We start from the raw sequence: 224311 nt of genomic DNA on the forward strand, positions 1-224311 counted from the left end.
CGCGCGGTCGGCAGCAACCACGACCTGCTTGGCGCTGTCGAGCAGCATGTTGAGCAGATGGCAGAATTCGTTCTGGATCATCTTGCCCTGCAGGAACTGCATGTCGTCGATGATCAACAGATCGATATGGCGCAGGCTGTCCTTGAGCGTCAGGGCATCATTGTCGCGGATCGCGGTTGCGAAACGCCACATGAAGTATTCGGCGGTGAGATAGACCACGCGCGGCATGCGGGGGCTGCCGACGGCGGCGTTGGCGATGGCCTGAAGAAGGTGGGTCTTGCCGAGACCGACACCGGAATGAATAAACAGCGGGTTGAAACGCACGGCACCGGCACCGGCTTCCGCAATCGTCTTGGCAGCGGCAAGCGCCACGCGGTTCGAGGCGCCTTCAACGAACGTGTCGAACGTATAACGGCTGTCGAGTGGCGAACCGAACAACGGGCCGGGCTGCGAGGACTGGCGAACCGGGGTGGACGCGGCAGTCGGGAACGTGGCGATCTTGCCGATCTCACGCGGTGCAGATGGGCGTTGCGACGCGACAGGTGCCGGAGCATCCGAGCCAATGACGCCGTCCTGGACATCCGATACCGGCTTTGCAGCGCGGGTTGCCGTGCGGACCAGGATCTCCACCTTGAGGATCTCGGCATCTTCCGCCTGGAAGATCGACGTGATCAGATCGAGATAACGGTTGTTGATCCAAGACTTCAGAAACGTCGTGGGCACCGTGAGCCTGACGACACTCTTCGAGACGGTGTGAAGCTTAAGTCTTGCAAACCAGCTTGCGTAAACATCCTGGCCGACCTGTGCTTTAAGACGCACACTGAACCGCTCGAAAAGAGCATCATGCTTCATAACTGGTGTTTCCCCTGCCGCCTGTGCGCAAACGGAATCAAACGCCTGTCGTGCATTGCCCCCGTTGCCGGTTGCACGAGCCGATACGTTATTCATTTGCATTATTCGCCGCCTTTTCCATAGGAGCCCGGCGGTTCTGTTTCCCGCCAGGACACATTCTTTTTAACTACGTCCGACAGCCCGTCTCCGCGAGGAAACGATGACTGCCCTTCCCCATCGATTAAAGTTCCAGGCCAACCGCCCGGACCATCAAAGATCGATCCGGATCACCTCGTCTGATCCAGACCTGCGGGAGCCAACCCGCAACTCAGCGCACGCTCCATCCTCGTTATGAAGAGCCGCTGACTTCCCAATGCCTTCTTCCGACTCCCCAGTCGGCCCCGTCACGCATAAGTTCAGCTGTTGCCGGAAAAGCCAATTTCCGGCTTGCAACCATCGGTTAAATAAGGAAACGAGAAAAACATCTCGCCGCAAGCTGCTTAAAGTCCCCGGGCCGCTCGGTGTCGAGCGGTTGTCGGCAGGCTCTAGGAGTGATCTCCATGCCTCTCGCTAAAAGCCATTTAGGCAGGATCAAATGGCAAGATCAATGATGAATTTTACGCAAAATCCGAGCGCGACCGTTGACTCTCTGGGCGCGATTTGAATGGCCGGAGGGTTGCGGAGAAGAATCCCAGTTGAATCAATGGGATTCAAAATCCATCTATTTCTGATGGTACGATTCAGAGAAAAAATAAAAAAAACCTTGACTCAGAAAGCAGGCGGCGGGTTGGCGGAATTGCCGCCAGACTTGGGCAGACCTCTCATAAGCCTTTGTATTTCATCGGGAAAATCTGTCACGCACCTGACACGTAACCGTTACTGAGCCGGTTAACGAAGTACAAAGGACCGAGAATCACAAAAAGCCCGGTCGACCGACCAGGCTTTTGATGCATGCACGCTAAAGGTGATATTAGGCGGAGAGTGCCTTGACGCGAGCTGCCAGGCGCGAGACCTTGCGGGACGCCGTGTTGCTGTGAAGGACGCCCTTCGTTGCAGCGCGTGCGATTTCCGGCTGAGCTGCCTTCAGAGCAGCAGCAGCGACGGATACGTCACCCGTTGCGATCGCTTCTTCAACCTTGCGGATAAAGCCACGAACGCGCGAGCGGCGGGACTTGTTGACTGCGGTACGGCTAGCGATCTTGCGGGTCGCTTTTTTCGCCGAAGTTGTATTGGCCATATCATGCCTCTCTACGAATTCGAACCAAAACTCCGCCGTTGCCGCGTAGGTCCTGCGACCATCAATCCAGCAATTCGGGAGCAATAGAGGAAGCCGTCGATCAGGCTTTCCCAACTGTGGGCGGGCATATAACCGGTATAGCGGGCCTCGTCAACGCGGATTCGCATGAAGGGTGCTGCTGAATTTGCCGTTTGGCGAAGTCCCGCGTCCTTTTCGCGACCATAACCCCTCCCACTCTCCTTACAGGGATGCGTGTTCAAACATCACCTGCAAAGGCTGATCACTTCTGGCAGCGCGGGCAGTAGAAGGTGGAGCGGCCGGCTTGGGTGATACGAGAAACGGTGCCGCCGCAGCCCGGCGTGCGGCAGGGCTTATCCTCCTGGTCATAGACAGAGAAGGAATGCTGGAAATAGCCAAGCGAGCCGTCCGTCTGGATATGGTCGCGCAGAGACGAGCCGCCGGCTGCAATCGCATCGGCAATGACAGCGCGGATCGCTTCCGTCAGCAGGACCAGCTCCTTCTTCGGCCGGCCCGTGGGCGTGACGATGCTGCCCGCTGCCCTCTTCGGCGACAGGTGCGCGCGCCACAGCGCTTCGCAGACATAGATATTGCCGAGACCGGCGATCACGGTCTGATCGAGCAGCGTGCTCTTCAATGGCTGCGCCTTGCCGGAAAACCGCTTGCCGAGATACTCCGCATCGAGCGCGTTGCCGGTCGGCTCCGGCCCGAGTTGTGCGAAGGCAGGGTAGAGATCGAGCTCGCTGCGCTTTGCCAGATGCAAGAAGCCGAAACGGCGCGGATCATTATAGATGACCTTCAATGTCTCGTTGCCACGCTCCAGATGAAAGACGACGTGGTCATGCTTCTCGTCCTTGGAGCGCGGATGATGAAATGTGCCAAGCGCCTCTTCCTCGACCCTGAACGAGCCGGACATGCCGAGATGGGCAATGATGGTGAGATCGTCTTCGAGGTCGATCAGCAGGTATTTGGCGCGTCTTCCCAGCGCGATGATCTGCCGGCCTTCGACTGCGGCGACAAGATTTTCCGGGAACGGAAAGCGCAGATCGGTGCGGTTCAGCTGCAGCCTTGCAAGCTTTGCTCCCTCCATGGCCGGAGAAAGGCCGCGACGAACGGTTTCGACCTCTGGCAATTCGGGCATGGTCTACCTAACTTCCTGTTTCAACGATGCCGCCGGTGCTCTATAGACCGGGCGGTAATCCACCACATAGCGTCCGGAAACCGGTTTCGCTATGGTCCGCCTGGATAGAGACACCGAGGAGCTGCCCATGACCGAAGCCCGCACCCGCGCCGAAGGCGGAATGGAAACCTCCTATGGCTTCCGCCAGGTGGCCGATGGGGAAAAGCAGGGCCTCGTCAACGACGTGTTCCACAAGGTCGCCAAGCGCTATGACGTGATGAACGACGTCATGTCGGCGGGCATGCACCGGGTGTGGAAGGACGCGATGATTACCGCGCTCAATCCGCGCAAGGATGCGAGCTACCGGACGCTGGATGTGGCGGGCGGCACCGGCGACGTCGCATTCCGCATCGTCGAGGCCTCGGGCCTCAAGGCCCATACGACGGTGCTCGATATCAATGGCTCGATGCTGGCCGTGGGTGCCGAGCGGGCGCAGAAGAAAAAGCTGTCCGGCAATCTCGATTTCATCGAGGCGAATGCAGAATCCCTGCCCTTCGAGGACAATTCCTTCGACGCCTATACGGTCGCCTTCGGGATCCGCAACGTTCCGCGCATCGACGTGGCGCTGTCTGAAGCCTTTCGCGTGCTGAAGCGTGGCGGACGGTTGCTGGTTCTGGAATTTTCGGAAGTCGAACTTCCGCTGCTCGACAAGTTTTACGACGAGTGGTCGTTCCGGGCGATCCCGCGCTTCGGCAAGATGATCACCGGTGATTCCGAGCCCTACCAGTATCTGGTGGAATCGATCCGCAAATTCCCCAACCAGGAAAATTTCGCAGCGATGATCCGCACCGCCGGTTTTTCGCGCGTGAGCTACACCAATTATACCGGCGGGATCGCGGCGCTGCATTCCGGCTGGAAGCTCTGAAGCGATGAGCACGATCGGCGCTTATTTCCGGCTCGCCCGTGTCGGCTGGGTTCTTGTCCGCGAAGGCGTGGTTTCGGCCCTGCCGACACAGGACCTGCCGCCGGCCGTCGGTATTCTCAAGTCCATGCTCGAGCCGCTCACCCGTTTCAGGGCGAAGAAGCAGCCCCGCAGCGAAAGGCTGACCCGCGCCGTGGGAAGGCTTGGTCCTTCCTATGTGAAGATCGGCCAATTTCTCGCCACCCGCCCGGATGTCGTCGGCGTCGACTGGGCCGTCGATCTTGCCATGCTGCAGGACCGGATGGCCTTCTTCCCCACGGATGCTGCCAAAACCGCCGTCGAGACCTCGCTTGGCCGCCCGATCAGTGATCTCTACACATCGTTCGAAGAGCCGATTGCGGCCGCCTCGATCGCGCAGGTGCACCCGGCCGAAGTGAACGGCAAAAAGATGGCCGTGAAAGTGGTGCGCCCCGGCGTGCGCCAGCGTTTCGCAAATGACATCGAAGGCATGTATGTGGTTGCCCGCATGCAGGAACGCCTGATGCCCTCCAGCCGCCGGCTTCGCCCGATTGAGGTGACGCGGACGCTGGAACAGACGACCAAGATGGAAATGGACCTGCGCCTGGAGGCTGCAGCCCTTTCCGAGATTGCCGAAAACACGGCGGACGACCCAGGTTTCCGCGTGCCTGAAGTGGACTGGGAACGGACCGGCCGCGACGTCATCACCATGGAGTGGATCGACGGCGCCAAGATGAACGACGTCCCGGCGCTGAGGGCTGCCGGCCACGATCTGGAAAAGCTCGCAGAAGTGCTGATCCAGTCCTTCCTGCGCCACACGCTGCGCGACGGCTTCTTCCATGCCGACATGCACCCCGGCAACCTTTTCGTCGAGCGGGACGGTACGATCGTCGCGGTCGACATGGGGATCACCGGACGGCTGGGCAAAAAGGAACGGCGCTTCCTCGCCGAAATCCTCTACGGCTTTATCACCCGCGACTATATGCGTGTCGCCGAGGTGCATTTCGAAGCGGGCTATGTGCCGGCGCATCACGACGTAGCAGCCTTCGCGCAGGCGATCCGGGCGATCGGCGAGCCGATCCATGGTCAGCCAGCCGAAACGATCTCCATGGCCCGGCTGCTGGCGCTGCTGTTCGAGGTGACCGACCTCTTCGAGATGCAGACCCAGCCGCAGCTGATCCTCCTGCAGAAGACGATGGTCGTCGTCGAAGGCGTTTCGCGCATCCTCAATCCGCGTTTCAACATGTGGAAGGCGGCCGAACCGGTGGTCGGTTTGTGGATCCGCGACAATCTAGGCCCCAAGCGCATCGCATCCGACCTCAAGGACGGGATGAAGGCGGGCCTGAAGCTTGCCGAAGCATTGCCGGAGATCGCCGCCAAGACGGAAACCCTGCACCGGGAACTCGTTCACATGAGCGAACACGGCCTGCGTTTCGACCCCGAAACGGCCGACGCGATCGGCAAGGCGGAAGCCAGGCACAGTCGCTCCGGCCGCGTGGCACTGTGGATCATCGCGATCTCGCTCGTCGTCATCGCCTTCGCCGTCGTCTGAAAAGGCGCGTTGCGACATCAGATGTCCAGGTTCTGGGATATACCTTGGACGACAGGATGAATTAGTGTGCGGGCAAAAAGGAATGCCATGTCCGCCGCACCCGAAAACCCAGACCGCATCACAATCGAACTCACCGGCCAGCCGATCGGCTTTGCCGAGCTGATCAAGATCGGCCGTGGCGAAGTTACCGTGACAGCCAGTGCCGAAGGGCTTGCCCGTGTCGCTGCGGCGCGGTTGGTGCTGGAGAGCACGATTGCCCAGGGCACGCCCGTCTATGGCGCGACGACTGGCGTTGGTGCGATGAAGGACGTCGCGTGGTCGCCGGAAGAGCTCGACGCTTTCAATATCGGGCTCGTCCGGGCCCATCACTTCGGCACCGGCGAACCGTTTCCGATCTGCGTCGTGCGCAATGCGATGGCGTTGCGCGTCAACACGGCGCTGACGGGCTATGTGGGTTGCTCGACCGAACTGGTTCAGGCCTATCTCGATCTGCTGCAGGCCGACGTCATTCCGGTCGTGCGGCGCACCGGCTCGATCGGCTGCGCCGATATCGGTTTGATGGGGCAGATCGGTGCTGTCCTGACCGGCGTCGGCGAGGCGATGTTTGAGGGACGCCGCCTGCCCGCAGCGGAAGCCTTTGCGGCGGCAGGCATCGCGCCGATGAAAATGGCGCCGCGCGATAGCCTTGCATCGCTCAGCGTGAATTCCGTCAGCTTTGCGGCCGCCGCCGACGCGACGCGCACGGCCGCCTGCGCCATCCGAACGCTGCTTGCCACAGGCATGGCCGCTTCCGGTGCGATGGGCGGATCCCGCGACCCGTGGATTGCCGTCACCCATGTGGGCACGCCGCGCGAGGCGATGATCGGCAAATGGCTGTGCAACGCCTCCGAAGGCTGGGACTGGCCGAAGGCGACGCATATCCAAGACCCGTTGAGCCTGCGCATGATCGCGCAGGTGTTCGGCACGGTGTTTGAAAGCGTGCTGACCGCCGGCCACAAGATACTGGCGGCAACGGGCCGCTCCGACGACAACCCTGTGATCGTCGACGGCCGGGTTCTGACATCAGGCGGTTCGCTGCCGCTCGATGTCACCGTGCTCTTGGAATCGGCGTCGCTGACGATGGCGCATGCGGCGCGCAATGCCTTCAACCGCTGCGTTCTTCTTGGAAACGGCCAGCGCCGCGATCTGCCGGTCAACCTGGTTCCGCATGGTGTCATCGCAACCGGCTTCGGGCCGATCATCAAGCTCGCCGGCGAGATCTTTTCGCGCGTGCTGTCGATGACCAACCCGGTTTCGGCGCAGTCGCTGGTGGTGGCCGGCGGCATGGAGGACGAGGCAGCGTTTCTGCCGCTGGTGATCGAGCGGTTCGAGCGACAAGTGCAGGCCCTGCAGCGACTGGCCGCGCTCGAGGCACTTCTGGCAGCCCAGGCGATGGATATCCACGGCGACGAGCCGGGCGGTGCGGTCAAGCTGATCTACGATGCCGTACGCCGCCACGCAGCCTTCTACACAGTCGACCGGCCGCTTTCGGCGGAGGTGGAGGCGATAGAGGCGGAACTCGCGTCGGAGGCCTTCCTGACGGAGCTGATCGCCATCTCGCCCATCCATGCGATCGACGGGTTCTTTGCGCTTGGCGGGTTCGGCATGCAGGGCGTACAGCCCACGCAAGCGTGAGGACGGCACGCCTTTATTCCGCCGGGTTCTTCAGACTTTCTTAAAGGAATATAGTCCTTTCGCGTGCCCCCCAGGTGGCCATTTGGAGTTTGCCCATGGCGCTTGGCGCTTCCCGACGGCTGCAGGATGGCGTCGTTGCCGTCGAAACGATGACGCGCTTTGCGCTGGCAGTGCTGGCGCTGGCATCGGGCGTCTATACCTATCTCGGTGCCCGCACCATTCTCGACGGGTCGCCCACGGCGGTGTTCTTCGCCGCGATCATTTATTCGGTGTCGGTGTCGGTCGGCATTTATGCCTTCTGGTCCTACATGGCGCGGTTCTATCCGCATATCACCTCGCGCACGGGGCGAACGGCGATGCTGGCGGTGATGGCCGCGGGTGCAGCGATGATCATGGCGATGTCGAGTTGGCTGAACGCCGCAGCACTTGCCGGTTCGTCCGCCGTCGAACAGCACCTTTCCGAAACCGTGGAAGCCTACACGGCCGATCTCGACCGTGCCCACCAGAATGCGATTGCCGCGCAGAGCCTGCTGCCGGATATCCAGCGTGCCGGTGAACGGTTCTCGCAGCTTGCCGGTGTCGAGCGCCAGTCCGGCTCGCTGACCGGCACCACCGGCTCAGGCAGCGTGGTGCAGTTGCTCACCCAGATGTCGGCCCAGATGAAATCGCTGGAAGGCAATATCAACGGGTCGCGCGAACAGGTGGCCGATCTTTTCGAACAGGGCCAGAAGCGGCTGGAGGCGATGCGCGGGCTGGTCTCGGCACCGGGCGACATCGGACCCCGCGCCGACCAGTTCTCGACCGAGGCCGTGGCGCTGACGGGCGTCGTGTCCTCGCTGTCGCAGACCTCGATCGCGCCGTCGATCCGTCGTGCGGCAGACGATCTGGCGATCGGCTTTATCGCGCCTGTGCCGGATGGGGCAGCGCCCGACCTCGTCAACCGCCAGAACCAGGTGATGGAGACGGTGAAGGCTTCGGTGAGCGCGCAATCCAAGGCGCTGGCCAAGGCTGCCGACGAAATCCTGTCGCGGCCGACTGTGGGAGAACGGCGCTTCGTGCCGCTTTCGCCGGCAGGCGCCGTTCTGGAATATGCCGGCGACTTTATTCCCGCCTGGGCCGGCGCGATCTCCATCGACCTTCTGCCGGGTGTGATGGTGTTCATCCTGGCCGTCGTGCATGGCGCGATCCGGAGACAGGAGGACCCGCTTCCGTTTGCCGAACGCATTACAGCTGCCGAGCTTTTGCAGGCGCTCGAAGTCCAGCGCGCCGTCAGTGCCAGCGGCATGAGCGTGGAACAGGCGACCGCGGCCATGGAAAAGCCCGAGACATCGCAGGAGGATGCCCGATTGGCCGAGCTGAAGGCGGACGAGGTGAAGGCCGACGAGGTGAAGGCCGACGAGAATACCAATATCCGCAGTCTCGATCCGAAAACGCGCCGGGACCGCAGCCATGAGGATCGGTAAGGCAATCCGCCGGCTCGACGACGGTGTCATCCTGCGCGGCGTCTTTTATCTCATGCTCGGCATTTCCGGCATTTTCCTCGTGACCGACATTCGCGAGATCGCGACCGCAAAGCCCGAGAGCCCGGGTTACGATCCGATGCGCGAGACGGATCCCGTTCTGCCGCCGGCGCTGACCGAGGGCCGCCCGGCGGCACCGCCCGTGGAGCCCTCGAGCCCGGCAGACGTGCTGCGCAAGGCGATGACCTTCAACCTGACAACGGGTGGCATTCTGAAGGCTGAAGGAGCGATCGAGCCGGGTGCTGCCGAGCGCTTTGCGACCGAGATCGAAGCCCGCGGCGAATATGTGAAGACGGTGTCGCTCAACTCGCCCGGCGGCTCGGTCGGCGACGCGATCGCCATGTCGAAGCTGATCCGCGAGAAGAAGCTGGCCACGCTTGTGGTGACCAAGGGGCTCTGTGCTTCCTCCTGCCCTATCGTGTTTGCCGGCGGTGTCACGCGGGTGGCCCAAAAGGATGCGGTGATCGGCGTGCACCAGGTGTTCAACGGCGGCCGCAACCGGCCGAGCGCCGACGAGGCGATGTCCGGCGCCCAGGCGACGACCGCACGCGTGACGCGACATCTGGAGGAGATGGGGATCGGCTCCGGCCTCTGGCTGCACGCACTGGAGACCCCGCCGGACCGGCTGTACTATCTGACGCCGAAGGAAATGACGGATTTCAAACTGACGACCTCGCCGGCTCCCGCCGTCAACGCGTCCGCCAAGAAGAGCTAGCTTCGCTGCGTGATACTGCGCGACAGCAGTGCTGCCGCGAGGGCGAGCGCCAGCATCGTGCCGGTAAAGGCCGATACGGCCCACCAGCCATCGGCGCTCCAGAAGTGGCCGCCCACCGAGCCGGCGACGCTTGAGCCCAGATAATATCCCAGAAGATAGAGCGAGGAGGCATGGCCCTTGGTGCCTTTCGCCATGCGGCCGACCAAAGCGCTTGCCACCGAATGGGCGATGAAGAAGCCGGAGGTGAGCAGCACGATGCCGAGAATGATCAGCGGCAGCGGCGAGGTGAGTGTGATGACGACGCCTGTAAATGCCAGGACGATGCCGGTGAGCATGACGGCGAAATGGCCGAAGCGATCTCCGAGGAGACCGGCGGCCCAGGACGCGACGATGCCGAACAGATAGACTGTGAAGATGAGGCCGAGCTCCGTCTGATCGAGGCTGTAGGGTGCGTCCACCAGCCGGAAGCCGATGTAATTGTAGATGGTGACGAATGCGCCCATCAGCAGGAAGCCGATGGCAAATAGCAGTGCCAGGGCCGCATGGTTCAGGTGGCCGAGCCAGGCATCGACATGATAGCGCAGGCTGGATTTGCGCGGCACGAAGTTGCGCGATGGCGGCAGGAGAACGAGAAAGCCGATGGCGGCGACGATGCCGAGCGCGCCCATGCCGACAAGCGCCAGACGCCAGGAGAAATATTCGGCCAGAACCCCGGTGACGACACGCCCAGCCATGCCGCCAAAGGCGTTGCCGGCGATATAGAGGCCCATCGCGGCGCCAAGACCTTTCGGATCGACTTCCTCCGACAGATAGGCCATCGCGACCGCCGGAACGCCGCCAAGCAACAGGCCTTCCAGCGCACGAATGATCAGAAGCAGGTTCCAGTTGGGCATGGCGGCGCAGGCGATGGTGCAGATCGAGGCGCCGAGCAGGGACACGAACATCAGGCTGCGGCGGCCGAACCGCTCCGACACGGCGGCGGCGCAAAAGATGGCGACCGCCAGAAAGCCCGTCGACAGCGACAGGGACAGCGAGCTTGCCGCCGGACTGACGCCGAAATCACGCGCGAAGATCGGCATCAGCGGCTGGACGCAGTAGAGCAGCGCAAAGGTTGAAAAGCCCGACATGAAGAAGGCGAGACTTGCCCTCCGATAGGCCGGCGTGCCGCGGACGAGATAGAGCTTCTCCCCCTCCCCCGCTTCTGCAAGAGCTTGACCGTTCGGTGCCGCGGGCAGATCGGCGTTCAGGGATGCGGAGGCGGGCATGGGGAATTCGACCTTTCAGATCCATCAAAGGTAGCCAGTCGGTTCCCATTAATCCAATATATAGCGCAGGCGTTCTCTATAGGTTTTACAGATACCGATGGAGCTGAGGCATATCCGTTATTTCCTCGCTGTCGCCGAGGAGGAGAATTTCACGCGGGCTGCGGCACGGCTTGGTATTGGTCAGCCGCCGCTCAGCCAGCAGATCCGCGATCTCGAAAACGAGATCGGGGCAGCGCTTTTCCACCGGGTGCCGCATGGTGCGGAATTGACTGCGGCCGGGGCAGCGTTTCTGCCCGAAGCGCGGGCTTCGCTTGCGGCCGCAGAGGCTGCGAAACTTTCTGCCCGCCGTGCCGCGCGCGGCGAGACAGGCAAGCTGGCGCTGGGCTTTACCGCGTCTGCGGCCTTCAACCCGGTCGTGACGGGCGCTATCCGGCGTTTCCGGAGCGAGTGGCCGGGCGTTGCGCTGTCGCTGGCGGAAATGAACAGCAACTGGCTGATCGAGAAACTGGAACGCGGCGAGATCGACGCCGCCTTTATCCGTCCCGGCTTGGAAGACCCGAAGGCGGTGCGGCTGAAACGTCTGGCGGACGAGCCGATGCTGATCGCACTGCCGGCGCACCACGAGCTTGCGACCTTAAGCACCGTGCCGATAGCAGCGCTTGCGGGAGAACCCTTCGTGCTGTTTCCGCGCACGGTGGGTCTCAGCCTGTTCGACGATATCCTGAGCGCCTGCCGCGATGCCGGGTTCGAGCTCAACGTCACGCAGGAAGCGCCGCAGATCCCGTCCGTGGTTAATCTGGTTGCGGCAGGGCTGGGCGTCTCGATCGTGCCGGGCTCGATCACGAAAATTGCCATTGAGGGCGTGGTGTACCGACCGATCGAGGGGCCGGGACCGGTGGCGCGGCTGGCGATCGCCGTCATGAAAGCACAGCGTTCCCCGATCGCGCTCAACCTGTTCGAACTGGTCTAGGCCGACCGGTTAGCCTTTGATCTCGCGTTCGCAGAAGGTGATGCGGTTGCTGAACGGATCCGTCACCGAAACCTCCAGCCCCCAGGGCGCCTGATGCAGCCCCGGCCGCATATATGGATAGTCCTTGGCATTGAGTTCATCGTGGAGCGCTGCAGCACCGGTGATGGGGACAAACACGCGGGCACCCGGCGAGGCATCGCCCGCATGTTCGGACAGATGCATCAGCATGCCGCTGCGCGATATCTGGCAATAGAGCGGTGCGTCGGGAGCGAACCGATGCTCCCAGTCGACGGTGAAGCTTAAGAACCCGCAATAGAACTCCATCGCCTTGCCGACGTCGAAAATGCGGAAGATCGGGACGGCCGGCTGGATCAGGGTCTGGCTTGGGGCAGGTTCGACCGACTTGAAATCATTCATTGCGACCGCCGTTCATCGGAGTTTCACCACTCTTGCTGCAGGACGATTGCATGTTCAAGAACAAAACCCTAGCTTCCGGTCACTTCGAAAGCGGGCGGGCTATGGAACTCAAAGACAAGCGTATCCTTCTCATCATCTCCGGCGGGATTGCGGCCTACAAGAGCCTCGACCTGATCCGGCGGCTGCGCGAACGCGGGGCCTCGGTGCGGCCGGTCATGACCAGGGCCGCCCAGGAATTCGTGACGCCGCTTGCCGTCGGGGCTTTGTCGGGCGGGCATGTCTATACGGAGATTTTTTCGCGCGAGGACGAGCAGGATGTCGGCCATATCCGGCTGGCGCGCGACGCGGACCTCGTGATCGTTGCACCCGCCAGTGCCGACCTGATGGCGAAGATGGCCCACGGAATGGCGGACGACCTGGCAAGCGCCGTGCTTCTGGCAACCGATCTTCCCGTGCTGGTGGCGCCTGCCATGAACCCGAAAATGTGGGCGGCTCCTCCGACGAAACGCAATGCCGAGACACTGAAAGCGGACGGCATCCATATGATCGGACCGATGGTTGGCGAGATGGCGGAAAGCAACGAGGCCGGCGCCGGCCGGATGGCAGAGCCGCTTCAGATCGTTGCCGCGGCGATTGCGCTGCTTGATGCTTCGCCGAAACCGCTGGCCGGCAAGACCGCCATCGTGACCTCCGGCCCCACCCATGAGCCGATCGATCCGGTGCGCTACATCGCCAACCGCTCATCCGGCCGTCAGGGCCATGCGATTGCTGCGGCGCTGGCGAAACTCGGTGCCGATGTGACACTCGTTTCAGGCCCGGTGACAATCCCCGATCCCGATGGCGTCACGACGCTGCATGTGGAGACGGCGGCCGAGATGCTCGAAGCCGTGACAAGCCATCTTCCCGCCGATATCGCCGTCATGGTGGCGGCCGTCGCCGACTGGCGGGTGGCTTCCTCCGCCGACCAGAAGATCAAGAAAATGCCGGGCGAAGCACCGGCTCCGCTGATGCTGACCGAAAACCCCGACATCCTCAAGACCGTTGGGCATCACGACAAGCGCCCCAGACTTGTCGTCGGTTTCGCCGCCGAGACGCAGAATGTGGACGAAAACGGGCGATCGAAGCTTCAGCGCAAGGGTGCAGACCTGATTGTTGCAAACGACGTCTCTCCTCAGACCGGCGTCATGGGCGGCATGCGCAATCAGGTGAAGATCATCAGCGAGACCGCGATCGATGCGTGGCCCGATCTCGGCAAGGACGAGGTTGCGATGCGGCTGGCCGAGCTGATAGCGGCCCGGCTCGCATGAGGATCACGCGGCCTTCGACAGCGCCTGCGGCTGGAAGAGCAACGCCTGCATGCCATCCGGGCAGACCTTGACGGCGCTGCCATCTGGAATTTCCACCCAGGTATCGGCCTCGTCGTTCAAAGGTTCCGACACCAGGCAGTAACCGGTCTTTGATCCATCCGCATCCGACCCCTTCCCTGTCATCGGTGCGGCATAAAGTGTCGGTGGCTTGTGATCCGTGGCATATCGCACCGCATAAAGCTGGCGGCCGTTGGAAAAGCAGGCGGTGAAGCGGACGAGTGCCGAGCCGAGCCGTTCCATCGAGATGTCTTCGACGGCGGCGATCGCCTTTTCCATTGCGCCCAAGGGATCGGCATCCATGCCGAACTGCAGCGCCAGCAGGAAGAGAAGCTCGGAATCGGTCGATCCGGTCCGGGCCGAGAACAGTTCGTCCGATAACAGGCTTTCGAGCGGCCGGCGGATCGCTTCGAAGCTCGCGACCTGGCCGTTGTGCATGAAGGACCAGTGGCCATGCACGAAGGGGTGACAGTTGTCGCGCCGTGTTGCGCCCGTCGTTGCGGCGCGGACATGGGCAAGAAACAGTGGCGAGCGGATCTGCCGTGCGATACTGCGCAGATTGCAGTCGGACCAGGCCGGAAGAATGTCCCTGTAGCGGCCAGGCTCTGGTCTGTCTCCATACCAGGCGATGCCGAAACCATCGCCATTGGTGGCGGTCTTTGCGCGTGTGGCACAGTGGGATTGCTCGATCAGGGAATGGGCGGGCGAAGAGACCAGTTCTTCCAGATAAAGCGGTTCGCCCCGATAAGCTGCCCAACGACACATTTGTCTTTCTGCTCCACTCTGTCTGCTTGCAACGCACACAACCGCCGAAAATCAAGCGTCTCGAAATAGGGTTAATGAAACATGAATTACCGGCCGAGATGACAGTTTTGTGGCCCCTTCCCCATCACGTTTTGCAACGCAATGTTGCCTCAGCCTGTTGTCGCGGCGGCTTCAAAGCCTAAATGAAGCTGCATGGTTGATGATACGAAATCGAGCGCGGACGCGCATGCCGGCACATCTGACGGCACCGACATTCTGCACGAAGTGCTGAACCAGCCCGGGAAATGGGCAGTTTTCTTCGATATCGACGGTACGCTGATCGACATCGCGGAGACGCCTGACGGCATCGTCGTGCCTGACGATCTGGCCGAGAACCTCACCCGTCTTTCCGCAAAACTCGGCGGCGCCGTGGCGCTGGTGACCGGCCGGGCACTGCCCTATGCGGACCAGCTGTTCAAGCCGCATGTTTTTCCGATCGCCGGCCTGCACGGAGCCGAAAGGCGGTCGATGTCGGGCGCGATCGAGCGCGTGACGCCGGGGCCGGACTTTGAGGCGCTGAAAGCAAGCCTTGCCGAGGAAGCAGCAGCCTGGCCGGGCGTTCTTGTCGAGGACAAGGGGCTGGCCGTGGCTGCCCACTACCGACAGGCGCCGACATTCAAGGGGCAAGTCGAGGCGGCGATGGAACGCTATCGCGAGCGGGCAGGATCCGACTTCACTCTGCAGCGGGGCAAGATGGTGGTGGAAATCCGCCCTGCCCGCGCCAGCAAGGGCGATGCGCTGCGGGCTTTTCTCAGCGAAGAGCCATTTGCCGGCCGGTTGCCGATCGCGATCGGTGACGATGTAACTGATGAGGCGATGTTCAGGGTTGCCAACAAGCTGGGCGGCCACTCGATCCGTATTTCCGATATCGCGGCAGACACCGTCGCGTCGGCAACATTGGGATCGGCCGCCGAACTGCGCGCGTTGATCGCCAAGCTTGCCGCAGCCTGAACTGATTTGAGAATGCATTTTCGAAAGGAAATATCGTGAGCCGTCTAGTGGTCGTATCGAACCGCGTCACCGTTCCGGACAAGACCGGTGCGGCACCTGCCGGCGGCCTTGCCGTAGCCCTGCAGGCAGCCCTTGAGGAACGCGGCGGCATCTGGATGGGTTGGTCCGGCAATTCCAGCGGCAACGAGGAACCCGGCCCGCTCGAGATGCAGGAGCATGGCGCGATCACCTATGCGCTAACCGATCTCACCGACACCGACGTCGAGGAATATTACCACGGCTTTGCCAACCGGGTGCTCTGGCCGATCTGCCACTACCGGATGGACTTGGCCGAATACGGTCGTAAGGAAATGGCCGGCTATTTCCGGGTGAACCGCTTCTTTGCGCAGAAGCTTGCGCCGCTTCTCAAGGAAGACGACATCATCTGGGTGCATGACTACCACCTGATCCCGCTGGCAGCCGAACTTCGCCAGATGGGCTTCAAGAACAAGATCGGCTTCTTCCTGCATATCCCGTGGCCACCAGCCGACGTGCTGTTCACCATGCCGGTTCATGAGCAGATCATGCGCGGTCTTTCGCAGTATGACCTGGTCGGTTTCCAGACGGATTTCGATCTGGACAATTTCGGCGGCGGGCTGGTGCGCGAAGGGATCGGCGAGCGGATCGACGGCGGCAAGAAGTTCTCGACCTTCGGGCGCACCTTCAAGGGCGGCGCTTACTCGATTTCGATCGAGACCGAGATCTTTTCCAAATTCGCGATCAAGGCCGAAAAGAACGCGATGGTGCGCAAGGCGCGCCAGAGCGTCGAGGGCAAGGACCTCATCATCGGCGTCGACCGCCTGGATTATTCCAAGGGCATTACGCAGCGTATCGACGCCTTCGAGCAGTTTGTCGCCACCAACCCGGATCACCACAACAAGGTGACCTATCTGCAGATCACGCCGAAATCGCGCTCGGAAGTGCCGGAGTATGAGCAGATGCAGCGCATGGTGGCCGAACAGGCGGGCCGCGTGAACGGGGCGATCGGCACCGTCGACTGGGTGCCGATCCGCTATATCAACAGATCGGTACCGCGCCCGGTGCTTGCCGGTCTTTACCGGCTGGCGAAGATCGGCCTGGTAACGCCGCTGCGCGACGGGATGAACCTTGTTGCCAAGGAATATGTGGCGGCGCAGGATCCGGAAGATCCGGGCGTGCTGGTGCTTTCACGCTTTGCCGGAGCGGCCCGCGAGCTGCGCGGCGCGCTTCTGGTCAACCCTTACGACATCGAGGGAACGGCGCATGCCATCGCGCGTGGGCTCAGCATGCCGCTCGACGAGCGCAAGCAGCGCTGGCAGATGATGATGGACCACCTGCTGACCTACGACATCAATCGCTGGTGCGACGACTTCCTCAAGGACCTTATCGAGGACTGAGTATCCGCTGGAGCTGCCCCGCAATGCCGGGCGGCTTCAACTTACCTCGAGCGAGGCGGATTGACCGGCCGCCGCCAATGCGCTGAATAGATCCCATTGCCTTTTCATCATTTCGCGACCTGCGGATTGATGCCAATTCATTTCGAGGTCTTCATGCCGGTCGCAGTCACAGCAGAACATATTGCCGAAGCCGAAACCCTGATCCGTCCGCATATCCGCCGCACCCCGACGATGCGGGTAGACATGCAGGATTTCGGGGCCGAACCATGCCAAGTCGATCTCAAGCTCGAGCAGTTGCAGCATTCCGGTTCGTTCAAGGTCCGCGGCGCCTTTACCAATCTTCTTGGCCGCGAGGTGCAGGCGGCGGGTGTGGTTGCGGCATCCGGCGGGAATCACGGGGCAGCGGTTGCCTATGCGGCCCGCAAACTCGGTGTGCCCGCGCATATCTTTGTGCCAAGCGTCGCCTCCAAGGCGAAGATCGATCTTATCCGCTCCTACGGCGCAGAGCTCGTGATCGGCGGCGACCGCTATGCGGATGCGCTTGCTGCCAGCGAGAAGTATGTCGCGCAGTCCGGGGCGATGGCCGTGCATGCGTTCGACCAGGCGGAAACGCTGGCGGGACAAGGCACGCTCGGCAAGGAAATCGAGGAAGACCTGCCGCATATCACGACGTTGCTGGTGGCTGTCGGCGGCGGCGGACTGATCGGCGGTATCGCATCCTGGATGCGCGGCCGGGTGAAGATCGTCGCCGTCGAATCCGACCGCGCGCCGACGCTTTACGACGCCTTCAAGGCAGGCCGTCCCGTGGATGCGCCGGCCGGCGGTATCGCGGCCGACTCGCTTGCGCCAAGGCAGGTCGGGCAGCTGATGTTTCCGGTGGCCCAGGCATTCATCGAGCCGCCGGTCCTCGTGACCGACGAGGACATTCTGAACGCGCAGAAGGTGCTCTGGTCTGGCGCGCGGCTGGTGACCGAGCCGGGTGGTGCGGCGGCGTTTGCGGCTGTCTTGTCCGGCAAATACCGTCCACATCCGGGTGAGCGCGTCTGCGTGCTGGTCTGCGGATCGAACACGACGGCCGTCGATTTCGGTTGAGCGTGCGCCACACTTCCCTTCGGGATGCGGCAGCGATAATGCTGAGACCATGTTTCAGCTAGAACAGCCGGCCACATTCGAGCAGGTCATCAAGAAAAGCCGCTTTCTGGCGATCGCGCTTCCCGTGGTAAGCGAGGGGGAAGCGAAAGACGCCATTGCTGGGCATAGCGTTGCCGATGCCACTCACAACTGCTGGGCCTGGCGGATTGGATCAGCCTATCGATTTTCCGATGACGGCGAGCCGAGCGGGACGGCGGGCAAGCCGATCCTTGCGGCCATGGACGGCCAGTCGCTGGACAAGGCTGTCGTCATCGTGATCCGCTGGTTCGGCGGCATTCTGCTCGGTAGCGGTGGTCTGGTGCGCGCCTATGGCGGCACGGCTGCCGCCTGTCTGAGGGCGGCCCCGCTCATCGAAGTCAAACCGTCGGTGCTGGGTGCCGTCAGCATCGAGTTTTCCGACCTTGCACGAACGAAAGCCAGGCTGCAGTCGATCGAGGACGTGAAGATCACCGAGGAAGTGTTCACGGATACGGGCGCCGAGCTGCGGATCCAGATACCGGAAGCCGACCAGGACGTCATTTCAAGGCTGATCTCCGACCTCACCAGCGGCAGGTCGGAGCTATCGCTGGATTGAAATCACGCCGCCTTGGCGACGTGATATTCCTTGATGGCCACCATCTTGATGGCGGGGAAGCGTTCGGACTCGTAGCGCAGCGAAAACGAGTCCTGCGCCAGGAAGACCGGATCGCCGTCGAGATCGCGGGCGATGTCGCCGCGCTTGACGGTCAGGAACTTCTCAAGCTCCACCGGCTGATCCGACGAGATCCAGCGGCAGACGGAGAAGCGGGACATTTCGAACGAGACCGGCAGCGTATATTCTCCCAACAGCCGCTCTTTGAGAACGTCGAGCTGCAGCGCGCCGACGACGCCGACGATGGCAGGCGATCCGTCTTCCGGGGAAAACAGCTGCACGACGCCTTCTTCTGCCATCTGCTGCAAGGCTTCCTTCAGCTTCTTCGCCTTCATCGCATCTTCCAGACGCACGCGGCGCAGGATTTCCGGCGAGAAGTTCGGAACGCCCTGGAAGACGAGATTTTCGCCTTCCGTCAGCGTATCGCCGATACGAAGCGTGCCGTGGTTGGGGATGCCGACGACATCACCGGCAAAGGCGGTATCGGCGATGTGACGCTGCGAGGCGAAGAAGAACTGCGGCGCCGTGAGGCCCATCTGCTTGCCGGTCCGCGCCAGCCTTGCCTTCATGCCACGCTCCAGCTTGCCTGAGCAGATACGCGCAAAGGCGATACGGTCGCGATGGTTCGGATCCATGTTGGCCTGGATCTTGAAGACGAAGGCCGTCATCTTGTCTTCGCTTGCATGCACGGTGCGGATATCGGCGACCTGGTCACGCGGCGGCGGCGCGAAATCGGCCAATGCGGTGATCAGATCCCGGACGCCGAGATTGCGCAGCGCCGAGCCGAAGAAGACCGGCGTCAGGTGACCTTCGAGAAAGGCCTTCCTGTCAAACGGGCGACAGGCTTCCCGCGCCAGTTCGACTTCCTCGACGAAGGCCGCACGCTCGTTTTCCGGCAGACGGTCGGCGACGGCCTGGGGTCCGTTGACCGAGATCGCGTCCTCGCTGTCTGGACCGCGCACACGGTTATCGGCCAGGTGGTAGGTTCCGCAGAAGCTCTTGGAACGACCGATCGGCCAGGTGATGGGGGCCGTATCCAGCGCCAGCTTTTCCTCGACCTCGTCGAGCACTTCGAAAATGTCGCGGCTTTCACGGTCCATCTTGTTGATGAAGGTGATGATCGGAATGTCGCGCATGCGGCAGACTTCGAACAGCTTCAGCGTGCGCGGTTCGATGCCCTTGGCGGCATCGATGACCATGATCGCCGCATCCACCGCCGTCAGCGTGCGATAGGTATCGTCCGCGAAGTCTTCGTGGCCGGGCGTATCGAGAATGTTGAACACCTTGTCGGCATATTCGAACGTCATCACCGACGTCACGACCGAGATGCCGCGTTCGCGTTCGATCTTCATCCAGTCGGACCGCGTCTGGATGCGATCCTTCTTGGCCTTGACCTCACCGGCGAGCTGGATGGCGCCCCCGAACAGAAGCAGCTTTTCCGTCAGCGTTGTCTTGCCCGCGTCCGGATGCGCAATAATCGCGAATGTGCGGCGGCGGGAGACCGCCTCTGCAATGGTTTCGGCCATCTTTTATATCCTGTGAATTGCCGCGGTATCTAGCGACTAAAGCCCGCCATTGCAATTGACCTGCCGCGCTGCGGCGCAAAGTAATGGGCAATGATCATTCAAGCCCCCGCCTCACCCGTCCTCAATGTCCTGCGTCTGCCCCATGGCCAGGATCTGGATCTGCCCGCCTACGAGACATCGGGCGCTGCCGGGATGGACCTGCGTGCCGCCGTGACCGATGGCGAGCCGCTGACCATCGCACCCGGCAAGCGCGCCCTGGTGCCGACCGGTCTCGTGTTCGAGATCCCCGCCGGGTTCGAGGTGCAGATCCGCCCGCGTTCAGGGCTTGCGTTCAAGAACGGCATCACCTGCCTCAACACCCCCGGCACGATCGACAGTGACTACCGCGGTGAAGTGAAGGTTTTGCTGATCAATCTGGGCGACGAGGACTTCGCTATTACCCGCGGCATGCGGATCGCACAGATGGTGATCGCGCCCGTGACCCAGGCGCGGATCGTCGAAGTGACCGAGGCAAGTGCCACGGCACGCGGCGCCGGCGGGTTCGGATCCACCGGCGTCTGAACTCCGTCGCAATCCCGTGACGCCGACCTCGGGAAATCAGGCTGATACAGTGGGGCGCTCCCCGGCCATCCGATACGAGATCGCCTCGGCAAGGTGTATTCTCCCGATACCATCCTTCTCGTCGAGATCGGCCAGCGTCCGCGCCACCCGCAAGACCCGATGATAGCCGCGGGCGGAGAATTTCAGCTTTTCCGCCGCGTCGCGCAACAATTGCAGCCCTCCCGCATCGAGCTCGGCGAACTTCTCGATCATGGCGGTGGAACAGCGCGCGTTGGTGAGAACCGTGTACTGGCCCTCGCCTTCAAAACGCTCTCTCTGCCTGTCGCGTGCGGCCGCAACCCGCCTTGCCACGCCGGCACTCGGCTCTGCCGGCGCCGGGCGGATTAGATCGCTTGCGGAGACGGCCGGGACATCGATGCGGATGTCGATGCGGTCCATGAGCGGGCCGGAGATACGCGCCTGATAATCCGAAGCGCAGCGCGGACCTCGGGCGCAGCTATGCCCCGGTTGGCCCGCCATACCGCAACGGCACGGGTTCATGGCGGCAACGAGCTGGATGCTGGCCGGATAGGACACCCGGTGATTGGCCCGGGCGATGACACATTCGCCTGTCTCCAGCGGCTGGCGAAGCGCATCGAGAACCTGGGGCGAGAATTCCGGAAACTCGTCGAGAAAGAGGATGCCGTGATGCGCGAGTGAGGCTTCTCCGGGCCTCGCGCGCAGACCGCCGCCGACCAGTGCCGCCATCGTGGCGGAATGGTGAGGCATGCGATAGGGCCGCCGATCCGACAGCTTTCCGCCCGAAAGCTGGCCGGCGATGGAGTGGATCATCGAGACTTCGAGCAGTTCGGTGGCCGATAGCGGCGGCAAGATCGACGGAAGGCGGGCGGCGAGCATCGATTTTCCCGAACCGGGCGGACCGACCATCAAGAGGTTATGGCCGCCGGCAGCCGCGACTTCGAGCGCGCGTTTGGCGCTTTCCTGGCCCTTGATATCGACAAGGTCAGGCAGATTGGCGGGCGGTGCACGGACCGCCGGCTGCGGCCGCGACATGACCTGCGTGCCGCGAAAATGATTGGCGAGCGCGATCAGGCTGCGGGGGGCGAGAATATCGACGCCGGGTCCAGCCCATGCCGCCTCGGCGCCGCTTTCGGCTGGGCAGATCAAGCCTTTTCCGATCGCATTGGCGCTGATGGCCGCCGGAAGCGCACCGGCGACGGCGGCAAGCGTTCCATCGAGATTCAATTCGCCGATCACGACATAATCGGCGAGCATATCGGCGGGCACGGCACCGAGCGCCGCCATCAGGCCGACGGCGATCGCGAGGTCGAAATGGCTGCCTTCCTTGGGCAGGTCCGCCGGGGCGAGATTGACCGTGACCTTCTTGGGCGGCATGGCGAGGCCGGAGGCGTGCAAGGCTGCCTGCACCCGCTCGCGGCTTTCGGCCACTGCCTTGTCCGGCAGCCCGACGATATGCATGCCGAGCTTGCCAGGGCCGATCATGACCTGCACATCGACCGGAATGCCTTCAATGCCCTGAAATGCTACCGTTCTGATACGCGCGACCATTCCGACCCGCCCACATGCGCAAGCTAAGGTGGGGATATTCCCGCCTACCGTGCTACAGGTTGAAAGCTTGCACGATTGCTGGCGAATTTCAAGAACAGGCAGTGAACAATTTCGCGCATGAGACGAAGACAGCGTGCATCAGGTTGCATAACGAGAACAGATGTGAACGGTTATCAGTTCTGCTTGGCGTCGATTGCATCCCACATGAGGCTCGCGACGTCAGCACCGCCGAACTTCTTCACTTCGCGGATGCCCGTCGGAGATGTGACGTTGATCTCGGTCATGTAATCGCCGATCACGTCGATGCCGACAAAGATGAAGCCGCGCTCGCGCAGAGCCGGCCCGATACGGGCGCAGATTTCCTTTTCGCGCGGCGTGATATCGGTCGCCTCGGCACGGCCGCCGACATGCATGTTGGAGCGGCTGTCGGTTTCCGAGGGCACGCGGTTGATCGCGCCGACCGGTTCGCCGTCAACGAGAAGAATGCGTTTGTCGCCCTTGCGCACTGCAGGAAGGTAGGCCTGCGCGATATAGGGCTCGCCGCGATACATCTGGCCGAACATTTCCAGAAGCGAGGTAAAGTTGCGATCATCGCGGGCGGAATGAAACACGCCGGCACCGCCATTGCCGTAAAGCGGCTTCAGGATGATGTCGCCGAGCTCATGGCGGAACTTGGCGATCTCCGCCGGGTCGCGGGAGATCAGTGTCGGCGGCATCAGGTCGGCGAACTCGGTAACGAAGATCTTTTCCGGCGAGTTGCGCACCCAGGCCGGGTCATTGACCACGAGCGTCTTCGGATGGATGCGCTCCAGAAGATGGGTGGATGTAATGTAGCCCATGTCGAAGGGCGGATCCTGGCGAAGCTGCACGACATCCATCGTCGACAGATCGGTCGGCTGCTTTTCCCCAAGGGTAAAGTGATCGCCCTTGATGTCGCGCACCTGCAGCGGCTCGAGAGCTGCAAAGATGCGTCCGTCGCGCATCGTCAGGCGGTCGGGCGTATAGTGGAACAGCTCGTAACCGCGCGATTGCGCTTCGAGCGCCATGGCGAATGTGGAATCGCCGGCAATGTTGATGCCGGAAATGTGGTCCATCTGAAATGCGACCTTGCGAATTTTCGCCATGACTTCAGCCCCCTAGGATTGGCCCGCCTGATGTAGGACGACGAACCCCGAAAGGCAACCTTGGCCCGGATAATCAGCAGGACCGACGATGGGGCCTGCGCTGCCAGAGGCCTAGAACGCATCCTGGAAATGGCGCGGAAACCTTCCCGGCAAGACGGCGATGATGTCGTATCGCTGCGATAACCCGGATACGTCCTTGCGTTTCTGCAGCCAGAGATCGCTCGCGGCCCGGATCCGTTTCTGAGATGCGAAGGAGACGGCGTCGAGCGCCTGCATCTCGGATCGTCTAGCCTTCACCTCGACAAAGACCACGAGATCGCGCTTGCGGGCGATGAGATCGATCTCGCCCAGTTTCGTGCGGTGGCGAAGGGCGAGGATGCGATAGCCTTTCAGCAGGAGATAGGCAGCAGCGACATATTCCGAGACATGGCCGCGGCGCTCTGCCTTGCGGCGTCTGGCGCCGATCTCATCCCGTTGTGCCATCGCGATCCATCAGGTTCCGTTCTTCATGGCAATCAAACGCTGATAGAGATCCTTGCGCGGCAGGCCGGTGATCCGCGCCGCCTCAGTCGCAGCCTTTGCCGTCGGATGCGTTTTGGAAAGGTCCTGGAGGATGGCATCGACCTCCACCTCGCCCGGCGCCTCTTCAGGTGCTGGGGGTTCGATCAGAAGGACGATCTCGCCTTTGACGTTGTGGCCGTCACCGTAATGCGCGGCAAGCTCTGCCAGTGTGCCCCGGCGAAACTCCTCGTAGGTCTTGGTGAGTTCCCGGCAGACGCAGGCAAGCCGGCTGCCGCCGAGCACATCCGCTGCGGAGACAAGCGTGTGGGCGATGCGATGGGGAGATTCAAACAGGATCAGCGTTGCCGGGATCTTTGAAAGCTCCGCAAGCCGGTCGCGGCGGGCCTTGTCCTTGGAAGACAGGAACCCGACGAACAGGAAAGCATCCGACGGCATGCCGGAACCGACGAGGGCCGCAAGCGGGGCGGACGCGCCGGGGATCGGCACGACACGGTAGCCGGCATCGATCGCCATCTGGCCGAGGCGATAGCCGGGATCCGAGACCAGCGGCGTGCCGGCATCGGAGACCAGCGCCACAGACTTGCCAGCTTCGAGTGCCGCAATCAGCTTCGGCCCGGCTTCGTTGGCATTGTGCTCGTGGTAGGAATAAGGGCGATTGACGATGCCGTAACGATCGAGCAGCACACGGGTAACACGGGTGTCTTCGCAGGCCAGCACATCGGCGCCGGACAGGGTTTCGAGCGCGCGCAGCGTGATATCGCCGAGATTGCCGATCGGGGTGGCGACGAGATAGAGCGCCGGCTCGATGGGGCGGGAAGCGATGAACGTGTTGCCGACGCGATAACCGCGCTGTCCCTTGACGGGTTCGGCAGCGGTTTCGGTGGATTGCTCTGAGGATTGGTCGAGGGTCATCGCCTGTTATGGTCGAGGCCGCAGTCTTCGGCAAGCAGAGGCCGGCGATGTTTTGCGCGTCCGGTTTCGCCGCGTTGCGTTTTCTGTGTGCAAGTGCGGTATGAACAAGCAATTCAAATGGCGCGGGGACGGTTCTGCTCTTGCTTTCGCATCCGAATGTCTGCCATTTTGCCGGTCCACATGTTCCGGCTGCGCAATGGCCGGCAGAGAATATCAGGTGGTCCGCCCAGCCGGATCGCCACGGTCGAAAGCGATAGTGTCCATGCGTATTACTCTTGAGCGCTCCAATCTCTTGAAGTCGCTGAATCACGTGCACCGCGTCGTGGAACGACGCAACACGATTCCGATCCTGTCCAACATCTTGCTGCGCGCGTCCGACGCGAGCCTGGACATGAAGGCGACGGACCTTGATCTGGAAGTGACGGAATCGACACCGGCCATGGTGGAACAGGCCGGCGCCACGACCGTGCCGGCGCATCTGCTTTATGAAATCGTCCGCAAGCTGCCGGACGGATCTGAAGTGCTGCTCGCCACCAGCGCCGACGGCGCGACCATGACCGTGCAGTCCGGCCGTTCGAAATTTTCGCTGCAGTGCCTGCCGGAAACGGATTTCCCGGATCTGACGGCCGGCAGCTTCAGCCATACGTTCAAGATGAAGGCGACCGATCTCAAGATGCTGATCGACCGCACCCAGTTTGCGATCTCGACAGAAGAGACCCGCTATTATCTGAACGGCATCTTCTTTCACACGATCGAGGCCGGCGGCGACCTGAAGCTGCGCGCCGTTGCAACCGACGGCCATCGTCTTGCTCGCGCAGACCTCAAGGCGCCCTCGGGCTCGGAAGGCATGCCCGGCATCATCGTGCCGCGCAAGACCGTGGGTGAGCTGCAGAAGCTGGTCGATGATCCGGAAGCCTTCGTGACGGTGGAAGTCTCGGACGCCAAGATCCGCCTTTCGATCGGCGGCATCGTCATGACCTCGAAGCTGATCGACGGCACATTCCCGGATTACCAGCGCGTCATCCCGACCGGCAACGACAAGGAAATGCGCGTCGACTGCCAGAGCTTCACCAAGGCCGTGGACCGCGTCTCGACGATCTCTTCCGAGCGCGGCCGTGCCGTGAAGCTGTCGCTGTCCGAGGGACAGCTGATGCTGACGGTCAACAACCCGGATTCCGGCAGCGCCACGGAAGAAGTGGCCGTCGGCTACGAGTACGATGCGATGGAAATCGGCTTCAACGCCAAATACCTGCTCGATATCACCGCGCAGCTTTCCGGCGACGACGCGATCTTCATGCTGGCGGATGCGGGGTCACCGACGCTGGTGCGCGATACGGCGGGCGACGATGCGCTCTATGTGCTGATGCCGATGCGCGTATAACATTCGACAAGGCGGCTCGGAAAACCCAGCCGCCTTTTTTGTGCCGTATTCCGCCTGCGACATTTCATCTTGTTTTTGCGGCAAATCGGTTCACATTGGCTGAAACTGGAGGGGACGACCTGATGGAACTGCGTTTGAAGGAACGGCTTGGCCGGAAGTTTGACGAGGAGATCCGTTTCTTCAAGGGATGGATCGACGGTCCAAAACAGGTCGGAGCCATCATCCCCACATCCTCAGTCACTGCCAAGCGGATGGCGAGCATCATCGACACAAGTTCTGGCCTGCCGGTTCTCGAGCTCGGACCAGGCACCGGCGTCATCACCAAGGCGATCCTGAAAACCGGCATCGAGCCTCAGAACCTTGTTTCGATCGAGTATTCGACCGATTTCTACCAGCATCTGATGAAGACATTCGAAGGCGTGCATTTCATCAATGGCGACGCGTTCGATCTGGATCGCACGCTCGACACGTTGAAACACCAGAAATTCGACTGCGTGATCTGCGCCATTCCGATGCTGAGCTTTCCGATGGAACGCCGCATCGAACTTCTGGAAGATCTTCTCGACCGCGTCCCGCCGGGACGCCCGGTGATGCAGATCACCTACAGCCCGGTTTCGCCTATTATCGCCAAGCCAGAGCGCTACAAGATCAAGCACTATGACTTCGTGGTGCGCAACATTCCGCCGGCGCAGCTATGGACATATACGCGAGCTTAGCGTCCGGACCTTCTCCGACATGACATTTGGGATTTACATCACGCATCCGCAGGTCCGGATCGACCCCAACGTGCCGGTGCCGCAATGGGGCCTGTCCGACACGGGTCGCCTGCGCGCCGAACAGGCGGCGACATCCGGCTGGGTATCCAAGCTCGGGCGCATCGTCTCGAGCGACGAGACAAAGGCAATCGAGACCGCCGACATCCTGGCTGCGGCCGTCGGTCTCAAGACGGAAATCATCGGGGAACTGCACGAGAACGATCGCTCGGCGACAGGCTTTCTGGCGCCGCCTGATTTCGAGGCGGCAGCCGACTGGTTTTTCGCCAACCCGACCGAGAGCTTCAAAGGCTGGGAGCGCGCCGCAGATGCGCAGGCGCGGATCGTGTCTTTGGTCGAATCCATTCTGGCGGGCCACGATCCCGCGGTGCCGATCGCCTTTGTCGGTCATGGCGGCGTCGGCACGCTCCTGAAATGTCACCTGAAACGATCGGCCATATCCCGCACGGAAGATCAGCCGGGTGGCGGTGGCAATCTGTTCCGCTTCACCCTTGCGGATCGCGCCGTCACATGCGACTGGACCCCGATCGAAACATGGAAGGGAGACTGACAGACATGCAAGCGCGTGACAGGCTGATCGTGGGCCTTGATATCCCGACTGTGTCCGAAGCGGAAAAGATGGTGGCAACGCTTGGCGACACCGTTTCCTTCTACAAGATCGGCTACCAGCTGGCCTTTGCCGGTGGGTTGGAGTTTGCCCGCGAGCTTGCAGAGGATGGCAAGCAGATCTTTCTCGACATGAAACTGCTCGATATCGACAACACGGTCGCCAAAGCTGTCGAGAACATCGCCAAGATGGGCATGACCATGTTGACGCTGCATGCCTATCCGAAGGCAATGCGCGCCGCGGTCGAAGCAGCAAAGGGCTCCGATCTCTGCCTGCTCGGCGTTACCGTGCTGACCTCGATGGATGCGGCCGATATGATCGAAGCCGGTTATGCGCAGACGCCGGGCGAGCTGGTGGCACGCCGCGCCGAACAGGCGCGTGCGGCCGGTATGGGCGGCATCGTCTGCTCGGCCGAGGAGTCAGCTGCCGTCCGGGCGATCGTCGGAGCCGACATGGCGGTCGTTACCCCCGGCATCCGGCCGACCGGCTCCGATGCCGGCGACCAAAAGCGTGTCGTGACACCCTTCGATGCGCTGAAGTCAGGCTCCAGCCATCTCGTCGTTGCCCGCCCTATCGTCCAGGCGGCCGATCCGAAGGCGGCAGCGCAGGCAATCCTTGCGGAGATGCGCGAAGCGCTCTGGCCTGCAAACGACGCCTGATCGGATCAGCGCCGGATCAGCGGTTGTCCGAGACGACATTGTTCATGTCGCTGTTGAGGACGAAGGTGGCGACGCCGCCCGACAGGCGGTTGCCGGTGACCCGGTTGTTCTGCGCGTAGTCGAGCGGGCTGGCTCCGCTGCCAAACGACGCCGTTGGCCGTGTCATGCAATATTTGCGCACACCTTGCCGGCTGCCGAGCCAGACCGCCGGCATGGCAAGCCAGTCCTTGTATCGGAAGCTGTTGCCGGAGATGACGTTGCGCTGTGGCGCCTGGTGGCGGATCGTGCCGCCCTCGCCGCAATTGCGGTACAGAAATACGCCGCCCTTGACCGGGTTCACGAACGTGTTTTTCTCGATGAGATTTTCCGCAGACCCATCTATGGCGATGATCTCGCGCTGGCTGGCTGATGTTTCAAACGTGTTGCCGATGACGCGGTTTCTGGCCGATTCCGCATCCAGATAGATCACCGCCGAGACCGTCTTGCCGGTGAAGCGCGAGTTTTCGACACTGACATTGGTAACGCCGGGCGCGAGATAGACCGGCGTGCCGACATTGGCGATGAAGCGGTTTTGTGACAGCACGATATCGCTTGGCGCAATCGACTGCGCTCGCTGTGTGTGGCCCGGCGTGAGTGAGGATTCCCTGACCTTCTCGGCCTCTCCGTTGTGACCGACGCCTTCGATGCGGATATCACCCTTGATTGTGCAGTTGCGGATATGGATGTCGCGGGGCGTATCCCAGCTGCCGTCCTTGCGTTGAACCGAACGGATCACGATCGTGCGGGCCTTGGGCTTGGTGCCATCAAGCGTCGCGCCGTTGCAATCCAGCGTCGCGCCGGATGCTCTACTGCCGGAAAACGCGATCGGCACGGTGATGACGGCATTCTTCTGAAGGGTGAGATCGCAATCGATTTCGATCGGGCGCGTGGCCGCTTCGGCGGGCGAGCGGAGCTGTTCCAGCGTATCGGCGCTGCAGGATGCCGCGCTTGCCGTAGGCGCGCCAAGAAGCATGAACGGCACGAGATAAGGGAGCGCCCAATAGGCGTTGCGCGCTTCAATCCGGCCGCGTGGTCCGGTCTTTATCATGTTGACTCCCCGCCAGATTTGCTCGAATCGAATATGCCCAATCGAGGAGAGGTTATTATGGCAAAAGGTTACTGGATTGCTCGGGTCGATGTTCGCGACGCCGAGCGATACAAGGACTACGTCGCTGCGGCAAAACCGGCGTTTGAGGAATACGGCGCCAATTTCCTTGCACGTGGCGGCGCGATGACCGAACTGGAGGGCACAGCCCGTGGTCGCAATGTGGTGATCGAGTTCCCGTCGATGCAGGCTGCAGTCGATTGCTACAACTCGCCGGCATACCAGATCGCTGCAAAAATCCGCCAGGAAGCGGCCGATGCCGAAATGGTTGTGGTCGAGGGTGTCTGATATCGCTCGCTGACAGCGACAACCGGCTGCGGAAACACTTCCACCGTCGCCCCGATTCGGCTAAACAGCATTCCATATTGCGTCGTCCCTTCTTCAGGCTCCCGGAGCTTATCATGACCATCAACAATCTACCGCCTCTCGTCACCGTCTTCGGGGGATCCGGCTTCGTCGGCCGACAGGTGGTGCGCACGCTTGCCAAGCGCGGCTACCGTGTTCGCGTCGCGGTGCGACGCCCGGATCTCGCCGGCTTCCTTCTGCCCGCCGGCTATGTCGGCCAGATCTCGCTGGTGCAGGCGAACCTGCGCTATCGCGATTCCGTGCTGCGAGCCGTCGAAGGCTCCGCGCATGTGGTCAACTGCATCGGCATCCTGTTTGAAAGCGGCCGCAACACGTTCGACGGCGTGCAGGATATCGGCGTGAAGACGCTGGTCGAAGCCGTCAAGGCTGCCGGCGCGAAGCTGACCCATGTTTCGGCCATCGGTGCCGATGTCAATTCCGCTTCGAGCTATGCCCGCAGCAAGGGCCGCGCCGAAGCGACGATCCAGGCCGCACTTCCGGATGCGGTGATCCTGCGTCCTTCGGTGGTTTTCGGTGCCGACGACAGTTTCTTCAACCGGTTTGCCTCGATGGCGCGGACGTTCCCGTTCCTACCGCTGATTGGTGGTGGCCATACGAAACTGCAGCCGGTCTTCGTGGAAGACGTGGCGGAAACCGTGGGACGCTCCGTCGACGGCTCCATTCCGTCCGGCAAGATCTACGAGCTGGGTGGCGGCGAAGTGATGACGATGCGCGACTGCATGGAAACGGTTATGCGTGTGACCGCCCGGAAGAAACCGCTTCTCTCGCTGCCTTTCGGCGTGGCCTCCATGATCGGCAGCGTTGCCTCGATGGTGCCCCTGATCACCCCGCCGATCACGGCGGACCAGGTGGAACTCCTGAAACGGGACAATGTGGTTTCGGACGCTGCGGAAAAAGAAGGCCGCACGCTTGCCGGTATAGGCATCACGCCGACGCTGGCTACCTCCGTTCTTGCGTCCTACCTCGTGCGTTACCGGCCGCAGGGCCAGTACACGGGCTCCGGCAAGGCCGCCTGATTTCAGTATCCTAGATCCTTACCGGATCCTTGACGACGTGCTCTCCGGGGCGCGTCGTTTTTTTTGGGCGCAGGTGCCGAAAGCTCTGTGGCGCAAAGGTCGCAGTTATTGGCCGTCTTGCGTTAACGGGCAGTTTAGCAAAAACGTTTATTGAATATCAGCCACACGGCCCGTAGACCCACACACAGATATTTCCCTTCTGAAAGGCGCATTTGCATGGGCAAACCCATCGCCCTCTTTTTCGTATGTGCAGCACTTGTGATCCTCGCAGGATCGTTCATGGCTCCTGAAACCGGAGCCGCCGGCAAGCTCGATTGCGCGCCTGCTTATGGCGTCGATCCCTGCAGCACTGCATCCATCCGTTACTGAAGCAGTGATTGAACGACCCATATGACAAAGGCGGCCGGTGGCCGCCTTTTCTGTTTTCAGCTTCGGGCCATCAGGCCCCGAGCAGCAGCGCTGTGAGGCCGATGGCGCCGACTGCGATACGCCAGTAGGCGAAAGGCGCGTAGCCGCGGCTCGATATGAAATTGAGAAGCGAGCGCACGACAAACACTGCCGTCACGAAGGCTGCCAGAAAGCCGACCACGATCACGGCGCTGTCGTCGAAGGAGAGCAGCGCACGGTTCTTGACGAGATCGAGCGTGAAGGCGCCGACCATTGTCGGCATCGCGAGGAAGAACGAGAACTCCGCGGCCGAACGCTTGTCCGCGCCAAGCAGAAGCGCGCCGACGATGGTGGCGCCGGAGCGCGACGTACCTGGGATCATCGCGAGGCACTGACAGAAGCCGATCTTGATCGCCAGCGACAGTGGATAGTCCATCACGTCATGGTATTTCGGCTCGAACTTCATGCGATCGACGGCAAGCAGGATAAAGCCACCGACGATCAGCATGACGCAGATCAACATCGGCGTTTCGAACAGGACCGTCTTGATGAAATCATGCGCGATCGCGCCGATCACGGCGGCCGGGAGAAAACCCGCCAGGATGGTCAAAACGAAACGGCGCGACTGGACACTGGTCGGCAGCGAGACGGCGATCGAGATCAGCCTTTGCGCATAGACCAGGAGAATGGCCAGTATGGCGCCGAGCTGGATCAGGACCGCAAACGTATTCCCCGGAGAATTGAAACCGAGAAAATGGCCGGCGAGCAGCACATGTGCGGTGGATGAAACGGGCAAAAATTCCGTGAGCCCCTCGATAATACCGAGTACGAGGGCGCTGATAATGGGCTGATCCACCATTCTTAGTCCTTTGCTATGCGATAGAGGTGGTTTTTAATCGTTTCTTAGCGGTTTGTGGCCCCTGCTTGTACTGGCCCTACCAAATCCATATAGCTGGCATATGTCAGGCGGGCGCCCGAAGCAGCCGCTTTCCTATACATTATAACTGAAGTTTTCTTATCGATGCCCACCCTGTATCATCATCAAATGTCGTCTTCCTCTCGCTTCGTCCGTCTGATCCTCGCCGAATACGGCTTCCAGACGGATCTTGTCGAGGAGCAGCCTTGGGAGAAACGCCGCGAGTTTCTCACGCTCAACCCGGCGGCGACCCTGCCTGTCTATGTTGACGACAATATGCGCGTTCTGTGCGGTCCGTCGGTTCTGATGGAATTTCTCGACGAAACCCATGGCGTGCTGAAGCGCGACCGCCGGCTGCTTGCCGAAGACCCGTGGCAACGCGCTGAAATACGCCGGCTGACGGAATGGTTCCTGATCAAGATGGAGCAGGACGTGACACGGCCGCTGACGCGCGAACGGGTCTACAAGCTGCAGATGACCGCGGCTCAGGGCGGCGGTGCACCTGATTCGAAAGTGCTGCGGACATCTCGCGCCAATATTCGCCAGCACATGAAATATCTTGCCTGGCTTGCCGGCTCGCGCCAGTGGCTGGCCGGCGAGCGCCTGAGCTATGCGGACCTTGCTGCCGCCGCCTCGATTTCCGTGCTCGATTATCTGGGCGAAATCGACTGGTCGGAGATTCCGGCCGCCAAGGACTGGTACCAGCGGATCAAATCGCGCCCCTCCTTCCGTCCGCTGCTGTCCGAGCGCATCCGCGGCCTCACTCCGGTATCGCATTATGCGGACCTTGATTTCTGAGCCGGACCACGACCCGAGCAAGGAGAAGGCCGACCGGCGTCGGCAGAAGCTGACCGCCTTCATTCGCGAGGAAGCCGCAGCCCAGGGCTTTGATCTCTGTCGGATCACAAGACCCGACAGCATTCCGAAGGCACCGGAGCGGCTGACGACTTTTCTAGCCGACGAGCATCACGGCACGATGGACTGGATGGCGGAGACGCGCGAGCGTCGTGCCGATCCTAGGGCGCTCTGGTCCGAAGTGCGGTCGATCGTCATGTTCGCGATGAATTATGGGCCGGACGAGGATCCGCGCGGCATCCTGGAGAAGCCCGACAAGGCAGCGATTTCGGTCTATGCCCGCAACCGCGATTATCACGACGTGATCAAAGGGCGGCTGAAGGAGATCGCCACGCGGTTTGCCGCCCGCGCCGGCGAGGATGTCAAAGTGTTCGTGGATACGGCACCGGTGATGGAAAAGCCGCTTGGCGAAGCCGCAGGTATCGGGTGGCAGGGCAAGCACACCAACCTCGTGAGCCGCACGCACGGTTCCTGGCTTTTTCTCGGCAGTCTGTTCACCACAGCGGATCTGGCCTTCGACGAGGCCGAGCGGGACTATTGCGGCTCCTGCCGCGCCTGTCTCGACGCATGCCCGACGGCGGCCTTTCCGGCGCCCTACCGGCTGGATGCGCGGCGCTGCATCTCTTACCTGACGATAGAGCACAAGGGACCGATAGCGCCCGAATTCCGACCGCTGATTGGCAACCGCATCTATGGCTGCGACGATTGCTTAGCGGCATGCCCATGGAACAAGTTCGCGGCCAGCGCGTCTGAAATGAAGCTGAAGGCGCGCGAAGACCTCAAGGAACCGTCGATCGCGTTTCTTCTCACCCTGGACGATCCGGCGTTTCGGACCTTCTTCAGCGGATCGCCGGTGAAGCGGATCGGCCGAGACCGGTTCGTGCGCAACGTGCTGATCGCTGCCGGCAATTCCGGCGACCGTGGTTTCGTCGATGAGTGTCGCAGGTTATCAGTGGATGCGTCCCCTACCGTGCGCGGCATGGCGATCTGGGCGCTGAAGCGGCTGATGTCGCAAGGTGAGTTCGCTTTGTTTGCAGATGCGCGCGGGCCGGAGGATGATGCGGAGGTTAAAGACGAATGGACGATGGCAGAAGTGGTTTGATGCGGGTGATGATCTTCGGATGCGGCTATTCCGGCCAGGCGATTGCGGAGGCCTTCATGGCCGAAGGCGCTACGGTTTCCGGCACGGTTCGCAGCGAGGAGAAGGCCGTGGCTCTTCGCGCAAAGGGCATTCGGCCCTTCATCTTCGACGGCAGCGAGTTCGATGGAGCGCTGCCGGGCGAGATGGCCGAGGTGACGCATCTGGTTCAGTCCATCCCACCCGGTCATGAAGGCGATCCGCTCCTGAAGCTGATCGACGGCAAGCTCTCGGCCTTGTTTCCGAAGCTCGAATGGATCGGCTATCTCTCGACCGTCGGTGTCTATGGTGACCATGGCGGTGACTGGGTGACCGAGGAGACGCCGGGAAGCCCCATTCTTGGGCGCTCAATCGAGCGCGTCGATACGGAGGATGCCTGGAGCGAGCAGGCGACCAGTGTCGGCGTGCCATGCGCAGTGCTGCGTCTTTCCGGCATCTACGGGCCCGGCCGCAATGCGTTCGTCAATCTCTCCCGCGGCAGCGCGCGACGCATCATCAAGAAGGGTCAGGTGTTCAACCGGATCCGGGTGGAGGATATCGGGGGCGCCTCGCTGTTTCTCGGGAGCCAGCGGATGGGTGGCCTCTATAATGTCACCGACGACGAGCCATGCCCGCCCCAGGACGTGATCGTCGAGGCTGCCCGGATGATGGGCGTCGAACCGCCGCCGGAACAGGATTTCGACACTGCAGACATGTCTCCGATGGCGCGGTCCTTCTATGGCGCCAACAAGCGCGTCTCGAATGAGAAGATCAGGGCCGCCGGCTTCCAATTCCGCTTTCCGAATTACCGCGTTTCGCTCTCGGAATTGTGGTCTTCCGACCGCTGGAGAGGATGAAATCTCCTCTACTCATTGGTGGGAATTTTCATCCTGAGCCATTATCCCGGTCATAAATTCTTAATGCCTGGGGCGCGGCGCCCCAAAACTGGTCCAAATAAGACAGCAGCCCGACTTTAAGAGAAAAAAATTTTGCCTGTTTTCGTGAACACGAGTCGTCCCGGGGATCCAGCGGAATGACGTTTCGCTTGGAGACTGATTCTAAAGCTTTTCTTCTGAAAAAGCTTAGCCGGGTGCATTAACAACATCGATCGCAATGTAATCACGAATGTTACAGTGCGTAACACTCCGTGATATCGAATCCCACTTTTTCGCCATTTTTGGCCCCGCTTAAGCCGGCTGCACGCGACGTGCAGGGACAAACGGACGGGGACGACCGACTTGACAACAATTCGACGCTCGACACTCGCGGTTGCCATTGCTGCTTTTGCACTACTCGGCACTGCGCAGGCCAATGCTGCGCCCGGATGCGGCCATGCATCCTGGTATGCTCTTTCATCGAAGACCGCTTCCGGCGAGCGGATGAACGCCGCCAAGCTGACCGCCGCACATCGCTCGCTGCCATTCGGCACCAGGGTTCTCGTGACCAACAAGCGCAACGGCAAAAGCGTCGTCGTGCGCATCAACGATCGCGGCCCATTCATTCGCGGCCGGGTGATCGACGTTTCGAAAGCCGCAGCCAAGGATATCGGCATGGTCTCTTCGGGCACTGCGCAGGTCTGCTACCAGATCGTTGCCGACACCCGCGCTTCCAGCCAGAAGATCTCCGGCAAGGGCATCAAGGACGTCGACGGCTGAGGCACCAGAGCTTTGAACGCCTGACGTGCTGCACTTGCCCTTTCGACCGTTCGCGGTTACGACCCACCCCACACGGGTTCAACCGAGACGGAGAATGACATGCGACTGGGCGGACGAGTAGCCGGAGCAATCGACGTACTGGCGGATATCGAGGCACGCAGACGCCCCGTCGCCGACGCGCTGAAGGACTGGGGCCTCGCGCACCGCTTTGCCGGATCCGGCGACCGCGCCGCAATCGGAAACATCGTCTACGACGCATTGCGTATGCGGCTCAGCCACGCATTCATCATGGATGACGATAGTGCCGTCGCACTGGCCTATGCGGTTCTCCTTCGCCAGTGGGGATATTCTCCGGAAACCCTGACTGCCGATTTTGCCGACGACCGTTTCGCGCCGCCGGTTTTGACCGAAGCGCATGTCGCCGCCTTTTCCTCCCGCAAGCTGGAAGACGCGCCGCTTCACGTCCAGGGCGACATCCCGGACTGGGTTCAACCCTCCTTCGAAGCAAATTTCGGCGACGACTGGCTTGCCGAGGCAAAGGCACTTGCCACCCGACCGACGCTTGATCTGCGCGCCAACACGCTGAAGGCGTCGCGCGACAAGGTGGTCAAGGCGCTGGACCGCGCCGGTGCCAAGCCTGCGCGCATTGCCCGCAACGGCATCCGGATCGCTGCCGGCGAAGGTGCTTCCCGGCTTCCCAATATCACCGCCGAGCTTTCCTTCCAGAAGGGCTGGTTCGAGGTGCAGGACGAGGGCTCGCAGATCGTGGCCGAGCTCGTACAGCCTGCCGAGAACCATCAAATGCTGGACTATTGCGCCGGTGGCGGCGGCAAGACGCTGGCGATGTCGGCTGCGATGAACAACAAGGGCCAGGTTCACGCCTACGATACCGACCGCAAGCGGCTGGCGCCGATCATCGAGCGCCTGCGTCGGGCCGGCACCCGCAATGTTCAGGTTCACGACGATGCACGCCAGCTTGAAGGTCTCCGGAACAAGCTTGACGCAGTTCTGGTCGATGCGCCCTGCACCGGCACGGGAACGTGGCGCCGTCGCCCCGACACGAAATGGCGGCTGACGCAGAAGAACCTCGACGAGCGCATTGCGCAGCAGCAGGACGCACTTTCCGAAGCATCCGCTTTCGTGAAGCCGGGCGGCGCGCTTCTTTATGTGACCTGTTCGATCCTGCCGGAAGAAAACGACCAGCAGGCTATCCGTTTCTGTGAGGAGAACCCCGAATTCTCCATTGTACCGGCAGCCGACCAGTGGGCGAAGATTTTCGGCAACGACGCGGCCAAGCCTCGCGCCAAGGATGCAGCGACGGTGACACTGTCTCCCGCAAGTACCGATACGGACGGATTCTTTTTCTGCCGCATGCAACGCAAGGTTTGAGCGGGACTTGTCTTGCGGATTTACCCTGAAAGAATTCTAAACTAGATCATTTGACACAAGTTTAGATTTGCGCGATGAGCCATTGAGGCAGCCTCGTTTTAAACGACGCCGCAATGGAGAGGGACATGATCCGCAAATTCGCTTTCAGCGCCGCCGTGGCGCTTCTTGCCGCATCAACGACATTAACGGCAGCGCGCGCCGAAACCAAGCCGGCCGCCGTGCTCAAGCATTATTCCGAGCTGGCACATGCCAAGTTCGAGGACTCGCTGATATCAGCGCAGAGCCTCGAAAAGGCGGTCGACGCACTGATTGCAAATCCGAGCGAGGAAACCCTGAAGGCAGCAAAAGCGGCCTGGATCGCGGCCCGTGTTCCCTACCAGCAGACCGAAGTCTATCGTTTCGGCAATTCTGCCGTCGATGACTGGGAGGGCAAGGTCAATGCCTGGCCGCTGGATGAAGGCCTGATCGATTACGTCGATCCCTCCTATGGCACCGAAAGCGACGAGAACGCGCTCTATACGGCCAACATCATTGCCAACCCCAAGATCAAGGTGAACGGCAAGACGCTCGACACGACCAAGATCACCACGAAGACCCTTCGCAGCCTGCATGAGGCCGGCGAGATCGAGGCGAATGTGGCGACCGGGTACCATGCGATCGAGTTTCTGCTGTGGGGCCAAGATACCAATGGCACCGGGCCTGGCGCCGGTACGCGCCCCTATACGGATTACAGCAAGACCGAATGCACCAACGGCAATTGCGACCGTCGCGCCGCCTACCTGAAAGCGGCAACCGCATTGCTGGTTGCCGATCTGAAGGACATGGTTGTGGCGTGGGGCCCCAAGGGCAAGGCTACCAGGACTGTCGAGGCCAATGGCAAGAAGGGTCTGAGCGCTATCCTGACCGGCATGGGCTCGCTTTCCTATGGCGAGCTTGCCGGCGAACGGATGAAGCTCGGCCTGCTGCTGCATGATCCGGAAGAAGAGCATGACTGCTTCTCCGACAACACCTATGCCTCGCACCTGAACGACGCGATCGGCATCAAGTCGGCCTATACGGGAGAATATACCCGCATCGACGGCACCAAGATGACCGGTGCTTCGCTTTCGGACCTCGTCTTGGCCAAGGACAAGGCGCTGGACAACGAGATGAAGGGCAAGCTGGACGCGACGCTTGCGGCCATGAACGCGATGGCCGACCGTGCCCAGAAGGTCGAGGCCTATGACCAGATGATCGGCGAGAACAATGCCGACGGGAACGCCGTCGTCCAGAAAGCGATCGATGGCCTGATCGACCAGACCAAGACGATCGAGCGCGTCGTAGCGTCGCTCGATCTCGGCAAGGTTGAGCTCGAGGGCTCCGACAGCCTCGACAATCCCGATGCGGTGTTCCAGTAAGCCGCTGAAGCGGTTGCCAAGCGATTGCGATGAAGAACGTCACCTCCCCCACCCCTCCCCGAACGCGGGAGGGGCATAACCACTCCCCGGCTTGTCCCCAGCACCCGCTGGACGACGAGCTCGCGCGTGGCTGCCTTCCCCATCGCGGGAACGGAGCCGGGAAAAGCGGCTACTGGTATCGTCTGGTTTTGCCGCTGCTTTCAGGCGCTCTGTTTCTGATCCCCATCGTCGCCACCGGTGGCGACAGCATTTTTCCGACGTCGCGCACCGATCTCAACCCGAAAGACCAGAAGCGGGTGGAGAGCGTGACGCGTGCCACGACGGACTTCTCCAAGCCTGAGCAGTTCGAGCTGATGGCCGGCGGCGGGGCAACGACCAAGGCCAGCGTCAACGGCAATATCTTCTCGCATTTTTCCGCCAACATCACGTTCGAGGAAGAGCAGGAGTTCAAGCTCGGCAATGCGCTGTTCACCAAGCTCTGGGTGTCTTCCCCCTCGTCGACCCAGGCCTCTGACGGGTTGGGGCCGCTGTTCAATGCGCGGGCCTGCCAGAGCTGCCACCTGAAGGACGGCCGCGGGCATCCGCCAGAAGGTGCCGCAGACGCGACATCGATGTTCCTGCGGCTGGCCCGCCCGGCCCGGACCGACGACGAACGCGCGGCAATCGCCGATTATCGCAAGCTCAACTTTCCGGATGCGGTCTATGGCGAGCAGTTGCAGGATCTGGCAGTCCCCGGCCTTCAGGCCGAAGGCCGACTGCAGATTGCCTATCAGGACCTGCCGGTGACACTTGCTGATGGCGAGGTGGTCACTCTGCGCAAGCCCAGCTATTCGGTGAGCGACCTGGGGTTTGGCCCGATGGAGGGCGACGTCACACTTTCGCCGCGCGTGGCCCCGCCGATGATCGGCATGGGTCTCATCCAGGCGATCCACGAGGCCGACCTGCTAGATAACGCCGATCCCGACGATCAGGACGGTGACGGTATTTCGGGCAAGGCCGCGCTGGTGCGCGACCACAAGAGCGGCGAGCTGAAGATCGGCCGTTTCGGCTTCAAGGCGCAGAACGCGTCCATCCGCGACCAGAGTTCATCGGCCTTCGTCGGCGACATCGGTATCTCGACGCCGGACGATCCGTTCGATCACGGCGACTGCAGGAAGGCGCAGAGCGACTGTCTGGCCCTGCCGACCGGTGTCCAGCCGCGGCTCGGCCCTGTGGAAGCACCTGATCCAGTGCTGCCGCTCGTCACCTTCTACTCGGAAAACCTCGCCGTGCCCGCGCGACGCGATATCGGCGATGCCGGTGTGCTGAAGGGCAAGCAGCTGTTTTATCAGGCAGGCTGTGCTTCCTGCCACATGCCGAAATTCGTGACCAGCCGCGATGCGGGAAACAAGGCGCATGCGTTCCAGCTGATCTGGCCCTATTCCGACTTCCTGCTGCACGACATGGGCGAAGGTCTTGCCGATGGCCAGCAGGTGGGCGTGGCGAACGGGCAGGAATGGCGCACCCAGCCGCTCTGGGGCATCGGCTTGACGCAGACCGTCAATGGGCACACGTTCTTCCTGCATGACGGGCGGGCGCGAAACCTGACCGAAGCAATTCTCTGGCATGGCGGCGAGGCGCAGACGGCACGCGATGCCTTTGCATCGCTTTCCAAGGATGATCGCGCTTCTCTTCTCACCTTCCTGGAGTCACTCTGATGCGCATGATCTTCGCGGCCGGCCTGGCTCTGCTGCTGTCCACAACAGCGCAGGCGCAGGATGCCGACAGCGTGCCGGCAGTCGAACTTCCGGCAGCTACCGTCACGAAGGTGATGACTGCGGCGGTCAACGGCTTTATCCGGCCGGGCTATGACGCCTTCGAGACGTCTGCGCAGGATACGGCCGACAAGAGCGCTGCACTCTGCAAGGCGCCTTCGGTCGCCAATCTCGACGTCGTTAAGACCGCATTCCGCGCGCTCGTCGTCAGCTGGGGCTCGATCGAGATCGTTCGCACCGGACCGATCATCGAGCAAAACCGGTTCGAGCGGGTTCTGTTTTATCCCGACCGCAAGAGCACCGGGCTGAAGCAGGTGCAGGCTGTGCTTGCCAAGAAGGACGAGACCGCGACGGACCCGACGACGCTTGCCTCCAAAAGTGTTGCGACGCAGGGTCTCGGGGCGCTCGAATATCTGCTTTACGGCACCAATGCCGATAGCGATCTGCTGGCGGCCGAGAATGCATTTCGCTGCCGATATGCCGCCGCAGCCGCGCAGAACGTTGCCAATGTCGCAAAGGAAGTGGCCGGTATCTGGGACGCGCCGGATGGCATCGCCAAGACGTGGGAACAGCCGGGACCCGACAATCCAGCCTTTCGCACAGGCGGCGAGGCGATAACCGCATTGCTCGGTATTCTGGTCCATGGCGCGGAGGCCGTGCGCGACCAGCGGATCGAGACATTCTACAAAGGTGCCGGCAAGGCGACGTTTCCGAAACAGGCGCTATTCTGGCGTTCGCAAAACACCTGGGACAGCCTGCACGGCAATCTTGATGGATTGTCAAAGCTGCTCGCCACGTCGGGCATGGTCGAGCTGCTGCAGGAAAAGGACCGACCGGTCGTCGCGGCAACGCAGGCCAGATTGCAGTCGATGATCGCCACGGCCCGCACCGTCATGCCCAATATCGAAGTGGCGGTCGAAAACCCCAGCGAACAGGCGAAGCTTCAATCGCTTCTCGACGGCGGCAAGGACGTGATCGCCAAGCTGAACGACGGTTATGGCGGCGCGATCGGGCTTTCCTCCGGCTTCTCGTTTGCAGACGGCGACTAGGCCATGAACTGGCGCGGCGAAACGATCGATCGACGCGGTTTCCTGAAGGCGGCAGGCGTTGCCTTTACCGCGGCCCTTCAACCGGGCTCGCTGATGGCGCTGGAACGGGCGGACGCGGTTTATGCCTCGGGTTTTCGTGCGCCCGATGGTTCGTTCGGCATTGCGACCGTGTCGGAGCGCGGCGAGATCATCGACCGTGTGGCCCTGCCCGCGCGGGCGCATGGCATGGCCTTCAGTGCTGCGACCGGTCGAACGATCGCGTTTGCCCGACGGCCCGGGACCTTCGCCATGGTGTTTGATACGGCACGCCGGGAAGAGCCTGTCATGATCACCGCTCCGGAGGGGCGACATTTCTACGGCCACGGGCATTTCTCGCCTGATGGTACCAGGCTCTACGCGAGCGAGAACGATTTCGACGGCAATCGCGGCTTGATCGGCGTCTATGATGGAAGCGACGGCTTCCGCCGCATCGGCGAATTCGATGCCCATGGTGTCGGCACCCACGACATGACCGTCTCCGACGACGGGTCGACGCTGGTCATTGCCAATGGCGGTATCGAGACGCATCCGGATTTCGGCCGCACCAAGCTCAATCTCGATCGCATGGAGCCATCGCTGGTGCTTTTGGATGCACGATCCGGCGCGCTGATCCAGAAACACCTGGTGCCGCCGTCGCTATCCCAGCTTTCCACCCGGCATCTGGATATTGCCGACAACGGCCAAATCTGGTTCGCCTGCCAGTGGGAAGGTGCGCGCAACGCATTGCCGCCGCTTGCCGGCTGGTTTTCGAAGGGCGAGGACATCGCATTCCTCGACCTGCCCGAACAGACCACGGTCCGGCTTGGCAATTATGTGGGCGCGATTGCAGTCAATCGTCGCGAGGCGCTGGTCGGCCTGACATCGCCGGTGGGCGGTGCGGCGGTGACGCTGGATGCAAGGACCGGCAAGGTGATGAGGGAAGAGACGGTGCGGGAGGCTGCGGGCGTGGCACCGGCTGCGCACGGCATCGCGGTCTCGACCTATGACGGGCGTTTCAACGAGACCAAAAGCCGGATAGCCTGGGACCAGCACATCGTTCGCATCGGATGATCTTTCCGGCCGCTCAAACCGCTCTATCTGAGGGTACATGCGCAAACCTATTGTCTACGGTCTCTTCATCATCGCGTCGGTCGCCGTCGGCGTGATCAGCGGCGTCAGCAACATTCCCGGCGAATGGTACCAACAGCTGAACAAGCCGTTCTTCAATCCGCCGAACTGGATCTTCGGACCGGTCTGGACGGTTCTTTACGGCATGATCGGCGCAGCGCTTGCCTCTACCTGGTACGACCAGAACAACACTCGAAGGCTGGTCGTGTTTGCGGTGCAGGCCGTCCTGAACCTGCTCTGGTCTCCGGCCTTCTTCGGGATGCAGAACCCGGTTCTCGGCCTCACCATCATCGTGCCTATGCTCGCTTTCATCCTGCTGTTCATCGCCATGAGCTGGCGGCCGAACCGCACGGCCGCGCTGCTGTTCGTGCCCTATGCGCTGTGGGTCGCGTTTGCGACGATGCTCAATATTTCGATCGTCATGCTCAACTGACGAGCCGAGACCAAACCGGCTTGCCGATACCGGCCCGGCATGGCACCTTGCCCCGATCAAAGGGGCAGGCATGAGCATTCTCGAAACAGGCGATTTTCGCGAGCGTATTCGCCAGAGTTTTGACCGGCAGGGTGCGATGGCAATGCTTGATGCGGAGCTGACCCGGGTCGAGCAGGCGATGATCGAGATCGAGCTGCCCTATAGCGAGAAGCTGACCCAGCAGCATGGGTTTCTGCATGCCGGCGTGATTTCGGCGGCTCTCGACACGGCCTGCACCTATGCCGCCTACACGACGATCGCGCCTGACGCCTCGATCCTGACGATCGAGTTCAAGGTGAACCTGCTATCGCCCGGTCGTGGAGAGCGGTTTCTGTTTCGCGGCGAAATCACCAAGCCCGGGTCGACGATCATCGTTGCGGACGGGCGCGGTTATGCGATCGGTGACGGCCCGGCAAAACTCATTGCGTCCATGACCGCATCGATGATGGTCATCCGCGGCAGGCAGGATATCGTCGGATGAATTTCGAACTTAAGGCAGTTTCTGGCAGGCAGATTATGTTCGTCATGGCCGTCGATGCCGAATATGGTCCGCATCTCAAAACCCGTATCAAGCCGCTGATGACCGGTGTAGGCCCGGTGGAGGCAGCGGTCATGCTGTCGCGTGCACTGACACGGCTGGAGGTGGAAAGCCGGTTGCCGGATCTGGTCGTCTCACTCGGGTCCGCCGGCTCGCGCAGTCTCGAGCAGACGGAGGTCTACCAGGTATCCTCCCTTGCCTATCGCGACATGGACGCCTCCCCGCTCGGTTTCGAAAAGGGACGCACACCGTTTCTCGATCACCCGGCGATCGTTCCGATGCCGCTTCGCATCCCCGGCATTGCGGAAGCGTCGCTTTCGACGGGCGGCAATATCGTTTCGGGATCAGCTTATGATCTCGTGGCCGCCGACATGGTGGACATGGAGACCTTTGCCGTGCTGCGATGCTGCCAGGTTTTCGGTCTTCCACTGATCGGTCTGCGGGGCATTTCCGACGGCAAGGCGGAGCTGAAGCATGTCGACAACTGGACGGAATATCTCCATGTCATCGACGAGAAGCTTGCAGAGGCCATCGACCGGCTTGAAAACGCCCTTGAAAGCGGCGATTTGGCGCTCTGACGCAGTTGCACAAAAGCCAGTTTTTCTCTAAAGGCTCGCCATGACCCAGACAACGCCCTTGGTAGCTCATCCCGACAGCATACTCATCATCGATTTCGGCAGCCAGGTGACGCAGCTGATTGCGCGCCGCGTGCGCGAAGCGGGTGTGTATTGCGAGATCCACCCGTTTCAAAGTGCAGCGGACGCCTTCGACAAGCTTGCGCCGAAGGGCGTGATCTTTTCCGGCGGCCCGGCATCGGTCACGACAGAGGGAAGCCCGCGCGCACCGCAGGCTGTGTTCGACAGCGGCGTTCCAATCCTCGGCATCTGCTACGGCCAGCAGACGCTGGCAACCCAGCTCGGCGGCGTCGTCGAGGGTGGCCATGCCGCGGAATTCGGCCGCGCCGACGTCGAGATCAAGAAATCCAGCCCGCTGTTTGATGGTTTCTGGGAACAGGGCGGCCGCTATCCCGTGTGGATGAGCCACGGCGACCGCGTCACGCAGTTGCCTGATGGCTTCGAAGTGATCGCCACATCCGAAAACGCGCCGTTCGCGATCGCTGCCGACGAGAGCCGTCGCTATTACACGACGATGTTCCATCCGGAAGTGGTGCACACGCCTGATGGCGCCAAGCTGCTCTCCAATTTCGTGCACAAGATCGTCGGCCTGAAGTCCGACTGGACCATGGCTGCCTACAAGGCCGAAATGATCCGCAAGATCCAGGAACAGGTTGGCACCGAGCGCGTCATCTGCGGCCTGTCCGGCGGCGTCGATTCATCCGTTGCCGCCATTCTGATCCATGAAGCGATCGGCGACCAGCTGACCTGCATCTATGTCGACCACGGCCTGATGCGCCAGGGCGAGACCGAACAGGTCGTCGGCATGTTCCGTGATGCCTATAACATCCCGCTTGTGGCCGTGGATGCATCCGACCTGTTCCTGACCCAGCTTGCTGGCGTTTCCGACCCTGAGGTCAAGCGCAAGACGATCGGCCGCCTGTTCATCGAGGTTTTCGAGGCGGAAGCGGCCAAGATCGCTTCCGACGGCAAGGGCGCGCCGCGCTTCCTCGCGCAGGGCACTCTCTATCCTGACGTCATCGAGAGCGTTTCGTTCTCCGGCGGCCCGTCTGTCACTATCAAGAGCCACCACAATGTTGGCGGCCTTCCTGAGCGCATGAACATGCAGTTGGTGGAGCCGCTGCGCGAACTGTTCAAGGACGAAGTGCGCGCGCTGGGCCGTGAGCTTGGCCTGCCGGAAAGCTTTATCGGCCGCCACCCGTTCCCGGGTCCAGGCCTTGCCATCCGCTGCCCCGGTGGGATTACCCGCGAAAAGCTTGATATCCTGCGCAAGGCGGATGCGATCTATCTCGACGAAATCCGCAAGGCCGGTCTCTACGACACTATCTGGCAGGCATTCGCCGTGCTGCTGCCTGTGCAGACCGTCGGCGTGATGGGCGACTACCGCACCTACGACTTCGTCTGTGCGCTGCGCGCCGTGACCTCGGTCGACGGCATGACGGCCGACTTCTACCCCTACGACATGAACTTCCTTGGCCGTGCGGCAACCCGCATCATCAACGAAGTGCGCGGCATCAACCGCGTTGTCTACGACGTGACCAGCAAGCCGCCCGGCACGATCGAGTGGGAATAGGCCTTTAGTGACCGGCGGCAGCACTCGGCTGCCTGTCACATCCCAATCCCTTCCTGGATATCGCGATGCTCCGCAGCCTCTATGACTGGACGATGGCGCTCAGCGCCCGTAAGTCCGCAAGCGTGTGGCTTGCGGTCATCGCTTTCGTCGAAAGCTCGGTCTTCCTGGTGCCGGCGGATGTGCTGTTTCTGCCGATGGCGCTCGCAAGGCCCGAGCGCGCCTGGCGCTACGCCCTGATCGCCACGACGTTTTCGGTGCTGGGTGGCATTGCCGGCTGGTGGATCGGGTTTTTCGCTTTCGATGCGATCGCCGTGCCGATCCTCGAATTCTGGGGCAAGCTCGATACGTTCAACGAGCTGAAATCCGGCATCACCTACGAGACGATCCTGCTGATGCTGGTGACCTCAGGCTTTGCGCATTTGCCACCGATCAAGGTGGTCACGATCCTGTCCGGAGCCGTGCATGTCAACATCTGGCTGTTCATCGCGGCGGCCGTGGTCACTCGTGGTGCCCGCTTCTTTCTCCTCGCATGGCTCCTGCGTCGCCATGGCGAGAGCATCCGCCACTTCATCGAGAAGCGGCTCGGGAAGCTGGCACTGATCGGCGCCGTCGTGCTGATCGCCGTCTATTGCGCCTACAAGATGCTGATGAGCTGAGTTGGCGCGACGCCAGCTGCGGCTACGTTATCAGGCTGCTTGCGCACGCCTGGCCTAGTATCAATATTTCTGCGGGGAAGTTTGTGGCTTGATCGCCTATCGGCTTGCGAAACAAGCCATGCGTTAAGCGGGATGGTGACCTGCTCTGGCTAAAGGGCTCAGCCGGGTCATATCATCAGCGCCTGTGGTGTGGCGAAGTGTTACGCCACACATGTCCGGCAGGAGCTTTCCCGCCGGGCGGTCTTTGGAAGTATGATTAGCGAACCTTGCGGAAAGCCTGGGGATCGATGCCGAGGATCTCGAGGTCACGGGCGTGCGGACGACGGTTGTTCTCGACAGCGGCGGATGCGGAGACGGCAGCGCCGAACAGTGCAAATGCACGACCGAATGCGCCAACGCGGTTCTTGATAGATGCAGACATTTGATCTCTCCTTGTGATGTTCCTAAAATAGGCTGCACATTGTGCCTATACAATCGACAAGCTCACAGAGGAGGCATGCGCCAATCACATGGCACGGACCTCACGGCATCCATGCCTTGCCTAAACCGAGCTGTGGTTGCTATCGATCGTCATCAATGGAAGAGGTTCTCATGGCGATCACCATCTATGGCATCAAGAACTGCGACACGATGAAGAAGGCCCGCGCCTGGCTGGATGAGAAGGGCGTTGCCTACACCTTCCACGACTACAAGGCGCTCGGTATCGACCCCGACCATCTTAACGACTGGACGGGGCGCGCCGGGTGGGAACAGGTGCTAAACCGCGCAGGCACCACGTTCAAGAAACTCCCCGAGACCGACAAGCTGGATCTCGACCGGGAAAAGGCGATCGCGCGGATGACGGCTCAGCCGTCGATGATCAAGCGGCCCATACTGGAATCGGATGGAAAACTGATCATCGGCTTCAAACCGGAAACCTACGCCGCGACATTCACCGAGACCTGACTCTGATGTCCAAGGCGACCCGCGCAACCGAAGTCCTCGAGAAGGCTGGCGTGAGCTTCACGACGGTTACCTACGACTATGATCCTGGCGCCGAACGCATCGGGCTTCAGGCAGCCGAGGCCATCGGCGAAGAGCCTTGCCGCGTTCTGAAGACGTTGATGGCGGAGGTGGACGGCAAGGCGGTCTGCGTCGTCGTTCCGTCCGATAGGGAAGTCTCGATGAAGAAGCTTGCGGCGGCATTCGGCGGCAAGTCTGCGGCGATGATGAAACCGGCCGACGCGGAGCGGATCACCGGCTATCGTGTCGGCGGCATCAGCCCGTTCGGCCAGAGGAAGCTCGTCCCGACGGCGATCGAGGCAACGTCTCTCGAGGAGGTCCATATTTTCGTCAATGGTGGCCAGCGAGGGCTTCAGGTTCGTCTTGCCCCAAAAGACGCACAATCGGCGTTGAAAGCGATAGCGGCGGCCCTTGTTGCGTGAAGCGAGGGGACTACGATCGTGACCGATCGACTTCAAATTCACCTCAGTTACCCTAAGTCGTGTCAGCAGATATTCCAAGAACAGAGGCCATTATGACAATCGTGCCGAATTTCCAGACCGCCATCGATCCGCAGAAACTCGAAAAGCTTGCCGAAGTGGCGGTCAAGGTTGGCCTTGGGCTCGCGAAGAACCAGGATCTCGTCATCACGGCGCCGATTGCGGCCTTGCCGCTAGTGCGGTTCCTGACCCGCCACGCCTACAAGGCCGGTGCCGGCCTGGTCACCACGTTCTATTCCGACGAAGAGACGACGCTTGCGCGCTACGAGTTCGCGCCCGATGCGAGTTTCGACAAGGCCTCGGACTGGCTCTACGAAGGCATGGCGAAGGCTTATGCCAATGGCGCGGCGCGGCTGGCGATCTCCGGCGACAACCCGATGATGCTCTCCGAACAAGATCCCGCCAAGGTGGCGCGGGCCAACAAGGCCAATTCGATGGCCTACAAGCCGGCGCTCGAGAAGATCGCCAATTTCGACATCAACTGGAACATCATTTCCTATCCCAACCCGGCATGGGCGCGGCAGGTGTTCCCGGACGTGGCCGAAGAGGTGGCGGTGCGCAAGCTGGCCGACGCGATCTTTGCCGCCTCCCGCGTCGATCTCGACGACCCTGTCGCTGCCTGGGCATCGCACAATGCAAACCTCAAGAAGCGCTCGACTTGGCTGAACGGCGAGCGTTTTTCGGCGCTTCATTTCACCGGTCCGGGCACCGACCTCACGGTCGGACTGGCTGATGGCCATGAATGGCATGGCGGGGCGTCCGTCGCGAAAAACGGCATCACCTGCAATCCGAACATTCCGACCGAGGAAGTGTTCACCACCCCCCATGCGCTGAAGGTGGAAGGCTATGTTTCCAGCACCAAGCCTCTGTCGCATCAGGGCACGTTGATCGACGACATCAGAGTGAAGTTCGAAGGCGGCCGGATCGTTGAGGCAAACGCTGCCAAGGGCGGAGAAGTGCTGAGCCGGGTTCTCGATACGGATGCGGGCGCCCGCCGGCTGGGCGAAGTAGCACTGGTGCCGCATTCATCGCCGATTTCGGCAAGCGGCATCCTGTTTTACAACACGCTGTTTGACGAAAACGCGTCGTGCCACATCGCGCTCGGCCAGTGCTATTCGAAATGCTTCCTCGACGGCGCTTCGCTGACGCCGGAGCAGATCAGGACGCAAGGCGGAAATTCAAGCCTCATCCACATCGACTGGATGATCGGATCCGACAAGGTGGATATCGACGGCATCAGGGCCGATGGTTCCAAGGTGCCCGTTATGCGCGCCGGCGAATGGGCCTGACCCACGAGACGCGAGGCCCGGGTTTGCCGGGCCTTTGCCACTATCAACGGTAATAGACGACCTTGCCGCCATTGGCAGCAGTTTCCACCGACAGGACGTTGTGGACCGCAATGCCGCGGGCTTCGAGCGAGCGCATCAGGCTGCTGTCGGCACTGACTTCCGCCTGCGCCCGGCGCATGATCAGTTCGTTGCCGGAACCCGACCACTCGGAATATCCGTCCTTGCGGCTGGTGAGCGAGCCGGACTGGATCGCGATGACGTTATCGTCATAAGCCTTGCCGAAGATGATCTCCGATGCCCTCGTCTGTCCGGCCAGTGCCGGCGTGCCGAAAGCTGCCGCCGAGAGGATCAGCAACGAGGTCGCGAATGCTTTTTTCATGGCCATGGTCTCCGTTTGCAACTGCCGAGGAAACGCAGCTTGCAACGCCGTGTTCCGCTAAGGTCTCTTCAAGAGAAGATAGGAAGTCTTGGCGGAGATTTGAATGGCGCTGTCGCCCAAGGGTTAGAACAGCGTGCCCTGCTTGGCAGGCTCTTCGGCTGCTTCCGGCCTCGGCAGCTTCTTTTTCGACTGAGAAGGCCGTGCGGCAGATGACGGATCTTCGGTTGGGGCCTCGCCGCCCGTGACGGCCGAGATACGGCCGTCGGCGAATTCGACGGAAATCGCCCGGCCCTCGCCAATGCCGGCGGCCCGTGTCAGGGGGTGGTTGTTCTCATCGCGGATGACGGCAAAACCGCGTTGCAGGACGTTCTTGTAGGACAGCGACTGCAGGACGCGATCCTGCGCCGAGATGGCCGAACGGCTGCGCGCGAGCGTGTGCGACATGGCGGTATCGGCATGGCGCCCGAACGATACGAGATGTTGACGCTCGCGCTGGATCTGGCCGAGCAGCCGCGCGGGCAGAGATTTCAGCGACGCTTCGAAACGCGACAGACGCCCGCGTTCGCTCAAGGTTCGACGCTCCAGGCAACGGTCAGCCCGCAGCAGCCGGTCGTTCAGGGCCTGGCGTTGTTGCTGGAGCCTGCCCGTCAGGAGATCGAGGCGCAGACCGGACGAGACACGCTCGAACGCGCGGCGCTTGACGACCGTCGTGCGCTCCAGCCCACGGCCGAGACCAGCAGCGGCTTCATCGAATCGTCGGCGCGGAAGTGCCAGCAGCTGGTCGAGCGACGGAAGCGCGCGGACGAGCGCCCGCAGAGACTGTTTGCGGTGGTCCATCTGTCGCGCTGCACAGCCCCGCAGCCGGGCGGCCAGGCTCGCGAGTTGCGCATCGAGATCCGCCTTGACGGGAACGGCCATTTCGGCGGCCCCTGTCGGCGTCGGTGCGCGAACGTCGGCGGCGTGATCGAGGAGCGTCCAGTCGGTCTCGTGGCCCACGGCCGAGATCAGCGGAATCCGGCTTTCGGCTGCAGCGCGCACGACGATCTCGTCGTTGAAGCTCCAGAGGTCTTCCAGACTGCCGCCGCCGCGCCCGACGATCAGCACATCGGGCCTTCGGATCGCATCGCCAGGGCCGAGTGCGTTGAACCCGCGGATGGCCGCCGCGACTTCCTCGCCAGATCCCTCGCCCTGAACCTTGACCGGCCAGAGCACGACATGGACGGGAAAGCGATCGGAAATGCGGTGCAGGATATCGCGGATGACGGCGCCGGTCGGCGAGGTCACCACGCCGATGACGCGCGGCAGGTAAGGCAGGGGCTGCTTGCGGTCCTGATCGAACAGGCCTTCGGCACCGAGTTTGCGGCGGCGCTCTTCAAGCAGCGCCATCAGCGCACCGGCGCCGGCCGGCTCGAGGTTTTCGATGACGATCTGATATTTCGACGAGCCCGGGAATGTGGTGATCTTGCCGGTCGCGATCACTTCCATCCCTTCTTCCGGCCGGAACCGCAGGCGCGAAAAGGTGCCCTTCCAGATGACCGCATCAATGCGCGAGCGGTCGTCCTTCAGCGAGAAATAGGCATGACCGGAAGAGTGCGGACCGCGATAACCGGAAATCTCGCCCCTCACCCGCACATGATCGAACGCATTCTCCATCGTGCGCTTGATCGAGCCGGAAAGCTCCGACACGGAAAATTCGGTGAGGTTCGTCGGCGATTCTTGGGCGATAGGGCTCGTCATGCCCTTTGTTCTAACCGAAGGCTGCGCCGATTTCATCCGTCTTTCCGGATCATCCGACGCTTAATCTCGCCCTAGTCTCTCACGACCCGGTAGATCATGAACCCATCCAGCGGACCGGTGGCCACAGGCTGCAGGTATGGCGGGATGTCACCCCGGGCGAGCGCGGCATAGAGGCCGTCAGGTTTCATCGCGATCAGCCGCTCGGTCTGCGGATCGCTCTTGCAGAAGGTGAGAGCCGTGACACCGGCACCATCGATAAAGGCCTTGGATTCGGCCGGTTGCGCGAGGCCGATATGCAGTTCGGTCAGCATGCCGCCCTGATTGCGGTGATAGGGCGCGGACAATGCACGATGTCGCGTGAAGCGAATGATCTCCGCGCCGCTGTTGGAGGGAGAAGCGATGACGCCGACCGGAAGGGCATTCAGCGCGGACCATGTCTGCGGCCCGCCGCATTCTCCTTCTTCACCTGCGTTATCGGTGGAGAGGATATTGAGGTCGACGGAGCCGACGCCCTCTTTGATGAGAATGCCGGCCACGCCCCAGACGACCGGGACGGAAGCAAGGACCGTGACGATATAGGCTGCAGCAAGGGATGGATTGTTGCGGTCCGCATTGGCACAGACGCGGATATCGGCAATCAGCAGAGACAGCGGCAGGATGCTGAGGAGGTTGGAGAAGATCGTTCCGCGCACCTGAATGGCCGCGACAGCGAAGGAAACGAGGAGCAGAACGAGAAGCACGACGTGGGTTTCGACCTTGCTGCGACAGGCGATGCGGGCAATGCAGACGAGGATGGCGAAGAGGCCCACCGCATAAAAGCCGCCGACGAGCTCGGGCGTGTCGCGCATTTCAGCCACGATCGAGCGTGCCTCGGATACGCCGTTCAGCCAGAGTTCGACAAGCAGCGGATCAAGGTTTGCCAGCGGATTGCCGAGGCATTCCGGCGCAATTGCGCGGGCTGCAGCAAGAAGGGCGACGCCGGCCGCCCCCAGCATGGCGAAACGCAGCAACCGTTTATCGGGCAAGGGCAGGCTTGCCAGAATGAACAGGCCGGCGCCACCGATTGCCGTCAGCGAATAAAAGCCGAAGGAAAGATTATCGCAGGTGACGACCGCATAGCGATAGGGCGGCACGGTGGCGAAAAAGGCGGCGGAGATCGCAAGCGTGAGGCAGAGGCCGAACGCTTTGGCGGCCCCGGCGAACGACCTGCCGTGCCAGGCCCATTGCAGCACGACGCAGATGCAGGCGGCAGCGACGAAAGGGACCGTTTCGGCACCGACGGCGATCGCCAGCGCCGCTGCAATGCCGGCGACGGCATAGCTTGACCGGCGATATTGCGGATCGACCAGCATGGCTGTGACCCACATGGCAAGCGCCAGTTGGACATTGTGGTGATCGAGCGCGCCCGGCTGAAATTTGATGTTGGTGAAGACGAAGATCGCGCCGATGCCGAGCGCCAGATGCATGGTGACCACGCCGCCGATGCGGCGGCCGGCAAGACCGAGCGGGACGAACAGGAGGAAGGAGACGAAAATCGGCCAGACTGTTGCCGCGACACCTTCGGCCAGCGGCATTGCCATGAACAGCGAGAAGAACTTGATCAGTGCCGCGATCGGCAGGTCGACCAGCCGCGACCAGTGCATGAGCGTGCCGTCGGCAAGGCCGAGCCGGTACTGCGTCATGTCGAACCAGCCCTGGCCGCCGAGGAGATCGCGGACTTCAACCAGCCGCATGATGTCGTCGTTGTCGGCACCGATCAGATCGGTCGCGGTGGGCAGCTTGATGACAAGGGCCATGATCGAGACTGCGAGCCAGTAGATCATCACCACGGGCGCAAGCCTCAACGATATCGCACCGCGCCCGCTAACGACCTGCATGTCTTCCCCACCTCCGACCATGATTTCCGGGGCTTTCGCATTTTCGCCCCGAAATATTCCAGCCCGAAACCTAGCCTTAACCTTCCCAAGAAATAGTAAAGCGGTGAAGCGGCGCGTGCCGTCTGCGGTCTTCTTTGTATCGAGTGAAAACCATGACCGATGCCCTGACGGGTGATCTGAAGATCGCCGTTCTTCTGCCCTGCTACAACGAAGCATCGACGATCGAAGCGGTGGTGAACGGCTTTCGCCAGGCCCTGCCCGATGCGCGCATCTACGTCTACGACAACAATTCGACCGACGGCACTGCGCTGAAAGCCATGCTGGCCGGTGCCGAGGTGATGCGGGAACGACGCCAGGGCAAAGGCCATGTGGTGCGCCGCATGTTTGCCGATATCGACGCCGACATCTATCTGATGGCGGATGGTGACGGCACCTATTCCCCGAAAGACGCGGAAGAGCTGATCCGCACCCTGTTGACCGAGCGCGCCGATATGGTTGTCGGCACCCGTCGGGGCGTTCATGCGGATGCGGGGCGCCAGGGCCACGCGACCGGAAACCGGCTGTTCAACATTCTCTACCGGACGATCTTCGGACGCGACTTTACCGATATCTTTTCCGGCTACCGCGCCTTCTCGCGTCGCTTCGTCAAGAGCTTTCCGGCCGTATCCGGCGGGTTCGAGATCGAGACGGAAATGTCGGTGCATGCGTCGCGTCTGAAATTGCCGATCTGCGAGATCGAGCTCGATTACGGACGCCGTCCGGAAGGATCGCATTCCAAGCTTTCGACCTTCCGCGATGGCGCGAAGATCCTCTGGATGTTTGCGATGCTGATGAAGGAAACCCGGCCCTTCGCATTCTTCGGCGTGATCAGCGCCGCCTTCATGGCCGCGAGCCTGATGTTCATGGCGCCGGTGCTGGTGGACTATTTCGAGACGGGCCTAGTCGAGCGGATGCCGACCTGGGTCTTCTCGCTGGTGCTGATGCTGATCTCGTTCCTGGTGTTCACGGCCGGGCTCATCCTCGATTCCGTATCACGGGCGCGGTCAGAGCAGTTGCGCATCCACTATATGAGCATGCCACAACGGGTGCACGCTCCGGTCTCGCTGCAGAAGCCTGCCGGCCGCCGCCGCAAGGATGCAAAAGGCGACGCCAAGAGCGCCGCATGAAGCGACTTTTCTGGTTCCTGGCCGCGGGCGGCTGCGGCTTCGTTATCGATGCTGGACTGACGTATTTTCTCATCGCGGTTGCCGGGTTCGGTCCGTTTGCGGCCCGTATTCCTGCGATCATGGCCGCGATGAGCTTTACCTGGCTCATCAACCGCAACCGGACGTTCGAGCCATCGCCGCACTCGCTTGCGCAAGAGGGCTTTCGATACTGGGCCGTGGGCATCACCTCGGCCTGTATCAATTACGCCGTCTATTCGCTGCTGATGTGGCGGGCGCCGTTCCTGCAGCCGATTGCGGCGATCGTATTCGCCTCGGCTGCAGCAACGGCCTACAGCTATTTCGGGTATTCCCGCTTCGTCTTCCGCCACAAGAACTAGGTCAGACCGTCTCCCAGCCGTCGGTTTCACCGGCGCGGTAGATCGCGTCGATAAAGCGCTGGTTGAGAAGCGAGTTCTCGAGCGTCACAATCTCTGCCGCCTCACCCTTTGCTGCCTTCGCGAAGGCTTCTGCCTGGCGGCGATACTGGCGGCTGTCTGGGAAGCGGAAGATCTGCGAGACGTTGTGCTTCTGGTTGGTGAGTTCGATCTCTTCGGCGCCCCAGCGATCCGCATTGAAGGGAGACTTGACCTCGATCGTGCCCTCTCTGCCATGGAACACCATGAGCTGGCGGCTCGCCATCTGGGTCGAGATGTAGAAGCTCATTTCGAATGTCTCGAAGGCTGCCTTGACGCTTGCATAGATATCCGTGCCGAAATCCGGGTCGCGCTCCACCTTGGCCTGGACTCGCACCGGTTCTTTACCGGTGACAAAGCGGGTCGCGATCGTCGGATAGACGCCGATATCCGGCAGCGCGCCGCCGCCGAGTTCCGGAATGTTGCGCATGTTATCCGGATCGCGATTGAAGTAGCTGAAGGCGCCCTGGACATGCTTGAGGTCGCCGACCGCGCCTTCTTTCAGGAGATCGCGCACCTTGTGCCAGACGGGCGCATAGGTCACCATGAAGGCTTCGGAAATCAGGACGCCATTGTCATCCCTTGCAGCGATCAGTCGCTCGATCTCGCTCGCCTTCAGCGCGATCGGCTTTTCGCAGAGAACATGCTTGCCGGCCTCGGCCGCCTTGATCGACCATTCCACATGCTGGCTGGTCGGCAGGGGGATATAGACGGCATCGATCGTGTCGGAGGCCAGCATCTCGTCATAGGAGCCGAACGCATGCGGCACGCCGAACCGGTCGGCAAATGCGCGCGCCTTGGCATGATCGCGGCTGGCAACGGCGCTTACCAGGCAGTTTTCGGCGTCCAGCAGTGCCGGAACGACAGCGTCCCGTCCGATTTTTGCCGTCGACAGGATTCCAAAACGCAACATAGCAGTGCCTCCACACATTCACAGACAGTCATTGGGAGGCTAACCTAGAGCCGCTTGGGCGGTCGGGCAACCGCCGTTGTCAGGTCAGCTGAAACCTTGTGCCCGCTTGTCGGTTTGACAGTCGATCCAATCAGCCTAGTTTCATCCTTCACCACTCATCGCTTCCCCACGTCATCTATCTGGAGACCATCATGGACATGCGCTTGCTCGGCCGTACCGGACTTTCCATCTCGCCCGTCGTTTTCGGCGGCAACGTGTTCGGCTGGACCGCGGACGAAAAGACTTCTTTCGAGATGCTGGACGCGTTCTTCGAGGCCGGGTTCAACACGATCGATACCGCGGATGTCTATTCCGCATGGGCGCCGGGCCATCAGGGTGGCGAGAGCGAGACCGTGATCGGCAACTGGCTGAAGCGCGGCACGGTGGCCCGCGACAAGGCTGTCATCGTCACGAAGTTCGGTTACCCCACCATGGGCGACGACAAGAAGCTGAAAGCGAAGTGGGTGGTGGAAGCCGTCGACAAATCCCTGCAGCGGTTGCAGACCGACTATATCGACCTCTACCTTTCGCATTTTCCCGATGACGACACGCCGCACGAGGAGACGCTTGGCGCGCTTGCGAAACTGAAGGATGCCGGCAAGGTGCGCTCGATCGGCTGCTCGAACTTCAGTGCGGAACAGTTGCAGGCTTCGCTCGACGCCGCTGACAAACATGGCTTGCCGCGTTACGACGTGCTGCAGCCGGAATACAATCTCTACACCCGCAACAAGTTCGAAGGCCCGCTTGCGGACCTTTGCATCGCAGAGGATATCGGCGTCATCAGCTACTACGCGCTGGCGGCTGGCTTCCTGACGGGCAAGTATCGCAAGGCTGAAGATGCCGAAGGCAAGACGCGCGGCAATCGCATGCCCGACTATATCAACGACCGGGGTCTGAAGTTGCTTGCAGCACTCGACCAGGTGGCCGCGGAAACCGGCGAAAGCCTGGCTGCGATTTCGATTGCCTGGGTTGCCGCACGGCCGGGCATTACTGCGCCGATCGCCAGCGCGACCAGCCTGAAGCAGCTCGAGGCGATCATTGCGGCCGGCAGGCTCACACTCAGCGAGGCGCAGATGGCACTCCTCAACGAGGCCGGTGCCTGATCGATCCTTCCTTAAAGTTTAACCTGGAGAATTCCCGTGCAGACACGCAAGCTTGGAACTGAACTGACGGTCTCGGCGATTGGCCTTGGCTGCATGGGCATGAGCCATGCCTATGGCGGGCAGGATGAAGCGACATCGATCAGGACATTGCACCGCGCCGTCGAGATCGGGGTCAACTTCTTCGACACTGCCGAAGTCTATGGCCCCTACGTGAATGAGGAGCTTGTCGGCAAGGCTTTGAAGCCGTTCCGCGAAAAAGTGGTGATCGCCACCAAGTTCGGGTTCAGGATCGATCCCGCTAAAAAGGACTCGAGCGCGATGTCCGGTCTCGACAGCCGGCCGGAGCAGGTGCGCGCAGTTGCCGAAGCCTCGCTGAAACGCCTCGGCATCGACGTGATCGACCTCTTCTACCAGCACCGCGTCGATCCTGACGTGCCGATCGAGGAGACGGTCGGAGCGATGGCCGAGCTGGTGAAACAAGGCAAGGTGCGCGCGCTTGGCCTGTCGGAGGCAAGCCCTGATATCATCCGGCGCGCCCATGCCGTGCACCCGATTGCGGCGTTGCAAAGCGAATACTCTTTGTGGACCCGCGATCCCGAGGGCGACGTGCTCGATACCTGCCGTGAGCTCGGGATCGGCTTCGTGCCATTCAGCCCGCTCGGCCGCGGGTTTCTGACCGGCAAGATCCAGAACACGTCGGAATTTGGCGAAGGTGATCTGCGCCGCACCATGCCGCGCTTCGAGGCTGAGAATATGGAGGCGAACCTGGCGCTGGTCCGGCTTGTCGAACAGATGGCGTCGGAAAAGGGCATCACGGCGGCGCAGCTTGCTCTTGCCTGGGTACTCGCCAAAGGCGACTTCATCGTGCCCATTCCCGGCGCGCGCAAAATCCCCAATCTGGAGCAGAATGCCGGAGCGGCCGACGTCGTGCTGACCGCCGACGACGTGAAGCGCCTCGACGAAATGCTGTCTCCCGACAAGATCGCCGGTGCGCGTTACGGCGGACAGGCGGCATGGACACCGCGCCGCTGATGGAACTTCGTTTCACCGAGAACGTTTAAGGAACATCCAAACGGTGAGGAAACTATGAGCGACATACATAACCCGAAGACTGACCCGGATCCCGCATCGAACACCGAGAAGGACCCGGATGACTGGGTCACCGGTGACGAGCCGATGACCGGCGCCCAGGGCTCCTATCTCAAGACCCTCAGCGAGCAGGCGAAAGAGCCTGACGCTTTCGCCGAGGACTTGTCCAAGGCCGAAGCCTCCAAACGCATTGATGCGCTCCGCGAAAAGATGAAGATGTGAGTATTTAGCCCTCCGCAGGTTCTGTTGTTGCAGAGCCTGGGGAGGGTCTCGTCGAGTCTGAAGAACAGGCAGTGCAATCGGTCGTGCATTCCTATCTCGATGAGGCACTATCGCCTCAACTTCGGAAAGCCCTGGTACCATTCCGAATGGTCGCCGCCATGGTTGGCCATTCCTTCCTTGGTCAGGAGCCCGCGGGGCTGGGCATAGCTCGTGATCCGGCGCACCGGCCGCTCATGCCACTGGATATTGAAGGCCCAGAGTTTCGGGAAAAAGCAGAGCGAGGCATAGGGAAGGTGATCGTGGATCCACCAGGCCAGCTTTCGCCAGTCGCCTTCCTCGCTGACATTGTCAATCAGCCATGGGACGACGACGCAGGCCGTTGCGCCCATGCAGCCATCGGCATCGCGAAGATCCCAGATATGATCCGCAGACGAGGCGGCATTGGTGGCGCAGTTTAATCCCCTGATATTGCCGAAGGCGTTGACTTCAGCTGCGCGGTAACCTGAGCGCACATGCAGCCGGCCGAATGTCGCCTGCAGCGGTTCCAGCAACTCTTCACAAAGGCGCCGCCCCGCCTCGATCGCCAGATGCGGATCGTCAGGGACATTGGCCAGGCCATAGACCGCGGCAATCTCGGAAAACAGGAAATCGCGGAAGAAGAAGTTTTCCGATAGCCTGACCCGGCCTAGCTCCTCCAGCCCCTTCATGGAATTTGGCTTGCGCACCGGCCCTTCCTTCACGATTCTTGTGAAGTTACCACGCCCGTTTGAAACCCACAAAACCAATACCAAAAGCGAAAAGGCCGCCTTTATCCAGGCGGCCTTTGCAGGATTTTCGGCTCTCCTCGGGGATCTGCATGAGGAGAGCTACATCTATGTTCAGGACGTCCGCGCCGCATCCTATGGATATGGCGGCAGGACACAGGATTGGGGCGGTACCAGCGCGCCGGTTAGGCGCGCAGCACGCCGCCGGTGACCTTGACGACATTGGCGACGATCTTGGCAGTGAGTGCCTCGAAATCCTCGTCCGTCAGCGTCTTGTCGACCGGCTGGATCAGGATCTCGATTGCAACCGACTTCTTGCCCTCGCCGACCGACGCGCCTTCGAAGACGTCGAACACGTTGACGCCCGAGATCAGCTTGCGGTCGGCACTGGTTGCGGCCTTGACGATCGCGCCGGCTTCGACAGTCGATTCGACCACGAAGGCGAAGTCGCGCTTGACGGCCTGGAAGGGCGAGAGTTCCAGCGGAGGCTTGGTGCGGGTCGCCTTCTTCTTCGGCTCGGCCATGGCGTCGAGATAGACCTCGAAGCCGCACAGTGCGCCTGACACATCGAGCGCGGACAGCGTCTTCGGATGGAATTCGCCGAACGTGCCGAGCACGATCTTAGGACCCATCTTGATCGTGCCGCAGCGGCCCGGATGATACCAGGCGGGACCACCCTGTTCGACCTGCACGTTCGACATGGGCAAGCCGCAGGCTTCGATCACGGCCAGCGCATCGGCCTTGGCGTCATAGACATCCACCGGCTTGCCGCCGCCCTTGGCACCGTTCGACCAGAGGCGCCCTGCGCCGTTGATCGAGGCCGTGCCGCGGCGGATACCGCCGGCAACGCGACGCTGGCCTTCCGGCGTGTCGTTCTCGTAGGTGCCGGAGACTTCGAAGATCGCCACATCGCCCAAACCCTTGTCGGCATTGCGCTGGGCAGCGGTCAGCAGACCCGGCAGCAGCGAGGGACGCATGTCCGACATATCGGCGGCGATCGGGTTTGCGAGCTTCAGCGACGGTGCGCCGCCGCCGAACAGCTTTGCCTGCGCCTCCGGAATGAACGACCAGGTGACGGCTTCCAACATGCCGCGGGCAGCGAGTGCACGCTTGGCCGTGCGGGTGCGGATCTGCAGCGTCGTCAGGATCTTACCGTTGACGCTGCCGATGCTTTCGAGAGGTTCCGGCTTGATGTGATCGACGCCGTGGATGCGCATGACCTCTTCGACGAGATCGGCCTTGCCATCGACATCCGGACGCCAGGACGGGACCTTCACCGATACGCGCTCGCCTGAACCTTCAACCGTGAAGCCGAGGCGATCCAGGATCTGGCGGCTTTCGTCGGACGAGATCTCAAGGCCGGTCAGGCGCTTGACTTCGGCGAAGGGGAAATCGACGGTCTTCGGCTCATATGCCTTGTAGCCGACGACCTTTGCTTCGGCTGCCGTGCCGCCGCAGAGTTCCAGCACCAGTTGCGTGGTGCGGTCGAGACCGGGCAGCATGTAGTCAGGATCGACGCCGCGTTCGAACCGGTAGCGGGCATCGGTGATGATGCCGAGGGCGCGGCCCGACTTGGCAATGTTGATCGGGTCCCACAGAGCCGATTCGATCAGGACATCGACGGTGTTTTCGTCGCAACCGGAATGTTCGCCGCCCATGATGCCGCCGATGGATTCGACGCCGTTGTCATCGGCGATGACAACGTTGCTCGGCGTAAGCTTGTACTCGCGGGTATCGAGCGCGAGGATCGTTTCGCCTTCGCTGGCGCGACGAACGACCAGATTGCCCTTGACCTTGGCGGCATCAAAGACGTGCATCGGCCGGCCCTGGTCGAAGGTCATGTAGTTGGTGATGTCGACGAGCGCGTTGATCGGACGCAGGCCGATCGCCTTCAGGCGCGTCTGCATCCATCCCGGGCTTGCGCCGTTCTTGACGCCGCGCACGAGGCGGAGGCCGAAGCCGGGGCACAGGTTTTCGTCATCGAGATCGATCGACAGGCCGACCGAGGTTTCGCCTTCGAGTTTGAGCTGAGGCTTTGCGCGCGGCTTCAGCGTGCCGAGCCCGGATGCGGCGAGATCACGGGCGATGCCATAGATCGAAGTGCAATCGGGACGGTTCGGCGTCAGGTTGATCTCGATCATCGGATCGTCTAGGCCGGCATAGGAAGCGAACGAGGTGCCGACCGGCGCATCGTCGGGAAGATCGATGATGCCGTTATGATCTTCCGACATGTTCAGCTCCTTTTCGGAGCACATCATGCCGTGGCTTTCGACGCCGCGGATCTTGCCGATGGCAAGCGTTACATCGATACCCGGCACATAATCGCCAGGACGAGCAAGCGCACCGACCAGACCGGCGCGGGCATTCGGCGCGCCGCAGACGATCTGCAGCGGCTTGCCGCCGTTGACATCCGGACCGGCATCGACGGAAAGAACCTTCAGGCGGTCCGCTTCCGGATGTTTTTCCGCCGACAGGACTTTTGCGATGACGAAAGGCTTGTAGGCTGCCTTGTCATCGACATCCTCGACTTCCAGCCCGATCGCCGTCAGGCGCTCGCAGATCTGCTCGAGATTGGCATCGGTTTCAAGGTGATCCTTGAGCCAGGAAAGCGTGAATTTCATCGGTTTTCTCCTGAAGGTCTCTGCACGGTCATCGTTTCCATCCGTGGCAGGCCGTCATCGACATGGAAGAAAGGAAGCTCTTCGCGCACGTAACCGTGCACGCTGGGCGGATAGTTTTCCGGCGCATCCATGGCGCCAAGCATAAAGTAGATCCGGTCGGCGAGCCGCTCATCGGTATACGCGATCGGTGCGCCGCAGGTCGCGCAGAAGCTGCGCTTGACGGGTGCTATGCCGTAGGCCGAGCCGGGCTCGCCTGCGAAAGTCACGTCGTCGGTTTTGAACCCGACAAAGGCCGCGACAGGCGAACCGGTTGCTTTCCGGCAGTCGCTGCAGTGGCAGTAACTGGCGTAGATCGGGTCAGCGCTGGCCGCAAAGAGGATCGCGCCGCAGCGGCAGCCACCGCGGTGCACCCTCCCCTGTCGCGTCACCATCTCACTCATCGCAATTCCGTCCGCAATGGTTCCGGTTACTGGCTCAACCCACCAAACAATGTCGGCATGTCGAGCGGACGGAAACCGTAGTGGTTCATCCAGCGCACGTCGGCATTGAAGAAGTCGCGCAGGTCCGGCATGCCGTATTTCAGCATGGCGATACGATCGAGGCCCATGCCCCAGGCAAAGCCCTGATATTCATCCGGATCCAGCCCGCCGGCGCGCAGCACGTTTGGATGCACCATGCCGCAGCCGAGGATTTCCATCCAGTCGGTGCCTTCGCCGAACTTCACGATCGGTCCTGAACGGTCGCACTGGATATCGACTTCGAAGGACGGTTCGGTGAACGGGAAGAAGGACGGACGAAACCGCATCGTCACTGACGGCACTTCGAAGAAGGTCTTGCAGAACTCTTCCAGCACATAACGCAGATTGCCCACATGCGCCTTCTTGTCGACCACGAGGCCTTCGACCTGGTGGAACATCGGCGAATGGGTCGCGTCGGAATCCTGGCGGTAGGTCTTGCCGGGAATGATGATGCGGATCGGCGGGTCCTGCGCCTCCATGGTGCGAACCTGGACCGGCGAAGTATGGGTGCGCAGCACCTTGCGCTCACCCTTCTCATCCGGCTGGAAGAAGAACGTGTCGTGCATTTCGCGGGCGGGATGGCCTTCGGGGAAATTCAGCGCGGTGAAGTTATAGTAGTCGGTCTCGACATCAGAGCCCTCGGCGATCGAGAAGCCCATGTCTGCGAAGATCGCGGTGATCTCGTCTGTGATCTGGCTGATCGGGTGGATACGGCCGCGCTCGGCTGGAGAGGAGCGCACCGGCAGCGACACGTCGAGCGTCTCGGCCTTCAGACGCGCGTCGATCGCTGCGTCCTTCAGCATCGTCTTGCGGCTCGTGATCGCCTCGGTGACCTCGGTCTTCAGCGCGTTGATTGCGGCGCCGCGGGTCTGGCGTTCTTCCGCAGACATGCCGCCGAGCGTCTTCAGGAGCTCGGAGACGGAGCCTTTCTTGCCAAGCGCATTGACGCGCACGGCTTCGATCGATGCCTCATCGCTGGCACCTTCGATTTCAGCCAGAAGCGAGGTTTTCAGATTTTCCAGATCGGACATGATGTGTTCCGTTGATGCTCGGACAATGAAGCGAATGAGAGTGTAAATACCAATGCGAATGCTGGCAGACAAAACATGAAAGCAGACAAAAGAAAAACCCGCGCCAGCTCACTGCCAGCGCGGGTTCCCCAAAATCTATCAGCTACAAGCTTGGGAAGCGCTGGTTACTTGACCGCGCTTTCAAACTCGTTCTTCGTGCCGGCGTCCTTGAGGTAGGCCAGAGCCGTCTTGGAAGCTTCGACGAGAGCGCCGAATGCTGCAGGCTCATGGATTGCCAGGTCGGACAGGACCTTGCGGTCGACTTCGATGCCAGCCTTGTTAAGTCCGTCGATGAAGCGGCCGTAGGTCAGGCCGGATTCGCGCACAGCGGCGTTGATACGCTGGATCCAGAGAGCGCGGAAGTTGCGCTTCTTGACGCGACGGTCGCGCGTTGCGAACTGACGCGAACGATCGACTGCTGCCTTTGCGGCGCGGATGGTATTCTTGCGGCGGCCGTAGAAGCCCTTGGCTGCCTTGAGTGTCTTGGTGTGCTTGGCGCGGGAAGTTACGCCACGTTTTACGCGTGCCATGTCATGATCTCCTTAAAACTGTTCCAAATCGTCGAATGAGTCTTAGAGACCGTTCGGCAGGTAGTTCTTGATAACCTTCTTGCCGTCAGGCTCAGCGAGGATCATCGTGCCGCGTGCATCGCGGATGAACTTGTTGGAACGCTTGATCATGCCGTGGCGCTTGCCAGCAGCGGCGGCAACGACCTTACCGGTCGCGGTTACCTTGAATCGCTTCTTGGCAGCCGATTTCGTCTTCATCTTGGGCATTTTGCTACTCCATAATTGTATCGGAACCGCAGACGATGCGAATTCCAAGCATTTTGAACTGCCACGGCATGCCCTGCCGGACCGTTCGGACGCGCGCTTATAACCGCAGCGGATCGAAAGCGCAATGGGATAAGAAGAATGGCGTGATGCCGCCGAAACCCTGGCCTTGGAAAAGGCACGGGGCGATTGGCGTGGCGCTTACTTCGGCGCCAGCACCATCATCATCTGGCGGCCTTCGAGCTTGGGCTCGGCTTCCACCTTGGCAATTTCAACAGTGTCTTCCTTGACCTGCAGCAGAAGCTTCATGCCGAGTTCCTGGTGGGCCATTTCGCGGCCACGGAACTTCAGCGTCACCTTTACCTTGTCGCCTTCTTCAAAGAACCTGTTCATCGCCTTCATCTTCACCTCATAGTCATGGGTGTCGATGTTCGGGCGCATCTTGATTTCTTTGATTTCGACGATCTTCTGCTTCTTGCGCGCTTCGGACGCCTTCTTCTGGTTCGCGTATTTCAGCTTACCAAGATCGAGGATCTTGCATACCGGCGGATCGTTGTTCGGCGAGATCTCGACGAGATCGAGTCCGGCGTCCTCGGCCATCTTGAGGGCCTGGTCGGTCGGTATCGCACCGAGATTCAAGCCTTCGGCATCGATAAGCTGGACCTTGGGAACGCGGATTTCCCGGTTTGAGCGCGGGCCTTCCTTGACGGGGGCATCGGCTTTGAATGGTCTGCGAATGGTCGTGTTCTCCTAGATAATTTCAGCACGCAGCAACGACAATTCCTCGCTTGGCTGCAGCCGAAAGCGGAATGTCGTCATCACTGGATAGATGTCAATACCATATACGCGGGGAAAAATCACCTGCTGCAATCGTCTGACAATGTGATTTATAGATGCCCACCTTTCAGTATGCCTCTGTTTGACGCAATCGGAGGCTGCGACGTCAAGGAGACCCACATGTCAGCGACCGCCCCATCAGACCTTATCCGCATTCCGGTTGGCACCGCAGAGACAATGCGCGAGATCGCAATTCTCGTCAGGCCGGCATCCGCTTCCAACGACAACGCGGCTTTCGTCTGGCTCGGCGGCTACCGATCGGACATGACGGGCACCAAAGCCGTCGAACTCGACGCGCTGGCCGAGACGCTCGGCACCGAGTGCATCCGCTTCGACTATTCCGGCCACGGCGTCTCCGGCGGCGCGTTTCGCGACGGCACGATTTCCCGCTGGCTGGAGGAGGCTCTTGCCGTGCTCGACCACACGAAACCCAAGAGCGTAGTGCTGGTCGGCTCGTCGATGGGCGGCTGGATCGCGCTTCGTGTGGCTCAAGAGCTTAAGAAGCGTGGCGGGTCGCCCAAAGTCGAGGGTATGGTGCTGATTGCCCCCGCCCCCGATTTTACGGGGGAGCTGATCGAGCCACACCTGACGGATGAGCAGCGGCAGTCGCTTGCAGTCAACGGCTATGTCGAGGAACCCTCCGAATATAGCAGCGAACCTGATATCTACACCCGCGACCTGCTTGAGGATGGAGCACGCAACCGAGTACTGACCGGCATTATCGAAACCGGTTGCCCTGTGCATATCCTTCAGGGAATGAACGACCGCGACGTGCCTTATGAACACGCGCTGAAACTCATGGAATTCCTGCCTGCCGACGACGTGACGCTGACGCTTGTACGTGACGGTGATCACCGCCTTTCCAGACCTCAGGATATCGAAAAAATGAGGGGTGCAATCATGGGCCTAATAAATAAATGAGTAAATTTTGGGCTGATGCGAGAATGCAGCATTGTTAACCATAAAGCAGTTTTAATGAAGATTAACAAAACCTGAACGATTGACTTGACCCCCATTCGGCCCTTAACTTTTCGTTAGGACTTTAAGGGACGGGTCATGATGAAAGCCTTGCTGGTACGGCGCTTTGCGGTGATCCTTTTGTGCGCGCTGGTGCCTGCGGGCGCCGCAATGCCGGCTCCGCGGTCGATTGCATCGATGGTGACCGGTGACGTGACGTCGCAACCGATCGGCCATTTCGAGTTCTGCCAGCGCCTGCCCGCGGAATGTTCTCTGAAGAGCCGGTCGGCGCCCGCTCCCAAACTCAACGAAGACAGCTGGCAAACGGTTCGCCGGATCAACCTGGAAGTCAACGAGCGCTATATCGCCAAGACCGACATGGATGCTTACGGTCGGGAAGAGTTCTGGACCTATCCGACCATCTTCGCCGACTGCGAGGATTTCGCGTTGCAGAAGCGCAAGGAACTGGCCGAAGCAGGCTTCAGTTATTCCGACCTTCTGATGACGGTCGTGCGCAAGCCGGATGGAGAAGGTCACGCCGTTCTGACGCTTCGCACTGCGGATGGAGATTTCATTCTCGACAATCTTGATAACGATGTCCTGCCCTGGACAGCCACGCATTACACGTTCCTGAAGCGCCAGGCTTCGTTCAACGCAGGGCGTTGGGTCACCATCGAAAATGGCCGCGACCTTCTCGTCGGCGCTCTCCGGTAGAGCCGGCTTGCAGACGACGGGCCGTATCAACCGGTCGAAATGACAAGACCCGCCCTGCTTTTGCAGCGGCGGGTCTTCTTTTTTGCTGTCGATGCGCCGGCTGCGGCGAACCGATAACCTGCGCCTTATCCATTGCCGATCAGGATACCGGCGGCCAGGACCAGCGAGCCGCCGAACACGACCTGGAAGACAGCCTTGAAGAACGGTGTCTCCATATATCGGTTCTGAATGAAGGCGATCGCCCAGAGTTCGAAGAAGACGATGATCGCCGCAACGATGGTGGCCGTCCAGAAATGCGGAATGAGATAGGGTAGTGTATGGCCGAGGCCGCCGATCGCGGTCATGATGCCTGAGGCAAATCCACGCTTGATGGGGGAGCCGCGACCGGAAATCTTGCCATCGTCGTGTGCCGCTTCGGTAAAGCCCATCGAGATACCCGCACCGACCGATGCGGACAGACCTATCAGGAAGGTCGACCAGGTATCGCCCGTGGCGAATGCTGCCGCAAAGATTGGCGCCAATGTCGAAACCGAGCCATCCATGAGGCCGGCAAGCCCTGGCTGGACATAGGTCAGGATGAACTGACGCCGGGCAGACAGGTCTTCTTCCGAACGCGCTTCGTCGGGCACATGCTTTTCGCCGAGCATCCGGGCGATGTCTTCATGCCCCTCCTCCGCCAGTGCCAGATCGCCCAGCAGCTGCCGCGTCGAGGCATCCGATACCCGTTTGGCGGCCTCGCGGTAGAAATTTGCCGCCTGACGCTCCATCGCCTCCGTCTGTTCGCGGATCTTGTCGAGCGGCAGATTGCGCATCAGCCAGTCGGGCTTGCGGGCGTAAAATCCCTGCACATGCTCTCTGCGGATCAGCGGAATGTTCTCGCCGAAGCGGGAGCGAAACATCTGGATCAGCATGTTCTTGTGGGTCTGCTCGACCTCGGCCATGTCCTCGAACACCTTTGCGGAGCTCGGATATGCCTCTTTCAGGTTCTTCGCGTAGGAGAGATAGATGCGCGCGTCCTCCTCTTCCGACGAGATGGCAAGAGCGAGGATTTCCTCTTCGCTCAGCGACAAAAACGCCCGGCGGGACCCGGGCACCAAACGAGTGAACATCGAAGCTCCTTATTAGAATAATTCTAACCTAACTTTTTTGTGTGAAAGTTCAAGTCACTCCAAACCGTGCCCTTTGATCCGTTTGAGAAAAAAAATCGCGCGCAATATTCGCAAACCAATGCTGCAGCGCAGCGCAACTTCCTGCACTTTTTACTTGCCGGTGACGAAATGATCGGATTAAGAGCAGACGCCGGTGAGGACCGGTGAAATGAAGTTACCGGCCGTCAAGGGCCAGTCAGAAAGGCATGACCCGTATGAACCGCAGACATTTCTTTCGGCAGGCAGGGACCGCCGGAATCGGCGCAGTTGCAGCCGGGGCTCTTGCCGCTCCCGCGATCGCGCAGGAAAGTCCCAAGCTCACCTGGAGGATGACATCCTCCTTTACCAAGAACACCGACATCCTCTGGGCCGCATCCACCGATATCGCGCAAAGCGTCAAGGAAGCGACGGACGGCAACTTCACCATCCACACCTTCGCGGCCGGCGAAATTGTGCCCGGCCTTCAGGCGGCAGACGCTGTTTCCAACGGAACCGTCGAAATGGCGCATACCTGCTCCTACTATTACATTGGCAAGGATCCGACATTCGCGCTCGGGACGTCGGTGCCCTTCGGTCTTAATGCCCGCCAGACGAACTCCTGGTTCTCGATCGGCGGCGGCAACGACCTGCTCAACGAATTCCTCGGCAACTACAATCTCTATGCGCTGCCGGCCGGCAATACGGGTGCCCAGATGGGTGGCTGGTTCCGCAAGGAGATCAACACGATCGATGACCTGAAGGGTCTGAAGATGCGCATCGCCGGTCTTGCCGGCCAGGTGATGACCAAGCTCGGCGTCACGCCGCAGCAGATCGCCGGCGGCGACGTTTATGCGGCGCTCGAAAAGGGCACGATCGATGCGACCGAATTCGTCGGTCCGTATGACGATCAGAAGCTCGGCTTCGTGAAGGTCGCGAAATACTACTACTACCCGGCATGGTGGGAAGGCGGCCCGGCCGTCCACGCCTTCTTCAACCGCGACAAGTTCAACAATCTGCCGAAATCCTATCAGCGCATTCTGAAAGATGCCTGCGCCAACGCCAACATGAACATGCTGGCGCGCTACGATGCTAGCAACGCCAAGGCGCTGCGTCAGCTGGTGTCGGAAGGTGCCGTGCTGAAGGCCTTCAACCAGCAGATCCTCGATGCCAGCTATGCGGCGGCGCAGGAAACCTATGCTGAAATCACGGCCAAGAACGCTGCCTTCAAGAAGATCTACGACAGCCAGCAGGCCTTCAAGAAGGATGCCTATCTCTGGGCGCAGATTGCCGACTACACCTACGACACGTTCATGATGATCCAGCAGCGCAACGGCAAGCTCTGATTATCAAGCGCACCTGCTCAATCGAGAACCCCGGCCCAGCCCGGGGTTTTCCTTTTGCGGCAAGGCAAACACTGTCGACTCCTCTTGTCGGAGCCGGGAAAAGAGCTTTAAGACCAAGACGGCTTGAACGAGATTTTTCAGACATCTCAGGAGGATATTTCATGGATCGCAGACGTTTCCTGCACAATGCTACCACTGCCGGCATCGGCGCCGCGGCTGCCGCTTTGGCCACGCCGGCGATCGCCCAGGAGCGTCCGAAGATCACCTGGCGGCTGACATCGTCCTTTCCAAAGAGCCTGAACATCATCTTCGATGCGGCGACCCAGATCGCCAACAGCGTCAAAAATTCGACGGACGGCAATTTCATCATCCAGACCTATGGCGCCGGTGAACTGGTGCCGGCTCTGCAGGCCGCCGACGCGGTTGCCAACGGCACGGTCGAGATGGCGCATACATGCTCCTATTATTACATCGGACAGGATCCCGCCTTTGCGCTCGGCACCGCCATTCCGTTCGGCCTCAATGCCCGCATGACGAATGCCTGGTTCCTGAACGGCGGCAATGATCTGATCAACGAGTTCCTTGCGCCGCGTGGCCTCTACGCGCTGCCGGCCGGCAATAGCGGCACCCAGATGGGCGGCTGGTTCCGCAAGGAGATCAACACGATTGACGACCTGAAGGGTCTGAAGATGCGCATCGCCGGTCTCGCCGGCCAGGTGATGCAGAAGGTTGGCGTGACGCCCCAGCAGATTGCCGGCGGCGATGTCTATGCAGCGCTCGAAAAGGGCACGATCGATGCGACCGAATTCGTCGGTCCGTATGACGATCAGAAGCTCGGCTTCGTCAAGGTCGCCAAATACTACTACTACCCGGCATGGTGGGAAGGCGGCCCGGCCATGCATGCCTTCTTCAACCTCGAAAAATTCAACAGCCTGCCGAAGAGCTACCAGCAGATTCTGACCGATGCCTGTGCGGCAGCCAACATGAGCATGCTTGCTAATTACGACGCGCACAACGCTGTCGCCCTGAAAAAACTGGTCGGCGAAGGCGCTATCCTGAAGGCCTTCAACCGCGACATTCTGGATGTCTGTTTCAAGGCTGCGATGGAAACCTATGCCGAGCTTTCGCAGAAGAGCCCAGCCTTCAAGAAGATCTATGATCACCAGCAGGCGTTCAAGAAGGATTCCTATCTCTGGGCGCAGGTGGCCGAATACAGCTACGACACGTTCATGATGATGCAGCAGCGCGCAGGGACGCTTTGAGCATCGAATAAAACGATGAAAGCCCCGCACGCGACGGGGCTTTCGAAACTTTTGAAAGCTTCGGCCTATCTTTTCAGACGGGCCTCAATGACCTTAGCTACCGGTATTCGGTCGATTGCTGCCGACATTGGTATTTGTCGAAGCGGTCTTGCCGTCGGCGCTCTGGCCGTAATAGGTACCACCGAGGTGGCCGCCGGAACTGGTGTTTTCCACCTGGCGTTCTGCGCGCTTTACAGCCTGTTCTACGTCACTCTTGCTCATAATGTCCTCCAGCTTTTGGGGTTGGTGACGGTGTTTCCAACTCAACTCTCAAAGATCTGTTCCCGAAAAACCGACATCTCGCTTGACGACAACATAATCCGATCCTATTTGGAAACGATCATTTCCTAATTAGGCAATCCGCTATGACGACCGAAACCCTCACCGATACAGCGCGAATGGCAGGCCGCCCGCGCGAGTTCGAAATCGAGGCGGCGCTGGACAAAGCGATCGTCGTGTTTTCCGAGCAGGGTTATCACGCGACGTCGATTGCGGACCTCAAGGACGCGATGGGGCTGACGGCCGGAAGCCTCTACAAGGCGTTCAAGGACAAGAAGGCGATCTTTCTCGCCTCCTTCGATCGCTACAAGCAGGTGCGCAACGCAGCCCTTGCAGACGCGATAGCCGTTGGCGGCAACGGCCGCGACCGCATGCGTCTTGCGCTGCATCACTATGCAAACTCGGCGCATGGCGAACTTGGCCGACGCGGATGCCTCGTCGTCGGCGCTGCCGTCGAACTTGCGCTTTTCGATCTCGAAACGGATCAGCGCGTGAAACTATCGCAAGCCCGGATTGAAGGTCTGTTCGAAAACCTGGTTCGGGAGGGCCAGGCGGACGGATCGATTTCGGATCGGAGCGATCCCGAGGTGACGGCGCAGTTCTTCTACGCCGTGATCCAGGGACTGCGGATCGCGGGAAAGGCCGGACAGGGCCAGGAACGCGCCATCGCCACCGTGGAAACCGCGCTCAGAATTCTCGACTGACAGCACGTCTGTTTTCTCCCTCCCCTTTTCTCCTCCCAAGAGCCAGCCATGACATCCCCATTTTCTTCTCCCGCTCGTCGGGCTTCGCCGGACGCCGAAACGGCGGCCACATCGCCAAGCGCAGCGCCCACCCTCTCCCCGGTAATGGCCTTCACCATGGCCGCCGCGGCCGGTCTGATCGCCGCCAACCTTTATTATGCGCAGCCGCTTGCAGGCCCGATTGCCGCATCGATCGGCCTTTCCGAAAGCGCCACCGGCCTGATCGTGACGCTGACGCAGATCGGCTATGGTCTCGGCCTGCTCTTCATGGTGCCGCTCGGTGATCTCGTCGAGAACCGCCGGCTGATCATCCTGATGATTTCCGCCACGAGCGTTGCCCTGATCGCGGCCGGGCTTTCGACGACGCCGCTTCCCTTCCTCGCGGCATCGCTTGCGATCGGCATCACCTCCACTGCGGTCCAGATGATCGTGCCGTTTGCTGCAAACCTTGCACCGGAAGAGAGCCGAGGCCGGGTGGTCGGAAACATCATGAGCGGGCTGATGATCGGCATCATGATGGCGCGGCCGGTCGCGAGCTTTATCGCGGGCTTCTCGTCGTGGCATACGGTGTTCTTCCTGTCGGCTGCGGTGATGGTTGCCGTCGGTCTGGTGCTGTCCGTCCGCCTGCCGAGACGCATGCCGAAGACGACACTCCGCTATCCGGGCCTGATCGCGTCGATGGGACGGATCTATACGACGCAGCCGCTTTTGCGCCGACGGTCCTTCTACCAGTTCGCCCAGTTCTTCGCGTTCAGCCTGTTCTGGACGGTGACGCCGCTGCTGCTGGCAGGGCCCGCTTTCCAGCTGGGACAGGGCGCCATCGCCATCTTCGCGCTTGTCGGCGTCGCCGGTGCCGTTGCGTCTCCGATCGCCGGACGGTTGGCCGACCGCGGACTTGGCAGGCCGGCAACTGCATTCGGCATCCTCGCCGTCGTTGCCGCCTTCCTAATGACGCATATTGCGCCTGAAGGTTCGACCATTGCGCTGATGATGCTGGGTCTGGCTGCCATCGCGCTCGATTTCGGCGTGTCGATGACGCTGGTGATCGGCCAGCGATCAATCTACGGCCTTGATGCAGAGCTGCGCAGCCGTTTGAACGGCCTGTTCATGGCAACCTTCTTTGTCGGCGGAGCACTGGGTTCGGCAATCGGCGCCTGGGCCTATGCGCAAGGCGGCTGGCTTGCCGCATCGGCGATCGGCCTCGCCCTGCCGGCCGCAGCCTTTGCTTATTTCCTCACGGAAAAACGATGACGAGATATGGCCCGCGTGTTTTGCGGGCCACTCATGGCGCTTACCCGATCCGCTTGTAAAACAGCGTCGTGCCGCAAAGGCCGCCCTGTGGCCAAAGGGCGTAATCGGGAATGACGCCGACGCGTTCCCAGCCGAAGCGGGGATAGATGCGCTCCGCGTCGCTGCCGGTTGCGGTGTCCAGCACCAGAAGCGTGCGTCCCTGCCGTGCGGCTTCCGCTTCGACGGCCTCCATCAGCTTGCGCGAAAGGCCAAGGCCGCGGGCATCGCGGTGGACGATGAGTTTCATCAGGTCGCCCCGATGCGGCTGGTTCGGTTTCGACGCAAGACCGATCTGGACGGTGCCGACCGCGCGGCCATCGACCTCGGCGACAGCCAGGATGATGGCACCCTTTTCCACTTCGTCGGCGATGCCGTTCCAGTATGCGGTCGCATCGTGAGATTGGAAAGGCAGCATGAAGCCCAGCGATGCGCCGCCATTGATGCAATCGGACAGGATGTCACTGAGATCGGGGATCGCAGCGCGGGTGGCGACGGCATCGAGTATACGGATGGTCGGGGTCATTGTTTGCTCCTGTGGCGTCAGCGGCCGCGGTTGAGGATCACCGCATAGCGGGCGGGGCGATCACTCGGATTGTGGAATTCGAAGGCGTCGCCGATATCCATGAACAGGCAGTCGCCGGGCATGAGACGGTGGGTCACGTCCGGAAGCACCATGTTCAGTTCCCCCTCGAACAGCCAGACATGCTGGGTCATGATCCGGCTTTCCTCGCGCGGCGGGAAACTGACACGTGCACCGGCCGGAAACTCCACCTCGACGATATCGATCGGTGTCGGCATGCCCGGCGGCGAGACGGAGCGGCGCAGATATCCGGTGGTCGGATCGCGCCACAGCCTTTGCTCGGTCTTCTTCGACAGAGGTGATGATGACGGCTCGTCTGGCGCAAAGAAGGTGGAGAGGCTTTGACCCAGTCCTTCGCAGAGCCTTGCCAGCAGCGCGGCCGTCGGGCTCGCCTCTGCGCGTTCGATGCGCGAAATCATCGCCCGGCTGACACCGGAGCGCACCGACAGTTCGTCCAGCGTTAGCCCTGCAGAGGCCCGTAGCGCCTTCAGCCTTTCGCCAATCGCCAGTTCGATTTCGCTGTCTGAATTTTCCATTATCAGAGATATAAATTCTCTTTTGATGGAATCAAGAGATTTGCGAAGGCTGGATGAATTTTTAAAGGTGATGGCGTTTCCGCGATAGCGAATGTCCCATTCGATACGCTATGGATCGTCGACCGAGCAGCCGCGCCGGTAGCGCCAAGGTTTCATCAAAATCAGGATTTTCGACATGAATGGACGAGCGGCTGTATCGCCCTTTTCAATCGCCAGCATCGTCGTCTCGATGACGATCGCCGCGATCGGAAGCGGCATCATGTTCGCCTACGTGCCGTTCATGCTGACACGATCGGAAACGCCTTGGGCGGCAGGTGCTGCGGTAACGGCCGTCGCATTCGGCGGGCTCATCGGCTGCGTGCTCGGCGGACCGCTGATCAAGCGGGTTGGCCATGCGCGACTGTTTGCCTGCTCGATGGCGATGGTCATCATTGCGGCCGTGCTGATTGCCGCCGACCTTCCCGCCTATATCTGGATTTTTGCGCGCGGCATTTACGGCGCCGCCGCCAACGTCAACTTCATCATCGCCCAGAGCTGGCTCAACCACGCCGCCTCCAACGAATGGCGTGGCAAGGCGATGTCGTTCTTCTACATGGCCTATGTTCTGGGCCTCGGCTGCGGCAACTGGATTTTCGGCCAGATCCCGACCGACGGCAATCTTGCGCCGTTGGCGGTGGTTTTCTTTACCGCGCTTGCGATCCTGCCAATCGGGCTGACCCGCCTGCCGAACCCGCCGGCCCCGGCGCGCGTCAATGTCGATATCAAGATGGCCTGGAAGATCTCGCCGGTCGGGCTGGTCGGCGTGCTTGCCTCGGGCGGTCTTTCGATGGTGGTGCAGGGCTTCCTGCCGATCTATGCCTCGACCAACAACGTGTCGCAGACCGATGTCGCGATGCTGATGTTCGTGATGCAGACCGGGCTTTTGTTCGTGCAGTATCCGCTCGGCATCCTGTCGGACCGGATGGACCGACGCTATGTGCTTCTAATCACCTGCGTGCTCATCGTGTTTGCCGGTTTCGGAGCGTTTTTCTCCTCCTTCTCGCATCTCTATCTCCTGATGATCATGTTCCTGATCTTCGGGGGTTCTGTCGAGACGGTGTATTCGGTGGCAAACGCCCACGCCAACGACCGCGCCGACCCCGGCGATTTCGTGCCGCTCTCCTCGACCCTTCTCGTTGCATGGTCGACGGCCGCGACGATCGTGCCGCTCGCGGTCACGATGCTGACACCTATTCTCGGCGGAAAAACCTTCATCGTCGCGGCGATGGCGGTGGCTGTCGTCTATGGCCTGTTCGTGCTGCAGCGCCTGAAAGAACGCGGTCCGGCACCCGAGGCGGAGCGTGAGAGCCATGAAGTGCGCAGCGCCCAGCTTCCCAATGCAGCGGCGCTGACCGAACCCGGGGCTGTAAATCCCGGAAATTAACGCCTTTCATCCTCAACGAAAGGTTATCTTCCCTCTTTGCGGCAGACACGGGCGCTGCTATATGCGCGAGCCATGAGCACCAATTCCCGCACGCCGCTTGACCATATCCGCAATTTCTCGATCGTGGCGCATATCGACCACGGCAAATCGACGCTCGCCGATCGTCTAATCCAGACGACCGGCGGCCTTGCCGAACGCGACATGTCCGAGCAGGTTCTCGATTCGATGGATATCGAGCGCGAGCGCGGCATCACCATCAAGGCACAGACCGTGCGCCTGCACTACAAGGCGAATAACGGCGAGACCTACGTTCTCAACCTGATCGACACGCCCGGCCACGTCGACTTCGCCTACGAAGTGTCGCGTTCGCTGTCGGCCTGCGAAGGTTCGCTGCTGGTCGTCGATGCGTCACAGGGCGTCGAAGCGCAGACGCTTGCCAACGTCTATCAGGCGATCGACAACAATCACGAGATCGTCACGGTCCTCAACAAGATCGACCTGCCGGCCGCCGAGCCCGACCGCATCCGCGACCAGATCGAGGAAGTGATCGGCATCGACGCCAGCCAGGCCGTGCTGATCTCGGCAAAGACCGGCCTCGGCATTCCCGACGTTCTGGAAGCCATCGTCCACCAGCTGCCCCCGCCGAAGAGCGAGATGGGCGACAAGGGTCCGCTGAAGGCGCTGCTGGTCGACAGCTGGTACGACACCTATCTCGGCGTCATGGTTCTCGTTCGCATCCTTGATGGCGTGCTGACCAAGGGCCAGACCATCCGCATGATGGGCACCGATGCCAAGTATCAGGTGGAACGCGTCGGCGTTCTGACGCCGAAGATGCTGGCCGTCGATAGTCTCGGCCCGGGCGAGATCGGTTTCTTCACCGGCTCGATCAAGGAAGTGGCCGATACGCGCGTCGGCGATACCATTACCGAAGACAAGAAGCCGACCGCCAAGGCACTTCCGGGCTTCAAGCCTGCGCAGCCGGTCGTGTTCTGCGGCCTGTTCCCGGTCGATGCGGCCGATTTCGAAGACCTGCGTGCCGCGATGGGCAAGCTGCGCCTCAACGACGCTTCGTTCTCGTTCGAGATGGAATCGTCTGCGGCTCTGGGCTTCGGTTTCCGTTGCGGCTTCCTCGGACTGCTGCATCTCGAAATCATCCAGGAGCGTCTGGAACGCGAGTTCAACCTCGATCTGATCGCAACCGCGCCTTCGGTGGTCTATCAGCTGACCATGACCGACGGTTCCGAGCGCGAGCTGCACAACCCGGCCGACATGCCTGATGTCGTCAAGATCTCGGAAATCCGCGAACCTTGGATCAAGGCGACGATCCTGACCCCGGACGACTATCTCGGCGGCATCCTGAAGCTTTGTCAGGACCGCCGCGGCATCCAGACCGAGCTTACCTATGTGGGCAAGCGCGCGATGCTGACCTATGAACTGCCGCTCAACGAAGTGGTGTTCGATTTCTACGACCGTTTGAAGTCGATCTCCAAGGGCTATGCCTCGTTCGACTACCACCTGCACGGCTATCAGGAGGGCAACCTCGTGAAGATGTCGATCATGGTGAATGGCGAGCCTGTCGACGCGCTGTCGATGCTGGTGCACCGGACTGCTGCCGAAAAGCGAGGCCGCGACATGTGCGAGAAGCTGAAGGATCTGATCCCCAGGCACATGTTCAAGATCCCGATCCAGGCAGCCATCGGCGGCAACGTGATTGCCCGCGAGACGATTTCTGCGATGCGCAAGGACGTGACGGCGAAGTGCTACGGCGGCGACGCCACCCGCAAGCGCAAGCTGCTCGACAAGCAGAAGGAAGGCAAGAAGCGCATGCGGCAGTTCGGCAAAGTCGACATTCCGCAGGAAGCATTCATTGCAGCGCTGAAGATGAAAGACGATTGATTTGCACAGGGGCTGGTTCGAAAGAACCGGCCCTTTTTACTCGCCGAATGCTCGGTCAGCCGGATCATTTCGGGACAGGAATCAAAAGATCTGGGCCGGACCGCAATAAACGAACATATCGCGCCGTCCAAAGTTTGATAATCTGCAAAAATTGCTTTGAAAACCGCCGATTGACGGCATATTACCGGCGCCTATTCCATCACACGCATTTGGTGACGTCATGAACTATCAGGTCGTATCCGCGCATTGGCCTATTGGCGGAGGCGAGACCGGCGAGCTCATACGCCAGTTCGACTGGACGAAGACGTCTCTCGGGCTGATCAAAGACTGGCCTTCGCATCTGCGGATCAAGGTCAACTCGATGGTCAATTCGCCGATCCCGCAGGTTTTGATGTGGGGCGACGACCATGTGATGATCTACAATGACGGCTACAAGGAGATTGCCGGGGATTATCATCCACGCGCGCTCGGCGACAAGGTTTCCGCCGTCTGGCCGGAAATCTGGGAATGGAACAAGACAATCCTTGAAGCCGGCTTTCGGGGAGAGGTCCAGTCCTTCCGCGACCAGGTCATGGTGCTGAACCGTCATGGATCGCCTGAGGATGTCGTCTTCGATCTGTTCTACACGCCGATCTACGACGAAACCGGCAAGGTAGACGGTGTCCTGTGCACGGTGCTCGAAAACACCGAGAAGGTGCACGCGCTGAACGCCTTGGCTCAGAGCCAGGAAGAGCTCAGCCGCCTTACCAACGCGCTCCCCATCCTCGTCGGGTTCCTCGACCGCGACCATGTCTATCGCTTCGCCAATGACGGTTATCAGGAGTGGTTCGGACTAGCCGCCAGCGACGTCATTGGCAAGCATGCCGCGGAGGTGATCGGCAACGCCTATTACGCTGCCCGCATACCATTGCTTCAAAAAGCGCTCTCCGGCGAACGGGTGATCACGGACACGGTGATCAAACGTCCTGACGGAGAAGAACGGACAGCCGAAATCCGCTACGTTCCGCGCTTCACCTCCAAGGGTGAGATCGACGGCATCTATGTGCTGATCATCGATATCGAGGACCGCAAACAATCCGAGAACGCACTTCGTCGCAGCAATGAACGGTTCCGGGCCGCGGTCGCGGCCATCCATGGCGTGCTGTGGACCAACACCGCCGACGGCCGGATGCTGGGCGAACAGACGGCCTGGGCCACGCTGACCGGCCAGCGTTTCGACGAATACCAGGACTACGGCTGGGCAGATGCCGTGCATCCCGACGATCGGGAAGGTTCGGTCGCCAGCTGGCAGGCGGCCGTCGCGTCCAAATCCACCTATGTCTGGGAACATCGCGTCCGCCGCCATGACGGCCTCTATCGTACCTTTGCCATCCGCGGCGTGCCGATCATCGGTTCCTCGGGCGACATCGAGGAATGGGTCGGTGTCCATACCGATATCACCGAGCAGCGGGAAGCCGAATCGAACCTGCAGGACCATGCCAGCAACCTGGAACGGCAGGTCCGCCACCGCCTGCGGGCAGAGGAACAGCTAAGACAGCTGAACGAAAGCCTGGAAGCCCGCGTCGAATCGGAGATCGCCGAGAGGCGCCAGGCCGAACGGGCATTGCAGCAGGCGCAGAAGATGGAATCGATCGGTCAGCTGACCGGGGGCGTTGCGCATGACTTCAACAACCTGTTGCAGGTCGTTGCCGGCAATCTTCAGCTCTTGGCCAAGGACATTGTCGGCAATGCACAGGCGGAACGGCGTGTCGGCAATGCGCTTGCCGGCGTCAGCCGCGGTGCAAAGCTTGCCAGCCAGTTGCTGGCTTTCGGCCGCCGGCAGGCGCTGGAGCCACGCGTCATCAACATCAGCCGCTTTATTGCCGGAATGGACGATCTGCTGCGCCGTTCGCTCGGTGAGGCGGTTGAGGTCGAGGTAATTGCCAGCGGCGGGCTCTGGAACACCTATGCCGACCCGACACAGGTCGAAAACGCGCTTCTGAACCTCGCAATCAACGCACGTGATGCGATGGAGGGGTCCGGCAAATTGACGATTGAGGTGGGCAACGCCTTTCTCGACCAGGATTACGCTCGCACCCATGTGGAAGTCACGCCCGGTCAATACGTGATGCTGGCCGTGACGGACACGGGCGCCGGCATGGCGCCAGATATTCTCGATAAAGTGTTCGAGCCGTTCTTTTCCACCAAGCCAGAGGGCAAGGGAACCGGATTGGGACTGTCCATGGTCTACGGCTTCGTCAAGCAGTCCGGCGGGCATGTGAAGATTTACAGCGAGGTGAACGAGGGCACGACCGTGAAGGTCTACCTGCCGCGGTCCGTCGCCGATGAGGACCGCGAAGTGGTCGTCCAGGCCGGCCCGGTCGTCGGCGGCTCGGAAACCGTGCTGGTCGTGGAAGACGACGAGGCGGTGCGCAACACTGTTTTCGAGACGCTGACCGATCTCGGCTACCGCGTCCTGACGGCAAAGGATGCACAGGCCGGCCTCAACGTGGTCGAGAGCGGCATTCCAATCGACGTCATCTTTACCGACGTCGTGATGCCGGGCCCGCTGAAGAGCCGCGAAATGGCGCGTCGCGCAAAGGAGCGCCTGCCGCATCTCGCGGTGCTATTCACCTCCGGCTACACTGAAAATTCCATCGTCCACGGCGGCATTCTGGATGCCGGTGTCGAGCTCTTGTCAAAGCCCTATACCCGCGAGGCTTTGGCGCGCCGTATTCGCCATGTCATCGCCAACCAGAAGCAGGTGGACCAGGCGACCGCCCCCAGGGCGGAAACAGTCAAGCCCGTTGCCGAAGTTGCCGCCGCGACGCCGAAAACGCTGACGATCCTGCTGGTCGAAGACGACTTTCTGATCCGGGGAAACACGGCCGAGATGCTTGCCGAACTCGGCCATCAGGTAATCGAGGCTGGGACAGGAAAAGAAGCGCTGGTCGAGCTCGAAAGCAATTCGATCGATGTCCTGATCACCGATATCGGCCTGCCGGATACAGTCGGCGGTGATCTGGCGGTGCGTGCCGTGGCGGAAAAGCCCGACCTGACCGTCGTGTTCGCAACGGGAGAGAGCCACAAGCCGGACAACGCGCCACCCGGCTCCCGCCTTCTGCAGAAGCCTTACAACGAGATGGACCTTGCGGCGGTTCTGGCAGGCGTCAACGCGGGTTCGTAGTCCGGATCCCCGCATGGCCGGGGCCTGTTGCCTGCATCACGCCCCGGCGGCTTCAATGTTTCGCCGGGAGAAAGGGATGCGGAAGGTCAGCCGGTGTGATCCAGACGCAGCCGTCAAATGCCACTTCCCCATGGTCCAGTTTGCGGCTGGCGATCGTCTCCATCAGGGAGAGCTTTGATCGCACGCTGCCGATTCCGTCATCGTTGAGGACCCGGACCGCCTGGCAGGTGGGGCCATCCCGCATCACGATCAACGTATGATGGCTGTTCTCGACGATTTTGTTTTCGATGGTAACGAGCTTCATGCTCTCTCCTTCGACAGACGGATAGGGTTGAGGCGTCATCGAAGGGTCGGCAAATTTGGTTAACAAAAGGTTAACGACACGGCGGCATTCCCCGCAAACGAAAAACCGCCCGTCCTTGCGGACGAGCGGTTCGATCGATGGTCTTTCCCTGCCTGTTACGGCTGGGTCGTACCGCCTGTTGCCGGTGCAGCAGGAGCCGGTGCGGCCGGAGCAGGTGCTGCTGGCGTTGCCGGAGCAGGTGCAGCCGGTTCCGTGACAGCAGGCGGCGTTGCGGTCGAGGATGTCGTGGCAGGATCGGTGGTTGAGCCACCCATCTGCGACCAGACAAACGCGCCGACGACGATAACTGCCAGAATGGCTACCCAGCCCATCCAGGAAGAGCTTTTGCGCGTCTCCGGGGTGGTGCGAAGGTCAGGGCGGGTGTTATTCGAGTTTGGATCGTAAGCCATGTTTGTTTCCTCCGTTTCAGCAGAGACAATGCGACCACAGGGAATTTGTTCCAAAGATCTGCGGATCGGACATTGTGTCTGCGCTAAAACCTTACGTTGGAATGCGGCAGACGAACGTTCAAACCGTCAAACGGTGGCGGTTGTACCGTCTTCGGTTGTGGCACCAGGCGCATTCTTCTTGATCGATTCGATCGCGTTGATTGCCGACGCCTTCTGCTTGTATCCTTCAGAGATAAACATCGTTTCGCCGTTCGACGCTTTGAAGCGAAAACGGAACTCGCCAGTCTTGTCCTTGTAGACCTGAAACTTGTACAATTTAGCCTCCCTCAGCTGACCCTAAACAAGAAGATGCCACTGGATAAGGGATGGAACAAGAGGGATATGCGCCTGCCATGAAGGAAACGGGTTTGAACAAAGAACGGGTGGGTATCGTCGGTCTTGGACGAATGGGGAGCGCCATGGCGACGCGCCTTGCACAACAGGGCTTCACTGTCACCGGATGGAGCCGAAGCGACGCTTTTGGTGCGCGGCAGAGGGCTCTCGGCATTGATGCCGTTGAAAACCTTTCCTCCCTAGCAGAGCGTTCCGACGTCATCATTCTTGCCCTGATCGACGATCAGGCGGTGCATGATGTGCTTAACACACTCGCGGCTACGGACCTTACGGGCAAGCTGATCGTCGATACCAGCACGGTCAGCCCTATGACTCTGCGGAGCCACCAGGAGGCCATCGGTCGATCGGGTGCCGGCCTCCTCGACGCGCCGATCGCCGGCGGCCCGGAGATGCTGCTTCAGGGAAAGGTCGGGCTTTATATCGGCGGCTCGCCTGAAGACCACGAGCGCTTCCGGCCCGTTGCGGAAACGCTTTCCGACCGTGCGCTGCATGTGGGAAAACTCGGAGATGGCGCATCGGCCAAGCTCGTCAACAACATGATGCTGATGGGACTGTGGCAGAATCTCAAGGAGGCACTGCTGCTAGGCAAGAGCGCCGGCCTCTCTTCGGCGAAGATCCTCGAAATCCTCGCGGGAAGCCCGGCTGCGAGCCCGGCGATGAAGAGCAGGCTTCCTGTCATTTCAGGTGAGACGGACACGGTCGGGTTTCCTGTGTCGGGTGCGGTGAAGGATGCGCGGCTGGTGCGCGATTTTGCAGAGGAGCTCGGGATCTCCATCCCTGCGATCTCGGCGTCGCTTGCAAGCTTCGAGGCGGCATTGGACGCCGGCTATGGCGACGCAGACTTGGCGACCATGGTCAAACTGGTTGCCGACGCGGACTGAAACAGGAGTTGAGTTGCATGACGGACAAACCGCATATCACCATCCTCTACTGCACCCAGTGCAACTGGCTGCTGCGCTCCGGCTGGATGGCGCAGGAACTGCTGCAGACATTCGGTGATTCGCTAGGCGAGGTCGGGCTTATCCCGGGCACCGGCGGAGCATTCGAGATCCGCATCGACGGCGCGTTGATCTGGGAGCGCAAACGCGATGGCGGTTTTCCTGGTCCCAAGGAATTGAAGCAGCGGGTTCGCGATATCCTCGACCCCGACCGGGACCTTGGCCATATCGACCGACACCAAGCCAAAACCGAAGTCGACACCGCGGGTTAGGACGGTTTTTGAAAGTTTTTCGGGGCCTGACATGAAAACTTCAAAAACCCTGTTGACTTGACCCGGTGTCCCTCGTACATCGCTCTCCGTCGCCCAGATGGCGGAATTGGTAGACGCGCCAGCTTCAGGTGCTGGTACCCGAAAGGGTGTGGAGGTTCGAGTCCTCTTCTGGGCACCATTCCCATTTTACTATTGGCTTTAGCTATAAGCCACTGATTGTGCAGGTCTTGTTCTGTCTGCGTCTCCGCGGCGCATGACACGCGCGATGAGTAACCATTGTCCCCCAAGGAATGGATGGTGCGGATGAGGTCTTGGAAAGACTGTTCAAGGCTATTGATCTGCCAGTGAGGTTTGGTCCTTGCCCTCTGCTCTGTCGAGGGCCTCACCAACACCACTCCAGTGATCATTGGATCGATGCTCAACGTCGCAACACGGACTGAGATACAATCTCGGATCAGCTCCGATACTCCAAGATCAAGATAAGCCTCAGGACAGCCAATGCACGTAACGCATGCAGCAGCAACGATGCTCGGTCTTCAGTCGTCGAATGCAACGCAATCGCCATTTAACGACCAGGTGTCCCTATGGAAAAATTGCTTTTCTCGATCACTGCGAATGGTAGCCCGGAAGTTCTCGAGCGTCAGATTTCGGCAATCGATCGTTTCTCGCCTGGGTCGTTTATCTGCGTTCATCATGCGCGGGGCTCGACATTTCGAGGAGGCGATGTCCCTCAAAGCAGCGGCTCCTGCAACGTCTTCTTCAATCCAAATTCCTATGAGATCAGGCCGCAGGAGGGCGTTTTACATGCCCATGTCAGCAACTTCCAACATGCCGTTGCGCAGTCTCTAGATTTTGACAAGATCGTCCTTTTCTCAGCGGAGGACCTGCTCATCAAATCCGGATTAGGCGAGTATACGAAGCGGTTCACAACGGGCGCTCAGACCGAGCTCTATGAAAGCATAGAGACCGCGAACAACTGGTCTGTGTTTCGGCCTGAGGTTTTAGACTCGGCCGGTATGAAACACTTCCTGTCCCTGCTTGGGCTTCCGCTCTTCGCTGGCGGGCAGGCGGAAGGTCAGTTCTTCAGCCGACGTGTCTTCGCCCATCTGGAGCGCATGTACATGGAATCGTTTCCGATGGATCCGTGCGGGTTTCCGACGGAGCAGATCCTACCTCCAACGCTTAACATGTGGCTGGGTTTTACCGGCACGAACGTCTCACTGCCCATCACGTTCACGGCTGCCAACGCTCAGATGGACATATCGGAAGCTGTTCTTCACCAACTCAAGACGGGCGACGGAGCTCTCCACGCGCGCGCTAAACCAAGGGCCCTGCGGCCGGTTCATCTCGGAGCGTGCGTGTTGAAAAACGTCTATGCGGTCAGTTTGCCGGCTGATCGATACGAAGCCTGGGAGAACGTGATGTCACAATCGGAAGATGGTTAAGTCGCCGCAGTGTTCTAACGCCATCGTCAATTTTTCTGAGCCAGGCCCGTTGATGACCAAAATCCTCTTTTCCCTGCCGGTCCATGAAATGCCCGCCATCGTGCGGGATCAAATTGCAAACATTAATTACTTCTGCCCCGGCTCAACAATTGCCATCCACATATCAGCGGGAGCCGCCGCGCTGCAGGACGAGTTTCGTCGGGAGTGCGACCTTCCGAATGTCCTGATCAATCCTAGTTCATACGAAACCAGATGGAACGCGGGCCTCCTCCATACGCATGTCAGCAACTATCTCTACGCGCTTGAGCGGGGCGCCGACTTCGATCGCGTCGTTCTGATTTCATCCAACGAACTTCTCGTGAAGCCAGGGCTTAGTGAGTATGTGTCCAGGTATGCAATGGGGTCTCATGTCCAGATCTACGACCTTGCTGCCGATTGGGGAGGTTTCCGCACCGACGTCGCGAGCGATATGTCCGTCCGCAACTTCGTCGCCAGTCTCGGGCTAACGTCGTACTTCGCTGGGCAGGCAGAAGGCCAGTTCTACAGCAATCGCATATTCGCTCGGATTGCGCGCCTATTCGTCGAGAATTTTCCTATGGCTCCGTGCGGGTTCAATAGCGAAGAGGTCATCCCTCCTACCGTCGCAGCGAGCCTTTCAATGGCGGGCGTAAACTACGCTCACCCGATTACCTTCTGCGATTACTGCACGGCCATCAAAATTACGCCGGAGTTGATCGACCAGATTAGATCAGGCAACGGCGCGGTCTACGCGCAGCGCGTACCCCGGTCGATGCGCTCTCCACATATCGGTGTATCAACCTTCGACGGGATATTCAGCGTCAAACGCGTCCCTCGCGAGGAATGCGAATTGCGCCAGTATATCCGGGGGCTGATGACCTAGCGGCTGCCTCTCGGCGTCAACCCCAATCCGAGAGAGACGTGTGAAGCCTCGCAAACACCTCCGCTCTACTTCGGAAGATGCCGCGGGTTGATGCCTGGGACCCAGTGCGTATTCGGCATCTGCGTGCCCGTATAGCGAATGCCGTTGTTCGTTTCGCAGTGATACAGCCGCCGCGGCACGTCATCCCAGAAGCGGGCGCCCGGCCCTGACCTCAGTTCCGAGACGTAGCCGATATCACTGGTGCATGAGTAGGAATCGGGATCCGACTTGACGAGGCTTTCCGTCGGTTTCACGCCGGGCAGGTTCTTGAAGAAGGTCTGGGGCGACTGGGTGAACACGTCGCCTTCCGCAGCCATCGTGTCATCAGGAACAAGGGCCGTTAAGACGACCCCCATCAGCATCGCGGCTGGTAAAATCCATGCACCCTTCAGCATTTTTCTGTCCCTGTCGGCACTCTATCACCTTCGCGAAATAAGAGGTGCAACGCCACGGTGCCAGCGGATGCGATCCCACATTTGCGTGATCGTTGCGCCCGGATCATGGAAAGCGGCGGTAATCCGTCGGCTGTCCGTAGAGCCAGCCTATCCGCTCCACAGCGGCTTTAAAATTTTCGCGCGCCACAGTCATCGTGTGGCCGTTGGCGTGGAGCAGGGTTTCCGAGTCTTCCATGATTCCGACATGGCCCTTCCAGAAGACGAGATCGCCGCGGCGGAGATCCTCGGCATCGATTCTCTCACCAAAGGCTGCCTGCATGTCGCTGTCACGCGGTACCGGTTTGCCGATCATCGCCATCGACAGCTGGACGAGGCCGGAGCAGTCGATGCCGAAGCCCGTGCGCCCGCCCCAGAGATAGGGCGTTTCCAGGAACCGCAGAGCGACCGCGACATAGTCGTCGCCGGCAACTTCCGAGATCGGCAGGCAGTGATCGGCGATTACGGCGCCGCCGCCAGCGAGCGTGAAATAGCGCGTGCCGCGGGTTTCGCTCTTGCCGACGATCGTCACGCGGCTGCCCATCGACAGTGCGCGAAGCGGCGGCTTGCGCAATTCCGGGCCCGGATAGACGAAGGTGCGCTGCGTCACGATACGGTGCGTCGCCTGCTCGACCACGTCGAGCATTACGTCGGGCAGGTAGCCGACATAGCCATCCTGATCGGCCTGGACCCAGACGAAGCCATCCTTGCGGTCGAAGACACGCACGGTTTCACCGAACAGAAGTTGCGTGTCGATACCGCTTTCGAGATCCGGTGACGGGCGAAGCGGGGCAACGGGGACGGCGATTTGGGCTGCGACGCCCTGCACGAAGCGGGGGGCATCGACGCGACCTTCGAGCGCCGCATCGGCAAGGTCGGCACGGAAGGCATGGAGGCGTTTGTCGAGATCGGTCATCTTTGTGTGTTCCAGGGTCAGATCGGATTTATCAGCAGGTTCGTCGCACTATGCGGCAGCCGTGCGGCGGCTTTCACGGATGATGAGGTCGCCGAGATTTTCGAGGTAGAGGGCGCCGGCCACGGTCCGCTTTATCACGACATTGCGGCGATCGCGCTCGTCCCTCACCCGATCGACCAGACCGAGCGCACCCATCGTATCGAGTGCGCGGGTGATCACCGGCTTGGTGACGTCGAGGGTGGCGGCCAAGCCACGCACCGTGTGGGGCGGCGGCACGAGATAGATATGCAGGAGGATCGACAACTGGCGCAGGGTAAGATCCCGCTCGTCGCGCTTCACCTGTTCCAGCGAAACGCGATGCCAGAGGCCGAGTGCCTGCGTTGCGGTTAGGTCTGCGGACATCCCGCCTCCAAGATTGCTTGTGTCGAGCATCTTAGGTGCGAGATCTTACCGCTTCGTTTGGCACCGCATCTTCCGCGCCCGCGACCTTACCTCGCCGCCATGTCCTTGATGACCTTGTAGAGCGCCCGGATCGCGAATGCTTCGCCGCCGACGGAGGCATGCGGCTTGTCCGCTGCAACCCAGGCATAGATATCGAAATGCACCCAGCTCTTTGCGGCCGTGACGAAGCGTTTGAGAAACAGCGCCGCGGTAATCGCACCGGCCATGCCACCGGAGGGCGCGTTCGTGATGTCGGCGGCGCGAGACCGGATGTCCTTGTCGTAGCCCATCCACAAAGGCAGTCGCCACATCGGATCCGCCTGCGATCCTGCTGCTGCCGTAAGTCTGGTGGAAAGATCCTCGTCGTCGGTGAAATAGGGGGCGAGTTCGGTGCCGAGCGCGACGCGTGCGGCACCCGTCAGCGTCGCCATGTCGATCAGCAGGTCCGGCGGGGTCTCATCCGCATAGGCAAGCGCATCGGCCAGCACGAGCCGGCCTTCCGCATCGGTGTTGTCGATCTGGACGGTGATGCCCTTGCGGCTCTTGTAGATGTCGCCGGGACGGAAGGCGTTGGACGAGATCGAGTTTTCGACGGCGGGGACAAGAACCTGAAGATCGATCGCGAGGCCTGCATCCATGATCATCAGCGCAAGACCCATGACATTGGCGGCACCGCCCATATCCTTCTTCATCAGCGCCATGTTGGCGGCGCCCTTGATGTCGAGACCGCCGGTATCGAAGCATACGCCCTTGCCGACCAGCGTGACCCGCGGATCGCCCTTCTTGCCCCAGCGCATCTCGAGGAGACGCGGCTGCGAGGCGCTGGCGCGACCGACCGTGTGGATGAGCGGGAAGTTCTGTGTCAGCAGGTCATCACCGACGATCGTGGTGACGGTTGCGCCGTAGTGCGCGCCGAGCGCCCGGAAGGCTGCGTCCAGTTCGTCCGGTCCCATCTCGTTGGTGGGGATGTTGACGAGGTCGCGCGCCAGGAACACCCCGGCGAGCTGGCGTTCGATATCGGACGGATCCGCAGAGGACCCGACGGCGAGGCGGACATCCTTCGGTTTGTCACTCTTGTAGCGGCTGAAGCAATAGCTGCCGAGACCAAATCCGAGCGCGAACTGCTCGGGCGATACGCCCTCGCCTTCAAGATGCCAATCACCTGGCGGAAGCAGCTTTGACAGCTTCCCCGCGATGAAGGGTTGCTCCGACGGGTTCTTGCCCAGTCCGAACAGCGCGCCGGCGACGCCGCCGTCCTTGCCCGGGAGCAAGGTGAATGCGCCGGCTTCGGCCTTGAAGCCTGCAGCCTTCGCCCAGTCGGTGACCGCCGCGTCGAGACGACCGTTCTCCAGATCCGCGGGCGTGACGGCGTGGACGGGCCGGGTCGTAGCGCCCTTCTGGCTGAACAATGCTGGACGGACGGTATGCTGGTATGGGGTCATGGCAACCTTCGCAAGGATCTGGAAACGTTCATTTTAACGGTCTGTTAGGGTTAACAGTTTATTCCTGTCTTTCAAATGTGTTCGCGTAGCGCCGACGACAATCGGCTGCGAGACCGGACGACGATTGAACGACGCCCCCAACGAGATCGCCATCGATGACTGCATCTGTCGCCACCCCGTCTCGCTCGTCCCGGCTGTTCGCGCTCGCGCCGCTTGCGCAGGCAACCGCAATCGTTCTTCTGGCACTGTCTGTGACGGGGTGTACCACGAGCAAGCGCGACACGCTGACGACGGGCTCGATTCCCCAGAGGATCTCCGCTGCGCCGCTGGATGGCATGAACGCAAGCGAACTCGCTGAAGCGGAACGCTCCATCGGCGCTGCTTATGTCAAGAACCCGAGCAACAAGGATATCGGCCTGCGCTACGCCAACGTTCTCGGCATGACCGGCAAGAACACCCAGGCACTCGCCGTGATGCAGCAGGTGGCGATTGCGCATCCTGCAGACCGCGATGTCCTTTCCGCCTATGGCAAGGCACAGGCAGGTGCCGGCCAGCTCGAACAGGCACTGACAACGATCAACCGCGCGCAGACGCCTGACCATCCCGACTGGCGCCTCTATTCGGCGGAAGGTGCCGTTCTCGATCAGCTCGGCCGCTCGCAGGAAGCTCGCGCGAAATATCGCCAGGCCCTGAACACACGGCCGAACGAGCCGACGGTCATGTCCAACCTCGGCATGTCCTACGTTCTCTCCGGCGATCTGAAGACTGCCGAAAGCTACATGAAGAACGCCTCGCAGCAGCCGGGTGCCGACAGCCGCGTTCGCCAGAACCTGGCGCTTGTCGTCGGTCTGCAGGGCCGCTTCGCAGAGGCAGAGGGCATTGCCCGCCGGGAACTTTCCCAGCAGCAGGCCGATGCCAACGTGACCTACCTGCGCTCCATACTCTCCCAGCAGAACTCCTGGCGCAAACTCGCCGACAGCGACAAGGGCACGACGGCGGTCAACTGATCCAGCCGGTTTCGACAATTCCAGCGAAACAGAACCGCCATTTCCATCGGGATGGCGGTTTTTGCTTTTGAGCCAATGAGGGCGGTTCTCAGGCTGCCGGTCAGAACCGGTCCGAGACCTGGATGCCGGCCGGGCCGAGGATAACGGCGACGAGGACCGGCAGGAAGAACAGGATCATCGGGACGGTCAGCTTCGGCGGAAGAGCCGCCGCCTTCTTTTCTGCATCGTTCATGCGTTCGTCACGGCCTTCCTGAGCCAGAACGCGCAGAGCCTGGGCGATCGGCGTACCATATCGTTCGGCCTGGATCAGCGCCTGCGCCACCGCCTTGACGATATCAAGCTGAGTGCGGATGCCGAGGTTTTCGAGAGCCGTGCGCCGATCCTGAAGGAAGGACAGCTCCGCCGTGGTCAACACCAGTTCTTCCGCCAGTTCAGGCGATTGGGTGCCGATCTCCTCGGCCGCCCGGCGCATGGAGGCTTCGATCGAGATCCCTGACTCGACGCAGATCAGCATCAGGTCGAGCGAATCGGGCCAGGCTCTCTTGATCGAATGCTGCCGCTTTTTCATACGGTTGGAAATATAGATGTTGGGAGCGTAGAAGCCCAGATAGCCGAACCCGATGGCCGCCAGCATGCGGATGGCAATCGGTTTGGATTCCAGATTGCCAAGCACGAAGATCCACACCGCGGCTGCTGCGAGGAAGCAGAACGGCAGGATGAAACGCGCCGCCAGGAACAAGTTGAGGGCGTTCTGGGTGCGCAGACCTGCGGCGCGCAGCTTGTTCACCGTATTGGCATCGACAAGCGCTTCGCGCAGATTGAACCGGTCGACGATGTGACTTGCAGAGCGGTTGTTCTGGGTGCGCAGCGATGCCTTCGACAGATCGTTCATTCGCGCGCGCTCACGGGCGCGGATTGCGTCGCGCTCGGTCGAAACCGCTTTCATGCGCTTGTCGAGCGTTCCCTTTTCCATGAAGGGGATCGCCAGCGTGTAGCAGGTCGCAAACACTGCGACGGCGACCAGAAGCGCAAACAACATGGCCGGATCGGTTAAAGTGGCGGCGAGATCCTTCACGTGCGGTTCTCCTCAGATCTCGAAGTTGATCATGTTGCGCATCACGAAAATTCCGATGCCCATCCAGACTGCGGAGAAGAGCATGATGATATGGCCGCGTGGGTCTGTAAAAAGGATCGATATGTAGTCCGGTGAGGTCAGATAGACGAGCGTCGACACGACGAAGGGCAATGAGCCGATGATCCACGCGGAAGCCTTGGCTTCCATCGACAGCGCCTTCACCTTGGCCTTCATCTTCTTGCGCTCGCGCAGGACGCGCGAAAGATTGCCGATCGCTTCGGAAAGATTGCCGCCAGCCTGGCTCTGGATGGCGATGACGATGGCGAAAAAGTTGACTTCCGAAAGCGGCATCGTCTGCAGCATGCGTGCGCAGGCTTCGGGGATGCTGAGGCCGATCTGCTGGGAGTCCACCACGCGCCGGAACTCGGTCTTGACCGGCTCCTGACCATCCGACGCGATCAGCCGGATGGCATCATTGAGCGGCAGTCCCGACTTGATCGAGCGAACCATGACATCCAGCGAATTGGCGAACTCGTCCAGGAACTTGGCCTGACGGCGTTTGATCAGGAAACCGACGACCCAGCGCGGAAACCCAAGGCTCGCCGCAAACGCGGCACCGGTGGCGCCAAGCAGCGGCAAGCCGGCGATCAACGTCACCAGAAAGACGAAAAGTCCGAACACGGCGCTGTAGACGTAGAAGCGTGGGACGGTGAGAGCCAGACCGGTCTGCGGCAGCCGCGCCTTCAGGCTGCGGTCGCCCATTTTCTTGTTTTTTTCCTGCTGCTGCTTTTCGAGGTCCTTGAGGCTGTCCTGGACCGACTTGCGGCGCTTGGAAAGCTCCTGGACCCGATCCCGCGATGCCTTCATGCGGGTCAGGTCGGTTTCCGCACTCTTGACCCGGCTCAACCGCGCATCGGTCTTTTTCTCGACCTCGATGCGGGAAAACAGCAGCGCATAGCAGACCGCACCGGCGGCCACGGCCGCCAGAGCGATGATCAACACAACGGTCATATCCAGTCCGAACATCCGTCGCTCCCGCGAAACCTATCTCTGATCCGCTCTCAAGATTTTACCATTTCCATCGCGTCGAGAGCTGCCGCCAGACGGCGCTCCTCGCCGAAGTAGCGTGCGCGATCCCAGAAATACGGCTTGGCAATACCGGTCGATGCGTGGCGTCCGATCAGGCGACCATTGGCATCCTCGCCTTCGATTTCGTAGCGCATCAGGTCCTGGGTGACGATCACGTCGCCTTCCATGCCGATCACCTCGGTGATCTGGGTGATGCGGCGGGAACCGTCGCGCAGACGTGCCGCCTGGATGATGATGTCGACCGATCCCGTGATGATCTCGCGAACCGTCTTTGCCGGCAGGGTGAAGCCGCCCATGGCGATCATCGATTCCATACGGCTCAGGCATTCGCGCGGCGTGTTGGAGTGGATCGTTCCCATCGAGCCGTCGTGGCCCGTGTTCATTGCCTGCAACAGGTCGAAGACTTCAGGTCCGCGCACTTCGCCGACGATGATGCGTTCCGGGCGCATACGCAGGCAGTTCTTGACGAGGTCGCGCATGGTGATCTCGCCCTCACCTTCGATGTTCGGCGGCCGGGTTTCAAGACGCACGACATGCGGCTGCTGCAATTGCAGTTCGGCCGTATCCTCGCAGGTGATGACGCGCTCGTCCTTGTCGATATAGCTCGTCAGGCAGTTCAAAAGCGTGGTCTTGCCAGAGCCGGTACCGCCGGAAATGACGACATTGCAGCGGACGCGGCCGATGATCTGCAGAACAGTTGCACCTTCAGGCGTAATCGCTCCGAACTTGACCAGCTGATCGAGCGTCAGCTTGTCCTTCTTGAACTTGCGGATGGTGAGCGCAGGGCCATCGAGCGCCAGTGGCGGCGCGATGACGTTGACGCGCGAACCGTCCGGCAGGCGGGCGTCACAGATCGGCGAACTTTCGTCGACGCGGCGGCCGACCTGGCTGACGATGCGCTGGCAGATCGACAGGAGCTGCGCGTTGTCGCGGAAGCGGATCTCCGACTCGATCGTCTTGCCGCCGACTTCGATAAAGGTCTGGCCAGCGCCGTTGACCATGATATCGGCGATGTCGTCGCGGGCCAGAAGCGGCTCCAGCGGACCATAGCCCAGCACATCGTTGCAGATGTCCTCGAGCAGTTCCTCCTGCTCGGAAATCGACATCGCGAAATTCTTGATCGTGATGATGTCGTTGACGATATCGCGGATTTCCTCGCGCGCGCTCTCGGCATCGAGCTTGGCAAGTTGCGACAGATCGATCGTATCGATAAGTGCTGAGAAAACCTGGCTCTTGGTATCGTAATACTGTTCGGTGCGGGCCTGGCGACGACGGCCGGCGGCCGGTGGCGCAAGCGGTGGCGGTGCGACGGCTTGCCGTACTCCGCCTGTATCGCGCACGGGCTCGGCCAGAATCTCCGGTGCTGTGGATTTCATGGTCGATTGCGGCGTCATGGCAGGCGGCGCAGAGACGGGCGGCATCAAGCCGACGCTCTTCCCAGAACCTTCGTTTCCGCGCTTTCCAAACATGATTCGATCCAGTCCCTAAACGTCTGACTATTTGCGGCCGAGAATTTGCATGACCTTGCCGAGACCGCCCTTTTTCGCCTTCTTCATGGCCACCCGACCGGTGACGATGTGAGCGATCTGCGAGAAGGTTTCGGCCATCGGAGATTTTGCGTCGATCTCCGAGATCATCCGACCGCTGTTTGCGGCATTGCCGAACAACTGCGCATCGAAAGGCAGGATGGCGATCGGTTCGATTTCAAGCGGCTCGACGAAATCGGCAGGCGCAATCTCCGGGCGCTTCGGCATGCCGACCTGGTTGAGGATGAGATGCGGAGCGCGGTCGTTGGGACGCAGCTTCTTCAGCGCATCGATCATGTTCTTGGTGTTGCGCAGGTTGGCAAGGTCGGGAGCCGCACAGATGACCACCTCGTCCACCGACGCGAGAACCGAACGGGTCCATTCCGACCAGCCATGCGGGATATCGAGAACAGCCACGGGCGCCGAGCGCTGCAGGACCTCGATGATCGGCTGGAAAGCCATGCTGTCGAAATCATAGGCCCGGTCGAGCAGCGAGGGGGCGGCCAGAAGCGAGAGGTGTTCGGAGCATTTGGTCAGGAGGCGATCGAGAAAAACTTCGTCGAGGCGCTCGGGTGCAAACACCGCTTCGGCAATACCCTGGGCCGGATCCTGATCGAAATCGATATTGGCGGTCCCGAACGGCAGGTCGAGATCGGCAAGAATGGTTTCGGTGGAGAACAGGCTGGAAATGCCGAATGCGCAGTTATGCGCAATGGTCGATGCACCGACGCCACCCTTGGCGCCGACAAAGGCGATCGAACGGCCCAGAGGTTCGGCTTCCGGATCGACGAAAATGGCCGAAATCGATGCCAGCATGTCCGCCATCTCGACAGGACCGACAAGATATTCCGATATGCCGTTGCGGATCAGTTCGCGATAAAGCGGGATATCGTTATAGCGCCCGATGACGATCACACGGGTCGACGGGTCGCAGACTTCCGCAAGCGGTGTCAGCTCGTGCAGCAGGTTTCTTGGCTCCGCATCGGTCTCGAGAATGACCAGATTCGGGGTTGGTGACGACGCAAACATGTTGGCGGCTGCAGCAACGCTGCCGCTTGTGACACGCAGATTGACTTTTGCCATGCGCCGGTCGCGGCCCATGCGGTCCATCATCCGCTGCATGGTGTCGCTTTCGCAAAAGGCGTGGATGGAAATGCGCGGCAGAGGCCGCAGGGCCTCCATGTCGCCGTTCCGCTCCGGCTCGGCGCCCGAGATCTCCTCCTGGCCGGAACCGCGAATTTCGTAGTTGATCGCGCTCATGGTTCTCTCCGGTTCAAGGCCGCCGTCAGTTGCCGTTGATGTTGATCGTCGTGCCGCTGCCACTGTCGCTGCTTGTCGTCTCGCCGCGGTAACTGCGGATCACACCGGCGCGCTGCGTGGCATCGATCGGCGTCATTCCGCGTGGAGCAATCAGGTCCGACGGGTTGGCGATCTGGGCGGCCAGGTTGTTTTGCGAGGCGCAGCCGAAATTGTACCAGTTGCTGTTGTTGTAGGTATCGTTCGACAGGTCTGCCGGCCATTTGCCGCACTGGCCGGTCATCGCCTTTGTCGTGACGAAGGAAAGCCGGATCGGGGCCGCATCGCCGGTCGGCGAGGCTCCATAGCTCGTCATCAGGATGCGCTGTGGCTTGATGCCGTTGGCGATCAGGGTGCGGCGAACGTCGCCGGCCAGATGCGATGCAGCACCGGCATTGTATGAGCCCTGCGGAACCTGGACCTGGATGACGCCGGCAGGCGAGGATACGAACCGCTGTGCGAAACCCTTCACCGTGTCGCGCAGTCCGATCGTCAGGCGAACGTCGCCCGATCCAATCGGAATATCCAGCGACGATTCACCCTCCGCCAGAACGATCGGATGACGGGTGCGGTAGTCGTCTGGAACCGAGCCGGTCGTCATGTTGTTGCCGCAGGAGGACAAAAGCGCGGCAAGTGCCGCAATGCCAAGGCCAGACCTGATTTGGCGACGCTTTGCAGCGGAGGCCGATGTCGATGTGATGGTCATGATCGATCCCCGCTTACTTGTAGATGAAGCCGACGGAGCCATGATACTGGCTGCCACCGCTTTTGGCCGGCTCATTGCGGCCGTAGATCTTGTTGACGCGGTTCAGGAAGAAGGAAGCCGCGTCGTTCTCAGGATTGAAGTTGTCATCCGGGCGGGCGATCTCGTTGCGGGCCACAGGCCTTACGAGATAGGGCGTCGCGATGATGACGAGTTCGGTCTCGTTGCGGATGAAGTCCTTGCTGCGGAACAGCGTACCGAAGACCGGAACCTTGGAGATGCCCGGCAGTCCAGACATCGCCTGGCGGACATTGTCCTGCACGAGGCCGGCGATGACGATCGAACCACCGGAGGGAAGCTCGACCGTGGTTGAGGCTTCGCGCTTGCGGATCGACATGTATGTGTTGCCCGGAACGCTCAGGCTTGTGCCGTTGCCCGTCGTTACGGAACCCTCATAGGTCGGCTCCGAAACATTGGTTTCGATATTCAAACTGATACGGCCAGGCGACAGAACGATCGGCTTGAAATTCAGCTCGATGCCATAGTCCACGGTGGTGATGGATCGGTTGACCGTCGTCTTGCGGGTTTCGTCGTCAACGTTGACTTCCTGCTCCGCTGGCAGTCGATACTCGCCGCCAACATAGAATTTAGCCTGCTGACCCGAAATCGCCGTCAGGCTTGGTTCGGCAAGCGTGCGCATGACGCCGGCCTGTTCCATGGCATTCATGGTTGTGGCGAGAGTGGCTGCACCAACGGAGCCAGACAATGCCCCCTGGCTTCCCAGACTGACAGCATTCCCCAGATTCGCAGGATTGAAGAAGGAAAAGCTACCCTTGTTGCCGCTGATCGAGCCGTTGAAACCGAGCTGTTTCAGGACCTGACGGCTGACTTCGGCGACGGTGACCTTGAGCGTGACCTGATCTTCGCCCTCGATAGTCAAAAGGTTGACGATCTGCGACTGCTGGCGATTTTCGGCGAAGATATCCGCATCACCGTTATTGCCCTGTGCGGTGATGTTGCGGGTGGTTGCTTCACCGCCCTTGAGGAAGGCGCGCGCGAGCTTTTCCGCCTGCGACGAATCCTGCGGCGTGCGCACCGTGCCCGACAGCACGATGTTGTCGGAGATGATCTCGACCTTGATGTCGGATTCCGGCAGGAACCGGCGAAGGTTCTGCTGCAGACCAGAGATGTCGCGTTCGATCTCGACGTCGAGGCTGACAATTTCCTCACCGTTCGGGCCGAACACGAAGATATTCGTCTGCCCGACGGTCTTCCCGAACAGGTAGATGCGGCGCGAGGTTCGCGTGACCGCATCGGCAAGCGAAGGATCTGCGACCAGGATGTCGTGCGCATCGGCCGGGAGATCGACAACCAGCGCCTTGTTCAAACCGAGTTGGACACGGCGTTTCACGCCCGGGCCGCCTTCGGTGATGCGGATAAGGTTGGCATCGGAGGCGGCGACCGCATCGCGGACCGACAGACCGACCGGCGCGTATCCGCCTGGAAAGCCCGATACCGACAGGCAGAGGGCTATCCCGGCGACCGAGGACCTACGAATTCTGGCTCTTAGCTTGCTCATGTGCCCGCCCCGTTCACTTCGTCTGCTGTGAGGCAGAACTTTTGACGATCGCCCCTGATTTGATGACCTGGACCTCTGCCTTGCCGCCGCCATGCAGCAGATAATCTGCTGCAACCGTATCGGCTTCCTGGGCATCCGCGACCGAACGGAGAGCAAGCGTCAGGCGCTCTGCCATCTGCTGCGCCACCGTGATGATCTTTGCCTGATCGGGGGTCAGTTCCAGCGTGGCGGTCGTTCCGACCACCGACTTGCTGCCATCCGGCGCCTCCTGGATCTGCTGGTCGATCGCGAGCACCCGGACGTTGTTGAGGACGTTTTCGGTGATGAAATTGCCGCTGTCCTTGTTCTCGCGCACCATGATCACGTCGACGCGGTCATTGGGGAGCACGAAGCCGCCAGCCCCGGTGGCGACGGAAATTTCGGTCGCGACAGCGCGCTTTCCGGACGGAAGCAGCGAGGACATGATGCGGCTGGAGGAGTCTGCAATCTTCTCGGCGCGGATCGGCTCGCCCTTGAAGATCGGCAGGCGCACGACGGAGCCGGCGACATCGGCGATGGCATCCGGCCGGGCGTCGCTCGTGATAAAGCCTTCGACGACGCTGCCGTTCGGCCACTCTACCCACTGGACCGACTTGTCATTGAGCCGGCTGCCGACGGGAATGTTCTCAGCCGAAACGAGAACTTTCGTCGTCGGCTCCCGCTGGATGACCGTCTCGACGAGGTCCGGGCCCTTCTGACCAGTAAGGCGCATCGCCAGCAGGCCGGCAAGACCTGCCGCTACAACTGCGACTGCGAGAATCATAAGACGAGCGGGCTTCATGAGCTTCCTCGGAGGAATACAAATCAATCCTCGAGAGCATGCGCCGGAATGGTGTAATTATGGTTAATAGGAAGCTTACGATTTGGGTTAACGCAATGTTACCCTGCCGTGCGCGTCGATTAGCTTGCGGCCAGAAGCACAAGATTGACGACGGGCGACTGCTGGAAGGTCAAGTATCCGCCGATCGCGATCGCGATACCATAGGGAATCTTGCTTTCTGTCACCAGCGAAGCCGGCAGGCGGATCCCCATTGCCATTGCTGTATTGGCGTTTGCTCTCAACAGCAGGAAGATGAGTGTAATAAATCCGCCGACGAAGGCGACGGTGACCAGAAACGAAATCAGGGCGGGCGTAAAGCCGAACCAGATTGCCGTTGCCGTCAGAAGCTTGGCATCGCCGCCACCCATCACGTTCATCACAAACAGCATGAAGCACACAGCAAACACGGCGGAAGCTGCGGCAATACTCATCCCATAGTCCGCCCATCCGAGACCGACCAGCGGTGCGAAGACGAGAAACGAAACGAGGATAGCGGCAGACAGCTTGTTCGGGATCTTCATGGTGAAAAGATCGCTGATGGCAGCGAGCGCAAGACAGAATGGAACGATCAAGGTTACAATGACAACCATTTCAAGCATCCTTTTTGCGCCGCGTCCCTCGATCTTATGTATCAAGGCCTAAAGCTGTAAAACCGCCCCTGGTGGGGCGGTCTACACATAGACATCACGGTTCTTAAGAACTTACTGCTGGTTCAGCTTGGTAGCGAGGTTCTTGAACTGGTTGTTCAGAGCGCCGCCGAGCGTGGTCGCACCGGCGATCAGGGCCACGGAAATGAGAGCTGCGATGAGGCCATACTCGATGGCGGTCGCACCAGACTCATCCTTCATAAAACGAGCAAAAATCTTGGACATGGAATCTCCTATTCCCACCTACGGTTCAGCACTTACCGACAACTGTTTTCCGCTGTTCGGATAACCCAAACTAACCCTAGACGATTGCTATCGACTTAACGAAGAACCTTTCCGAAGTGTTAACTCCCCTGATACGGCACATTGGGTAAACAACCCACCAACAGCATCATTCAAATCGAAAACTGCGTCCCCGAACATTATATTTACCTAATAAAATATCATAAACATGCGGATGAGGGATATTTGCAGCCGCATTTTTGCACGGAAATGCCGCTCTTGCTCCTGTCATCATTGGTTAACGTTTCGGAAAGCTCAGCCTCAAGATGTTTACTTAAGGCTTCATTCACCATTCCACGCCATCTTTGAGACACGACTGTTCATCGATTCAAAGGCCACCACGATGGTTGTGCGCAAAATGCTCGTTGCCTTCGCATGCCTTTGCGGCATTGCCACAAGCCTCAGCGGCCCGGCATTGGCGCAGGAAGACGGCCTTGTGCGCGTGTTCATGAACCACGCGCGGGTGCTGAAACTGGATAGGCCAGTGGCAAAGGTGATTGTTGGCAACGCGGAAGTCGCCGACGCGACCGTGGCCGACCCGACAACCATCGTCCTGACGGGCCGTGCGTTTGGAACGACCAATCTCGTCCTGCTCGATGAGGACGGCAATGCAATTGCCGACGAACGTATTCTCGTCTCCATTGACGAAGGCAATACGGTTCGCGTGTACCGTCAGACCGAGCGCTCCGTTCTCTCCTGCACGCCCAACTGCGAGCAGCATGTGGAATTCAAGAATACGGCTGGTGCAACGCCCTGACGGCCTTGATCTGACACGACGCCAGACAGAAATTGCCCAGCTGCGTCGCCCGACCTGCTCTACGTGGACACAGGTGCCTAAACTCTAATCCCATTCGGCAACGGAATATCAATATTCCCCTCCTAGTATTGCGGCTCGAATGGACCGGGGGCGGCAATGCATCAGAACGATAGGCACACTGACGGCGCTGGCGCGTCGCGCGTGCCGGCGACGCACTCTCGGCGTCCATGGCGCCGGTTCAGCCGGTCCACGGATGGTGCCGCGGCGATCGAGTTTGCGCTCCTGGCCATCCCCTATTTCGTGATCGTCTTTGCCATCATCGAAACCTTTGTTGCCTTCGCCGGCGAGCAACTGGTTGCCAATGCCGTCGACACGATGGCCCGCAAGATCAGAACAGGCAACATCACCTACGCTCTCGGCCGTCCCGGCACCGATATGGACCGGACGAAATTCCGGACCGCGTTCTGCGGCGAGATTGCGATCCTGATCAAATGCGATGCATCGGAAATCGCGACCCCGAACAAGCTCTGGCTCGACGTTCGCACCTTTACGACCTTCTCAGCGATCCCGAAGACGGTACCCCGGACGCCCGCAAACACCGCTTTCGGCGAACTGGATACGGCCTCCATCAACAATTATTCGCCCGGCGGGCCAAAGACCGTCAATATGCTGAGGGCCTATTACAAATGGGAGGTCATCACCGATCTGGTGCGGCCCTACATAACCAATGTCCGGCCAACCAACGGGACACGGCCCAACTACTTCCTGATCGTCGAAACGGCTGCATTCCAGAACGAGGACTATCCGTGATGGCGACCCCAACAACCAGGCGGGCTGCACAGACCGGATGGCTCTGCCGCTTCAGGGCATTGATCCTTGACACGAAGGGCGCGGGCGCCGTCGAGTTCGCGTTGATCGTGCCGCTTCTGATCTTTCTCTACATCACGGCATTCGAGCTGACGATTGCGCTCAGTGTCTCCAAGCGAACCGCGAGTTCCGCAAGCACGATTGCCGACATTACGACCCAGCAGGCGAGCGTGACCCCGACGTGGCTTGCCACAATGAAGGATGTGACGGGCAGCATCTTTGCGCCCTACGCGCCGCAGAACCTGAGCCTGAAGATCACCGGAGTGCAGCTGGACGCAAACAGCAATCCGACCGTTGCCTGGTCGTGGGATCAGTCTAACGGCAAGCCGTACGCGGTGGGCAGCACCGTCAACGTTCCGAGCGACATGCGCACAGCCAGCACGTTTCTGGTGCGTACAGAGCTATCGGTTACGCACAAGTTGCTGATGATCATGCCGGGACTGCTTCCACCTCAGCTCCAGACGATCACGCTCAGCCGCCAGTACTACTACCGTCAACGCGTCGGAACCAGTATCGACTGTAACGGCTGCTGACGCGGTCCTCTGCTTCCCCTTTGCCAACATGATCGCGCGACTATATGTATCGCCATCCGGGCAGGTGATTTGTGTCACTTGTCCGCACAGGCGATTTCAATTTCCGGGTGACAGATGGCACGGGCCTTCCTCTTCGTTCTCGATTCCTTCGGCGTCGGCGGCGGCCAGGATGCGCAGGCGTATAATGACCTTGGCTCCAACACGTTCGGCCATATTGCCGAATTCTGTGCCGCCGGTGCCGCGGACCGCGCCGGTCTGAGGCAGGGACCGCTCAGCCTTCCGAACATGTCCTCGCTCGGCCTGCTCGAAATCGCAAAGCTTGCCAGCGGCGACTACCCGATCGGCATGCAGCGGCCCGAACGCGTCTTCGGCCTTCACGGCGCAGCAAACGAACTGTCGCTCGGCAAGGACACGCCGTCGGGACATTGGGAAATTGCCGGCACGCCGGTCACCTTCGACTGGGGTTACTTCCCGACCGAAGGCGATGCGTTTTCGCCCGAACTCGTCGAGGCGATCTGCCGCGAAGCCGATATCCCGGGCATTCTCGGCAACTGCCATGCTTCGGGCACAGACATCATTGCAAAACTCGGAGAAGAGCATGTCCGGACGGGCAAGCCGATCTGCTATACGTCCAGCGACAGCGTCTTCCAGATCGCCGCTCACGAGACCCATTTCGGGCTGGAGCGGTTGTTGAAGCTGTGCGAGACCGTGCGGACGCTGCTCGATCCCTTGAATATCGGAAGGGTGATTGCCCGACCATTCACTGGCGAGACGCCGGAGACGTTCGAGCGAACCGGCAACCGGCGCGACTATTCAGTGCTGCCGCCGGAGCCGACATTGCTCGACCGGCTGGTTTCGGCGGGCCGAACCGTCCACGCCGTCGGCAAGATCGGTGATATCTTCGCGCACCAGGGCATCAGCCGCGTGATCAAGGCAAACGGCAACCACGCCCTGATGGATGCGACGCTCGACACGATGGCGCAAGCCGAGCAAGGCGATCTCGTCTTCACCAACTTCGTTGATTTCGACATGCTCTACGGGCATCGTCGCGACGTCGCGGGCTATGCGGCCGCGCTCGAAGAGTTCGACCGGTCTCTTCCGGAAGTGCATCGCCGCCTCCAGCCGGGCGATATGGTGATCATCACCGCCGACCACGGCTGCGATCCGACCTGGCGCGGCACCGACCACACACGCGAGCGGGTGCCGATCATGGCGTTCGGTCCCGGCATTCGCTCCCGCTCGATCGGGCTTCGGCCGACTTTCGCCGACATCGGTGAGACAGTCGCTGCCCATCTCGGCATTCCTGCCGGAAGACACGGATGGAGTTTTCTGTGACGAAGAACTTTGTGAAGGCCGAGATCCACTGCCACATCGAAGGTGCTACGCCCCCGCATCTGGCACGGACGCAAGCCCAGAAATACGGCGTGGACATCGCCCCTCTCCTCTCCGGTGACACCTATACCTGGAAGGATTTTTCCGAGTTCATCCTGAGCTACGACGCCATCGCCTCGCTGTTCCGAACGGAAGCCGACTATGCGCTGCTGACGGAGACCTATCTCTGCGAGCTTGCCGCCTGCAACACGATCTACAGCGAGATCATCGTATCGCCTGATCATGGCGACCGCATCGGGCTCGGTGCCGACGCCTATCTCGCCGGTATCTGCGATGGTATTCACGCCGCGAAGGAAAAGACCGGGATCGAGACACGCATCATCGTGACCGGCGAGCGGCATTTCGGCCCTGACAGCGTGATTGCCGCCGCGGAATACGCTGCCCGATGCTGCAACCCGCTCATCACAGGCTTCAACATGGCCGGTGAGGAACGCATGGGTCGTGTCGCGGATTATGCGCGCGCATTCGATATTGCCCGCGACGCAGGGCTGGGCCTGACGATCCATGCCGGCGAAGTCTGCGGGGCATTCAGCGTGTCCGACGCGCTCGATCTCGTGCGTCCATCGCGGATAGGCCACGGTGTACGCGCCATCGAAGATCCCGCTCTGGTCGAGCGGCTGGTCGAGCTCGGAACCGTGCTGGAAGTCTGCGCCGGTTCGAATATCGCGCTGCAGGTCTTTCCGGATTTCGAGAGCCATCCCCTGAAAGCCCTGAAGGCTGCTGGTGTGCGGGTCTGCATCAATTCCGATGACCCGCCGTTCTTCAAGACTTCGCTTGCCCGGGAATACGACATTGCGGCGGAGGTCATGGGTTTTAGCGATGCCGAAATTGATGCCATGACCCGTGTCGCGATCGAGGCGGCTTTTGTGGACGAGGCGACCCGCGGCGCGCTGCTTGCCCGGTTTGACGCTACCGCGGCACAATGACGACTTGCGCGCGCGGTCATTTTCCCGGATGAAGACACTGATAACAGAGAGGTAAAACCATGGACGGCGTGACTGTCATCGATCATCCGCTGGTGCAGCACAAGCTGACCATCATGCGCAAGAAGGAAACCTCGACGGCCGGCTTTCGGCGGCTGTTGCGCGAGATTTCCATGCTTCTCTGCTATGAAGTGACGCGCGATCTCGACCTCACCATGGAGACGATCGAGACGCCGCTGACGCAGATGCAGGCACCTGTCGTCGAAGGCAAGAAGCTCGTGTTCGTTTCCATCCTTCGCGCCGGCAACGGCCTTCTGGAAGGAATGCTCGAGCTGGTGCCATCGGCCCGTGTCTCGCATATCGGCCTCTACCGAGACCATGACACGCTGCAGCCAGTGGAATACTATTTCAAGGCGCCTGAAAATCTCGATGAGCGATTGCTGATCGTCGTTGATCCGATGCTCGCGACGGGCAATTCGGCGATCGCCGCGATCGAAAAGCTCAAGGAGCGTGGGGCAAAGAACATCCGTTTCCTCTGCCTTCTTGCAGCCCCGGAAGGTCTCAAGAATTTCCAGGACGCGCATCCCGACGTGAAGATCTATACGGCTTCGATCGACAGCCACCTCAATGAAAAGGGCTATATCATGCCCGGCCTCGGCGACGCTGGTGACCGGATGTACGGCACGAAGTAACGCAGTTCAGACTTTGCTTACCTAGATTTCATGCCAATGGCCCGCGGAGCTTTTCGCGGGCCATTTTTTCATTGTCCTTTGTTACCTTCAAGGCGAACTCGCAAAGGATGACCATGCTTCTGCGAACCCTTGTTTTCGCTGGCCTCGCAGCTCTGCTTGCAACGCAGATACCGGCGGTGATGACGCTTGTTGATCGCGTGCCGGAGCCTGCGAGCGGCACTGCGGAAACGCCGAGCTCTGCGAAGGCCCAACCCGCTTCCGTGTCCCCCGGCCGGGTGCGGCTGTCGGCCGATGGCAGAGGCCATTTCAGCGGCCAGTTCCGGATCAACGGCAAGACGGTGGAAGGGCTGGTCGACACGGGCGCATCGGCAGTCACCATCAACGAAAGCACGGCCCGCAAGCTGGGCTTCGGGGTCAACAGTCTCGATTTCCGGTATCAGATGAATACGGCGAACGGCAAGACAGACGGCGCGCGCATCATCCTCGATCGCATCGAGATCGGCAACGTCCGGGTCAGACAGGTCGATGCCTTCGTGCTGCGCGACGAAGCGCTTTCCGGCACGCTGATCGGCATGACCTTCCTGAAAAAACTGAAATCCTTCCATGTCGAAGATGGCAGCCTGACGCTGATCCCTTAGCGATTACTCGACCCGGCCCAGGATGACCGGCGGCATGACAGGGGCTTCGTCAGACACCGAATAGCAGGCGGTGACGTCGGCCGCAGCGCGCGCTGCATCGTCTTCCGTTGCCGCATGGACCATGGCGATCGGCTGCCCCCTGGAAACCTTCGTGCCAAGCGGGAGAATGGCATCGAGTCCGACACGATGGTCGATCGCGTCTCCGGCACGGCGCCTGCCGCCGCCAAGCTCCACCACTGCGATGCCGAGTGCCCGTGTTTCGCAGCTGGCGAGGAAGCCATCGGCGGGGGCGAGAACCGGGCGAATGACCGGTGCGTCGGCAAGATAGACATCCGGCCTCTCGCAGAAATCTGCCGGACCGCCCAGCGCATGGGTCATGCGAGCAAAGCGTTCGAGGGCTGCACCGGATGACAGCGCCCGTCGCGCAACCTCTTCAGCCTCTTTGATCGTCGCAACGAGATTGCTCAGAACCAGCATTTCCGCAGTTTCGGCAATCACGACGCTTTCCAGTCGAGTCCCTGCTTTCTCTCCCTTGAGGACCGCGAGACAGTTTCTGATCTCCAGCGCATTGCCGGCTGCATCGGCAAGCGGCTGGTTCATATCCGTCACCAGAGCTACAGTCTTCAAACCTGCGCCATTCGCGACATCGACCAGCGAGCGCGCCAGAAGCTCAGCCTCGTCCTTTGACCGCATGAAGGCACCGCTGCCGACTTTCACGTCGAGGACCAGAGTTTCGAGACCGGCTGCGAGCTTTTTCGAGAGGATCGAGGCTGTGATCAGAGAGACGGCTTCGACCGTCGCCGTGACATCGCGGATCGCGTAGAGCCTGCGATCGGCCGGTGCCAGTTCCTGTGTCTGGCCGACGATGGCGCAACCGATATCCCTGACGACGGCACGCAGGCGCGTTTCGTCCGGCATCACGTCGTAACCGGGTATGGCCTCAAGCTTGTCGAGCGTGCCGCCGGTATGGCCAAGGCCGCGACCGGAGATCATCGGAACGGCGAGGCCGCAGGCGGCCGCAAGCGGTGCAAGCATCAGCGAGACATTGTCGCCGACGCCACCGGTCGAATGCTTGTCGGCGACCGGTCGCCCGGCATCCGACCATTGCAGCACACGACCGGAATCGCGCATCGCCAGCGTCAGCGCGATCGTTTCGTCCCGCGACATGCCCTTGAAAAAGACGGCCATGGCGAAGGCTGCAACCTGCCCTTCGGAGATCGTCTCATCCGTCATCGCCGCGATGAAGGCGGCTATGTCATTCGAGGACAGAACCTCGCCATCGCGTTTGCGACGGATGATCTCCTGCGGGATCATGGCGCCTAGTAGCCGGTGGAAGCGCGGGATGCGGGTGCGCCGCTCAACACGCCCAGGATATCGTCGAGAAGGCTGGACGCGCCAAAGCGGAATGTCGATGGCATGAGCCAGTTCGGGCCCATGGTCGATTCGGCAAGCCGGAGGTACAGATCCGCATCCGCGACTGTGCTGATGCCACCGGCGGGCTTAAAGCCGATGCGCTTCTTGGAGGCGCGGATGGCCCGCAGCATGCTGTCTGCCGCTTCCAGTGTGGCGTTGACGGACACCTTGCCTGTAGAAGTCTTGATGAAATCGGCACCGGCAGCGATTGCGAGTTCCGAGCCGCGGCCCACGAGCGATGCGTCCTTCAGTTCTCCTGTCTCGAGAATGACCTTGAGGCAGGACTGCGGGCAGGCTGCGCGAACGGCCTCGACCATGTCGGTCACCGCCTGCTCATCCCCCGCCATCAGCTTGCGATAGGGAATGACCAGATCGATCTCGTCGGCGCCATCTTCCACCGCCTTCCGGGTCTCTTCGACCACGGAGGCGACCGGCAGGTCACCGCCTGGAAAATTCACCACCGTGGCAATACGGACCTTGTGACCGTGCCCCAGGATCCCGCGCGCATGGGCGACGAAACGCGGCCAGATGCAGATTGCGGCCGCGGCCCCATACGGGGTCTGCGCCCGCGCGCACAATGTCTCGATCGCGGCATCGTCGCAGTCGTCGCGCAGGTTCGTAAGGTCAAGAAGCGAGAGCGCAAAGGATGCTGCTTCGCGTGGACTATGCAGTTCCATGATCTGCCTCCCTTAAAGAGCGGACATATTTATCGTTGAAAGGATTATATGCAAGCCGTCGGGACCCGGGAGGTCGCCGGCGGACATATATCCGGGTGGATTGAAACGGAAATCAGGCCAGCATTTCCTTGAGGATCGCAGCCAGTCGCTGACCGCCGACCGGTGCCATATCCTTGGTTTCATCGTGGCTGAGTTCGGCGCCCGTCATGCCGGCACCGAAATTCGTGATCACGGAGGCTGCTGCGACTTTCATCCCGAAATAGCGGGCGAGGATGACTTCCGGCACGGTGGACATGCCAACGGCATCGGCGCCGAGCGTTCGTGCCATGCGAATTTCCGCGGGCGTTTCGAAGCTCGGGCCTGAGAACCACATGTAAACGCCGGAAAACAGCGGAATTCCGGCTCGTATCGACGCATTGCGCATATCGAGCGTCAGGCCGGAATCATAGGCCGAGGTCATGCCGACGAATCGCTGGTCGCCGCGTTCGCCGATCAACGGGTTTATGCCGGAATAGTTGATGTGATCGGAAATCTGCATGACCGAACCCGGCGGCATGTCTTCCCGGAGCGAGCCTGCGGAATTGGTGAGGATCATGGTCTGGACACCGAGACCGCGCATCACCTCGATCGGGAAGCGCATCGCCTTGGCATCGCCGTGCTCGTAATAATGCGCACGGCCGGACAGCATGATCACAGGTTCTTCGCCGAGGTAACCGGCGACCAGTTCACCGGCATGGCCTGTGACGCCGCTGACGGGGAAGCCCTCCAGCATCGTATAGGGAATGCGGACCTGATCGCGCACTTCCTCCACAAGCGTTCCAAGGCCGGAGCCCAGCACGATCGCATGGCGCGGAATGAGGCCGTCCAGCCGGTCGACGAGCAGATCGATGACGTCTCTCATCCGATAAGATCCGTCTCAAAGGCGTAGGGCAGAAGTTCTGCCATAGTCACGGTCTTCTGCACGCCGGCGTCATCGCAGAGATAGATAAGCGTATCGGCGGAGGCGAATTCGGAGATCTTCTGGCGACAGCCGCCGCAGGGCGTGCAGAGCGGAAGCTTTTCGGCAATGACTGCAAGCTCCCTCACCTTCTTGCCGCCGCCCATGATCATGGCGCCGATTGCCGTCGGTTCGGCACACCAGCCTTGAGGGAAGGACAGGTTCTCGATATTGGCGCCGAGATAGACCTTGCCGTCATCGGCAAGGATGGCGGCACCGACCGGGAACTTGGAATAGGGCGCATGCGCTTTCGACATGGCATCGCGGGCAGCTTCGAACAGGTCGTGTGGCGAAAATTCGGACATCGCGATTAGCGCTCCTTGGTATAGGGGACACCGCCGGCCTTGGGCGGGCGGGCAATGCCGATAAAGCCGGCGAGTAGCACGCAGGTGAGGATATAGGGCAGCGCCTGGAAAATCTGCACCGGAACCTCGCCGATCATCGGAAGCGACTTGCCCTGCATGAAATTCGCGAAGGCATCGAGGAAGCCGAACAGCAGGCATGCGAACATGACCGGCACCGGTTTCCACTTGGCGAAGATGAGTGCTGCAAGCGCGATGTAACCCTTGCCGGCCGACATGTTGTTGATGAAGGCCGCCGACTGCGCGATCGCCAGATAAGTACCGGCAAAGCCTGCGAGAAAGCCGGTGACGATCAACGCCCTGTAGCGAAGCCAGCTGACCGAGATGCCCGCCGTATCGACCGCACCGGGATTTTCGCCGACCGCGCGAAGACGAAGGCCGAAGCGCGTGCGGTAGAGGATCCACCACGACAACGGCACCATTAGGAAGGCGATGTAGGTGAGGATATTGTGGCCGGAGATCACGTTGGCATAAAGCGGTCCGATGATCGGCACCTCACGCATCATGTCTGCGCCGGGAAGGGTGATGCTGGAGAAGCGGCCGGATGCAGGAACCTGTCCCGTGCGTCCGCCCTGGCTGAACCAGGCCTGGCCAAGCACGATGGTGAGGCCCGCCGCGATGAAGTTCAGCGCCACGCCGGACACGATCTGGTTGCCGCGGTTGGTGATCGAGGCAAAGCCGTGCAGCATGGAGAACAGGATGGCGGTGACGATGCCAGCACCTAGTCCGGCCCAGGCATTGCCGGTGTAATAGGCGACGCAGGCCGAGGCGAATGCCGATACCAGCATCTTGCCTTCAAGCCCGATGTCGAAAATACCGGCGCGCTCGGAAAACAGGCCAGCGAGTGCGGTAAACAGCAGCGGGATCGACAGGCGGATCGCGGAACCGAGAATGCTGATGAAAACTTCGAAATAATCCATGCGCCTATCTCCCCCCTGCCGGCGATCGGGCAAATTGCTGGTAGGCACGCACGATGGCCGGCCGAAGCATATATTCGAGCGCACCGGCAAACAGGATGACCATGCCCTGGATGACGACGATCATGTCGCGGGTGATCGCGGGCATGTCGAACGAAAGCTCGGCACCGCCTTGATATAGGATGCCGAACAGCAGTGCCGAAAGAACGATGCCGGCCGGGTGGTTGCGTCCCATCAGGGATACCGCGATGCCGACGAAGCCGGCGCCACCGACGAATTCGATCTGCAGACGGGCGGATGCTCCCATGACGGGGTTCAGCGCCATCATGCCGGCAAGGCCGCCAGAAATCAGCATCGTGATCATGACGATCTTCGAATATCCGATACCGGCATAGCTTGCGGCAGAGGGGCTGATGCCGAGCGTGCGCATTTCATAGCCGAGCTTGGTACGCCAGATCAGGACCCAGACGAGGAAGCACATGATGAGTGCGATCAGGAACGAGAAGTTGAGCGGAGCAGCGCCGAGCTTGCCGCCGAACATCGCGATCAGCCAATCAAGCTTCGGCAACTGGCCGCCCGGCAGAAAGGTGCGGCTTTCCGGCGCCATCTTGCCGGGCACGATCAGCATGTGGACCAGCACGTAGTTCATCAGCGACGAGACGATGAAATTGAACATGATCGTGGTGATGACGATGTGGCTGCCGCGCTTGGCCTGTAGCCAGGCAGGGATGGCGGCGCAGGCGGCACCGAAGAGTGCTGCCCCGATGACCGCAAACGGCATCGTCACATACCAGGGAACATAGGCATCGAGCGAGAGCGCCACCAGCGCAGCACCAAGACCACCTAGATACGCTTGGCCTTCCGAGCCGATGTTGAACAGGCCGGAATGGATCGCGACTGCGACCGAAAGACCGGTGAAGATGAAGCTCGTTGTATAAAACAGGGTGAAGCCGATGCCTTCGCCGCGGCCGAGTGCACCGACCAGAAGCAGCTGCAGCGCTTCGAACGGGTTTTCGCCGATCGCCCACACCACGATGCCGGAAAAGAAGAACGCGAGCGCGAGGTTGACCAGCGGGATGACGCCGTAATTGATCCAGCCAGGCAAGGGCACGGATGCGGTACTCATGCGCCCTCTCCCTTCCAGTCGTTTGCAGGGAGAAGCCCAGGCATTGTAAACTCCAAAAATATCATTCCAGGCCTGATCATGCTGCGATCCCGGCCATCATCAGGCCCAGTGTCTGCTCAGCGGCTTCGCCCGACTTTTCGCCGACGACCTTGCCGGCGAACATGACGAGGATACGGTCCGACAGGGAGCGGATCTCGTCGAGTTCGACCGAGACCAGAAGCACGGCCTTGCCGGCATCGCGCGTATCGATGATGCGCTTGTGGATGAATTCGATCGCGCCGATATCGACGCCGCGGGTGGGCTGGCCGATGATAAGCACGTCCGGATCGCGTTCGATCTCGCGGGCAACGACGATCTTCTGCTGGTTGCCGCCGGAGAAGTTGGCGGTCTTCAGCCGCGCATTCGGGGGGCGGATGTCGTATTTGACGATCTGTTCCTCGGCCTGCTTGCGGATCGCGTCGAGGTCGAGCATCGCCCCGCCATAGCGGCGGTCGCGATGATAGCCGAGGATGGAGTTCTCATATTCCTCGAATTTGAGGACGAGGCCCATGTGATGGCGGTCTTCCGGAATGTGCGCGAGGCCAAGCGCGCGCAACATGGCGGGATCTGAACCGGCAATCGACTGGCCGTTGACGATGATTTCGCCTGATGACGGCTTGCGGATGCCGGCGATAGCCTCCAGCAGTTCCGACTGGCCATTTCCGGCAACACCGGCAATGCCGACGATTTCGCCGGCACGGACCTCGAACGACACGTCGTCGACCATGGTCACGCCGCGGCTGTCCTTGACGGTGAGGTTCTTGACCGACAACAGAACCCTGCCTGGATCGGCCTCGCCCTTTTCGACACGCAACAGAACCCGGCGACCGACCATCAGTTCGGCGAGTTCTTCCACCGTCGTCTCAGCAGTCTTGCGGGTGGCGACGATCTCGCCGCGGCGCATGACGGAGACCGTATCAGTGATCGCCATGATCTCGCGCAGCTTGTGGGTGATGAGAATGATCGTCTTGCCCTGGTCGCGCAGCACGCGCAGGACCTTGAACAGGTGGTCAGCCTCGGGCGGCGTCAACACGCCGGTCGGCTCGTCGAGAATAAGGATCTCAGCGCCGCGATAGAGTGCCTTCAGGATTTCGACGCGCTGCTGGCGTCCGACCGGCAATTCCTCGATGACCGCATCGGGATCGACGTCGAGGCCGTAATCGTCCTCCAGACGCTTCAACTCCTTGCGGGCGCTGGCCACGCCCCGGCGCAGCAGCTGGCCGCCCTCGGCACCCAGCATGATATTTTCGAGCACGGTGAAATTTTCGACCAGCATGAAGTGCTGGTGCACCATGCCGATGCCCGACGAGATCGCGGCCTGGCTGTCGCGGATCGTCACCGGCTTGCCGGAAATGCGGATCTCGCCCTCATCAGCCTGATAGAATCCGTAGAGGATCGACATCAGCGTCGACTTGCCGGCACCGTTTTCTCCGATAATGCCGTGGATCGAGCCTTTGGCAACCGTGAGGTTGATGTTCTTGTTCGCGTGCACAGCGCCAAACTTCTTGTCGATCCCGACAAGTTCGATCGCCGGCTCTTTCGCAGGTTCGAAGCTCAATGATCCGCCCTTCCACTGGATATACAAAAAGGGCGCATGACGACATCGATCGCCATGCGCCCTTTGATGGTTACCTGCTTACATCGGGCAGGCGTTGTCCGACATGTAGTCGTGAACCTTGACTGTGCCGGCAATGATGTCAGCCTTAGCCTTGTCGACGGCTGCCTGCATTTCAGGGGTGATCAGCGACTTGTTGCTTTCGTCGATCGCAGCCGAAACGCCGTCTTCCTTGACGCCGAGCGACTGGATGCCGGCCGTGAACTTGTCGTCCTTCAGATCCTTGTAGGCATTGTAGACAGCCAGATCGACGCGCTTGACCATCGAGGTCAGGACCGAACCCGGATGAAGGTGGTTCTGGTTGCTGTCGACGCCGATCGAGAACTTCTTGTTGTCGGCCGCCGTCTGAAGCACGCCAAGACCGGTCGCACCTGCTGCCGCGTAAACGACGTCGGCACCCTGATCGATCTGGTTCTTGGTGAGCTCGCCACCGCGAACCGGGTCGTTCCAGGCCGCGCCGGTCGTGCCGGTCATGTTCTGGAACACCTGCGCATCAGGCTTTGCTGCCTTGACGCCCTGGGCATAGCCGCAACCGAACTTGCGGATCAGCGGAATATCCATGCCGCCGATGAAGCCGACCTTGCCGGTCTTCGAGGCGAGGCCTGCGAGAACGCCGACGAGATACGATCCTTCCTCTTCCTTATAGAGAACGGAACGCACGTTCTTCAGGTCAACGACGGAATCGACGATGACGAACTTGGTGTCCGGGAATTCCGCAGCAACCTTCTCCATCGCCGATGTCCAGGCGAAGGAAACGGCGACGACCGGGTTATATCCGCGGCTTGCGAAGTTGCGGATAGCCTGCTCGCCCTGCGTATCGTCCTTCGGCTCGAAGTCGCGATAGTCGGTGCCGGTTTCCTTTTTGAACTGCTCGGCGCCGGCATAGGCTGCTTCGTTGAACGATTTGTCGAACTTGCCGCCGGTGCCATAGACGAGCGCCGGCTTGACTTCAGCGGCGATCGCTGTCGACGACAGCGCGGCCACGGCGACGAGGCTCAAAAGTGTTTTTTTCATCATTCAGCCCTGTTTTTTTAAGTTAGGTCCTCCCGCAGCGCCTCACAAAGGTATCGCTCACGGTCACCTGCCCCCCTCTTCGAAGGCTTGGCTGTCGAATACTCTTGCATGGGTGTTGGAAAATTTCACGAGATTTTTTTCGTTTGGTAAAAAACCACAGGCAGGTCGCAACCCTGCTCAAGGCTTCACCAAATTCGCGCCGGCGTCGCTCAAATCCATAGCGGCCTGGGATGATTTTAGGCAGCCAGCCCGGCTAGGCGACAGGACAGCTCACCCCTGTTCCGCGCAAGCCGCAATAGCCGCCGGGGTTCTTCGCCAGATACTGCTGATGGCACTCCTCGGCGTAGTAGTACTTGCCAATCGGCGCGATCTCGGTCGTGATCGAGACGTCACGCCCCGCAGCAGTCAATGCAGCCTGAAACGCGGCAAGCGCCTTGGCGGCCGCAACCACCTGCTCTGCCGACGTGGTATAGAGCGCGGACCGATAGGTCGTGCCGATATCATTGCCCTGCCGCATCCCTTGCGTCGGATCGTGCTCCTCGAAAAACAGCTTCAGAAGCTGACGGTAGGAGACGATCTCCGGATCGAACACGACTTTCACGATTTCCGCGTGACCGGTCAGCCCGGTTGTTGTCTCGTGATAGGTCGGGTTCGGGGTCAAGCCGCCCGCGAAGCCGACCGAGGTGACATGAACGCCCGGGACTTGCCAGAACAGCCGCTCGGCGCCCCAGAAGCAACCCATGCCGAAATACGCCACATCCAGACCTTCCGGATAGGGTTCCTTCAGCGCGCGGCCGTTGACGAAATGATGGTCCGACGTTGCGACCGGTGTCTCTCTGCCGGGCAGGGCCTTTTCAACCGATGGCATGACAGTTTTCTTGCTGAACATATCGATCAAGAACATTTCAACCTCCCGAGTGAGGCGCGCCTCGCCTGCCTCTTGCCCTACCTAGCAGAAAAACGCCCGAACGGCGCGGGTTTCCTGTATCCGACCATCCAGAAAAACAGTGCCAGCCCGAGAAAGATCGCAAAGGCCGGCTGCGCCAGAACCGGGGCCACATAGGGACGCCAGATATCCGAGCCGACATAGGAATTGGCGGAAATCTCCGCCATCGTCAGGCCTTCGGGATCGAAGTTCAGCCAGGCATTGCCGAGGCTTGTCATGACGACCGAGGAGGAGGAAACCGAATTGACCGAGTCCATCGTGCCGGCGACGACGGCTGCGATGAGCGCCGCGAGGCTCAAAGCCCGCATCAGAAACCTTACCGTCCTCATCGCAGGCTCCCCTGATGGCACTCAATCGCTGCAGGAAGCAAAATAGTGGCAAGCCTGATCCGTGACAACGCATGACATAAGATTTGTGCAACTGGCGCAAATCGTCCAGATTCCGGTTGATCCTTGCAAATTCATTGGTATATATCGCGCCGACCGCTGCTTCGCCCAAGGCTTGCGTCGGTTTTAAGGACAGGTGGCCGAGTGGTTGAAGGCGCACGCCTGGAAAGTGTGTATACGTGAGAGCGTATCGCGGGTTCGAATCCCGCTCTGTCCGCCATCACTTCCCAACCCAATCTTCAGACTTCCCCGTTGAATATCCCGAGCGCTAGTCGATCTGGCTGCGGTGTTCCAGATACCATTCGACGAAAGCGCCGACGCCCTCGTTGAGGCCGATCTCGGGTTTGCGGCCGGTCAGTGCGAGCAGCAGGTCGGGGCTTGCGAAAGTGCGGGGGACGTCGCCCTGCTGCATCGGCAGCATTTTCCGCTTGGCCGGCTTGCCCATGATCTTCTCGATCGTTTCGACGAAATCCATCAGACCGGCAGGCTGACCACCGCCGATATTGACGATGCGGAACGGACCCTGATGCGACAGCGTGTCGATACCGGCGACGCGGTTGTCTTCAGACGGAATGATCGACGCGAGATCCACGATCGAATCGACGAGGTCGTCGATATAGGTGAAATCGCGGCTCATCTTGCCTTCGCCGTAAATCTCGATTTCCTGATCCTCGATCATCGCCTTGACGAATTTGAACAGGGCCATGTCCGGCCGGCCCCAGGGGCCGTAGACGGTGAAAAAGCGGAAGGCCGTGGTCGGGATCTTGTAGAGATGGGCGTAGCTATGGGCCATCGCCTCCATTGCCTTCTTGCTGGCCGCATAGAAGGTGAGTGGCTCGTCGGCCTTGTCGGTTTCGCGGAAGGGAATATCCGGATTGGCACCGTAGACCGAGGAGGTCGAGGCCAGCAGAAGGTGGCCGACATTGGCTTCGCGGGCCGCTTCGAGCACGTTCCACGAGCCGATCAGATTGCTATCGAGATAGGCCTTGGGGTTTTCGAGACTATAGCGGACGCCCGCCTGGGCTGCGAGATGGACGATCACGTCAGGTTTGAATTCGCGGGTTGCCGCCTGCAGCGTTTCCCGGTCTTCCAGCATCGCCTCGACGGGGCGGAAGGAGGGAAACTGCACGAGGCCGGCGACGCGGGCTTCCTTGAGCTTGAGGCTGTAATAGGGCGTCATTCCATCGAAGCCGAGAACCTCGTGACCATCCTGGAGCAGACGCCGCGCCAGATGGAAGCCGATAAATCCCGCCGTGCCAGTGATGAAATACCGCATCAATCGTCCCGCAATTGCTTTGCGTAACGTCATAACCGCTTGATGCGGCTATGGACAGACCAATTAGTGGAACAGCCGCAGCCTTGCCGGCGGCGTTCCCTGACGGCCATTCTTGCGATCCACCGCAAACTGGATGAGATCCATGGAGGCCTGATCGGTCAGGGGCTTCGCCATAACGCCCACAACGCCTGAAACTCCGGATGCGACAAGACCCGGATTGCCCGTGATCATAATGACGATGATGCCGAATTCGGCAAGCGTCTTGGCGATTTCAGGACCCGTCTCCCCATCCGCCAGCCTGACATCCACGAAAGCGATGTCGGTCTCTCGGGTGTAGTTCAAGGCGACGGTCATGTCGGGTGCAATGCCCACGACGTCGTGCCCGCTGCGATGGACGGCATCCTCGATGTCCATGGCGACAAGCAAGCTGTCTTCGACAATCAGAAATCGGTATTCCACATCAAATTCCTCTGCGCGTTGAAGGAAAACATAGGCGGAAGCGCGGCAGAGGCAAGCCCTGCTCCACATCCGCCGATGCCAAGAGCGCCGCACAACGTTACATCCGGTTACGAAAGGTGACAACCGCTCCGGAACGAGTTTGCGAGTTCTACCGTTGTTAGGCCCGAGCGTATAGAAAAAGGAGAACCACCATGAAGAAGCTGACATTTGCTTCCTGCATCATCCTCGCGACAGCCTTTACCGGCCAAGCCTTTGCACAGCAGGGTACTGTTACAGGCGCCGCAGGCGGCGCGGTCACCGGCGCGATCGTTGGCGGCCCGGTTGGCGCTGCAGTTGGTGGCGTTATCGGCGCCGTTGCCGGGACAGCAATCGACCCACCACCGCGCGAAGTCGTGACCTACGTCCAGGAACAGCCGCTGCCTACCACCGCCTACCGGGTCGAGCAGCCGATCGCCGTCGGCAAGCGGATCCCGCAGACCGTCGTCGTGACCCCTGTGCCAAGCAATCCGAAATACGCGTACACGGTCGTCAACAACCAGCGCGTCATCGTTGATCCGGAAACCAACACCGTGGTTCAGGTGATCGAGCAGTAAGTTCGGTCTGACATCACCAGACCGACAAGGCCCGGCGAGCTTCCTCGTCGGGCCTTATTGATTGCGGAAATGACTAGACGACGACCTTTTGGTCGACCCGGTCTTCCTGACCGAAGAATTTGAGATAGCGCTCGACTTCCGACGGTTCGCCGGTAGCCTTGCGGGGATTGTCGGAAAGCTTGACGGCGGGGCGGCCATTCGCTTCGGTCACCTTGCAGACGACCGAGATCGGCTTGAGACCGGCGATTTCCTGTGGCGCACAATCGGCAAAATCATTGGTGAGGTTTGTCCCCCAGCCGAAGCTCATGCGTGCCCGTCCCTCGAAATGGCGATAGGTATCGACGATTGCTTCGACATCCAGACCGTCCGAAAAGATCAGCAGCTTTTCTCTCGGATCACGCCCCATCTTGTTCCACCAGGCGATGATCTTTTCGCCGCCTTCGATCGGCGGCGCGCTGTCGGGACGGAAACCGGTCCAGTCGGCAACCCAGTCCGGAGCGTCGCGCAGGAAGGCGGCCGTGCCGAACGCATCGGGAAGCACGATCAAGAGGTTGCCGTGATAAAGTCGGTTCCAGTCTTTCAGCACCTGATAGGGTGCCTGACGCAGGTCCTCGTCGGTCTCCGCCAAGGCTGCGGCCACCATGGGAAGTTCGTGCGCGTTGGTGCCGACGGCTTCGAGATCGGAATCCATTGCCAGGAGCACGTTGCTCGTCCCGGTAAAGGCACCGCCGATGCCTTCCTTCAGGGCCTCGACACACCAGCGCTGCCACATGAAGCTGTGGCGGCGGCGGGTGCCGAAATCGGAGATACGAAGACCGGGAAGCGTGCGCAGACGCTCGACCTTCTCCCACATCTTGGCCTTCGCACGGGCATAGAGCACATCGAGGGTGAAATAGCCGAGCGTCCGCATGGCGGAGCGGGACCGCATTTCGTTGATGATCGCCAATGCGGGGATTTCCCACATCGTCGTCTCCATCCACTTGCCGTGGAAGGTCAGCTCGTATTGGCCGTTATGCTTGGAAAGTTCGTATTCCGGCAGTTTAAAGGTCGACAGCCAGGTCAGGAATTCCGGCTCGAAAATCTGCTTCTTGCCGTAGAAGGTGTTACCGGTGAGCCAGATCATTTCCTTCTTGGAAAGACCGACAGTGCGGGCATGGTCGAGCTGCTCGCGCAAGGCAGCCTCGTCGATTTCCTCGGCGAGTTTGACGCTCGTCGTCCGGTTGATGACCGAAAAAGTCGCGTTGACGTCCGGATAAAGTTTCCAGATCATCTGCAACATCAGCAGCTTGTAAAAATCGGTGTCGATCAGACTGCGTATGATCGGGTCGAGCTTCCAGGTGTGGTTATAAACCCTGGTCGCAATATCAGTCTTCGTCATGCCTGCCCCTGCCCGGCCAGACGGCCGGCTCCACCACATCGGCGTCTCGCGAGATTTCGAAACCCTGCGCCAATCCCGGGCAAAGTCTTATCGGCAAATGACTTGGCAAGTCCAGAACGCAATTCGGCCGCGTGATCGCGGCCGAACGAGACGGGCCAATCATGGATTTCCAGAGGGACGATCATTGGTTGTCGGGGCCTGCGGCTGGGTGACCGGTGCGTTGCTGGGTGCTGCGCCGGTGGAGTTGCCAGGTGTCGTGCTACCAGCCGGTGGCGTGGCGGTCTGCTCCGTCGGAGCATCTGTCGATTCGCCCCACCACTCGGCGCCGCTCCAGGCGACGACCGCAAGAACGAGACCGCAAACCAGCACGATCAGCATCGGCTTGCCGTAGGAACCCTGCCGCGCTTCGGTCGCAGTTTCCTGAACCGGTGCGCCGTTCGGGTTGGAACTTGTGCCGCGCGAAACGTTCGGTGTGGGTTTGTCGGCATCGAAACGGGTGTTCATGATCACTCCTCCATTGCCGGCATCATCGTCGTCACGCCGGTCCATGCCAGCTAAACCGCGGGTTGGTGCGAATGGTTCCGTTGAGGCCCCGCGGGATTGGGAACAGGGGCTAATAGCCGGCTGTGCGGTCCACGACGTGCTGCAGTGCCTCACCGGCTTCGAACCGCTGCATCTGCACCTCGGCATTGCGAAACAGCGCGCGGATATCCGATGCGGAGGCTGCGTGCGGCGTCACGATGACGTTGTCCATGGACCAGAAAGGGCTCTCCTTCGACAACGGCTCCTGTTCGAAGACATCCAGCGACGCTCCACCCAGCATGCCACTCTCGAGCGCCGACACGAGATCGGCCTCGACCTGGCTGCCGCCGCGGCCGGCGTTGATGAAGACCGGTTTGCCAAGAGCGCCGCCTTGACGGAGTTTCGCAAACAGCGACGAATCGAACAGGCCGCGGGTCTCCGGCGTCAGCGGCAGGAGGCCGACGAGGATATCGGTTCGACCGAGAAATGCATTTAGACCATCGGCATCGAACGTCTCGACGCCCTCGATCACCTTGGCACTGCGCGACCAGCCGACGACGTTGAAGTCCATGACCTTGAGCTTGGCGACGGAATCGAGACCGAGCTTGCCAAGACCCATCACGCCGACCGTCAGGTCCTTTGCCTCCGGCTGGGCCAGTTCGCGCCACTCGCTGCGACGCTGCTGGGCAAGATAGGTCGGCATCTGTCGCAGATGGCTCAGCGCCTGCAAGACAACCCATTCGCTCATGCGTGTCGTCAGGCTCTGATCGACGAAGCGGACGATCGGGCGATCCGGCAGTCCGGGTGTGGCGAGGATGGAATCGACGCCGGCGCCGCCGGAAAAGAGCACGTCGAGGTTCGGCGCGCGCTGGAAGAGATCGACATCCGGCTTCCACATGACCGCATAGCGCGCCTGTGACAGATCCGCCGACTTGTCTGCAGCATGCAGGACGGTTCGCCCAGGGAACGCTCCCTCGAGGGCCGCGTGCATTTCACGCTGCTCGAACTTCAGATCGATGACGACCGCGCCTTTTTCGGACATGACTTATTCCCGGAGTTTGAGATTACTGGTTGATGGCGCCGGCTTCGACGGCTTCCAGGTTGAAGGCGGCGGCCATCAGGGCGCGCGTATAATCCTCGCGGGGCGCCCGGAAAATCTGATCGGCCGGGCCCTCTTCGACCACTTTGCCGAGCCGCATGACGATGACGTGGTTGGCGAGCGCCTTTACCACCTTCAGGTCATGGCTGATGAAGAGGTAGGCGAGGTTGTGCTTTTTCTGCAGGTCGCGCAGGAGATCAACGACCTGCGCCTGCACGGTCATGTCGAGCGCCGATGTGGGTTCGTCGAGCATGACGAAGCGTGGCTTCAGCACCATGGCGCGGGCAATCGCGATACGCTGCCGCTGGCCGCCGGAGAATTCATGCGGGTAACGCCAGCGCGTGGCCGGATCGAGCCCGACTTCGCCAAGCGCCCAGACGACGCGGGCATCCCGCTCATCGGCCGAAAGCTGGCTCTCATGGACCTTGAGACCTTCGGCAATGATTTCGCCGACCGGCATGCGCGGGCTAAGCGAACCGAACGGATCCTGAAACACGACCTGCAGCCTGTCGCGGAACGGGCGCATCTGCTTGAAGGAATAGTTGCCGATATCGTTGCCGATGAAGACGATGCGGCCTTCCGACGAAATCAGCCGTGCGAGCGCCAGGCCCAGCGTCGTCTTGCCGGACCCGGATTCGCCGACGACGCCTAGCGTTTCCCCGGCGCGCAGCGTCAGGTCGACGCCGTCGACCGCCTTGACGTGATCGACAACCCTGCGCAGGAAGCCGGCCTTGACCGGGAACCATACACGGATGTCCTTGCCTTCCATTACGACAGGGCTCTTGGGATCAACGACCGGCGGTTCGCCGCGCGGTTCGGACGCCAGGAGGTGCTGGGTATAAGGGTGCTGCGGCTTGGTAAAGACGTCCTCGACGCTGCCGGCCTCGACAATCTTGCCCTTGGTCATGACGCAGACGCGATCGGCGAATTTGCGGACGATGCCGAGATCGTGGGTGATGAACAGCATCGACATGCCGTGCTCGCCCTTCAGCGCGCGCAACAGATCGAGGATCTGTGCCTGCACCGTGACGTCGAGCGCCGTGGTCGGTTCGTCGGCGATCAAGAGTTTCGGCCGGTTGGCAAGCGCCATGGCGATCATCACGCGCTGGCGCTGGCCGCCCGAAAGCTCGTGCGGATAGGCCTGTAGGCGCTTTTCCGGATCGCGGATACCGACCTGGTTCAGCAGTTCCAACGTACGATCCCGCGCCGTCTGGCCGGAGACGCCCTGATGCAGGTCGAGGATCTCGCCGATCTGCTTCTCGATCGTGTGAAGCGGATTGAGCGAGGTCATCGGCTCTTGAAAGATCATCGTGATGTCGTTGCCGCGCACTCGGCGCAGGTCCGGCTCCGATGCCTGGAGGAGATCGCGGCCATCAAACAGGATCTCGCCGGAAGGATGGCTTGCCGCCGGATATGACAGGAGCTTGAGGATGGAATTGGCGGTTACCGACTTGCCGGATCCGGACTCGCCGACAAGCGCCAGAACCTCGCCGGGGTTTATGTCGAACGACACCTTATCGACGGCAAGCGTCGTTGCGCCGCCTTGGTGAAAGGCGACGGAGAGATCGCGAACGGAAAGAAGCGGTTCGGTCATGGTTTCACCCAAACGTCTTTCTCGGATCGAAGGCATCGCGCACCGCCTCGCCGATGAAGATCAGCAGCGACATCATGATCGACATCGTGAAGAAGGCCGTGAGGCCGAGCCATGGCGCCTGAAGGTTGTTCTTGCCCTGGGCGATCATTTCACCGAGCGACGGCGATCCGGCCGGCATGCCGAGGCCCAGAAAATCGAGCGAGGTCAGTGTCGCAATCGAGCCCGACAGGATGAAGGGAAGGAAGGTCAGGGTTGCGACCATCGCGTTCGGCAAAAGGTGCCGATACATGATCGTGGCATTGCCGACCCCCAGGGCGCGGGCGGCCCGCACATATTCGAAATTGCGGGCGCGCAGGAATTCCGCCCTGACGACGCCGACAAAGCCTACCCAAGAGAACAATAGCATGATGCCGAGCAGCACGAAGAAGCCCGGCGGCAGAATGGCGGCGATGATCAGCAGGATATAGAGCACCGGCATCGACGACCATATTTCGATGAAGCGCTGCATCAGGAGATCGACCCAGCCGCCGAAATAGCCCTGAATGGCGCCTGAGGTCACGCCGATGACGGCCGAACAGATGGTGAGCGCCAGGCCGAACAGGACGGAAAGACGGAAACCGTAGATCATCCGCGCCATGACATCGCGCGCCTGGTCATCCGTGCCGAGCCAGTTGAGATTGCCGAGGCTGCAATTGGGATCCTGCGCTCCTTGCGGATACGCCTTGCAGCGTTCCTCTGCGGACATCAGCCAGAAGGGTTTCGTGGGAGCCGAGTGAGGGATCTGCGAATTCACCGTCTGATAGGAATAGCGGATCGGCGGCCAGATCATCCAGCCATTGGCCTCGATTTCCTGCTGGATGAAGTCGGAGCGGTAATCGGTCGTGGCGAGGAAGCCGCCGAATTTCTCTTCGGGATAATCAATCAGGACCGGATAGAGGATTTCGCCCTTGTAGGACGCAATGATCGGCCGGTCGTTGGCGATCAACTCGGCGGACAGCGCCAGAACGAACAGGACCATGAAGATCCAGAACGACCAGAAGCCGCGCTTGTTGGCACGGAAATTGGCCAGCCGTCGTCGATTGGTCGGCGACATCAGCGGGCGCTTTACGGGGATTGTCTCGGACGGTGTCACGGCAGGTGTCTGCATCACACGTCCCTCCGCTCGAAATCGATGCGCGGATCGATCCAGGTATAGACGAGGTCGGAGATCAGGCTCACGACCAGTCCCATCAGCGAGAAGATGTAGAGCGTGCCGAACACGATCGGATAATCGCGGTTGATGATGGAGAGGTAACCGAGGCGGCCGAGCCCATCTAGCGAGAAGATGTTTTCAATCAGCAGCGAGCCTGTGAAGAAGGCCGAGATAAAGGCGCTCGGGAAACCGGCGATGACGATCAGCATGGCGTTGCGGAAGACGTGGCCATAGAGAACCTGCCGCTCGTTGAGACCTTTGGCCCGGGCGGTCGTGACATACTGTTTCTTGATCTCGTCGATAAAGGAATTCTTGGTCAGAAGCGTCGTCGTGGCGAAGGCCGATAGCGACAGCGCGATCAGCGGCAGGGTCAGGTGCCAGAAATAGTCGATGATCTTCTGCCACCAGGTGAGTTCGTCGAAATTATCCGAAACGAGACCGCGCAAGGGAAACCAGTCGAGAAACGATCCGCCCGCGAACATCACGATCAACAGGATGCCGAACAGGAAGCCCGGAACCGCATAACCGACGATGACGATGCCCGACGTCCAGACATCAAAGGTCGAGCCATCCTTGACCGCCTTGCGGATGCCGAGCGGGATCGAGATCAGATAGGACACGATCAGAATCCAGAACCCGAGCGAGATCGACACCGGCAGCTTGTCGATGATCAGGTCGATCACGGACGTGTTGCGGAAGAAGCTTTCGCCGAAATCAAAGCGCGCATAGTTCCACATCATGTCGAGGAAGCGGGTGAGCGGCGGCTTGTCGAAACCGAATTGCTGCTCAAGCTTCTTGATGAATTCCGGATCGAGCCCCTGGGCGCCGCGATAACGCGATTCATCGCCACCGCCACCCTGGCCCATGAGATCGCCACCGCCGCCCGAAAGGCGGTCGCCACTATCCTGTCCCTGAACCTGCGCAATGATCTGCTCGACAGGCCCGCCGGGCGCGAACTGCACGACAAGGAAGGAGATTGCCATGATGCCGACCAGCGTCGGGATCATCAGCAGCAGGCGACGAAGAATATAGGCGCCCATCAGAGCACCCTGCTTTGCGGCTGCGGCCCGATGCCGGACAAAACTCCGGACGCACGTCCGCTTCGCACGTCTGCTGGGACTGCTCTCGCATCACCGAAATCCGGCGCAGGGGTCAAACGGCAATCCTCATCGTAGGTGCGAATCAATCGGGTCATTTGGAACAGGTGCGCAGAAGCCGCGCAAGCCCGTCAGTTTCTATGATCACTTCTTGGCCGCGGTCGACGACCATGTCGAGGGGAAGCCGATACCATATTCCGGCAGCTTTGCCGGATGGGTGATCCGGTTCCAGTAGGCGACCTTGGCTTCGCCGGAGTAGAAGAGCGGAACCACGTAACGTTTTGCCAGCAACACGCGATCCATCGCCTTGACCGCAGCCACCTGGTCGTCACGGTTCGGCGCGAAGACGATTTTCTTGATCAGGGTATCGACTGCCGGATCGGCGATGCCGGCAAAGTTGCGCGAGCCATTGCGATCGACCGACTCCGATCCCCAGTAATCCGCCTGTTCGTTGCCGGGGTTCATCGATTGTCCCCATACGTTCCAGATCATGTCGTAATCGAAGCTGCGGGTTCGATTGATATACTGCGAGGAATCAACGGTGCGAAGCCGTGCCTCCACCCCGATCTTTTTCAGACTTGCCACGAAGGGATTGACGGTACGCTCCAGCGAGGCGCTGCCGAGCAGGATCTCGAAACTCATCGACTGTCCGGTTTTGGCATTGACCATCCGGTTGCCTTTCAACTCCCAGCCCGCCTCTTTGAAAAGGCTGATTGCCTTGCGCAGATTGTCACGAACCTTGTTGGGGTCGCCACCGACCGGATTTGTAAACGGGGTGGTGAAGACCGATGGGGGAACCTGGTCCTTCACTTCGTTCAGGATCTCAAGCTCGCGTCCCTGCGGCAGACCGGACGAAGCAAGTTCGGTTCCCCAGAAGAAACTATCGACACGCTTGAGACCACCAAAGGCGAGGTTCTTGTTCAAATCTTCAAAATCGAGCGCGTAATTCAGTGCCTCACGGACCCTCGCGTCCTTGAACATATCGCGCCGGCCATTCGGCACGAGCGCCTGCATGATGCCGCTTGCCCTGAATGGATTGGCGAGCGCTTCCTTTTTGATGCGCCCGTCCTTCACAGCGTCGAAATCATAGCGGGTGACCCACCGGCTGGAACTGTTTTCCTGCCGGTAATCGATCGTGCCGGCTCGGAAAGCCTCGAACTCGACATCGGCATCGGAGAAATAGGTGTAGCTGACGGTCCTGAAATTATTCTGGCCGAGGTTGATGGGCAGGTCTTTACCCCAGTAGTCGTCGCGCAGTTCGAAGCGGATGGCGGATCCGGGCTGCACCGAAGCGATCTTGTAGGGCCCGGACGCCATCGTGGGCTCAAGCGTCGTGCGGGAAATGTCGCGTTGCTTGCCGGCCGCATCCTTGCCTTCCCACCAATGTTTCGGGAGGATGGGGAAGTCACCGACGATAGATGGCAGCTCGCGATTGTTTTCCTGGTCAAACCGGAAGGTTACTTCGCGGTCGCCGGTCTTCTCGACGCTTGCGACATGGCGATAATAGCCGGAATACATGGCACTCAGCTCCTTGAGCTTCGCCATGCTGAAGATAACGTCCTCCGGCGTGACCGGCTGACCGTCAGCCCATGTCGCTTCCGCTCGCAGCCTGAACGTAGCAGTCGACATGTTCTCCGGATAAGACACCGCTTCGGCCAGGAGACCATAGGTGCTGAAGACCTCGTCCTCGGACCGTTTCATCAGCGTGTCGTAAATCATACCGACACCGGCTGCGGAAGCTCCGCGGTCTATCGCCGGGTTGAGGTTGTCGAACGTCCCCTCATCCGCCAGACGCAGTTCGCCTGCCTTCGGAGCGTTGAGATCCACATAGGGCAGTTGCTTGAAATCTGGGGGCAGAGCAAGATCGCCGATGACGGCGACACCATGCCGCCACCTGGTGCCTGCATCCTGTGCCGCAACGGATGTGCCAATGACCGCGACGGCTGCCACGGTTACAAAACCCATCTTCCACCAAGCCAAGCCCATGCAACATCCCTTTGTCATTCGTGTTGCAGTGAAGCATAGGGCAAATAACAGCAAAAGACAGGCAGCGGAGGTCACAAGCGATTTATCCGCGCAATCTCGCAGCGAATGCGATCTCCATTTCAACAAAATCGCATTTCACGGTAGAAGAAGGACTGATTTGATTTGCGGCGGATGTGCATGAGACCGATTTCTAAGACCATTCTGGGCCTGGCTGCTGCCGCTTTGTTTTGCGGTGCGATTTCCGAACCTACGTTCGCCCAGGAGGAAAGGACTGCCAAACAGCTGTTCGGTTCCGTGAAACTGCCCAACCGGGGCGATGCCGAACCGCTCGGCTTTTATGCCAAGGGCTGCCAGTCCGGCGCCGTGGCCTTGCCGACGGACGGGCCGACCTGGCAGGCGATGCGCCTTTCGCGCAATCGCCGCTGGGGCAATCCGGCGATGATCTCCCTGCTCGAGCAGTTCTCACGCGATGCGGCCGGTCTCGGCTGGGGCACGGGCATTCTGGTCGGTGATATCTCGATGCCGCGTGGTGGCCCGATGCCAAGCGGCCATGCCTCGCACCAGATCGGGCTCGATGCCGACATCTGGTTCACGCCGAAGCCGCAGCGGCCGCTTTCGCCGGCCCAGCGCGAAGACATTCCGTTCACCTCGATGCTGGACAAGAGCAAGTTCCTGACCGTCGACAGCCGCCGCTGGAGCCCGACCCATGCCCGTCTGGTAATGCAGGCTGCCAGCTATCCGCAGGTGCAGCGCGTTTTCGTCAATCCGGCAATCAAGAAAAAGCTGTGCGAGACCTGGACCGGCGACCGGAGCCTGCTTGGCAAGGTGCGGCCGGTCTATGGCCATGACGAACACTTCCACATCCGCATGAACTGCCCGCCGGGCGCTGCCGGCTGCGAACGCCAGGCATCGACGCCTTCCACCGACGACTGCAACAGCAAGGCGCTTGCCTGGTGGTTTACCAAGGAGCCCTGGGCACCGCCGAAGCCGGCGGATCCGAACAAGAAGCCGGTGAAGCCGCGCCAGGTGATGCTGTCCAATCTTCCCAAGGCCTGCGCTGCGGTTCTTAGCGCCCCCTCGCGCTCCGAGCAGGACGCGACTTTCCAGGGCGGTGGCCAGGGCGGCGGGATGGCCTACTCGCCATCGGTACCGCTTCCTGCCGCGGCCAGCAGTCTGGATACGATGACGGACGGCGAGATGCCCGGCCCGGGCTCCGACGTTCCGCTGCCGAGCCCGCGCCCTTCCCGCTGACCGGGATTCCGTCGGGACCATCTTTTCTTCCCGCCGGAGGCAGGCTAGAAGGCCAGCATCAATCGCCAGCAATCCGATCTACGGCTTTGCAGAGGAATTCCATGTCGACGCTTCCCTGCATCGCGCTTATTGCCCACGACCTGAAGAAGGACGAGATGGCGGAATTTGCGCGCCGGCATCAGGCGGCGCTGTCCCGCTTCCGTATCGTCGCGACCGGCACGACCGGTGGCCGCGTTCTTGAAGCCGCTCCCAATCTCGATGTCACCCGCCTGAAAAGCGGGCCGCTTGGCGGGGACCAGCAGATCGGCGCGATGATCGCCACCGGCGAAGTGGGCATGCTGATCTTCTTCATCGATCCGCTGAGTGCCCTTCCCCATGACGTCGACGTCAAGGCGTTGACCCGGCTTGCGACCGTCTACGATATTCCGATGGCGCTCAACCGCGCCACGGCCGAAAAGCTTGTTGATTTCCAGTAGGAGGAGAGAATTCGCCATGGCTGAAGTGCAACCGCACACATTCGCCTTCCCGATCCTGATCGGCGATATCGGCGGCACCAATGCCCGCTTCTCCATCCTCGTTGATGCAACGAGTGCGCCGGATCAGTTCCCGCATGTGCAGACGGCAGATTATGAGACGATCGACGATGCGATCGCAGATGTCGTCCTGAAGAACTCCGTGCACAAGCCACGCAGCGCGATCCTTGCGGTTGCCGGCCCGATCGACGGGGACGAGATCGACCTCACCAACTGCGACTGGATCGTGCGTCCGAAAAAGATGATCGGCGAACTTGGCTTCGATACGGTTCTCGTGCTCAACGATTTCGAGGCGCAGGCATTGGCCGTCGCTTCGCTGTCTGCGGCTGATCGCCAGCCGATTGGTCCGATCGCCGAAGCGACCGAGGCATCGCGCGTTGTCTTGGGTCCCGGGACAGGTCTTGGCGTTGCAGGGCTTGTCCATGCCCGTAACACCTGGTTCCCGGTTCCCGGCGAAGGTGGGCACGTGGATATCGGTCCGCGTTCGAAGCGGGATTTCGAGATCTTCCCGCATCTGCGTCGCATCGACGGCCGGGTGTCGGCCGAAGAAATCATTTCCGGCCGCGGTCTTCTCAACATCTACAACGCCGTTTGTGCTGCCGATGGCATTGCCCCGAGCCTGGACGCTCCGCCCGAAGTGACCGAACAGGGACTTTCCGGCGAAAACCCGCAGGCGGCGGAAACGATTGAGCTTTTCGTTCGCTATCTCGGTCGCCTTGCCGGTGACCTCGCGCTCATCTTCATGGCACGCGGCGGCGTCTTCCTCGGTGGCGGCATCTCGCCGCGGATCCTTGATGCATTGAAGAAGCCCGAGTTTCGTGAAGAGTTCGAAGACAAGGCGCCGCACAACGAGCTGATGAAGACCATTCCGACCTTCGTCGTCACGCATCCGCAGGCGGCCCTTGCCGGTCTCGCCAGCTTTGCGCGCTCGCCTGCGACCTACGGAATTGCGCTGGAAGGCCGTTGCTGGCAGCGGTAGTTGCGCCGGGCCGACGTGCCCGAATGCAACAGCGCGATGGAATCACCCGCGATTGGCTGGCAAAAGCCTGCCCAAGCGTTTAATAGCGCCTTCGGAAATATACTCCGGCATGACGCCGAAACGGGAACGCCCTATTGAACGCCGCAAAAGACAAGAAGCGCCACGTGGATTCCGTCACCATCGTGAGCGTGCTCAAGCGGGTGATCGCCGAGAATGGCCGGGATCACGTGCGATCCTACGCGTTTGCAATATCCTGCCTTGTCATGGTCGCCCTTTCGACAGCCTTCACGGCGTGGATCATGGAAAAGGTCGTCAACGAGGCGTTCGCCAACAAGCGGGCGGATATCGTCTGGCTGATCTGCGGATCGATCCTTGCCGCCTTCGTGCTGCGCGGCTTTGCCACCTACGGCCAGGCCGTGACGCTGTCGAAGATCGGCAACAATATCGTCGCCCGTTATCAACGCCGGATCTACTCGCACCTGATGTCGCTGTCGGTCGGCTTCTTTGCCGAAGCTCGATCCGCCCATCTTGCAGCCCAGATCAGCCAGAACATCAACGGCGTTCGTGACGTCCTCAACCTGACGGTCACCTCCACGGCGCGCGATCTCCTGACGCTGGTCGCGCTGATCGGGGTGATGGTGACGAAGGACTGGGTCCTGTCGCTCATCGTCTTTGCGGTCGCACCGCCGCTTCTTTATGCGCTGCGCTACGTTTCCAAGCGCCTTCGCGCCGCCACAAGAGAGGCTGTTGAACAGAACAGCCGCGTGCTTGGCGCCATGCAGGAAACCATCCAGGGCATCGCCGTGGTCAAAGCTTTCACGATGGAAGGCGAACTCGACAGCAAGGTGAGCCGCATCATCAAAGCGGCAGAAGGCCGCGCCAACCGTATCGCCCGTCTGTCGGAGCGCACGTCGCCGCTGACCGAAACCTTTGCCGGCTTTGCGATCTCCAGCGTGCTGGCCTATGCCGCGTTCCGCTCGATCTATGACAACGTGCCGCCCGGCGCCTTCTTTGCCTTCGTCACCGCGCTGCTGATGGCCTATGACCCGGCACGACGGCTGGCCAAGCTGCAGGTGCAGCTCGACCGTGCCGTCGTCAACGCGCAGATGATTTATGCCCTTCTCGATATGCAGCCGGCACAGCGGGAAATGGCCGGTGCCAAGGATCTCGTCGTCGACAAGGCGCGCGTCGAACTGAAGAACGTCGTGTTCTCCTATGGGACCGGCAGCCCCATCCTGCGCGGTGTCGATCTTGTGGCCGAAGGCGGCCAGACCACGGCGCTCGTCGGACCATCGGGCGCCGGCAAGTCGACCATCATCAGCCTCATTCCGCGTTTCTACGACCCGGCGGAAGGTGCCATCCTGATCGACGGTCAAAACATTGCCGAGGTCACCAAGTCGTCGCTGCGCCATCAGCTCGCCTATGTCTCGCAGCAGCCCTACCTGTTTGAAGGCACGATCCGCGACAACATCCGCTACGGCCGGCCGGAAGCGACGGATGCCGAAGTCGAAGAGGCAGCAAGACTTGCCTATGCCCACGACTTTATCCTGGCGCAGCCGCTCGGTTACGAAACGCCTGTCGGCGAAAACGGCATGAGCCTGTCCGGCGGTCAGCGGCAGCGGCTTTCGATTGCCCGCGCACTGGTGCGAAATGCGCCGATCCTGCTGCTCGACGAAGCAACGTCTGCGCTCGACAACGAGTCCGAGGCCGCCGTTCAGAAGGCGCTCGATACCGCCATGCGCGGACGCACCGTCATCGTCATCGCGCATCGGCTTTCGACCGTCGTAAAGGCTGACAAGATCATCGTGATGCACGAAGGCCGGGTGATGGAAGAAGGCACGCATGAGGTTCTTGCGCAGCGCAAGGACGGGCTCTACGCTCGCCTCAACAACCTGCAACTGCCCGTCAAAGATTTTTCGTAAACTCTCTAGGAAACCCGTCGCCCATGGCCGCAAACGACATGAAGCTTGTAGTGGTTGGCGCGGCAGGCCGTATGGGCCAGGCCCTGATCCGGATCATCCACGAGACCGACGGCGTCACGCTTCATGCCGCAATCGAACGGGAAGGCTCAGCTTTCGTCGGCAAGGATGCCGGTGATCTTGCCGGAACCGGGCCGCTTGGCGTCATCGTCACCACCGATCCCCTGAAGGCGTTTCTCGACGCCGATGGCGTTCTGGATTTCACGGCACCCGCAGCAAGCGTGACGTTTGCCGGGCTCGCCGCACAGGCGCGCATCGTGCATGTGATCGGCACGACCGGCTGCGGACCGGAGCACGAGGAAAAAATCGAGGCTGCCGCCCGGCATGCAAGGGTCGTCAAATCCGGGAATATGAGCCTTGGCGTCAACCTGCTCGGCGTTCTGACCAGGGATGCAGCGAAAGCGCTTCCGGCTATCGGCTGGGATATCGAAATCGTCGAGATGCACCACAAGCACAAGGTGGATGCGCCATCCGGCACCGCGCTGCTGCTTGGCGAGGCAGCGGCTGCTGGTCGCGGCATCGATCTTGCCAGGCAGTCGGTGCGGGTGCGCGACGGCCATACCGGCCCTCGCCCTGCCGGCACGATCGGCTTTGCGACCCTTCGCGGCGGATCGGTGGTCGGCGATCATTCGGTCATCCTTGCCGGCGAAGGTGAGCTGGTGACGCTGTCGCACAGTGCCCGCGACCGCTCGATCTTCGCGCGCGGCGCGGTGACTGCGGCCGTCTGGGCGCGCGACGAAAAGCCGGGTTTCTATTCCATGCTCGACGTTCTCGGGCTTTCTTGACACTATCGGAGGAATTCAATTCATGAGCGGTACACTCGTCCTCGTTCGCCACGGCCAGAGCGACTGGAACCTGAAGAACCTTTTCACCGGCTGGAAGGATCCCGAGCTTACTCCGCTCGGCATTCAGGAAGCCGAGACCGGCGGCCAGGCGCTTGCCGATACCGGCATCAAGTTCGATATCGCCTTCACCTCCGACCTCAAGCGCGCGCAGGATACGCTGAAGATCGTGCTCGACAAGCTCGGCCAGACCGACCTTGAAACCATCCGCGACCAGGCCCTGAACGAGCGCGACTACGGCGATCTCTCCGGCCTCAACAAGGACGATGCGCGCGCCAAGTGGGGCGAGGAACAGGTGCATATCTGGCGCCGTTCCTACGACATCCCGCCGCCAGGCGGCGAGAGCCTGCGCGACACCGGTGCCCGGGTATGGCCCTATTACATGACCGAGATCCTGCCGCGCGTGCTGCGAGGCGAAAAGGTGCTTGTTGCTGCCCATGGCAATTCGCTGCGCTCGCTGGTGATGGTTCTCGACCGTCTCAGCAAGGAAGAGATCCTCAAGCTCAACCTCGCGACCGGCGTGCCGATGGTCTACGTACTGAACGCGGATTCGACCGTCGCTTCGAAGAAGGTTCTGGGCGACATGTCCGCCGCGCATTAATACGCGCCAAGTCTTCAAGATCGCGCCGGCTCGCATGGACAATGCGGGCCGGCGTTTGCATTTGTCAGTTCTCGATCGTGAACTGCACCATGTCGGCCGGGAAACGGCTGATCGCATACTGCACGGGCACGCCTTCCGGATCGGCGTTCAGTGCGCGCGTTACCAGCAAGATCGCACCCGGCGACAATTCCAGATCTGCAAGGTCGGCGCTTTCGGCGTGGACCGCCGTAACCTCGGTCGAGACGCGGAGATAGTCGGTCAGGCCGATTGCCGCGAAGGCTGCGGTGATGGAGCCGCTGTCGCGATAGGCGTCGGCGATCCCTGAAAAGCGATCGGCCGGGAACCAGGCGGTTGCCCGTGATACCGGACGGCGATCCGCTTTGCGCAGGGTTTCAAGCCGGATCACGGCAGCGCCGACCGCAAGCTGCAGGCGCGACGCCAGGTCCGGTGTCGCCGATTCCTCGGACGCCGCCAGCAGCAGACCTTCCTTTTCTTTCGCCTGATCACCGATGCCCTCGCTGAACCGGGTTCGCCTGGAAATCGGGAAGTTCAGCCGCTCCTTGCGCTCGATCAGCGTTCCCCGTCCCTGAACGGCCCGCACAATGCCCTCCTGCGCCAGCGCTGCCAGCGCGCTTCTCACCGTATGGCGGTTCACGCCGAACTCCGCCGCCAGCGAGATCTCCGGCGGCACCTTGCCGGTCGCATCGTAATCGCCGTTTGCGATCGCCGTGCGGATACGGTCGGCTATCTGCCGCCACAACGCGACGCCGCTCTGCCTCTGAACAATCACCCGATCAGTACCCCTGTCACACGCTTGTTATAAGCCGCCTTTATTGGTACATATAATTTGTATGGTTGTCTATATAAATAGACATTTAGGAGATGACCGATGGATCTTGCGGGAAATCACAAGCCTCTGACGGAACCGGAAAAGCGGCGCCGCTGCATCGAGCTTCTGGCGCAGACATCCTGCGACGAACTGAAGGCCGCGTGGAGCGGCTTGTCAGAAAAACCAACCGTCAAACCGGTGCGCGGACCGGAAACCGGTCTGGTGATGGTTCGCGGCCGGATAGGTGGTGGCGGCTCGCCCTTCAATCTGGGTGAAGCGACGGTGACCCGCGCAACCATCCTTCTTGCCTCCGGAACGGCGGGCCATGCCCAGGCGCTCGGCACCGACAAGGAGAAGGCGCGGCTGTCTGCGATCTTCGATGCACTGTGGCAGGAAGCAGAGACCCGACATTTCGTCGAAACGGCGCTTCTTTCACCGACAGAAAGCCGCATCGCCACTGAGGACAGACAGAGAGCTGAAGAGACCGCGGCGACCCGCGTCGACTTCTTCACAATGGTACGGGGAGACGATTGATGGCCGTTCATGCACAAGCACTCGCCGGTGGGTTTACCGATCCGGTCTTCCAGTCCCAGACCATTTTCAAAACGCTGATGGACGGGATGGCGCGGCCCGGAACGATCAGCGGCACCGAACTTCACGCAGGCCAGCCGGAACCGCTCGGCAATGCGGCCGGCGCGATTGCGCTCACGCTTTGCGATCACGATACACCCGTCTGGCTGAGTGCCGGTCTTGCAAAGTCTGCGATGCCGGAATGGATCGGCTTCCATACGGGTGCACCGATCACCCGTGAAAAGGCGCAGAGCAGCTTCGCCTTTATCGAAGCGGGTACAGCGCCCTCTTCCTTCGGCCTGTTTGCCGCCGGCACCCAGGAATACCCTGACCGATCCACGACGCTGATCCTCGAGGTCTCAGCTCTTGGCGAGGGCGAAGAACTGAGCCTGACCGGACCGGGCATCCTCGGCACCAGGACGGTCGCACTCTCGGGACTGCCGGATATGTTCGGGAGGCTCTGGGACGACAACAGGGCGCTCTTTCCCCGCGGAGTCGACGTCATCCTCACCGCCGGAGCGCAGTTCCTGTGCCTGCCGCGCACCACCCGGATTGCCGGCTGAGCCGAAGGAGATCAAACCCATGTATGTTGCAGTCAAGGGTGGCGAGGCCGCCATCACCAACGCTCACGCATTGCTTGCCGACCGCCGTCGCGGCGACCGGTCGCTTCCAGCCCTCACGATCGAGCAGATCGCCGAACAGCTTGGTCTTGCCGTCGATCGGGTGATGGCGGAAGCCTCGCTTTATGATCGGTCGCTCGCAGCACTTGCGGTGCGCCAGTCGCGTGGCGATCTGATCGAGGCGATCTTCCTGCTTCGCGCTTACCGCACCACGCTGCCCCGCTTCGGTTCTTCCGTTCCGGTGGATACCGCGGCCATGAAGGTCGAGCGGCGCGTCTCGGCAACCTACAAGGATCTGCCGGGCGGCCAGTTGCTCGGTCCCACCTTCGATTACACCCATCGTCTTCTCGATCCCTCGCTTCTGACGGATGAGGTGATCGCCGATCCTGCACGCAAAGAGGCGTCCGGCGAGGAGATCATGCGTGTCTCCGACATTCTGGCGCATGAAGGGCTGATCGAGCCGGACGGCGACCTTCCCGATGACCATGCGGCGGGAGACCTGACGCGCGAGCCGCTGGAATTTCCGATGGGTCGTGACCTCCGGCTGCAGGCACTCGCCCGCGGCGACGAGGGCTTCCTGCTGGCGCTCGGCTACTCGACGCAGCGCGGCTATGGCCGGAACCACCCATTCGTCGGCGAAATCCGGATCGGCGAGGTGGAGGTGGAAATGGATATGCCGGAACTCGGCTTTGCGGTCTCGCTCGGGCGCATCCAGCTGACCGAGTGCCAGATGATCAACCAGTTCAAGGGCTCCTCCATAGCACCGCCGCAGTTTACCCGCGGCTACGGGCTCGTGTTCGGGCAGAGCGAGCGCAAGGCGATGTCGATGTCGCTGGTGGATCGCGCCCTTCGCGCCGAAGAACTTGGCGAGGACATCACGGCGCCGGCGCAGGACGAGGAGTTCGTCATTTCGCATTCCGACAACGTGCAGGCGACGGGCTTCGTCGAACACCTGAAACTGCCCCATTACGTCGACTTCCAGGCGGAGCTTGCCATGGTGCGCAAGATGCGCGCCGAGATTGAGGCCACTCGCCACGGCGATACCGAGATGAAGGATGCTGCCGAATGAGTGCCGATCTCGCCACCTACAATTTCGCCTATCTGGACGAGCAGACGAAACGAATGATCCGCCGGGCGATCCTGAAAGCGATCGCGATACCCGGCTATCAGGTACCGTTCGCGTCGCGCGAAATGCCGATGCCCTATGGCTGGGGTACCGGCGGCGTGCAGGTGACGGCCGCGATCATCGGCCCGGACGATGTGCTCAAGGTCATCGACCAGGGTGCCGATGACACGACCAATGCGGTCTCCATCCGCGCTTTCTTCCAAAAGGTCGCCAATGTCGCGGTAACCACCCACACGAAGGACGCGACGATCATCCAGACGCGCCATCGCATTCCCGAGCAGAAGCTGACCGAGGGCCAGGTGCTGGTCTATCAGGTGCCGATCCCGGAACCGCTGCGTTTCCTCGAGCCGCGCGAGACCGAGACCCGGAAAATGCACGCGCTCGAAGAATACGGGCTGATGCATGTGAAGCTTTACGAGGACATTGCGCATAACGGCCGGATCTCCAAGACCTATGCCTATCCGGTCAAGGTCGACGGTCGGTATGTGATGGACCCCTCGCCGACCCCGAAATTCGACAATCCGAAAATGCACATGTCCGATGCGCTGCAGCTGTTCGGCGCCGGACGTGAAAAACGGATCTATGCGGTTCCGCCGCATACCGAGGTGGTCAGCCTGGATTTCGAGGACCATCCGTTCGAGATCCAGACATTTGAGCAGGATTGCGCACTCTGCGGCGCGCACGGCGTCTATCTCGACGAAGTGGTGCTCGACGATCAGGGCGGGCGGATGTTCGTCTGCTCGGACACGGACCATTGCGAAGACCGACGCGAACACGGCCATGTCGGCGAGATGCTCGCCCCTAACCAGGAGGCTGCGGAATGAGCGACAATCCCCTTCTCAAAGTCAGCGGCGTTTCGAAATTCTATGGCAGCCGGATTGGCTGCCAGGATGTCAGTTTCGATCTGTGGCCGGGCGAAGTGCTCGCCATCGTCGGCGAATCCGGCTCCGGCAAGACGACGCTGCTGAATTGCCTGTCGACCCGGTTGATGCCGAGCGCCGGCAGCGTCGAATACCGGATGCGCGACGGCAACTTTCGCGATCTCTACCACATGAGCGAGGCCGAACGGCGGTTCCTGATGCGCACCGACTGGGGTTTCGTTCACCAGAACCCGGCCGACGGTTTGCGCATGACGGTATCGGCGGGCGCCAATGTCGGCGAACGACTGATGGCGGTCGGTGACCGGCATTACGGCAAGATCCGCGAGACGGCGACTGACTGGCTGGGGCGTGTGGAGATTTCCGCCGACCGCATCGACGACCAGCCGCGCGCCTTTTCCGGTGGCATGCGCCAACGTCTGCAGATCGCCCGCAATCTCGTCACCGGTCCGCGCCTCGTGTTCATGGACGAACCGACCGGCGGCCTCGACGTCTCGGTGCAGGCACGGTTGCTCGACCTTGTGCGCGGGCTCGTCAACGATCTCGGCCTCTCGGCCATCGTCGTCACCCATGACCTTGCCGTCGCCCGACTTCTCTCGCACCGGATGATGGTGATGAAGGACGGTCATGTCATCGAACAGGGGCTCACCGACCGTGTTCTCGACGACCCTCGCGAGCCCTACACGCAGTTGCTCGTTTCCTCGATTCTCCAGGTATAGGACAGACCGATGGCCACTCCACTCGTCGTCTCGGAAGTCTCCAAAAGCTTCATCATGCACCTGCGCGACGGCATCAAGCTGCCGGTCGTCAACGACGTCAGCTTTTCCGTTGCCGGCGGCGAATGCGTCGTGCTCGGCGGCCCCTCGGGGATCGGCAAGAGCTCCATCCTGAAAATGCTCTACGGCAACTATGCCGTCGATGCGGGCCAGATCCTGGTGAATCACCGCGAGAAGATCGTCGATATCGCGGCAGCAGATCCGCGCACGATTATCGAGGTTCGCCGGCATACGATGGGTTACGTCAGCCAGTTCCTGCGCACCGTGCCGCGCGTCGCGGCAGTCGACGTGGTCGCAGAGCCGCTCGTTGCCCGCGGTATCGATGCGGCGGAAGCCAAGGACAGGGCGGTCGAACTGCTCGCCAGGCTGAACCTTCCGCGCGAACTCTGGTTACTTCCGCCCGCCACCTTTTCCGGCGGCGAGCAGCAGCGCGTCAACATTGCCCGCGGCTTCATCACCAGCCACCGCATTCTGCTTCTCGACGAGCCGACCGCATCGCTCGACGCGACCAACCGGCGGGTTGTGATCGAGATGATCGCTGCCAAGAAAGCCGAGGGCGTTGCCATGCTCGGCATCTTCCACGACGAAGAGGTGCGCGAGGCCGTTGCGGACCGTATTCTCGATGTCAGTGCGTTTTCACCACGAAAGGCAGTTGCCGCATGAGTGCCAAGGTCGGTATCAACCCCGTTATCCACGCGACGGCGAGCGTCAGCAATTCGACGATCGGTCGCTACACGGAAATCTCCGAGCGCTGCCGCATCGACGAGGCCGAGATCGGCGACTACTCGTATATCATGCAGGATGGCTCCATCTGGTGCGCGACGATCGGCAAATTCGTCAACATGGCCGCTTCCGTCCGCATCAATGCAACGAACCACCCGACATGGCGCGCCACGCTGCATCACTTCACCTATCGTGCCGCCAACTACTGGGATGACGCGGAAGACGAGACCGACTTTTTCGAGTGGCGCCGTGACAACCGAGTAACGATCGGCCACGACGTGTGGATCGGCCACGGCGCCACCGTGCTGCCGGGCGTGACGGTCGGCAACGGCGCGGTGATCGGCGCCGGAGCCGTGGTGTCGAAGGATGTCGCCCCCTACACGATCGTCGGCGGCGTGCCGGCCAAGCTGATCCGGGAGCGGTTTACCAGACAGGTCGGCGAAGGCATGGATCGCCTTGCGTGGTGGGACTGGGATCACCTCAAGCTGCGCACCGCACTCGATGACTTCCGGGCACTTTCGGCCGACGCCTTCCTCGCGAAATATGCGGCGTAGCAGGGCGTACAAGCCGGGCAAACATGTAACAAAACCTACATAAAACCGACATTCAGGGTTCATGAACGAAGTCTAATCCCATCCTCACCAGGCAATGGGACGGATTGAAAAACATGAAGTTTGAATTGAGGAATGTCACCCGACGTTTCGGCGATCATATCGCAGTCAACGCCGTCAGCGTGGAGATACCTCAAGGTCAGATGGTCGGCGTCATCGGTCGCTCCGGCGCCGGCAAGTCGACCCTTCTGCGCATGATCAACCGCCTGCAGGAGCCGAGTTCCGGTTCGATCCGGTTTGGCGATCTCGAGGTTTCCGCTCTCAAGGGCGCCGGCTTGCGCAACTGGCAGCGCGATTGCGCGATGATCTTCCAGCAGTTCAATCTGGTGCCGCGTCTCGACGTGATGACAAACGTGATGCTTGGCCGGTTGAACCACCGATCCACGATCATGAGCCTTCTCAACATCTTTACCGACGACGAGCGCATGGCTGCGATCGCAGCGCTCGAGCGTCTCGGTATCGAGCAGACCGCCATGCAGCGCGCCGGCACGCTTTCTGGCGGTCAGCAGCAGCGCGTGGCCATCGCCCGCGCCCTGATGCAGGCCCCGAAAATGCTTCTGGCCGATGAGCCGATCGCCTCTCTCGACCCGCTCAACGCCAAGATCGTGATGGACGCGCTGCGCGACATCAACGAGCGCGAGGGCATTACCGTCATCACCAACCTGCACACGCTCGATACGGCGCGCGCCTACTGCGAGCGGATCATCGGGATGGCCGGCGGCCGCGTCGTCTTCGACGGCACGCCGTCGCAGCTGAACGCGCAAGCCGTCAGCGAGATCTACGGATCGGACCGCGACGGTGCCGGCATCGACGAGACGATGACCTCAACCAGCATCAACAATCCCGTGGCCCCTGCGGCTGCGGGCAAGCAATCGGCCGGAATAGGCAGCCTGGCAAGCGCCAGGGCCTGAGCCGCATCCAGATCGTCTGCCCACGTAAAGGGCGCGTTGCTTCACGACCCAACTCCGGATGATCCGGAAACAGGAGATCACCATGTTCAGAAAAACTATGCTTGCTGCCGCGACGCTCAGCCTGCTCGCCGGTTCCGCCCTTGCCCAGGACGTCAAGGTTCTGCGCATCGGTCTCGACGGCTCGGAAAACGAAGCCGACCAGATCCGCAACACCCAGTGCGTTGCCGATGGCCTGAAGGCTGCGACCGGCGTATCCGAAGTAAAGCTGTTCCCGTCGCCGAACTATAACGGCGTTATCCAGGGCCTGCTTGGCGGCACGATCGACATTGCTTCGATGGGTGCGGCTTCCTATGCCGCCATCGCCCTCAAGGACGACAAGGCCGTCGACCCGATCCTGACCTACACGGGTTCGGACGGCTCCAGCGGTTACTACTCGATCATGGTTGCCCGCAAGGACAGCGGCATCAAGACGCTGGCTGACCTCAAGGGCAAGAAGATCGGCTTCGCCGATCCGGATTCGACCTCGGGCTATCTCGTCCCGAATGTCGCGCTGCCGAAGGAAATCGGCATGCCGGTCAAGCAGTATTTCTCCGAAACCGGCTTTGGCGGCGGTCACGAGAACCTGGTTCTCGCAGTCCTCGACAAGAAGTTCGATGCCGGCACGACCTTCGGTTCGGGCGTTGGCAAGTGGGAAGAAGGCTATAGCGGCGGCAACCTGCACCAGATGGTCGCCAAGGGTAACCTCGACATGGACGATATCGTCCAGGTCTGGAAGTCGCCGCTGATCCCGAACGGTCCGCTGATGGTCTCCAACAAGGTTCCGGCCGACATGAAGGCCAAGGTCAAGGCCTTCTTCATGGAACTGCCGAAGAAGAACCTCGCCTGCTTCCAGTCCTTCACCCAGGGCAAGAACAAGGATTACATCGAAGTCAATCCGGCCTTCTACCAGACGATCGTCGACGCCCGTAAGTCCGTTATCGGCGGCTGATCATCCTTCAAAAGACCTGGCGGCGGCATCTGCAGAAGGTGCCGCCGTTCTGCAACGAGAGACACGGGCATGGCGACGATCAGCAAACAGACGACCGGACATCTCGGCGGCGCTCCCGCTAGCAGACTGGGACCGGCGGCATCCCTGATGATGCAGCACTACCGGCAGCAGCTGCGAACCCGCCGCGTCTATACCGCTATTACGATTGGCGTGTTTCTGGTCGTGCTGTTCGCCTCGCTGAAATTCGCCAATGACGCCAATGCGGGCAAGTTCTTCGAACGCCTGCCCTATATGTTCGATTTCATTCGCAGCTTCGTGCCTGACAGCCCGATGGAAATCATCCGGGCGATGTTCGACCTTCCCTCCCCCTATGCCGACGGCTCGCTGAAATACGATTATACGGCCGATCGCCACTATCTTACCGACACGTTCTACATCCCGAATTTCTTCTACCAGCTGATCATCACCATCAACATCGCGCTGGTTTCGACGATCATCGGTTCCGCCATCGCCTTTCTGCTGTGCTTCTTCGCCTCCACCAATCTTGTCGGTGCCGGGCCTGTGCGTTTCGTCGTTCGCCGCATCATGGAAATCCTGCGTGCCTTTCCGGAAATCGTCATTGCCGGACTTCTGACGGCGATCCTGTCGATCGGGCCGATCGCGGCGATCATCGCGATCACCGTCCACACGATCGGCGCGCTCGGAAAGCTGTTCTTCGAGGTGGTCGAGAATTCGGACATGAAGCCGGATGAGGGTTTGCGGGCCGCCGGTGCGTCCTGGGTCGAGCGGGTACGCTTCGCGATCGTTCCGCAGGTGCTGCCGAATTTCGTCTCCTACACGCTGCTGCGCGCCGAGGTAAACGTGCGCGCCTCGACCATTATCGGTGCGGTCGGTGGCGGCGGTATCGGCGAGGTCTTTCGCCTGGCGATCGGTCGCGATCATGCCGCCAAGACCTATGCCATCATCATCCTGCTGCTCGTCAGCGTCATTGCCATCGACCAGTTCTCGTCTTGGCTTCGCCGCCGGCTGATCGGTCAGCAGTCCTTCGAACTTGGCAGGGGAGCAGCCTGATGCCATCGGTACCTGCCATCAACGCATCTGACAGAGAGCGCCTGAGCGAAACCTATCCGCAGGTGTTTCAGCGGTCCTTCCTGCAGCGCTACGGACTGGTGATCGGCTCCGGACTGATCCTCGCCTATCTGGTTGCCTGCTTTTTCGCCTTCAATGTCGGTCCCGCCTTCAGGAACGGCCAGTGGGACCGAGCATCGCTCTATCTCCAGGACTGGTATTCCTGGCGCGCCCAGCCGCGCCTGCGTTTCCAAGACGACGGCACCGTCAAGCCGCAGTGGTCGAGCCGTGGGCAGTATGCCGAAGGTTCCGACATCTCCTGGCTGAAGCCGACCGAAGGCGGCGGCTACCGCGTGACCTATGGCAGTGATGCGGACCGTCTGGATGTGACGCCGGGCCGGGTCGATGTCTATCTGAACGGCACGGTCTATCCGGTCACGATCGACAGCAACGCAGCGACGGCGCCGGCCGACGCGCCCTCGGCACTCCGCCAAGACGGAGCCAAGGTGCTGGTCGATTACGGCTTCGAGGGTCAGGCGGAAATCCGCCCGGCACAAGTCTATGTGCAGCGTCGCTTCCTTGGTTGGGCAAACTTCCTGTTCGACACCAAGTCGGCATTCTGGGGCAAGAGCTGGGGCGAGCTTGCACACCTTGCAACGATCGGCGAGCGGCTGGATCCGGAACGCTCGAACATCGGCCACATGCGCGACGACTTCCTTGGCAATGATGTCTGGCAGCATGCGGACATTCTGTCGAAACTGCTTCAGACGCTGGTCATGGCCTTTGTCGGCACGCTGCTCGGGACGCTGTTCGCCTTCCCGCTCGCCTTCATCGCGGCGCGCAACATTACCCGCAACCGGGCCGCCAACTGGGGCATGAAGCGCTTGTTCGACTTCCTGCGCTCCGTCGACATGCTGATCTGGGCGCTGTTCTTCACCCGCTCCTTCGGCCCCGGACCGATCCCCGGTATCGCGGCGATCTTCTTCACGGATGCGGGTGCGCTCGGCAAGGTCTATTCGGAAGCCGTCGAGAATGTCGACGACAAGCAGCGCGAGGGTGTTAAATCGGTCGGCGCGCCCTCCGTCATCGTCAACCGCTTCGGCGTCGTGCCGCAGGTGCTGCCGGTGTTCATCTCGCAGTCGCTGTATTTCTGGGAATCGAACACCCGTTCGGCGACTGTTATCGGCGCCGTCGGTGCGGGCGGCATCGGCCTCAAGCTGCTCGAAGCGATGGGCACCAATGCGGACTGGGACAAGGTTGCCTACATGGTTCTGCTCATCCTGATGGTGGTCTTCCTGTTCGACAATGTGTCCAACGCGATCCGCTCCCGTCTGATCGGTGGCCCGACACATTAAAAGGTTGCCGCATCATCATTCTGTCATGGAAATCTTTTAGCCGAAGGCTGTCTCGAGGCGCGACAGATGGTTAGTCTCGGACATCGCCCCTTTTCCTGATTCCGGAACCATGCCTTGCGATATGCTCTCTACTTTTCGCCCGCAGCGGATCATCCGCTGACGAAGACCGCCTCCCGTTGGCTCGGCCGCGATGCCTTCAACGATGAGCGCTTCGAGACAGCGGTCGTGGATGGCATTTCCGAAGAGGATGTGCACGCGCTGACGGCCGATCCGCGGCGCTACGCCTTTCATGCGACGCTGAAGGCACCGTTCGAGCTTGCCGAAGGACGCAGCGAGGCCGAACTGATCGAGGCGTTCGAGGCGTTTGCGGCGGTGACACCGGCTTTCGACATTCCGAATGCCATCATCGGCCAGCTCGGCCGTTTCTTTGCGCTGGTGCCGGACCAGGTCTATCCGGAACTCCAGGCCTTTGCCGCCCGCGTGGTCGAAGAGTTCGAGCCATTCCGGGCGCCGCTTTCCGATGCCGATATTGCCCGGCGCAAGCCGGAGACCCTGTCACCCGAACACCGCGATAACCTGTTGGCCTGGGGCTACCCATACGTCATGGACGAGTTCCGCTTTCACATGACGCTGACCGGACAGGTTCCGCCCGAACAGGCGCCGTCCATGCGCAAGGCGCTTGAAACCAGATTTACAGATTTTACCAACGCACCGCTCTCCATCAACGGAGTTGCGCTCTTCGTAGAGACCGAGCGGGGCGCAGATTTTACAGTTCACCGCTGGCTGCCCCTGGCGCCGGCCTCCGATATCAGAAAGACGACCCCATGACCGTCGAGACCGTATTCACAAATGCCCGCATCGTGCTGGAGGACAGCATCGTGACCGGCTCCATCCAGATCCGGGACGGCAAGATTGCAGACATTTCCGAGGGGTCCGCACAGGTCGGCGAGGACTTCGAGGGCGATTATCTGATCCCCGGGCTTGTCGAGCTGCATACCGACCATCTGGAACAGCACTATTCGCCACGTCCGGGCGTGCGCTGGAATGCGACGGCGGCGATCCAGGCGCATGACGCGCAGATCGCCTCTTCCGGCATCACCACCGTCTTCGATTGCCTGCGTATGGGATCGGACGAGGATGGCGGCTTCGAGCAGGGCGAGATGCGGGCGATGGCCGACGCCATCCAGGCCGCCGAGCGCCAGGGTCGCCTGCGGTCCGAACATCTGATCCACCTTCGCTGCGAAGTTTCGGCAGACAATGTGCTTGATCACTTCGCCGATTTTGCCAACGATCCTTATGTCCGGCTCGTTTCGCTGATGGACCACGCTCCTGGCCAGCGGCAGTTCCAGACGATGGACCAGTACATCTTCTACTACCAGAAGAAGCGCGGGCTTTCCGACGAAGCCTTCAAGATCTTCATCGACAAGCGCGTCGAGGAGTCCGAGCGCAATTCGACGCCGCACCGCATCGCCATCGCGAAGGTCTGCGCCGAAAACGGCATTACGGTTGCAAGCCACGACGATGCGACGCTTGCGCATGTGGACGAGGCGATCGGCAACGGTGTGAAGCTCGCCGAATTCCCGACCAGTCTCGATGCTGCCAAGGCCTCGCATCAGGCCGGTATGAGCGTTTTGATGGGCGCCCCCAATATCGTGCGCGGCAAGTCACATTCCGGCAATATTGCCGCCCGCGATCTCGCTGAGAAAGACGTGCTGGACGTGCTTTCGTCCGATTACGTTCCGCTCAGCCTGCTCTACGCGCCGTTCATTCTGGCCGATGACGTCGACAGCATTTCGCTGCCGAAGGCGATCGCGATGGTGAGTGCGACGCCGGCCCGCACCGTCGGCCTCGACGATCGCGGCCGGATCGCCACCGGCCTGCGCGCCGATCTGGTCCGGGTTCATCGTCCGGAGGGCGTGCCGGTGGCGCGTGCCGTGTGGCGCGAAGGTCGGCGGGTCGCCTGATGGACGGCCGCCCGGCGAATAGCGACAGTGGCAAAAGCGGCGTGATCGTCGTCGTGGTCGGCCCGAGCGGTGCGGGCAAGGACACGCTGATGGCGGAGGCTGCGCGGCATTTTGCGGATCGTGACGACGTGGTGTTTGCCCGCCGCACAATCACCCGGGACCCTGCCGCCGGCGGGGAGGACCACGACGGCGTCTCGGAGGACGAGTTCGCTGCTTTGGAAAAAGCCGGACGCTTTGCCGTCTCCTGGAATGCGCACGGGCTATCCTATGGCATTCCCAAGGATACGCTCGATGCCGTCGAAGATGGCAGTCTGGTCATCGCCAATGGCTCCCGTTCGGCGCTTGCACACTTCCACTCAGCGTATCCGGCCATGCTGGTCATCAACGTCATTGCCTCGCGCGACGTGCTCGCCGCGCGGCTCGAAGCGCGGGGACGGGAATGCCGCGAGGACATCCTGCGGCGTCTCGAGCGCGGCTCCCTCACTGTCGAGGGCGACTATTCGGTCGTAACGATCGACAACAGCGGGTCCCTGAGCGAAGCCGCCCAGACACTGATCGATACGCTGGAACGACGTCTTTTCCGGCGCGTGTGATTTTGCGACTATCTTCACGACGGGCACTTTACAGTCCCGATTTTGCCTCTATGTGGACTTTCTAACATAAGAGGCGCAGCATGGACCAAACGCGAAGGTTTGATGACTTAGACGGCGGGGAGGCTGCGGGAACGGCAAGGCTCAATCTGGAAGCCCGGATGACCGTGCTCGAGATCGTGTCCATCACCTCGCTCGCCATGGCGCTGGATACCTCCGAAAACGCGAATGTTGATCATGCCAAGGGCATTGCCAGCCTGATCCTCGACACCGTCCACCACCGCTGTCGTGAACTGGGCATGACGGATGAAGGCAGCCAGTCGGCGCACCGATACGCCGACGAGCTGCTATCGACAGCTCTTCTGTCTCTTTACCCCAACGGCTGATCAAGCCAGATCAGTGCGCCTCGTCCCAGTTCGCGGCGGCGCGCGCGTCCACTTTCAGCGGCACCCGCATCGAAACAGCCGGCATTGTCGCCTCTTCCATGGTCGATACGATCAGAGGGATCGCTTCTTCGATCGCCGCATCCTCGACTTCGAAGATCAGTTCGTCATGCACCTGCAGCAGCATGCGGACCTTTTCGTCGAGACCGGCCTTCTTCAGGGCAGGCTCCATCCCGATCATCGCACGGCGGATGACATCAGCGGCCGACCCCTGGATCGGGGCGTTGATGGCAGCGCGTTCATTGAAGGCGCGCATCGATGGGTTGGACGACTTGATATCGGGATAATGGGAGCGACGGCCGAAGATCGTTTCCACATAGCCATGCTCACGGGCAAAGGCCTTCGTCTGCTCCATGTAATCCTTGATACCGGGAAAGCGCTCGAAATACCGCTTGATGTAATCGCCTGCTTCCGAGCGATCGATAGACAGCTGGTTGGCAAGACCAAAAGCGGAAATTCCGTAGATGATGCCGAAGTTGATCGCCTTTGCGCGGCGACGGACCTCACTCGACATGCCCTCGACGGGAACGCCGAACATTTCCGATGCGGTCATCGAGTGAATGTCGATGCCATCCGCGAAGGCCTGACGCAGCTGCGGAATGTCGGCGACGTGGGCGAGGACGCGCAGCTCGATCTGGCTGTAATCCGCGGAGAGAAGCTTGTGGCCGGGGGTCGCGATGAATGCGGTGCGGATCTTGCGGCCTTCGGCATTGCGGACCGGGATGTTCTGAAGATTGGGTTCCGACGAGGAAAGACGCCCGGTCGTGGTCGATGCCAGCGAATAGGACGTGTGAACGCGCTTGGTCTGCGGATGGACGTAGCCTGGAAGCGCATCGGTGTAGGTGGATTTCAGCTTTGTCAGCTGGCGCCAGTCGACGATCTTGCGCGGCAGATCGTGACCGGTTGCGGCGAGATCCTCCAGCACGCTTGCCGAGGTTGACCACTGGCCAGTCTTGGTCTTGGCGCCGCCGGGCAGGCCCATCTTGCCGAACAGGATATCGCCGAGCTGCTTGGGAGAGCCGATGGTGAATTTCTCGCCGGCAAGCGCGTAGATCTCGTCTTCGAAGGCCGCCGCCTTCTGCGCAAGCTCGCCGGAAAGGCGCGACAGGATCTGCCGATCGATCGTGATGCCGCGTTCTTCCATATCGGCGAGAACAGAGACCAGCGGTCGCTCGAGCCGTTCGTAGACGCGTGTTAGGCCCGCTGCGGCGAGCTGCGGTTTCAGCACCATCCAGAGACGCAGCGTGACATCCGCGTCCTCGGCCGCATAGGCAGTCGCCTTCTCGATATCGACGTAATCGAACGTCACCCCGCTCTTGCCGGAACCGGCAACATCCTTGAAAGCGATCGGCTTATGATTGAGCCAGCGTTCGGACAATGCGTCCATGCCGTGGTTGGCCTTTCCGGCCTCCAGCACGTAGGACATCAGCATCGTATCGTCATGGGCCTGGACGGTTATGCCGTGCCGCTTCATGACGAGGTAATCGAACTTGAGGTTCTGCGCGACCTTGAGGACGGTCGGATCTTCCAGCAGCGGCTTGAGGCGATCCAGCGCTTCGCGGCTGGCCATCTGGTTTTCGGCCAGACCACCGCCTAGGAGATCGCCGACACCAGTCTTGTGGGTGAGCGGAACATAGGCGGCGCGGACTTCGAGCCCGGACGGGCTGTCGGTATTGTCGGCGATCGCCAGCGAGAAGCCGACCAGTTCGGCCTGCATCGGGTCGAGCGAGTTGGTCTCCGTGTCGAAGGCGACGAAACCGGTCTCGCGCGCCGCGCGGATCCAGTCATCAAGCACTTCCACATCGCGGATCGTCACGTAGTTTTCCATATCGAGCTTCGCCTGCCCGAATGCGGCGATACGAGCTTCGGCAAAGGAGGCTGGCGTCGCTTCGCCGGTTACCTTTGCGACCGTCGAAACCGCTCGCTCGGCGGGCGCCGGAGCTGTGGCCTCTCCCGTATCGGCCTTCGCCGCCTCGCCCGCATCGAGGTCTGGACCGCGGGCGGCATCGCCCCATTCGACCTCGACATCCGCCGCTTCTATTTCATCGGCGTTGCAGTCGCAGGCTGTGGCAACCCTTCGCGTCAACGTTCCGAAGTTCATGGCCTTGAGGAAGCCGATCAGCTTTGGTCCGTTCTGGGGTTCGAGGACCAGCGCGTCGAGTTCGAGCTCCAGGGGAACATCGGTGCGCAGCTCCACCAGTCGCCTCGACAGGCGCGCCTGCTCGGCAAAGGCGATGATGCTTTCGCGGCGCTTGACCTGCTTGATCTCTCCGGCGCGGGAAAGAAGCGTTTCGAGATCGCCGAACTCTTCCAAAAGCTGCGCTGCCGTCTTCGGCCCGATGCCCGGAATACCCGGCACGTTGTCGACCGAATCGCCGACCAAAGCCTGGAGATCGATCATCTTTTCAGGCGCTACGCCCCACTTTTCGACGACGTCGGGCACGCTGATCTGCTTGTCCTTCATGCTGTCGTACATGTGGACCATCGGCGTCAACAGCTGCATCAGGTCCTTGTCGGAGGACACGATGGTGACGTCGGCGCCCGTCGCTTCGGCCTGGCGGGCATAGGTGGCAATGATGTCATCCGCCTCGAACCCCTCCGTCTCGATGCAGGGGAGGTTGAAGGCGCGGGTCGCCTGGCGGATCAGACCGAACTGCGGAACGAGCTCTTCCGGCGGCGCGGACCGGTTGGCCTTGTACGCATCGTAGATCTCCTTGCGGAAGGTCTTCGAGGAATAGTCGAAAATGACGGCGAAATGCGTCGGCGTGACGCCGACAGACGTATCGCGCGCATCGGTCAGAAGCTTCCACAACATGTTGCAGAACCCCGACACGGCGCCCACCGGCAGCCCGTCTGATTTGCGGGTGAGCGGGGGCAATGCATGAAACGCCCGGAAGATGAAACCGGAGCCGTCGATGAGGAAGAGATGATCGCCTTTTTTCATGGGGATGGAATACCCCGAGGCATCTTCGGCGTCCACGAAAAGTTCGCCGGCAGCGCCACCGAACGCTCACCGCAACGTTACCGATTTGTAATAGACCAATCCCTTGAAAAGCCGCATTCCGCCGCACATTTCAAGCTTACCGGCGATTGATCACGCCGCAGTCTGGCACCCGGCTTGCCCCCTGCCGCGTCAGACCGGACAAAGGCTCACCCCCCTCTCCGGGCCTTTGTTCTTCTATCATGCCGCCACGACCGCTCCCCTCCCGGTCGTGGCGGTTTTTGTTTGCGGCTCACAGCATCTAGCGAAGCGTTGCAGGGTTGGCGAAAGCACGGCGTGCGATATATCCTTCCGGGCAAGGTCTGTTTGGACTTTCAACCGGGAAGCAAGATACCGAAGCCATGGCATTCGATCGCTCTCATTCCGCAACCTATCTCGCCAACCAGCTTGCGAAGGGTTTTGCGCGATCCCTGCAACAGCGCTCAAGCAGCCTCGGCTTTTCCCCGGGCCAGTTTCCCGTTCTCCTGGAACTCTGGCAGCAGGATGGCCTTACCCAGAAGCAACTCCTGGACAAGCTCGAGGTGGAGCAGGCGACGGTTGCCAATACGCTCGCGCGGATGCAGCGCGACGGTCTCATCGAGCGCATCCCCCATCCTGACGACAAGCGGGCAAAGATCATTACCCTGACGGCGCTTGGCCGCAGCCTGGAGGCCCGTGCGGTGGAGGCGGCAGCGGAAGCCGACGCGGCCCTGTTTTCCGGGTTCAAGCGGTTCGAGCGTGACCTGATGATCGAATACATGCGGATGATTTTGGAGAACGCCCGCAAGCTCTAGGGGGCGCCAGAGACTTGTCAGTGCAAGGTTGCAGTCGACGTTACTGCCCGCTAGTTGTCCTGCACCAATCAGCCTTTTCCATTGTACGGTGACATAAAGGCTTGCTAGTTTCCGGAACGAGCGTCGCAAGCCACGTCTACAGCGGCGCCGAGCATCCACACACAGGATATTGTTATGACCGAACTTTCCCCCGTTCTTGACCGTGCCGACCAGAACCTCAGCGCCAGCATCGATCGGATGTTCGATCTCGTGCGCATCAAGTCGATCTCGACTGATCCGGCCTTCAAGGACGATTGCCGCAAGGCGGCTGAGTGGCTTGTCGAGGAATTGACGACGCTGGGCTTCGAAGCATCCTTGCGGGACACCCCCGGTCATCCGATGGTGGTCGGTCATCACGCGGGAGCAACGCCGGATGCGCCGCACGTTCTGTTCTACGGTCACTACGACGTGCAGCCGGTCGATCCGATCGAGCTTTGGGAAGACGATCCCTTCGATCCGAAGCTGAAGGAGCTCCCGGGTGGCCGCAAGATCATGACCGGACGCGGGACATCCGACGACAAGGGCCAGTTGCTGACCTTCGTCGAAGCCTGCCGCGCCTACAAGGACGTGCATGGCGCGCTGCCGATCCGGATCACCATTCTGTTTGAGGGCGAGGAAGAATCCGGTTCGCCGTCGCTTAAGCCTTTCCTCGAAGCCAATGCCGAAGAGCTCAAGGCCGACTTCGCCCTGGTCTGCGATACGGGCATGTGGGACACCGACACACCGGCAATCGCTGCCGCCCTTCGCGGACTGGTCGGCGAAGAGATCACTGTCACCGCTGCCGATCGCGACCTGCATTCCGGCCTTTACGGCGGTGCTGCCGCAAACCCGATCCACATTCTCACCGGTATCATCGCCGGCCTTCGCGACGACACAGGCCGCATCACCCTTGAGGGTTTCTACGACGGCGTCGAGGAAACGCCTGAAAACATCAAGGCAAGCTGGGAAACGCTTGGTCGCTCGGCCGAAAAGTTCCTCGGCGAAATCGGGCTCTCAGAGCCGGCCGGCGAAAAGGGCCGTTCGGTTCTGGAAATGACCTGGGCCCGACCGACCTGCGAGGTCAACGGGATCTGGGGCGGTTACACTGGCGACGGCTTCAAGACCGTCATTGCGGCCAAGGCTTCGGCAAAGATCTCGTTCCGCCTCGTCGGCACGCAGGACCCGGACAAGATCCGCGACGCGTTCCGCGCCTATGTGACATCCAAGATCCCGGCGGACTGCAACGTCGAGTTCCACCCGCATGGTGGCTCGCCTGCGATCCAGCTTTCCTACGACTCACCGGCCTTGACCAAGGCCAAGAGTGCACTTTCGGACGAATGGGCAAATCCAGCCGTCATCATCGGCATGGGCGGCTCCATTCCGATCGTCGGCGATTTCCAGAAGATGCTCGGAATGGATAGTCTGCTGGTCGGCTTCGGACTCAATGACGACCGGATCCACTCGCCGAACGAGAAGTATGACCTGAAGTCCTACCACAAGGGGATCAGGTCCTGGGTCCGGATCATCACGGCCCTCGCAAAGTGAGGGCGTCGGCGGGGCGCAGCAGACAGCGCCTTTGCCGATGCACGTCCAACTCATACGAAACGAAAAAGGTCGGGCTAGCCCGACCTTTCTGATCCCAATCACAAGTGCCAGTACATCCGTGGTCACTCTTATGGGCATGCAATGCGAAACAGCCGCCGTCGACGACATTGGCTCTAATGTTCATCGTCTCGCTAATTGGTTAATATTTGGTTAACGGCGCTCTGTGCCCTGCTCGACAGGCATCGTCGGAACGCAAAAAGGCCGGTCGATGACCGGCCTTCATAAATAAATGAAACGGGTATCTTAGACGGCGCGGAGGCTGTCAGCAGATTCCTTGCCGGAACGGCGGTCGGTCGTCAGTTCGAAGCCGATCTTCTGACCGTCCTGCAGCTGACCGAGGCCTGCGCGCTCGACTGCGGTGACGTGAACGAAAACGTCCTTGCCACCGTCGTCAGGGGTGATGAAGCCGTAGCCCTTCGTTGCGTTGAACCATTTTACAGTACCAGTCGCCATAACGATGCCTTTCTCTTGCAAATGACCGACTGCCCCGTTCGGAATTTCCCGGGGCGTTTGTGTTTCGTATTTGAAGAAAGATCGTCGCAGGCGGGGCAGTTTAGCCACGTGCTGGCTTGTCAAACAAATATCGATGCAGAGGATTTAAGGTCTGGCCGTTTTGGCGTCAAGCCTGCAGGACCGGGCGCAGATCGATCGATCCAGACGCGATCGTGGTGCCCTGCATCCGCTACATCGACGCAAGTTCTTGGAGTTGCGGGCCTTTTCGAGAGCTTCAGGCGCTTCCGATATCTCATCGCTCCAGCCCCTCAGAAAACAGAAAAGCCCGACGCGGGAGGAGGTGCGTCGGGCTTCTGAAACTGGCCAACAACTGGGAGGAGGAGTGTTGCCGGCCCCATCGGGGACGCTGGGAGGAGGAGTGCGTCCGTCGATGATTTAAACATACAGCGGAAACGCACAAAAAACAGACGTAATTTCGCACCGCAGCATTGCAAGAATCGCATGCCTCGCGAGACTTGCCCGCTGGATGCGCTTCCGTCATGCTGCGCTCATGAGCCTTGAATCCGTACGCAGCTTTTTCGCGACCCACGCGCCTGACATCGAGATCATCGAGACCGAACAGAGTTCGGCGACCGTTCCGCTTGCAGCACTCGCGCATGGCGTCGATCCTGACCAGATCGCGAAGACAATCTGCCTGCGAGCGGGCGACGTCATGCTGTTGGTCGTAATGTCGGGAAATAGTCGCATCGACAATAAGAAGTTCAGGTCGGTCTTCAGCGCCAAACCGCGGATGCTGTCCGGCGATGAGGTCATGGCAGCAACTGGCCATCCGATCGGAGGGGTGTGCCCGTTTGGTCTTGCGACTGAGCTCCAGGTCTATTGCGACCTTTCGCTAAAGGATTACCCTGAGGTCGTGCCCGCGGCTGGAGCAACGAATGCTGCGATCAGGATAGACCCGGAACGACTTGCAGAACTCACCAAGGCCATCTGGATCGACTGCGCCAGCCGAACGGATAGTTCGGCCGGCTAGACGGGTAAGGTATTCCTAGAAGCGGTCGTTGATGTAACGCTGGTACCAGGCCTGCTTGCTGTCGACGGACGCGTTGGCGACGAGATAGCCGATCGCAAAGCCGATACCGCCGATCAGGGTGATCAGGGTCGTGGTTGCGGCAGGATGCTCGCGGACAGTGGCGGCCACGGAATTTGCTTCTTCCGAAACGTAGCTTGCGGCATCGGACGCACGGCTTGCGACGCGGTCATAAGCAACGCTGCCTTTTTCTGCCAACAGATCACGCAAATTGGCGATCTCGGACTTGAGGCTGGCGATCTCGGAATTGAATGCCGAATTTTCGCTCGGCACATGATCGAAGGATGGCGACTGGGATTCGGTTGGCTTCAGGCTCTTTACGGATTCTGCCATTTTGGCCTCCTGTCTGTTGTTGATCGAGAGCACGGTCAACTTTCGAAGACAGGATATGTTCCTTGAATGGCCCGAATGTCTGTTCGACCGGGAATCTACCGCGCCTTGGCGAGAGTTTCCGCCAATGCAGCCAGTTTCTCTTTTTCGTCGGCGCCCTTTTGAAGCGAGTTGACGAGAATGAGCGCCAGTGCTTCTGCATCTGGACTGCTTTTATCGATGTGGTGCTCGGAGCAGGTCTCGTCGAAGACTTGCTGCAATAGGTTGAGCTGGCCGGAACTGACCGGCTTGCGGATAAGCTGACTTGGCATTTGCCCCTCACGTGCGGATGGCGAGGCTCCTCCCCATACCCCTGGGAGCCGCGATCAGGCTAAAAGACTTATCCGCTTGCAGCCTCCAAACCTCAGTGAAGGAAACGAGTGGATGCAGCCGGCAGTGTGAGATCTGACTAATTGAATAGCAATAACAAGATCGCACGGGTGCAATTTAGGGGGTTATTAACAATAGCCACACCCTTATCGCGAGCCACGCCGCCCGGCGCGCTTGTCACCGGAAGGCGTAGATCATCAATTTCTTCGGACCACGAATCAGGCAGCGCCTGCCGGGTCTCCCGTCGGCATCAGAGCCGGCTCCAATGTGGGATCCTGCGGGTTTTTCGTATCCCCCGGATCCTGCGTCGGGGTCAGCGGCGGCTTTTCCTGCGTGCGGTCGGGCACTCCGCCAGTCCCCACGGGACCACGGGGAGTCTCGACGCCGGGAGTTGGCAATGGGTCACGATTCGGCATGAATGCCTCCTTTGTCTCCGGGTAGGTCTAGAGGAAACGGCTATAACCAGTGATTGTTCCGGTCCGCTCATCGGGCAGGGCTAGCGCTGGACGCGGATCAAAGCCAGCGTTGCCTGTCGTGGGGCCGGGACGAAACGCCTAGCAGATAACCGAGTAGAAATGCCGCCACGCCGATGGATGCGGCAACGGATGCAGTAGCGGCCGGGTGATCCACAGCATGCGCTGCGACCATTCCCGCTTCGTCCTTCACCTTCGCGGCTGTGGATTTTGCTTTTTCAACGACGCCCGTTTCAGGGTCGATATCACCGGTGAAGCCGACATTGAGTGGTTTTCTCGCCATGGTCATCTCCTTTTGAAGACAATCCACGGGCCGGAATGAAGTTCCGTCCGCAAGACGCGACTGGGCATGCAGCGCCGCCGTAGCGGGTCTGCGGGCAATCAGGCCGCCGAGCCTCTACATGAGCTGCAACTTCGACAGCGCCTCTCGCGTCAGAAACACATCGGTCTTTCCAGCCTCATAGGCCGGATGACTGAATTCAAACATGCCGCTGGAAAACACGCCGTTATGTGGCATCTCGAGCGCTTGCTTGACGCTAACGAGACCGACCGGAACACGCCGGTCGCCATTGATGACCACAGCCTCAACGATCCTGTTCATGCACTCCCCTCCTCCAAGGTGGAACTCAAACCGATCCGACAGGCAAATTACCGTATATAGAAAGCAACTGTTTTACGTAGAAATCCAGCCTTTTTTAGGCGGCACTCATATTAAATAGCGTCCGATCGGATTTTACATCTCCTTAAATCGCCGCATTTACACTGCAGCGAGATAACTCGGGCGACAATTTGTGAGAACAGCGCATTCAGGATGCGCGTAACGGGGATATGCCGGCTCATCATGGCAGCCAGAAAATCGGACAAACGCGTCGAACCGTCTTTCGGCGGATCGCAGGACAAAGATGACTTCCGTCTCGACGCGGACGACCGCATCATTGGCAATGGACGCTCCACCCGGCGTGCGCAGAAGGCCGATGACGACTACGACGATCTCCCGCCTCGCAAGACACGCAAGCAGTCCGACCCGTCCAACGACCGCGACAGGTCTTCGCGCAAGGCATCGTCAAATCGCGGTGGCGACAATGGCGGCTTCTTCGCGCCCCTGAAACGACTGGTTTACTGGTGCGTCGTCCTGTCGATCTGGGCAGCGATCGGCATCGGTGGACTTGTTCTCTACTACGGCGCGCAGATGCCGTCTGCCAGCAGCTGGACCATTCCAGACCGTCCGCCAAACATGAAGATTACCTCGACCGATGGGTCGGTGATCGCCAACCGCGGCACGACCGGTGGTGAAGCGCTGGCGCTGGAAGACATGTCGCCCTATCTGCCCCAGGCCGTCATGTCGATCGAGGACCGGCGCTTCTATTCCCATTTCGGCGTCGATCCGCTGGGTCTGGCGCGCGCCTTCGTCAACAACCTGACAGGCCAGCCGATCCAGGGCGGTTCGACGATCACCCAGCAGCTTGCCAAGAACCTGTTCCTATCCCCGGACCGCACGTTCGAGCGCAAGATCCAGGAAGTGCTCTTGTCCTTCTGGCTGGAGACGAAATTCACCAAGGACCAGATCCTGGCGATGTACCTCAACCGGGTGTACTTCGGCGCGAACGCCTATGGTGTAGAGGCCGCTTCGCGTCGCTACTTCAACAAGTCGGCACGGGACGTCAACCTCGGCGAGGCGGCAACGCTTGCGGGTCTCTTGAAGGCGCCCTCGCGGCTTTCGCCTGCCAGAGATCCGAAAGCGGCCGAAGAGCGGGCACAGGTCGTTCTCGGCACGATGCGGGAAGAAGGCTACATCACTGACAGCGACCTCAAGACCGCGATGGCGCAGCCGCCTTCCAACGCCAAGAGCTCCTGGAACGGCGCCCAGCACTACGCCGCAGACATGGTGGTCGATGAGGTCAAGCGTCTGATCGGGGAGCCGAAGGTCGATGTCGTCGTCGAGACCACCGTCGATCTGCGTCTTGAGGAAGCCGCCGAAAAGGCTTTGAAAGATGTGCTGACCAAGGAAGGCGGCAAGCTGAACGCCTCGCAGGCGGCGCTTGTTTCCGTTGATGCGACCGGCGCCATCCGCGCAATGGTGGGCGGCCGCGATTATGCGCAGAGCCAGTTCAACCGGGCCGTCAAGGCCAAGCGCCAGCCAGGCTCGGCGTTCAAGCCGTTCGTCTATGCCTCGGCTCTCGAAGCGGGCTACAATCCGGACACGATCGTCAACGACGCGCCTGTCCGCATCAGCAACTGGACGCCGGAGAATTACGAGAAGGAATACAAGGGGCCGGTTCCGCTTTCCTATGCGATGGCCCATTCGCTCAACACCGTCGCGGCCCAACTGGTGATGGCGGTGGGGCCTGAAAAGGTCGTGTCGATGGCGCATCGGCTCGGCGTCGATTCCGACATCCAGCCGAACGCCTCGATCGCGCTCGGGACATCCGAAGTCTCGCTGACGGAACTCACCTCATCCTATGCGGCCTTCATGAACGGCGGCTACAAGGCGACGCCCTATATCGTGAAGCGGATCGCGGATACGGACGGCAAGGTTCTCTATGAGGCCGACTACACCAACCCTCCGCGTGTTCTCAGCGCGCCGGTTGCCGCTGCCATGAACAGCATGATGTCGGGCGTCGTCCGTGACGGCACCGGCCGGGCCGCGCGCCTCGACGGCTGGCAGGTTGCCGGCAAGTCCGGGACGACCCAGTCGTTCCGCGATGCGCTGTTCGTCGGTTATACCAGCATCATGACGACAGGGATCTGGTTCGGCAACGACGACGGCGCCTTCATGAAAAAGGTGACTGGTGGCGGCCTGCCGGCAAAAGCCTGGAAGGAATACATGACGGTGGCAATGAAGGGCTATACCCCGACGCCACTGTTCGGATTCAACAGCGGCCTTCAGCTGCCACCGCCCGTTGAGGAAGAACAATCGCCATCGACATCGATCGGCGACATCATTTCCGGCATCATACCGGGGGCGAGCGATCAGCGTGAAGCGCCTGCGCCCGACAATTTTCCGCCAGCTCCGCGTGCGCCGGTCCAACAGGCGGCACCTCGTGGAGAAGCCTCTCTCGAACAGCCGGCACGCAGGCCTCCGCCCGCGACGCGCCAGCAAGTCCAGCCTGCCACCCCGGGCCAGCCCGATTGCGCCTATGGTGACAACGCGGTCTGCAACACCGGGACGGTTTATGACAACAGACCGCCGCCGCGACAGTATCGCGAAGGCGGTTCTGCCAACCGGGCGCAACCCGGAGAATACAGGGATTACCGCGAATATCGTGCCCCTTACGATAGCCAGGCACCGGTGCCGCCCGGCGATGTCGGCGGCCGCCCGATGCCGCCTTCGGACGTCGGACAAGTCTACCAGCCGCAGGAAACGCGTCGCACGACGCTGTACGATATCCTCATGGGCCAGTAGCCCGTTAGAAAGACAGAAGGAAAATTGCATTTTTTTGCGTGAATGCAGGCGAATTCCCGCCTTGCAGTCCGAAAAACCCGTCCTTATATACCCCGCATGACAGCAGCCGGTGCTGCGAAAATTCCCAGTCGAGGAACTGTCAAAGGAATGCCTTTCACGGGGTTCCGACAGTTCGCTTAAAGGAGAGAGAAGATATGGCAAAAGTAATTGGCATCGACCTTGGCACTACCAACTCCTGCGTCGCCATCATGGACGGCAAGGATTCCAAAGTCATCGAGAATGCGGAAGGCGCGCGCACGACGCCGTCCATGGTCGCATTTTCTGACGACGGCGAACGTCTCGTCGGTCAGCCGGCCAAGCGCCAGGCTGTAACCAACCCAACCAATACGCTTTTCGCAGTGAAGCGCCTTATCGGCCGCCGCTACGAAGACCCGACCGTTGAGAAGGACAAGGGCCTCGTACCCTTCGACATCGTCAAGGGCGACAACGGCGACGCTTGGGTGAAGGCTCAGGACAAGGCCTACTCTCCGGCCCAGATCTCCGCGATGATCCTTCAGAAGATGAAGGAAACCGCAGAAGCCTATCTCGGCGAGAAGGTCACGCAGGCCGTCATCACGGTTCCCGCATACTTCAACGATGCCCAGCGCCAGGCAACCAAGGATGCCGGCCGCATTTCGGGTCTTGAAGTTCTGCGCATCATCAACGAGCCGACGGCTGCAGCACTTGCCTACGGCCTCGACAAGAAGGAAGGCAAGACGATTGCCGTTTACGACTTGGGCGGCGGCACGTTCGATATCTCGGTTCTCGAAATCGGCGATGGCGTCTTCGAAGTGAAGTCGACCAACGGCGACACCTTCCTCGGCGGTGAAGACTTCGACATGCGTCTCGTCGAATATCTCGCAAACGAGTTCAAGAAGGAAAACGGCATCGACCTGAAGAACGACAAGCTCGCTCTGCAGCGCCTCAAGGAAGCATCCGAGAAGGCAAAGATCGAACTGTCGTCGTCGCAGCAGACCGAAATCAACCTGCCGTTCATCACGGCAGATGCTTCCGGTCCGAAGCACCTGACCTTGAAGCTGACCCGCTCGAAGTTCGAAAGCCTGGTCGACGATCTCGTCCAGCGCACTGTCGCACCGTGCAAGGCAGCCTTGAAGGATGCCGGCGTGACTGCCGCTGAAATCGACGAAGTCGTTCTGGTCGGCGGCATGAGCCGCATGCCGAAGGTACAGGAAGTCGTCAAGCAACTGTTCGGCAAGGAGCCGCACAAGGGCGTCAACCCGGATGAAGTGGTTGCCATGGGCGCCGCGATCCAGGGCGGCGTTCTGCAGGGCGACGTCAAGGACGTTCTCCTTCTCGACGTGACCCCGCTGTCGCTCGGCATCGAAACGCTCGGTGGCGTCTTTACCCGCCTGATCGACCGCAACACGACGATCCCGACGAAGAAGTCGCAGACCTTCTCTACCGCCGACGATAACCAGTCGGCCGTGACGATCCGCGTTTCGCAGGGCGAGCGCGAAATGGCGCAGGACAACAAGCTGCTTGGTCAGTTCGACCTCGTCGGTCTGCCGCCGGCTCCGCGCGGCATGCCGCAGATCGAAGTCACGTTCGACATCGACGCCAACGGCATTGTCCAGGTTTCGGCCAAGGACAAGGGTACCGGCAAGGAACAGCAGATCCGCATCCAGGCATCTGGTGGTCTGTCCGACGCCGACATCGAGAAGATGGTCAAGGACGCCGAGGCGAACGCCGAAACCGACAAGAAGCGTCGTGCCGGTGTGGAAGCCAAGAATCAGGCCGAAAGCCTCATTCATTCCAGCGAGAAGTCGCTGGCTGAATATGGCGACAAGGTAACCGAGACCGACCGCAAGGCGATCGAGGATGCCATTGCCGCGCTCAAGGCTTCTGTCGAGGCTCCCGAGCCTGATGCAGATGACATCCAGGCGAAGACCCAGACCCTCATGGAAACATCCATGAAGCTTGGTCAGGCCATCTATGAGGCCCAGCAGGCTGATGGTGGCGCTGCCGAAGCCGGCAAGGACGACGGTGTCGTCGATGCCGACTACGAGGAAATCAAGGACGACAAGAAGTCGGCCTAAGTCTGGTTCCGTTGACGGATACCGCTAGATAGTCGACTAAGATATCCGGCTGCCATCGTGCAGCCGGAACCCTTTCTGGAGCCGGTTACCGCTTATGGCCAAAGCAGATTTTTACGAAACGCTGGGTGTCGGCAAATCCGCTGACGAGAAGGAGCTGAAAAGCGCCTTCCGTAAGCTTGCGATGAAATACCATCCCGACAAGAACCCCGGCGATGCGGAAGCTGAGAAGAAATTCAAGGAGATCGGCGAAGCTTACGAGACGCTGAAGGATCCCCAGAAGCGCGCGGCCTACGATCGCTTCGGTCATGCTGCCTTCGAACAGGGTGGCATGGGCGGCGGCGGTGGCGGCTTCTCCGGCGGCGCGGGAGCAGGTGGCTTCTCCGACATTTTCGAAGACATTTTCGGCGACATGATGGGCGGCGGCCGTGCGCGCCGGTCGTCCGGCGGTCGCGAACGTGGCGCCGATCTTCGCTACAATATGGAGATCACCCTCGACGAGGCCTATGCCGGCAAGACGGCGCAGATCCGGGTTCCGTCCTCGATCACCTGTGACGTCTGTTCGGGTTCGGGCGCCAAGCCCGGCACCCAGCCGAAGACCTGCGGCACCTGCCAGGGGTCCGGGCGCGTCCGTGCATCCCAGGGCTTCTTCTCGGTCGAACGGACCTGCCCGACCTGTCATGGCCGCGGACAGACCATCACCGATCCGTGCACCAAGTGCCACGGCCAGGGTCGCGTCACCGAAGAGCGTTCGCTGTCCGTAAACATTCCATCGGGCATCGAAGACGGCACGCGCATTCGCCTGCAGGGCGAAGGCGAAGCCGGTGCGCGCGGTGGCCCAACCGGGGATCTCTACATCTTCCTGTCGGTCCGACCGCACGAGTTCTTCCAGCGTGATGGCGCCGATCTCTACTGCGCCGTGCCGATCTCCATGACGACGGCAGCGCTTGGCGGCACGTTCGATGTCGGGACGCTGGATGGATCGAAGTCACGTGTGACCGTTCCTGAGGGCACACAGGCCGGCAAGCAGTTCCGCCTCAAGGGCAAGGGAATGCCGGTGCTGCGGTCTTCGCAGACGGGCGATCTCTACATCCAGATCCAGATCGAGACGCCGCAGAAGCTGACCAAGCGCCAGCGCGAGCTGCTGCAGGAGTTCGAGGACATCTCGTCCAAGGAGAACAATCCGGAATCGACGGGCTTCTTTGCCCGGATGAAGGAATTCTTCGACACCTGATGGCTGTCACAAAGACGAAGATTGCAAAACGCCGGCCCTGCGCCGGCGTTTTTCTTCGTTAAAACCCTTATAGACACCGCAATCTGCCCAGCCATTATTATAGAGCTGAACAAGCCCGCTCTGTAGTTGCGGGACTGAAACAATCGAGACCAGACATGACGGACGGTAAACACTACTGGCTTCGCAAAGACGACAAGCAGGCGACCAAGGCCAACTTCCCGGAACTGTTCTTCGACCTGGTCTTCGTCTTCGCCTTCATCCAGTTGTCAGAAACGCTGGCCGCGGATTTCTCGCTCGGGATCGCCGCCGAAGCGCTGATTTTCATCTTCGCGCTCTGGTGGGTCTGGATCCACACGACCTGGGTCACCAATCTTCTCGATGCCGAAATAGAGCCGGTGCGGATCCTGCTGTTCGGCCTGATGTTTCTCGGCGTCATTCTGGCAATTGCCCTGCCGAGGGCGTTTCAGGACATGGGCCTGACCTTCGCACTCGCCTATTCGGCCATGCAGATCATCCGATCGCTGTTTGCCCTCTACGCCTTCCGACACGCCGATCGGGCCTCCTATGTCACCTTCCAGCGGATCACCGTCTGGCTTTCGGTTTCAAGCGCTTTGTGGATCGCCGGCGGCCTCAGTGAACAATCCGTCCGGGTGTATTTCTGGATCGCTGCGCTGGCGATCGAATATATCGCCCCGATCCTGCGTTACCGGGTGCCCGGGCTAGGTGCCGCGCCTGCGGAAACGCTTGACATCAACGGCGAGCATATGGCCGAACGCTGCGCGCTGTTCGTCATCATCGCACTTGGGGAAACGATCCTCACCACGGGCAAGAATGCATCCAGTCATCTGGAAAGCAGCTTGACGCCACTCGTGCTGTTTGTAGCCTTCCTTTCGACCGTGCTGATGTGGTGGATCTACTTCCATGACGGGCAGGAAAAGGCAGCCGACAAGGCGGAAGACAGTTCAGAGCCACAGGCGACCGCGAATCATCTTTTCACCTACGGTCACCTGCCTATTATCGCTGGCATCATCCTTACTGCAGTCGGTGAAGACTTCGCACTGTCGCATGCGCACGAGCATGCAACGCTTGCTCAGGCTTTCGCGCTTCTAGGCGGTCCGATCCTGTTCTTAAGCGGCATGATCTGGGTAAAGACGCATTCGACAAAGCATGTGCCATGGTCGCATTGTGCCGGCATTGCCGTCCTTGTTGCCTGCTTTCTGCTTGTTGCGAGCCTGACAACCGTCCACATCCAGATGCTTGCGACGGGTTCGCTTCTGGCCGTCGCAATCTGGGAATATGTGGCCCTGAGGCGCTTTGCCCGCGCCGCCGCGTGACGGTCAGTAGTGTGGCGGCCTGGTGTTGGCCGGCGCTTCCAGCGAGGTTTCCTCGAGGGACAGAAAGCGTACGGTCAGCCGGTCGAGCTTCGAGCGTGTCTGCTCGACGACCTTCCACTGTTCGGCAAGCTGGTCGGACAGTTCCTCGATGACCTTGGCCTGATGCGCCGCCAATTCCTCCAGCTTCAAAATTCTATCGTCGTCGGTCACACTATTCACTCGCACTCGATTTCGGGCATTCGCCGGATCCCTCCGGCTGAGGCTTTCTCCGAGACTACAGCGTTTGGAGCGGGAAGAAAACGGCGGGCACGGCCTGCATTCTGCTCAGGGTGATGTGACTTGTAGACCTCCGCTTGCCTTCTTGGCGCGAAGTCCTTAGCTCCTACGTGGAAACAACGCGATACAAGATGGCGCAAAAGACTTTCCTTTCCCGGCTGAAGCTGACCGACTTCCGGAATTACACCCAGGCTTCGCTCGATCTCGACGGCCGGCATGTCGTCCTGACCGGCGAGAACGGTGCGGGCAAGACCAACCTTCTCGAAGCCGTGTCCTTCCTGTCTCCGGGCCGTGGCCTGCGCCGCGCCGTGCTGAGCGATGTCACGCGCGTCGGTGCTGCCGCTGGTTTCAGCGTCTTTGCGGATGTGGACGGGATGGAAGGCGAGGTTTCGCTCGGCACCGGCATCGAAGCGAATGACGGCGACGGTGTCAGCCGTAAGCTCCGCATCAACGGCACGCCGGCAAAATCGACGGAGGAACTTTCCGACCATCTTCGTGCCCTGTGGCTGACGCCGGCGATGGACGGCCTGTTTACCGGCCCTTCGGCCGACCGTCGCCGCTTTCTCGACCGACTGGTTCTCTCGCTCGATGCAGGCCACGGTCGGCGGGCGGGCGATTTCGAACGTGCCATGCGCAGCCGCAACCGGTTGCTGTCCGAAGGCCGGTTCGATCCCGCGTGGCTTTCCGCAATCGAGGCGCAGATGGCGGGTCTCGGCATATCCATGGCGGCTGCCCGGCACGAGATGCTGGGACTGCTGAAGACGCTGTCTGCCAATCTCGGCGACACGCCGTTTCCAACGCCAGAGCTTTCGCTGGAAGGGTTTCTGGACGGTGCCATGGATCGGCCCGCGGCGGACCTCGAAGATGAATATCTCGCCATGCTCGCGTCAGGGCGTGGCCGCGACGCTGCAGCGGGACGAACACTGGATGGTCCGCACCGTGTCGACCTAACCGTTCGTCACCGCGAGAAGGACATTGAGGCTTCGCGCTGCTCGACCGGGGAGCAGAAAGCCCTGCTGATCGGGCTCGTGCTTGCCCACGCCCGCCTGACGGCGGATATGACCGGCCATGCGCCAATCCTGCTTCTGGACGAGATTGCAGCACATCTGGACGAGGGACGGCGCGCGACATTGTTCGATCTCGTGCATGGACTGGGCGGGCAGGCCTTCATGACCGGCACCGATCGCCACATGTTTGCAGCGCTTGCCGATCGGGCGCAGTTCCTGACAGTTTCCCATGGCGGCATAACCCGCTGAACCTGCTTACACTCGATTTCTGCGGTGCTATGATCCCATGATGGAAAACCAGAATTCGGACGCGCTCCGCCCAGATGAAATCGAGCGCTATCGCCGCCATATCCTGCTGCCGGAGATCGGCGGTCAGGGCCAGCAGAAGCTCAAGAGCGCACGTGTGCTGGTGATCGGTGCGGGCGGTCTTGGGGCGCCCATTCTCGAATATCTCGCAGCGGCCGGCGTTGGCACGATCGGCATCGTCGACGACGACCGCGTTTCGCTCTCCAACCTGCAGCGACAGGTGATCCACGATACCGGCACGATCGGCGAGATGAAGACACGGAGTGCCCGAGAGGCGATCGCCCGGTTGAACCCGAATACGCGGGTGATGGATTTCGAGGAGCGCTTCTCCGCCGAATGGGCTCAGATGCATCTCTCCCGTTTCCGCCTGCTGATCGACGGCTCGGACAATTTCGACACGCGCTATGCAGCAGCGGACGCGGCGGAAGCGGCCCGCATCCCCTTGGTGACGGGTGCGGTCGGGCGCTTCGATGGATCGGTGACGGTGCTGAAACCCTACGAGGACGGCGAGGACGGAGAGCTTAACCCCACCTACCGAGACCTCTTTCCCGAGCAGCCGCCGGAAGGCCTCATCCCCGCCTGCGCGGAGACTGGCGTGGTTGGTGCGTTGACCGGCGTGATCGGGACGCTGATGGCGATGGAAGCGATCAAGTTGGTGACAGGGATTGGCGAACCCCTGGTTAGACGCCTGTTGCTCTACGATGGGCTGGCAACCCGGTTCGATGTGATCAAGTACAAGCGCCGCGCGACACGGACGGCTACCGAATGACTGAGATCGTTCGCATCGACGAGAGTTTCACCCGCTGGGAAGACCTGCTGACGCTCATCCTGTCATCCTTCGCCTACATGGACGGCGTGATCGATCCGCCCTCCTCAGCTCACCGGCTGACGCCCGCCTCGCTCGCGCAAAAGGCGCGAGACGAAACTGCGTTCGTCGCGGAGGAAGACGGAAAGCTTGCAGGTTGCGTGTTTCTGAAGCCTGAACACGGATGTCTCTATGTGGGCAAGCTGGCGATATCGCCTGCTTTTCAGAACAGAGGTCTCGGCCGGAGGCTGCTTTCGGTGGCGGAGGATATCGCGCGGCAACACGGCCTGCCTGCGCTGAGGCTGGAGACGCGCATCGAGCTTACCAGCAACCACGCGACCTTCGAGAAGTGGGGCTTCGTCAGAACGGCCGAGAACGCCCATGCGGGCTATGCCAGAACGACATCGATCGAAATGCGGAAGCCGCTCGCGTAAGAACCGTTAGTTCCGGCCGGGCAGAACCCGGTTGGGTGGGCGATGGCCGTCGAAATACGTGCGGATATTGATGATCACCTTGTCGCCCATGTCGATGCGCCCTTCGATCGTTGCCGAGCCCATATGCGGCAAGAGCACGACACGCCCTTCGCGCGCAAGCTTGACCAGCTTCGGATTGACGGCCGGTTCGTTCTGATAGACGTCGAGCCCTGCGCCGGCAATTTTTCCGTCACGCAGTAGCTGCACCATCGCTGCCTCGTCGATGATATCGCCGCGGGCGGTGTTGACGATGATCGAACCGGGCTGCAGCAAGGCCAGCCGGCGGGCCGAGAGAAGGTGGAAGGTCGCCGGCGTCGACGGGCAGTTGATCGAGACGATATCGACGCGCGCAAGCATCTGATCGAGGCTGTCCCAATAGGTCGCCTCCAGCTCTTCCTCGGTGGCTGGACTGACCGGTTTGCGATTGTGATAATGGATGGCGAGGCCGAAGGCCTTGGCCCGGCGCGCCACGGCACTGCCGATGCGGCCCATGCCGACGATGCCGATACGCTTGCCCCAGATCCGCCGGCCGAGCATCCAGGTCGGGCTCCAGCCTTCCCAGTCACCGGGCTTGTCGGTGAGGATCCGCGATCCTTCCGCCAGGCGACGGTTGACGGCAAGAATCAGCGCCAAGGTCATGTCGGCCGTGTCTTCGGTCAGGACGTTCGGCGTGTTGGTGACCGTGATCCCCTTCTTGGCGGCCGCATCCACATCGATATGATCGGTACCGTTGGAAAAACTGGCGATCAGCTTCAGCTGCGGGCCTGCTTCCGCGATCAGCCCTGCGTCGATCCTATCGGTAACCGTCGGTACCAGCACATCGGCGGTCTTCATCGCAGCGATAAGCTCTTCGCGCGAACGGGGACAATCGTCGATATTGAGCTCTGCGTCGAAAAGCTCGCGCATGCGCGTTTCAACGGCGTCCGGAAGTTTGCGAGTGATGTAAACCTGGGGTTTTTTCTTCGCTGTCATGGTTTCAAAGCCGCATTGCAATCAGCTGCCATTAGGACGTCCTTAACCAAGGTGCGCAATAGTCGGAGGCATCCAGGGCGTTTTCTTAACAGACCCGTCGGCGAAGACAAACAAAACCTCGCATGGACAGGAACGCTTGTGGAATTTCAGCCGGAATGAGATTCATGCGCAGAACATTCTTTACATCCTTCCTTGCAGCCTCGATCGGGCTCCTCACCTGCCTTTCCGGCGCCGACGGCGCACTTGCACAGGGCGTTGCCAAGGGCGCAAGCGGTCTGCCGCTTCCCCGTTTCGTCAGCCTGAAATCGAGAAAGGTGAACATCCGCATCGGTCCGAGCACGGATTATGCGGTGTCATGGATGTACATGAAGTCGGGAACCCCGATGGAAATCATCCAGGAATACGACAACTGGCGCCGTGTTCGCGATGCCGAGGGCACGGAGGGCTGGGTCAACCAGGCCCTGCTATCGGGCGAGCGCACTGCCGTTGCAGCGCCGTGGATGCGCGGCAAGGGCAAGGACATCTATGTCAACATGCGCAACGAACCGCAGCAATCCGCGGGCCTCACTGCAAAGCTCGAGCCCGGCGTGATGATCAAGATCAGCGAATGCAATGGCGACTGGTGCCATGCGGAAGCGAATGGTGCAGAGGGCTGGATCGCCCAGGCGGAAATCTGGGGCGCTTACCCGGGAGAGGCCTTTAAATAAGGCCTCTTTCCTTCGCCGCCTGCGCGAGCGAGACCATCGGCCGCGGCCCGATCTGCTGAATGACGATGGCCGCGACCAGGCAGCCAAGCTTGCCGCAATCCTCAAGCGAACGATCTGCGGTATAGCCGTAGAGAAAGCCGGCGGCGAACAGATCGCCGGCACCGGTCGTATCGACGAGTTCCTCGATGGCATAGGCCGGGATCGCGATCCGCTCCTTGCCACGCACGAGAACCGCACCTTCCTCGCTCAGCGTGATAGCCGCCAGCTTGCAATCGTGAGCGATCTTGCCGAGGGCGAGCTCGAAATCGTCCGTCTCGTAGAGCGACAGAAGTTCCTGCTTGTTGGCAAAGACGATATCCACGGTGCCGGATTTCATCAGCTCCAGGAATTCCTCGCGGTAGCGACCGACGCAGAACGGATCCGACAGCGTCATCGACACTTCCCGACCATGCGCATGGGCAATGCGGGCCGCTTCGCGGATCGCATCCTTGGCGCGCGGCGGATCCCACAGGTACCCTTCGAAATACGTCACCTTCGATTCGGCAACCACGTCTTCCTCGACATGTTCAGGACCGAGTTCGACGCAGGCGCCGAGATAGGTGTTCATCGAGCGCTCGCCATCCGGCGTCACGAAAATCATCGAACGGGCGGTCGGGGGATGAACACCATCAGGCTTTGTCTCGTAGTGGACGCCCTGCGCACGGATATCATGCTGGAAAATGGTGCCGAGCTGATCGTTGGCGACCTTGCCGAAGTAGGCAGCCCTGCCGCCGAGACTGGCAACGCCGGCCGCCGTGTTGCCGGCCGAACCGCCAGAGGCTTCGACCGCAGGACCCATCTTCGAGTAGAGAAGTTCGGCGCGCTCGGCATTGATCAGGTTCATCGCACCCTTGATGATCGCGTTGTCGCCGAGGAATTGATCGTCGCAGCGCGCGAGGATGTCCACGATGGCATTGCCGATGGTTAGCACGTCGAATTTCGGCATCCGGCTCTGATCCTCTTTCGAATGAATGGATGAGAGAACGGGTATTCGCCTTTAGCCGTGATTGGAAGCAAAAAACGCTGTCGGCACTAAGGCTCCAAAAATCCGCAGCTGTCATTCTCCCGTCATGGTGAGCCGCTAGATAACGATCATCCGATTGCTGATGTCGACCACGGATGAACTGGCGACGAAGCGTTTGGACCCCCTTGGCTCGACCGGGGAAGGAAGCGGGGATCAAGCCCCGCTTTTCTGTTTTCGGCTTTCGCCTGCAACGGGTTTGCGCCCGACGCATTTGTCGTTCAGCCAGATCTGCGCTAGACGCAGATAACAGTCTCCTCCGAAAGCCGCCTCCGTGTCGTCAGTCTTCGCCAATGTGCTGCCCGTCTTCATCCTGATCCTGATGGGCTGGCTCGCCGCCAAAACCGGGCTTTTGAAGGCCGAAACCGGTGACGCGCTGGGGGAATACGTCTTCAAGATCGCGGTTCCGATGCTGATCTTCCGGACGGTTGCGGACGCCCATTTTGGCGGCGTCTCTCCCTTCGGGCTGTGGAGCGCCTATTTCATTGCCGTTGCCGTCACATGGACGACCGGGCATCTGATGGCCACCCGCTTCTTCGCACGGGATGCCAAGGTCGGCGTCATCGCGGGCATGTCGAGTGCGTTTGCCAACAACATCTTCATCGGCCTGCCGTTGATCGATCACATGGTCGGCAAGGAAGGGCTTCTTGCCGTCTCGATCCTGCTCGCCATCCATCTGCCTATCATGATGATCGCCGGCTCGATCCTGATGGAGGGGGCAACTGCGCGGGTCGACGGCACACAGAAGCGCACGCTTTCCGTGGTTCTGCGGCAGGTCGCCAGCAACCTGGTCCGCAATCCGCTCGTGATCGCGATCGCGATCGGGATACCGTTCAATCTTCTGGGCTTCTCGATCCCCACGTCAGTGCTGCCTGTCGTCAACCAGATCGCTGCCTCAGCCGGTCCGGTGGCGTTGATCTCGATCGGCATGGCGCTCACCCGTTATCCGATCCGTGGCGATATCAATCTCGCCACGGCCGTTGCAGTCCTGAAGCTTACCCTGATGCCGGCGATCGTGTTCGCCACAAGCCACGCGATCGGGCTGCCGCGGGACTGGGCGGCCGCTCTGGTTTTGACCTCGTCTGTTCCAACGGGCATCAATGCCTGGCTGATTGCCCAGCGGTTCCGGTCCGGGCAAAGCCTTGCGGCCTCGACCATCAGCATCACGACAGCGTTCGGCCTCATCACCGTAAGCTTCTGGGGTTGGCTGCTGTCGTGATCTGAATGTCTGCCGCCGGGTAGGATCAGTTCGTCGGGGCGGGAGCGGGTGCAGCGCCGGGTTCAGGCAGTGGCGCGGGGCTATCAGACTGTTCGCGGATATAAGCAAGCAGGTTGCCGCGTTCCTTGTCGTTCTTCAATCCGGCAAAGCCCATCGCTGTCCCCTTCACGTAGGCCTTGGGCGCAACGAGGAAGTGGTTGAGGTGATCGAACGTCCAGGTCTCCGCACCGCCCTTGGAGAAATCCTTCATGGCAGCAGAGTAGGAAAAGCCCTCATGGCTGGCGATCGGACGGTTCACAACACCCCATAGATCGGGACCCACCTTGTTGGGGCCTCCCTTTTCAATGGAGTGACAGCTCTGACACTTCTTGAATACCGTTGCGCCGGCAGCGGCATCGGCACCTGCCATCAGCTGACCAACAGGGACAACTTCCGCGGCACCGCCACCGGCAGCCGCTTCGCCGCCGGCTGGCTCTTCCAGCGCGGCGATTGCAAATCCTTCCTTCTCAGGCGACGGCGAGTGGAAAATCCCCTCCGACGCGATCGATACGGACATCATCACGAAAACCGTGGCAAGCAATGCGCCTACCGACATGTTTACATAGGGATTCATCAGCAAATTCTCCTCACCGGCCCGCCGTCCCAAAGCAGGCACCTTGAATTTGTTTGGAAGCTATGTCTTTTGCAGAGGCCTTGCAACACGATACGCTCGTTCTGCTTGAGACTTTTTGCCACTGCACAGGCTGGATTGGAAGGTTTTACGATGACTTACACGGCTTTCGACCGGACGCTCGTCCTCATTCCAGCACGAATGGCGTCGACGCGCCTTCCCGGCAAGCCGCTCGCAGACATCGCCGGCCTTCCCATGATCGTGCAGGTCGCAAAGCGCGCCGAGGAGGCCAATGTCGGTCGCATCGTCGTTGCCGTGGACCATCAGGACATTTTCGATGTGGTGAAAGCTGCAGGCTTCGAGGTAGTCATGACCCGCGAAGACCACCAGTCGGGTTCCGATCGGATCTTCGAAGCGCTGACCAAGGCAGACCCCGATGGCAGGGTGGAATACGTCATCAACGTGCAGGGCGACCTGCCGACCGTGGAAGCCGACGTCGTGCGCGCCTCGCTCAAACCGCTGCTGGACAGCCCGCAGACGGATATTGCCACGCTGACCGTCGAAATCACCGAAGAGCACGAGAAGACCAATCCGAACGTGGTCAAGATCGTCGGTTCGCCGTTGTCAGACACGCGGCTGAAGGCGCTCTACTTTACCCGCGCCACAGCCCCTTACGGCAACGGCCCGCTCTACCACCACATCGGGCTTTACGCCTATCGCCGCACTGCGCTTGAGAAATTCGTGACGCTCGGCCCTTCGGTGCTCGAAAAGCGCGAATCGCTCGAGCAGTTGCGGGCACTCGAAGCGGGCATGCGCATCGATGCCGAAATCGTCGCATCGGTGCCGCTGGGCGTCGACACGCCGGCCGACCTTGAAAAGGCGCGTGCCATCCTTTCCTCCCGCGGTTTGTAACGGATCAGCCTCATGAATGCCTCGACCAACCGCATTTCCTTCCAGGGTGAATTCGGCGCCAATTCCGATATGGCGTCCAGGGACATGTTTCCGGACATGGAACCCCTGCCCTGCCCGACCTTCGAGGATGCGTTCCAGGCGCTGGAGAACGGTGATTCGGATCTCGCAATGATTCCGATCGAAAACACCATCGCCGGACGTGTGGCCGACATTCACTACCTGCTGCCGGAATCGCGTCTGCATATCGTCGGCGAATATTTCATGCCGATCCGGTTCCAGCTGATGGTGTTGCCGGGTGTGGAGCGCGAAGAAATCCGCACCGTCCACAGCCATATCCACGCGCTTGGCCAGTGCCGCAAGATCATCCGCGCCAATGGCTGGAAGGCCGTTGTTGCCGGCGACACGGCGGGTGCTGCGAAACTCGTTTCCGAAAAGGGCGACCGCTCGATGGCGGCCCTTGCGCCACGGCTTGCGGCCAGTCTCTACGGGCTCGACATCCTCGCCGAAAATGTCGAGGACACGGAAAACAACGTCACCCGTTTCGTGGTTTTGTCGCGCGACGAGAAGTGGGTGCAGCGCAACGAGGCGGACGACGTGATCGTCACCACCTTCGTGTTCAACGTGCGCAACATACCGGCTGCGCTTTACAAGGCGATGGGTGGATTTGCCACCAACGGCATCAACATGACGAAGCTCGAAAGCTATCAGCTGGGCGGCAAGTTCGTGGCGACGCAGTTCTACGCGGATATCGAGGGGCATCCGGACGATGCCCCCGTGCGGCGTGCGCTGGAAGAACTGCGCTTCTTCTCCGAAAAGGTCCGCATTCTCGGGACCTACAAGGGCCATCCGATGCGCGGCGCGCTGCAGAAAGGCTGACGGGCGGAAGCGCTCCTTTCAGCGCTTCCAGTCGATCCAGTCGCGCATCAGCCGATAGGCAATCGCTCCCTTGGCGGGGCCGAACGGCTTGTCATCCGGGCCTGCCTCCAGCATCGCCTGCACCTCGGCGCGCGAAAACCAGCGAACGTCAGACATTTCGTGGGCATCGATGGTGATCTCCGTCGACGTCGCCTCGGCGAAACAGCCGATCATCAGCGAATGCGGCATCGGCCAGGGCTGCGATGCGTGATAGCGCACGCGTCCGATCTCGATCGCCGATTCCTCGACGGTTTCACGTCTGACGGCCTGTTCGATCGTTTCGCCGGGTTCGACGAAGCCAGCCAGGCAGGAATACATACCCTCCTGGAAATGATGGCTGCGTCCCAAAAGGCAGCGGTCGTTTTCCTCATCGATCGTCATCATGATGACGACGGGGTCGGTGCGCGGAAACATCATGTGCTGACACTGTGTGCAGACGCGCTTGTAGCCGCCGATCTTCATTTCGGTGGGCGAGCCGCATTTTCCGCAGAAGATATTGGCGGCATTCCAGTTGAGCAGCGACACCGCCTGGGCGACCTCGCCCTGAAGCTCGTCATCCAGCAGCCCTTCCCGGAAAAGAGCGCGCGCCTCGGTCGGCTTGTAATGGCTTGCGAGCTCATCATCGGCGATCGTAACCGGGACGGCGACGCGCGGCTCTCCGTTTTCGTGATGGCCGAGCAGCACGGCGCGGTCGAAATCCGGCTTCAGCTCCGCGAGCTCGTAGGCGGCAAACAGCGGATCGAGGATCTGGCCGTCGTGCTTCAGAATGACCCGGCTGCCGGAAAAGGCGAGGATATGGGTGCCATCGACGGACAGCGCCTTCTCGATACAGTCGTCTTCTCGGTTTTCCGCCTGCCGATCGAGCTTGTTGCCGGAGAACGCCGTGAGACTGCTTGGGTCGGGATGGGGTACATTGGTATCGAATATGCTGCTCATCGGGAAAGCTTTTCCATCAGTATGTTCACCAAGGCCTGCCTCTTGTCGCTGTGATACGGTTCTGCGGATCCGTAGCCCCAGATGGGGCCCGGCCAGTTCGCATCGCCTTCGAAGCGGGCAATCACATGAACATGGAGCTGCCGGACGATGTTGCCAAGCGCACCGACGTTTATCTTGGTCGCACCCGTTGTGGCTTTCAACGCTTCCGCAACCTGATTGACCTCCGCGGACAGAAGCGCCTGATCGGCCTCCGAAAGGTCGAAAATCTCGGTCATGTCGGCCCGCTGCGGCACCATCACCAGCCACGGCCAGCGGCTGTCATTCTGGATCCGCAGCTGGCAGAGATCGAGGGTGGCGATGAGATCAGAGTCCCGCGCAATGCGCCCGTCCAGTTCGAACTCGCTCAAGCATTTCTCCTAATGTTTTTATCTGGTCGTAGTTTTTTACAGGCTTGGCTTGCATTTGGAAGCGTTATTGACGATATGAGCGGTGGGAGGTTGGTGGTGGACGAGCCACTCGCCAACCGGGTCAGGTCCGGAAGGAAGCAGCCCTAACGAGCCAGGCACGGGTCGCCGTGCCAGCCTCCCACCCTCTCATCTTGGTCAGCATCCGGCGCGCTCAGTCTCTGACGGCCGGAATGGCCCGTACAGGCTGGCAGGATTTTCATGAGCGACGACGGGCCGACATATTCCAGCAACCCGACTGCGCCCACGCCTTCCGGCAGTGGCTACCGGGTTCTCGCCCGCAAATACCGTCCCAAGGATTTTTCCGACCTGATGGTCGGCCAGGAGCCGATGGTGAGAACACTCACCAACGCCTTCGAAACAGGCCGCATCGCCCAGGCCTACATGCTAACCGGTGTGCGCGGTGTCGGCAAAACGACGACTGCCCGCATTCTGGCACGTGCGCTCAATTACAAGACTGCCGAAATCGACCGCCCGACGATCGATCTGCGCATTCCCGGCGAGCACTGCCAGGCGATCATGGAAGGCCGGCACGTCGACGTCATCGAGATGGATGCGGCCTCGCATACCGGCATCGACGATATCAGAGAGATCATCGAGCAGGTGCGCTATCGTCCTGTCTCGGCGCGCTACAAAGTCTACATCATCGACGAAGTGCACATGCTCTCCACGCAGGCCTTCAACGGCCTGCTGAAGACGCTGGAAGAGCCGCCGGAGCATGTGAAGTTCATCTTCGCGACGACGGAAATCCGCAAGGTGCCGATTACCGTCCTGTCGCGCTGCCAGCGCTTTGACCTCCGCCGGATCAGTGCTGCCGATCTCGTCGGCCTGTTCACGACCATCCTCGAAAAGGAAGGTATTCCGGCCGAGACCGAGGCACTGTCGATGATCGCGCGCGCGGCTGAAGGCTCCGCTCGCGACGGACTGTCCCTTCTCGACCAGGCGATTGCCCATGGCGCAGGCCATGTGGTGGCCGATACCGTGCGCGGCATGCTTGGCCTTGCCGACCGCGCCCGCATCGTCGATCTGTTCGAACAGATCGTGCAGGGCGACGTGACGGCTGCCCTTTCCGAATTTACCGCCCAATACGAGGCCGGCGCCAACCCTGTCGTGGTTCTGACCGACCTTGCAGACTTCACCCATCTCGTCACGCGCTTCAAATATATCCCGGAAGCGGCGGACGATCCTTCGCTGAGCGAAGTCGAGCGTGTGCGCGGTCGCGAGTTTTCCGAGACGATCGCGGTCAGCACGCTGTCGCGGATCTGGCAGATGTTGCTGAAGGGCATTCCGGAAGCGGAGAACTCCTCCCGCCCTGCCGGTGCCGCCGAAATGGTGCTGATCCGCCTGACCCATGCCGCCCATCTTCCTTCGCCGGAAGACGCTGCGCGGCGGCTTGCCGACCTTTCCGGCGGCGATGGCCAGCGCAGTGCGCCCAATGGGAATGGCGGCGGCAATGGTGCAAGCCAGACTTCGTCATCGCAGCCGCCGATCAATGCCCGCGGGATCGATATGCAGTCGCAGCGGATGCCGTCAGGCGGACCGACCGCGATGCTGAAAGCCGTGCCGAACGACACCCCGCGCGAGATGCCGGTCGGCCGTGTCGAGGAAAAGCCCGAGCCCAGCGTTGCTGTCCGCTCGCTTACCGACATCGTCGATCTCTGCTCCAAGAACCGCGATGCGAAGCTGAAGGCGCTCGTGCGCAATTTCGTGCGGCTGGTGAAGATCGAACCGGGCAGGCTCGACATGCGCCTGACCGACGGCGGACCAACAACGCTGCCGGGTGAACTCGGCGTCAAGCTGAAGGAATGGACCGGCATTCACTGGATCGTCTCCCTCAGCAAGGAAGACGGTTCGCCGACATTGGTCGAGGCAGAGGGAACGGCGCGCGAAGCGCGGCTGACCGACGCCCGCTCCGATCCGGATGTCGCGGCGATCCTGTCGCAGTTTCCCGGCGCAAAGATCACCGACGTCCGGATCCGCGTGAGCGAGGACGAAATCGACGCAGACGAATTGCCGCCGCCAGCCGTGGTGGAAAGCGCCGAGGGCGATATCCTGCCGGGCGACGACATCGAACTTTAAAAATCAGGAAGAGGAGATCCCGATGCGCGACATCATGGGCATGATGGGCAAGGTCAAGGAAATGCAGGCCAAGATGGAGAAGATGCAGGCGGATATCGCCGCTCTCGAAGTTGAAGGCACGGCCGGTGGCGGCCTCGTGACGATCCGGATGAACGGCAAGGGCGACATGCTGGGTCTTAAGATCGATCCGTCCCTGTTCAAGGAAGACGAAGCCGAGATCCTCGAAGACCTGATCATTGCAGCCCACAAGCTGGCCAAGGACCGGGCCGAAGAGATCACTGCAGAAAAGACCAAGGAACTGACCTCCGGCCTGCCGATTCCGCCCGGCATGAAGCTGCCGTTCTAAATACGAGATCGGCGTTCCCTCTAGGAACCGCCTGCCGGCAAGACCCGCCTATTCGCTAGAACTTGGCGGGTTTTCCGGCTTCGATCGCCTCTCGCATATCGGCGTGGATCGGTGCGGATAAAAACCGCTGCCTGTCGTCATCGCCCAAGCGCTTGCCGAATTTTGCCAGCAGTTCCGGGATGGAAACCCTCGTTCCCTCGTAGACGCGGAATTCAACGGCATCGCCCGCCGATGCAAAGCCTGGCGTCAGCACCCGACAGTAGATGCCGGGGCGTGCAGCGGTCCGGTAGGCTTTGACGAATGACGGATCGCCCATCTTGGCGGCGAGCGTTGCGCAGGGTGTGCGGGCGGATGTCGCCTGCAGCACAAGCTCGGCACCGATGTGGAAACAATCGCCGGCGGCCACGTCGCGGTTGTCGAGCCCTTCGATCACGAGGTTTTCGCCAAACGTGCCATCCGGCAGATCACGGCCGAGTTCCGACCGCCACCAGTCGAGCGTCAGGCTGCCTTCGAGCAGGATCGCCTGCTCCGGGCCACCATGATATTTCGTATTGCAGACGGCATCGCCGACCAGGCCTTCAACGTCGATCACGACCGGAGTTTTCATCGGCATCTTGTTGATGCCGGTCTTGTAGCTCTTGCCCGGAAGCTTTTCCGGATGACCAAGGCAGAGGCTAAGAAGTTTCATTCGGCTGGTCCTTCGTCGATTCCGTTTCCCCTGCATATGGGCTAAAGGAGAACCATGGCAAAGCGAGTCACCGGCCCCGAAATCGAAAAACTCATCCAGCTTCTGGCGAAAGTACCGGGTCTCGGTCCCCGTTCGGCCCGCCGGGCGGCATTGCATCTCATCAAGAAGAAGGACCAGCTGCTCGGTCCGCTGTCGAACGCGATGGGCGAGGCCTATGACAAGGTGAAGATCTGCTCGCGCTGCGGCAATGTCGATACGTCCGATCCCTGCACGGTCTGCACCGATATCCGCCGCGACCAGTCGACGCTGATCGTCTGCGAAGATGTGTCCGATCTCTGGGCCCTCGAGCGCGCAGGCGCGATGAACGCGGCCTATCATGTGCTCGGCGGCACGCTGTCGCCGCTCGATGGTATAGGGCCTGATGATCTCAACATCCGCGGCCTGATCGACCGGGTCAGCGAAGGCGTCGTCAAGGAAATCATCATCGCCGTCAACGCCACGGTCGAAGGGCAAACCACAGCACACTATATAACCGACCAGTTGGCCGGCATCGACGTGAGGATCACCCGGTTGGCGCATGGCGTTCCTGTCGGCGGCGAGCTCGACTATCTCGACGAAGGCACGCTGACGGCGGCACTGCGGGCACGAACGGCGATCTGAGGAGATTTCATGCGCAAGACACTCATCGCCCTTGGCACCCTTATCTGTCTGCTGCCCCTACCCGTCATGGCGCAGAACAAGCCGGATGTGGAAAAGCAGTTCCAGCGATGGATCGCCAGCGATCTTGGACCGGAAGCCCGCAAGGCAGGTATTTCCGAGCGGACGATGAAGACCGCCTTCAGCGGGATCTCGCTCAACTGGAGCCTGCCTGATCTGGTGCCGCCGGGATCAAAGCCGCCGAAGAGCCAGGACCAGAGCCAGGCCGAGTTTTCTTCGCCCGGCGCCTACTTCTCCGAAAAGCGGCTGCAGGGACTGGCGGCGACGGGCCGTGGCCTCGCGTCGACGCATGCCGCGACGCTGAAGCGGATCGAGGCTGCCTATGGCGTTCCCGGCGAGATCGTGGTCGCCATCTGGGGTCGCGAATCCGGTTTCGGCAAGGCGCGGCTTCCCTATTCGGCGATCGAGGTTCTCGCGACCAAGGCCTTCATGTCTACCCGCAAACCGATGTTCCGCGAGGAGCTGATCGCAGCGCTGACGATGATCGAGCGCGGCGACGTGGATGCGGCGACGATGAAGGGTTCGTGGGCCGGCGCACTCGGCCAGCCGCAGTTCATGCCGACCAGTTACCTGAAATACGCCGTCGACTTCGACAAGGACGGTCATCCGGATATCTGGAATTCCGTGCCCGACTCGCTCGCGTCCATAGCCCACTATCTTCAGAAGGAAGGCTGGCAGCGCGGGCGTGACTGGGGTTTCGAGGTTTCCATTCCTGCCAAGGTTTCCTGCGCCCAGGAAGGCCCGGATCTGGCCAAGTCGATCTCCGCCTGGGCGGCGACCGGGATCACCCGCGTGTCGGGCAAGCCTTTTCCTTCCGCCGATCTCAAGGCATCCGGCATGATGCTGGTACCTGCCGGCCGCAACGGACCGGAGTTCGTCGTCACGCCAAATTTCTACGTGCTGAAGGAATACAATAACTCCGACCTCTATGCGCTGTTCATCGGCAATCTTGCTGATCGTATCGCCCATGGTGCCGGCGCCTTCGAGGGCTCATGGGGTGACGTCGGCAAGATGCTTCGCTCCGACGTGCTTGCCATGCAAAAGGCGCTGGTGGCGAAGGGTTACGATGTCGGCAACGTGGACGGTCTGCCGGGTTTCAAAACCCGCCGGGCGCTTGGCGACTGGCAGGCCAAGAATGGTCTTTCGCCGACCTGCTATCCGGATGCGTCGCTGAAAACCCGGCTCAAGTAACGGACCACAGCCTTCGCCTTAGTGGTGAAGGTCGATATGCGGCTTGTGCATGATGTCGGAGGGCGGCGGGATCGTCTGACGCTCGATCATGCGATGAACCTTCGGTTCCTCATCGCCTTGATGCAGCTTGCGGATCGCGTCCCAGATTTCCGCATCCATCTGCATGCGCCGCTGATTGTGGCGCACGTAATCTGCCCAGGTGGCGGTATGATAGGTCTCCGTCCAGACGTCGGGATGTTCGAGATCGCGCATCAAGGCCCACTGCCTTGCACCGTCGCGGATCCGCACCCGTCTGCGGCGTGCCATCAGGGTCAGGAATTCGGGGATGTCCGCCTCGCCGATCAGGTAATCGATCTGGAGCACGATCGGCCCGCTTCGCGGCTGCAGCGCGAGGCTCAGAAGCGGCGCGTTGAAGCGGTTGAGCGGATCGAGATTGACATCGCCGAACTGTGGCAGCGGCATGCGCCATCCGACGAGAGCGCCGACGAGCATGGCCAAGCTCGCGATGGACAGTGCAACCGATGCGCCAAAGTTTTCGGAAAGTAGACCCCACATCCAGCTGCCCGCAGCAATGCCGCCGAAGGTTGCCGTCTGGTAGAAGGACAGGGCCCGCCCCACGACCCAGCGCGGGGTGGAGAGCTGGACGGTGGTGTTGAACAGCGATAGCGCGAGAACCCAGCAGGCGCCTGGGAACAAGAGCGCAATCACCGTCAGTGTCGTGTTCGTGCTTGCGCCGATCACGGCGGAACTTGCGGCAAAGCCGACGAACGCGAACCGGACGATCCATTCGCTCGAGAACTTTTCCCTGAGCCTCGCATTGGCAATGGCACCGGCGACGGCGCCGATGCCAAAAGCGCCCAGCATGATGCCGTAGGTGAACGGGCCACCGGACACGAGATCGCGGGCGACGATCGGCAGAAGGGCCAGAATAGCGCTTGCGGTCAGACCGAACAGCAGGCCGCGCAGCAGCACATTCAGAATGTTCGGCGACATCGCGACGTAGCCAAGGCCGGCAGACAGCGCCCGCAGCAAAGTTTCACGCGGAAGCGAATCGTCGGCACGCTGCGGTTTCCAGCGAACCAGTGCGTAGATGATGGCGAAATAGCTCATCGCGTTGACCGCGAAGGCGGCGGCAGCCCCTGCTGCTGCGACGATCGCGCCGCCGATCGCCGGGCCGACGCTGCGGGTGATGTTGAAGCCGACGCTGTTCAGCGTCACTGCGGTCGGCAGGATTTCGCGTGGTACGATATCGCCGACCGAGGCCTGCCAGGACGGGTTATTGAGCGCCGTGCCGCAGCCAATCAGGAAGGTGAACATCAAAAGAAGCCACGGCGTCAGCAGGCCGAGATAGGCAAACACCGTCAGCGCAATCGACACGGTCAGCATGAAGACCTGCGCCGTCAGCATTAGGCTTCGGCGATTGTAATTGTCGGCCAATGCCCCGGCGACAAGCGAAAACAGCATGATCGGCAACGCGTTGGACGCCTGCACCAGCGCCACCATGTCCTGCGAACTGGCGATCGCCGTCATCATCCAGGCGGCACCGACGGCCTGGATCAACCCACCGAAATTCGACGCGATGCTGGCAATCCAGATCATTCGGAACGTCGGCAGCCGAAACGGCGCCAGCGTCGAAATCCGATCGGGCAAGTCTCTTCCTCCCATCATGGCACTGTCACCAAAGGGTTATAGACCTGAAGACCACAAATTCCACCCGCGTCATGTCCTAAAATGCCTGATGATGGAGATCTGCCGTCACCAACCCCATCACGGACCGGAGCGAATGCGACGAGTCTTGCGGCGGTCTTGCAATCGCCGGTGTGAAAGCGTATATGCAGGCCATATTCTTGATCGTCCGATGAAGAGTGGGCCCTCCCGGACCCGCTCTTTTTTGTTAGGCGATCGCTTTTCTCCCCCTCGTCCGGAAACCGGACAGGGAGCACGAATTCGGAGGGCGCATGCCACAAACCGACAGCGAACCGCGCCTGATCGTCGAGACCGGGCTTGAACTCAGAGTGGCCGAGATCATCGAGCCCGTTCTGACATCCATGGACTTCCGCCTCGTGCGCGTCCGGATGCTCAATCAGAATGGCGCGACGCTGCAGATCATGGCCGAACGCAACGATGGCACGATGGATGTCGAGGGCTGTGAAGCCGTCTCGATGGCGATCTCGCCCGTTCTCGATGTGGAAGATCCGATCGATCGCGAGTATCATCTCGAAGTATCGTCGCCCGGCATCGATCGCCCGATGGTGCGCAAGTCCGATTTCGAGCGCTGGAACGGCCATATCGTGAAATGCGAGACGTCGATCCTGGTCGACAATCGCAAGCGTTTTCGCGGCAAGATCACCGACGTCACGTCCGAGGGCTTCACGATCGACCGCGATCAGGTCGCCGATGGCGAGACACAGCATTTGCTCATTCCGTTTACGGCGCTGTCCGAAGGAAAGCTTGTCCTCACCGACGAACTGATCCGCGACGCGTTGCGGGCTGACAAGGCGGCCAAGCAGCAGGCCGCCAATCAGAACGACGAAACCGACGAAGACACTGACGAAGAATAACCGACAGCACGCCTTCCTTTGAGAAGGTCGCACATAGCTCGACTTACGGAGACCAACGACAATGGCAGTGAGCGCAAACCGGCTTGAACTTCTGCAGATCGCAGATGCAGTAGCCCGCGAAAAGGTCATCGACCGCGAAATCGTGCTGGCTGCGATGGCCGACGCCATCCAGAAGGCCGCCCGCTCGCGCTATGGTTCGGAAACCAACATCCGTGCCGACATCAATTCCAAGACCGGCGAGATCCGTCTCCAGCGTCTGCTGGAAGTGGTCGATGTCGCCGAGGATTACGGCACGCAGATCCCGCTGACGCTGGCGCTCGATCGCAACGTTGACGCCAAGATCGGCGACTTCATCGCCGATCCGCTGCCGCCGATGGATTTCGGTCGTATCGCTGCCCAGTCTGCCAAGCAGGTTATCGTCCAGAAGGTGCGCGAAGCGGAACGTGACCGTCAGTTCGACGAGTTCAAGGACCGCGTCGGCGAAATCGTCAACGGCACCGTCAAGCGCGTCGAATATGGCAACGTCATCGTCGACCTCGGTCGTGGCGAAGGCATCATTCGCCGTGACGAGATGATCCCGCGCGAAAACATGCGTTACGGTGACCGCGTCCGCGCCTATGTCTACGACGTGCGCCGCGAACAGCGTGGCCCGCAGATTTTCCTGTCGCGTACCCATCCGCAGTTCATGGTGAAGCTGTTCACCATGGAAGTGCCTGAAATCTACGACGGCATCATCCAGATCAAGTCCGTTGCCCGCGATCCGGGCTCGCGCGCCAAGATCGCTGTCGTTTCCAACGACTCGTCGATCGATCCGGTCGGCGCCTGCGTCGGTATGCGCGGTTCGCGCGTTCAGGCCGTCGTCGGCGAACTGCAGGGCGAAAAGATCGACATCATTCCGTGGAGCCAGGATCCGGCATCGTTCATCGTCAACGCGCTGCAGCCGGCTGAGGTCTCCAAGGTTGTTCTCGACGAGGACAGCGAGCGGATCGAAGTCGTGGTTCCGGACGAACAGCTGTCGCTGGCGATCGGTCGTCGTGGCCAGAACGTGCGCCTTGCATCGCAGCTGACCGGCTGGGATATCGACATCATGACGGAAGCCGAGGAATCGGAGCGCCGCCAGAAGGAATTCAACGAGCGCACCAACCTGTTTATGGACGCGCTCGATGTCGACGAGATGGTTGGCCAGGTGCTGGCGTCCGAAGGCTTTGCCGCGGTTGAAGAGCTTGCCTATGTCGAGCTCGACGAAATCTCCTCCATCGACGGTTTCGACGAAGATACCGCGACCGAGATCCAGACCCGTGCCCGCGAATATCTCGAGCGGATCGAGTCTGAAAACGATGCAAAGCGCGTCGCACTCGGTGTTGCCGACGAACTGAAGCAGATCGAAGGCCTGACCGGTCAGATGCTGGTCGCGCTTGGCGAAGACGGCATCAAGACGATCGAGGATTTTGCCGGCTGCGCGGCTGACGACCTTGTCGGCTGGAGCGAGCGCAAGGACGGCGAGACCAAGAAGTTCGAAGGTCTGTTTTCGAAGTTCGAAGTTTCGCGCACCGAAGCTGAAAACATGGTCGTGCAGGCCCGCCTGCTGGCTGGCTGGATCACCGAGGCTGATCTTGCCACCGAAGAAGCACCAGAGGCCGAAGACGCCGAGGAGGCGCCTGCCGCCGAGCGGGAATGATCCCGATTGGCAATGAACCAGACGACGAGCTTATCGTGAATGACCGTACCTGCATCGTCACCCGTGAAGCCGGATCACCGGAAACGCTGATCCGCTTCGTGGCCGGGCCTGATGGCCAGGTTGTTCCCGATCTCAAGCGTCGCCTTCCGGGGCGGGGCTGCTGGGTAAAGGCCGAACGGGCGTTGATCGACCGGGCGGTCCAGAAGAAATCCTTCGCCCGCGCGTTGAAGACCGACGCAAAGGCGGATGCCGATCTGGGCGCGACGGTTGACAGACTGCTCGCGGCCGATCTGATCGGCATGATGAACATGGCTCGCAAGGCGAGCCAGTTTATCTCGGGCGCGACGAAGGTCGATGCCGCAGTTCGCTCCGGCGGCGCGATTGCTTGCTTTCATGCCTCAGACGCTGCGGCAGACGGTATCCGGAAGATCGATCAGGCCCGCAAGGCCTTCAAATTCGGCTCGAATGCCGAGGAAGAAATTCCATCCTTTTTGCTCTTCACGGGGGCCGAACTGGACGAAGTGATGGGCCAGAATGCTTTTATCCATGCCTGCGCGCTTGCGGGACAGGCGGGTGAAGGTGTAGTGAAACGCGCAAACCTACTTGAACAGTACCGCACGGGCGGTCTGTCCCAGACAAAAGGTGTCGCTGACATGCCGAAACAATGACGCGGTTACCGGTTTTTGCCGGACGCACATCGATATGTACGAATTGAACGACAGGCACTGATGGCTTCCATCTGTTCCTGTCCGAAGGAACAGGAACGGAATGACTGATAACAACGACGACAAGACACTGGGCGTGAAGAAGACCCTTACCCTGAAACCATCGGGTGTGACCCAGGGTACTGTGCGCCAGGACATGGGTCGCGGCCGGACCAAGGCGGTCGTCGTCGAGACGGTCAAGCGCCGCCCGACCCGTCCGCTCGACGAAAAGCCAATTACACCGATCGCAGCACCGGCCCCTCGGCCAGTCGAGGCAGCCGCTCCTGTAGCGCCACGCCCGCAGCCGGCAACCCCTGCAGCGCCGGCACCAGCCGCCCCTGTGGCCGCCGCCGCACCTGCAACCCCCGCCCCTGCTGCACCCGTCAGCCAGCCTAGCCCACCGCAGCCGCGCGTACAGCAGCCTTCATCGCAGGGATACCGCCCCGGTTCTTCGCAGGGCCAGCGCCCTTCGTCATCGCAGGGTCAGCGTCCCTCGTCTCATCAGGGCCAGCGTCCGCAGCAGCCGTCACAGCCGCAGCGCCAGCCGCAGCGTTCGGGTGGTGCAGTCCTGCACGACCTGTCGGCGAGCGAAATGGATGCACGCCGTCGCGCACTCGTCGAAGCCCAGGCGCGCGATGTGGTCGAAGCCAAGCAGCGCGTCGAGGATGATGCACGCCGCAAGGTAGAAGACGAGCGCCGCAAGGTCGAAGAAGCAGCCGAAGCAGCACGTCTGGCCGAAGAAGCCAAGGCACGCGCTGCCGAGGAAGCTCTGCGTCCGGCACCCGTCGCGCCAGCGCCAGCCGCTGCAGATCGCAACGCCAATACACAAGACAACCGTAACTCGGCTCGCCCGACGCCGGGAGCCGCACCTGTTGCCGCGCCGGTCATTGGTCGTGGTCGCCGCAACGACGAGGAAGAGGATCGCGCACCTGCCCGGACCATTCCAGGTCGTGGCCGCGTTGCAGCGCCGGTTCCTGCCAAGCCACCGACACGTCCGAAGGTCGAAGAAGGCCGTCGCCAGGGCAAGCTGACGATCACCGCTGCCAGCACCGATGACGACGGCACCGGCCGCGGTCGTTCGATGGCTGCCATGCGCCGCCGGCAGGAAAAGTTCCGCCGCAGCCAGATGCAGGAAACCCGCGAAAAGGTTATGCGCGAGGTCATCCTGCCTGAAACCATCACCATTCAGGAACTGTCGCAGCGCATGTCTGAACGCGCCGTCGACGTTATCAAGTACCTGATGAAGGAAGGCCAGATGATGAAGGCCGGCGACGTCATCGACGCCGATCTCGCTGAAATCATTGCCGGTGAATTCGGCCATACGGTCAAGCGCGTTTCGGAATCGGACGTTGAAGAAGGTATCTTCAACCAGATGGACGACGCCGGCGAAATGGTGTCGCGTCCTCCGGTCGTGACGATCATGGGTCACGTCGACCACGGCAAGACCTCGCTTCTCGACGCGATCCGCCAGGCCAACGTAGTTTCGGGTGAAGCCGGTGGCATCACCCAGCATATCGGTGCCTATCAGGTCGAACAGAACGGCCAGAAGATCACCTTCATCGACACCCCCGGTCACGCCGCCTTTACGGCCATGCGTGCCCGTGGTGCGCAGGCGACTGACATCGCGATCCTCGTGGTTGCAGCCGACGACAGCGTGATGCCGCAGACGATCGAATCCATCAGCCACGCAAAGGCTGCCGGTGTTCCGATCATCGTGGCGATCAACAAGATCGACAAGCACGAAGCCAACCCGGACAAGGTGCGCCAGCAGCTGCTGCAGCACGAAGTGTTCGTGGAATCGCTGGGCGGTGAAGTTCTCGACGTCGAAGTTTCGGCCAAGAACAAGACCAATCTCGACAAGCTGCTCGAGGCAGTTCTGCTGCAGGCCGAAATTCTCGACCTCAAGGCAGATCCGGTCCGTACGGCAGAAGGCATCGTCATCGAAGCCCAGCTCGACCGTGGCCGCGGTGCGGTTGCAACCGTGCTCGTCCAGAAGGGCACGCTGAAGCCTGGCCAGATCATCGTTGCCGGCGATCAGTGGGGCCGCGTCCGCGCGCTCGTGACCGACAAGGGTGTTCACGTCAAGGAAGCCGGCCCGGCCATGCCGGTCGAAGTGCTCGGTCTTTCCAGCACGCCTGCTGCCGGCGACAAGTTTGCCGTCGTTGAAAACGAGAGCCGTGCTCGCGAGATTTCCGAATATCGCCAGCGGCTTGCCCGCGACAAGGCGGTTGCTCGCCAGTCCGGTCAGCGCGGTTCGCTCGAGCAGATGATGAGCAAGCTGCAGAATACCGGCTACAAGGAATTCCCGCTGCTCATCAAGGGCGACGTTCAGGGTTCTGTCGAAGCCATCATCGGCGCTCTCGACAAGCTTGGCACCGACGAAGTCCGCGCCCGCATCGTCCATTCGGGCGCAGGTGCTATCACCGAGTCGGATCTGGCGCTTGCCGAATCCTCCGAAGCAGCGATCATCGGCTTCAACGTCCGTGCCAACGCACAGGCGCGCATAGCGGCCGATCGTGCCGGCACCGAGATCCGCTACTACAACATCATCTACGATCTGGTGGATGACGTGAAGGCAGCGATGTCCGGTCTGCTTTCGCCAGAACGTCGCGAGACCTTCCTCGGCAATGCCGAAATCCTCGAGGTGTTCAACATCACGAAGACCGGCAAGGTTGCAGGTTGCCGCGTCGTCGAAGGCAAGGTCGAGCGTGGTGCAGGTGTTCGCCTGCTGCGCGACAACGTTGTCATTCACGAAGGCAAGCTCAAGACGCTCAAGCGCTTCAAGGACGAAGTTGGCGAAGTGCCGATGGGTCAGGAATGCGGTATGGCGTTCGAAAACTACGAAGATATCCGCGCAGGCGACACGATCGAGTGCTTCCGCGTGGAGCACATTACGCGCACGCTGTAAGTTTAGCGCTGCCGAAACCATCAACCGCCGGAGAGAAATCTCCGGCGGTTTTTTCGTTTGTGCGGAGCTTTGGGAGACAGGCTGCAGCTGGCAGCATGGCCATGCGGACCAAATCATGACGGACGCAGTCAAATTTAAGCGATACTCTCCCGATTATAGTTGCCAACCACACTCATGTTTATTATCGCATAGCGGCAAGCCGCCGCCCTCAGTTTTCGGACCGGCTGAATGATATCGAGCCGTTGGGCCACCTGAGCCTTCCGGCGACCAGTCGGAGTATCGCTGCCATGTCCGTTGTCCCGAAGTCTCACCTCTACAGAAAGCAGTTGCGCGTTGCCGGGCCCGGTCCCCTCGTGACAACGATTGCGGCCTTGATGCTGATGACGACAAATGCGGTCGCGCAGGTCGAGGCGCCTGCACCGGAAGCGCCTGCTCCGGCACAACAGACAGCGCCGGCCCTTGCTCCTCCAAGCGCTGCTCCTACGACACAGCAGACCCCGCCACCCGTTCAAGACGCAACCCCGGCAGAACCTGCTGCTCCCTCCGTGACGCCAATCGAGCAGGCTCCGGCTGCAACGGGTGCACCTTCCCCCGAAGCGCGCGCCGATATTCCTCACAATCTTTCGCCCTGGGGCATGTTCATGGCGGCCGACTGGGTGGTGAAGGCCGTGATGATCGGCCTTGCCATTGCGTCGCTTCTCACATGGACCATCTGGATCGCCAAGACGCTGGAGCTGATGGGCGCCCGTACCCGCGCCAAGCGCGTCCTCAAGATCATCCAGGGCGCGCATACGCTGCCGGAAGCGCTTGAGACGACAGGCAGCCGCGGCGGGCCTGCGGCCCTGATGCTGCGCGCGGCGACGGAAGAGGTGGAGCTTTCCGAAGCTGCTCTCGATTACGCCCATACCGATGGTGTCAAGGAGCGCGTATCTTCGGTCCTGTCGCGCATCGAAGCCTATTCCGGCCGGCGCATGGCCCGCGGCACGGGCATTCTCGCCTCGATCGGTTCGGTCGGTCCGTTTGTCGGCCTGTTCGGCACGGTCTGGGGCATCATGAATTCCTTCATCGGCATTTCGCAGTCCAACACGACCAACCTTGCGGTCGTGGCACCCGGCATCGCCGAAGCGCTGCTTGCGACCGCCCTTGGTCTGGTCGCCGCAATTCCTGCTGTCATCATCTACAACGCCTTCGCCCGCTCGGTCACCGGCTACCGCCAGCTGCTGGCCGACGCTGCTTCCGGTGTCGAACGACTGGTCAGCCGCGATCTCGATTTCCGCAAGGTGCCGCCAGGCGGACGCAGGCCTGCGTCGATGTCTCTGGTCGCGGGGGAATAAACCCATGGCAGGCGGCATTCGCGAACATCACGGCGATGAACTTCCCGAAAATCACGAGATCAACGTGACGCCGTTTATCGACGTCATGCTGGTGCTCCTGATCATTTTCATGGTGGCCGCGCCGCTGTCGACGGTCGACGTCAATGTCGATCTGCCCGCATCCAGCGCGAAGCCCGCGGAACGACCGGACGAACCGCTCTATGTGACGGTCAAGGACGACCTGTCGCTCAATATCGGCAACGATCCGGTTGCGCGCGAACAGTTTGCAGCAAATCTCGACCGCCAGACCGAGGGCAACAAGGATACGCGGATCTTCCTGCGGGCCGACAAGGCCGTCGATTACGGGCAGTTCATGGAAGTGATGAACCTGCTGCGTGATTCCGGCTACCTGAAGATTGCGCTGGTCGGGTTGGAAGCCGCGTCGGGTGCCCAACAGGCGCCAGCGTCTACATCCGCCGCACCGGCAGGGCCTGCACCAGCCGCTTCGCCGGCCACCGGAGGCGCTCCATGAGCCTTGCCATGCAGCGCAGAGGATATGCGAGCCGGATCGGCGAGATCGCCCTGTGGGGATCTGCCGCTATCCTTGTGCTCACGGTCCACATTGCCGCCGCAGCGCTTCTGATGAGGCAAGAGCCGGAGGAACTTGCCGACAACGGTCCGCAGGCCGCCATCATGATCGAGCTTGCGCCGGAGCCGGAGGCGGCGATCCCAGACGAAGAGCAGATCGCTACCGACACCGAAGACCGGCAACTGGTCGAGACCCAGCAGACCGAGCCGGTCGAAGAGGTCGAACCCATCGAGGAGCCGCCACCGGTCGAACCGCCACCGGAAGTGGCTGAGGAGACACCCGAACCGCCGCCGGAACCCGTGATCGAGACGCCGCTGCCGGAGGAAACGCCCCCGCCGCCGGAGATCGTCGAAACGCCGCCGCCCGAGCCTGTCGATCCGATCGAGCAGAAGGTCACCGCAGCGTTGGAGAACGTGGAAGTCCCGCTGCCGGTCACTCGTCCACCACCACCGAAGCCGGTCCAGAAGGTAGAAAAGCCACGGCGTCAGCCGCAGGCGCAGAAGGAAAAGGCGCAGGCAAAGGTTCAGGCAAAGCCGTCGGAGCGCACGGCCGCTGCGCAGACCTCGAGCGGATCGGTGGCCTCGACGATGTCACCGTCCACCTGGATGACCCGTGTGCGCACGAAGATCGCCCGTAATGCCCGCCGCTGCCCGTCCAACCAGAAGGGGATCGTGACGATCAGCTTCAATTTCGATAGCGATGGCAATATCGGGCGCGTGTCCGTTGCCAGATCGTCTGGAGATACGCGTATCGACGACTACGTCGTCTCAGCCGTTCGGCGCGCATCGCCTGTTCCGATCGCACCGGCAGGTGTTGCAAGCCTCGTCACTCAGTCGGTAGAGTGCAAGTAGCCGTGCTTTCGGGTTCGGTTGCCCTCCTTAACACTCGCTCCCGGAACAGCTTGTCCATGCAAATTACCCTTGAAGAAGCCGAAACGCTGGTGAGCGGCGTTTTCGAAGCCAACGGCGTGCTTGATAGCACCGCACGCTCGGTTGCCCGCGCCCTGGTGCAGGCGGAAGCCGCCGGCCAGTCCGGTCACGGGCTTCGCCGCATCCCGGCCTATGTCAAACAGGTGCGGACCGGCAAGGTCGACGGCAGTGCTCGCCCTGAGGCGAGCAGGCCAAGACCAGCAGTTCTCGCAATCGATGCGAACTTCGGTTTCGCCTATCCGGCGCTCGATCTCGCTGTCTTGGAACTTCCAGCGATTGCGCGCGAACAGGGCATCGCCTTTGCCGCCATCAACCGTTCGCACCATGCAGGCGTCATGGCGTTGACCGTGGAGCGCTTTGCCGAGCAGGGGCTGGTTGCGATGATGTTTGCCAACGCACCCGCCTCCATGGCCCCCTGGGGTGGCAAGGTGCCGCTGTTCGGCACCAATCCGATCGCTTTTGCGGCGCCTATTGCCGGTAACGAGCCGCTGGTCATCGATCTAGCACTCTCCAAAGTCGCCCGTGGCAAGGTTATGGAAGCGACCCAGAAGGGGACGAGTATTCCCGACGACTGGGCGTTCGACACCGACGGCAATCCGACAACCGACGCATTTGCCGCGATCAAGGGAACGATGGCCCCTTCCGGCGGCGCCAAGGGGGCAGCGCTTGCGCTCATGGTCGAAGTGATGGCGGCCGGCATCGGCGGTGCGCATTACTCCTACCAGGCCAGCTCGCTGTTCGATGAGACCGGGCCTCCGCCGGCGCTTGGCCAGTCGCTGATCGTCATCGATCCGGATGCCACGACGGGTGGCGGCGCGGCAGAACGCTTTGCGGCATTGGCGAGCGAAATGGCAAAGCAGGACGGTGTCCGCCTGCCCGGCCGGCGAGGCCGCGGTCTTCGCGCCGAAAGCATCCAGCACGGTCTTAAGATCGACGACGACGTGATGAAGGCGATAGAAGCTCTGGGCTGACCTGCAGATCCACCTTTATGCCATACAAGCCAGTGCAGCGATGCGCTGGCTTTTTCTTATTGCGCAGCAAGGCGTTCTGCGGAGGCAGAGCCGGTCATACAGAGGATTTTAAGGGATACAAAACGAGAAAAGCCTGGCGCGGGAGGAGGATGCGCCAGGCTTTAAACTTGATCAACAACTGGGAGGAGGAGGGTGTTGTTGATCCGTATCGAACGACACTGGGAGGAGGAGGTGCGTCGTTCGATGACCAAACTTCTAGCCATATCTTTCCGGTGCGCCAAGAGGCTCTGCTGCAATGCAGCAATGCGTTTGCTGCATTGCTGGGCAATTGCTCACGCGTTCGTGTTTCGTCGTCGCCAAGCGGTAGCCATTGTCCGGGATAAGACGTCCTGGCTGCGTGCTTCCGCCTGAGCTTTCCTCTAGGTTATCCGGCAGACAGCGAGGCATCGGAGACACGCATGAAGACGACGATACGGTACCATCATGGAGATATTCCAGCCTCCGACGCGTCGCGCTACACGGGCGCGGTCGCGATCGATACCGAAACGCTTGGCCTCGTTCCCCGCCGCGACAGGCTCTGTGTCGTGCAGCTATCGCCGGGCGACGGAACGGCGGACGTCATCCGGATCGCTTCGGGGCAAAAAGACGCTCCCAATCTCGTCGCATTGCTTGCCGATCCCACCCACCAGAAAATCTTCCACTACGGACGCTTCGATATTGCGGTTCTGTTTCACACGTTCGGGGTTACGACCACGCCTGTCTTCTGCACCAAGGTCGCATCGCGGCTCGTGCGGACCTATACGGATCGACACGGCCTCAAGGACAATCTGAGAGAGTTGCTGGACGTCGATATCTCGAAGGCGCAGCAGCAGACCGACTGGGCTGCCGAAACCCTGTCGCAGGCCCAACTGGAATATGCGGCGTCCGACGTGCTTCACCTTCATGCGCTGCGCGACAAGCTGACTGAACGCCTGCTCCGCGATGAGCGTATCGAACACGCCACGGCTTGTTTCGAGTTCCTGCCGACCCGTGCAAAGCTCGATCTGCTCGGATGGGGCGAGACCGACATTTTTGCGCACAGCTGACCATCGGCCCGTGAAAACCAGCGATTAGCGATGATTTAACCATAGCGCGCTTAAAATTGCTGATCGGCAAATCGTGCGCCATGAGATGGCGGCACAGTTTCGGCGTGCTCCTTGCGCGTGCGGTCGTGTGCGGCCGAGTTGTCCCCTCCCTTCACACGCGAGAGATGGAAGCACGCCATGCTGACCCCCGTCGGTGCTACGCAAAGCATGCAGGCCGACCCACTCTCTTCGGCACGTCCGATTGCGGCAACGCGTTCCATCGCTGCATCCGCAGAAGGTGATCCCGCAATCTCCTCCAGAGGCGGAATGCTTACGGGGGACCGCCTGAACCTACTCTCGCTGTCTGGACAGTTGCAGCTCGCCTACGGGTCGTCCATCTTCGCGGAAACGATCGGCCAAATCCTGCAGATACCACGAAACGACGGCGAGACGCTGGCAGACTACGCGGAGCGCCTGACTGTCACCGTGCAGTCCATGAATGCGGACGACATTGCAGCGCTCGAGAAAACGCTAAGCCAGCTGGTGAAGGGCATGTCCGTGTCGCTGCTGGCTGAAATTCTCAAGAACCCGGCAGGTCTCGATGCAGCACGGCTGATCCTGTCGCTCGAAGCAGCGCTGGTAGCGGATAGCGATCAGGCGGAGAATGCAGCGGTCAGCTCGTATCGACAGAATGAAATCGCCAGCCTTCCAAAAGACGGTGCGACACCCTCTCCTGCGACGCGGCCCGGCCCCCCGCCGGCAGTTGCCCAGACTGGCCCCTCCTTGCCCGGCCCATCATCGCCCGCGCCCTCAGCGCTCCAGCCCTCGACGCCCAGCCCCGCATCGCCGGTAGTGCCTCTGCCAGCTTCTGCTCCGGACACAGCAAGTACAGAGACCCCCAGGCCATCCCCCGGTGCTTTGCCTGATATCGGAGCAAAATCGCAGTCGGTGACGTCACCCGCCACCAGCGCAACGCCGCCCGCCACCGGTGCAGCGGCACCAGCTATCGCTCCGTTCTCGCCACCCACGAGCGGGTCAGCCGCCGCGGCTCCTGACACTAAGGTTCCCGGTAAGGAGCTTCAAAGACCCCAACTGCTGCCGCCCCTCGTTGACTTGCAGGAAGAGCCGACCCGCGAGGCGATCCTTGCGCGGCCGATGCCGGTCCGATCAGAAGGTCCCGCGACGGCAACCTCCGACCTGCAAACCAAACCCGCCACGCCGTCTCCCGCCGTCCCAAACGCGGTTCCGATCAAGCCGGACGCGAGCCCGGCGCCTGCGCAAGCCGCACCGATCTTGGCTGCAGATGCGGAGCCGGTGCCGCAAGTCTTGCCAGGAGCCCTGCCGCGGACCGCCGTGCCGGGCATCGCGACCGTGACGAATACCGGGGCTCTGGTCGCAGCGGTTATCGACGCCTTCGACAACGAATTGAAGATCCCGCAGTTTGGAGACGCCACGACGGCGCCGAAACCCGCTGTGGAATGGCCCAGCAATCTCGCGCAACTCGTGTCTGCGATCGCACCAAGCGCGCTTCAGGCGGCGCTGCTCGCGACAGGAGCTCCGGTCGAGAATTCGACAGCGGCACTTTTCAAGAACCTGTTTGGCGGAGGGGGCAGTGGAACGGTGGCACATGCCGCCGGACAGGGACAACCTGCCCCGGCTGCTCCGGACATAGACGCAATGCATACGGCCGGGATAACGCATCCCGAGGACGATCTGCTGCGCATTGCAGAACGTCACACCACGGCCGCAAAAGCCAACGGAGCCCCGGAGGGCGTGCCAGACCCCGACATCCAAGCGATGCCAGTGCCGCTGCCGCTCGTGCAGCGCGAGGCGATTGGCCTGCCCTTTGTCCCCTACCCAATGGCGGACGACGAGCCGCGGCGCGAAAACCGCAAGACGCAGCCGGTGACGGCGATCGACGAGGATGGCGAAGGCGACCACAGCCAGGGCCAGGCGTTCGACCACCCCGACGACGGGAAAGATCCTTCCGACGACGACAATCTCGGCGATGGCGAAGCCGCGTCTGCGGACGTCAGCAATAAGGAAAGCCGTCCGAACGACCTCTACTGGCGCATGGCTGGATGGACCTGAGCCGACGGTTCGAGACCCGGCCGAGATAAATAGCGGGCATGAAAAAAGCCGCCGGATCTTTCGATCCGGCGGCTTTCGAATTTCAAGCTACAACGATTACTCGCCGCCGCGGTTCTTCAGAGCCGCGCCGAGGATGTCGCCGAGCGAAGCGCCTGAGTCGGACGAACCGAACTGTGCAACTGCTTCCTTTTCTTCAGCGATCTCGAGAGCCTTGATCGACAGCATGACCTTGCGATCCTTCTTGGAGAAGTTCGTGACGCGGGCGTCAAAAACCTGACCAACCGAGAAACGCTCCGGACGCTGATCGTCGCGATCGCGTGCCAGGTCGTTGCGGCGGATGAAGGACGTGATGTCTTCGTGAGCCACGAGCTTCACTTCGACACCACCGTCGTTGACGGCGATGACTTCGCACGAAACGACAGCGTTCTTGCGCAGTTCGCCGGATGTTGCGGCTTCGCCGACAGCATCCTTGCCGAGCTGCTTGATGCCGAGCGAGATACGCTCCTTCTCGACGTCCACATCCAGAACGACAGCCTTAACGACGTCGCCCTTGTTGAACTCCTCGATGACCTGTTCGCCTGGACGGTTCCAGTCGAGGTCGGAGAGGTGAACCATGCCGTCAACGTCGCCGTCGAGGCCGATGAACAGGCCGAATTCGGTCTTGTTCTTGACTTCGCCTTCGACTTCAGTGCCGGCCGGATGGCTGAACGCAAATGCCTGCCATGGGTTCTCGAGGGTCTGCTTGAGACCGAGCGAGATGCGGCGCTTCGACGGATCGACTTCGAGAACGACAACGTCGACGTCCTGCGTGGTCGAAAGGATCTTGCCGGGATGTACGTTCTTCTTGGTCCAGGACATTTCCGAGATGTGGATCAGGCCTTCGATGCCTGGCTCCAGCTCGACGAATGCGCCGTAGTCCGTGATGTTCGTGACGGTACCGGAGATCTTCTTGCCAACCGGGTACTTGGCAGCGATGCCATCCCATGGATCCGACTCAAGCTGCTTCATGCCGAGCGAGATGCGGTGGGTTTCCTGGTTGATGCGGATGATCTGAACCTTGACCTGCTGGCCAATGGACAGGATTTCCGACGGATGGTTGACGCGGCGCCATGCCATGTCGGTCACGTGCAGCAGGCCATCGATGCCGCCGAGGTCAACGAACGCACCATAATCGGTGATGTTCTTGACGACGCCGTCAACAACCTGACCTTCTTCAAGGTTCTGAACGATTTCCGAGCGCTGTTCTGCACGGGACTCTTCGAGAACCGTACGACGCGAAACAACGATGTTGCCGCGACGCTTGTCCATCTTGAGGATTTCGAAGGGCTGCGGGTTGTGCATCAGCGGGGTCACGTCGCGGATCGGACGAATGTCGACCTGGCTGCGCGGAAGGAAGGCAACAGCGCCGTCGAGATCGACCGTGAAGCCGCCCTTGACCTGGTTGAAGATAACGCCTTCAACGCGTTCGCCAGCTTCGAACTTGACTTCGAGCTTGACCCAGCTCTCTTCGCGGCGAGCCTTCTCGCGCGACAGAACTGCTTCGCCAAGCGCGTTTTCGATGCGCTCGACATAGACTTCGACTTCGTCGCCGACCTTCAGCGAACCGTCTTTGCCCTTGACGCCGAATTCCTTCAGCGCGATGCGACCTTCGACCTTGAGGCCGACGTCAACAACGGCCATGTCCTTTTCGATCGCCGTTACCAGACCTTTGGTAACGTAGCCTTCGGCCAGATCATTGGTTGCGAAGGATTCTTCGAGAAGGGCTGCGAAGTCCTCCCGCGACGGGTTAGTTACTGCCATGAAATCTCCTGGTCGTGTCCAGTCAAGGACACATTGCGCCGTGGGTTCGTGTTGATCACACCCGAAATCCAAGCCCGCCTCGTCATGTTCAGAGGCAATCCGGCGCAAGGACTAAGATATCGGGCTCGAATGCGACACCGGTTATCCGGTCGGTCATCATCCTTTCAGGGCGGCGTCGATAATCGCCTTCGCGGCCTGAAACGCGGCCTCTATACCCATTTCTGACGTATCAAGCAAGTGCGCGTCTTTCGCAGGCTTCAAAGGGCTGTCGGCACGCCCCATGTCGCGCTCGTCGCGCTTTCGCACATCGGCAAAAATCTCGTCGAAATCTGCGGCATCGCCGCGGCCAACGATCTCGTCGTAACGGCGTCTGGCGCGCACTTCAGGCGATGCGGTGACATATAGTTTCACGGGTGCATCGGGGCAGACGACGGTGCCGATATCGCGCCCGTCGAGCACCGTTCCGGGCTTGCGCTTCGAAAACGCCTGCTGCGCTTCCACCAGCGCCCGGCGCACGGCGGGCATGACGGCGATCTTCGAGGCCGCTTCGCCAATCGCATGGGCCGAGAGGATTTCGCGGTCGAGGCCTGCAAGTTCAACGTCTCGCGCCATCGTCTCGGCAACGGCCTCGTCGTTGAGGGGCAGACCCCGGTCGAGCAGCGCCTTGGCCGCTGCGCGGTAGGTGAGGCCCGTATCGAGATGCTGGAAGCCGTAGGTTTCGGCGATCTGGCGCGACAGGGTTCCCTTGCCGGCTGCGGCAGGGCCATCGATTGCGATCACCAGTGGCGTAGTGTTGTCTGCAGGATTCATGTCAGGCGGGAGGCTCCGTAGCGGCGGACAAGATCGGCCATTGCGTTCTGACCGGGCATATCATCAAGGCCAGAGGCAACGCCTTCACGATCGCCGACCGGGCGGTTCTGACTGACCTTCCACTTTCCTTCGATCTCCGAGATCTCGATCTCGACACCGACGATACCCTTCAACTGGGCGGAAATGAAATCGTCTGGTGCATCGTTGACGGACCAGGGCATCGGCCGGCTGTTTTCATGCTGGCTGGTGATCGCCTCGATCTGGGCAAGCAGCCAGCCGGCGTCTTCGACGATGCGGGCCGGGCCGCGGGCCTGAACGATGGCGTAGTTCCAGGTGGGCACGACCTTACCCGTCTCCTGCTTGGTCTGGTACCAGGACGGCGTGACGTAGCTATCGGCACCCTGGAATACAGCAAGGACGCTCGCGCCATCGCGGATGTCTTTCCACTGGCTGTTCGCCCGGGCAAGATGCAACCGCAGCACACCTTTTTCGGCAGCTTCTCCATCAAGGTGAAACGGCACCGGATTGGCCAGCAGACCGGAATTTCCCGATGTGATCAGCATGCCCAGCGGATGGGCGCGGATCAGCGCATGCTGGGTGCCAAGATCGTCTTCGCGGAAATGCGGCGGTTGGTACATTAGCGTGCGCCTCAGGTCTTTCCTTCGATGTGGTTCTCGATCTGCGCGCCGAGACCGGTCATCAGATCCATGAACTCCGGAAAGCTGGTGGCGATGATCGAGGCGTCGTCGACCGTGACTTCGTGCTCGGATGCCAGACCGAGAACGAGGAAGCTCATGGCGATGCGGTGATCGAGATAGGTGATAACGGCAGCGCCGGACGCATTGCCGTAGCCTTTACCGCCTGGACGGCCGCGCACCACCAGCGTTTCCTTGCCTTCATCGCAATCGACGCCGTTCAGCTTCAAACCTTCGGCAACGGCCGAGAGACGGTCGGATTCCTTGACGCGCAGCTCCTCGAGACCGAGCATCGTCGTCGTTCCCTCGGCAAAGGCTGCGGCGACCGCAAGGACGGGATATTCGTCGATCATCGATGGTGCACGATCGGCGGGAACAGTGACGCCCTTGAGGTCGGAGCCGCGGACGCGCAGGTCGGCCACATCTTCGCCACCGGCGCTGCGGGCATTCATCACCTCGATATCCGCGCCCATTTCCTGCAGCGTCAGGATGAGACCGGTGCGGGTGGGGTTCATCAGGACGTTCATGATCGTCACATCCGAACCCGGCACCAGGATGGCAGCGACAAGCGGGAACGCGGTCGAGGACGGATCGCCGGGCACGTCGATCACCTGCCCCTTGAGATTGCCGCGACCTTCCAGCCGGATCGTGCGAACGCCGTCGGCATCCGTCTCGACGGTCAGATCGGCGCCGAAACCCTGCAGCATCTTTTCGGTATGGTCGCGGGTCATCACCGGTTCGATCACGGTGGTGACGCCAGGCGTGTTGAGGCCGGCAAGCAGCACCGCGGACTTGACCTGCGCCGAGGCCATGGGCACGCGGTAGACGATGGGGTTGGGCGTGCGCGGACCACGCAGCGTGACGGGCAGCCTGTCGCCGGCCATCGACGTCACCTGGACGCCCATCTCGCGCAATGGATCGAGCACCCGGCCCATCGGCCGCTTGGACAGCGAGGCATCGCCGATAAAGGTGGACTCGAAATCGTAGACGCCGACCAGCCCCATCGTCAGGCGGCAGCCGGTGCCGGCATTGCCGAAATCGAGAGGCGCCTGCGGTGCGAGCAGCGCTCCGTTGCCGGTGCCCTGGATGATCCACTCAGCGCCGACCTTGTCGATCTTCGCGCCCATGGCACGCATCGCCTTGCCGGTGTTGATGACGTCTTCGCCTTCCAGGAGGCCGGTGATCCGCGTCTCTCCGGCAGCCAGGCCTCCGAACATGAAGGAACGATGCGAGATGGACTTGTCGCCCGGGATGCGGACGGTCCCGGTGAGGTTTGTCGATCTTCTCGACTTTGCCGGTTTGAGGGCAATCCCATGCGACATGATCGGTCCTTGCTCGTATGCCTTTGATTTCCGCCGTCGTTATCACAAAGCAAAAGGCGGGTCATTAGCCTGCCTGCCAAGGAATTCAGGAAAAGTTAGTCTTTGACATGGAGCCCGCCAGGCCTTATGGGGACCGGCTTAGATTTTTCACCCATTGATTGCCGCTTTATGCGGCTTCGCCGACCTGTTCGGCCATCTCATGAGGCTTTGATAGTGGCTAAAGCGGAACTCGGAACCAAGCGCACCGACCCGGATACCGGCAAGAAGTTTTACGATCTGAACCGCGATCCCGTCGTTTCCCCCTATAGCGGCAAGTCCTGGCCGTTGTCGTTCTTCGCCGAAAACAGCGCCGCTGCAAAGCTGGAGCAGGCGGAAGAAGAAGATGTCGAGGAAGTCGACGTCGAGAACCCAACTGTCGAGCCCGTCGCAACCGACGACGCCGACGATGCGGCAACCGGCGACGACATCCCGGATCTGGGCGACGACGATGATGTCGATATCGGCGACGATGACGACAACACCTTCCTCGAAGCCGACGAAGACGATGAAGACGACGACGTAACCGGCATTGTCGGCGTTGGCGGCGACGACGACGAGAATTGATCTTTCGACCTAAAGCCCGGTAATTTGAAGAAAAATTGCCGGGCTTTGAAAAACAGGCTTGCACTCTCCGAAAACCGGACGTAATAAGCCGCCACTCCGGTCAGCATCGCTGCTTCGGAGTTCCCAAGGACCGGAACACCCGGACCACCCTGATGGGGCTATAGCTCAGCTGGGAGAGCGCTTGCATGGCATGCAAGAGGTCAGCGGTTCGATCCCGCTTAGCTCCACCAAATCTTTCTCGCAATAAACCGACTGCTGAATAGAGGCCGACAAAGCTTAATTCGCGAAGTACGCGGCTGTGCTGTGTGCAGCTTTGGTCTGATGGATCCGGGTGCGGCGGGCGGCGAGTTTGCGGGTTTTGTGGGCCGCGTGCCGAAAGCGCTTCTTGGTGCGCTCGACTTCGCGCAGATAGCCGAGATCTGAGGCCAGAACCTCGTCCTGGTACTGCTGGCGGCGAGCATCTGCGATCTGGCGAACCACCAGGGCGCCGGTCCCTGCGAGAGTGGCGACCGCTGCAATCATAATTAAAATTACCGTCATTGCCGTTTCCTCCATCCCCATAACGCGGAAGGAGCGCAAAGGTTCGCTTTCCCGCATTGGAGGTAGTGGAACACGAAACTGGTTACAGCCGATTTAAAGGTTAACCGATCGCCTGATCGTTTTCGTCGAACCGGTGCAGCGAGGCCTTGTCCGGTGTGGCAAAGACGATGTCGTCTGGACCATAGCGATGCTCGCCGAACAGACGGACCGTGATGAGGCCAGCTGTCTCGGTTTCGAGATAGAGGATGGTATCGGCGCCGAGGTGCTCGGCATGGACTACCTTGGCCTTCCAGTCGCCGCTTTCGCGCGACAGGGCGATATGCTCCGGCCGGATGCCGATGGTCTTGATGCCGCTTTCGGAAAGCGTTTCGCCCGGGATGAAGTTCATCTGCGGCGAGCCGATGAAACCGGCGACGAAGACGTTGGCCGGCTTGTTGTAAAGCTCCATTGGAGACCCGACCTGCTCGATCGCGCCGGCGCTGAGGACGACGATCTTGTCGGCAAGCGTCATCGCCTCAACCTGGTCGTGGGTGACGTAGATCATCGTCGCCTTCAGGCGCCGGTGCAGGCGGGCGATCTCGAGCCGCGTCTGGACGCGCAGCGCCGCATCGAGGTTGGAAAGCGGCTCGTCGAACAGGAAGAGTTTCGGTTCCCGCACGATGGCACGACCGATCGCCACGCGCTGGCGCTGACCACCCGAGAGCTCTGCCGGGCGTCGGGCGAGATAGGGATCGAGCGATAGGAGCGACGAGGCATTCGACACCCGCGTCTCGATCTCGGCCTTGTCCGTTCCGGCCTGCTTCAGACCTAGGCCCATATTGTCCTTCACCGTCAGATGCGGGTAGAGCGCATAGGACTGGAAGACCATGGCGATGCCGCGCTTGGCGGGCGGGGTCGTTGCCATTTCCTGGTCGTCGATCCGGATCGAGCCGGATGACGCATCCTCAAGGCCTGCAATGACCCGCAGCAGCGTGGACTTGCCGCAGCCGGAAGGGCCCACGAAGATGACGAATTCGCCATCCTGAACCTCGAGGTCGATGCCTTTCAGCACCTCATGATCGCCGAAGGCCTTTCGGATGGATTTCAGTTGCAGCGAACCCACGAGCGTTTTCCCACTTCTGTCGTTTGGTGCAATCGCGGACGCTGACCCGTCCGGTACGATTGCTTGCGTTGCTTTCAGAGATAGATCGGCTTGCCGGTGCGGGCGCTTTCATCCGCTGCGAGGCAGATGCGCAGCGACTGGACCGCATCATCCATGTGGCGGCTGAGATCGATATCCTCGCGGATCGCCTTCAGCATATAGGCCTGCTCGAAATCGCAAAGCTCCTGGTGGCCGGGTTCGCCGGCCATGGTCATATCCTCGTCGGGCCTGATGAACCTGCCGTCCGGACCGGTCTCGGCGCTGTGAAGGCGAATGACGGAGGTTTTGGTATGCGTGTCGATATCGTCGGACTTGGCATTGGGGTCCATGACGATGGAGACCGAGCCTTTCGGCGACATCACGTCCTTCACGAAGAACGCAGTTTCGGAGATCATCGGCCCCCAGCCCGCCTCGTACCAGCCGACCGACTTGTCATCGAAGATCACCTGAAGGTGGCCGTAATTATACATGTCGGGCGCGATTTCATCGGAAAGGCGCAGGCCCATGCCGCGCACTTCCACCGGCTTGGCATCGGTGATCTGGCACATGACATCCACATAATGCACGCCGCAATCGACGATCGGCGGCGTCGTCTGCATCAGCGCCTTGTGGACATCCCAGGTGGGGCCTGACGACTGCTGGTTGAGGTTCATGCGGAAGACATAGGGCGGGCCGAGCTTGCGGGCTTCGGCAATCAGGCGGATCCAGGACGGATGATGGCGCAGGATATAGCCGATCACCAGTTTCTTGCCCGCGGCCTTGGCGGCGGAAACGACGCGCTCGGCATCGGCAACCGTTGTTGCCAGCGGCTTTTCGACGAACACGTCGCAGCCAGCTTCGAAGGCGGAAACCGCATAGTCCGCATGGCTGTCGGAATAGGTGCAGATGGCGCAGAGATCCGGCTTCAGGTCGGCAAGGGCGGTCAGGAAATCGGCATGGATCTCGTAGCCGGCAAGGGCCGGATCGAGCGTCGGCTTCGAGCGGTTGACGAGACCGACGATCTCGAAGTCCGGATTGTTGTGATAGGCCAGCGCATGGCTGCGGCCCATATTGCCGAGGCCTGCGACGAGAACGCGGATCGGCTTTTCGGTTGAACTCACTTGACGGCTCCAGACGTGATGCCGCGGATCAGTTGCCGCGAGAAGATGACGTAAAGGACGAGGATCGGCAGGATGGCGAGCGACAGGGCTGCCAGCACCGCGTTCCAGTTGGTGACGAACTGGCCGATGAAGATCTGCGATCCGAGCGTTACCGTCTTGGTGGCCTCAGACGGTGCAAGGATCAGCGGGAACCACAGGTCGTTCCAGATCGGGATCATGGTGAAGACGGCAACCGTTGCCATGGCCGGCCTGATCAGCGGCAGGACCAGGCGGAAGAAGATCGCATATTCCGAAAGACCATCGATGCGGCCGGCATTCTTTAGGTCATCGGAGACCGAGCGCATGAATTCGGACAGGATGAAGATCGCAAGCGGTATCCCTTGCGCCGTGTAGACGAGGATCAACGCGGTGAGCGTGTTGACGAGGCCCGATGCGACCATGCCCTGCAGGATTGCAACCGTGCCAAGCCGGATCGGGATCATGATGCCGATCGCCATATAGAGCCCAAGAAGCGTATTGCCGCGGAAGCGATACTCGGACAGCGCAAAGGCCGCCATCGCGCCGAACAGCAGCACGAGAGCGATCGAGACGACCGTGACGATCATGCTGTTTTGGAAATAGCCGATGAAATCCGCCTGGCCGAGAACCGTCTGGTAGCCGATCAGGCTGAAGCTCGACGGTGTGGGAACCTGCATCGGATTGCGGAAGATCGAATTGCGATCCTTGAACGAGTTGATGATGGTGAGGAACACCGGAAACAGCGCGATCAGCGTGTAGGCGATCAAAGCCAGATGCACGAGGCCTGAGCGGATCGGTGAAGAGCGTGCCTTGTTGGACATGTCTGGACGCCCTCTAGAACTGGTAGCGGCGCATGCGCCGCTGGATGGCAAAAAGGTAAAACGAGACGCCGGCGAGAATGATGACGAACATCACCGCTGCGATCGTTGCCCCCATGGAGCGATCTCCGAGTTGCAGCTGGAAACCGAAGAAGGTGCGGTAGAGAAGCGTGCCGAGAATATCCGTCGACATATCAGGGCCCGCAAGCGCGCCCTGTACCGTGTAGACCAGATCGAAGGCGTTGAAATTTCCGACGAAGGTCAGGATCGAGATGATGCCGATCGCCGGCAGAATGAGCGGCAGCTTGATCTTCCAGAACTGGCTCCAGCCGGTAATGCCATCGCATTCGGCAGCTTCGACCACCTCTTCCGGGATGCTGAGCAACGCCGCATAGATCAGCATCATGGGTATGCCGACATATTGCCAAACCGAGATGAGGGAAACCGCAATCAGGGCTGGGCCGGACTGACCGAGCCAGGGCGCAAACAGCCATTTGGCGCCGGCAAGGCTCATCAGCCAGGGCGCAACGCCCCAGATCGGCGAGAGGATGAGCTTCCAGATAAAGCCGACGATGACGAAGGAGAGAAGCGTCGGGAGGAAGATGGCGGTGCGGTAAAAGGCGGCAAACCGCAGTTTCGGCAGTGACAGCAGTGCTGCGAGCGCAATGCCGATCGGGTTCTGCACGCACATGTGGATGGCGAAGAAGATCAGGTTGTTGGTGAGCGCATTCCAGAAATCGCGCGCCCAGCGGACATCACCGAAGAGGACCTGGTAGTTTGCAAAGCCGACGAAGGACTGAGCACCATCGACAGTGTTGTAGAACGAAAGCCTGAGCGTCTCGATCAGCGGCAGGATCATGATCGCCGTGTAGACCAGCAGCGCCGGCGCCATGAAGACGACGATATGCCAGCGGAACGGGCGCTTGATCGATACCGACTGCAGGGCAGATGAAGGGTGGATGTCGCTCATGGCTTTGCCTGTTTTCTTGTGCTTGCGCTGGCGCAGCATGATCACGATACCTCCCCCTTGAAGGGGGAGGTCGCAGCGAAGCTGCAGGTGGGGGTGACACCACACGCACAAGGATCACCCCACCCCGGCCCGTCGGGCCGACCCTCCCCATCAAGGGAAGGGGAAGCTTGTCACTTACCTGGCTTGTACCAGCTGTCGAGGCCCTTCTGGAGCTTTTCGGCGGCAACGGCCGGAGTATCGGTGCCGTTGATGACGTTGGCCGATTCGACCCAGGTCTCGTTTTCGAGGTTCGGGGTGCCGCGCGACAGGATCTGATAGGTCGAGCGGACCGTCGGCTTGTATTTTTCACGCCAGGAGACGAATTCCTGCGCCATCGGATCTGCCATCTTCACAGGCGACGAATTCAGACTGAAGAAGCCTGGAAGCGAATTGGCGTAGATCTCGGCAAATTCCGGCGAAGCAACCCAGGTCAGGAACTTCTTGGCTTCTTCCGGATGCTTGCTCTTGGTGTTCAAGCCAACGCCGATATCCGGATGGTCGGAGATGTAGCCGGTTTCGCCAGCCTTCAGGACCGGCGGCGGGAACGCGCCCATCTTGAACTGGGCCTGGCTGGTGAACAGCGCGATTTCCCACGAACCGGCTGGGAAGATCGCCGCGCGGCCGAGCGTGAAGAGGTTCTGGCTGTCGGCATAGGTCTGGGCTTCGAAACCGTCGCCGAGATAGGGCTTCCACTTGGCCAGCTCTTCGTAGGGCTTGACCCATTCCGGATCGGTCAGCTTCTGCTTGCCTTCGATCAGCGCCTTGCGGCCTTCCTCGCCCTTCCAGTAGTTCGGGCCGATGTTCTGGTAGCCCATCGTTGCGGCTTCCCAGAGATCCTTGGTTCCCATGGCAAGCGGAATGAACGTGCCGTCGGCCTTGATCTTGTCGAGCGCCGCGTAGAATTCTTCGTTCGTCTTCGGCACCGCGATCTTCAGCTGGTCGAAGGCGTCCTTGTTGTAGATGAAGCCGTGGATGACGGATGCCATCGGCACGCAGAAGGTGGACTTGCCGTCGTCTGTCGACCAGGCGGCCTTGGCGACCGGCGAGAAATTGCTCATGCCCGACAGGCTGGTGAGATCGACGAGCTGCTTCTTGTTGAAGAGTTCGAGCGAGGCATCGAACGGACGGCAGGTGATGATGTCACCGGCAGAGCCTGCATCGAGCTTGGCGTTGAGCGACGCATTGTACTCGGTCGGTGCGGTCGGCGAGAAGTTGAGCTTGATGCCGGGGTTCTTCGCTTCGAAGGCCGGGATCAGCTTTTCTTTCCAGATCGCCAGATCGTCATTGCGCCAGCTCTCGATGTTGAGCGTGACATCGGCCGCGGACGCTGCACCCGCGGACGCGAGCACCGTCGTGGCCAAAAGAATTGTTTTCAACAGGCTGTTCATGCTGTTCTCCCTTATTGGTTAGCGCCTTGCAGCGCGAGTCTCGGTCGTTTCCGTCATCTTCAGTTCCGCAAGTGCTTTCCTCAACACCTGATCGGAACGAATAAGCAGCGATTGTGCGGCGTCGATATCGGGGGCGCCTTCAGCCAGAAGCACGGCGATCTTCACCGATCCGTCCGCCACCTGCAGATATCTTACCGCCTCGTCGGCAGTCACGCCTGCGATATCGGCAACCATGCCGGCGGCGCGGGTGCGCAGCTTGGCATTGTCGGCGCGCAGATTGACCATGTGTCCATCATGCACGTGGCCGAGCTTGATCGCAGCCAGTGTCGACAGCATGTTGAATGCAAGCTTCTGTGCGGTCCCCGCGCCCATGCGCGTCGACCCCGCCACCAGTTCCGGCGGCGTTTCGAGAAGGACGGCCACATCGGCATGGTCAAAAAGGGGTGCATCGGGATTGTTGGCGAGTGCCACGACCTTTGCGCCACGGGCCCCGGCAATTTCGACGATCTTCAGCACGTAAGGGGTCGAGCCGCTTGCAGACACGGCGAGAACGCAGTCTCCCGCCGCAATGATCGCTGCATCCTGATCGGCCAGGGCGATATCATCCTCCGGCGCGCCCTGCAGGTCAGCCAGAACGGACGTTCCGCCGGCAAGAAGAAGAACGATCTGCTCGCGTGCAATGCCGTAGGTTCCGGGAAGCTCGAGCGCATCGGCCATGGCCATCAGGCCGGAGCTGCCGGCGCCTGCGTACACAAGCTTTCCGCCCATCTTCAGAGCCGAAGCAACCAGCTCCGCTGCATCGGCAAGAGCCGGGACCGCCGCATCGATGCTGGCTGCGGCCTGCTGCTGACCGGCAGCCAGAAGCCGAAGGATTTCGGTCGGGGCGCGCGTATCGAGCCCTTCCGTATTCCCGTGTCTGGCTTCGGTGGCTGTTTGGCTCATCCGTTTCTCCCTCACGCAAAATGATGCCAAAAAAATACCAATTGTCCAGCAGGAAATTAACGAAAGTTACCCACTGAGATACGGCAGCTGTTGCTCAGGACTAATAATCGAGTTTAAATAGCGTGTTAGCCGCGATCTGTCCGCATCAATAATTTCGCCCTTGGTAAATGGTATTTTTTTGGTATCATTCTTCGTGGAGGTATCCATGGCGGATTACGTGATAGGGATAGATGGCGGCGGGACAAGCTGCCGGGCAGCGCTGGCCGATATGAACGGCACCCTGCTCGGCCGCGGCAAGAGCGGTGCCTCCAATATCCTGACCGATCCCGACACCGCCCTCCGGCATATTGCTGAAGCCGCAGAGCTGGCGTTCGAAGATGCTGGGCTCACGCCGGATCTTTCATCCGCATCTGCAATCCTGGGTCTTGCCGGCAACAATGTCGGCGGCGCGGTGGGCTATGTGACCGAACGTCTCCCCTTTGCCAGATCGCAGATCGTTTCTGACGGCGTCATCGCCTTGCAGGGCGCGATCGGTGACGAAGACGGTGCGATCGGCATCGTTGGGACCGGGACCGTCTATATCATTCGCAGCCAGGGTCAGTTCAGATCCGTCGCCGGCTGGGGGTTTCAGGTGAGCGATCTCGGCAGCGGTGCAAGGCTCGGGCAGCTCGCGCTGCAGGAAACGCTGCTTGCCTTCGACCGGATAAGGCCGATGACGCCGCTCTGCGAGGCGATCCTGGCCGAGTTCGACAACAATCCGGAACTGATCGTCGATTTCGCGCGGCTGGCCAAGCCTGGCGACTTCGGTCGTCAGACTCCAAAGGTTTTCGACTATGCTCGCCGTGGCGACGAGACGGCTTTGCGGATCCTCCATACCGGTGCTGCCGGGATCGACGAAGCGCTCGATGCCGTCATGGCGCTGAGCGGCGACAAAGCAAAACTCTGCCTGCTTGGTGGCCTTGCACCGCTTTATCCTCGCTATCTTGCCGAGAGGCACAGGCTCCGTCTTTCCGAGCCGCGGGCCGACGCAATGACCGGCGCCGTCGAACTGGCCGTCAAGGCCTTTGCATCTGGAGCACGGATGGAGGCGTGCGCATGAGCGAGGCGCTGACGGCCATCTTGCCCCTCGACGGCCTGCAGTCCGGCGGCTCCGGCCCGCTTTATCTCAAGCTGCGCCAGAGCCTGGAAGATGCGATCCGGTCCGGCAAGCTCGGTCACGGCGACGCGCTTCCCGCGGAGCGGGATCTCGCCGACTATGCGAGCGTCAGCCGCGTCACGGTGCGCAAGGCCGTCGACGATCTTGTCCGGGACGGGCTTCTGACCCGCCGCCATGGATCCGGGACCTTCGTGGTAAAACCGCTGTCGCGCGTCGAGCAACCTCTGACCAAGCTGACATCGTTTACCGAGGACATGGCACGGCGTGGCCTGGTTTCCCGATCGGAATGGCTGGAGCGCGGATTGTTTCATCCCTCGCCCGAAGAGATGATGATGCTGGGTCTCGCACCCGGCACGATGGTTGCCCGGATCGGACGTTTGCGCTTTGGGAACGACATGCCGCTTGCCATCGAGCGCGCCAGCATATCGGCAGAATTCCTGCCCAACCCGGTATCGCTCCAGCAGTCGCTTTATGCGGAACTTGAAAAGAAGGATGCGCGACCGGTACGCGCCATCCAGCGGATCTCCGCGACCAATCTGAAAAAGATCGACGCCGGCCTGCTTGAAGTGCCCATCGAGGCGGCGGGCCTGTCGATCGAACGCGTTTCCTACCTGGCCTCCGGCCGGGTGGTGGAGCTTACCCGCTCGCTTTACCGGGGCGATGCCTATGATTTCGTGGCCGAGCTTTCGCTTGGCGACAGCTGATCAGACGAGGATGACGATGAAGACCCATATGCGCCAGGAAATCGACGAGATACCGGAGGCGACAGCCCGATTGCTCGACCGTTCGGCGGCAGACATTGCCAAGGCCGGCAAGGCCCTGCGCGACAAGGATCCGGCCTTCCTGGTAACGATCGCGCGCGGCTCCTCCGATCATGCCGCGACGTTCATCAAATATGCGATCGAGTTGACGGCGGGGCGCCCGGTTGCGTCGCTCGGACCATCGCTTGCCTCTATCTACGGCGCCAATCTGCAGCTTGGCGGTGGCGCGGCGATCGCCATCTCCCAGTCCGGCAAGAGCCCCGACATCGTCGCGATGGCGGAGGCTGCGACCCGGTCAGGAGCGGTCACGATTGCGCTCACCAATACGCTCCCGTCGCCGATCACCGAGGCATCGCTTTATGGGGTCGATATCAATGCGGGTCCGGAAATTGCCGTTGCGGCCACCAAGTCCTTCGTCAGCTCGATTGTCGCCGGCCTTGCCCTTCTCGCCGAATGGACCGGCGATGACGGACTGAAGGCGGCGGTTCGCGCCCTTCCCCGCCATTTCGATGAAGCCATCAAGCTCGACTGGAGCGCGTTTGCAAGCGAGCTCGGCGACGCTGATTCGCTCTACATGCTCGGCCGTGGCCCGGCGCTTGCAATCGCCAGCGAGGCTGCGCTCAAATTCAAGGAAACGTCCAACATGCATGCGGAGGCCTATTCCGCGGCTGAAGTCCTGCATGGTCCGGTGGCGCTCGTCGAAAAGCGCTTTCCGGTGCTGACATTTGCCGCACGGGACGCGGCGGAAGCTTCCGCGGTGCAGATCGCAGACAATTTCGCGGCCAAGGGCGCGCTCGCCTACGCGACCTCCGACAAGGTCACGGCTGCCCGAAAGCTGCCATTCGTCGCAACCGGCCATCCGCTGACCGACGCGCTGGCGCTGATCGTGCCCTTTTACGGTTTCGTCGAAGCCTGGTCGCGGTCCAAAGGGTTTGATCCCGATCAGCCGGCAGCCCTCAACAAAGTCACCGAAACCCTATGACCGACCTCAAGGCTCTGACTGCAAACCGCATCTTCGACGGCGCCGACTGGCATGAGAATGCCGCGGTCGTGTTTTCGAACGGCCGGATCGATCACATCCAGCCTTGGGTTTCGCTCGCACCTGAGATCGAGAGGATCGACGGTGGCGAGATCATCGCTCCGGGTTTTATCGACCTGCAGGTCAATGGCGGCGGTGGCGTGCTCCTCAACGAAGAGCCGACGGTCGAGGGTATCGCCACCATCTGCGCCGCGCATGCGAAGTTCGGGACGACGGCGCTGTTGCCGACACTGATCACCGACACGCCTGACATTTCCGCCCGGACCGTCGCCGCCGGCATGGATGCGAAGAACCGCGGCATTCGCGGTTTTCTCGGACTGCATCTCGAAGGTCCGCATCTGTCCGTTGCCCGCAAGGGAGCGCACGATCCCAAGCTCATCCGCCCGATGGAGGATCGCGACCTCGATCTGATGCTTTCCTGCAGACGGGCGCTCGATGTTCTGATGGTGACCATTGCGCCGGAAAGCGTGACACAAGAACAGGTCACAAAGCTCGCAGACGCCGGCATCATCGTCAGCCTCGGTCACACGGAAGCAAGCTACGATACGGCGGCGGCCTATGCCAAGGCCGGCATTCGCACCGTCACGCATCTCTTCAACGCCATGAGCCCGCTCGGTCACCGCGAACCGGGGCTGGTCGGGGCGGCGCTCGATACCGGAGCGCTTTATGCAGGCCTGATCGCCGATGGCATCCACGTCCATCCCGCGGCAATGGGGGCAGCGTTGCGCGCCAAAGCCGGTCCGGGAAAGATATTCCTGGTGACCGATGCGATGTCGACGATCGGGACAGACATGACATCCTTCACGCTCAACGGCCGCGAAATTCTGCGCAAGGATGGCCGGCTGACCCTTGCCGACGGGACACTGGCCGGCGCCGATATCGACATGATCTCGTCGGTTCGATACGTGCACCGCAATCTAGGCCTGTCGCTGGAGGAGGCCCTGCGCATGGCATCTGCCTATCCCGCGCAAGCTGCTCGCATCGAGAACCGGAAAGGCTTTCTGAAGCCCGGATATGATGCGGATTTCGTCGTGCTTGGCGCGGATCTTTCCATGAAAAGCACCTGGATTTCAGGAGAATGCGCGTACGCTTAAGGGCTGAAGGGCCTATCCCGCCAGCGGGAAATCGATCCGGACTTTCAAGCCTGTGCCGCCTGAGCCATCGTGAAGCGACAGGGCAGCGCCGTGAAGGCGGGCGATCTCTTCGACGATCGGCAGTCCGAGACCGGTGCCGGATGCATCGCCGCGGCCGAGACGTCCGAACCGTTCGAGCACGGTAGCTCGCTTCTCGGGCGGAATGCCCGGGCCGTTATCCTCCACCTCGAGCCGGGCCGTCTCGCCACTCCGTTCGATGCGGACGGTGACCTCCGTGCCGGAGCCCGCATGAAGGATCGCGTTGACGATCAGGTTCTTCACCAGTTCGCCGATCAGCAGCGGCTCGACATTGACTTGCGTTACGCCCTCTCCTTCGAAACCTAAGTCGATGCCGCGATCGGCGGCGCCCGGAACATGATCTCCCGTCAGGCCGCGGACGAGATCGGTGAGATCGAGCTTGCGGAATGCGGCCGAGCGCCCTGCCGCATCGATCTTTGCCATCAGCAGCAGTTGCGCGAGGATATGTTCGGCACCGGCGACCGCTTCATCCGCCTTGCGGACTGCGGTCTTTGCCGTGGCCAGATCGTCCGCCCGGTCCGCAAGTGCGAGCTGTGTGCGCACGATTGCGAGCGGAGTTCGGAGCTGGTGGCTGGCATTGCCGGTGAAGTGGCGCAGGGCATTCAACGCGCCTTCGAGCCGCACCATGAACGAATTGACGGTATCGACCAGGCCCTGAACCTCGTTCGGTACTCTTTCCCCGATCGGATGCAGATCGTCCGGGCTGCGTTCGGCGATCGCTTCGCTGAAGCGATAGAGGGGCCGCAGAGACAGCGTGACGGCGATCCAGACGATCACGGCGGCACCGATGATCATGAACAGGATTCGCAGCGCCGACCGGATCAGGATAGTGCGCGTCAGTTGTTCGCGGGCCATGGTGGTTTCGGCGACGGTGACGACGAAGGGCACAGACCGGATGCCGGTCGAGGCGGATCTGGCAAGGACGGCTACCCGGATAGGCTCGCCGCGAAAGCTGGCATTTTCGAACGCCACCGCCTGGCCTTCCCGGCGCGCGATGGAGGGAAGGTTCTGGTAGCCGGTGATGAAGGTGCCGGGCGGCCCGTCGACGCGGTAGAAGACCCGGTCCTGCGCGGCAGAGGTCAGCATTTCCAATGCCACATAGGGGATGTCGACCTCGAGCGCTCCGTCTTCCGCGACGATCACGCGCTCGGCGATCGCCAAGGCCGACCCCGCAAGCACGCGATCGGACACTTCATTGGCCGTATCGAGCGCCTCATCCCATGTGTCGAACATGGCGACGCCACCGATCAGCGCCGTCGAGAGAAGCAGCCACGCGAGGAGGCGGCGGCGGAGCGAATAGGCGGCTGTCGGCGTCATTCCGGAGAGGCCATTTTCTCGAGATAATAGCCAATGCCGCGCGCGGTCTTGACGGTCAGACCATAGACGGCAAGCCGCTTTCTTAGTCGGCTCACATACTGCTCGATCGCATTGGACGAGAGGTCGTCGTCGAAGCCTGTCAGCGAACGAATGATCGCCTCCTTGGAGACCACCTTTCCGGCCCGCATGAAGAGGAGTTCGAGAAGGGCCACCTCGCGCGCCGGGATATCGAGCGGCACGCCCTGGCTCGAAAAGGTTCGGGAGGTCAGATCGAAAGTGACGCCGCCATAGGTGATGACAGAGCTTCGAAGGCCCGCCTGGCGGCGAAGAAGGACGCGGATGCGCGCCTCGAACTCCGGTACGTCGAACGGTTTCGTCATGTAATCGTCGGCGCCGAGATCGAGGCCTTTGACCCTCTCTTCCGGCGTGCCGCGGGCGGTGAGGATCATCACCGCCGCCCGGTTCTGGCGGGCGCGCATGGCCTTCAGAACATCGAGACCATCCATTTCGGGAAGGTTCAGGTCGAGAATGACCAGATCGTAGCTTTCGGCGGCGACCGTTGCCTCCGCCGATGTTCCGTCGGCCACGAGATCGACCACATAGCCGCTGCCGCGCAAAATCGCGGCAAGGCCCGATGCCAGCGTCTGATTGTCTTCGACAAGAAGGATACGCAAACCGTCATTTCCCCGTTCCGGCTGACTCTTATCGCCGGGACGCGGGGTTGTCACTGGACAGAGCAGCGTCTGCCGATAGCGCGCCTAGCTGCGGCCGAGATAATCGGTCTTGCCGATGGGTACGCCTTTGTGGCGGAGGATCGCGTAGGCGGCGGTGAGATGGAAATAGAAGTTGGGCAGGGCAAACCCGAGAACGTAGTCGGTGGCTGTGAATTTCATCTCGCCGGACCGGGTCTTCAGCACGACCTCTGCCTCGTCGCGACCGGACATGCTGGCGGGAACGACGGTCTTCAGGAAGGCGACCGTCTTGTCGATGCGGGCATGGAGATCGGCAAATGTGACTTCGTTATCCTCCATCGCGACGTTTTCGAGCTGGCCGACGCGCACCGGGACGAACTTGGCCGTGTCGCTGGCGCGCTGGATCTGACCCGTCAGCGGCAGCATGTCCTCGATCAGGCGCGCTTCGAGAAGCTGGCTGTGGGGAATGCCCTTCTCGTCGGCCAAGGCTTCGGCCTTCTTCAGGATCTCGGAGAGATTGGCAAATCCACGGATAAAGGCCGGGACGGAGACGTCGTATAGGGAAAGCGACATGGTTGTGACCTCAAAGGGCTGGTGGGGAAATCGCCATTCACAGGTAATAACGGCGACCGGCAATACAACAGGGGAGCGGTAAACCGCGAGCCCTGCATTCCGGACGCCAGTGATGGATTTCCAACGGCTTGCCGCAAGCGCCCGGGTCGGGCATTCTTGCCCGCAATGAAAAAGCTTCTCCTCTGTCTTTGTCTCATCGCTGCGCCGCATCTGGCCGTCGCGGAAGTGCTGATGTTTCCTGCCCTTTCGGGCAACAAGGATGCGCCTGTCCTTACCGTCTATTCGTCGCTGGACGAGCCTCTTGCCAAGCCGATGATCACAGGCTTCCAGTCGTCCAACCCAGATGTGGCGGTGTCCTACGAGGACATGCTGACGGGAGAGATCTACGACAGGATCGTGCGGGAGACCGACGCGGGCCACAAGACAGCAGATTTCGCGTTTTCGTCGGCCATGGATCTCCAGGTCAAGCTTGCCAATGACGGTTACGCCCAGGCGAGCGACCTGCCGATGAGCGGGCGATGGCCAGAGTGGGCGAACTGGCGCAATACGGTTTACGCGCTGACCTTTGAGCCGGCCGTGTTCGTCTACAACAAGCCGAGTTTCAAGAACGAGGCGCCGCCTGCCACCCGCGCCGAGTTCATCGCGTTTCTGGCGCGCCAGGGTGACCAGGCGCATGGCCGCATCGGCACCTACGATATCGAACGCTCCGGTGTCGGCTTCCTGTTCATGTCGCGCGACCAGGAACAGTTCGGGGACATCTGGTCGGTGGTGCGGGCGATGGGCGAAGCGGGCGTCAAACTCTATTCGACAAGCGGCGCCATCCTCGAGAGGGTGGCGGATGGCCGTTTCCTGATGGGTTACAATATCGTCGGATCCTACGCCGCCGACTGGGCCTCACGGAACCCGAATGTCGGGATCGTCCTGCCGAAGGACTATACGGTGGTCATGTCGCGTATCGGGCTGGTGCCGCAAGCCGCTCAACGTGCCGATCTCGGAAAGCGCTACCTCGAATTCTTCATGTCGAAGGAGGGCCAGACGATTATGGCCCGCGAACTGCAGATCCCGGCCGTCAGTCCCGAAGTGTCCGGCAACAACACCGCAACGACGATGCGCGAGATGCTGGGTGGCCAATTGAAGCCGGTGCCCGTCAGCCTCGGGCTGATGGTCTATCTCGATCAGGTGAAACGGGCGCGGCTGATCTCGAAATGGAACGAGGTCTTGCGCCAGCAGTGATCAATTCTGGCGATTTTGAGGCATTTACCCTTGTCAAACAGACGCAGTCAGGGAAATGTCAGGTAGATGTCAGCTTGTTATGCTGCCTTAGAACCATTCGAGACCCGTTCGGAGGCGGACTCGATCGGTGACGGGAGGAGATCAACGGACGGCACCAGTCCGCTCAAATCGATCCTACCGTTGCGCCATCAAAGATTTCGTCCAAAAGGACGTCAACGGAGGACATACCCTTGAAACATTTTCTCATCGCATCTTTCCTCGCGGGCGCAGTCGCCTTCCCGGCCGTAGCGGCTGACTATTCGGTCATGGCACCGGCAGCGCCGGGCGGCGGCTGGGACCAGACGGCCCGCACCATGCAGGTCGCCCTGCAGCAGGAGAAGATCTCCAACCGCGTCCAGGTCATGAACGTTCCGGGCGCCGGCGGCACGATCGGCATCGCCCAGTTCGCCAGCCAGCAGAAGGGCAACCCGAACGCTCTGATGGTTGGCGGTTACGTCATGGTCGGCGCAATCCTCACCAACAAGTCGCCGGTAACCCTGAAAGACGTCACACCGATCGCACGCCTCACCGGCGAATACGAAGTGATCGTCGTCCCGACATCTTCCGACATCAAGACGATGGCGGATCTGGTCACCAAGCTGAAGGCTGATCCGGGTTCAGTATCCTGGGGTGGCGGTTCGGCTGGCGGCACCGACCACATCGGCGCTGGCCTCATTGCAAAGGCTGCCGGCGTAGACCCGACCAAGATCAACTACATCGCGTTTTCCGGTGGCGGCGAAGCGCTTGCCGCGATCCTGGGCAGCCAGGTGACGGCCGGCATCTCGTCCTACGGCGAGTTCGAATCGCAGATCAAGGCCGGCTCGCTGCGCCTGCTGGGCATTTCGTCCGACAAGAAGATCGACGGCATCGATGCCCCGACGCTGAAGGAATCCGGTCTCGACGTCGTGCTGCAGAACTGGCGCATGGTTGCCGCTGCTCCCGGCATTTCCGACGAGCAGAAGAAGACCATCACTGCCGACATCGAGAAGCTGGTAAAGTCCAAGACCTGGCAGGATAACCTGAAGACCAAGGGCTGGATGGACACCTACCTCTCCGGTCCGGCCTTCGATGAGCAGCTCGCCAAGGATATCGCTGCGACGGAAACCATCCTGAAGGACATCGGACTGGTCAAATGAGTTCTGAAAACACGACTACCGAACAGCGCCGCCCTGATTGGGCGGCGCTTGCCATTGCAGCCGTACTCGCGATCGTCGCCGCCGTCATCTTCATCGATGTGTCGCGGCTGACGAGTACGACTGGCTACTCGCCTGTCGGCCCCGCCTCCGTGCCCTACTGGATCGCTTTCGGCCTGATCGGCCTTGCCATCTGGACGGTCTTTGCGGCATTCCGTCGGGATTTCCCCGCGCGCGAACGGCAGGAATTCGGTCCCGTCGCCTGGGTTGTCGCCGGGCTTCTCGCCCAGATGATCCTGATCCGGTTCGTCGGGTTCTCGATTGCGACGGGCCTGCTTTTCGCTTTCGCCGCACGCGGCTTCGGTGCCCGTCGGCTGCATATCAGCATTCCGATCGGCATCGCGATCTGTCTCGCCATCTGGTACCTGTTTGCGGGCGTCCTGCAGCTTTCCCTTCCCGCCGGTCCGCTGGAAAACCTGCTCCTTTAACTTGGAGCCAGAGAGTTAATCCATGAGCACTTTCGAATTCCTTCTTCAGGGTCTGGCCTCTGCCGCAGAGCCGATGAACCTGTTTTACGCGCTCGTCGGCGTAACGCTCGGCACGATGGTCGGCGTGCTGCCCGGCATCGGCCCGGCAACCACCGTCGCGCTGCTTCTGCCCGTTACCTACCAGCTGGATGCGACCGGCTCGCTGATCATGTTTGCCGGCATCTATTACGGCGGCATGTACGGAGGATCGACGACCTCGATCCTTCTCAACACGCCAGGCGAAAGCGCCTCGATCGTGACCGCGCTCGAGGGCAACAAGATGGCCCGCGCAGGACGCGGGGGGCCGGCACTGGCAACAGCTGCGATCGGTTCCTTCGTTGCCGGCCTGATCGCCACGCTCGCGCTCGCCTTCGTTGCGCCCTATATCGTCAAGCTGGCGCTGGTGTTCGGTCCGCGCGAATATTTCGCGCTGATGGTTCTCGCCTTCGTCACAGTCTCCTCGGCTTTCGGAAACTCGACGCTGCGTGGCCTGACATCTCTGTTCATCGGTCTTGCTTTGTCGCTTGTCGGCATCGATCAGCTGACCGGCCAGAACCGCCTCTCCTTCGGCGTACCTGACCTTCTCGACGGCATCGAGGTCACGACCATGGCGGTTGCCATGTTTGCGATCGGCGAGACGCTGTTTATCGCCGCACAGGGTGCCCAGGCTCCCGACAAGGTGGAAGCGATCAAGGGCTCCGTCTGGATGACCGCCCAGGACTGGGCGCGCTCTTGGAAAGCCTGGTTGCGCGGGACCGTCATCGGCTTCCCGATCGGCGCAATGCCGGCCGGTGGTGCAGAAATCGGCACCTTCCTCTCCTATGCGACCGAAAAGCGTCTTTCCAAGCATCCCGAAGAGTTCGGCAATGGTGCGATCGAAGGTGTTGCCGGTCCGGAAGCTGCCAACAACGCATCCGCCGCCGGTACGCTCGTGCCGCTTCTGACGCTTGGTCTTCCGACGTCGGCGACCGCTGCCATCATGCTGGCCGGCTTCCAGCAATACGGCCTGCAGCCTGGCCCGCTGCTGTTTGTCACCAACCCGCAGCTGGTCTGGGGTCTGATCGCTTCGCTTCTCATCGCCAACCTGATGCTGCTGGTGTTGAACCTGCCGCTGGTCGGTCTGTGGGTGAAGCTGCTGACGATCCCGAAGCCTTGGCTCTATGCCGGCATTCTCGTGTTTGCGACGCTTGGCACGATTGGCGCCAATCCGTCGGTGTTCGAGCTTGGCATGCTGCTCGTCTTCGGTCTCGTCGCTTACATCATGCGCGTGTTCGACTACCCGATCGCGCCCGTGATCGTCGGCCTGATCCTTGGACCGCTGGCCGAGCAGCAGTTGCGCCGTGCCTTGTCGATCAGCCAGGGCGACGTGACGGTGCTGTTCACCTCGCCGATCGCCGCAGGCCTGCTGCTCGTGGCAGCGGCTGCCCTGATCGTACCGCTGGTGCTGCGCATGCGCGGACGCGGCAACGTGCTGAACCAGATGGCAGCCAGCGAAGACTGAGGACCTCAGCCTTCCCTCAACGAAACAAGCCCGGTCTTCCGAAAGGAGGCCGGGCTTTCTGTTTTGAAGGGAGTGTTGTGTCAGTGCCCGAACACGGACCAACCGGTTTCATCCGCCAGCATTTCGAGCGCCAGCGAACCGACCAGCGAATTGCCGTTCTGATTGAGACCTGGAGACCAGACGGCCACTGATGCGCGTCCCGGCGCCACGGCCATGATGCCGCCGCCGACACCACTCTTGCCGGGAAGCCCGACCCGATAAGCGAACTCGCCGGAGCCGTCATAGTGGCCGCAGGTCAGCATGAGGGCGTTGATGCGCCGTGCCCGCTGGCTTGAGACCACGGTGTGCCCGGTCATCGGGTTGCGGCCATTGGCGGCGAGGAATAGACCGGCCCGCGCCAGCTGGGTGCAGGTCATGGAGATGGCGCAGTGGTGGAAATAGACGCCGAGCACATGCTCGACCGGATGCGAGAGCTTGTTGAAAGAGCGCATGAAATTGGCAAGCGCAAAATTTCGGTAGCCGGTCGCTTCCTCGGATTTCGCAACCGACGGGTCGATCGCGATCGTTTCGTCATCCGCCAGATATCGGACGAAGCGCAGGATCTCCCCGATCGCCTCGCGCGGCGTATGGCCAGCAAGAACGAGATCGCTGACGGCAATCGCGCCGGCATTGATGAAAGGGTTGCGGGGCTTTCCGGCCTCCTGTTCGAGCTGGACAATGGAGTTGAAGGGAGAGCCCGACGGCTCCCGACCGACCCGGTTCCAGGTGGTTTCGCCATGCTTGCCGAGTGCGAGCGTCAGCGTGAAAACCTTCGACACGCTCTGGATCGAGAAGGGTTCGGCACAATCACCAGCGCTATGGACCTTGCCGTCGACGGTGACGACCGCCATGCCGAACTTGCGTGGATCGACATGGGCAAGCTGGGGAATGTAGTCGGCCACTTTTCCCTCGCCCAGCCGGCTCTGCAGCTTGGCGTGAATCCGGTCGACGATGGCCTGCAGATCGTCCGTCATTGCTCACACTCCGAGATATCGATCCTGCAACCCTGGTGTCAGTTCGGCTGGTGCGCCGATCCAGACGCTTCTGCCGTTTTCGAGGATGACGCACCGGTCGGCAACCGGCAAGAGCTCGGACAGCGTCTTGTCGACTAGGAGAATGGACAAGCCCTTCGTCTTCAACTGGCGCAACGCCTTCCAGATATCCTGGCGGATGACAGGTGCAAGCCCCTCCGTCGCCTCGTCGAGGATCAGCAGCCGCGGATTGGTCATCAGCGCGCGTCCGATCGCCAGCATCTGCTGCTCGCCACCTGAAAGCGATCTCGCCATCTGCGCATGCCGTTCCTCCAGACGGGGAAACAGGGCATTGATCTCTGAGACGGTCCATTCACCGGGTCTTGCGGCGGCGACCAGGTTTTCATGAACGGTCAGGTTCGGGAAACAGCGGCGGCCCTCGGGGACGAGCCCCACACCCAGCCGCGCCACCTTGTAGGGGGCCAGCTTGCCGGTGTCCTTGCCATCGAAGAGGATGCGGCCGGTTTTAGGGGCCAAAAGATTGCAAATCGACTTGATGGTCGTCGACTTGCCCATGCCGTTGCGGCCCATCAGGGCCACGACCTCGCCTTCCGCCACCGAAAATTCGACGCCGAATAGCGCCTGGCTGCTGCCGTAGTAGGTGGCGATATCCTGGACATCGAGCAGCATCAGGCATGATCTCCGAGATACGCGGTGCGCACCGCCGGATCGCGCCTTATATCCTCCACCGTGCCGGTTGCGATGATGCGGCCATAGACCAGAACCGATATCCGGTCGGCCAGCGCGAAGACGGCATCCATGTCGTGTTCCACGAGCAGGATCGGCGCTTCCTGGCGCAGCGTATCGAGAAAACCGGTGAGCCTTTTCGAACCCTCCGGCCCCATTCCCGCCATCGGCTCGTCGAGAAGCAGAGCCTTCGATTGCAGGGCCAGCGCCATGGCGATCTCAAGCTGGCGTCGCTCGCCGTGGGAAAGCTCGGCCGCCGGCAGCCGTGCTCGGTCGGAGAGGCCGACGCGCTCGAGGATCGCCATTGCAGGATCGATCAGCGATCTGTCGCGCATCACAGGTCGGAAAAAGCCGAAACTCGATCCTTGCTTCGCCTGGACCGCCAGCATGACGTTACGCAGCGCCGAAAACTCGGGCGCGAGCGACGATACCTGAAACGTGCGACCAAGCCCCCGTCGGGCGCGAGCGGCAGCACTCAGTGCGCCGATGTCTTCACCCGCGAGGCGGATCGTGCCGCTATCCTGCTTGAGCGTGCCGCAGATCTGGTGAATCAGGGTCGATTTTCCGGCACCGTTCGGGCCGATCAGTGCGTGGATTTCGCCGGGCTTCAGGTCGAGCGTGATGCCGTCGGTGGCACGAAGTGCTCCGAAACTCTTAACGAGATTGTCTGTCTGGAGAACCGGCTCAACCATGTTTCGTCTTTCCGGCAAGCAGGCCCAGCAATCCGCCGCGGGCAAAGAGCACCACGCCGAGAAGGATGAGACCGAGGAAGAACTGCCAGCGTTCGGTTAGGCCACCCAGCGCGAACTCGAACGCCACATAAAGCGCTGCACCGGCGAGCGGCCCGAAAAGCCTGCCGGTGCCGCCGAGAATGATCAGCACAATCAGTTCGCCAGACATGTGCCAGGCAAGCATGGACGGGCTGACGAAGCGGTTGAGATCTGCGTAGAGCGCGCCGGCAAGGGCCGTGATCATGGCCGAGATGACGAAACCTGCGAGCCGGATACGGTAGTGGTCAATGCCGAGGGCGGCGACGCGGATCTCGTTCTGGCGGGTGGCAACCAGCGCCGCACCGAAACGCGACGCGCGGATCAGCGCGAAAAGGCCGATGCCGGCCAGAAGCACGGTGTAAGCGACAAAGAAGAAATTCAGCGGGCGCATGGTGTTCGTGCCCGGAAACTGGTTGCGCACCGCGATCGAAAGCCCGTCCTCGCCGCCGTAAGCCGGCCAGGATATCGCGAAATAATAGACCATTTGCGCGAAGGCGAGCGTGATCATTATGAAATAGACGCCCGAGGTCCTGAGGCTGAGCGCCCCGATCGCCAAGGCAACCAAACCGGCTGCAATGACGGCGACAAGCCAGATGATCGGCATCTGCGCCGTGCCCGGCAGATCAAACAGAAGCGGTTCGCCTGATAGCGCGTGGCTCGCAAGAATACCGGCGGCATAGCCTCCGATGCCGAAAAAGGCCGCGTGGCCGAACGACACCATGCCGCCGAGGCCAAGCGCAAGATTGAGGCCAAGGGCTGCCAGCGCCAGAATGGCGATCCGGGTCGCAAGGGTCACATAGAACGGCTGGCCGAGCGCGCTCGCGATCAAGGGGACGGCGAGCAGCAGGACGGCGAGCGTGAGATTGACTGCGTTTTCGCGGGTCAGCACCATCGTTGAACGGCCTTCATGCATGTGCTGGCGGAAACAGGCCGCGAGGTTTTACCGACAGGATCACGGCCATGACCACATAGATCAGCATCGATGCCGCAGCGCCGCCGATCATGCCCGCCTGGGACGGGTCCATGAACAGGGTCAAAAGTTGCGGCAGAAGAAGCCGGCCGAGCGTATCGGTGATACCGACGAGCAGCGCGCCAATGAGCGCACCCTTGATCGAGCCGATACCGCCGATGACGATCACCACGAAGGCGAGGATAAGGACCGGTTCGCCCATGCCGACCTGGACCGATTGCAGCGGGCCGACGATTGCGCCGGCAAGTCCGGCCAGAGCGGAGCCCAGTGCAAAGACCAGCGTATAGAGCGTGCAGATATCGACGCCGAGCGCGCCGATCATCTCGCGGTCGCTTTCGCCAGCCCGGATGCGCATGCCGAGCCGGGTCTTGCCGATCAGCAGGTAAAGGCCGAGCGCCACCAGCGCACCGACGGCGATGATCGCCAGGCGGTAGACGGGATAGGTTGCATCCCCCGGCAGAGCGACCGCACCCTGCAGCAGCGGCGGAATATCGAGGTAAAGCGGGAAGGAGCCGAACAGCCAGCGGGTGCCTTCGGAAAAGATCAGGATCAGCGCGAATGTCGCCAGAACCTGATCGAGATGGTCGCGGTCATAGAGCCTGCGGATAACCAGGAGTTCGACGATGGCACCGGCTGCCGCCGCACAGGCAAGGCTGGCGACAAGGCCGAGCCAGAACGACCCCGTCCAGGCGGCAACGGCCGCGCAGGCGAATGCGCCGACCATATAGAGCGAGCCATGGGCGAGATTGATCAGGCCCATGACGCCGAAGATCAGCGTCAGCCCGGCAGACATGAGAAACAACATGACGCCGAGCTGGATGCCGTTCAGCAGCTGCTCGAGAGCAAGCGAGATGGTCACATGCTTCCCTTAGATCTTGCAGTCTTTGGCGTAGGCGTCGCCATGATCGGCAAAGATCTTCTCGACCGTCTTGTTGGTCAGAACGCCGTCCTTCTTCACCACTTCCGTCAGGTAGATATCCTGGATCGGATGCTGGTTGGTGTTGAACTTGAACTTGCCACGCGGCGACTGAATATCGGCTTTGAGAAGTTCGGCGCGGAAAGCGTCTGCATCCTTGACGTCCGCCTTGGCAGCGGCAGACGCGATCAGCTGGCCGGCATCATAGGCCTGAAGCGCATAGATGGACGGCAGGCGATTGTATTCGGCCTTGAAGTCGGTGACGAATTTGCGGCTGACGTCGGTATCGAAATCCGGAGCCCACTGCCCCGATGCCTTGGCGCCGAGCGCCGCATCGCCGATGGCCGGCAGGACGTCCTGGCTGAAGGAGAAGCCCGGGCCCATGACCGGGATCTTCACACCCGACTGGGCAAACTGCTTCATGAAGGAAATGCCCATGCCGCCCGGCAGGAAGACGAAGATGCCGTCGGCACCCGACGCACGCATCTGGGCGATTTCGGCGGCGTAATCGGTCTGGCCGACCTTGGTATAGACTTCGCCCGCCAGTTCGCCCTTGTAATAGCGCTTGAAGCCGGTCAGCGAATCCTTGCCGGCCGGATAGTTCGGCGCCAGGATGAACATCTTCTTGTAGGACTTGTTGGCATATTCGCCGACCGCTTCGTGAAGATTGTCGTTCTGATAGGCAGCGTTGAAATAGAGCTTGTTGCAGCCGGCACCGGCGAGCGCTGCAGGTGCCGCATTGGTCGAGACATAGAACTTGTCCTGCGCGACTGCGCCTGGAACGACGGCCATCAAAAGGTTCGACCAGACGATGCCGGTGAGCAGGTCGACATTGTCGCTCTGGATCATCTTGTCGGCGATCTGGACGGCGAGTTCCGGCTTCTGCGCATCATCTTCGGTGACGACGGTGATATCCTTGTTGCCGGACTGCTTGATGGCCAGCATGAAGCCGTCGCGCGTATCGACGCCGAGGCCTGCACCGCCGCCGGATAGCGTGGTGATCATGCCGATCTTGAGCGGTTCGGCGATCGCCAGACCGGATGCGCCGAGGCTGAGTGCCATCGTGGCGGCGACCAGGATTTTCTTCATCGTCATTCTCCCCTTTTTTATCCCCTGCTCCGCCAATCCGTCGATGGCGGTGAAACCGTTACCTTCCACATTCGCCGGCAAACTTCCACCGCGTGCAAGCGCAAAAAGCATCACAAAGCAAACTATGCCGACGAGGAGAAGTCTTGGAACAGCAAGGCAGGCTTTCCAGCGACATCGGGGGCGGGTTATGACGCTTGTCGGATCGAACAGGGGACAATCACATGCGACACGGGATCATCGACTGGGACGACGCCTATGCCAATGGCCCGAACATTCCAAAGGGTGAACAATGGCCCGCCGCATGGGTGGAGCCGGCAAGACTGTACCGCGAAACGCTCGCGGCCGACGGCCGTGCGAAGCTCGGAATTGCCTATGGCGACAAGCCGCGCAACCGGTTCGATCTTTTCCTTCCCGCCGGAAAGCCGGAAGGCCTTGTCGTCTATGTCCATGGCGGCTTCTGGATCGCGCTCGACAACAGCTACTGGTCGCATTTTGCCCATGGCGCGCTGGAAAGCGGATATGCGGTGGCACTCCCCGCCTATACGCTTGCGCCGGAAAACCGGATCGCTGAAATCACCCGCGAGATCGGCCAGGCCATCACGGCCGCAGCAGATCTGGTGGACGGGCCGATACGGCTTGCCGGGCATTCGGTGGGCGGGCATCTGGTGACGCGGATGATCACCACCACGTCGCCACTCGCAGAGACCGTCCGAGACCGCATCGTCAACACGGTGTCGATCTCAGGCGTGCATGACCTTCGCCCGATCATGAAGACGAAGATGAACGAGAAGCAGCGGATCGATCCTGACGAGGCGCAGCGCGAAAGCCCGGCCTTGCTGGAACCCCTGCCGAACACGCGCCTCACCTGCTGGGTGGGTGGCAACGAGCGCTCGGAATTCCTTCGACAGAACGCACTGCTCGCCAATATCTGGAAGGGTCTGGGGGCCGAGACCGAAGCCGTCGAGGAGCCGGACAGAAACCATTTCACGGTTCTGGACGGGCTATCCGATCCGAACCACCCGCTGACGAGAGCGCTTTTGGGCTAGCGTTTTGTCGCTAGAGAGACGCGGCGCCGCGGGCGGCCTGATCGTAATGGCCGGACAGGGCGCGAAGGCGGGCGGCGACATCCGACAAGGAGTCTGCGGACACTTCGGTTGCCAAAACGGATTTGACGAGCAGGCTTTCACGCATCGCCTTGTAGCGGGCACAGGCGGCAGCGCCCGCTTCCGTCACCATGACCAGCTTTTCCTTGCCGCGCCGGCCGGACTTGATCAGCTTCAGCCGTTCCAGCTTTTTGAGAGCGTAGGTCACCACATGGGTGTCTTCGATATTGAGGACGAGCGCGATATCGGCCAGCGTCTTCGGTTTGTTGCGGCTGTTGACGTTGTGGAGGACGAGAATGTCGACGGTCGAAAGGTCGGGCACTCCGGATGCCGCCATGCAGCGCACCATCCAGCGGCTGAACGCATGATTGAGCATGGTGAGGCCGAACTCGATTTCGGACAGAGCCGGCAGCGCGCCGCTTGCCAGGTGCTCCGAAGAAACGATCGGGCCAACAGTGTCTATCGGTTCGGACATGAGCTTCTCCGGAATGAGAGGGCGCCGCGGCACGATTGCCACGGCGCTTCCGAAATCACATCTTCTTGTAGGCGTCCAGAATCGCGGCGCCATCTGCGCCGGCTTTCTTCGACCAATCCTCGGTCAGCTTGGCGCCGATTGCGGAAAGGCCGGTCTTCAGTTCGGCGCTTGGTTCCAAAACCTGCATGCCGTTCTTCTTCAGCGTTTCCATGTAGGACGCCGTCTTTTCGGCGGCCATCGACCAGCCGCGGGTTTCTGCAGCCGCAGCCGCATCCGTCACGGCTTTCTGCGTGGCGGCGTCGAGGGCTGCGAACGCAGCCTTGTTGACGAAGATGACGTTCTTCGGGATCCAGGCCTGGGTGTCATAATAGTGGGTCAGCGATTCCCAGATCTTGCTGTCGACGCCCGTGGCGCTGGAGGTCATCAAGCCATCGACGACACTGGTTGCCAGAGCCTGCGGCAGTTCGGCGGCCTGGACGGTGACCGGCTGGGCGCCGACCATTTCAGCAATCCGCGACGTGCCGACATTATACGCGCGCCATTTCAGACCTTTCAGGTCGGCAACGCTGTTGACGTCCTTCTTGGTAAAGACGCCCTGCGGCGGCCATGGCGTGGTGTAGAGAAGTTTCAGACCCTGCTTGTCGAGCGCCTGTTCGATAGCGGGCTTCGACGCTGTGTAAAGCTTCTTGGACTGTTCGAAGCTGGTGGCCAGGAACGGCACGACGTCGATCCCGAAGACCGGGTTTTCGTTTTCGTGCAGCGACAGCAGCACTTCGCCCGCCTGCGCCTGGCCGGTCTGGACCGCGCGCTTGATATCGGGGGCCTTGAAGAGGGAGGCATTCGGATGGACGGTGATCTTCAGCTCACCTTTGGTGGCCGCATCGATGTCCTTGGCGAACTGGTTGAGGTTCTCGACATGGTAGTTGGTCGGTGGATAGGCGGACGGCAGGACCCAGTTGGCTGCGAAAGACGATGCTGTGGACGCGAGGAGCGCAGCTGCGGCAATGCCGAGGCGGGCGAGTTTTCCAGTGACCTTCATTTTCAGTTCCCTCTTTGTGATTAACCCGGGAATGCCATTTTCGGCAGAACCATCACGATTTCCGGGAAAACCGTAATGATGGCGACGGTCGCCACAAGCAGGAAAAAGAATGGCAGCGAGGCTTTTGCCACCGTCAGGCTATCGCGCCCGCTCATCGTCTGCAGGACGAAGAGATTGAAGCCGACGGGCGGAGAGACCTCCGCCATCTCGACGATGAGCACCAGAAAGATGCCGAACCAGACGAGGTCGAAGCCGGCCTGCTCGATCATCGGCAGAACGACAACCGTGGTAAGGACGATCATCGACAGTCCATCCAGTGCCGCACCGAGCAGAATATACATGATCGTCAGCACGGCGATCAGAGCGTAGGGGCTGAGGTTGAAGCTATCGACCCAGGCCGCCAGCGCGTTCGGAATGCCGGTATACCCCATGGCGATCGACATGAAGCCGGCACCCGTCAGGATCAGCATGATCATGCAGGTGAGACGTGTCGCACCCATGACGCTGTCCCAGAAGGACTTCCAGCTGAGCGTTTTCGACCAGGCGGCAATGGCGAGCGAGCCGGCCACACCCCAGGCCGCACATTCCGTCGCCGTGGCCCAGCCGAGCAACAGCGTTGCGAAGACGAGGATGATCAGAAGGCTGACTGGGATGAGGTTGGCCGATTCCTTCAGCTTCTCTTTGAAGCTCATCTTCGGCGGCGCAGGCGGCTGCTTGTCGGGGTTGAGCAGTGACCAGACGACGATATAGCCGCAATAGAGGACCATCACGATCAGGCTCGGCAGGAATCCGGCGAGGAAGATCTGGATGATCGAAACGTTGGCGGCGACCGCATAGACGACCATGGTGATCGACGGCGGAATGAGAATGCCGAGCGTGCCGGCACCGGCCAGCGAGCCGAGACTGACCATTTCGTCATAGCCGCGCTTCTTCAATTCCGGCAGGGCGATCTTGGCAATCATTGCCGTGGTTGCAGCCGAGGAACCTGAGATCGAGCCGAACAGGCCGCATCCGAGAACGTTGACATGCATGAGCCTGCCCGGGAGCCAGCCAAGCCAGGGTGCCAAACCCCGGAACATCTCTTCGGACAGCTTTGTCCTGAAAAGGATTTCGCCCATCCAGACAAACAGCGGCAGCGCCGCCAGCGACCAGGACGCGCCGTTGCTCCAGGAGTTGGTGGCCAGCACCGCGCCAAACGGGATGCCCGGCACGAAAAGCATGGCAATCAGGCCGCAGATGAGCAGCGAGAAGCCGATCCAGACTCCGGCGGCCAGAAGCGCAAGCAGCGCGACGAGGACGACGCCGGCGATTTCAACGAGTTCAATCGTTCCCATGCGTCAGGCCCCGCTCTGCATTGCGCGTTCAATCACTTCTTCGGCCGTTTCCGCAGGCGGCTTTTCATAGCGGGGTGCCCCGCCGAAAAGCACATGCAGAAGCTCGTCCGTCATGGCGACAGCGAGGATGATCAGGCCGCCGGAAAAACCGATCTGGGGGATCCACAGCGGCATGGCGATGACGCCTTGGGCAAGATCGTTGAACCGCCACGAGGTGACGTTCATGTCGAAAGCGTACCAGGCGAAATAGAGGGCAGCGGCGGACCCAACCAGCAGGGCAAAAATCTCGACCATCTGGCGGGTACGGCCGGTGAACCTTTCCACCAGCAAGCCGACGCGGATCATTTCGCCGGAGCGGAATGTATGGGCGAGACCGAGGAAGGCAGACGCCGCCATTGCCCAGGATGCGAAATCGTCGCCGGCCGGAACGTCTATCCCAAGCGGGCGACCTGCGGAAAGCGCGAGCATGATGAGGAAGATCGCAATCAGGAAAAGCCCGGCCAGCCAGCCGGACACGAGGTACAAACCGTCCAACCCTTTGCGGAGCCATTCGGGGAAGATGCTGTGGCGTGGATCAACGGTGGACACGGTTTGCCCTCCGCACAAGAATGCGTAGATCGCTCATATGGCTTCCCCTCGGTTGCCTTTGCGGCGCGGCTCTTCTGGCCACTTTGCCTGTTATAAAGGCATGATGCCGTACTGGGCATTTTCCTGTCAATCGATCATTGACGTTTTATCGACGAA

General features: G+C 61.0%; 227 protein-coding genes, 3 tRNA genes, 1 other RNA gene and 1 pseudogene (1 of these 232 running past the window's edge). 128 read left to right on the forward strand and 104 right to left on the reverse strand.

The window, feature by feature from the left end:
- From dnaA to mutM, 3 genes are all read right to left on the reverse strand, one after another.
- Positions 1 to 954 carry the 5' portion of a chromosomal replication initiator protein DnaA gene (dnaA, locus tag BLW69_RS17445; protein ID WP_062454037.1) on the reverse strand. 615 nt of this gene lie to the left of the window's left edge, so 954 of the gene's 1569 nt are visible here — the first part of the coding sequence; its start codon is at positions 952 to 954; its stop codon lies off the left edge, out of view.
- Positions 955 to 1801: 847 nt separating this feature from the next.
- Entirely contained in the window at positions 1802 to 2068 is a 267-nt protein-coding gene (gene rpsT / locus BLW69_RS17450) for a 30S ribosomal protein S20 (protein WP_062454038.1), read from the reverse strand.
- A gap of 280 nt (positions 2069 to 2348) precedes the next feature.
- Positions 2349 to 3227 carry a bifunctional DNA-formamidopyrimidine glycosylase/DNA-(apurinic or apyrimidinic site) lyase gene (mutM, locus tag BLW69_RS17455; protein ID WP_092663778.1) on the reverse strand — a complete coding sequence of 293 codons (879 nt, stop codon included), beginning with the start codon at positions 3225 to 3227 and terminating at the stop codon, positions 2349 to 2351.
- Between the two features lie 127 nt (positions 3228 to 3354).
- Here mutM and ubiE point away from each other — a divergent pair, with 127 nt between their 5' ends.
- From ubiE to BLW69_RS17480, 5 genes are all read left to right on the forward strand, one after another.
- Positions 3355 to 4131: a bifunctional demethylmenaquinone methyltransferase/2-methoxy-6-polyprenyl-1,4-benzoquinol methylase UbiE gene (ubiE, locus tag BLW69_RS17460; protein ID WP_062454932.1), complete on the forward strand. Its 777-nt coding sequence runs from the start codon at positions 3355 to 3357 to the stop codon at positions 4129 to 4131.
- Positions 4132 to 4135: 4 nt separating this feature from the next.
- Positions 4136 to 5698 (forward strand): 2-polyprenylphenol 6-hydroxylase, encoded by a 1563-nt coding sequence (gene ubiB / locus BLW69_RS17465; protein WP_092663779.1) that lies wholly within the window; start codon positions 4136 to 4138, stop codon positions 5696 to 5698.
- 87 nt (positions 5699 to 5785) lie between these two features.
- Positions 5786 to 7372 (forward strand): aromatic amino acid lyase, encoded by a 1587-nt coding sequence (locus BLW69_RS17470; RefSeq protein WP_092663781.1) that lies wholly within the window; start codon positions 5786 to 5788, stop codon positions 7370 to 7372.
- Positions 7373 to 7467: 95 nt separating this feature from the next.
- On the forward strand, positions 7468 to 8835 hold the full coding sequence (locus BLW69_RS17475) for a hypothetical protein (protein WP_092663783.1): 1368 nt from the start codon (positions 7468 to 7470) through the stop codon (positions 8833 to 8835).
- Complete coding sequence (locus BLW69_RS17480) at positions 8822 to 9607, forward strand: COG3904 family protein (RefSeq protein WP_092663785.1); 786 nt, start codon at positions 8822 to 8824, stop codon at positions 9605 to 9607. Before BLW69_RS17475 ends, BLW69_RS17480 begins: the two co-directional genes overlap by 14 nt.
- Here BLW69_RS17480 and BLW69_RS17485 read toward each other — a convergent pair.
- Positions 9604 to 10872 carry an MFS transporter gene (locus tag BLW69_RS17485; protein ID WP_092663787.1) on the reverse strand — a complete coding sequence of 423 codons (1269 nt, stop codon included), beginning with the start codon at positions 10870 to 10872 and terminating at the stop codon, positions 9604 to 9606. The two genes, BLW69_RS17480 and BLW69_RS17485, sit on opposite strands and share 4 nt — an antisense overlap.
- A gap of 97 nt (positions 10873 to 10969) precedes the next feature.
- On the opposite strand from BLW69_RS17485, the gene BLW69_RS17490 reads away from it, so the two are divergent.
- Positions 10970 to 11842 (forward strand): LysR family transcriptional regulator, encoded by an 873-nt coding sequence (locus BLW69_RS17490; protein WP_092663789.1) that lies wholly within the window; start codon positions 10970 to 10972, stop codon positions 11840 to 11842.
- A 9-nt stretch (positions 11843 to 11851) separates the two neighbouring features.
- On the opposite strand, the pseudogene BLW69_RS17495 reads toward BLW69_RS17490, so the two are convergent.
- Positions 11852 to 12214: pseudogene (locus tag BLW69_RS17495) on the reverse strand (glyoxalase superfamily protein); the annotation flags it as partial.
- Positions 12215 to 12360: 146 nt separating this feature from the next.
- Between BLW69_RS17495 and coaBC the strand changes: the two are divergent.
- Positions 12361 to 13566 (forward strand): bifunctional phosphopantothenoylcysteine decarboxylase/phosphopantothenate--cysteine ligase CoaBC, encoded by a 1206-nt coding sequence (gene coaBC / locus BLW69_RS17500; protein WP_092663790.1) that lies wholly within the window; start codon positions 12361 to 12363, stop codon positions 13564 to 13566.
- 3 nt (positions 13567 to 13569) lie between these two features.
- Here the strand turns inward: coaBC and BLW69_RS17505 are convergent, their stop codons facing one another.
- Complete coding sequence (locus BLW69_RS17505) at positions 13570 to 14388, reverse strand: class II glutamine amidotransferase (protein ID WP_092663792.1); 819 nt, start codon at positions 14386 to 14388, stop codon at positions 13570 to 13572.
- Between the two features lie 192 nt (positions 14389 to 14580).
- Here BLW69_RS17505 and otsB point away from each other — a divergent pair, with 192 nt between their 5' ends.
- The 4 genes from otsB to BLW69_RS17525 all read left to right on the forward strand — a co-directional run bounded on the left by otsB (position 14581) and on the right by BLW69_RS17525 (position 18519).
- The gene (otsB, locus tag BLW69_RS17510) at positions 14581 to 15378 is read left to right on the forward strand and encodes a trehalose-phosphatase (RefSeq protein ID WP_092663794.1); all 798 of its coding nucleotides are present in this window, start codon (positions 14581 to 14583) and stop codon (positions 15376 to 15378) included.
- 35 nt (positions 15379 to 15413) lie between these two features.
- Positions 15414 to 16793 (forward strand): alpha,alpha-trehalose-phosphate synthase (UDP-forming), encoded by a 1380-nt coding sequence (otsA, locus tag BLW69_RS17515; RefSeq protein WP_062454049.1) that lies wholly within the window; start codon positions 15414 to 15416, stop codon positions 16791 to 16793.
- A 153-nt stretch (positions 16794 to 16946) separates the two neighbouring features.
- Entirely contained in the window at positions 16947 to 17885 is a 939-nt protein-coding gene (locus BLW69_RS17520; RefSeq protein ID WP_092664117.1) for a threonine/serine dehydratase, read from the forward strand.
- Between the two features lie 49 nt (positions 17886 to 17934).
- The gene (locus BLW69_RS17525; protein WP_092663796.1) at positions 17935 to 18519 is read left to right on the forward strand and encodes an IMPACT family protein; all 585 of its coding nucleotides are present in this window, start codon (positions 17935 to 17937) and stop codon (positions 18517 to 18519) included.
- Between the two features lie 2 nt (positions 18520 to 18521).
- Here BLW69_RS17525 and BLW69_RS17530 read toward each other — a convergent pair whose 3' ends face one another.
- Positions 18522 to 20102 (reverse strand): peptide chain release factor 3, encoded by a 1581-nt coding sequence (locus BLW69_RS17530; RefSeq protein ID WP_092663798.1) that lies wholly within the window; start codon positions 20100 to 20102, stop codon positions 18522 to 18524.
- A gap of 90 nt (positions 20103 to 20192) precedes the next feature.
- On the opposite strand from BLW69_RS17530, the gene dut reads away from it, so the two are divergent.
- Positions 20193 to 20663: a dUTP diphosphatase gene (gene dut, locus BLW69_RS17535; RefSeq protein ID WP_062578793.1), complete on the forward strand. Its 471-nt coding sequence runs from the start codon at positions 20193 to 20195 to the stop codon at positions 20661 to 20663.
- A gap of 36 nt (positions 20664 to 20699) precedes the next feature.
- On the opposite strand, the gene BLW69_RS17540 is transcribed toward dut, so the two are convergent.
- The 4 genes from BLW69_RS17540 to rsmI all read right to left on the reverse strand — a co-directional run bounded on the left by BLW69_RS17540 (position 20700) and on the right by rsmI (position 24790).
- Positions 20700 to 22232 carry a YifB family Mg chelatase-like AAA ATPase gene (locus tag BLW69_RS17540; RefSeq protein WP_092663800.1) on the reverse strand — a complete coding sequence of 511 codons (1533 nt, stop codon included), beginning with the start codon at positions 22230 to 22232 and terminating at the stop codon, positions 20700 to 20702.
- Between the two features lie 173 nt (positions 22233 to 22405).
- Positions 22406 to 23356 carry a glutathione synthase gene (gshB, locus tag BLW69_RS17545; RefSeq protein WP_062578789.1) on the reverse strand — a complete coding sequence of 317 codons (951 nt, stop codon included), beginning with the start codon at positions 23354 to 23356 and terminating at the stop codon, positions 22406 to 22408.
- A 111-nt stretch (positions 23357 to 23467) separates the two neighbouring features.
- Complete coding sequence (locus BLW69_RS17550) at positions 23468 to 23839, reverse strand: YraN family protein (protein WP_062454055.1); 372 nt, start codon at positions 23837 to 23839, stop codon at positions 23468 to 23470.
- Between the two features lie 9 nt (positions 23840 to 23848).
- The gene (gene rsmI / locus BLW69_RS17555; RefSeq protein WP_092663802.1) at positions 23849 to 24790 is read right to left on the reverse strand and encodes a 16S rRNA (cytidine(1402)-2'-O)-methyltransferase; all 942 of its coding nucleotides are present in this window, start codon (positions 24788 to 24790) and stop codon (positions 23849 to 23851) included.
- 262 nt (positions 24791 to 25052) lie between these two features.
- On the opposite strand from rsmI, the gene dnaN reads away from it, so the two are divergent.
- The 4 genes from dnaN to pyrF all read left to right on the forward strand — a co-directional run bounded on the left by dnaN (position 25053) and on the right by pyrF (position 28210).
- A complete protein-coding gene (gene dnaN, locus BLW69_RS17560) occupies positions 25053 to 26171 on the forward strand; it encodes a DNA polymerase III subunit beta (RefSeq protein ID WP_092663804.1) in 1119 nt (372 codons plus the stop codon).
- Positions 26172 to 26293: 122 nt separating this feature from the next.
- A complete protein-coding gene (gene pmtA / locus BLW69_RS17565) occupies positions 26294 to 26887 on the forward strand; it encodes a phospholipid N-methyltransferase PmtA (protein ID WP_062454058.1) in 594 nt (197 codons plus the stop codon).
- A 19-nt stretch (positions 26888 to 26906) separates the two neighbouring features.
- Positions 26907 to 27494 carry a histidine phosphatase family protein gene (locus BLW69_RS17570; protein WP_062454059.1) on the forward strand — a complete coding sequence of 196 codons (588 nt, stop codon included), beginning with the start codon at positions 26907 to 26909 and terminating at the stop codon, positions 27492 to 27494.
- A gap of 5 nt (positions 27495 to 27499) precedes the next feature.
- Positions 27500 to 28210, forward strand: a complete 711-nt coding sequence (gene pyrF / locus BLW69_RS17575) for an orotidine-5'-phosphate decarboxylase (RefSeq protein WP_092663806.1) — start codon at positions 27500 to 27502, stop codon at positions 28208 to 28210.
- 16 nt (positions 28211 to 28226) lie between these two features.
- Here pyrF and BLW69_RS17580 read toward each other — a convergent pair whose 3' ends face one another.
- Positions 28227 to 29297 (reverse strand): right-handed parallel beta-helix repeat-containing protein, encoded by a 1071-nt coding sequence (locus BLW69_RS17580; RefSeq protein WP_244508876.1) that lies wholly within the window; start codon positions 29295 to 29297, stop codon positions 28227 to 28229.
- A 57-nt stretch (positions 29298 to 29354) separates the two neighbouring features.
- Between BLW69_RS17580 and BLW69_RS17585 the strand changes: the two genes are divergently transcribed.
- From BLW69_RS17585 to BLW69_RS22935, 3 genes are all read left to right on the forward strand, one after another.
- Positions 29355 to 29642, forward strand: a complete 288-nt coding sequence (locus BLW69_RS17585) for a DUF1330 domain-containing protein (RefSeq protein ID WP_092663808.1) — start codon at positions 29355 to 29357, stop codon at positions 29640 to 29642.
- Positions 29643 to 29755: 113 nt separating this feature from the next.
- Positions 29756 to 30736 (forward strand): complex I NDUFA9 subunit family protein, encoded by a 981-nt coding sequence (locus tag BLW69_RS17590; RefSeq protein ID WP_062454063.1) that lies wholly within the window; start codon positions 29756 to 29758, stop codon positions 30734 to 30736.
- 216 nt (positions 30737 to 30952) lie between these two features.
- Positions 30953 to 31105 carry a hypothetical protein gene (locus tag BLW69_RS22935; protein ID WP_092663810.1) on the forward strand — a complete coding sequence of 51 codons (153 nt, stop codon included), beginning with the start codon at positions 30953 to 30955 and terminating at the stop codon, positions 31103 to 31105.
- Positions 31106 to 31175: 70 nt separating this feature from the next.
- Here the strand turns inward: BLW69_RS22935 and BLW69_RS17600 are convergent, their stop codons facing one another.
- Positions 31176 to 31982: an undecaprenyl-diphosphate phosphatase gene (locus BLW69_RS17600; RefSeq protein ID WP_092663812.1), complete on the reverse strand. Its 807-nt coding sequence runs from the start codon at positions 31980 to 31982 to the stop codon at positions 31176 to 31178.
- A 162-nt stretch (positions 31983 to 32144) separates the two neighbouring features.
- On the opposite strand from BLW69_RS17600, the gene BLW69_RS17605 reads away from it, so the two are divergent.
- The 14 genes from BLW69_RS17605 to BLW69_RS17670 all read left to right on the forward strand — a co-directional run bounded on the left by BLW69_RS17605 (position 32145) and on the right by BLW69_RS17670 (position 46275).
- Positions 32145 to 32837, forward strand: coding sequence for a glutathione S-transferase family protein (locus tag BLW69_RS17605; RefSeq protein WP_092664121.1), 693 nt, complete (start codon positions 32145 to 32147; stop codon positions 32835 to 32837).
- A complete protein-coding gene (queG, locus tag BLW69_RS17610) occupies positions 32830 to 33996 on the forward strand; it encodes a tRNA epoxyqueuosine(34) reductase QueG (protein ID WP_210184931.1) in 1167 nt (388 codons plus the stop codon). Before BLW69_RS17605 ends, queG begins: the two co-directional genes overlap by 8 nt.
- Positions 33996 to 34868, forward strand: a complete 873-nt coding sequence (locus BLW69_RS17615) for an SDR family oxidoreductase (protein WP_092663816.1) — start codon at positions 33996 to 33998, stop codon at positions 34866 to 34868. The genes queG and BLW69_RS17615 overlap by 1 nt, the downstream gene beginning before the upstream one ends.
- A 381-nt stretch (positions 34869 to 35249) precedes the next feature.
- Complete coding sequence (locus tag BLW69_RS17620; protein WP_062454067.1) at positions 35250 to 35666, forward strand: septal ring lytic transglycosylase RlpA family protein; 417 nt, start codon at positions 35250 to 35252, stop codon at positions 35664 to 35666.
- Between the two features lie 99 nt (positions 35667 to 35765).
- Positions 35766 to 37055, forward strand: coding sequence for an RsmB/NOP family class I SAM-dependent RNA methyltransferase (locus BLW69_RS17625; RefSeq protein ID WP_092663818.1), 1290 nt, complete (start codon positions 35766 to 35768; stop codon positions 37053 to 37055).
- 125 nt (positions 37056 to 37180) lie between these two features.
- A complete protein-coding gene (locus BLW69_RS17630; protein ID WP_092663820.1) occupies positions 37181 to 38452 on the forward strand; it encodes an imelysin family protein in 1272 nt (423 codons plus the stop codon).
- Positions 38453 to 38481: 29 nt separating this feature from the next.
- Positions 38482 to 40149, forward strand: a complete 1668-nt coding sequence (locus BLW69_RS17635) for a di-heme oxidoreductase family protein (protein WP_092663822.1) — start codon at positions 38482 to 38484, stop codon at positions 40147 to 40149.
- Positions 40149 to 41255 (forward strand): imelysin family protein, encoded by a 1107-nt coding sequence (locus BLW69_RS17640; protein ID WP_092663824.1) that lies wholly within the window; start codon positions 40149 to 40151, stop codon positions 41253 to 41255. The genes BLW69_RS17635 and BLW69_RS17640 overlap by 1 nt, the downstream gene beginning before the upstream one ends.
- Positions 41256 to 41258: 3 nt before the next feature.
- Positions 41259 to 42344 carry a DUF1513 domain-containing protein gene (locus BLW69_RS17645; RefSeq protein WP_092663826.1) on the forward strand — a complete coding sequence of 362 codons (1086 nt, stop codon included), beginning with the start codon at positions 41259 to 41261 and terminating at the stop codon, positions 42342 to 42344.
- Between the two features lie 37 nt (positions 42345 to 42381).
- Positions 42382 to 42834, forward strand: a complete 453-nt coding sequence (locus BLW69_RS17650) for a TspO/MBR family protein (protein ID WP_062454072.1) — start codon at positions 42382 to 42384, stop codon at positions 42832 to 42834.
- A gap of 70 nt (positions 42835 to 42904) precedes the next feature.
- Positions 42905 to 43354, forward strand: coding sequence for a PaaI family thioesterase (locus BLW69_RS17655; RefSeq protein WP_092663828.1), 450 nt, complete (start codon positions 42905 to 42907; stop codon positions 43352 to 43354).
- Complete coding sequence (locus BLW69_RS17660) at positions 43351 to 43989, forward strand: 5'-methylthioadenosine/S-adenosylhomocysteine nucleosidase (protein ID WP_092663830.1); 639 nt, start codon at positions 43351 to 43353, stop codon at positions 43987 to 43989. The genes BLW69_RS17655 and BLW69_RS17660 overlap by 4 nt, the downstream gene beginning before the upstream one ends.
- A gap of 40 nt (positions 43990 to 44029) precedes the next feature.
- A complete protein-coding gene (gene guaA, locus BLW69_RS17665) occupies positions 44030 to 45619 on the forward strand; it encodes a glutamine-hydrolyzing GMP synthase (protein ID WP_092663832.1) in 1590 nt (529 codons plus the stop codon).
- 65 nt (positions 45620 to 45684) lie between these two features.
- Positions 45685 to 46275, forward strand: coding sequence for a YqaA family protein (locus tag BLW69_RS17670; RefSeq protein WP_092663834.1), 591 nt, complete (start codon positions 45685 to 45687; stop codon positions 46273 to 46275).
- A 256-nt stretch (positions 46276 to 46531) separates the two neighbouring features.
- Here BLW69_RS17670 and BLW69_RS22845 read toward each other — a convergent pair whose 3' ends face one another.
- Positions 46532 to 46696: a hypothetical protein gene (locus BLW69_RS22845; protein WP_092663836.1), complete on the reverse strand. Its 165-nt coding sequence runs from the start codon at positions 46694 to 46696 to the stop codon at positions 46532 to 46534.
- 170 nt (positions 46697 to 46866) lie between these two features.
- Between BLW69_RS22845 and BLW69_RS17680 the strand changes: the two genes are divergently transcribed.
- The 3 genes from BLW69_RS17680 to BLW69_RS17690 all read left to right on the forward strand — a co-directional run bounded on the left by BLW69_RS17680 (position 46867) and on the right by BLW69_RS17690 (position 49045).
- Positions 46867 to 47220 (forward strand): ArsC family reductase, encoded by a 354-nt coding sequence (locus BLW69_RS17680; RefSeq protein WP_092663838.1) that lies wholly within the window; start codon positions 46867 to 46869, stop codon positions 47218 to 47220.
- Positions 47221 to 47225: 5 nt separating this feature from the next.
- Complete coding sequence (gene ybaK / locus BLW69_RS17685; protein ID WP_092663840.1) at positions 47226 to 47699, forward strand: Cys-tRNA(Pro) deacylase; 474 nt, start codon at positions 47226 to 47228, stop codon at positions 47697 to 47699.
- Positions 47700 to 47791: 92 nt separating this feature from the next.
- Complete coding sequence (locus BLW69_RS17690) at positions 47792 to 49045, forward strand: aminopeptidase (RefSeq protein ID WP_092663842.1); 1254 nt, start codon at positions 47792 to 47794, stop codon at positions 49043 to 49045.
- A 43-nt stretch (positions 49046 to 49088) separates the two neighbouring features.
- Here BLW69_RS17690 and BLW69_RS17695 read toward each other — a convergent pair whose 3' ends face one another.
- From BLW69_RS17695 to BLW69_RS17705, 3 genes are all read right to left on the reverse strand, one after another.
- On the reverse strand, positions 49089 to 49424 hold the full coding sequence (locus tag BLW69_RS17695; RefSeq protein WP_113469063.1) for a hypothetical protein: 336 nt from the start codon (positions 49422 to 49424) through the stop codon (positions 49089 to 49091).
- Between the two features lie 123 nt (positions 49425 to 49547).
- On the reverse strand, positions 49548 to 51161 hold the full coding sequence (gene xseA / locus BLW69_RS17700; RefSeq protein WP_092664123.1) for an exodeoxyribonuclease VII large subunit: 1614 nt from the start codon (positions 51159 to 51161) through the stop codon (positions 49548 to 49550).
- A gap of 71 nt (positions 51162 to 51232) precedes the next feature.
- On the reverse strand, positions 51233 to 53038 hold the full coding sequence (locus tag BLW69_RS17705) for a hypothetical protein (protein ID WP_175487292.1): 1806 nt from the start codon (positions 53036 to 53038) through the stop codon (positions 51233 to 51235).
- Positions 53039 to 53190: 152 nt separating this feature from the next.
- Between BLW69_RS17705 and BLW69_RS17710 the strand changes: the two genes are divergently transcribed.
- Both BLW69_RS17710 and BLW69_RS17715 read left to right on the forward strand, forming a co-directional pair.
- The gene (locus tag BLW69_RS17710) at positions 53191 to 54204 is read left to right on the forward strand and encodes a glycosyltransferase (protein WP_092663848.1); all 1014 of its coding nucleotides are present in this window, start codon (positions 53191 to 53193) and stop codon (positions 54202 to 54204) included.
- Positions 54201 to 54581, forward strand: coding sequence for a GtrA family protein (locus BLW69_RS17715; protein ID WP_062454083.1), 381 nt, complete (start codon positions 54201 to 54203; stop codon positions 54579 to 54581). The genes BLW69_RS17710 and BLW69_RS17715 overlap by 4 nt, the downstream gene beginning before the upstream one ends.
- 1 nt (position 54582) lies before the next feature.
- Here BLW69_RS17715 and BLW69_RS17720 read toward each other — a convergent pair whose 3' ends face one another.
- Entirely contained in the window at positions 54583 to 55569 is a 987-nt protein-coding gene (locus BLW69_RS17720) for a Gfo/Idh/MocA family protein (protein ID WP_092663850.1), read from the reverse strand.
- Positions 55570 to 55760: 191 nt separating this feature from the next.
- Between BLW69_RS17720 and BLW69_RS17725 the strand changes: the two genes are divergently transcribed.
- The 3 genes from BLW69_RS17725 to BLW69_RS17735 are packed head-to-tail and all read left to right on the forward strand — an operon-like array spanning position 55761 to position 58022.
- On the forward strand, positions 55761 to 56711 hold the full coding sequence (locus BLW69_RS17725; RefSeq protein WP_092663852.1) for an aldo/keto reductase: 951 nt from the start codon (positions 55761 to 55763) through the stop codon (positions 56709 to 56711).
- Positions 56712 to 56747: 36 nt separating this feature from the next.
- Positions 56748 to 57743 carry an aldo/keto reductase gene (locus tag BLW69_RS17730; RefSeq protein ID WP_092663854.1) on the forward strand — a complete coding sequence of 332 codons (996 nt, stop codon included), beginning with the start codon at positions 56748 to 56750 and terminating at the stop codon, positions 57741 to 57743.
- Between the two features lie 54 nt (positions 57744 to 57797).
- Positions 57798 to 58022: a DUF3072 domain-containing protein gene (locus tag BLW69_RS17735; protein ID WP_062454087.1), complete on the forward strand. Its 225-nt coding sequence runs from the start codon at positions 57798 to 57800 to the stop codon at positions 58020 to 58022.
- A gap of 107 nt (positions 58023 to 58129) precedes the next feature.
- Here the strand turns inward: BLW69_RS17735 and BLW69_RS17740 are convergent, their stop codons facing one another.
- A complete protein-coding gene (locus BLW69_RS17740; RefSeq protein WP_092663856.1) occupies positions 58130 to 58747 on the reverse strand; it encodes a hypothetical protein in 618 nt (205 codons plus the stop codon).
- Here BLW69_RS17740 and BLW69_RS17745 point away from each other — a divergent pair.
- On the forward strand, positions 58740 to 58997 hold the full coding sequence (locus BLW69_RS17745; protein ID WP_210184930.1) for a tautomerase family protein: 258 nt from the start codon (positions 58740 to 58742) through the stop codon (positions 58995 to 58997). The two genes, BLW69_RS17740 and BLW69_RS17745, sit on opposite strands and share 8 nt — an antisense overlap.
- On the opposite strand, the gene pheT is transcribed toward BLW69_RS17745, so the two are convergent.
- The 6 genes from pheT to infC all read right to left on the reverse strand — a co-directional run bounded on the left by pheT (position 58972) and on the right by infC (position 64506).
- A complete protein-coding gene (gene pheT / locus BLW69_RS17750; RefSeq protein ID WP_092663858.1) occupies positions 58972 to 61407 on the reverse strand; it encodes a phenylalanine--tRNA ligase subunit beta in 2436 nt (811 codons plus the stop codon). The genes BLW69_RS17745 and pheT overlap by 26 nt on opposite strands.
- Positions 61404 to 61847 carry a GFA family protein gene (locus BLW69_RS17755; protein WP_244508877.1) on the reverse strand — a complete coding sequence of 148 codons (444 nt, stop codon included), beginning with the start codon at positions 61845 to 61847 and terminating at the stop codon, positions 61404 to 61406. The genes pheT and BLW69_RS17755 overlap by 4 nt, the downstream gene beginning before the upstream one ends.
- Positions 61848 to 61873: 26 nt before the next feature.
- On the reverse strand, positions 61874 to 62956 hold the full coding sequence (gene pheS, locus BLW69_RS17760; RefSeq protein ID WP_062454092.1) for a phenylalanine--tRNA ligase subunit alpha: 1083 nt from the start codon (positions 62954 to 62956) through the stop codon (positions 61874 to 61876).
- A gap of 164 nt (positions 62957 to 63120) precedes the next feature.
- On the reverse strand, positions 63121 to 63525 hold the full coding sequence (gene rplT / locus BLW69_RS17765; protein WP_062454093.1) for a 50S ribosomal protein L20: 405 nt from the start codon (positions 63523 to 63525) through the stop codon (positions 63121 to 63123).
- 42 nt (positions 63526 to 63567) lie between these two features.
- Positions 63568 to 63771: a 50S ribosomal protein L35 gene (rpmI, locus tag BLW69_RS17770; protein ID WP_046793986.1), complete on the reverse strand. Its 204-nt coding sequence runs from the start codon at positions 63769 to 63771 to the stop codon at positions 63568 to 63570.
- Between the two features lie 198 nt (positions 63772 to 63969).
- Entirely contained in the window at positions 63970 to 64506 is a 537-nt protein-coding gene (gene infC / locus BLW69_RS17775; RefSeq protein ID WP_062454094.1) for a translation initiation factor IF-3, read from the reverse strand.
- 219 nt (positions 64507 to 64725) lie between these two features.
- Here infC and BLW69_RS17780 point away from each other — a divergent pair, with 219 nt between their 5' ends.
- Positions 64726 to 65526: an alpha/beta hydrolase gene (locus tag BLW69_RS17780; RefSeq protein WP_062454095.1), complete on the forward strand. Its 801-nt coding sequence runs from the start codon at positions 64726 to 64728 to the stop codon at positions 65524 to 65526.
- Between the two features lie 207 nt (positions 65527 to 65733).
- Entirely contained in the window at positions 65734 to 66276 is a 543-nt protein-coding gene (locus BLW69_RS17785; RefSeq protein WP_244474020.1) for a transglutaminase-like cysteine peptidase, read from the forward strand.
- A gap of 125 nt (positions 66277 to 66401) precedes the next feature.
- Here the strand turns inward: BLW69_RS17785 and mbfA are convergent, their stop codons facing one another.
- The gene (mbfA, locus tag BLW69_RS17790; protein ID WP_092663862.1) at positions 66402 to 67385 is read right to left on the reverse strand and encodes an iron exporter MbfA; all 984 of its coding nucleotides are present in this window, start codon (positions 67383 to 67385) and stop codon (positions 66402 to 66404) included.
- A gap of 254 nt (positions 67386 to 67639) precedes the next feature.
- On the opposite strand from mbfA, the gene BLW69_RS17795 reads away from it, so the two are divergent.
- Positions 67640 to 68746 (forward strand): TRAP transporter substrate-binding protein, encoded by a 1107-nt coding sequence (locus tag BLW69_RS17795; protein WP_092664125.1) that lies wholly within the window; start codon positions 67640 to 67642, stop codon positions 68744 to 68746.
- A 161-nt stretch (positions 68747 to 68907) separates the two neighbouring features.
- Positions 68908 to 70008 carry a TRAP transporter substrate-binding protein gene (locus BLW69_RS17800; protein WP_092663864.1) on the forward strand — a complete coding sequence of 367 codons (1101 nt, stop codon included), beginning with the start codon at positions 68908 to 68910 and terminating at the stop codon, positions 70006 to 70008.
- A gap of 93 nt (positions 70009 to 70101) precedes the next feature.
- On the opposite strand, the gene BLW69_RS22850 is transcribed toward BLW69_RS17800, so the two are convergent.
- Positions 70102 to 70269, reverse strand: coding sequence for a hypothetical protein (locus tag BLW69_RS22850; RefSeq protein WP_092663866.1), 168 nt, complete (start codon positions 70267 to 70269; stop codon positions 70102 to 70104).
- Positions 70270 to 70412: 143 nt separating this feature from the next.
- Here BLW69_RS22850 and BLW69_RS17810 point away from each other — a divergent pair, with 143 nt between their 5' ends.
- Together BLW69_RS17810 and BLW69_RS17815 are read left to right on the forward strand one after the other, a co-directional pair.
- A complete protein-coding gene (locus BLW69_RS17810; RefSeq protein WP_092663868.1) occupies positions 70413 to 71030 on the forward strand; it encodes a TetR/AcrR family transcriptional regulator in 618 nt (205 codons plus the stop codon).
- A 144-nt stretch (positions 71031 to 71174) separates the two neighbouring features.
- The gene (locus BLW69_RS17815; RefSeq protein WP_244508882.1) at positions 71175 to 72320 is read left to right on the forward strand and encodes an MFS transporter; all 1146 of its coding nucleotides are present in this window, start codon (positions 71175 to 71177) and stop codon (positions 72318 to 72320) included.
- 40 nt (positions 72321 to 72360) lie between these two features.
- On the opposite strand, the gene BLW69_RS17820 is transcribed toward BLW69_RS17815, so the two are convergent.
- On the reverse strand, positions 72361 to 72882 hold the full coding sequence (locus tag BLW69_RS17820) for a GNAT family N-acetyltransferase (protein WP_092663872.1): 522 nt from the start codon (positions 72880 to 72882) through the stop codon (positions 72361 to 72363).
- A 17-nt stretch (positions 72883 to 72899) separates the two neighbouring features.
- Positions 72900 to 73478 carry a helix-turn-helix domain-containing protein gene (locus BLW69_RS17825; protein ID WP_092663873.1) on the reverse strand — a complete coding sequence of 193 codons (579 nt, stop codon included), beginning with the start codon at positions 73476 to 73478 and terminating at the stop codon, positions 72900 to 72902.
- Between the two features lie 172 nt (positions 73479 to 73650).
- On the opposite strand from BLW69_RS17825, the gene BLW69_RS17830 reads away from it, so the two are divergent.
- The 3 genes from BLW69_RS17830 (at position 73651) to BLW69_RS17840 (ending at position 79960) form a co-directional block, all read left to right on the forward strand.
- On the forward strand, positions 73651 to 74898 hold the full coding sequence (locus BLW69_RS17830) for an MFS transporter (protein WP_092663875.1): 1248 nt from the start codon (positions 73651 to 73653) through the stop codon (positions 74896 to 74898).
- A gap of 72 nt (positions 74899 to 74970) precedes the next feature.
- A complete protein-coding gene (gene lepA / locus BLW69_RS17835) occupies positions 74971 to 76794 on the forward strand; it encodes a translation elongation factor 4 (protein ID WP_062454104.1) in 1824 nt (607 codons plus the stop codon).
- 220 nt (positions 76795 to 77014) lie between these two features.
- Entirely contained in the window at positions 77015 to 79960 is a 2946-nt protein-coding gene (locus BLW69_RS17840) for a PAS domain-containing protein (RefSeq protein WP_092663876.1), read from the forward strand.
- A 52-nt stretch (positions 79961 to 80012) separates the two neighbouring features.
- On the opposite strand, the gene BLW69_RS17845 is transcribed toward BLW69_RS17840, so the two are convergent.
- The 3 genes from BLW69_RS17845 to BLW69_RS17855 all read right to left on the reverse strand — a co-directional run bounded on the left by BLW69_RS17845 (position 80013) and on the right by BLW69_RS17855 (position 81028).
- A complete protein-coding gene (locus BLW69_RS17845) occupies positions 80013 to 80264 on the reverse strand; it encodes a hypothetical protein (protein WP_062454106.1) in 252 nt (83 codons plus the stop codon).
- A gap of 155 nt (positions 80265 to 80419) precedes the next feature.
- Positions 80420 to 80713: a hypothetical protein gene (locus BLW69_RS17850; RefSeq protein WP_062454107.1), complete on the reverse strand. Its 294-nt coding sequence runs from the start codon at positions 80711 to 80713 to the stop codon at positions 80420 to 80422.
- A gap of 126 nt (positions 80714 to 80839) precedes the next feature.
- Positions 80840 to 81028, reverse strand: a complete 189-nt coding sequence (locus tag BLW69_RS17855; protein WP_062454108.1) for a YegP family protein — start codon at positions 81026 to 81028, stop codon at positions 80840 to 80842.
- Between the two features lie 77 nt (positions 81029 to 81105).
- On the opposite strand from BLW69_RS17855, the gene BLW69_RS17860 reads away from it, so the two are divergent.
- From BLW69_RS17860 to BLW69_RS17880, 5 genes are all read left to right on the forward strand, one after another.
- The gene (locus BLW69_RS17860) at positions 81106 to 81987 is read left to right on the forward strand and encodes an NAD(P)-dependent oxidoreductase (protein ID WP_280141295.1); all 882 of its coding nucleotides are present in this window, start codon (positions 81106 to 81108) and stop codon (positions 81985 to 81987) included.
- Between the two features lie 17 nt (positions 81988 to 82004).
- Positions 82005 to 82316 carry an Rdx family protein gene (locus BLW69_RS17865; protein WP_092663878.1) on the forward strand — a complete coding sequence of 104 codons (312 nt, stop codon included), beginning with the start codon at positions 82005 to 82007 and terminating at the stop codon, positions 82314 to 82316.
- A 91-nt stretch (positions 82317 to 82407) separates the two neighbouring features.
- A tRNA-Leu gene (locus tag BLW69_RS17870) sits at positions 82408 to 82494 on the forward strand.
- Positions 82495 to 82900: 406 nt separating this feature from the next.
- Entirely contained in the window at positions 82901 to 83761 is an 861-nt protein-coding gene (locus BLW69_RS17875) for a hypothetical protein (RefSeq protein WP_092663879.1), read from the forward strand.
- A gap of 52 nt (positions 83762 to 83813) precedes the next feature.
- A complete protein-coding gene (locus BLW69_RS17880; protein WP_139283897.1) occupies positions 83814 to 84662 on the forward strand; it encodes a hypothetical protein in 849 nt (282 codons plus the stop codon).
- Between the two features lie 65 nt (positions 84663 to 84727).
- On the opposite strand, the gene BLW69_RS17885 is transcribed toward BLW69_RS17880, so the two are convergent.
- The 4 genes from BLW69_RS17885 to BLW69_RS17900 form a co-directional block, all read right to left on the reverse strand.
- Complete coding sequence (locus BLW69_RS17885) at positions 84728 to 85096, reverse strand: hypothetical protein (RefSeq protein WP_139283898.1); 369 nt, start codon at positions 85094 to 85096, stop codon at positions 84728 to 84730.
- A gap of 103 nt (positions 85097 to 85199) precedes the next feature.
- The gene (locus BLW69_RS17890) at positions 85200 to 86048 is read right to left on the reverse strand and encodes a C40 family peptidase (protein WP_092663881.1); all 849 of its coding nucleotides are present in this window, start codon (positions 86046 to 86048) and stop codon (positions 85200 to 85202) included.
- 48 nt (positions 86049 to 86096) lie between these two features.
- Positions 86097 to 86450, reverse strand: a complete 354-nt coding sequence (locus BLW69_RS17895) for a MarR family transcriptional regulator (RefSeq protein WP_062454113.1) — start codon at positions 86448 to 86450, stop codon at positions 86097 to 86099.
- A gap of 86 nt (positions 86451 to 86536) precedes the next feature.
- On the reverse strand, positions 86537 to 87931 hold the full coding sequence (locus BLW69_RS17900; protein ID WP_092663883.1) for a leucyl aminopeptidase family protein: 1395 nt from the start codon (positions 87929 to 87931) through the stop codon (positions 86537 to 86539).
- Between the two features lie 155 nt (positions 87932 to 88086).
- On the opposite strand from BLW69_RS17900, the gene BLW69_RS17905 reads away from it, so the two are divergent.
- Positions 88087 to 88938, forward strand: a complete 852-nt coding sequence (locus tag BLW69_RS17905; RefSeq protein ID WP_162759428.1) for a tetratricopeptide repeat protein — start codon at positions 88087 to 88089, stop codon at positions 88936 to 88938.
- A gap of 100 nt (positions 88939 to 89038) precedes the next feature.
- Here the strand turns inward: BLW69_RS17905 and BLW69_RS17910 are convergent, their stop codons facing one another.
- The 9 genes from BLW69_RS17910 to BLW69_RS17950 form a co-directional block, all read right to left on the reverse strand.
- Positions 89039 to 89977 carry a type II secretion system F family protein gene (locus BLW69_RS17910; RefSeq protein WP_092664129.1) on the reverse strand — a complete coding sequence of 313 codons (939 nt, stop codon included), beginning with the start codon at positions 89975 to 89977 and terminating at the stop codon, positions 89039 to 89041.
- Positions 89978 to 90025: 48 nt separating this feature from the next.
- A complete protein-coding gene (locus BLW69_RS17915) occupies positions 90026 to 91039 on the reverse strand; it encodes a type II secretion system F family protein (RefSeq protein WP_092663885.1) in 1014 nt (337 codons plus the stop codon).
- 35 nt (positions 91040 to 91074) lie between these two features.
- A complete protein-coding gene (locus BLW69_RS17920; protein WP_092663887.1) occupies positions 91075 to 92571 on the reverse strand; it encodes a TadA family conjugal transfer-associated ATPase in 1497 nt (498 codons plus the stop codon).
- A gap of 27 nt (positions 92572 to 92598) precedes the next feature.
- Positions 92599 to 93888: a CpaE/TadZ family protein gene (locus BLW69_RS17925; protein ID WP_062454119.1), complete on the reverse strand. Its 1290-nt coding sequence runs from the start codon at positions 93886 to 93888 to the stop codon at positions 92599 to 92601.
- A gap of 25 nt (positions 93889 to 93913) precedes the next feature.
- Complete coding sequence (locus BLW69_RS17930; protein ID WP_092663889.1) at positions 93914 to 94630, reverse strand: CpaD family pilus assembly protein; 717 nt, start codon at positions 94628 to 94630, stop codon at positions 93914 to 93916.
- A 13-nt stretch (positions 94631 to 94643) separates the two neighbouring features.
- Positions 94644 to 96206, reverse strand: a complete 1563-nt coding sequence (locus BLW69_RS17935) for a type II and III secretion system protein family protein (protein WP_062454121.1) — start codon at positions 96204 to 96206, stop codon at positions 94644 to 94646.
- Between the two features lie 13 nt (positions 96207 to 96219).
- On the reverse strand, positions 96220 to 97026 hold the full coding sequence (cpaB, locus tag BLW69_RS17940) for a Flp pilus assembly protein CpaB (RefSeq protein WP_062454122.1): 807 nt from the start codon (positions 97024 to 97026) through the stop codon (positions 96220 to 96222).
- Positions 97027 to 97145: 119 nt separating this feature from the next.
- Entirely contained in the window at positions 97146 to 97664 is a 519-nt protein-coding gene (locus tag BLW69_RS17945) for an A24 family peptidase (RefSeq protein WP_092663891.1), read from the reverse strand.
- 102 nt (positions 97665 to 97766) lie between these two features.
- Positions 97767 to 97937 carry a Flp family type IVb pilin gene (locus tag BLW69_RS17950; protein ID WP_062454124.1) on the reverse strand — a complete coding sequence of 57 codons (171 nt, stop codon included), beginning with the start codon at positions 97935 to 97937 and terminating at the stop codon, positions 97767 to 97769.
- A gap of 415 nt (positions 97938 to 98352) precedes the next feature.
- Between BLW69_RS17950 and BLW69_RS17955 the strand changes: the two genes are divergently transcribed.
- From BLW69_RS17955 to BLW69_RS17985, 7 genes are all read left to right on the forward strand, one after another.
- Positions 98353 to 98751: a pilus assembly protein N-terminal domain-containing protein gene (locus tag BLW69_RS17955; RefSeq protein WP_092664131.1), complete on the forward strand. Its 399-nt coding sequence runs from the start codon at positions 98353 to 98355 to the stop codon at positions 98749 to 98751.
- A gap of 156 nt (positions 98752 to 98907) precedes the next feature.
- Complete coding sequence (locus BLW69_RS17960; protein ID WP_092663893.1) at positions 98908 to 99561, forward strand: TadE/TadG family type IV pilus assembly protein; 654 nt, start codon at positions 98908 to 98910, stop codon at positions 99559 to 99561.
- On the forward strand, positions 99561 to 100151 hold the full coding sequence (locus tag BLW69_RS17965) for a TadE/TadG family type IV pilus assembly protein (RefSeq protein WP_092663895.1): 591 nt from the start codon (positions 99561 to 99563) through the stop codon (positions 100149 to 100151). The genes BLW69_RS17960 and BLW69_RS17965 overlap by 1 nt, the downstream gene beginning before the upstream one ends.
- Positions 100152 to 100265: 114 nt before the next feature.
- On the forward strand, positions 100266 to 101486 hold the full coding sequence (locus BLW69_RS17970; RefSeq protein ID WP_062454128.1) for a phosphopentomutase: 1221 nt from the start codon (positions 100266 to 100268) through the stop codon (positions 101484 to 101486).
- Entirely contained in the window at positions 101483 to 102469 is a 987-nt protein-coding gene (locus BLW69_RS17975; protein WP_092664133.1) for an adenosine deaminase, read from the forward strand. Before BLW69_RS17970 ends, BLW69_RS17975 begins: the two co-directional genes overlap by 4 nt.
- Positions 102470 to 102528: 59 nt before the next feature.
- On the forward strand, positions 102529 to 103158 hold the full coding sequence (gene upp, locus BLW69_RS17980; protein ID WP_062454129.1) for a uracil phosphoribosyltransferase: 630 nt from the start codon (positions 102529 to 102531) through the stop codon (positions 103156 to 103158).
- Positions 103159 to 103271: 113 nt separating this feature from the next.
- Positions 103272 to 103796 carry a TIGR02281 family clan AA aspartic protease gene (locus BLW69_RS17985; protein ID WP_092663897.1) on the forward strand — a complete coding sequence of 175 codons (525 nt, stop codon included), beginning with the start codon at positions 103272 to 103274 and terminating at the stop codon, positions 103794 to 103796.
- A gap of 3 nt (positions 103797 to 103799) precedes the next feature.
- On the opposite strand, the gene deoA is transcribed toward BLW69_RS17985, so the two are convergent.
- The 10 genes from deoA to BLW69_RS18035 form a co-directional block, all read right to left on the reverse strand.
- A complete protein-coding gene (gene deoA, locus BLW69_RS17990; RefSeq protein ID WP_092663899.1) occupies positions 103800 to 105110 on the reverse strand; it encodes a thymidine phosphorylase in 1311 nt (436 codons plus the stop codon).
- A 5-nt stretch (positions 105111 to 105115) separates the two neighbouring features.
- Positions 105116 to 105886 carry a deoxyribose-phosphate aldolase gene (deoC, locus tag BLW69_RS17995; RefSeq protein ID WP_062454132.1) on the reverse strand — a complete coding sequence of 257 codons (771 nt, stop codon included), beginning with the start codon at positions 105884 to 105886 and terminating at the stop codon, positions 105116 to 105118.
- A 112-nt stretch (positions 105887 to 105998) separates the two neighbouring features.
- Positions 105999 to 106787: a purine-nucleoside phosphorylase gene (locus BLW69_RS18000; RefSeq protein ID WP_092663901.1), complete on the reverse strand. Its 789-nt coding sequence runs from the start codon at positions 106785 to 106787 to the stop codon at positions 105999 to 106001.
- Positions 106784 to 107188 (reverse strand): cytidine deaminase, encoded by a 405-nt coding sequence (locus tag BLW69_RS18005; protein WP_092663903.1) that lies wholly within the window; start codon positions 107186 to 107188, stop codon positions 106784 to 106786. Before BLW69_RS18005 ends, BLW69_RS18000 begins: the two co-directional genes overlap by 4 nt.
- Before the next feature lie 5 nt (positions 107189 to 107193).
- Positions 107194 to 108165, reverse strand: a complete 972-nt coding sequence (locus BLW69_RS18010) for an ABC transporter permease (protein WP_092663905.1) — start codon at positions 108163 to 108165, stop codon at positions 107194 to 107196.
- A 4-nt stretch (positions 108166 to 108169) separates the two neighbouring features.
- Positions 108170 to 109288, reverse strand: a complete 1119-nt coding sequence (locus tag BLW69_RS18015) for an ABC transporter permease (protein ID WP_092663907.1) — start codon at positions 109286 to 109288, stop codon at positions 108170 to 108172.
- Positions 109289 to 109364: 76 nt separating this feature from the next.
- Positions 109365 to 110885, reverse strand: coding sequence for an ABC transporter ATP-binding protein (locus BLW69_RS18020; protein WP_092663909.1), 1521 nt, complete (start codon positions 110883 to 110885; stop codon positions 109365 to 109367).
- 78 nt (positions 110886 to 110963) lie between these two features.
- Entirely contained in the window at positions 110964 to 111956 is a 993-nt protein-coding gene (locus BLW69_RS18025; RefSeq protein ID WP_092664135.1) for a BMP family lipoprotein, read from the reverse strand.
- Positions 111957 to 112209: 253 nt separating this feature from the next.
- Positions 112210 to 112860 carry a peptide-methionine (S)-S-oxide reductase MsrA gene (msrA, locus tag BLW69_RS18030; protein ID WP_092663911.1) on the reverse strand — a complete coding sequence of 217 codons (651 nt, stop codon included), beginning with the start codon at positions 112858 to 112860 and terminating at the stop codon, positions 112210 to 112212.
- A gap of 41 nt (positions 112861 to 112901) precedes the next feature.
- A complete protein-coding gene (locus BLW69_RS18035; protein ID WP_062578669.1) occupies positions 112902 to 113231 on the reverse strand; it encodes a hypothetical protein in 330 nt (109 codons plus the stop codon).
- 187 nt (positions 113232 to 113418) lie between these two features.
- On the opposite strand from BLW69_RS18035, the gene BLW69_RS18040 reads away from it, so the two are divergent.
- Positions 113419 to 113508 (forward strand) — tRNA-Ser (locus BLW69_RS18040).
- A 48-nt stretch (positions 113509 to 113556) separates the two neighbouring features.
- Here the strand turns inward: BLW69_RS18040 and BLW69_RS18045 are convergent.
- Together BLW69_RS18045 and BLW69_RS18050 are read right to left on the reverse strand one after the other, a co-directional pair.
- On the reverse strand, positions 113557 to 114564 hold the full coding sequence (locus BLW69_RS18045; RefSeq protein WP_062454140.1) for an NAD-dependent epimerase/dehydratase family protein: 1008 nt from the start codon (positions 114562 to 114564) through the stop codon (positions 113557 to 113559).
- Between the two features lie 63 nt (positions 114565 to 114627).
- Positions 114628 to 115023: a response regulator gene (locus tag BLW69_RS18050; RefSeq protein ID WP_062454141.1), complete on the reverse strand. Its 396-nt coding sequence runs from the start codon at positions 115021 to 115023 to the stop codon at positions 114628 to 114630.
- Between the two features lie 191 nt (positions 115024 to 115214).
- Between BLW69_RS18050 and BLW69_RS18055 the strand changes: the two genes are divergently transcribed.
- Complete coding sequence (locus tag BLW69_RS18055) at positions 115215 to 115616, forward strand: DUF1236 domain-containing protein (RefSeq protein WP_062454142.1); 402 nt, start codon at positions 115215 to 115217, stop codon at positions 115614 to 115616.
- 73 nt (positions 115617 to 115689) lie between these two features.
- Here the strand turns inward: BLW69_RS18055 and pncB are convergent, their stop codons facing one another.
- The 7 genes from pncB to BLW69_RS18090 all read right to left on the reverse strand — a co-directional run bounded on the left by pncB (position 115690) and on the right by BLW69_RS18090 (position 124484).
- Positions 115690 to 116994, reverse strand: coding sequence for a nicotinate phosphoribosyltransferase (pncB, locus tag BLW69_RS18060; protein WP_062578663.1), 1305 nt, complete (start codon positions 116992 to 116994; stop codon positions 115690 to 115692).
- A gap of 159 nt (positions 116995 to 117153) precedes the next feature.
- Positions 117154 to 117498 carry a hypothetical protein gene (locus BLW69_RS18065; protein WP_139283899.1) on the reverse strand — a complete coding sequence of 115 codons (345 nt, stop codon included), beginning with the start codon at positions 117496 to 117498 and terminating at the stop codon, positions 117154 to 117156.
- A gap of 109 nt (positions 117499 to 117607) precedes the next feature.
- Positions 117608 to 118558, reverse strand: coding sequence for a 2-hydroxyacid dehydrogenase (locus BLW69_RS18070; protein ID WP_092663915.1), 951 nt, complete (start codon positions 118556 to 118558; stop codon positions 117608 to 117610).
- A 22-nt stretch (positions 118559 to 118580) separates the two neighbouring features.
- The gene (locus tag BLW69_RS18075; RefSeq protein ID WP_092664137.1) at positions 118581 to 120209 is read right to left on the reverse strand and encodes an ABC transporter ATP-binding protein; all 1629 of its coding nucleotides are present in this window, start codon (positions 120207 to 120209) and stop codon (positions 118581 to 118583) included.
- A 4-nt stretch (positions 120210 to 120213) separates the two neighbouring features.
- On the reverse strand, positions 120214 to 121356 hold the full coding sequence (locus BLW69_RS18080; RefSeq protein ID WP_092663917.1) for an ABC transporter permease: 1143 nt from the start codon (positions 121354 to 121356) through the stop codon (positions 120214 to 120216).
- On the reverse strand, positions 121356 to 122441 hold the full coding sequence (locus BLW69_RS18085) for a microcin C ABC transporter permease YejB (RefSeq protein WP_092663919.1): 1086 nt from the start codon (positions 122439 to 122441) through the stop codon (positions 121356 to 121358). Before BLW69_RS18085 ends, BLW69_RS18080 begins: the two co-directional genes overlap by 1 nt.
- Before the next feature lie 201 nt (positions 122442 to 122642).
- The gene (locus BLW69_RS18090) at positions 122643 to 124484 is read right to left on the reverse strand and encodes an extracellular solute-binding protein (RefSeq protein ID WP_092663921.1); all 1842 of its coding nucleotides are present in this window, start codon (positions 124482 to 124484) and stop codon (positions 122643 to 122645) included.
- Between the two features lie 177 nt (positions 124485 to 124661).
- Here BLW69_RS18090 and mepA point away from each other — a divergent pair, with 177 nt between their 5' ends.
- From mepA to BLW69_RS18120, 6 genes are all read left to right on the forward strand, one after another.
- Positions 124662 to 125735 carry a penicillin-insensitive murein endopeptidase gene (gene mepA / locus BLW69_RS18095; RefSeq protein WP_092663923.1) on the forward strand — a complete coding sequence of 358 codons (1074 nt, stop codon included), beginning with the start codon at positions 124662 to 124664 and terminating at the stop codon, positions 125733 to 125735.
- A 101-nt stretch (positions 125736 to 125836) separates the two neighbouring features.
- The gene (locus tag BLW69_RS18100) at positions 125837 to 126211 is read left to right on the forward strand and encodes a methylglyoxal synthase (RefSeq protein WP_092663925.1); all 375 of its coding nucleotides are present in this window, start codon (positions 125837 to 125839) and stop codon (positions 126209 to 126211) included.
- A 16-nt stretch (positions 126212 to 126227) separates the two neighbouring features.
- Complete coding sequence (locus BLW69_RS18105) at positions 126228 to 127247, forward strand: glucokinase (RefSeq protein WP_092663927.1); 1020 nt, start codon at positions 126228 to 126230, stop codon at positions 127245 to 127247.
- Between the two features lie 134 nt (positions 127248 to 127381).
- Positions 127382 to 129169, forward strand: a complete 1788-nt coding sequence (locus BLW69_RS18110) for an ABC transporter ATP-binding protein (RefSeq protein WP_092663929.1) — start codon at positions 127382 to 127384, stop codon at positions 129167 to 129169.
- Between the two features lie 23 nt (positions 129170 to 129192).
- Positions 129193 to 130011, forward strand: coding sequence for a 4-hydroxy-tetrahydrodipicolinate reductase (gene dapB / locus BLW69_RS18115; protein ID WP_092663931.1), 819 nt, complete (start codon positions 129193 to 129195; stop codon positions 130009 to 130011).
- Between the two features lie 22 nt (positions 130012 to 130033).
- Positions 130034 to 130669 (forward strand): 2,3-bisphosphoglycerate-dependent phosphoglycerate mutase, encoded by a 636-nt coding sequence (locus tag BLW69_RS18120; protein WP_062454154.1) that lies wholly within the window; start codon positions 130034 to 130036, stop codon positions 130667 to 130669.
- A gap of 64 nt (positions 130670 to 130733) precedes the next feature.
- On the opposite strand, the gene phnF is transcribed toward BLW69_RS18120, so the two are convergent.
- Positions 130734 to 131459: a phosphonate metabolism transcriptional regulator PhnF gene (gene phnF, locus BLW69_RS18125; protein WP_092663933.1), complete on the reverse strand. Its 726-nt coding sequence runs from the start codon at positions 131457 to 131459 to the stop codon at positions 130734 to 130736.
- A 99-nt stretch (positions 131460 to 131558) separates the two neighbouring features.
- On the opposite strand from phnF, the gene phnG reads away from it, so the two are divergent.
- The 15 genes from phnG to BLW69_RS18200 all read left to right on the forward strand — a co-directional run bounded on the left by phnG (position 131559) and on the right by BLW69_RS18200 (position 144064).
- Positions 131559 to 132032, forward strand: coding sequence for a phosphonate C-P lyase system protein PhnG (gene phnG, locus BLW69_RS18130; RefSeq protein WP_092663936.1), 474 nt, complete (start codon positions 131559 to 131561; stop codon positions 132030 to 132032).
- Positions 132032 to 132631: a phosphonate C-P lyase system protein PhnH gene (phnH, locus tag BLW69_RS18135; RefSeq protein ID WP_092663938.1), complete on the forward strand. Its 600-nt coding sequence runs from the start codon at positions 132032 to 132034 to the stop codon at positions 132629 to 132631. Before phnG ends, phnH begins: the two co-directional genes overlap by 1 nt.
- A 19-nt stretch (positions 132632 to 132650) precedes the next feature.
- A complete protein-coding gene (locus BLW69_RS18140) occupies positions 132651 to 133757 on the forward strand; it encodes a carbon-phosphorus lyase complex subunit (protein ID WP_092663940.1) in 1107 nt (368 codons plus the stop codon).
- Positions 133754 to 134638 carry an alpha-D-ribose 1-methylphosphonate 5-phosphate C-P-lyase PhnJ gene (locus BLW69_RS18145; protein WP_092663942.1) on the forward strand — a complete coding sequence of 295 codons (885 nt, stop codon included), beginning with the start codon at positions 133754 to 133756 and terminating at the stop codon, positions 134636 to 134638. Before BLW69_RS18140 ends, BLW69_RS18145 begins: the two co-directional genes overlap by 4 nt.
- Entirely contained in the window at positions 134635 to 135411 is a 777-nt protein-coding gene (gene phnK / locus BLW69_RS18150) for a phosphonate C-P lyase system protein PhnK (RefSeq protein ID WP_062578633.1), read from the forward strand. Before BLW69_RS18145 ends, phnK begins: the two co-directional genes overlap by 4 nt.
- A gap of 9 nt (positions 135412 to 135420) precedes the next feature.
- Positions 135421 to 136131 (forward strand): phosphonate C-P lyase system protein PhnL, encoded by a 711-nt coding sequence (gene phnL / locus BLW69_RS18155; protein ID WP_092663944.1) that lies wholly within the window; start codon positions 135421 to 135423, stop codon positions 136129 to 136131.
- Positions 136128 to 136745, forward strand: coding sequence for a DapH/DapD/GlmU-related protein (locus tag BLW69_RS18160; protein ID WP_092663946.1), 618 nt, complete (start codon positions 136128 to 136130; stop codon positions 136743 to 136745). The genes phnL and BLW69_RS18160 overlap by 4 nt, the downstream gene beginning before the upstream one ends.
- Positions 136746 to 136858: 113 nt before the next feature.
- Positions 136859 to 137713 (forward strand): phosphonate ABC transporter ATP-binding protein, encoded by an 855-nt coding sequence (gene phnC, locus BLW69_RS18165; RefSeq protein ID WP_092663948.1) that lies wholly within the window; start codon positions 136859 to 136861, stop codon positions 137711 to 137713.
- Between the two features lie 82 nt (positions 137714 to 137795).
- A complete protein-coding gene (gene phnD, locus BLW69_RS18170) occupies positions 137796 to 138701 on the forward strand; it encodes a phosphonate ABC transporter substrate-binding protein (RefSeq protein ID WP_062454164.1) in 906 nt (301 codons plus the stop codon).
- A 150-nt stretch (positions 138702 to 138851) separates the two neighbouring features.
- Positions 138852 to 139772: a phosphonate ABC transporter, permease protein PhnE gene (gene phnE / locus BLW69_RS18175; protein WP_092664139.1), complete on the forward strand. Its 921-nt coding sequence runs from the start codon at positions 138852 to 138854 to the stop codon at positions 139770 to 139772.
- Positions 139772 to 141124 (forward strand): phosphonate ABC transporter, permease protein PhnE, encoded by a 1353-nt coding sequence (gene phnE, locus BLW69_RS18180; RefSeq protein ID WP_092663950.1) that lies wholly within the window; start codon positions 139772 to 139774, stop codon positions 141122 to 141124. Before phnE (BLW69_RS18175) ends, phnE (BLW69_RS18180) begins: the two co-directional genes overlap by 1 nt.
- 114 nt (positions 141125 to 141238) lie before the next feature.
- The gene (locus tag BLW69_RS18185) at positions 141239 to 141952 is read left to right on the forward strand and encodes a DUF1045 domain-containing protein (RefSeq protein WP_092663952.1); all 714 of its coding nucleotides are present in this window, start codon (positions 141239 to 141241) and stop codon (positions 141950 to 141952) included.
- Positions 141949 to 143088 (forward strand): alpha-D-ribose 1-methylphosphonate 5-triphosphate diphosphatase, encoded by a 1140-nt coding sequence (locus tag BLW69_RS18190; protein ID WP_092663954.1) that lies wholly within the window; start codon positions 141949 to 141951, stop codon positions 143086 to 143088. Before BLW69_RS18185 ends, BLW69_RS18190 begins: the two co-directional genes overlap by 4 nt.
- Positions 143088 to 143681: a phosphonate metabolism protein/1,5-bisphosphokinase (PRPP-forming) PhnN gene (phnN, locus tag BLW69_RS18195; protein WP_092663956.1), complete on the forward strand. Its 594-nt coding sequence runs from the start codon at positions 143088 to 143090 to the stop codon at positions 143679 to 143681. The genes BLW69_RS18190 and phnN overlap by 1 nt, the downstream gene beginning before the upstream one ends.
- An 80-nt stretch (positions 143682 to 143761) precedes the next feature.
- Complete coding sequence (locus BLW69_RS18200) at positions 143762 to 144064, forward strand: hypothetical protein (RefSeq protein ID WP_139283900.1); 303 nt, start codon at positions 143762 to 143764, stop codon at positions 144062 to 144064.
- A gap of 10 nt (positions 144065 to 144074) precedes the next feature.
- Here the strand turns inward: BLW69_RS18200 and polA are convergent, their stop codons facing one another.
- Positions 144075 to 147065, reverse strand: coding sequence for a DNA polymerase I (polA, locus tag BLW69_RS18205; protein ID WP_092663958.1), 2991 nt, complete (start codon positions 147063 to 147065; stop codon positions 144075 to 144077).
- Here polA and BLW69_RS22855 point away from each other — a divergent pair.
- The 3 genes from BLW69_RS22855 (at position 147003) to BLW69_RS18215 (ending at position 149458) form a co-directional block, all read left to right on the forward strand.
- A complete protein-coding gene (locus BLW69_RS22855) occupies positions 147003 to 147215 on the forward strand; it encodes a hypothetical protein (protein WP_162238110.1) in 213 nt (70 codons plus the stop codon). The two genes, polA and BLW69_RS22855, sit on opposite strands and share 63 nt — an antisense overlap.
- Before the next feature lie 248 nt (positions 147216 to 147463).
- Positions 147464 to 147895 (forward strand): MarR family winged helix-turn-helix transcriptional regulator, encoded by a 432-nt coding sequence (locus BLW69_RS18210; protein WP_062454171.1) that lies wholly within the window; start codon positions 147464 to 147466, stop codon positions 147893 to 147895.
- 174 nt (positions 147896 to 148069) lie between these two features.
- Positions 148070 to 149458: a dipeptidase gene (locus tag BLW69_RS18215; protein WP_092663960.1), complete on the forward strand. Its 1389-nt coding sequence runs from the start codon at positions 148070 to 148072 to the stop codon at positions 149456 to 149458.
- A gap of 303 nt (positions 149459 to 149761) precedes the next feature.
- On the opposite strand, the gene BLW69_RS18220 is transcribed toward BLW69_RS18215, so the two are convergent.
- On the reverse strand, positions 149762 to 149971 hold the full coding sequence (locus BLW69_RS18220; RefSeq protein WP_062454173.1) for a cold-shock protein: 210 nt from the start codon (positions 149969 to 149971) through the stop codon (positions 149762 to 149764).
- Between the two features lie 550 nt (positions 149972 to 150521).
- Between BLW69_RS18220 and BLW69_RS18225 the strand changes: the two genes are divergently transcribed.
- A complete protein-coding gene (locus BLW69_RS18225; protein ID WP_092664141.1) occupies positions 150522 to 151001 on the forward strand; it encodes a YbaK/EbsC family protein in 480 nt (159 codons plus the stop codon).
- Positions 151002 to 151016: 15 nt separating this feature from the next.
- Here BLW69_RS18225 and BLW69_RS18230 read toward each other — a convergent pair whose 3' ends face one another.
- The 5 genes from BLW69_RS18230 to BLW69_RS18250 all read right to left on the reverse strand — a co-directional run bounded on the left by BLW69_RS18230 (position 151017) and on the right by BLW69_RS18250 (position 152831).
- On the reverse strand, positions 151017 to 151391 hold the full coding sequence (locus BLW69_RS18230) for a hypothetical protein (protein ID WP_139283901.1): 375 nt from the start codon (positions 151389 to 151391) through the stop codon (positions 151017 to 151019).
- A 95-nt stretch (positions 151392 to 151486) separates the two neighbouring features.
- On the reverse strand, positions 151487 to 151699 hold the full coding sequence (locus BLW69_RS18235; RefSeq protein ID WP_062454175.1) for a hypothetical protein: 213 nt from the start codon (positions 151697 to 151699) through the stop codon (positions 151487 to 151489).
- A gap of 276 nt (positions 151700 to 151975) precedes the next feature.
- Positions 151976 to 152173, reverse strand: a complete 198-nt coding sequence (locus BLW69_RS18240; protein ID WP_062454176.1) for a hypothetical protein — start codon at positions 152171 to 152173, stop codon at positions 151976 to 151978.
- 97 nt (positions 152174 to 152270) lie between these two features.
- Complete coding sequence (locus BLW69_RS18245) at positions 152271 to 152513, reverse strand: hypothetical protein (RefSeq protein ID WP_062454177.1); 243 nt, start codon at positions 152511 to 152513, stop codon at positions 152271 to 152273.
- A gap of 114 nt (positions 152514 to 152627) precedes the next feature.
- On the reverse strand, positions 152628 to 152831 hold the full coding sequence (locus BLW69_RS18250) for a hypothetical protein (RefSeq protein ID WP_062454178.1): 204 nt from the start codon (positions 152829 to 152831) through the stop codon (positions 152628 to 152630).
- A gap of 240 nt (positions 152832 to 153071) precedes the next feature.
- Here BLW69_RS18250 and BLW69_RS18255 point away from each other — a divergent pair, with 240 nt between their 5' ends.
- The 4 genes from BLW69_RS18255 (at position 153072) to BLW69_RS18270 (ending at position 160294) form a co-directional block, all read left to right on the forward strand.
- The gene (locus BLW69_RS18255) at positions 153072 to 155633 is read left to right on the forward strand and encodes a transglycosylase domain-containing protein (RefSeq protein WP_092663962.1); all 2562 of its coding nucleotides are present in this window, start codon (positions 153072 to 153074) and stop codon (positions 155631 to 155633) included.
- A gap of 194 nt (positions 155634 to 155827) precedes the next feature.
- Positions 155828 to 157729, forward strand: a complete 1902-nt coding sequence (dnaK, locus tag BLW69_RS18260) for a molecular chaperone DnaK (protein ID WP_062578609.1) — start codon at positions 155828 to 155830, stop codon at positions 157727 to 157729.
- A 94-nt stretch (positions 157730 to 157823) separates the two neighbouring features.
- A complete protein-coding gene (gene dnaJ, locus BLW69_RS18265) occupies positions 157824 to 158960 on the forward strand; it encodes a molecular chaperone DnaJ (protein ID WP_062454181.1) in 1137 nt (378 codons plus the stop codon).
- 155 nt (positions 158961 to 159115) lie between these two features.
- Entirely contained in the window at positions 159116 to 160294 is a 1179-nt protein-coding gene (locus BLW69_RS18270; RefSeq protein WP_092663964.1) for a low temperature requirement protein A, read from the forward strand.
- Positions 160295 to 160297: 3 nt separating this feature from the next.
- On the opposite strand, the gene BLW69_RS18275 is transcribed toward BLW69_RS18270, so the two are convergent.
- Positions 160298 to 160513 (reverse strand): SlyX family protein, encoded by a 216-nt coding sequence (locus BLW69_RS18275; RefSeq protein ID WP_092663966.1) that lies wholly within the window; start codon positions 160511 to 160513, stop codon positions 160298 to 160300.
- Between the two features lie 188 nt (positions 160514 to 160701).
- Here BLW69_RS18275 and recF point away from each other — a divergent pair, with 188 nt between their 5' ends.
- The 3 genes from recF to BLW69_RS18290 are packed head-to-tail and all read left to right on the forward strand — an operon-like array spanning position 160702 to position 163122.
- Positions 160702 to 161826 carry a DNA replication/repair protein RecF gene (recF, locus tag BLW69_RS18280; protein ID WP_062578603.1) on the forward strand — a complete coding sequence of 375 codons (1125 nt, stop codon included), beginning with the start codon at positions 160702 to 160704 and terminating at the stop codon, positions 161824 to 161826.
- Between the two features lie 40 nt (positions 161827 to 161866).
- On the forward strand, positions 161867 to 162652 hold the full coding sequence (moeB, locus tag BLW69_RS18285) for a molybdopterin-synthase adenylyltransferase MoeB (protein ID WP_244508879.1): 786 nt from the start codon (positions 161867 to 161869) through the stop codon (positions 162650 to 162652).
- Positions 162649 to 163122, forward strand: a complete 474-nt coding sequence (locus BLW69_RS18290) for a GNAT family N-acetyltransferase (RefSeq protein ID WP_092663970.1) — start codon at positions 162649 to 162651, stop codon at positions 163120 to 163122. Before moeB ends, BLW69_RS18290 begins: the two co-directional genes overlap by 4 nt.
- A 6-nt stretch (positions 163123 to 163128) precedes the next feature.
- On the opposite strand, the gene BLW69_RS18295 is transcribed toward BLW69_RS18290, so the two are convergent.
- Positions 163129 to 164133, reverse strand: a complete 1005-nt coding sequence (locus BLW69_RS18295) for a 2-hydroxyacid dehydrogenase (protein ID WP_092663971.1) — start codon at positions 164131 to 164133, stop codon at positions 163129 to 163131.
- A 164-nt stretch (positions 164134 to 164297) separates the two neighbouring features.
- Between BLW69_RS18295 and BLW69_RS18300 the strand changes: the two genes are divergently transcribed.
- Positions 164298 to 164840, forward strand: a complete 543-nt coding sequence (locus BLW69_RS18300) for an SH3 domain-containing protein (RefSeq protein WP_062454187.1) — start codon at positions 164298 to 164300, stop codon at positions 164838 to 164840.
- Here the strand turns inward: BLW69_RS18300 and BLW69_RS18305 are convergent.
- Positions 164833 to 165825 carry an adenosine kinase gene (locus tag BLW69_RS18305; RefSeq protein ID WP_062578597.1) on the reverse strand — a complete coding sequence of 331 codons (993 nt, stop codon included), beginning with the start codon at positions 165823 to 165825 and terminating at the stop codon, positions 164833 to 164835. The two genes, BLW69_RS18300 and BLW69_RS18305, sit on opposite strands and share 8 nt — an antisense overlap.
- Before the next feature lie 349 nt (positions 165826 to 166174).
- On the opposite strand from BLW69_RS18305, the gene BLW69_RS18310 reads away from it, so the two are divergent.
- A complete protein-coding gene (locus BLW69_RS18310) occupies positions 166175 to 167119 on the forward strand; it encodes an AEC family transporter (protein WP_062454189.1) in 945 nt (314 codons plus the stop codon).
- A gap of 25 nt (positions 167120 to 167144) precedes the next feature.
- Here the strand turns inward: BLW69_RS18310 and BLW69_RS18315 are convergent, their stop codons facing one another.
- Complete coding sequence (locus tag BLW69_RS18315) at positions 167145 to 167732, reverse strand: c-type cytochrome (RefSeq protein ID WP_062454190.1); 588 nt, start codon at positions 167730 to 167732, stop codon at positions 167145 to 167147.
- Between the two features lie 150 nt (positions 167733 to 167882).
- On the opposite strand from BLW69_RS18315, the gene BLW69_RS18320 reads away from it, so the two are divergent.
- Both BLW69_RS18320 and BLW69_RS18325 read left to right on the forward strand, forming a co-directional pair.
- Positions 167883 to 168641 carry a 3-deoxy-manno-octulosonate cytidylyltransferase gene (locus BLW69_RS18320; RefSeq protein ID WP_092663973.1) on the forward strand — a complete coding sequence of 253 codons (759 nt, stop codon included), beginning with the start codon at positions 167883 to 167885 and terminating at the stop codon, positions 168639 to 168641.
- A gap of 12 nt (positions 168642 to 168653) precedes the next feature.
- Complete coding sequence (locus BLW69_RS18325; protein ID WP_062454192.1) at positions 168654 to 169517, forward strand: prephenate dehydratase; 864 nt, start codon at positions 168654 to 168656, stop codon at positions 169515 to 169517.
- An 18-nt stretch (positions 169518 to 169535) separates the two neighbouring features.
- Here the strand turns inward: BLW69_RS18325 and nudC are convergent, their stop codons facing one another.
- Complete coding sequence (gene nudC / locus BLW69_RS18330; RefSeq protein ID WP_092663975.1) at positions 169536 to 170492, reverse strand: NAD(+) diphosphatase; 957 nt, start codon at positions 170490 to 170492, stop codon at positions 169536 to 169538.
- Positions 170489 to 170884, reverse strand: coding sequence for an HIT domain-containing protein (locus BLW69_RS18335; RefSeq protein ID WP_244508883.1), 396 nt, complete (start codon positions 170882 to 170884; stop codon positions 170489 to 170491). Before BLW69_RS18335 ends, nudC begins: the two co-directional genes overlap by 4 nt.
- A 100-nt stretch (positions 170885 to 170984) precedes the next feature.
- Here BLW69_RS18335 and ffs point away from each other — a divergent pair.
- The 3 genes from ffs (at position 170985) to BLW69_RS18350 (ending at position 173381) form a co-directional block, all read left to right on the forward strand.
- Positions 170985 to 171081: signal recognition particle sRNA small type (gene ffs, locus BLW69_RS18340), an RNA gene on the forward strand.
- Between the two features lie 76 nt (positions 171082 to 171157).
- The gene (locus BLW69_RS18345; RefSeq protein ID WP_092663978.1) at positions 171158 to 173035 is read left to right on the forward strand and encodes a DNA polymerase III subunit gamma/tau; all 1878 of its coding nucleotides are present in this window, start codon (positions 171158 to 171160) and stop codon (positions 173033 to 173035) included.
- A gap of 22 nt (positions 173036 to 173057) precedes the next feature.
- Positions 173058 to 173381 carry a YbaB/EbfC family nucleoid-associated protein gene (locus tag BLW69_RS18350; RefSeq protein ID WP_092663980.1) on the forward strand — a complete coding sequence of 108 codons (324 nt, stop codon included), beginning with the start codon at positions 173058 to 173060 and terminating at the stop codon, positions 173379 to 173381.
- Between the two features lie 55 nt (positions 173382 to 173436).
- On the opposite strand, the gene BLW69_RS18355 is transcribed toward BLW69_RS18350, so the two are convergent.
- Positions 173437 to 174069, reverse strand: coding sequence for an MOSC domain-containing protein (locus tag BLW69_RS18355; protein WP_092663982.1), 633 nt, complete (start codon positions 174067 to 174069; stop codon positions 173437 to 173439).
- Between the two features lie 54 nt (positions 174070 to 174123).
- On the opposite strand from BLW69_RS18355, the gene recR reads away from it, so the two are divergent.
- A complete protein-coding gene (gene recR / locus BLW69_RS18360; protein WP_092663984.1) occupies positions 174124 to 174729 on the forward strand; it encodes a recombination mediator RecR in 606 nt (201 codons plus the stop codon).
- 66 nt (positions 174730 to 174795) lie between these two features.
- Entirely contained in the window at positions 174796 to 175977 is a 1182-nt protein-coding gene (locus BLW69_RS18365; RefSeq protein ID WP_244508884.1) for a lytic murein transglycosylase, read from the forward strand.
- A gap of 18 nt (positions 175978 to 175995) precedes the next feature.
- Here the strand turns inward: BLW69_RS18365 and BLW69_RS18370 are convergent, their stop codons facing one another.
- Positions 175996 to 177645, reverse strand: a complete 1650-nt coding sequence (locus BLW69_RS18370) for an MFS transporter (protein ID WP_175487293.1) — start codon at positions 177643 to 177645, stop codon at positions 175996 to 175998.
- A 290-nt stretch (positions 177646 to 177935) separates the two neighbouring features.
- Between BLW69_RS18370 and rimP the strand changes: the two genes are divergently transcribed.
- From rimP to BLW69_RS18420, 10 genes are all read left to right on the forward strand, one after another.
- Positions 177936 to 178538 (forward strand): ribosome maturation factor RimP, encoded by a 603-nt coding sequence (gene rimP, locus BLW69_RS18375; RefSeq protein ID WP_062454201.1) that lies wholly within the window; start codon positions 177936 to 177938, stop codon positions 178536 to 178538.
- Between the two features lie 61 nt (positions 178539 to 178599).
- Positions 178600 to 180216, forward strand: coding sequence for a transcription termination factor NusA (gene nusA / locus BLW69_RS18380; RefSeq protein WP_062578575.1), 1617 nt, complete (start codon positions 178600 to 178602; stop codon positions 180214 to 180216).
- Complete coding sequence (locus BLW69_RS18385; RefSeq protein ID WP_092663988.1) at positions 180213 to 180884, forward strand: RNA-binding protein; 672 nt, start codon at positions 180213 to 180215, stop codon at positions 180882 to 180884. Before nusA ends, BLW69_RS18385 begins: the two co-directional genes overlap by 4 nt.
- A 100-nt stretch (positions 180885 to 180984) precedes the next feature.
- Positions 180985 to 183828 carry a translation initiation factor IF-2 gene (infB, locus tag BLW69_RS18390; protein ID WP_062578571.1) on the forward strand — a complete coding sequence of 948 codons (2844 nt, stop codon included), beginning with the start codon at positions 180985 to 180987 and terminating at the stop codon, positions 183826 to 183828.
- Between the two features lie 374 nt (positions 183829 to 184202).
- Positions 184203 to 185162 (forward strand): tonB-system energizer ExbB, encoded by a 960-nt coding sequence (gene exbB, locus BLW69_RS18395; RefSeq protein WP_244508885.1) that lies wholly within the window; start codon positions 184203 to 184205, stop codon positions 185160 to 185162.
- A 4-nt stretch (positions 185163 to 185166) separates the two neighbouring features.
- Positions 185167 to 185673, forward strand: a complete 507-nt coding sequence (gene exbD / locus BLW69_RS18400; protein ID WP_092663993.1) for a TonB system transport protein ExbD — start codon at positions 185167 to 185169, stop codon at positions 185671 to 185673.
- Complete coding sequence (locus BLW69_RS18405) at positions 185670 to 186581, forward strand: cell envelope integrity protein TolA (protein WP_092663995.1); 912 nt, start codon at positions 185670 to 185672, stop codon at positions 186579 to 186581. Before exbD ends, BLW69_RS18405 begins: the two co-directional genes overlap by 4 nt.
- Positions 186582 to 186637: 56 nt before the next feature.
- Positions 186638 to 187630, forward strand: a complete 993-nt coding sequence (locus BLW69_RS18410) for an Ldh family oxidoreductase (protein WP_092663997.1) — start codon at positions 186638 to 186640, stop codon at positions 187628 to 187630.
- Between the two features lie 458 nt (positions 187631 to 188088).
- A complete protein-coding gene (locus BLW69_RS18415; RefSeq protein WP_092663999.1) occupies positions 188089 to 188715 on the forward strand; it encodes a ribonuclease D in 627 nt (208 codons plus the stop codon).
- 177 nt (positions 188716 to 188892) lie between these two features.
- Positions 188893 to 190785, forward strand: coding sequence for a hypothetical protein (locus BLW69_RS18420; RefSeq protein WP_092664001.1), 1893 nt, complete (start codon positions 188893 to 188895; stop codon positions 190783 to 190785).
- 96 nt (positions 190786 to 190881) lie between these two features.
- On the opposite strand, the gene rpsA is transcribed toward BLW69_RS18420, so the two are convergent.
- The 4 genes from rpsA to aroA form a co-directional block, all read right to left on the reverse strand.
- A complete protein-coding gene (gene rpsA / locus BLW69_RS18425) occupies positions 190882 to 192585 on the reverse strand; it encodes a 30S ribosomal protein S1 (protein ID WP_062578558.1) in 1704 nt (567 codons plus the stop codon).
- Between the two features lie 156 nt (positions 192586 to 192741).
- On the reverse strand, positions 192742 to 193395 hold the full coding sequence (gene cmk, locus BLW69_RS18430; protein ID WP_092664003.1) for a (d)CMP kinase: 654 nt from the start codon (positions 193393 to 193395) through the stop codon (positions 192742 to 192744).
- Positions 193392 to 194033 carry an FMN-binding negative transcriptional regulator gene (locus tag BLW69_RS18435; RefSeq protein WP_092664005.1) on the reverse strand — a complete coding sequence of 214 codons (642 nt, stop codon included), beginning with the start codon at positions 194031 to 194033 and terminating at the stop codon, positions 193392 to 193394. The genes cmk and BLW69_RS18435 overlap by 4 nt, the downstream gene beginning before the upstream one ends.
- An 11-nt stretch (positions 194034 to 194044) precedes the next feature.
- On the reverse strand, positions 194045 to 195412 hold the full coding sequence (gene aroA / locus BLW69_RS18440) for a 3-phosphoshikimate 1-carboxyvinyltransferase (protein WP_092664007.1): 1368 nt from the start codon (positions 195410 to 195412) through the stop codon (positions 194045 to 194047).
- Between the two features lie 213 nt (positions 195413 to 195625).
- Here aroA and BLW69_RS18445 point away from each other — a divergent pair, with 213 nt between their 5' ends.
- Positions 195626 to 196015, forward strand: coding sequence for a TIGR02300 family protein (locus BLW69_RS18445; RefSeq protein ID WP_062454214.1), 390 nt, complete (start codon positions 195626 to 195628; stop codon positions 196013 to 196015).
- A gap of 154 nt (positions 196016 to 196169) precedes the next feature.
- Positions 196170 to 196245, forward strand: a tRNA-Ala gene (locus tag BLW69_RS18450).
- 46 nt (positions 196246 to 196291) lie between these two features.
- On the opposite strand, the gene BLW69_RS18455 is transcribed toward BLW69_RS18450, so the two are convergent.
- The 7 genes from BLW69_RS18455 to BLW69_RS18485 all read right to left on the reverse strand — a co-directional run bounded on the left by BLW69_RS18455 (position 196292) and on the right by BLW69_RS18485 (position 202971).
- Positions 196292 to 196555 carry a hypothetical protein gene (locus BLW69_RS18455; protein WP_139283902.1) on the reverse strand — a complete coding sequence of 88 codons (264 nt, stop codon included), beginning with the start codon at positions 196553 to 196555 and terminating at the stop codon, positions 196292 to 196294.
- A gap of 100 nt (positions 196556 to 196655) precedes the next feature.
- Positions 196656 to 197657 (reverse strand): ABC transporter ATP-binding protein, encoded by a 1002-nt coding sequence (locus BLW69_RS18460; RefSeq protein WP_092664009.1) that lies wholly within the window; start codon positions 197655 to 197657, stop codon positions 196656 to 196658.
- A gap of 74 nt (positions 197658 to 197731) precedes the next feature.
- Positions 197732 to 198796, reverse strand: a complete 1065-nt coding sequence (locus BLW69_RS18465) for a Gfo/Idh/MocA family protein (protein ID WP_092664011.1) — start codon at positions 198794 to 198796, stop codon at positions 197732 to 197734.
- Entirely contained in the window at positions 198793 to 199635 is an 843-nt protein-coding gene (locus BLW69_RS18470; protein ID WP_092664012.1) for a carbohydrate ABC transporter permease, read from the reverse strand. The genes BLW69_RS18465 and BLW69_RS18470 overlap by 4 nt, the downstream gene beginning before the upstream one ends.
- Positions 199636 to 199648: 13 nt before the next feature.
- On the reverse strand, positions 199649 to 200602 hold the full coding sequence (locus BLW69_RS18475) for a carbohydrate ABC transporter permease (RefSeq protein ID WP_092664145.1): 954 nt from the start codon (positions 200600 to 200602) through the stop codon (positions 199649 to 199651).
- Positions 200603 to 200772: 170 nt separating this feature from the next.
- Positions 200773 to 202029, reverse strand: a complete 1257-nt coding sequence (locus BLW69_RS18480; RefSeq protein ID WP_062454219.1) for an ABC transporter substrate-binding protein — start codon at positions 202027 to 202029, stop codon at positions 200773 to 200775.
- An 18-nt stretch (positions 202030 to 202047) separates the two neighbouring features.
- Positions 202048 to 202971 carry an N-acetylmuramic acid 6-phosphate etherase gene (locus BLW69_RS18485; protein WP_092664014.1) on the reverse strand — a complete coding sequence of 308 codons (924 nt, stop codon included), beginning with the start codon at positions 202969 to 202971 and terminating at the stop codon, positions 202048 to 202050.
- 205 nt (positions 202972 to 203176) lie between these two features.
- Here BLW69_RS18485 and BLW69_RS18490 point away from each other — a divergent pair, with 205 nt between their 5' ends.
- The 4 genes from BLW69_RS18490 to nagA are packed head-to-tail and all read left to right on the forward strand — an operon-like array spanning position 203177 to position 207021.
- Positions 203177 to 204070, forward strand: a complete 894-nt coding sequence (locus BLW69_RS18490; protein ID WP_092664016.1) for a glucosamine kinase nucleotide-binding domain-containing protein — start codon at positions 203177 to 203179, stop codon at positions 204068 to 204070.
- A complete protein-coding gene (locus tag BLW69_RS18495; protein WP_092664018.1) occupies positions 204067 to 204831 on the forward strand; it encodes a GntR family transcriptional regulator in 765 nt (254 codons plus the stop codon). The genes BLW69_RS18490 and BLW69_RS18495 overlap by 4 nt, the downstream gene beginning before the upstream one ends.
- A 10-nt stretch (positions 204832 to 204841) precedes the next feature.
- A complete protein-coding gene (locus BLW69_RS18500; protein ID WP_244508880.1) occupies positions 204842 to 205870 on the forward strand; it encodes an SIS domain-containing protein in 1029 nt (342 codons plus the stop codon).
- Positions 205867 to 207021, forward strand: a complete 1155-nt coding sequence (nagA, locus tag BLW69_RS18505) for an N-acetylglucosamine-6-phosphate deacetylase (protein WP_092664022.1) — start codon at positions 205867 to 205869, stop codon at positions 207019 to 207021. The genes BLW69_RS18500 and nagA overlap by 4 nt, the downstream gene beginning before the upstream one ends.
- Before the next feature lie 12 nt (positions 207022 to 207033).
- Here the strand turns inward: nagA and BLW69_RS18510 are convergent, their stop codons facing one another.
- The 3 genes from BLW69_RS18510 to BLW69_RS18520 all read right to left on the reverse strand — a co-directional run bounded on the left by BLW69_RS18510 (position 207034) and on the right by BLW69_RS18520 (position 209681).
- A complete protein-coding gene (locus BLW69_RS18510; RefSeq protein ID WP_092664024.1) occupies positions 207034 to 208416 on the reverse strand; it encodes a sensor histidine kinase in 1383 nt (460 codons plus the stop codon).
- On the reverse strand, positions 208413 to 209090 hold the full coding sequence (locus BLW69_RS18515) for a response regulator transcription factor (protein WP_062454226.1): 678 nt from the start codon (positions 209088 to 209090) through the stop codon (positions 208413 to 208415). Before BLW69_RS18515 ends, BLW69_RS18510 begins: the two co-directional genes overlap by 4 nt.
- Positions 209091 to 209174: 84 nt before the next feature.
- A complete protein-coding gene (locus BLW69_RS18520; RefSeq protein WP_092664025.1) occupies positions 209175 to 209681 on the reverse strand; it encodes a DUF1993 domain-containing protein in 507 nt (168 codons plus the stop codon).
- Positions 209682 to 209846: 165 nt separating this feature from the next.
- Here BLW69_RS18520 and BLW69_RS18525 point away from each other — a divergent pair, with 165 nt between their 5' ends.
- The 4 genes from BLW69_RS18525 to BLW69_RS18540 all read left to right on the forward strand — a co-directional run bounded on the left by BLW69_RS18525 (position 209847) and on the right by BLW69_RS18540 (position 214114).
- A complete protein-coding gene (locus BLW69_RS18525) occupies positions 209847 to 210914 on the forward strand; it encodes an ABC transporter substrate-binding protein (RefSeq protein ID WP_092664027.1) in 1068 nt (355 codons plus the stop codon).
- A gap of 230 nt (positions 210915 to 211144) precedes the next feature.
- Entirely contained in the window at positions 211145 to 212089 is a 945-nt protein-coding gene (locus tag BLW69_RS18530) for a Bug family tripartite tricarboxylate transporter substrate binding protein (RefSeq protein ID WP_062454229.1), read from the forward strand.
- Positions 212086 to 212574, forward strand: coding sequence for a tripartite tricarboxylate transporter TctB family protein (locus BLW69_RS18535; protein ID WP_062454230.1), 489 nt, complete (start codon positions 212086 to 212088; stop codon positions 212572 to 212574). The genes BLW69_RS18530 and BLW69_RS18535 overlap by 4 nt, the downstream gene beginning before the upstream one ends.
- 22 nt (positions 212575 to 212596) lie before the next feature.
- A complete protein-coding gene (locus BLW69_RS18540; protein ID WP_062454231.1) occupies positions 212597 to 214114 on the forward strand; it encodes a tripartite tricarboxylate transporter permease in 1518 nt (505 codons plus the stop codon).
- Positions 214115 to 214194: 80 nt separating this feature from the next.
- Here BLW69_RS18540 and BLW69_RS18545 read toward each other — a convergent pair whose 3' ends face one another.
- Genes BLW69_RS18545 through BLW69_RS18570 form a run of 6 tightly spaced genes read right to left on the reverse strand, consistent with a single transcriptional unit; the run spans position 214195 to position 219616 of the window.
- Positions 214195 to 215127 carry a glutaminase gene (locus BLW69_RS18545; RefSeq protein ID WP_092664029.1) on the reverse strand — a complete coding sequence of 311 codons (933 nt, stop codon included), beginning with the start codon at positions 215125 to 215127 and terminating at the stop codon, positions 214195 to 214197.
- Between the two features lie 3 nt (positions 215128 to 215130).
- Positions 215131 to 215817, reverse strand: a complete 687-nt coding sequence (locus tag BLW69_RS18550; RefSeq protein ID WP_092664031.1) for an ABC transporter ATP-binding protein — start codon at positions 215815 to 215817, stop codon at positions 215131 to 215133.
- The gene (locus tag BLW69_RS18555) at positions 215814 to 216563 is read right to left on the reverse strand and encodes an ABC transporter ATP-binding protein (RefSeq protein ID WP_092664033.1); all 750 of its coding nucleotides are present in this window, start codon (positions 216561 to 216563) and stop codon (positions 215814 to 215816) included. Before BLW69_RS18555 ends, BLW69_RS18550 begins: the two co-directional genes overlap by 4 nt.
- Entirely contained in the window at positions 216556 to 217533 is a 978-nt protein-coding gene (locus tag BLW69_RS18560) for a branched-chain amino acid ABC transporter permease (RefSeq protein ID WP_092664035.1), read from the reverse strand. The genes BLW69_RS18555 and BLW69_RS18560 overlap by 8 nt, the downstream gene beginning before the upstream one ends.
- Positions 217534 to 217546: 13 nt before the next feature.
- Entirely contained in the window at positions 217547 to 218470 is a 924-nt protein-coding gene (locus tag BLW69_RS18565; protein ID WP_092664037.1) for a branched-chain amino acid ABC transporter permease, read from the reverse strand.
- 9 nt (positions 218471 to 218479) lie between these two features.
- Positions 218480 to 219616: an ABC transporter substrate-binding protein gene (locus BLW69_RS18570; protein WP_092664039.1), complete on the reverse strand. Its 1137-nt coding sequence runs from the start codon at positions 219614 to 219616 to the stop codon at positions 218480 to 218482.
- A gap of 221 nt (positions 219617 to 219837) precedes the next feature.
- Here BLW69_RS18570 and BLW69_RS18575 point away from each other — a divergent pair, with 221 nt between their 5' ends.
- The gene (locus tag BLW69_RS18575; protein WP_092664041.1) at positions 219838 to 220662 is read left to right on the forward strand and encodes an alpha/beta hydrolase; all 825 of its coding nucleotides are present in this window, start codon (positions 219838 to 219840) and stop codon (positions 220660 to 220662) included.
- A 10-nt stretch (positions 220663 to 220672) separates the two neighbouring features.
- Here BLW69_RS18575 and BLW69_RS18580 read toward each other — a convergent pair whose 3' ends face one another.
- Genes BLW69_RS18580 through BLW69_RS18595 form a run of 4 tightly spaced genes read right to left on the reverse strand, consistent with a single transcriptional unit; the run spans position 220673 to position 224155 of the window.
- Complete coding sequence (locus BLW69_RS18580) at positions 220673 to 221194, reverse strand: winged helix DNA-binding protein (protein ID WP_062454239.1); 522 nt, start codon at positions 221192 to 221194, stop codon at positions 220673 to 220675.
- A gap of 55 nt (positions 221195 to 221249) precedes the next feature.
- The gene (locus BLW69_RS18585) at positions 221250 to 222233 is read right to left on the reverse strand and encodes a TRAP transporter substrate-binding protein (RefSeq protein WP_092664043.1); all 984 of its coding nucleotides are present in this window, start codon (positions 222231 to 222233) and stop codon (positions 221250 to 221252) included.
- 20 nt (positions 222234 to 222253) lie between these two features.
- Positions 222254 to 223567: a TRAP transporter large permease gene (locus BLW69_RS18590; protein WP_092664045.1), complete on the reverse strand. Its 1314-nt coding sequence runs from the start codon at positions 223565 to 223567 to the stop codon at positions 222254 to 222256.
- A gap of 3 nt (positions 223568 to 223570) precedes the next feature.
- Positions 223571 to 224155 carry a TRAP transporter small permease gene (locus tag BLW69_RS18595; protein ID WP_062454242.1) on the reverse strand — a complete coding sequence of 195 codons (585 nt, stop codon included), beginning with the start codon at positions 224153 to 224155 and terminating at the stop codon, positions 223571 to 223573.
- Positions 224156 to 224311: the final 156 nt, after the last annotated feature.

Origin of the sequence: Rhizobium sp. NFR12, from assembly GCF_900108545.1 — a bacterium.
Lineage (GTDB): Bacteria > Pseudomonadota > Alphaproteobacteria > Rhizobiales > Rhizobiaceae > Neorhizobium > Neorhizobium soli.

Bases quoted from the DNA above. Each gene is read 5' to 3' on its own strand.
- phnC (WP_092663948.1), top strand. From the start codon at position 136,859: ATGAAGTTTGAATTGAGGAATGTCACCCGACGTTTCGGCGATCATATC.
- BLW69_RS18490 (WP_092664016.1), top strand. From the start codon at position 203,177: ATGGCGGATTACGTGATAGGGATAGATGGCGGCGGGACAAGCTGCCGG.
- BLW69_RS17915 (WP_092663885.1), bottom strand. From the start codon at position 91,039: ATGTTCGGACTGGATATGACCGTTGTGTTGATCATCGCTCTGGCGGCC.
- BLW69_RS18015 (WP_092663907.1), bottom strand. From the start codon at position 109,288: ATGAGTACCGCATCCGTGCCCTTGCCTGGCTGGATCAATTACGGCGTC.
- phnD (WP_062454164.1), top strand. From the start codon at position 137,796: ATGTTCAGAAAAACTATGCTTGCTGCCGCGACGCTCAGCCTGCTCGCC.
- BLW69_RS17660 (WP_092663830.1), top strand. From the start codon at position 43,351: ATGAATTTCGAACTTAAGGCAGTTTCTGGCAGGCAGATTATGTTCGTC.
- ubiB (WP_092663779.1), top strand. From the start codon at position 4,136: ATGAGCACGATCGGCGCTTATTTCCGGCTCGCCCGTGTCGGCTGGGTT.
- BLW69_RS18200 (WP_139283900.1), top strand. From the start codon at position 143,762: ATGGACCAAACGCGAAGGTTTGATGACTTAGACGGCGGGGAGGCTGCG.
- BLW69_RS17590 (WP_062454063.1), top strand. From the start codon at position 29,756: ATGACCATCAACAATCTACCGCCTCTCGTCACCGTCTTCGGGGGATCC.
- BLW69_RS17475 (WP_092663783.1), top strand. From the start codon at position 7,468: ATGGCGCTTGGCGCTTCCCGACGGCTGCAGGATGGCGTCGTTGCCGTC.
- BLW69_RS18455 (WP_139283902.1), bottom strand. From the start codon at position 196,555: ATGACGGTAATTTTAATTATGATTGCAGCGGTCGCCACTCTCGCAGGG.
- BLW69_RS17635 (WP_092663822.1), top strand. From the start codon at position 38,482: ATGAAGAACGTCACCTCCCCCACCCCTCCCCGAACGCGGGAGGGGCAT.
- moeB (WP_244508879.1), top strand. From the start codon at position 161,867: ATGGAAAACCAGAATTCGGACGCGCTCCGCCCAGATGAAATCGAGCGC.
- BLW69_RS18325 (WP_062454192.1), top strand. From the start codon at position 168,654: ATGAATGCCTCGACCAACCGCATTTCCTTCCAGGGTGAATTCGGCGCC.
- BLW69_RS17890 (WP_092663881.1), bottom strand. From the start codon at position 86,048: ATGACCGATCTCGACAAACGCCTCCATGCCTTCCGTGCCGACCTTGCC.
- BLW69_RS18000 (WP_092663901.1), bottom strand. From the start codon at position 106,787: ATGAGAGACGTCATCGATCTGCTCGTCGACCGGCTGGACGGCCTCATT.
- BLW69_RS18025 (WP_092664135.1), bottom strand. From the start codon at position 111,956: ATGAAAAAAACACTTTTGAGCCTCGTCGCCGTGGCCGCGCTGTCGTCG.
- BLW69_RS18495 (WP_092664018.1), top strand. From the start codon at position 204,067: ATGAGCGAGGCGCTGACGGCCATCTTGCCCCTCGACGGCCTGCAGTCC.
- BLW69_RS17505 (WP_092663792.1), bottom strand. From the start codon at position 14,388: ATGTGTCGTTGGGCAGCTTATCGGGGCGAACCGCTTTATCTGGAAGAA.
- BLW69_RS17860 (WP_280141295.1), top strand. From the start codon at position 81,106: ATGAAGGAAACGGGTTTGAACAAAGAACGGGTGGGTATCGTCGGTCTT.
- pheS (WP_062454092.1), bottom strand. From the start codon at position 62,956: ATGTCCGATCTGGAAAATCTGAAAACCTCGCTTCTGGCTGAAATCGAA.
- BLW69_RS17480 (WP_092663785.1), top strand. From the start codon at position 8,822: ATGAGGATCGGTAAGGCAATCCGCCGGCTCGACGACGGTGTCATCCTG.
- BLW69_RS17735 (WP_062454087.1), top strand. From the start codon at position 57,798: ATGAGCGACATACATAACCCGAAGACTGACCCGGATCCCGCATCGAAC.
- BLW69_RS17945 (WP_092663891.1), bottom strand. From the start codon at position 97,664: ATGCTTGAAATGGTTGTCATTGTAACCTTGATCGTTCCATTCTGTCTT.
- BLW69_RS18065 (WP_139283899.1), bottom strand. From the start codon at position 117,498: ATGAACACCCGTTTCGATGCCGACAAACCCACACCGAACGTTTCGCGC.
- BLW69_RS17895 (WP_062454113.1), bottom strand. From the start codon at position 86,450: ATGTCCGCAGACCTAACCGCAACGCAGGCACTCGGCCTCTGGCATCGC.
- BLW69_RS17705 (WP_175487292.1), bottom strand. From the start codon at position 53,038: ATGCAGGTCGTTAGCGGGCGCGGTGCGATATCGTTGAGGCTTGCGCCC.
- mutM (WP_092663778.1), bottom strand. From the start codon at position 3,227: ATGCCCGAATTGCCAGAGGTCGAAACCGTTCGTCGCGGCCTTTCTCCG.
- pmtA (WP_062454058.1), top strand. From the start codon at position 26,294: ATGGAACTGCGTTTGAAGGAACGGCTTGGCCGGAAGTTTGACGAGGAG.
- BLW69_RS18230 (WP_139283901.1), bottom strand. From the start codon at position 151,391: ATGGCAGAATCCGTAAAGAGCCTGAAGCCAACCGAATCCCAGTCGCCA.
- BLW69_RS17585 (WP_092663808.1), top strand. From the start codon at position 29,355: ATGGCAAAAGGTTACTGGATTGCTCGGGTCGATGTTCGCGACGCCGAG.
- BLW69_RS17820 (WP_092663872.1), bottom strand. From the start codon at position 72,882: ATGACCCCGACCATCCGTATACTCGATGCCGTCGCCACCCGCGCTGCG.
- BLW69_RS18485 (WP_092664014.1), bottom strand. From the start codon at position 202,971: ATGAGCCAAACAGCCACCGAAGCCAGACACGGGAATACGGAAGGGCTC.
- BLW69_RS17530 (WP_092663798.1), bottom strand. From the start codon at position 20,102: ATGGCCGAAACCATTGCAGAGGCGGTCTCCCGCCGCCGCACATTCGCG.
- BLW69_RS18315 (WP_062454190.1), bottom strand. From the start codon at position 167,732: ATGAATCCCTATGTAAACATGTCGGTAGGCGCATTGCTTGCCACGGTT.
- BLW69_RS17725 (WP_092663852.1), top strand. From the start codon at position 55,761: ATGGACATGCGCTTGCTCGGCCGTACCGGACTTTCCATCTCGCCCGTC.
- otsB (WP_092663794.1), top strand. From the start codon at position 14,581: ATGGTTGATGATACGAAATCGAGCGCGGACGCGCATGCCGGCACATCT.
- BLW69_RS17930 (WP_092663889.1), bottom strand. From the start codon at position 94,630: ATGACCATCACATCGACATCGGCCTCCGCTGCAAAGCGTCGCCAAATC.
- guaA (WP_092663832.1), top strand. From the start codon at position 44,030: ATGACCCAGACAACGCCCTTGGTAGCTCATCCCGACAGCATACTCATC.
- rpsA (WP_062578558.1), bottom strand. From the start codon at position 192,585: ATGGCAGTAACTAACCCGTCGCGGGAGGACTTCGCAGCCCTTCTCGAA.
- BLW69_RS17600 (WP_092663812.1), bottom strand. From the start codon at position 31,982: ATGGTGGATCAGCCCATTATCAGCGCCCTCGTACTCGGTATTATCGAG.
- BLW69_RS22935 (WP_092663810.1), top strand. From the start codon at position 30,953: ATGGGCAAACCCATCGCCCTCTTTTTCGTATGTGCAGCACTTGTGATC.
- infB (WP_062578571.1), top strand. From the start codon at position 180,985: ATGACTGATAACAACGACGACAAGACACTGGGCGTGAAGAAGACCCTT.
- BLW69_RS18500 (WP_244508880.1), top strand. From the start codon at position 204,842: ATGACGATGAAGACCCATATGCGCCAGGAAATCGACGAGATACCGGAG.
- deoC (WP_062454132.1), bottom strand. From the start codon at position 105,886: ATGGAACTGCATAGTCCACGCGAAGCAGCATCCTTTGCGCTCTCGCTT.
- BLW69_RS18370 (WP_175487293.1), bottom strand. From the start codon at position 177,645: ATGATGGGAGGAAGAGACTTGCCCGATCGGATTTCGACGCTGGCGCCG.
- rplT (WP_062454093.1), bottom strand. From the start codon at position 63,525: ATGGCACGCGTAAAACGTGGCGTAACTTCCCGCGCCAAGCACACCAAG.
- BLW69_RS17965 (WP_092663895.1), top strand. From the start codon at position 99,561: ATGGCGACCCCAACAACCAGGCGGGCTGCACAGACCGGATGGCTCTGC.
- BLW69_RS17645 (WP_092663826.1), top strand. From the start codon at position 41,259: ATGAACTGGCGCGGCGAAACGATCGATCGACGCGGTTTCCTGAAGGCG.
- BLW69_RS17485 (WP_092663787.1), bottom strand. From the start codon at position 10,872: ATGCCCGCCTCCGCATCCCTGAACGCCGATCTGCCCGCGGCACCGAAC.
- phnL (WP_092663944.1), top strand. From the start codon at position 135,421: ATGGCCACTCCACTCGTCGTCTCGGAAGTCTCCAAAAGCTTCATCATG.
- BLW69_RS18580 (WP_062454239.1), bottom strand. From the start codon at position 221,194: ATGTCCGAACCGATAGACACTGTTGGCCCGATCGTTTCTTCGGAGCAC.
- aroA (WP_092664007.1), bottom strand. From the start codon at position 195,412: ATGTCGCATGGGATTGCCCTCAAACCGGCAAAGTCGAGAAGATCGACA.
- cpaB (WP_062454122.1), bottom strand. From the start codon at position 97,026: ATGAAGCCCGCTCGTCTTATGATTCTCGCAGTCGCAGTTGTAGCGGCA.
- BLW69_RS18545 (WP_092664029.1), bottom strand. From the start codon at position 215,127: ATGACGGACGATCTGCAGGCCATCGTCGACCGGATTCACGCCAAGCTG.
- BLW69_RS18245 (WP_062454177.1), bottom strand. From the start codon at position 152,513: ATGGCGAGAAAACCACTCAATGTCGGCTTCACCGGTGATATCGACCCT.
- BLW69_RS17795 (WP_092664125.1), top strand. From the start codon at position 67,640: ATGAACCGCAGACATTTCTTTCGGCAGGCAGGGACCGCCGGAATCGGC.
- BLW69_RS18575 (WP_092664041.1), top strand. From the start codon at position 219,838: ATGCGACACGGGATCATCGACTGGGACGACGCCTATGCCAATGGCCCG.
- BLW69_RS18270 (WP_092663964.1), top strand. From the start codon at position 159,116: ATGACGGACGGTAAACACTACTGGCTTCGCAAAGACGACAAGCAGGCG.
- polA (WP_092663958.1), bottom strand. From the start codon at position 147,065: ATGAAAAAAGGCGATCATCTCTTCCTCATCGACGGCTCCGGTTTCATC.
- dnaJ (WP_062454181.1), top strand. From the start codon at position 157,824: ATGGCCAAAGCAGATTTTTACGAAACGCTGGGTGTCGGCAAATCCGCT.
- BLW69_RS18070 (WP_092663915.1), bottom strand. From the start codon at position 118,558: ATGTCCGAAAAAGGCGCGGTCGTCATCGATCTGAAGTTCGAGCAGCGT.
- BLW69_RS17520 (WP_092664117.1), top strand. From the start codon at position 16,947: ATGCCGGTCGCAGTCACAGCAGAACATATTGCCGAAGCCGAAACCCTG.
- recR (WP_092663984.1), top strand. From the start codon at position 174,124: ATGGCAAAGCGAGTCACCGGCCCCGAAATCGAAAAACTCATCCAGCTT.
- BLW69_RS22855 (WP_162238110.1), top strand. From the start codon at position 147,003: ATGAAACGCCCGGAAGATGAAACCGGAGCCGTCGATGAGGAAGAGATG.
- BLW69_RS18540 (WP_062454231.1), top strand. From the start codon at position 212,597: ATGAGCACTTTCGAATTCCTTCTTCAGGGTCTGGCCTCTGCCGCAGAG.
- BLW69_RS18295 (WP_092663971.1), bottom strand. From the start codon at position 164,133: ATGACAGCGAAGAAAAAACCCCAGGTTTACATCACTCGCAAACTTCCG.
- recF (WP_062578603.1), top strand. From the start codon at position 160,702: ATGGCGCAAAAGACTTTCCTTTCCCGGCTGAAGCTGACCGACTTCCGG.
- BLW69_RS18190 (WP_092663954.1), top strand. From the start codon at position 141,949: ATGACCGTCGAGACCGTATTCACAAATGCCCGCATCGTGCTGGAGGAC.
- BLW69_RS18235 (WP_062454175.1), bottom strand. From the start codon at position 151,699: ATGCCAAGTCAGCTTATCCGCAAGCCGGTCAGTTCCGGCCAGCTCAAC.
- phnK (WP_062578633.1), top strand. From the start codon at position 134,635: ATGAGCGACAATCCCCTTCTCAAAGTCAGCGGCGTTTCGAAATTCTAT.
- BLW69_RS18585 (WP_092664043.1), bottom strand. From the start codon at position 222,233: ATGAAGGTCACTGGAAAACTCGCCCGCCTCGGCATTGCCGCAGCTGCG.
- rpmI (WP_046793986.1), bottom strand. From the start codon at position 63,771: ATGCCCAAGATGAAGACGAAATCGGCTGCCAAGAAGCGATTCAAGGTA.
- BLW69_RS18405 (WP_092663995.1), top strand. From the start codon at position 185,670: ATGAGCCTTGCCATGCAGCGCAGAGGATATGCGAGCCGGATCGGCGAG.
- BLW69_RS18140 (WP_092663940.1), top strand. From the start codon at position 132,651: ATGTATGTTGCAGTCAAGGGTGGCGAGGCCGCCATCACCAACGCTCAC.
- BLW69_RS18075 (WP_092664137.1), bottom strand. From the start codon at position 120,209: ATGACCGAACCGCTTCTTTCCGTTCGCGATCTCTCCGTCGCCTTTCAC.
- BLW69_RS18005 (WP_092663903.1), bottom strand. From the start codon at position 107,188: ATGTCCGAATTTTCGCCACACGACCTGTTCGAAGCTGCCCGCGATGCC.
- BLW69_RS17630 (WP_092663820.1), top strand. From the start codon at position 37,181: ATGATCCGCAAATTCGCTTTCAGCGCCGCCGTGGCGCTTCTTGCCGCA.
- BLW69_RS18320 (WP_092663973.1), top strand. From the start codon at position 167,883: ATGACTTACACGGCTTTCGACCGGACGCTCGTCCTCATTCCAGCACGA.
- BLW69_RS18525 (WP_092664027.1), top strand. From the start codon at position 209,847: ATGAAAAAGCTTCTCCTCTGTCTTTGTCTCATCGCTGCGCCGCATCTG.
- pheT (WP_092663858.1), bottom strand. From the start codon at position 61,407: ATGAAATTCACGCTTTCCTGGCTCAAGGATCACCTTGAAACCGATGCC.
- nudC (WP_092663975.1), bottom strand. From the start codon at position 170,492: ATGAGCAGCATATTCGATACCAATGTACCCCATCCCGACCCAAGCAGT.
- BLW69_RS18345 (WP_092663978.1), top strand. From the start codon at position 171,158: ATGAGCGACGACGGGCCGACATATTCCAGCAACCCGACTGCGCCCACG.
- ubiE (WP_062454932.1), top strand. From the start codon at position 3,355: ATGACCGAAGCCCGCACCCGCGCCGAAGGCGGAATGGAAACCTCCTAT.
- BLW69_RS18535 (WP_062454230.1), top strand. From the start codon at position 212,086: ATGAGTTCTGAAAACACGACTACCGAACAGCGCCGCCCTGATTGGGCG.
- BLW69_RS18035 (WP_062578669.1), bottom strand. From the start codon at position 113,231: ATGAGGACGGTAAGGTTTCTGATGCGGGCTTTGAGCCTCGCGGCGCTC.
- BLW69_RS18080 (WP_092663917.1), bottom strand. From the start codon at position 121,356: ATGCAGACACCTGCCGTGACACCGTCCGAGACAATCCCCGTAAAGCGC.
- BLW69_RS17880 (WP_139283897.1), top strand. From the start codon at position 83,814: ATGACCAAAATCCTCTTTTCCCTGCCGGTCCATGAAATGCCCGCCATC.
- BLW69_RS18300 (WP_062454187.1), top strand. From the start codon at position 164,298: ATGCGCAGAACATTCTTTACATCCTTCCTTGCAGCCTCGATCGGGCTC.
- mbfA (WP_092663862.1), bottom strand. From the start codon at position 67,385: ATGTTCACTCGTTTGGTGCCCGGGTCCCGCCGGGCGTTTTTGTCGCTG.
- BLW69_RS17935 (WP_062454121.1), bottom strand. From the start codon at position 96,206: ATGAGCAAGCTAAGAGCCAGAATTCGTAGGTCCTCGGTCGCCGGGATA.
- BLW69_RS17650 (WP_062454072.1), top strand. From the start codon at position 42,382: ATGCGCAAACCTATTGTCTACGGTCTCTTCATCATCGCGTCGGTCGCC.
- BLW69_RS17540 (WP_092663800.1), bottom strand. From the start codon at position 22,232: ATGGTCGCGCGTATCAGAACGGTAGCATTTCAGGGCATTGAAGGCATT.
- BLW69_RS18590 (WP_092664045.1), bottom strand. From the start codon at position 223,567: ATGGGAACGATTGAACTCGTTGAAATCGCCGGCGTCGTCCTCGTCGCG.
- BLW69_RS18240 (WP_062454176.1), bottom strand. From the start codon at position 152,173: ATGCCGAATCGTGACCCATTGCCAACTCCCGGCGTCGAGACTCCCCGT.
- lepA (WP_062454104.1), top strand. From the start codon at position 74,971: ATGAGCACCAATTCCCGCACGCCGCTTGACCATATCCGCAATTTCTCG.
- BLW69_RS17840 (WP_092663876.1), top strand. From the start codon at position 77,015: ATGAACTATCAGGTCGTATCCGCGCATTGGCCTATTGGCGGAGGCGAG.
- BLW69_RS17955 (WP_092664131.1), top strand. From the start codon at position 98,353: ATGCTCGTTGCCTTCGCATGCCTTTGCGGCATTGCCACAAGCCTCAGC.
- BLW69_RS17815 (WP_244508882.1), top strand. From the start codon at position 71,175: ATGGCCTTCACCATGGCCGCCGCGGCCGGTCTGATCGCCGCCAACCTT.
- BLW69_RS17830 (WP_092663875.1), top strand. From the start codon at position 73,651: ATGAATGGACGAGCGGCTGTATCGCCCTTTTCAATCGCCAGCATCGTC.
- phnH (WP_092663938.1), top strand. From the start codon at position 132,032: ATGGCCGTTCATGCACAAGCACTCGCCGGTGGGTTTACCGATCCGGTC.
- ybaK (WP_092663840.1), top strand. From the start codon at position 47,226: ATGTCCAAGGCGACCCGCGCAACCGAAGTCCTCGAGAAGGCTGGCGTG.
- BLW69_RS18105 (WP_092663927.1), top strand. From the start codon at position 126,228: ATGGCTGAAGTGCAACCGCACACATTCGCCTTCCCGATCCTGATCGGC.
- BLW69_RS18220 (WP_062454173.1), bottom strand. From the start codon at position 149,971: ATGGCGACTGGTACTGTAAAATGGTTCAACGCAACGAAGGGCTACGGC.
- BLW69_RS17615 (WP_092663816.1), top strand. From the start codon at position 33,996: ATGCGGGTGATGATCTTCGGATGCGGCTATTCCGGCCAGGCGATTGCG.
- msrA (WP_092663911.1), bottom strand. From the start codon at position 112,860: ATGTTCTTGATCGATATGTTCAGCAAGAAAACTGTCATGCCATCGGTT.
- BLW69_RS18250 (WP_062454178.1), bottom strand. From the start codon at position 152,831: ATGAACAGGATCGTTGAGGCTGTGGTCATCAATGGCGACCGGCGTGTT.
- BLW69_RS18410 (WP_092663997.1), top strand. From the start codon at position 186,638: ATGCAAATTACCCTTGAAGAAGCCGAAACGCTGGTGAGCGGCGTTTTC.
- xseA (WP_092664123.1), bottom strand. From the start codon at position 51,161: ATGACGAGCCCTATCGCCCAAGAATCGCCGACGAACCTCACCGAATTT.
- exbB (WP_244508885.1), top strand. From the start codon at position 184,203: ATGCTGATGACGACAAATGCGGTCGCGCAGGTCGAGGCGCCTGCACCG.
- BLW69_RS22845 (WP_092663836.1), bottom strand. From the start codon at position 46,696: ATGTCTGCATCTATCAAGAACCGCGTTGGCGCATTCGGTCGTGCATTT.
- rpsT (WP_062454038.1), bottom strand. From the start codon at position 2,068: ATGGCCAATACAACTTCGGCGAAAAAAGCGACCCGCAAGATCGCTAGC.
- nagA (WP_092664022.1), top strand. From the start codon at position 205,867: ATGACCGACCTCAAGGCTCTGACTGCAAACCGCATCTTCGACGGCGCC.
- mepA (WP_092663923.1), top strand. From the start codon at position 124,662: ATGAGACCGATTTCTAAGACCATTCTGGGCCTGGCTGCTGCCGCTTTG.
- BLW69_RS17755 (WP_244508877.1), bottom strand. From the start codon at position 61,847: ATGAGTGAGATGGTGACGCGACAGGGGAGGGTGCACCGCGGTGGCTGC.
- cmk (WP_092664003.1), bottom strand. From the start codon at position 193,395: ATGAATCCTGCAGACAACACTACGCCACTGGTGATCGCAATCGATGGC.
- BLW69_RS18435 (WP_092664005.1), bottom strand. From the start codon at position 194,033: ATGTACCAACCGCCGCATTTCCGCGAAGACGATCTTGGCACCCAGCAT.
- BLW69_RS18555 (WP_092664033.1), bottom strand. From the start codon at position 216,563: ATGGTTGAGCCGGTTCTCCAGACAGACAATCTCGTTAAGAGTTTCGGA.
- BLW69_RS17670 (WP_092663834.1), top strand. From the start codon at position 45,685: ATGCTCCGCAGCCTCTATGACTGGACGATGGCGCTCAGCGCCCGTAAG.
- BLW69_RS18085 (WP_092663919.1), bottom strand. From the start codon at position 122,441: ATGGGCGCCTATATTCTTCGTCGCCTGCTGCTGATGATCCCGACGCTG.
- BLW69_RS17580 (WP_244508876.1), bottom strand. From the start codon at position 29,297: ATGATAAAGACCGGACCACGCGGCCGGATTGAAGCGCGCAACGCCTAT.
- rsmI (WP_092663802.1), bottom strand. From the start codon at position 24,790: ATGACCCTCGACCAATCCTCAGAGCAATCCACCGAAACCGCTGCCGAA.
- rimP (WP_062454201.1), top strand. From the start codon at position 177,936: ATGCCACAAACCGACAGCGAACCGCGCCTGATCGTCGAGACCGGGCTT.
- phnE (WP_092664139.1), top strand. From the start codon at position 138,852: ATGCAGCACTACCGGCAGCAGCTGCGAACCCGCCGCGTCTATACCGCT.
- pyrF (WP_092663806.1), top strand. From the start codon at position 27,500: ATGCAAGCGCGTGACAGGCTGATCGTGGGCCTTGATATCCCGACTGTG.
- BLW69_RS17885 (WP_139283898.1), bottom strand. From the start codon at position 85,096: ATGCTGAAGGGTGCATGGATTTTACCAGCCGCGATGCTGATGGGGGTC.
- BLW69_RS17780 (WP_062454095.1), top strand. From the start codon at position 64,726: ATGTCAGCGACCGCCCCATCAGACCTTATCCGCATTCCGGTTGGCACC.
- BLW69_RS17605 (WP_092664121.1), top strand. From the start codon at position 32,145: ATGCCCACCCTGTATCATCATCAAATGTCGTCTTCCTCTCGCTTCGTC.
- pncB (WP_062578663.1), bottom strand. From the start codon at position 116,994: ATGACGAAGACTGATATTGCGACCAGGGTTTATAACCACACCTGGAAG.
- upp (WP_062454129.1), top strand. From the start codon at position 102,529: ATGGACGGCGTGACTGTCATCGATCATCCGCTGGTGCAGCACAAGCTG.
- BLW69_RS17680 (WP_092663838.1), top strand. From the start codon at position 46,867: ATGGCGATCACCATCTATGGCATCAAGAACTGCGACACGATGAAGAAG.
- BLW69_RS17810 (WP_092663868.1), top strand. From the start codon at position 70,413: ATGACGACCGAAACCCTCACCGATACAGCGCGAATGGCAGGCCGCCCG.
- BLW69_RS18475 (WP_092664145.1), bottom strand. From the start codon at position 200,602: ATGAGCGACATCCACCCTTCATCTGCCCTGCAGTCGGTATCGATCAAG.
- BLW69_RS17925 (WP_062454119.1), bottom strand. From the start codon at position 93,888: ATGAGCGCGATCAACTACGAAATTCGCGGTTCCGGCCAGGAGGAGATC.
- dnaK (WP_062578609.1), top strand. From the start codon at position 155,828: ATGGCAAAAGTAATTGGCATCGACCTTGGCACTACCAACTCCTGCGTC.
- BLW69_RS18090 (WP_092663921.1), bottom strand. From the start codon at position 124,484: ATGGGCTTGGCTTGGTGGAAGATGGGTTTTGTAACCGTGGCAGCCGTC.
- BLW69_RS18350 (WP_092663980.1), top strand. From the start codon at position 173,058: ATGCGCGACATCATGGGCATGATGGGCAAGGTCAAGGAAATGCAGGCC.
- BLW69_RS18510 (WP_092664024.1), bottom strand. From the start codon at position 208,416: ATGACGCCGACAGCCGCCTATTCGCTCCGCCGCCGCCTCCTCGCGTGG.
- BLW69_RS17625 (WP_092663818.1), top strand. From the start codon at position 35,766: ATGCGACTGGGCGGACGAGTAGCCGGAGCAATCGACGTACTGGCGGAT.
- BLW69_RS18355 (WP_092663982.1), bottom strand. From the start codon at position 174,069: ATGAAACTTCTTAGCCTCTGCCTTGGTCATCCGGAAAAGCTTCCGGGC.
- deoA (WP_092663899.1), bottom strand. From the start codon at position 105,110: ATGATCCCGCAGGAGATCATCCGTCGCAAACGCGATGGCGAGGTTCTG.
- BLW69_RS17875 (WP_092663879.1), top strand. From the start codon at position 82,901: ATGGAAAAATTGCTTTTCTCGATCACTGCGAATGGTAGCCCGGAAGTT.
- BLW69_RS17525 (WP_092663796.1), top strand. From the start codon at position 17,935: ATGTTTCAGCTAGAACAGCCGGCCACATTCGAGCAGGTCATCAAGAAA.
- BLW69_RS17920 (WP_092663887.1), bottom strand. From the start codon at position 92,571: ATGTTTGGAAAGCGCGGAAACGAAGGTTCTGGGAAGAGCGTCGGCTTG.
- BLW69_RS18160 (WP_092663946.1), top strand. From the start codon at position 136,128: ATGAGTGCCAAGGTCGGTATCAACCCCGTTATCCACGCGACGGCGAGC.
- BLW69_RS17715 (WP_062454083.1), top strand. From the start codon at position 54,201: ATGAAGCGACTTTTCTGGTTCCTGGCCGCGGGCGGCTGCGGCTTCGTT.
- BLW69_RS18145 (WP_092663942.1), top strand. From the start codon at position 133,754: ATGAGTGCCGATCTCGCCACCTACAATTTCGCCTATCTGGACGAGCAG.
- BLW69_RS17905 (WP_162759428.1), top strand. From the start codon at position 88,087: ATGACTGCATCTGTCGCCACCCCGTCTCGCTCGTCCCGGCTGTTCGCG.
- BLW69_RS17710 (WP_092663848.1), top strand. From the start codon at position 53,191: ATGACCGATGCCCTGACGGGTGATCTGAAGATCGCCGTTCTTCTGCCC.
- BLW69_RS18225 (WP_092664141.1), top strand. From the start codon at position 150,522: ATGAGCCTTGAATCCGTACGCAGCTTTTTCGCGACCCACGCGCCTGAC.
- phnG (WP_092663936.1), top strand. From the start codon at position 131,559: ATGGATCTTGCGGGAAATCACAAGCCTCTGACGGAACCGGAAAAGCGG.
- BLW69_RS18305 (WP_062578597.1), bottom strand. From the start codon at position 165,825: ATGCCGAAATTCGACGTGCTAACCATCGGCAATGCCATCGTGGACATC.
- BLW69_RS18215 (WP_092663960.1), top strand. From the start codon at position 148,070: ATGACCGAACTTTCCCCCGTTCTTGACCGTGCCGACCAGAACCTCAGC.
- gshB (WP_062578789.1), bottom strand. From the start codon at position 23,356: ATGGCGAAAATTCGCAAGGTCGCATTTCAGATGGACCACATTTCCGGC.
- BLW69_RS17900 (WP_092663883.1), bottom strand. From the start codon at position 87,931: ATGACCCCATACCAGCATACCGTCCGTCCAGCATTGTTCAGCCAGAAG.
- exbD (WP_092663993.1), top strand. From the start codon at position 185,167: ATGGCAGGCGGCATTCGCGAACATCACGGCGATGAACTTCCCGAAAAT.
- BLW69_RS17950 (WP_062454124.1), bottom strand. From the start codon at position 97,937: ATGTCCAAGATTTTTGCTCGTTTTATGAAGGATGAGTCTGGTGCGACC.
- BLW69_RS17655 (WP_092663828.1), top strand. From the start codon at position 42,905: ATGAGCATTCTCGAAACAGGCGATTTTCGCGAGCGTATTCGCCAGAGT.
- phnN (WP_092663956.1), top strand. From the start codon at position 143,088: ATGGACGGCCGCCCGGCGAATAGCGACAGTGGCAAAAGCGGCGTGATC.
- BLW69_RS17845 (WP_062454106.1), bottom strand. From the start codon at position 80,264: ATGAAGCTCGTTACCATCGAAAACAAAATCGTCGAGAACAGCCATCAT.
- BLW69_RS17490 (WP_092663789.1), top strand. From the start codon at position 10,970: ATGGAGCTGAGGCATATCCGTTATTTCCTCGCTGTCGCCGAGGAGGAG.
- BLW69_RS18415 (WP_092663999.1), top strand. From the start codon at position 188,089: ATGAAGACGACGATACGGTACCATCATGGAGATATTCCAGCCTCCGAC.
- dnaN (WP_092663804.1), top strand. From the start codon at position 25,053: ATGCGTATTACTCTTGAGCGCTCCAATCTCTTGAAGTCGCTGAATCAC.
- BLW69_RS18100 (WP_092663925.1), top strand. From the start codon at position 125,837: ATGTCGACGCTTCCCTGCATCGCGCTTATTGCCCACGACCTGAAGAAG.
- BLW69_RS18480 (WP_062454219.1), bottom strand. From the start codon at position 202,029: ATGAACAGCCTGTTGAAAACAATTCTTTTGGCCACGACGGTGCTCGCG.
- BLW69_RS17720 (WP_092663850.1), bottom strand. From the start codon at position 55,569: ATGTTGCGTTTTGGAATCCTGTCGACGGCAAAAATCGGACGGGACGCT.
- BLW69_RS18560 (WP_092664035.1), bottom strand. From the start codon at position 217,533: ATGGTGCTGACCCGCGAAAACGCAGTCAATCTCACGCTCGCCGTCCTG.
- phnE (WP_092663950.1), top strand. From the start codon at position 139,772: ATGCCATCGGTACCTGCCATCAACGCATCTGACAGAGAGCGCCTGAGC.
- BLW69_RS17970 (WP_062454128.1), top strand. From the start codon at position 100,266: ATGGCACGGGCCTTCCTCTTCGTTCTCGATTCCTTCGGCGTCGGCGGC.
- nusA (WP_062578575.1), top strand. From the start codon at position 178,600: ATGGCAGTGAGCGCAAACCGGCTTGAACTTCTGCAGATCGCAGATGCA.
- BLW69_RS17470 (WP_092663781.1), top strand. From the start codon at position 5,786: ATGTCCGCCGCACCCGAAAACCCAGACCGCATCACAATCGAACTCACC.
- BLW69_RS17800 (WP_092663864.1), top strand. From the start codon at position 68,908: ATGGATCGCAGACGTTTCCTGCACAATGCTACCACTGCCGGCATCGGC.
- BLW69_RS18385 (WP_092663988.1), top strand. From the start codon at position 180,213: ATGATCCCGATTGGCAATGAACCAGACGACGAGCTTATCGTGAATGAC.
- BLW69_RS18045 (WP_062454140.1), bottom strand. From the start codon at position 114,564: ATGCGGTATTTCATCACTGGCACGGCGGGATTTATCGGCTTCCATCTG.
- BLW69_RS17570 (WP_062454059.1), top strand. From the start codon at position 26,907: ATGACATTTGGGATTTACATCACGCATCCGCAGGTCCGGATCGACCCC.
- BLW69_RS17785 (WP_244474020.1), top strand. From the start codon at position 65,734: ATGCCGGCTCCGCGGTCGATTGCATCGATGGTGACCGGTGACGTGACG.
- BLW69_RS18570 (WP_092664039.1), bottom strand. From the start codon at position 219,616: ATGAAGAAAATCCTGGTCGCCGCCACGATGGCACTCAGCCTCGGCGCA.
- BLW69_RS18210 (WP_062454171.1), top strand. From the start codon at position 147,464: ATGGCATTCGATCGCTCTCATTCCGCAACCTATCTCGCCAACCAGCTT.
- BLW69_RS18290 (WP_092663970.1), top strand. From the start codon at position 162,649: ATGACTGAGATCGTTCGCATCGACGAGAGTTTCACCCGCTGGGAAGAC.
- BLW69_RS17985 (WP_092663897.1), top strand. From the start codon at position 103,272: ATGCTTCTGCGAACCCTTGTTTTCGCTGGCCTCGCAGCTCTGCTTGCA.
- BLW69_RS17865 (WP_092663878.1), top strand. From the start codon at position 82,005: ATGACGGACAAACCGCATATCACCATCCTCTACTGCACCCAGTGCAAC.
- BLW69_RS22850 (WP_092663866.1), bottom strand. From the start codon at position 70,269: ATGAGCAAGAGTGACGTAGAACAGGCTGTAAAGCGCGCAGAACGCCAG.
- BLW69_RS17910 (WP_092664129.1), bottom strand. From the start codon at position 89,977: ATGTTGTTTGCGCTTCTGGTCGCCGTCGCAGTGTTTGCGACCTGCTAC.
- dapB (WP_092663931.1), top strand. From the start codon at position 129,193: ATGGCCGCAAACGACATGAAGCTTGTAGTGGTTGGCGCGGCAGGCCGT.
- coaBC (WP_092663790.1), top strand. From the start codon at position 12,361: ATGGAACTCAAAGACAAGCGTATCCTTCTCATCATCTCCGGCGGGATT.
- BLW69_RS18420 (WP_092664001.1), top strand. From the start codon at position 188,893: ATGCTGACCCCCGTCGGTGCTACGCAAAGCATGCAGGCCGACCCACTC.
- BLW69_RS18010 (WP_092663905.1), bottom strand. From the start codon at position 108,165: ATGGATTATTTCGAAGTTTTCATCAGCATTCTCGGTTCCGCGATCCGC.
- BLW69_RS18255 (WP_092663962.1), top strand. From the start codon at position 153,072: ATGGCAGCCAGAAAATCGGACAAACGCGTCGAACCGTCTTTCGGCGGA.
- BLW69_RS18470 (WP_092664012.1), bottom strand. From the start codon at position 199,635: ATGTCCAACAAGGCACGCTCTTCACCGATCCGCTCAGGCCTCGTGCAT.
- BLW69_RS17550 (WP_062454055.1), bottom strand. From the start codon at position 23,839: ATGGCACAACGGGATGAGATCGGCGCCAGACGCCGCAAGGCAGAGCGC.
- BLW69_RS18365 (WP_244508884.1), top strand. From the start codon at position 174,796: ATGGCGCAGAACAAGCCGGATGTGGAAAAGCAGTTCCAGCGATGGATC.
- BLW69_RS18120 (WP_062454154.1), top strand. From the start codon at position 130,034: ATGAGCGGTACACTCGTCCTCGTTCGCCACGGCCAGAGCGACTGGAAC.
- BLW69_RS17850 (WP_062454107.1), bottom strand. From the start codon at position 80,713: ATGGCTTACGATCCAAACTCGAATAACACCCGCCCTGACCTTCGCACC.
- BLW69_RS17960 (WP_092663893.1), top strand. From the start codon at position 98,908: ATGCATCAGAACGATAGGCACACTGACGGCGCTGGCGCGTCGCGCGTG.
- BLW69_RS18055 (WP_062454142.1), top strand. From the start codon at position 115,215: ATGAAGAAGCTGACATTTGCTTCCTGCATCATCCTCGCGACAGCCTTT.
- BLW69_RS17695 (WP_113469063.1), bottom strand. From the start codon at position 49,424: ATGAAAAAAGCATTCGCGACCTCGTTGCTGATCCTCTCGGCGGCAGCT.
- BLW69_RS18520 (WP_092664025.1), bottom strand. From the start codon at position 209,681: ATGTCGCTTTCCCTATACGACGTCTCCGTCCCGGCCTTTATCCGTGGA.
- BLW69_RS17690 (WP_092663842.1), top strand. From the start codon at position 47,792: ATGACAATCGTGCCGAATTTCCAGACCGCCATCGATCCGCAGAAACTC.
- BLW69_RS17640 (WP_092663824.1), top strand. From the start codon at position 40,149: ATGCGCATGATCTTCGCGGCCGGCCTGGCTCTGCTGCTGTCCACAACA.
- dut (WP_062578793.1), top strand. From the start codon at position 20,193: ATGATCATTCAAGCCCCCGCCTCACCCGTCCTCAATGTCCTGCGTCTG.